This is a genomic window from Erythrobacter sp., assembly GCF_011765465.1.
GTDB lineage: Bacteria > Pseudomonadota > Alphaproteobacteria > Sphingomonadales > Sphingomonadaceae > Erythrobacter.
The window spans coordinates 2,137,501-2,360,161 of record NZ_CP050265.1; the positions used below are offsets into that span (position 1 = coordinate 2,137,501).

General features: G+C 68.1%; 215 protein-coding genes, 4 tRNA genes, 1 rRNA gene and 1 pseudogene (2 of these 221 running past the window's edge). 77 read left to right on the forward strand and 144 right to left on the reverse strand.

What is annotated here, in order from left to right; genetic code table 11:
* A 16S ribosomal RNA gene (locus tag G9473_RS10195) occupies positions 1-1,134 on the reverse strand (it extends 350 nt beyond the left edge of the window).
* Positions 1,135-1,756: 622 nt separating this feature from the next.
* Here G9473_RS10195 and G9473_RS10200 point away from each other — a divergent pair.
* Entirely contained in the window at positions 1,757-3,367 is a 1,611-nt protein-coding gene (locus tag G9473_RS10200) for a lipopolysaccharide biosynthesis protein (protein ID WP_291133035.1), read from the forward strand.
* On the opposite strand, the gene G9473_RS10205 is transcribed toward G9473_RS10200, so the two are convergent.
* Positions 3,273-4,154, reverse strand: coding sequence for a glycosyltransferase family A protein (locus G9473_RS10205; protein WP_291133036.1), 882 nt, complete (start codon positions 4,152-4,154; stop codon positions 3,273-3,275). The genes G9473_RS10200 and G9473_RS10205 overlap by 95 nt on opposite strands.
* A 156-nt stretch (positions 4,155-4,310) precedes the next feature.
* On the opposite strand from G9473_RS10205, the gene G9473_RS10210 reads away from it, so the two are divergent.
* Positions 4,311-5,318, forward strand: a complete 1,008-nt coding sequence (locus tag G9473_RS10210; RefSeq protein WP_291133038.1) for a retroviral-like aspartic protease family protein — start codon at positions 4,311-4,313, stop codon at positions 5,316-5,318.
* A gap of 61 nt (positions 5,319-5,379) precedes the next feature.
* Positions 5,380-7,215, forward strand: coding sequence for an ABC transporter ATP-binding protein/permease (locus tag G9473_RS10215; protein WP_291133039.1), 1,836 nt, complete (start codon positions 5,380-5,382; stop codon positions 7,213-7,215).
* Between the two features lies 1 nt (position 7,216).
* Here G9473_RS10215 and G9473_RS10220 read toward each other — a convergent pair whose 3' ends face one another.
* The 5 genes from G9473_RS10220 to G9473_RS10240 all read right to left on the reverse strand — a co-directional run bounded on the left by G9473_RS10220 (position 7,217) and on the right by G9473_RS10240 (position 12,916).
* Positions 7,217-10,081 carry a pitrilysin family protein gene (locus tag G9473_RS10220; protein WP_291133042.1) on the reverse strand — a complete coding sequence of 955 codons (2,865 nt, stop codon included), beginning with the start codon at positions 10,079-10,081 and terminating at the stop codon, positions 7,217-7,219.
* 95 nt (positions 10,082-10,176) lie between these two features.
* The gene (locus tag G9473_RS10225) at positions 10,177-10,530 is read right to left on the reverse strand and encodes an ACT domain-containing protein (protein ID WP_291133044.1); all 354 of its coding nucleotides are present in this window, start codon (positions 10,528-10,530) and stop codon (positions 10,177-10,179) included.
* A gap of 32 nt (positions 10,531-10,562) precedes the next feature.
* Positions 10,563-11,861 carry an ATP-dependent protease ATPase subunit HslU gene (gene hslU / locus G9473_RS10230; RefSeq protein ID WP_291133046.1) on the reverse strand — a complete coding sequence of 433 codons (1,299 nt, stop codon included), beginning with the start codon at positions 11,859-11,861 and terminating at the stop codon, positions 10,563-10,565.
* Positions 11,862-11,881: 20 nt separating this feature from the next.
* Positions 11,882-12,442: an ATP-dependent protease subunit HslV gene (hslV, locus tag G9473_RS10235; protein WP_291133048.1), complete on the reverse strand. Its 561-nt coding sequence runs from the start codon at positions 12,440-12,442 to the stop codon at positions 11,882-11,884.
* A 42-nt stretch (positions 12,443-12,484) separates the two neighbouring features.
* Positions 12,485-12,916 carry an outer membrane protein assembly factor BamE gene (locus G9473_RS10240; protein WP_291138402.1) on the reverse strand — a complete coding sequence of 144 codons (432 nt, stop codon included), beginning with the start codon at positions 12,914-12,916 and terminating at the stop codon, positions 12,485-12,487.
* Positions 12,917-13,217: 301 nt separating this feature from the next.
* Between G9473_RS10240 and G9473_RS10245 the strand changes: the two genes are divergently transcribed.
* The gene (locus G9473_RS10245; protein WP_291133050.1) at positions 13,218-13,772 is read left to right on the forward strand and encodes a ubiquinol-cytochrome C chaperone family protein; all 555 of its coding nucleotides are present in this window, start codon (positions 13,218-13,220) and stop codon (positions 13,770-13,772) included.
* A gap of 10 nt (positions 13,773-13,782) precedes the next feature.
* Positions 13,783-14,313 carry a YceD family protein gene (locus tag G9473_RS10250; protein WP_291133052.1) on the forward strand — a complete coding sequence of 177 codons (531 nt, stop codon included), beginning with the start codon at positions 13,783-13,785 and terminating at the stop codon, positions 14,311-14,313.
* Here G9473_RS10250 and G9473_RS10255 read toward each other — a convergent pair.
* From G9473_RS10255 to G9473_RS10270, 4 genes are all read right to left on the reverse strand, one after another.
* The gene (locus tag G9473_RS10255) at positions 14,310-15,239 is read right to left on the reverse strand and encodes a DMT family transporter (protein ID WP_291133054.1); all 930 of its coding nucleotides are present in this window, start codon (positions 15,237-15,239) and stop codon (positions 14,310-14,312) included. The two genes, G9473_RS10250 and G9473_RS10255, sit on opposite strands and share 4 nt — an antisense overlap.
* A gap of 83 nt (positions 15,240-15,322) precedes the next feature.
* On the reverse strand, positions 15,323-15,865 hold the full coding sequence (ssb, locus tag G9473_RS10260) for a single-stranded DNA-binding protein (protein ID WP_291133056.1): 543 nt from the start codon (positions 15,863-15,865) through the stop codon (positions 15,323-15,325).
* Positions 15,866-15,996: 131 nt separating this feature from the next.
* Positions 15,997-16,680: a COQ9 family protein gene (locus tag G9473_RS10265; protein ID WP_291138405.1), complete on the reverse strand. Its 684-nt coding sequence runs from the start codon at positions 16,678-16,680 to the stop codon at positions 15,997-15,999.
* 10 nt (positions 16,681-16,690) lie between these two features.
* On the reverse strand, positions 16,691-17,365 hold the full coding sequence (locus tag G9473_RS10270) for an ankyrin repeat domain-containing protein (RefSeq protein ID WP_291133057.1): 675 nt from the start codon (positions 17,363-17,365) through the stop codon (positions 16,691-16,693).
* Positions 17,366-17,449: 84 nt separating this feature from the next.
* Between G9473_RS10270 and G9473_RS10275 the strand changes: the two genes are divergently transcribed.
* The 8 genes from G9473_RS10275 to G9473_RS10310 all read left to right on the forward strand — a co-directional run bounded on the left by G9473_RS10275 (position 17,450) and on the right by G9473_RS10310 (position 23,528).
* Entirely contained in the window at positions 17,450-18,085 is a 636-nt protein-coding gene (locus G9473_RS10275) for an SCO family protein (protein ID WP_291133059.1), read from the forward strand.
* Positions 18,073-18,579 carry a YcgN family cysteine cluster protein gene (locus tag G9473_RS10280; RefSeq protein ID WP_291133060.1) on the forward strand — a complete coding sequence of 169 codons (507 nt, stop codon included), beginning with the start codon at positions 18,073-18,075 and terminating at the stop codon, positions 18,577-18,579. The genes G9473_RS10275 and G9473_RS10280 overlap by 13 nt, the downstream gene beginning before the upstream one ends.
* Positions 18,576-19,298 (forward strand): M48 family metallopeptidase, encoded by a 723-nt coding sequence (locus tag G9473_RS10285; protein ID WP_291133062.1) that lies wholly within the window; start codon positions 18,576-18,578, stop codon positions 19,296-19,298. Before G9473_RS10280 ends, G9473_RS10285 begins: the two co-directional genes overlap by 4 nt.
* A 52-nt stretch (positions 19,299-19,350) precedes the next feature.
* Complete coding sequence (locus G9473_RS10290; protein WP_291133064.1) at positions 19,351-19,923, forward strand: DUF4402 domain-containing protein; 573 nt, start codon at positions 19,351-19,353, stop codon at positions 19,921-19,923.
* A gap of 75 nt (positions 19,924-19,998) precedes the next feature.
* Complete coding sequence (locus tag G9473_RS10295) at positions 19,999-20,457, forward strand: hypothetical protein (protein ID WP_291133066.1); 459 nt, start codon at positions 19,999-20,001, stop codon at positions 20,455-20,457.
* A gap of 29 nt (positions 20,458-20,486) precedes the next feature.
* Entirely contained in the window at positions 20,487-21,446 is a 960-nt protein-coding gene (ribD, locus tag G9473_RS10300; protein ID WP_291133068.1) for a bifunctional diaminohydroxyphosphoribosylaminopyrimidine deaminase/5-amino-6-(5-phosphoribosylamino)uracil reductase RibD, read from the forward strand.
* 20 nt (positions 21,447-21,466) lie between these two features.
* Positions 21,467-22,093, forward strand: a complete 627-nt coding sequence (locus G9473_RS10305) for a riboflavin synthase (protein ID WP_291133070.1) — start codon at positions 21,467-21,469, stop codon at positions 22,091-22,093.
* An 82-nt stretch (positions 22,094-22,175) separates the two neighbouring features.
* Positions 22,176-23,528: an MBL fold metallo-hydrolase gene (locus G9473_RS10310; RefSeq protein ID WP_291133072.1), complete on the forward strand. Its 1,353-nt coding sequence runs from the start codon at positions 22,176-22,178 to the stop codon at positions 23,526-23,528.
* 15 nt (positions 23,529-23,543) lie between these two features.
* On the opposite strand, the gene G9473_RS10315 is transcribed toward G9473_RS10310, so the two are convergent.
* The 4 genes from G9473_RS10315 to G9473_RS10330 form a co-directional block, all read right to left on the reverse strand.
* Positions 23,544-23,960, reverse strand: coding sequence for a PilZ domain-containing protein (locus G9473_RS10315; RefSeq protein WP_291133075.1), 417 nt, complete (start codon positions 23,958-23,960; stop codon positions 23,544-23,546).
* Positions 23,961-23,977: 17 nt separating this feature from the next.
* Positions 23,978-24,157 (reverse strand): hypothetical protein, encoded by a 180-nt coding sequence (locus tag G9473_RS10320; protein WP_291133077.1) that lies wholly within the window; start codon positions 24,155-24,157, stop codon positions 23,978-23,980.
* A gap of 235 nt (positions 24,158-24,392) precedes the next feature.
* Complete coding sequence (locus G9473_RS10325) at positions 24,393-25,568, reverse strand: aromatic amino acid transaminase (protein ID WP_291133078.1); 1,176 nt, start codon at positions 25,566-25,568, stop codon at positions 24,393-24,395.
* Positions 25,569-25,641: 73 nt separating this feature from the next.
* Positions 25,642-26,571, reverse strand: coding sequence for a DUF1134 domain-containing protein (locus G9473_RS10330; protein WP_291133079.1), 930 nt, complete (start codon positions 26,569-26,571; stop codon positions 25,642-25,644).
* Between the two features lie 314 nt (positions 26,572-26,885).
* Here G9473_RS10330 and G9473_RS10335 point away from each other — a divergent pair.
* Positions 26,886-26,978 (forward strand) — tRNA-Ser (locus G9473_RS10335).
* Between the two features lie 107 nt (positions 26,979-27,085).
* Here G9473_RS10335 and G9473_RS10340 read toward each other — a convergent pair.
* The 11 genes from G9473_RS10340 to hppD all read right to left on the reverse strand — a co-directional run bounded on the left by G9473_RS10340 (position 27,086) and on the right by hppD (position 39,380).
* On the reverse strand, positions 27,086-27,583 hold the full coding sequence (locus G9473_RS10340; RefSeq protein WP_291133081.1) for a hypothetical protein: 498 nt from the start codon (positions 27,581-27,583) through the stop codon (positions 27,086-27,088).
* A gap of 210 nt (positions 27,584-27,793) precedes the next feature.
* Positions 27,794-27,979, reverse strand: coding sequence for a hypothetical protein (locus G9473_RS10345; RefSeq protein ID WP_291133083.1), 186 nt, complete (start codon positions 27,977-27,979; stop codon positions 27,794-27,796).
* Between the two features lie 317 nt (positions 27,980-28,296).
* Positions 28,297-31,239: a CHAT domain-containing tetratricopeptide repeat protein gene (locus G9473_RS10350; protein ID WP_291133085.1), complete on the reverse strand. Its 2,943-nt coding sequence runs from the start codon at positions 31,237-31,239 to the stop codon at positions 28,297-28,299.
* Positions 31,240-31,320: 81 nt separating this feature from the next.
* A complete protein-coding gene (locus G9473_RS10355; protein WP_291133088.1) occupies positions 31,321-31,908 on the reverse strand; it encodes a hypothetical protein in 588 nt (195 codons plus the stop codon).
* Complete coding sequence (locus tag G9473_RS10360) at positions 31,905-33,257, reverse strand: HAMP domain-containing sensor histidine kinase (RefSeq protein ID WP_291133090.1); 1,353 nt, start codon at positions 33,255-33,257, stop codon at positions 31,905-31,907. Before G9473_RS10360 ends, G9473_RS10355 begins: the two co-directional genes overlap by 4 nt.
* A complete protein-coding gene (locus G9473_RS10365) occupies positions 33,254-33,976 on the reverse strand; it encodes a response regulator transcription factor (protein ID WP_291133091.1) in 723 nt (240 codons plus the stop codon). Before G9473_RS10365 ends, G9473_RS10360 begins: the two co-directional genes overlap by 4 nt.
* Before the next feature lie 102 nt (positions 33,977-34,078).
* Complete coding sequence (locus tag G9473_RS10370; protein ID WP_291133093.1) at positions 34,079-34,969, reverse strand: SH3 domain-containing protein; 891 nt, start codon at positions 34,967-34,969, stop codon at positions 34,079-34,081.
* 370 nt (positions 34,970-35,339) lie between these two features.
* Positions 35,340-35,987, reverse strand: a complete 648-nt coding sequence (gene bchJ, locus G9473_RS10375; protein ID WP_291133095.1) for a bacteriochlorophyll 4-vinyl reductase — start codon at positions 35,985-35,987, stop codon at positions 35,340-35,342.
* Positions 35,977-37,605, reverse strand: coding sequence for a magnesium-protoporphyrin IX monomethyl ester anaerobic oxidative cyclase (bchE, locus tag G9473_RS10380; RefSeq protein ID WP_291133097.1), 1,629 nt, complete (start codon positions 37,603-37,605; stop codon positions 35,977-35,979). Before bchE ends, bchJ begins: the two co-directional genes overlap by 11 nt.
* Before the next feature lie 81 nt (positions 37,606-37,686).
* Positions 37,687-38,253, reverse strand: a complete 567-nt coding sequence (locus G9473_RS10385; RefSeq protein WP_291133099.1) for a VOC family protein — start codon at positions 38,251-38,253, stop codon at positions 37,687-37,689.
* Positions 38,250-39,380, reverse strand: a complete 1,131-nt coding sequence (hppD, locus tag G9473_RS10390; RefSeq protein ID WP_291133100.1) for a 4-hydroxyphenylpyruvate dioxygenase — start codon at positions 39,378-39,380, stop codon at positions 38,250-38,252. The genes G9473_RS10385 and hppD overlap by 4 nt, the downstream gene beginning before the upstream one ends.
* Positions 39,381-39,526: 146 nt before the next feature.
* Here hppD and G9473_RS10395 point away from each other — a divergent pair, with 146 nt between their 5' ends.
* Both G9473_RS10395 and G9473_RS10400 read left to right on the forward strand, forming a co-directional pair.
* On the forward strand, positions 39,527-40,063 hold the full coding sequence (locus tag G9473_RS10395; RefSeq protein WP_291133101.1) for a VOC family protein: 537 nt from the start codon (positions 39,527-39,529) through the stop codon (positions 40,061-40,063).
* Positions 40,063-40,701 carry a carboxymuconolactone decarboxylase family protein gene (locus G9473_RS10400; protein ID WP_291133103.1) on the forward strand — a complete coding sequence of 213 codons (639 nt, stop codon included), beginning with the start codon at positions 40,063-40,065 and terminating at the stop codon, positions 40,699-40,701. The genes G9473_RS10395 and G9473_RS10400 overlap by 1 nt, the downstream gene beginning before the upstream one ends.
* 10 nt (positions 40,702-40,711) lie before the next feature.
* Here G9473_RS10400 and G9473_RS10405 read toward each other — a convergent pair whose 3' ends face one another.
* The gene (locus tag G9473_RS10405; RefSeq protein ID WP_291133105.1) at positions 40,712-42,253 is read right to left on the reverse strand and encodes an acetyl-CoA acetyltransferase; all 1,542 of its coding nucleotides are present in this window, start codon (positions 42,251-42,253) and stop codon (positions 40,712-40,714) included.
* 10 nt (positions 42,254-42,263) lie between these two features.
* Positions 42,264-43,532, reverse strand: coding sequence for an acetyl-CoA C-acetyltransferase (locus G9473_RS10410; protein WP_291133106.1), 1,269 nt, complete (start codon positions 43,530-43,532; stop codon positions 42,264-42,266).
* A 132-nt stretch (positions 43,533-43,664) separates the two neighbouring features.
* On the opposite strand from G9473_RS10410, the gene G9473_RS10415 reads away from it, so the two are divergent.
* Positions 43,665-44,438 (forward strand): crotonase/enoyl-CoA hydratase family protein, encoded by a 774-nt coding sequence (locus tag G9473_RS10415; protein WP_291133108.1) that lies wholly within the window; start codon positions 43,665-43,667, stop codon positions 44,436-44,438.
* A 143-nt stretch (positions 44,439-44,581) separates the two neighbouring features.
* The gene (locus G9473_RS10420) at positions 44,582-45,745 is read left to right on the forward strand and encodes an acyl-CoA dehydrogenase family protein (protein WP_291133110.1); all 1,164 of its coding nucleotides are present in this window, start codon (positions 44,582-44,584) and stop codon (positions 45,743-45,745) included.
* A 370-nt stretch (positions 45,746-46,115) separates the two neighbouring features.
* On the opposite strand, the gene G9473_RS10425 is transcribed toward G9473_RS10420, so the two are convergent.
* Together G9473_RS10425 and G9473_RS10430 are read right to left on the reverse strand one after the other, a co-directional pair.
* Positions 46,116-48,674, reverse strand: a complete 2,559-nt coding sequence (locus G9473_RS10425) for a TonB-dependent receptor (RefSeq protein WP_291133112.1) — start codon at positions 48,672-48,674, stop codon at positions 46,116-46,118.
* A gap of 270 nt (positions 48,675-48,944) precedes the next feature.
* A complete protein-coding gene (locus G9473_RS10430; RefSeq protein WP_291133114.1) occupies positions 48,945-50,972 on the reverse strand; it encodes a TonB-dependent receptor in 2,028 nt (675 codons plus the stop codon).
* Positions 50,973-51,101: 129 nt separating this feature from the next.
* Between G9473_RS10430 and G9473_RS10435 the strand changes: the two genes are divergently transcribed.
* The 5 genes from G9473_RS10435 to G9473_RS10455 all read left to right on the forward strand — a co-directional run bounded on the left by G9473_RS10435 (position 51,102) and on the right by G9473_RS10455 (position 56,123).
* Positions 51,102-52,610, forward strand: coding sequence for an NAD(P)/FAD-dependent oxidoreductase (locus G9473_RS10435; protein ID WP_291133115.1), 1,509 nt, complete (start codon positions 51,102-51,104; stop codon positions 52,608-52,610).
* Between the two features lie 44 nt (positions 52,611-52,654).
* A complete protein-coding gene (locus G9473_RS10440) occupies positions 52,655-53,035 on the forward strand; it encodes a hypothetical protein (protein ID WP_291133117.1) in 381 nt (126 codons plus the stop codon).
* 62 nt (positions 53,036-53,097) lie between these two features.
* A complete protein-coding gene (locus G9473_RS10445) occupies positions 53,098-53,859 on the forward strand; it encodes a molybdopterin-binding protein (protein ID WP_291133119.1) in 762 nt (253 codons plus the stop codon).
* Between the two features lie 302 nt (positions 53,860-54,161).
* On the forward strand, positions 54,162-55,142 hold the full coding sequence (locus G9473_RS10450; RefSeq protein WP_291133121.1) for a hypothetical protein: 981 nt from the start codon (positions 54,162-54,164) through the stop codon (positions 55,140-55,142).
* Between the two features lie 12 nt (positions 55,143-55,154).
* Positions 55,155-56,123, forward strand: coding sequence for a GNAT family N-acetyltransferase (locus G9473_RS10455; RefSeq protein ID WP_291133122.1), 969 nt, complete (start codon positions 55,155-55,157; stop codon positions 56,121-56,123).
* Here G9473_RS10455 and G9473_RS10460 read toward each other — a convergent pair.
* The 4 genes from G9473_RS10460 to rplK form a co-directional block, all read right to left on the reverse strand.
* Entirely contained in the window at positions 56,088-56,399 is a 312-nt protein-coding gene (locus G9473_RS10460) for a hypothetical protein (protein ID WP_291133124.1), read from the reverse strand. The genes G9473_RS10455 and G9473_RS10460 overlap by 36 nt on opposite strands.
* Positions 56,400-56,668: 269 nt before the next feature.
* On the reverse strand, positions 56,669-56,932 hold the full coding sequence (locus tag G9473_RS10465; RefSeq protein WP_291133126.1) for a hypothetical protein: 264 nt from the start codon (positions 56,930-56,932) through the stop codon (positions 56,669-56,671).
* 331 nt (positions 56,933-57,263) lie between these two features.
* Entirely contained in the window at positions 57,264-57,956 is a 693-nt protein-coding gene (rplA, locus tag G9473_RS10470; RefSeq protein ID WP_291133128.1) for a 50S ribosomal protein L1, read from the reverse strand.
* Between the two features lie 4 nt (positions 57,957-57,960).
* Positions 57,961-58,392, reverse strand: a complete 432-nt coding sequence (gene rplK, locus G9473_RS10475) for a 50S ribosomal protein L11 (RefSeq protein WP_291133130.1) — start codon at positions 58,390-58,392, stop codon at positions 57,961-57,963.
* A gap of 286 nt (positions 58,393-58,678) precedes the next feature.
* On the opposite strand from rplK, the gene G9473_RS10480 reads away from it, so the two are divergent.
* On the forward strand, positions 58,679-59,536 hold the full coding sequence (locus G9473_RS10480) for a transcription factor jumonji, JmjC (RefSeq protein ID WP_291133131.1): 858 nt from the start codon (positions 58,679-58,681) through the stop codon (positions 59,534-59,536).
* The gene (locus G9473_RS10485; RefSeq protein ID WP_291133133.1) at positions 59,536-60,729 is read left to right on the forward strand and encodes a GNAT family N-acetyltransferase; all 1,194 of its coding nucleotides are present in this window, start codon (positions 59,536-59,538) and stop codon (positions 60,727-60,729) included. The genes G9473_RS10480 and G9473_RS10485 overlap by 1 nt, the downstream gene beginning before the upstream one ends.
* Here G9473_RS10485 and G9473_RS10490 read toward each other — a convergent pair.
* Genes G9473_RS10490 through secE form a run of 4 tightly spaced genes read right to left on the reverse strand, consistent with a single transcriptional unit; the run spans position 60,726 to position 63,201 of the window.
* Positions 60,726-61,727: an NADP-dependent oxidoreductase gene (locus G9473_RS10490; protein ID WP_291133135.1), complete on the reverse strand. Its 1,002-nt coding sequence runs from the start codon at positions 61,725-61,727 to the stop codon at positions 60,726-60,728. The genes G9473_RS10485 and G9473_RS10490 overlap by 4 nt on opposite strands.
* A gap of 54 nt (positions 61,728-61,781) precedes the next feature.
* Positions 61,782-62,339, reverse strand: a complete 558-nt coding sequence (locus tag G9473_RS10495; RefSeq protein ID WP_291133137.1) for a septal ring lytic transglycosylase RlpA family protein — start codon at positions 62,337-62,339, stop codon at positions 61,782-61,784.
* Between the two features lie 53 nt (positions 62,340-62,392).
* Positions 62,393-62,929 (reverse strand): transcription termination/antitermination protein NusG, encoded by a 537-nt coding sequence (gene nusG / locus G9473_RS10500; protein ID WP_291133139.1) that lies wholly within the window; start codon positions 62,927-62,929, stop codon positions 62,393-62,395.
* Positions 62,930-62,979: 50 nt separating this feature from the next.
* Complete coding sequence (gene secE, locus G9473_RS10505) at positions 62,980-63,201, reverse strand: preprotein translocase subunit SecE (protein ID WP_291133140.1); 222 nt, start codon at positions 63,199-63,201, stop codon at positions 62,980-62,982.
* 322 nt (positions 63,202-63,523) lie between these two features.
* Here secE and G9473_RS10510 point away from each other — a divergent pair, with 322 nt between their 5' ends.
* The gene (locus G9473_RS10510) at positions 63,524-65,089 is read left to right on the forward strand and encodes a sodium:alanine symporter family protein (RefSeq protein ID WP_291133142.1); all 1,566 of its coding nucleotides are present in this window, start codon (positions 63,524-63,526) and stop codon (positions 65,087-65,089) included.
* Positions 65,090-65,154: 65 nt separating this feature from the next.
* Here G9473_RS10510 and G9473_RS10515 read toward each other — a convergent pair whose 3' ends face one another.
* Complete coding sequence (locus G9473_RS10515) at positions 65,155-65,304, reverse strand: hypothetical protein (protein ID WP_291133144.1); 150 nt, start codon at positions 65,302-65,304, stop codon at positions 65,155-65,157.
* A gap of 131 nt (positions 65,305-65,435) precedes the next feature.
* Positions 65,436-65,511: transfer RNA gene (locus tag G9473_RS10520), tRNA-Trp, on the reverse strand.
* A gap of 125 nt (positions 65,512-65,636) precedes the next feature.
* On the opposite strand from G9473_RS10520, the gene aat reads away from it, so the two are divergent.
* The gene (gene aat, locus G9473_RS10525) at positions 65,637-66,362 is read left to right on the forward strand and encodes a leucyl/phenylalanyl-tRNA--protein transferase (RefSeq protein ID WP_291133146.1); all 726 of its coding nucleotides are present in this window, start codon (positions 65,637-65,639) and stop codon (positions 66,360-66,362) included.
* On the opposite strand, the gene G9473_RS10530 is transcribed toward aat, so the two are convergent.
* The 4 genes from G9473_RS10530 to G9473_RS10545 all read right to left on the reverse strand — a co-directional run bounded on the left by G9473_RS10530 (position 66,287) and on the right by G9473_RS10545 (position 68,509).
* A complete protein-coding gene (locus G9473_RS10530; RefSeq protein ID WP_291133147.1) occupies positions 66,287-66,808 on the reverse strand; it encodes a DUF2155 domain-containing protein in 522 nt (173 codons plus the stop codon). The two genes, aat and G9473_RS10530, sit on opposite strands and share 76 nt — an antisense overlap.
* A gap of 11 nt (positions 66,809-66,819) precedes the next feature.
* A complete protein-coding gene (locus tag G9473_RS10535) occupies positions 66,820-67,245 on the reverse strand; it encodes an NADH:ubiquinone oxidoreductase subunit NDUFA12 (RefSeq protein WP_291133149.1) in 426 nt (141 codons plus the stop codon).
* A 71-nt stretch (positions 67,246-67,316) separates the two neighbouring features.
* A complete protein-coding gene (locus G9473_RS10540; RefSeq protein ID WP_291133151.1) occupies positions 67,317-67,835 on the reverse strand; it encodes a DUF192 domain-containing protein in 519 nt (172 codons plus the stop codon).
* Entirely contained in the window at positions 67,832-68,509 is a 678-nt protein-coding gene (locus G9473_RS10545; protein ID WP_291133153.1) for a regulatory protein RecX, read from the reverse strand. The genes G9473_RS10540 and G9473_RS10545 overlap by 4 nt, the downstream gene beginning before the upstream one ends.
* A 136-nt stretch (positions 68,510-68,645) precedes the next feature.
* On the opposite strand from G9473_RS10545, the gene G9473_RS10550 reads away from it, so the two are divergent.
* Positions 68,646-70,394, forward strand: coding sequence for a fatty acyl-AMP ligase (locus G9473_RS10550; protein WP_291133155.1), 1,749 nt, complete (start codon positions 68,646-68,648; stop codon positions 70,392-70,394).
* A 6-nt stretch (positions 70,395-70,400) separates the two neighbouring features.
* Here the strand turns inward: G9473_RS10550 and G9473_RS10555 are convergent, their stop codons facing one another.
* Positions 70,401-71,990: a TIGR00341 family protein gene (locus tag G9473_RS10555; protein ID WP_291133157.1), complete on the reverse strand. Its 1,590-nt coding sequence runs from the start codon at positions 71,988-71,990 to the stop codon at positions 70,401-70,403.
* Positions 71,991-72,188: 198 nt separating this feature from the next.
* Here G9473_RS10555 and G9473_RS10560 point away from each other — a divergent pair, with 198 nt between their 5' ends.
* Genes G9473_RS10560 through G9473_RS10570 form a run of 3 tightly spaced genes read left to right on the forward strand, consistent with a single transcriptional unit; the run spans position 72,189 to position 74,534 of the window.
* Positions 72,189-73,409 carry a toxic anion resistance protein gene (locus G9473_RS10560; RefSeq protein ID WP_291133159.1) on the forward strand — a complete coding sequence of 407 codons (1,221 nt, stop codon included), beginning with the start codon at positions 72,189-72,191 and terminating at the stop codon, positions 73,407-73,409.
* An 11-nt stretch (positions 73,410-73,420) separates the two neighbouring features.
* Positions 73,421-74,236 carry a hypothetical protein gene (locus G9473_RS10565; protein ID WP_291133161.1) on the forward strand — a complete coding sequence of 272 codons (816 nt, stop codon included), beginning with the start codon at positions 73,421-73,423 and terminating at the stop codon, positions 74,234-74,236.
* A 1-nt stretch (position 74,237) separates the two neighbouring features.
* Positions 74,238-74,534: a polyhydroxyalkanoic acid system family protein gene (locus tag G9473_RS10570; RefSeq protein ID WP_291133163.1), complete on the forward strand. Its 297-nt coding sequence runs from the start codon at positions 74,238-74,240 to the stop codon at positions 74,532-74,534.
* 80 nt (positions 74,535-74,614) lie between these two features.
* On the opposite strand, the gene G9473_RS10575 is transcribed toward G9473_RS10570, so the two are convergent.
* Entirely contained in the window at positions 74,615-75,340 is a 726-nt protein-coding gene (locus G9473_RS10575) for an energy transducer TonB (protein ID WP_291133165.1), read from the reverse strand.
* 114 nt (positions 75,341-75,454) lie between these two features.
* Between G9473_RS10575 and G9473_RS10580 the strand changes: the two genes are divergently transcribed.
* Positions 75,455-78,391 carry an ATP-binding protein gene (locus G9473_RS10580; RefSeq protein ID WP_291133167.1) on the forward strand — a complete coding sequence of 979 codons (2,937 nt, stop codon included), beginning with the start codon at positions 75,455-75,457 and terminating at the stop codon, positions 78,389-78,391.
* A 122-nt stretch (positions 78,392-78,513) separates the two neighbouring features.
* On the opposite strand, the gene G9473_RS10585 is transcribed toward G9473_RS10580, so the two are convergent.
* From G9473_RS10585 to G9473_RS10595, 3 genes are all read right to left on the reverse strand, one after another.
* Entirely contained in the window at positions 78,514-81,939 is a 3,426-nt protein-coding gene (locus G9473_RS10585; RefSeq protein ID WP_291133168.1) for a TonB-dependent receptor, read from the reverse strand.
* Positions 81,940-82,244: 305 nt separating this feature from the next.
* A complete protein-coding gene (locus G9473_RS10590; RefSeq protein ID WP_291133170.1) occupies positions 82,245-83,192 on the reverse strand; it encodes a 2-oxoglutarate and iron-dependent oxygenase domain-containing protein in 948 nt (315 codons plus the stop codon).
* Between the two features lie 82 nt (positions 83,193-83,274).
* Positions 83,275-84,759 carry a nucleoside transporter C-terminal domain-containing protein gene (locus tag G9473_RS10595; RefSeq protein WP_291133172.1) on the reverse strand — a complete coding sequence of 495 codons (1,485 nt, stop codon included), beginning with the start codon at positions 84,757-84,759 and terminating at the stop codon, positions 83,275-83,277.
* Between the two features lie 261 nt (positions 84,760-85,020).
* Here G9473_RS10595 and G9473_RS10600 point away from each other — a divergent pair, with 261 nt between their 5' ends.
* Together G9473_RS10600 and G9473_RS10605 are read left to right on the forward strand one after the other, a co-directional pair.
* Complete coding sequence (locus G9473_RS10600) at positions 85,021-85,740, forward strand: queuosine precursor transporter (protein ID WP_291133174.1); 720 nt, start codon at positions 85,021-85,023, stop codon at positions 85,738-85,740.
* A gap of 60 nt (positions 85,741-85,800) precedes the next feature.
* Positions 85,801-86,127, forward strand: coding sequence for an MliC family protein (locus G9473_RS10605; RefSeq protein WP_291133176.1), 327 nt, complete (start codon positions 85,801-85,803; stop codon positions 86,125-86,127).
* 395 nt (positions 86,128-86,522) lie between these two features.
* Here G9473_RS10605 and G9473_RS10610 read toward each other — a convergent pair whose 3' ends face one another.
* From G9473_RS10610 to G9473_RS10660, 11 genes are all read right to left on the reverse strand, one after another.
* Entirely contained in the window at positions 86,523-87,053 is a 531-nt protein-coding gene (locus tag G9473_RS10610) for an HIRAN domain-containing protein (RefSeq protein WP_291133178.1), read from the reverse strand.
* 109 nt (positions 87,054-87,162) lie between these two features.
* Positions 87,163-87,837, reverse strand: coding sequence for a recombinase family protein (locus G9473_RS10615; protein WP_291133180.1), 675 nt, complete (start codon positions 87,835-87,837; stop codon positions 87,163-87,165).
* Positions 87,838-88,133: 296 nt separating this feature from the next.
* Positions 88,134-88,856 carry a hypothetical protein gene (locus G9473_RS10620; RefSeq protein WP_291133182.1) on the reverse strand — a complete coding sequence of 241 codons (723 nt, stop codon included), beginning with the start codon at positions 88,854-88,856 and terminating at the stop codon, positions 88,134-88,136.
* A gap of 205 nt (positions 88,857-89,061) precedes the next feature.
* Complete coding sequence (locus G9473_RS10625; protein WP_291133184.1) at positions 89,062-89,529, reverse strand: hypothetical protein; 468 nt, start codon at positions 89,527-89,529, stop codon at positions 89,062-89,064.
* A 206-nt stretch (positions 89,530-89,735) separates the two neighbouring features.
* Positions 89,736-90,293, reverse strand: coding sequence for a hypothetical protein (locus G9473_RS10630; RefSeq protein ID WP_291133186.1), 558 nt, complete (start codon positions 90,291-90,293; stop codon positions 89,736-89,738).
* Positions 90,294-90,316: 23 nt separating this feature from the next.
* Positions 90,317-90,970, reverse strand: coding sequence for a hypothetical protein (locus G9473_RS10635; RefSeq protein ID WP_291133187.1), 654 nt, complete (start codon positions 90,968-90,970; stop codon positions 90,317-90,319).
* An 866-nt stretch (positions 90,971-91,836) separates the two neighbouring features.
* Positions 91,837-93,417: a site-specific integrase gene (locus tag G9473_RS10640; RefSeq protein WP_291133189.1), complete on the reverse strand. Its 1,581-nt coding sequence runs from the start codon at positions 93,415-93,417 to the stop codon at positions 91,837-91,839.
* A 128-nt stretch (positions 93,418-93,545) separates the two neighbouring features.
* Positions 93,546-93,621 (reverse strand) — tRNA-Lys (locus G9473_RS10645).
* A gap of 47 nt (positions 93,622-93,668) precedes the next feature.
* Complete coding sequence (gene folK, locus G9473_RS10650; RefSeq protein ID WP_291133191.1) at positions 93,669-94,157, reverse strand: 2-amino-4-hydroxy-6-hydroxymethyldihydropteridine diphosphokinase; 489 nt, start codon at positions 94,155-94,157, stop codon at positions 93,669-93,671.
* On the reverse strand, positions 94,154-95,032 hold the full coding sequence (gene aguB / locus G9473_RS10655; RefSeq protein WP_291133193.1) for an N-carbamoylputrescine amidase: 879 nt from the start codon (positions 95,030-95,032) through the stop codon (positions 94,154-94,156). The genes folK and aguB overlap by 4 nt, the downstream gene beginning before the upstream one ends.
* 35 nt (positions 95,033-95,067) lie before the next feature.
* A complete protein-coding gene (locus G9473_RS10660) occupies positions 95,068-95,904 on the reverse strand; it encodes a hypothetical protein (RefSeq protein ID WP_291133195.1) in 837 nt (278 codons plus the stop codon).
* 133 nt (positions 95,905-96,037) lie between these two features.
* Here G9473_RS10660 and msrA point away from each other — a divergent pair, with 133 nt between their 5' ends.
* Positions 96,038-96,598, forward strand: a complete 561-nt coding sequence (gene msrA / locus G9473_RS10665; RefSeq protein ID WP_291133197.1) for a peptide-methionine (S)-S-oxide reductase MsrA — start codon at positions 96,038-96,040, stop codon at positions 96,596-96,598.
* A gap of 15 nt (positions 96,599-96,613) precedes the next feature.
* Here the strand turns inward: msrA and G9473_RS10670 are convergent, their stop codons facing one another.
* Both G9473_RS10670 and G9473_RS10675 read right to left on the reverse strand, forming a co-directional pair.
* The gene (locus G9473_RS10670; protein ID WP_291133199.1) at positions 96,614-96,919 is read right to left on the reverse strand and encodes a hypothetical protein; all 306 of its coding nucleotides are present in this window, start codon (positions 96,917-96,919) and stop codon (positions 96,614-96,616) included.
* Positions 96,916-98,187, reverse strand: coding sequence for an RsmB/NOP family class I SAM-dependent RNA methyltransferase (locus G9473_RS10675; RefSeq protein ID WP_291133201.1), 1,272 nt, complete (start codon positions 98,185-98,187; stop codon positions 96,916-96,918). The genes G9473_RS10670 and G9473_RS10675 overlap by 4 nt, the downstream gene beginning before the upstream one ends.
* A gap of 57 nt (positions 98,188-98,244) precedes the next feature.
* On the opposite strand from G9473_RS10675, the gene G9473_RS10680 reads away from it, so the two are divergent.
* Complete coding sequence (locus G9473_RS10680; RefSeq protein WP_291133203.1) at positions 98,245-98,415, forward strand: DUF1674 domain-containing protein; 171 nt, start codon at positions 98,245-98,247, stop codon at positions 98,413-98,415.
* A 96-nt stretch (positions 98,416-98,511) separates the two neighbouring features.
* Here the strand turns inward: G9473_RS10680 and G9473_RS10685 are convergent, their stop codons facing one another.
* The 4 genes from G9473_RS10685 to G9473_RS10700 all read right to left on the reverse strand — a co-directional run bounded on the left by G9473_RS10685 (position 98,512) and on the right by G9473_RS10700 (position 104,412).
* The gene (locus tag G9473_RS10685; RefSeq protein WP_291133205.1) at positions 98,512-99,918 is read right to left on the reverse strand and encodes a cytochrome P450; all 1,407 of its coding nucleotides are present in this window, start codon (positions 99,916-99,918) and stop codon (positions 98,512-98,514) included.
* 85 nt (positions 99,919-100,003) lie between these two features.
* Complete coding sequence (gene hemH, locus G9473_RS10690; RefSeq protein ID WP_291133207.1) at positions 100,004-101,038, reverse strand: ferrochelatase; 1,035 nt, start codon at positions 101,036-101,038, stop codon at positions 100,004-100,006.
* Positions 101,039-101,126: 88 nt separating this feature from the next.
* A complete protein-coding gene (locus G9473_RS10695; RefSeq protein WP_291133209.1) occupies positions 101,127-103,424 on the reverse strand; it encodes a molybdopterin cofactor-binding domain-containing protein in 2,298 nt (765 codons plus the stop codon).
* 4 nt (positions 103,425-103,428) lie between these two features.
* Positions 103,429-104,412 (reverse strand): P-loop NTPase, encoded by a 984-nt coding sequence (locus G9473_RS10700; protein WP_291133210.1) that lies wholly within the window; start codon positions 104,410-104,412, stop codon positions 103,429-103,431.
* Positions 104,413-104,621: 209 nt separating this feature from the next.
* Here G9473_RS10700 and hflK point away from each other — a divergent pair, with 209 nt between their 5' ends.
* The 3 genes from hflK to G9473_RS10715 all read left to right on the forward strand — a co-directional run bounded on the left by hflK (position 104,622) and on the right by G9473_RS10715 (position 108,311).
* The gene (hflK, locus tag G9473_RS10705; protein ID WP_291133211.1) at positions 104,622-105,722 is read left to right on the forward strand and encodes a protease modulator HflK; all 1,101 of its coding nucleotides are present in this window, start codon (positions 104,622-104,624) and stop codon (positions 105,720-105,722) included.
* Positions 105,723-105,743: 21 nt separating this feature from the next.
* On the forward strand, positions 105,744-106,580 hold the full coding sequence (gene hflC, locus G9473_RS10710; RefSeq protein ID WP_291133213.1) for a protease modulator HflC: 837 nt from the start codon (positions 105,744-105,746) through the stop codon (positions 106,578-106,580).
* A 201-nt stretch (positions 106,581-106,781) separates the two neighbouring features.
* Entirely contained in the window at positions 106,782-108,311 is a 1,530-nt protein-coding gene (locus G9473_RS10715; protein ID WP_291133215.1) for a Do family serine endopeptidase, read from the forward strand.
* A gap of 94 nt (positions 108,312-108,405) precedes the next feature.
* On the opposite strand, the gene G9473_RS10720 is transcribed toward G9473_RS10715, so the two are convergent.
* From G9473_RS10720 to G9473_RS10735, 4 genes are all read right to left on the reverse strand, one after another.
* Complete coding sequence (locus G9473_RS10720) at positions 108,406-110,679, reverse strand: transglycosylase domain-containing protein (RefSeq protein WP_291133217.1); 2,274 nt, start codon at positions 110,677-110,679, stop codon at positions 108,406-108,408.
* 164 nt (positions 110,680-110,843) lie between these two features.
* Positions 110,844-111,260, reverse strand: coding sequence for a peptide-methionine (R)-S-oxide reductase MsrB (msrB, locus tag G9473_RS10725; RefSeq protein WP_291133219.1), 417 nt, complete (start codon positions 111,258-111,260; stop codon positions 110,844-110,846).
* Between the two features lie 70 nt (positions 111,261-111,330).
* The gene (locus tag G9473_RS10730; RefSeq protein WP_291133221.1) at positions 111,331-112,002 is read right to left on the reverse strand and encodes a glutathione S-transferase family protein; all 672 of its coding nucleotides are present in this window, start codon (positions 112,000-112,002) and stop codon (positions 111,331-111,333) included.
* A 90-nt stretch (positions 112,003-112,092) separates the two neighbouring features.
* On the reverse strand, positions 112,093-112,473 hold the full coding sequence (locus G9473_RS10735; protein WP_291133223.1) for a hypothetical protein: 381 nt from the start codon (positions 112,471-112,473) through the stop codon (positions 112,093-112,095).
* A 111-nt stretch (positions 112,474-112,584) separates the two neighbouring features.
* Between G9473_RS10735 and G9473_RS10740 the strand changes: the two genes are divergently transcribed.
* A complete protein-coding gene (locus tag G9473_RS10740; RefSeq protein ID WP_291133225.1) occupies positions 112,585-112,977 on the forward strand; it encodes a VOC family protein in 393 nt (130 codons plus the stop codon).
* Position 112,978: 1 nt separating this feature from the next.
* Here the strand turns inward: G9473_RS10740 and metW are convergent, their stop codons facing one another.
* The gene (metW, locus tag G9473_RS10745; RefSeq protein WP_291133226.1) at positions 112,979-113,566 is read right to left on the reverse strand and encodes a methionine biosynthesis protein MetW; all 588 of its coding nucleotides are present in this window, start codon (positions 113,564-113,566) and stop codon (positions 112,979-112,981) included.
* Positions 113,563-114,660, reverse strand: coding sequence for a homoserine O-acetyltransferase (locus tag G9473_RS10750; protein WP_291133228.1), 1,098 nt, complete (start codon positions 114,658-114,660; stop codon positions 113,563-113,565). Before G9473_RS10750 ends, metW begins: the two co-directional genes overlap by 4 nt.
* A 108-nt stretch (positions 114,661-114,768) precedes the next feature.
* On the opposite strand from G9473_RS10750, the gene hisC reads away from it, so the two are divergent.
* A complete protein-coding gene (gene hisC, locus G9473_RS10755; RefSeq protein WP_291133230.1) occupies positions 114,769-115,872 on the forward strand; it encodes a histidinol-phosphate transaminase in 1,104 nt (367 codons plus the stop codon).
* On the forward strand, positions 115,869-116,771 hold the full coding sequence (locus G9473_RS10760; RefSeq protein WP_291133232.1) for a prephenate/arogenate dehydrogenase family protein: 903 nt from the start codon (positions 115,869-115,871) through the stop codon (positions 116,769-116,771). Before hisC ends, G9473_RS10760 begins: the two co-directional genes overlap by 4 nt.
* A gap of 3 nt (positions 116,772-116,774) precedes the next feature.
* Here the strand turns inward: G9473_RS10760 and G9473_RS10765 are convergent, their stop codons facing one another.
* Genes G9473_RS10765 through ftsE form a run of 4 tightly spaced genes read right to left on the reverse strand, consistent with a single transcriptional unit; the run spans position 116,775 to position 119,684 of the window.
* The gene (locus G9473_RS10765) at positions 116,775-117,458 is read right to left on the reverse strand and encodes a 1-acyl-sn-glycerol-3-phosphate acyltransferase (RefSeq protein ID WP_291133234.1); all 684 of its coding nucleotides are present in this window, start codon (positions 117,456-117,458) and stop codon (positions 116,775-116,777) included.
* A gap of 2 nt (positions 117,459-117,460) precedes the next feature.
* On the reverse strand, positions 117,461-117,991 hold the full coding sequence (locus G9473_RS10770) for a YdcF family protein (RefSeq protein WP_291133236.1): 531 nt from the start codon (positions 117,989-117,991) through the stop codon (positions 117,461-117,463).
* A gap of 11 nt (positions 117,992-118,002) precedes the next feature.
* Positions 118,003-118,932 (reverse strand): cell division protein, encoded by a 930-nt coding sequence (locus G9473_RS10775; protein WP_291133238.1) that lies wholly within the window; start codon positions 118,930-118,932, stop codon positions 118,003-118,005.
* Complete coding sequence (gene ftsE, locus G9473_RS10780; protein ID WP_291133240.1) at positions 118,929-119,684, reverse strand: cell division ATP-binding protein FtsE; 756 nt, start codon at positions 119,682-119,684, stop codon at positions 118,929-118,931. Before ftsE ends, G9473_RS10775 begins: the two co-directional genes overlap by 4 nt.
* 156 nt (positions 119,685-119,840) lie before the next feature.
* On the opposite strand from ftsE, the pseudogene G9473_RS10785 reads away from it, so the two are divergent.
* A pseudogene (locus tag G9473_RS10785) lies at positions 119,841-119,957 on the forward strand (MJ0042-type zinc finger domain-containing protein); the annotation flags it as partial.
* A 1,176-nt stretch (positions 119,958-121,133) separates the two neighbouring features.
* Here G9473_RS10785 and G9473_RS10790 read toward each other — a convergent pair.
* A complete protein-coding gene (locus tag G9473_RS10790) occupies positions 121,134-121,382 on the reverse strand; it encodes a hypothetical protein (RefSeq protein ID WP_291133242.1) in 249 nt (82 codons plus the stop codon).
* A 220-nt stretch (positions 121,383-121,602) separates the two neighbouring features.
* Between G9473_RS10790 and G9473_RS10795 the strand changes: the two genes are divergently transcribed.
* A tRNA-Leu gene (locus G9473_RS10795) sits at positions 121,603-121,689 on the forward strand.
* 222 nt (positions 121,690-121,911) lie between these two features.
* Here the strand turns inward: G9473_RS10795 and G9473_RS10800 are convergent.
* Together G9473_RS10800 and G9473_RS10805 are read right to left on the reverse strand one after the other, a co-directional pair.
* The gene (locus G9473_RS10800) at positions 121,912-123,132 is read right to left on the reverse strand and encodes an amidohydrolase family protein (protein ID WP_291133244.1); all 1,221 of its coding nucleotides are present in this window, start codon (positions 123,130-123,132) and stop codon (positions 121,912-121,914) included.
* A complete protein-coding gene (locus G9473_RS10805) occupies positions 123,129-124,445 on the reverse strand; it encodes an amidohydrolase family protein (protein WP_291133246.1) in 1,317 nt (438 codons plus the stop codon). The genes G9473_RS10800 and G9473_RS10805 overlap by 4 nt, the downstream gene beginning before the upstream one ends.
* Before the next feature lie 86 nt (positions 124,446-124,531).
* Between G9473_RS10805 and G9473_RS10810 the strand changes: the two genes are divergently transcribed.
* Positions 124,532-124,981, forward strand: coding sequence for a phosphate-starvation-inducible PsiE family protein (locus G9473_RS10810; protein ID WP_291133248.1), 450 nt, complete (start codon positions 124,532-124,534; stop codon positions 124,979-124,981).
* A gap of 9 nt (positions 124,982-124,990) precedes the next feature.
* Here the strand turns inward: G9473_RS10810 and G9473_RS10815 are convergent, their stop codons facing one another.
* Complete coding sequence (locus G9473_RS10815) at positions 124,991-125,341, reverse strand: helix-turn-helix transcriptional regulator (RefSeq protein ID WP_291133249.1); 351 nt, start codon at positions 125,339-125,341, stop codon at positions 124,991-124,993.
* Entirely contained in the window at positions 125,338-125,988 is a 651-nt protein-coding gene (locus tag G9473_RS10820) for a peroxiredoxin (RefSeq protein WP_291133252.1), read from the reverse strand. Before G9473_RS10820 ends, G9473_RS10815 begins: the two co-directional genes overlap by 4 nt.
* A 75-nt stretch (positions 125,989-126,063) precedes the next feature.
* On the opposite strand from G9473_RS10820, the gene G9473_RS10825 reads away from it, so the two are divergent.
* The 6 genes from G9473_RS10825 to G9473_RS10850 are packed head-to-tail and all read left to right on the forward strand — an operon-like array spanning position 126,064 to position 131,301.
* Complete coding sequence (locus G9473_RS10825) at positions 126,064-126,996, forward strand: MBL fold metallo-hydrolase (protein WP_291133254.1); 933 nt, start codon at positions 126,064-126,066, stop codon at positions 126,994-126,996.
* Complete coding sequence (locus G9473_RS10830; RefSeq protein WP_291133256.1) at positions 126,993-127,442, forward strand: YeeE/YedE family protein; 450 nt, start codon at positions 126,993-126,995, stop codon at positions 127,440-127,442. The genes G9473_RS10825 and G9473_RS10830 overlap by 4 nt, the downstream gene beginning before the upstream one ends.
* Positions 127,439-127,858 (forward strand): DUF6691 family protein, encoded by a 420-nt coding sequence (locus tag G9473_RS10835; protein ID WP_291133258.1) that lies wholly within the window; start codon positions 127,439-127,441, stop codon positions 127,856-127,858. The genes G9473_RS10830 and G9473_RS10835 overlap by 4 nt, the downstream gene beginning before the upstream one ends.
* Positions 127,858-128,271 (forward strand): TIGR01244 family sulfur transferase, encoded by a 414-nt coding sequence (locus tag G9473_RS10840; RefSeq protein ID WP_291133260.1) that lies wholly within the window; start codon positions 127,858-127,860, stop codon positions 128,269-128,271. Before G9473_RS10835 ends, G9473_RS10840 begins: the two co-directional genes overlap by 1 nt.
* Positions 128,272-128,297: 26 nt before the next feature.
* The gene (locus G9473_RS10845) at positions 128,298-129,527 is read left to right on the forward strand and encodes an FAD/NAD(P)-binding oxidoreductase (protein WP_291133262.1); all 1,230 of its coding nucleotides are present in this window, start codon (positions 128,298-128,300) and stop codon (positions 129,525-129,527) included.
* Between the two features lie 16 nt (positions 129,528-129,543).
* Positions 129,544-131,301, forward strand: a complete 1,758-nt coding sequence (locus tag G9473_RS10850; RefSeq protein ID WP_291133264.1) for a SulP family inorganic anion transporter — start codon at positions 129,544-129,546, stop codon at positions 131,299-131,301.
* Here the strand turns inward: G9473_RS10850 and G9473_RS10855 are convergent.
* The 6 genes from G9473_RS10855 to G9473_RS10880 form a co-directional block, all read right to left on the reverse strand.
* Positions 131,298-132,293, reverse strand: coding sequence for a DUF2891 domain-containing protein (locus G9473_RS10855; RefSeq protein WP_291133266.1), 996 nt, complete (start codon positions 132,291-132,293; stop codon positions 131,298-131,300). The genes G9473_RS10850 and G9473_RS10855 overlap by 4 nt on opposite strands.
* Positions 132,284-133,246, reverse strand: coding sequence for a DUF979 domain-containing protein (locus G9473_RS10860; RefSeq protein ID WP_291133268.1), 963 nt, complete (start codon positions 133,244-133,246; stop codon positions 132,284-132,286). Before G9473_RS10860 ends, G9473_RS10855 begins: the two co-directional genes overlap by 10 nt.
* Entirely contained in the window at positions 133,243-133,914 is a 672-nt protein-coding gene (locus G9473_RS10865) for a DUF969 domain-containing protein (RefSeq protein ID WP_291133270.1), read from the reverse strand. The genes G9473_RS10860 and G9473_RS10865 overlap by 4 nt, the downstream gene beginning before the upstream one ends.
* Complete coding sequence (locus G9473_RS10870) at positions 133,911-137,483, reverse strand: hydantoinase B/oxoprolinase family protein (protein WP_291133272.1); 3,573 nt, start codon at positions 137,481-137,483, stop codon at positions 133,911-133,913. Before G9473_RS10870 ends, G9473_RS10865 begins: the two co-directional genes overlap by 4 nt.
* A 38-nt stretch (positions 137,484-137,521) precedes the next feature.
* Positions 137,522-138,877: an alkaline phosphatase PhoX gene (locus G9473_RS10875; RefSeq protein ID WP_291133275.1), complete on the reverse strand. Its 1,356-nt coding sequence runs from the start codon at positions 138,875-138,877 to the stop codon at positions 137,522-137,524.
* 78 nt (positions 138,878-138,955) lie between these two features.
* The gene (locus G9473_RS10880; RefSeq protein ID WP_291133276.1) at positions 138,956-139,435 is read right to left on the reverse strand and encodes a flavin reductase family protein; all 480 of its coding nucleotides are present in this window, start codon (positions 139,433-139,435) and stop codon (positions 138,956-138,958) included.
* A gap of 247 nt (positions 139,436-139,682) precedes the next feature.
* On the opposite strand from G9473_RS10880, the gene G9473_RS10885 reads away from it, so the two are divergent.
* A complete protein-coding gene (locus G9473_RS10885) occupies positions 139,683-140,558 on the forward strand; it encodes an alpha/beta hydrolase (RefSeq protein WP_291133278.1) in 876 nt (291 codons plus the stop codon).
* Positions 140,559-140,560: 2 nt separating this feature from the next.
* Here G9473_RS10885 and G9473_RS10890 read toward each other — a convergent pair whose 3' ends face one another.
* From G9473_RS10890 to G9473_RS10975, 18 genes are all read right to left on the reverse strand, one after another.
* Complete coding sequence (locus tag G9473_RS10890; protein WP_291133279.1) at positions 140,561-140,938, reverse strand: hypothetical protein; 378 nt, start codon at positions 140,936-140,938, stop codon at positions 140,561-140,563.
* A gap of 1 nt (position 140,939) precedes the next feature.
* A complete protein-coding gene (fliD, locus tag G9473_RS10895; protein WP_291133281.1) occupies positions 140,940-142,367 on the reverse strand; it encodes a flagellar filament capping protein FliD in 1,428 nt (475 codons plus the stop codon).
* A 30-nt stretch (positions 142,368-142,397) separates the two neighbouring features.
* Positions 142,398-143,543 carry an EscU/YscU/HrcU family type III secretion system export apparatus switch protein gene (locus G9473_RS10900; protein WP_291133283.1) on the reverse strand — a complete coding sequence of 382 codons (1,146 nt, stop codon included), beginning with the start codon at positions 143,541-143,543 and terminating at the stop codon, positions 142,398-142,400.
* Entirely contained in the window at positions 143,540-144,334 is a 795-nt protein-coding gene (locus G9473_RS10905; RefSeq protein ID WP_291133285.1) for a flagellar biosynthetic protein FliR, read from the reverse strand. Before G9473_RS10905 ends, G9473_RS10900 begins: the two co-directional genes overlap by 4 nt.
* A gap of 14 nt (positions 144,335-144,348) precedes the next feature.
* Positions 144,349-144,621 carry a flagellar biosynthetic protein FliQ gene (locus tag G9473_RS10910; RefSeq protein WP_291133287.1) on the reverse strand — a complete coding sequence of 91 codons (273 nt, stop codon included), beginning with the start codon at positions 144,619-144,621 and terminating at the stop codon, positions 144,349-144,351.
* A 12-nt stretch (positions 144,622-144,633) separates the two neighbouring features.
* A complete protein-coding gene (gene fliP, locus G9473_RS10915) occupies positions 144,634-145,446 on the reverse strand; it encodes a flagellar type III secretion system pore protein FliP (protein ID WP_291133288.1) in 813 nt (270 codons plus the stop codon).
* Positions 145,446-145,751: a flagellar biosynthetic protein FliO gene (locus tag G9473_RS10920; RefSeq protein WP_291133289.1), complete on the reverse strand. Its 306-nt coding sequence runs from the start codon at positions 145,749-145,751 to the stop codon at positions 145,446-145,448. Before G9473_RS10920 ends, fliP begins: the two co-directional genes overlap by 1 nt.
* Positions 145,751-146,152: a FliM/FliN family flagellar motor switch protein gene (locus G9473_RS10925; RefSeq protein WP_291133291.1), complete on the reverse strand. Its 402-nt coding sequence runs from the start codon at positions 146,150-146,152 to the stop codon at positions 145,751-145,753. The genes G9473_RS10920 and G9473_RS10925 overlap by 1 nt, the downstream gene beginning before the upstream one ends.
* The gene (locus G9473_RS10930) at positions 146,149-147,147 is read right to left on the reverse strand and encodes a FliM/FliN family flagellar motor switch protein (protein ID WP_291133293.1); all 999 of its coding nucleotides are present in this window, start codon (positions 147,145-147,147) and stop codon (positions 146,149-146,151) included. Before G9473_RS10930 ends, G9473_RS10925 begins: the two co-directional genes overlap by 4 nt.
* Before the next feature lie 2 nt (positions 147,148-147,149).
* Positions 147,150-147,728 carry a flagellar basal body-associated protein FliL gene (gene fliL, locus G9473_RS10935; protein ID WP_291133295.1) on the reverse strand — a complete coding sequence of 193 codons (579 nt, stop codon included), beginning with the start codon at positions 147,726-147,728 and terminating at the stop codon, positions 147,150-147,152.
* A gap of 101 nt (positions 147,729-147,829) precedes the next feature.
* Positions 147,830-149,869 carry a hypothetical protein gene (locus G9473_RS10940; RefSeq protein WP_291133296.1) on the reverse strand — a complete coding sequence of 680 codons (2,040 nt, stop codon included), beginning with the start codon at positions 149,867-149,869 and terminating at the stop codon, positions 147,830-147,832.
* A 58-nt stretch (positions 149,870-149,927) separates the two neighbouring features.
* On the reverse strand, positions 149,928-150,365 hold the full coding sequence (locus G9473_RS10945; protein ID WP_291133298.1) for a hypothetical protein: 438 nt from the start codon (positions 150,363-150,365) through the stop codon (positions 149,928-149,930).
* The gene (locus G9473_RS10950; RefSeq protein ID WP_291133300.1) at positions 150,362-151,705 is read right to left on the reverse strand and encodes a FliI/YscN family ATPase; all 1,344 of its coding nucleotides are present in this window, start codon (positions 151,703-151,705) and stop codon (positions 150,362-150,364) included. The genes G9473_RS10945 and G9473_RS10950 overlap by 4 nt, the downstream gene beginning before the upstream one ends.
* The gene (locus G9473_RS10955; protein WP_291133302.1) at positions 151,702-152,334 is read right to left on the reverse strand and encodes a FliH/SctL family protein; all 633 of its coding nucleotides are present in this window, start codon (positions 152,332-152,334) and stop codon (positions 151,702-151,704) included. Before G9473_RS10955 ends, G9473_RS10950 begins: the two co-directional genes overlap by 4 nt.
* Positions 152,318-153,370 (reverse strand): flagellar motor switch protein FliG, encoded by a 1,053-nt coding sequence (gene fliG, locus G9473_RS10960; RefSeq protein ID WP_291133304.1) that lies wholly within the window; start codon positions 153,368-153,370, stop codon positions 152,318-152,320. Before fliG ends, G9473_RS10955 begins: the two co-directional genes overlap by 17 nt.
* Entirely contained in the window at positions 153,367-155,052 is a 1,686-nt protein-coding gene (fliF, locus tag G9473_RS10965; protein ID WP_291133305.1) for a flagellar basal-body MS-ring/collar protein FliF, read from the reverse strand. Before fliF ends, fliG begins: the two co-directional genes overlap by 4 nt.
* A 3-nt stretch (positions 155,053-155,055) precedes the next feature.
* Positions 155,056-155,439 (reverse strand): flagellar hook-basal body complex protein FliE, encoded by a 384-nt coding sequence (gene fliE, locus G9473_RS10970; RefSeq protein WP_291133307.1) that lies wholly within the window; start codon positions 155,437-155,439, stop codon positions 155,056-155,058.
* Complete coding sequence (locus G9473_RS10975; RefSeq protein WP_291133309.1) at positions 155,436-156,842, reverse strand: sigma 54-interacting transcriptional regulator; 1,407 nt, start codon at positions 156,840-156,842, stop codon at positions 155,436-155,438. The genes fliE and G9473_RS10975 overlap by 4 nt, the downstream gene beginning before the upstream one ends.
* Before the next feature lie 317 nt (positions 156,843-157,159).
* Here G9473_RS10975 and G9473_RS10980 point away from each other — a divergent pair, with 317 nt between their 5' ends.
* Positions 157,160-157,978, forward strand: a complete 819-nt coding sequence (locus G9473_RS10980; RefSeq protein ID WP_291133311.1) for a flagellin — start codon at positions 157,160-157,162, stop codon at positions 157,976-157,978.
* A gap of 154 nt (positions 157,979-158,132) precedes the next feature.
* On the opposite strand, the gene G9473_RS10985 is transcribed toward G9473_RS10980, so the two are convergent.
* The gene (locus tag G9473_RS10985) at positions 158,133-160,619 is read right to left on the reverse strand and encodes an HAD family hydrolase (RefSeq protein WP_291133313.1); all 2,487 of its coding nucleotides are present in this window, start codon (positions 160,617-160,619) and stop codon (positions 158,133-158,135) included.
* Between the two features lie 348 nt (positions 160,620-160,967).
* On the opposite strand from G9473_RS10985, the gene G9473_RS10990 reads away from it, so the two are divergent.
* The 4 genes from G9473_RS10990 to kdsA are packed head-to-tail and all read left to right on the forward strand — an operon-like array spanning position 160,968 to position 165,307.
* Positions 160,968-162,146, forward strand: a complete 1,179-nt coding sequence (locus G9473_RS10990) for a hypothetical protein (RefSeq protein WP_291133315.1) — start codon at positions 160,968-160,970, stop codon at positions 162,144-162,146.
* Positions 162,143-163,141 carry a KpsF/GutQ family sugar-phosphate isomerase gene (locus G9473_RS10995; protein WP_291133316.1) on the forward strand — a complete coding sequence of 333 codons (999 nt, stop codon included), beginning with the start codon at positions 162,143-162,145 and terminating at the stop codon, positions 163,139-163,141. The genes G9473_RS10990 and G9473_RS10995 overlap by 4 nt, the downstream gene beginning before the upstream one ends.
* Positions 163,138-164,445 carry a hypothetical protein gene (locus G9473_RS11000; protein ID WP_291133318.1) on the forward strand — a complete coding sequence of 436 codons (1,308 nt, stop codon included), beginning with the start codon at positions 163,138-163,140 and terminating at the stop codon, positions 164,443-164,445. Before G9473_RS10995 ends, G9473_RS11000 begins: the two co-directional genes overlap by 4 nt.
* Before the next feature lie 13 nt (positions 164,446-164,458).
* Positions 164,459-165,307 (forward strand): 3-deoxy-8-phosphooctulonate synthase, encoded by an 849-nt coding sequence (gene kdsA, locus G9473_RS11005; RefSeq protein ID WP_291133320.1) that lies wholly within the window; start codon positions 164,459-164,461, stop codon positions 165,305-165,307.
* On the opposite strand, the gene G9473_RS11010 is transcribed toward kdsA, so the two are convergent.
* Genes G9473_RS11010 through flgB form a run of 14 tightly spaced genes read right to left on the reverse strand, consistent with a single transcriptional unit; the run spans position 165,280 to position 175,992 of the window.
* Complete coding sequence (locus tag G9473_RS11010) at positions 165,280-166,215, reverse strand: inositol monophosphatase family protein (RefSeq protein ID WP_291133321.1); 936 nt, start codon at positions 166,213-166,215, stop codon at positions 165,280-165,282. The genes kdsA and G9473_RS11010 overlap by 28 nt on opposite strands.
* A 4-nt stretch (positions 166,216-166,219) precedes the next feature.
* Positions 166,220-167,122 carry a flagellar motor protein MotB gene (locus tag G9473_RS11015; protein ID WP_291133323.1) on the reverse strand — a complete coding sequence of 301 codons (903 nt, stop codon included), beginning with the start codon at positions 167,120-167,122 and terminating at the stop codon, positions 166,220-166,222.
* 4 nt (positions 167,123-167,126) lie between these two features.
* Positions 167,127-167,990 carry a flagellar motor stator protein MotA gene (gene motA / locus G9473_RS11020; protein WP_291133325.1) on the reverse strand — a complete coding sequence of 288 codons (864 nt, stop codon included), beginning with the start codon at positions 167,988-167,990 and terminating at the stop codon, positions 167,127-167,129.
* A 33-nt stretch (positions 167,991-168,023) separates the two neighbouring features.
* A complete protein-coding gene (locus G9473_RS11025; protein WP_291133327.1) occupies positions 168,024-168,941 on the reverse strand; it encodes a flagellar biosynthesis protein FlgL in 918 nt (305 codons plus the stop codon).
* Between the two features lie 15 nt (positions 168,942-168,956).
* On the reverse strand, positions 168,957-170,300 hold the full coding sequence (locus tag G9473_RS11030; RefSeq protein ID WP_291133329.1) for a flagellar basal body rod C-terminal domain-containing protein: 1,344 nt from the start codon (positions 170,298-170,300) through the stop codon (positions 168,957-168,959).
* Positions 170,300-170,590, reverse strand: a complete 291-nt coding sequence (locus G9473_RS11035) for a rod-binding protein (RefSeq protein WP_291133331.1) — start codon at positions 170,588-170,590, stop codon at positions 170,300-170,302. The genes G9473_RS11030 and G9473_RS11035 overlap by 1 nt, the downstream gene beginning before the upstream one ends.
* Entirely contained in the window at positions 170,587-171,705 is a 1,119-nt protein-coding gene (locus tag G9473_RS11040; protein ID WP_291133333.1) for a flagellar basal body P-ring protein FlgI, read from the reverse strand. Before G9473_RS11040 ends, G9473_RS11035 begins: the two co-directional genes overlap by 4 nt.
* Positions 171,706-171,716: 11 nt before the next feature.
* Positions 171,717-172,424 carry a flagellar basal body L-ring protein FlgH gene (locus G9473_RS11045; protein ID WP_291133334.1) on the reverse strand — a complete coding sequence of 236 codons (708 nt, stop codon included), beginning with the start codon at positions 172,422-172,424 and terminating at the stop codon, positions 171,717-171,719.
* An 11-nt stretch (positions 172,425-172,435) separates the two neighbouring features.
* The gene (flgG, locus tag G9473_RS11050; RefSeq protein ID WP_291133336.1) at positions 172,436-173,227 is read right to left on the reverse strand and encodes a flagellar basal-body rod protein FlgG; all 792 of its coding nucleotides are present in this window, start codon (positions 173,225-173,227) and stop codon (positions 172,436-172,438) included.
* 12 nt (positions 173,228-173,239) lie between these two features.
* On the reverse strand, positions 173,240-173,983 hold the full coding sequence (locus G9473_RS11055; RefSeq protein WP_291133337.1) for a flagellar basal body rod protein FlgF: 744 nt from the start codon (positions 173,981-173,983) through the stop codon (positions 173,240-173,242).
* Between the two features lie 13 nt (positions 173,984-173,996).
* Positions 173,997-174,809 (reverse strand): flagellar hook-basal body protein, encoded by an 813-nt coding sequence (locus G9473_RS11060; RefSeq protein ID WP_291133339.1) that lies wholly within the window; start codon positions 174,807-174,809, stop codon positions 173,997-173,999.
* Between the two features lie 28 nt (positions 174,810-174,837).
* On the reverse strand, positions 174,838-175,212 hold the full coding sequence (locus G9473_RS11065; protein ID WP_291133341.1) for a flagellar hook capping FlgD N-terminal domain-containing protein: 375 nt from the start codon (positions 175,210-175,212) through the stop codon (positions 174,838-174,840).
* The gene (gene flgC / locus G9473_RS11070; RefSeq protein ID WP_291138408.1) at positions 175,212-175,604 is read right to left on the reverse strand and encodes a flagellar basal body rod protein FlgC; all 393 of its coding nucleotides are present in this window, start codon (positions 175,602-175,604) and stop codon (positions 175,212-175,214) included. Before flgC ends, G9473_RS11065 begins: the two co-directional genes overlap by 1 nt.
* A 22-nt stretch (positions 175,605-175,626) precedes the next feature.
* Positions 175,627-175,992, reverse strand: a complete 366-nt coding sequence (gene flgB, locus G9473_RS11075) for a flagellar basal body rod protein FlgB (RefSeq protein WP_291133343.1) — start codon at positions 175,990-175,992, stop codon at positions 175,627-175,629.
* A 340-nt stretch (positions 175,993-176,332) separates the two neighbouring features.
* Here flgB and G9473_RS11080 point away from each other — a divergent pair, with 340 nt between their 5' ends.
* Positions 176,333-177,040, forward strand: coding sequence for a MotA/TolQ/ExbB proton channel family protein (locus G9473_RS11080; RefSeq protein ID WP_291133345.1), 708 nt, complete (start codon positions 176,333-176,335; stop codon positions 177,038-177,040).
* Positions 177,037-177,480, forward strand: a complete 444-nt coding sequence (locus G9473_RS11085) for a hypothetical protein (RefSeq protein ID WP_291133346.1) — start codon at positions 177,037-177,039, stop codon at positions 177,478-177,480. The genes G9473_RS11080 and G9473_RS11085 overlap by 4 nt, the downstream gene beginning before the upstream one ends.
* Before the next feature lie 19 nt (positions 177,481-177,499).
* On the opposite strand, the gene G9473_RS11090 is transcribed toward G9473_RS11085, so the two are convergent.
* On the reverse strand, positions 177,500-178,684 hold the full coding sequence (locus G9473_RS11090) for a diguanylate cyclase (RefSeq protein WP_291133348.1): 1,185 nt from the start codon (positions 178,682-178,684) through the stop codon (positions 177,500-177,502).
* Positions 178,685-178,918: 234 nt separating this feature from the next.
* Here G9473_RS11090 and G9473_RS11095 point away from each other — a divergent pair, with 234 nt between their 5' ends.
* The 7 genes from G9473_RS11095 to G9473_RS11125 all read left to right on the forward strand — a co-directional run bounded on the left by G9473_RS11095 (position 178,919) and on the right by G9473_RS11125 (position 185,639).
* Entirely contained in the window at positions 178,919-179,587 is a 669-nt protein-coding gene (locus tag G9473_RS11095; protein WP_291133350.1) for a flagella basal body P-ring formation protein FlgA, read from the forward strand.
* A gap of 106 nt (positions 179,588-179,693) precedes the next feature.
* Complete coding sequence (gene flgM, locus G9473_RS11100) at positions 179,694-180,032, forward strand: flagellar biosynthesis anti-sigma factor FlgM (RefSeq protein WP_291133352.1); 339 nt, start codon at positions 179,694-179,696, stop codon at positions 180,030-180,032.
* On the forward strand, positions 180,029-180,472 hold the full coding sequence (locus G9473_RS11105; RefSeq protein WP_291133354.1) for a hypothetical protein: 444 nt from the start codon (positions 180,029-180,031) through the stop codon (positions 180,470-180,472). The genes flgM and G9473_RS11105 overlap by 4 nt, the downstream gene beginning before the upstream one ends.
* Before the next feature lie 241 nt (positions 180,473-180,713).
* A complete protein-coding gene (locus G9473_RS11110; protein WP_291133356.1) occupies positions 180,714-181,787 on the forward strand; it encodes a lytic transglycosylase domain-containing protein in 1,074 nt (357 codons plus the stop codon).
* A gap of 71 nt (positions 181,788-181,858) precedes the next feature.
* Complete coding sequence (locus G9473_RS11115; protein ID WP_291138411.1) at positions 181,859-183,910, forward strand: flagellar biosynthesis protein FlhA; 2,052 nt, start codon at positions 181,859-181,861, stop codon at positions 183,908-183,910.
* A complete protein-coding gene (locus G9473_RS11120) occupies positions 183,907-184,620 on the forward strand; it encodes a sigma-70 family RNA polymerase sigma factor (protein WP_291133358.1) in 714 nt (237 codons plus the stop codon). Before G9473_RS11115 ends, G9473_RS11120 begins: the two co-directional genes overlap by 4 nt.
* Before the next feature lie 56 nt (positions 184,621-184,676).
* Positions 184,677-185,639, forward strand: coding sequence for a bile acid:sodium symporter family protein (locus tag G9473_RS11125; protein ID WP_291133360.1), 963 nt, complete (start codon positions 184,677-184,679; stop codon positions 185,637-185,639).
* Between the two features lie 21 nt (positions 185,640-185,660).
* Here G9473_RS11125 and G9473_RS11130 read toward each other — a convergent pair whose 3' ends face one another.
* From G9473_RS11130 to G9473_RS11140, 3 genes are all read right to left on the reverse strand, one after another.
* Complete coding sequence (locus tag G9473_RS11130; protein WP_291133362.1) at positions 185,661-186,947, reverse strand: acyl-CoA dehydrogenase family protein; 1,287 nt, start codon at positions 186,945-186,947, stop codon at positions 185,661-185,663.
* Positions 186,947-188,290, reverse strand: coding sequence for a phosphotransferase (locus G9473_RS11135; RefSeq protein WP_291133364.1), 1,344 nt, complete (start codon positions 188,288-188,290; stop codon positions 186,947-186,949). The genes G9473_RS11130 and G9473_RS11135 overlap by 1 nt, the downstream gene beginning before the upstream one ends.
* A 218-nt stretch (positions 188,291-188,508) precedes the next feature.
* Positions 188,509-189,936 carry an aldehyde dehydrogenase family protein gene (locus G9473_RS11140; RefSeq protein ID WP_291133366.1) on the reverse strand — a complete coding sequence of 476 codons (1,428 nt, stop codon included), beginning with the start codon at positions 189,934-189,936 and terminating at the stop codon, positions 188,509-188,511.
* Positions 189,937-190,140: 204 nt separating this feature from the next.
* On the opposite strand from G9473_RS11140, the gene G9473_RS11145 reads away from it, so the two are divergent.
* Positions 190,141-190,848: a glutathione S-transferase family protein gene (locus tag G9473_RS11145; protein ID WP_291133369.1), complete on the forward strand. Its 708-nt coding sequence runs from the start codon at positions 190,141-190,143 to the stop codon at positions 190,846-190,848.
* 39 nt (positions 190,849-190,887) lie between these two features.
* A complete protein-coding gene (gene mtnP / locus G9473_RS11150; RefSeq protein ID WP_291138413.1) occupies positions 190,888-191,760 on the forward strand; it encodes an S-methyl-5'-thioadenosine phosphorylase in 873 nt (290 codons plus the stop codon).
* On the opposite strand, the gene G9473_RS11155 is transcribed toward mtnP, so the two are convergent.
* Together G9473_RS11155 and G9473_RS11160 are read right to left on the reverse strand one after the other, a co-directional pair.
* Positions 191,757-192,395, reverse strand: coding sequence for an isochorismatase family protein (locus G9473_RS11155; protein WP_291133371.1), 639 nt, complete (start codon positions 192,393-192,395; stop codon positions 191,757-191,759). The two genes, mtnP and G9473_RS11155, sit on opposite strands and share 4 nt — an antisense overlap.
* Before the next feature lie 43 nt (positions 192,396-192,438).
* Positions 192,439-194,970, reverse strand: a complete 2,532-nt coding sequence (locus G9473_RS11160) for a TonB-dependent receptor (RefSeq protein WP_291133372.1) — start codon at positions 194,968-194,970, stop codon at positions 192,439-192,441.
* 246 nt (positions 194,971-195,216) lie between these two features.
* Here G9473_RS11160 and G9473_RS11165 point away from each other — a divergent pair, with 246 nt between their 5' ends.
* Positions 195,217-195,888 carry a GntR family transcriptional regulator gene (locus tag G9473_RS11165; RefSeq protein ID WP_291133373.1) on the forward strand — a complete coding sequence of 224 codons (672 nt, stop codon included), beginning with the start codon at positions 195,217-195,219 and terminating at the stop codon, positions 195,886-195,888.
* Between the two features lie 13 nt (positions 195,889-195,901).
* Here G9473_RS11165 and G9473_RS11170 read toward each other — a convergent pair whose 3' ends face one another.
* Positions 195,902-197,083 (reverse strand): CoA transferase, encoded by a 1,182-nt coding sequence (locus tag G9473_RS11170; protein ID WP_291133374.1) that lies wholly within the window; start codon positions 197,081-197,083, stop codon positions 195,902-195,904.
* Positions 197,084-197,237: 154 nt separating this feature from the next.
* Between G9473_RS11170 and G9473_RS11175 the strand changes: the two genes are divergently transcribed.
* The 3 genes from G9473_RS11175 to G9473_RS11185 are packed head-to-tail and all read left to right on the forward strand — an operon-like array spanning position 197,238 to position 202,128.
* Complete coding sequence (locus G9473_RS11175) at positions 197,238-198,143, forward strand: hydroxymethylglutaryl-CoA lyase (RefSeq protein ID WP_291133376.1); 906 nt, start codon at positions 197,238-197,240, stop codon at positions 198,141-198,143.
* Positions 198,144-198,185: 42 nt separating this feature from the next.
* Positions 198,186-200,237 carry a hydantoinase/oxoprolinase family protein gene (locus G9473_RS11180; protein ID WP_291133378.1) on the forward strand — a complete coding sequence of 684 codons (2,052 nt, stop codon included), beginning with the start codon at positions 198,186-198,188 and terminating at the stop codon, positions 200,235-200,237.
* 4 nt (positions 200,238-200,241) lie between these two features.
* Positions 200,242-202,128, forward strand: coding sequence for a hydantoinase B/oxoprolinase family protein (locus G9473_RS11185; protein WP_291133380.1), 1,887 nt, complete (start codon positions 200,242-200,244; stop codon positions 202,126-202,128).
* A 3-nt stretch (positions 202,129-202,131) separates the two neighbouring features.
* Here G9473_RS11185 and G9473_RS11190 read toward each other — a convergent pair whose 3' ends face one another.
* On the reverse strand, positions 202,132-202,884 hold the full coding sequence (locus G9473_RS11190; protein WP_291133382.1) for a hypothetical protein: 753 nt from the start codon (positions 202,882-202,884) through the stop codon (positions 202,132-202,134).
* Positions 202,885-202,948: 64 nt separating this feature from the next.
* Here G9473_RS11190 and G9473_RS11195 point away from each other — a divergent pair, with 64 nt between their 5' ends.
* Genes G9473_RS11195 through G9473_RS11205 form a run of 3 tightly spaced genes read left to right on the forward strand, consistent with a single transcriptional unit; the run spans position 202,949 to position 205,064 of the window.
* Positions 202,949-203,599, forward strand: a complete 651-nt coding sequence (locus G9473_RS11195) for a hypothetical protein (RefSeq protein WP_291133384.1) — start codon at positions 202,949-202,951, stop codon at positions 203,597-203,599.
* Positions 203,596-204,573, forward strand: coding sequence for a quinone oxidoreductase (locus tag G9473_RS11200; RefSeq protein ID WP_291133386.1), 978 nt, complete (start codon positions 203,596-203,598; stop codon positions 204,571-204,573). Before G9473_RS11195 ends, G9473_RS11200 begins: the two co-directional genes overlap by 4 nt.
* The gene (locus G9473_RS11205; RefSeq protein WP_291133388.1) at positions 204,570-205,064 is read left to right on the forward strand and encodes a nuclear transport factor 2 family protein; all 495 of its coding nucleotides are present in this window, start codon (positions 204,570-204,572) and stop codon (positions 205,062-205,064) included. Before G9473_RS11200 ends, G9473_RS11205 begins: the two co-directional genes overlap by 4 nt.
* A gap of 7 nt (positions 205,065-205,071) precedes the next feature.
* Here the strand turns inward: G9473_RS11205 and G9473_RS11210 are convergent, their stop codons facing one another.
* From G9473_RS11210 to G9473_RS11255, 10 genes are all read right to left on the reverse strand, one after another.
* A complete protein-coding gene (locus G9473_RS11210; RefSeq protein ID WP_291133390.1) occupies positions 205,072-205,377 on the reverse strand; it encodes a YciI family protein in 306 nt (101 codons plus the stop codon).
* Positions 205,374-206,276: a VOC family protein gene (locus tag G9473_RS11215; RefSeq protein WP_291133391.1), complete on the reverse strand. Its 903-nt coding sequence runs from the start codon at positions 206,274-206,276 to the stop codon at positions 205,374-205,376. Before G9473_RS11215 ends, G9473_RS11210 begins: the two co-directional genes overlap by 4 nt.
* Positions 206,273-207,037, reverse strand: a complete 765-nt coding sequence (locus G9473_RS11220; protein WP_291133392.1) for an enoyl-CoA hydratase-related protein — start codon at positions 207,035-207,037, stop codon at positions 206,273-206,275. Before G9473_RS11220 ends, G9473_RS11215 begins: the two co-directional genes overlap by 4 nt.
* Complete coding sequence (locus G9473_RS11225) at positions 207,034-207,900, reverse strand: polysaccharide deacetylase family protein (protein WP_291133394.1); 867 nt, start codon at positions 207,898-207,900, stop codon at positions 207,034-207,036. The genes G9473_RS11220 and G9473_RS11225 overlap by 4 nt, the downstream gene beginning before the upstream one ends.
* Positions 207,901-208,025: 125 nt before the next feature.
* The gene (locus G9473_RS11230) at positions 208,026-208,826 is read right to left on the reverse strand and encodes an SDR family NAD(P)-dependent oxidoreductase (RefSeq protein ID WP_291133396.1); all 801 of its coding nucleotides are present in this window, start codon (positions 208,824-208,826) and stop codon (positions 208,026-208,028) included.
* Between the two features lies 1 nt (position 208,827).
* Positions 208,828-209,136, reverse strand: coding sequence for an REDY-like protein HapK (locus G9473_RS11235; protein ID WP_291133398.1), 309 nt, complete (start codon positions 209,134-209,136; stop codon positions 208,828-208,830).
* A gap of 4 nt (positions 209,137-209,140) precedes the next feature.
* A complete protein-coding gene (locus tag G9473_RS11240; protein ID WP_291133400.1) occupies positions 209,141-210,286 on the reverse strand; it encodes an amidase in 1,146 nt (381 codons plus the stop codon).
* 4 nt (positions 210,287-210,290) lie between these two features.
* Complete coding sequence (locus G9473_RS11245) at positions 210,291-211,658, reverse strand: phenylacetate--CoA ligase family protein (RefSeq protein WP_291133402.1); 1,368 nt, start codon at positions 211,656-211,658, stop codon at positions 210,291-210,293.
* Complete coding sequence (locus G9473_RS11250; protein ID WP_291133404.1) at positions 211,655-212,941, reverse strand: MmgE/PrpD family protein; 1,287 nt, start codon at positions 212,939-212,941, stop codon at positions 211,655-211,657. Before G9473_RS11250 ends, G9473_RS11245 begins: the two co-directional genes overlap by 4 nt.
* A complete protein-coding gene (locus G9473_RS11255; protein ID WP_291133406.1) occupies positions 212,938-214,164 on the reverse strand; it encodes an MmgE/PrpD family protein in 1,227 nt (408 codons plus the stop codon). The genes G9473_RS11250 and G9473_RS11255 overlap by 4 nt, the downstream gene beginning before the upstream one ends.
* A gap of 41 nt (positions 214,165-214,205) precedes the next feature.
* Here G9473_RS11255 and G9473_RS11260 point away from each other — a divergent pair, with 41 nt between their 5' ends.
* Positions 214,206-214,961, forward strand: coding sequence for a GntR family transcriptional regulator (locus G9473_RS11260; protein ID WP_291133408.1), 756 nt, complete (start codon positions 214,206-214,208; stop codon positions 214,959-214,961).
* 8 nt (positions 214,962-214,969) lie between these two features.
* On the opposite strand, the gene G9473_RS11265 is transcribed toward G9473_RS11260, so the two are convergent.
* From G9473_RS11265 to G9473_RS11285, 5 genes are read right to left on the reverse strand one after another with little or no spacing between them, the layout of a single operon-like run.
* Positions 214,970-216,070, reverse strand: a complete 1,101-nt coding sequence (locus tag G9473_RS11265; protein WP_291133410.1) for a CoA transferase — start codon at positions 216,068-216,070, stop codon at positions 214,970-214,972.
* Between the two features lie 19 nt (positions 216,071-216,089).
* A complete protein-coding gene (locus tag G9473_RS11270) occupies positions 216,090-217,322 on the reverse strand; it encodes a CoA transferase (protein WP_291133412.1) in 1,233 nt (410 codons plus the stop codon).
* A gap of 14 nt (positions 217,323-217,336) precedes the next feature.
* Positions 217,337-218,521, reverse strand: a complete 1,185-nt coding sequence (locus tag G9473_RS11275) for an acyl-CoA dehydrogenase family protein (protein WP_291133414.1) — start codon at positions 218,519-218,521, stop codon at positions 217,337-217,339.
* A gap of 27 nt (positions 218,522-218,548) precedes the next feature.
* Positions 218,549-219,058 carry a MaoC family dehydratase gene (locus G9473_RS11280; RefSeq protein WP_291133416.1) on the reverse strand — a complete coding sequence of 170 codons (510 nt, stop codon included), beginning with the start codon at positions 219,056-219,058 and terminating at the stop codon, positions 218,549-218,551.
* Positions 219,051-219,875 carry a CoA ester lyase gene (locus G9473_RS11285; protein WP_291133418.1) on the reverse strand — a complete coding sequence of 275 codons (825 nt, stop codon included), beginning with the start codon at positions 219,873-219,875 and terminating at the stop codon, positions 219,051-219,053. The genes G9473_RS11280 and G9473_RS11285 overlap by 8 nt, the downstream gene beginning before the upstream one ends.
* A 168-nt stretch (positions 219,876-220,043) precedes the next feature.
* Here G9473_RS11285 and G9473_RS11290 point away from each other — a divergent pair, with 168 nt between their 5' ends.
* Positions 220,044-220,967 (forward strand): DUF1838 family protein, encoded by a 924-nt coding sequence (locus G9473_RS11290; RefSeq protein ID WP_291133420.1) that lies wholly within the window; start codon positions 220,044-220,046, stop codon positions 220,965-220,967.
* 73 nt (positions 220,968-221,040) lie between these two features.
* On the opposite strand, the gene G9473_RS11295 is transcribed toward G9473_RS11290, so the two are convergent.
* Positions 221,041-222,661, reverse strand: the 3' portion of a protein-coding gene (locus tag G9473_RS11295) for a TonB-dependent receptor (RefSeq protein ID WP_291133422.1). The gene runs 893 nt beyond the window's last position; the window shows 1,621 of its 2,514 coding nt (coding positions 894-2,514); its start codon lies off the right edge, out of view — the gene reads right to left on this strand; its stop codon occupies positions 221,041-221,043.

Genomic DNA, 222,661 nt, shown 5'->3' on the forward strand with positions numbered 1-222,661 from the left:
TCATCCCCACCTTCCTCCGGCTTATCACCGGCAGTTTCCTTAAAGTGCCCAACTGAATGATGGCAACTAAGGACGAGGGTTGCGCTCGTTGCGGGACTTAACCCAACATCTCACGACACGAGCTCACGACAGCCATGCAGCACCTGTCACTAGGTCCCCGAAGGGAAGGAGTCTGTCTCCAGAAACCGTCCTAGGATGTCAAAGGCTGGTAAGGTTCTGCGCGTTGCTTCGAATTAAACCACATGCTCCACCGCTTGTGCAGGCCCCCGTCAATTCCTTTGAGTTTTAATCTTGCGACCGTACTCCCCAGGCGGATAACTTAATGCGTTAGCTGCGCCACCCAAGCTCTATGAGCCCGGACAGCTAGTTATCATCGTTTACGGCGTGGACTACCAGGGTATCTAATCCTGTTTGCTCCCCACGCTTTCGCACCTCAGCGTCAATACCTGTCCAGCGAGTCGCCTTCGCCACTGGTGTTCTTCCGAATATCTACGAATTTCACCTCTACACTCGGAATTCCACTCGCCTCTCCAGGATTCTAGCTATCCAGTTTCAAGGGCAGTTCCGGGGTTGAGCCCGGGATTTCACCCCTGACTTAAATAGCCGCCTACGCGCGCTTTACGCCCAGTAATTCCGAACAACGCTAGCTCCCTCCGTATTACCGCGGCTGCTGGCACGGAGTTAGCCGGAGCTTATTCTCCCGGTACTGTCATTATCATCCCGGGTAAAAGAGCTTTACAACCCTAAGGCCTTCATCACTCACGCGGCATTGCTGGATCAGGCTTTCGCCCATTGTCCAATATTCCCCACTGCTGCCTCCCGTAGGAGTCTGGGCCGTGTCTCAGTCCCAGTGTGGCTGATCATCCTCTCAGACCAGCTATGGATCGTCGACTTGGTAGGCCGTTACCCCACCAACTATCTAATCCAACGCGGGCCCATCCAAAGGCGATAAATCTTTGGTCCGAAGACATTATCCGGTATTAGCTCAAATTTCTCTGAGTTATTCCGAACCTAAGGGCAGGTTCCCACGCGTTACGCACCCGTGCGCCACTAACCCCGAAGGGTTCGTTCGACTTGCATGTGTTAGGCATGCCGCCAGCGTTCGTTCTGAGCCAGGATCAAACTCTCAAGTTTGTGTCACACACCAATCAAGCACGGGGAAAACCCCGCCGACCCGACTGGCATGAGCTTCAAGGAGCCGATACCTGCACTGTCAAACGTAATGGATACGAATGGACATGCATCATCGCGACCAGACTGTGGAGCCTGGAAGGATGTGGCAATCGGCTTTAGGTTATCCAGCTACCGCGACCTTGAGCTTCGCGGGCTGGGCGCCGTCGCCCACATGTCCCTTCATCAAAAACCAACGATGTCAAAGAGCCGCCAAGACATTAAAAGCGGACAGCGATGGTTTCCCCGACTTTCACCGGGGGACCGGCTATCCGATTATGTTGGCGACCGATCGCTGCGGGGCCGGTTGAAAACCGTCAGCGCCGCGTCGGTGGAGCCCATCTAGGCGGGGTCTCGGATTCGGTCAACGCCTTTTTGCAATTTTATTTCGGTCCGGCGCATCTTTCGCAGATTTCCGCGGGTTTCGCGCCTCCCGGTCTCGGTAAGAAATGGGGCTGCCGCCTCGACTCTTCAAGCCGCATAGGCCCCGCCCGCCGACTCACGCGGGGTGAATCGCATCCGTCCCGCGCCGGGAAAGCCACCGGAAATGGCCGGAATCTTCACGTTTTCGCGCTAACTCGGCCCGATGAACGAGAATCGCCCCCTTCCCGAATCGAGCACCCGCGATTCGACGCGCGACCAGTCGCCCGCGCTTGATTCGGAAAGGGCCGCGGGTTTCGCCGCCCGTGTCCGCTCGGCCGTCGCATGGCGCTATGGCGGACAGGTGGCAGCCCAGGTCATCACGTGGAGCTCGACCATCCTCGTCGTGCGTCTGCTCGATCCGTCCGACTACGGCCTCTTCGCGATGAGCCAGGTGCTCGTGACAGCACTCGCCTTTATGAACGGCTATGGTTTCGCGACCTCGCTGATCCGCGCGGCCGAGGTCGCTCGGCGCGACATCGCGCAGGTCTTCGGCCTGTTGCTGCTGCTCAACGGCGCGCTCGCCGCTACGCTGCTTCTGATCGCGCCTTTCGCCGCAGCCTATTTCCGCGAGCCGCAGGTCGCCGAGATCCTGCGCGTCCAGATCGCGCTGTTCCTCGTCGTACCCTTCATCGCCCTGCCCGAAGCGATGCTGGCTCGCCGGCTCAAGTTCCGCCCGCAGGCGCTGGCGAGCATGGCGGGCGCGGTCACCGGGGCGAGCGTCGCGCTCCTTCTCGCGTGGCGGGGCTGGGGCGTGTGGGCGCTGGTCTATGCGCCGATCCTCGCCTTCGCCGCACGCGCGCTGGCGCTCAGCATCGCTGCGCCCGCCTACACCATCCCGACCTTCGATTTCCGCGGAGCGCGCGCGATCATCACTTTCGGCGGCGCGCTGACGCTGTGCCAGTTCTTCTGGATCATCCAGAGCCAGAGCGACGTCTTCATCGCGGGCCGCATCTTCAACACCCACGAACTCGGACTCTATTCCGAGGCGCTGTTCGTCGCGCTGATCGTATCGGGCCGCTTTCTGCCGCCAATCAACGAAGTCGCCTTTCCCGCCTATGCCGAATTGCATCACGCCGGAAAGCGGCTCGGCCCTTACTTCCTCCGGGTCCAGCGCACCGTCGCGCTGGTAGTCTTCCCGCTTTACATCGGTCTCGCCCTCACCGCACCCGAGGCTGTCGCCACCGTGTTCGGGGAGAAGTGGCTCGGCATGGCGCCGTTGCTGCAGGACCTTGCGCTGGCGATGCCGCTGCTTGCGCTGCACATCGTGTGCAGCCCGGCGACCAATGCGATGGGGCGCCCGCGCATCTATCTCTCCACCTCGATCCTCGGTGCAGCCTTCTTCGCGTCCTGCTTCCTCGTCGGGGTCGAATGGGGGCCGGAAGGACTGGCCCGCGCCTGGTGGGTCGCGACGCCTGCCCTTCTTGCCGCTACGCTGTCTCTGACCCTGCCTGCAGTGGGCCTTGCCCCGCTCGATCTCGCACGTGCGCTGCTGCCGCCTTTCGCCGCGAGCGGGGCGTTGGCGCTCGCCGTGTCGGGCGTGGGGGCGGTCCTGGCCGGGATTGCACCGGAGATGGAGCCCTGGTGGCGGCTCGCGGTCATGGTGCCGGTGGGCGGTGCGACCTATCTCGCCACGCTCCTGCTCGCCTGGCCGCAGGTCGTGCGCGATGCCTGGGCGATGCTCAGGGCCGCGCGGGAGGAAGCGGGCGAAACGCCTCCATCCGCTCCCGCATCCGTGCCAGTGCCTTCCGATCGAACGCAAACCATAGCGGGCTGAGCCGCGGCCGGAAGCGCGGCAGGTAGTCGCCATAGAGCGAGGCGAGTTCGCGCGGCAGGCCCGCCGGCCCCTCCCCCCGCATGATGTCGCTCACGATCCGGTTCTGGAAATGGCGCACCGAATAATTGACCATGCGCGCCGCCTGCTGGCGCAGTCCCCTCGCGTCGAGCGCGTTGGGCTCGCACCAGAAGCCCGCTTCGGCGACCGGCACGACGCGGACATTGCTCCAGCCGCTTTCCGGGCCGAGATCAGTGCAGGCGAGCGCCCGCACGAGGCCGTCCTCGCCGATGATGTCGTCGGGCAGGCGAATGCCGCGCTCGCGCATCCGTCGCACGAAATCGCCCGCAAGAGCATAGCAATCGCCGAACAGCCCGCTGTCGGCGGCAATGGAGCGGCGATAGGCTTCGACTCGCCGTCCGTTCATCGGCAGGCCCGAGGCGGCATTGGCGCGCGGGTCGGCAGCGAGCGCGCGGGCGAGCGCATCGACCGAGCCGGGAACGAGCTGCGCGTCGCCATCTACGAAGACGAACACGTCCGCCTCACGCGCCCCGTCCAGCACGAAGCGGTTCCAGCTCCGCGCCTTGCCGCCCTGTTCGTATTCGACCAGTTCGACACCTTCATGCGCGCGGACGATGTCGGCGGTGCGGTCGGTGGAGCCGTTCACCACCACCGTCACGGTCACTCCGGGCTCGCCCACCGGCAGGCTTGCAAGGCACGCGGCGATGCGCGCCTCTTCGTTATGGGCAAGCACCGTCACCTGGACACTTGAATGTTGCGCATCGGGCATCGTGATATCCCGTCTAGCAGCCGCGCGCGGCTTGCCAATCGCGCGGAGGGCGTCAGGCACGCAGGTGTGCCGGATTTGGGCGATCGCGCGGCTCATGGTAATCTCCTCGCCAAGGCGCCGCAGCGATCACCGCGCGAGCGCCCAGGATGGGACAGGATGCACTACCTATACAAGGGAGCGCTGGGCGTGGTCGCGGCGCTCGGCCTCGCCTTCACTGCCGCTTCGGCGGAAAGCCATGCGGTCGAACCGCCGCCACCGCCATTCGAACAGGGACCGATCGCGCCCGATTTCGGCGGGCCGGGGACCGATATCCTCGCGCTCGAGGAAGAACGCTTCGCCCGCTTCACCGTGCCGGTACTGATCGACGGGGCGGGCCCGTTCGATTTCATGATCGACACCGGCAGCGAGGCGACCGCGCTCACGCACGAGATCAATATCGGCCTCGCCCTGCCCCCGCAGGGAAGCGCGATTCTCGTCGGCATGGCGAGCCGGCGCGCGGTCGATCTCGTCGCGGTCGGCGCGCTGACGGTCGGCAGCCACACGGTGACCGACCTCACCTCGCCGCTGCTCCACCGCGCCCATGTCGGGGCGGACGGCATACTCGGGCTCGACACGCTGCAGGATTTCCGCGTCCTGATCGACTTCCGCGAAGAGACCATCGCGCTCGAGAACACGCGCGACGAGGAAGCCTCGCGCGGGGGGTTCGAGATCGTCGTGCGCGCGCGGCCGCGGCTCGGCCAGCTGCTCATCACCGATGCCGAGGTCGAAGGCGTGCGCGCCACGGTCATCATCGACACCGGCGCGCAGATGAGCCTCGCCAACACCGCCCTGCGCGACCGGCTGCGGGCCAAGCGGTCCGAGGAAGTCACCGCGACCGACGTCAACGGGGTCGACATCGTCGGCGAACTCGCGGTCGTGCGCGATCTCAAGATCGAGGGGCTGTCGCTCAAAGGCGTGCCGCTGACCTTCGCCGACCCGCCCGCTTTCGAGCAACTGGGCCTCAAGGACGAGCCGGTGATCTCGCTCGGGATGCAGCATCTCAAGATCTTCGACCGGGTGGCGATCGATTTCGCGAGCCAGCGCGTATTGTTCGACCTGCCGCGCGATGTCGCGCGCGCGCTCAGGCGGGCGCAGCGGGGGACGAGTTACCGGATGGGCCGCTAGGCCCGCTCGCGGCCGAGCGGGGTTGCGGCGCGGCGCGGCTGCGCCCACATTCGCCCAGCCGATGCCGCCCGACCATCCCTCTTCCTCCGACCCGCGCGAGATCGACGGCTGGCACCTGCTGCGGCGGTTCCTCCCCTATCTCTGGCCGAAGGACAAGCCGGGGCTGCGCTGGCGGATCGTCGGCGCGATGGTCTTCGTGCTGGCGGCGAAGGCGGTGGTGCTCGCCCTGCCGCTCGCCTTTTCGGGCGCAGTCGATGCGCTGAGCGAAGCGCAGGGCACGCGCGGCATGGAAGGCGCGGGCTTCGTCGCGCTGGCGCTGGTGCTCGCCTACGGGCTCGGGCGGTTTTCGTCGGTCCTGTTCGACAACCTGCGCAAGATGGTGTTCGAGCGCGTAGGCCAGACCGCGACCCAGACGTTGGCCGAGGACGTGTTCCACCGGCTCCACCAGCTGTCGCTGCGCTTCCACCTCGGGCGGCGCACGGGCGAGGTCACCAAGATCATCGAGCGCGGGACCAAGAGCATCGACATGATGCTCTATTTCCTGCTGTTCAACATCGCGCCCACCGCGATCGAACTGGTCGCGGTGGCGGTGATATTCTGGACCCTGTTCGGCTGGGAACTGGTGCTGGCGACCGCGATCACGGTCGTCACCTATGTCGCGGTCACCCGCTGGATCACCGAATGGCGCACCAAGCTCAGGCGCGAGATGAACGATCTCGACGGGCAGGCGCTCCACCGCGCGGTCGATTCGCTCCTCAATTATGAAACCGTGAAATATTTCGGCGCCGAGGCGCGCGAAGAGGAACGCTACGCCCGTTCGGCCCGCGCCTATGCGCGCGCGGCGGAAAAGTCCGAGAATTCGCTCGGAATGCTCAACATCGTGCAGGCTTTCATCACCAATGCGCTGATGGCCGGCGCTATGGCCTTCGTGGTGTGGCGCTGGAGCGAGGGCGCGCTCACGGTCGGCGATCTCACCGCGGTCAATATGTACCTGATGCAGCTCTTCCGCCCATTGGACCTGCTCGGCTGGGTCTATCGCACGATCCGGCAGGGCCTTGTCGACATGGGCGAGATGTTCCGGCTGGTCGATACCGAGATCGAGGTGAAGGATGTCCCCGGCGCCCCGGCTCTGATCGTCCGCGAACCTTCGATCCGGTTCGAGAACGTGACGTTCGGCTATGACGAGGGCCGCACGATCCTGCGCGACCTTTCCTTCGAAGTGCCCGCCGGGACCGCGACCGCGATCGTCGGGCCTTCGGGCGCGGGCAAAAGCACGATCGGGCGGCTGCTGTTCCGCTTTTACGACCCCACCTCGGGCCGCATCCTGATCGACGGGCAGGACATCGCGCAGGTGCAGCAGGCGAGCGTGCGCGCGGCGATCGGGATCGTCCCGCAGGACAGCGTGCTGTTCAACGACACGCTCGGTTACAACATCGCCTATGGCGCGCAAGGCGCCGACGAGGAGGCGGTGCGCGAGGCGGCGCGCGGGGCCGCGCTGACGGGGCTTATCGAGCGCCTGCCCGACGGGTTCGACACGCTGGTGGGCGAGCGCGGGCTCAAGCTGTCAGGCGGCGAGAAGCAGCGCGTCGCGATCGCCCGCACCCTCGTCAAGAACCCGCCGATCCTGCTGCTCGACGAGGCGACGAGCGCGCTCGACACCCGCACCGAGCAGGAAATCCTCGACACGCTTCACCGGATCGAGCGCGGGCGGACCACCATCGCCATTGCGCACCGCCTGTCGACCGTGGCCGACGCCGACCGCATCCTCGTGCTCGACCAGGGCGAGCTTGCCGAGGAAGGCGACCATGCCTCGCTGCTCGCCAGGGGCGGGCTCTACGCCGAGATGTGGGCGCAGCAGGCGAGCGAGCGCAGCGAGCGCGCCGAGGCGGCGGAGTAGCCTAGTCCGCGTCGCTGCCCGGCACGCCGCCCGCCATGTCGGGCGCGCGGCGCAGGCTCGGCGAGGAAAGGTCGAGCTCGCTCGCGCGGATCACCTCGACCTCGCCGCGCAGCGCGCGCACGTCCTCGATGAATGTCTCGGCATCGCCGACGATGACGATGGTCGCCTTGTCGGGGTCGACATAGGTCTTCGCCGCAAGGCTCGCGGCGCCCGGATCGACCCCGGCAAGGCGCTCGGCATAGGCGTTCGCTTCCTCGGCCGGGAGGCCCTGCTGGAGCAGGGTGGCGACGATCGCGTTGAAGCCGCCGCTGGTTTCGAGCGCGCGAGCATAGCCGCCCGACAGGAACAGCCGCCGCTTCTGCAGCAGGTCCTCGTCAAGCGGTTCGCTTCCCAGCCGCTCGAATTCGTTGAGGAAGATCTGCGCGACCTCGGCAGCGCTTTCGTTCTTGGTCTGCGCGCTCGCGGTCAGGATCGAATCGTCGGCCCGGTCGGCGAAGCCCGAATAGGCGCCGTAGGACAGTGACCGCTTGGTCCGCACTTCCTCGAACAGGCGCCCGCTCGACCCGCCGCCGAGAACGGAATTGGCGAGTTCGAGCGGGAAATAGTCGGGGTCGATCCGCGCCGGAGCGCGCACCGCGGCAAGCACCGCGGCCTGCCCCGCGCCCGGCAGGTCGACCACGATGGTGCGCACGCCGGGCGCTTCGCCTGCGGCTTCTGCGGGCAGCGGGCCGGGGCGCATATCCTGCCGCCAGTCTCCGAACATATCCTCTGCAAGCGCGATCGCACTCTGCGGGTCGATCCCGCCGCTGACGACGATCTTCATGCGGTCGGGATGGAAATAGACCTGGCGGTGGAGCAGCAGGGCGTTGCGGTCGATCTTCGCAAGGCTTTCCTCGGTCCCGTCGGGCTGGCTGCCATAGGGCGCATCGCCATACATCGCGGTGCGCAGGACATAGCGCGCGAGGCTGCCCGGTTCCTTCATCGCGACCTTGAGCCCCTCGATCGCGCGGTCGCGTTCGCGCGCGACCTTGTCCTCGGGATAGATCGCGCCCTTCACGATATGCGCCGCCAGCGCGCCCGCCTCGTCGAGATTGGCCGTGGGCGCGGTGAGCGAGAAGCTTGTCCCGTCCGAGCCCGCCCCGCCGCCGAAGGCCGCGCCGAGGCTTTCGAAGCGCGCGGCGATTTCCTCGGCGGTGTAATCATTGGTCCCCTTGTCGGCGAGGCTCGCGGCGAGCTGGGCAAGGCCGGCCAGTTCGCGCGGATCGGTCTTGCTGCCGCCCGGGAACAGCATAGAAATGGTCGCGATCGGCACCTCGCCGGTCTGCACCGCGACGACGGGGATGCCGTTCGAGAGTTCGGCTTCGACGATCTCGGGCTTGGCCACTTCGGGCGCAGGGCCGGGGCCGGGAGGCGCCATGCGCTCGCCCTCGGGCTTCACCTGCCGGATCTCGCCGGTCGCGGGCGGCAGGGTCCGGAAGGTCGGCATCGGGACCGGGTTGGCATAGGAGGCCGGGTCGGCCTCGCCGGAGGAATAGGTCACCGTCACGCGCTTCTGCGGGTCGAGATATTTCCTTGCGACGCGCATCACGTCCTCGGCGCTGACCGCGCCGATCGCGGCGAGCCGCTTGTCCGCAAAGCCCGGATCGCCCGAAGAGACCAACGCCTCTCCCAGTTCGAAGGCCCGGCCGCGGGCAGTCTCGCGGCGGCGCAGCGTGGAGGCGATGATCTCGTTCTTGGCCTCGGCGAGTTCGGCCTCGGTGACGGGCTCACTGCGCAGCTTTTCGAGTTCGGCATCGAGCGTCGCACCAGCCTGCTCGATCCGGTCGGGCCGGGCGATGGCATAGGCGCCGAGCGCGCCTGCCTCGCGGTAGGACTGGACGGTGGCGATCACCTGCACCGCCTCGCCGGTATTGACGAGCGCCTTGTCGAGCCGGCTGTTGTCGCCCGAGACGAGGATCGCCTCGAGCACTTCGAGCGGCGCGGCATCGGGATGGGTGACGGGCACGCCCTTCCAGATCCCGCCATAGACCGGCAGCGGGACATTGGGCGCGGTGGCATTGACGGTGCGCGGAGAGGTGCGTTCGGGCTCGCGCGTGTCGATGGCGAGCGGCACGGGGTTTGTGCGCGGCGGGATGTCGGCGAAATATTCGTCGACCAGCGCCTTCAGGTTAGCCAGTTCGAAATTGCCCGCCACGATCAGCGTCGCCGTATCCGGCCCGTAATAGGCTTCATAAAAGGCGCGCGCATCGTCGAGCGTGGCGCTGTCGAGATCCTCGATGCTGCCGATCCCGGGGCGGCGATGCGGCATCACGTCATAGGCGTTTTCGGGAAAGACGAAGCGCTGGAGGCGGCCATAGGGCGGCGCGAGGACGCGCTGGCGCAGTTCTTCCTTCACCACGCCGCGCTCGGTTTCGAACACTTCTTCATCGACAACGACCTTCGCCATGCGTTCGCGGTGGGTCCACAGCATGGTTTCGAGATAGGCCGCCGGGACCTGCTCGTAGTAATTGGTCCGGTCGATCCAGTTCGACGCGTTGCGCGTGCCCCCGATATCCGCGGTCAGCGAATAGATCATGTTGTAGGGCATATTCTCGGTCTTGCGGCTGAGGATATGCTCGAACAGGTGGGCGAAGCCGCTGCGGCCCTCGGGGTCGAGCTTGGAGCCGATGTCGTACCACAGCGACGTGGTGACCGTGCTGGTCGTCGCATCGGGAATGGCGATGACGCGCAGCCCGTTGTCCAGCGTCCACATCTCGTATTCGATCGCGGGCGCGCTGAGCGCGGCGGCGTCGTCCTGTGCGGAGGCGGGCGCGGCGACGGCGAAGGCGGCAAGCGCGGCGCTCGCCAGCATTGTGGTGCGGATCATGGACAGCTCCCCTGTGAAATAGTTGGGACCAGTAAAGCCTGCCCCGGCGCGCTGCTCAACCGCGAAGGGACGTGCGCCCTATCAACCGTCCATTCTCATCGACGCGCGTCATGCGAAAGCGCCTCGAGGATGCCGAGCGCCTCGACGCCCCGTTCCCAAGGCACGAAGAGGTGGTCGTGATGAAAGCCCGCGATCACGTTGCAGGCGATCCCCTTCGCCGCGAGCGCCGAGGACACGGCGGCGGTAAGGCCGACGCCTTCGAGATCGGAATGGACGGCAAGGGTGATGCGGGCGAAGAGCGGCTCGGCATCCTGCGTAGGCACGATAGCGGTCGTGCCTTCGGCTTCGTGTACCAGCGCGAAGGCATTGCCCGGCGCGGAGGCCCCGTCCTCGATCACGACGAAGACGAAGGACTTGTCGTCCAGTTCGGGCCGCATACCCGCCAGCATATCGGCACAGTCGCTGACGGGCCCTGCTCCGCTCACAGGATGTATTTCGACAGGTCCGAATTGCCCGCGAGGTCGGCGAGGCGCTCCCTCACGTAGCCCGCATCGACCGTGATCGTCTCGCCGACGTGCTCCTCGGCTTCGAAGCTGATTTCCTCGAGCAGCTTTTCCATCACCGTCTGGAGCCGCCGCGCGCCGATATTCTCGACGCTTTCGTTGACCTGGGCGGCAATGCGCGCGACTTCGCGAACCGCGTCGTCGGTGAAATCGAGCGTGACGTCCTCGGTCCCGATCAGGGCGCGGTATTGCTGCACGAGGTTGGCGCGGGTTTCCGACAGGATGCGGACGAAATCCTCTTCGGTCAGCGCGCGCAGGTTCACCCGGATCGGCAGGCGGCCCTGCAATTCGGGGAGCATATCGGAAGGCTTGGCGACGTGGAACGCGCCCGAGGCGATGAACAGCACGTGGTCGGTCTTCATCGGCCCGTGCTTGGTCGAGACGGTCGTCCCCTCGATCAGCGGCAGCAGGTCGCGCTGCACGCCTTCGCGGCTGACGCTGCCGCCGCGCACGTCGGAAACGGCGATCTTGTCGATCTCGTCGAGGAAGACGATCCCGTTGGTCTGTGCATTCTCGAGCGCGACGCGCGCGACATCGTCGTCGTCGAGCCGCTTGTCCGCTTCCTCGTCGACCAGCTTATCCCAGGCATCGGGCACGCGCAGCTTGCGCTTCTTGGTGGGGCGCTTGCCGAAAGCCTTACCCATCATGTCGGAGAGGTCGATCATCTGCATCGAGCCGCCCATGTTGCCCATGTCGAAAGGCATTCCGGGGGTCTCGGCGACCTCGATCTCGACCTCGACTTCGTTCATCGCGTTCTGCACGATGCGCTCGCGGAAGCTCTGGCGGGTGGCTTCGGACGCATTCTCACCGACGAGCGCGTTGAGCAGGCGCTCCATTGCAGCCTCGGATGCGGCTTCGCGCACGCTTTCGCGGCGGCGTTCCTTCTCCAGCCGGATCGCCTCTTCGACGAGATCGCGCGCGATCTGTTCGACATCGCGCCCGACATAGCCGACCTCGGTGAACTTCGTCGCCTCGACCTTGACGAAGGGCGCTTCGGCGAGCTTCGCCAGCCGCCGGCTGATCTCGGTCTTGCCGCAGCCGGTGGGGCCGATCATCAGGATGTTCTTGGGCGTCACCTCGTCGCGCAGGTCCGGGCCGAGCCGCTGGCGGCGCCAGCGATTGCGCAGTGCGACCGCGACTGCGCGCTTGGCTTCCTTCTGGCCGATGATGTGTTCATCGAGCGCGGCGACGATCGCCTTGGGAGTAAGATTGTCCATGTGTGCTTTCGGGGGTCCGCTCAGACCGTCTCGACGGTCACGTTGCCATTGGTGAAGACGCAGATGTCGGCTGCAACCGCCATCGCCTTCCTCGCGATCGCTTCGGGATCGTCCTCGTAATCGGACAGGGCCCGCGCGGCGGCGAGTGCGTAGTTGCCGCCCGACCCGATCGCCGCGATCCCGCCTTCGGGTTCGAGCACGTCGCCATTGCCGGTCAGCACCAGCAGCGCGTCCTTGTCCGCGACGATCATCAGCGCTTCGAGATTGCGCAGGTATTTGTCGGTGCGCCAGTCCTTGGCGAGTTCGACGGCGGCGCGCATCAGCTGGCCGGAATACTGCTCGAGCTTCTTTTCCAGCCGCTCGAACAGCGTGAACGCATCGGCGGTCGCACCTGCGAAGCCGGCGATCACCTTCTCGCCCTCACCGATCCGGCGGACCTTGCGGGCATTGGGCTTCATCACGGTGTTGCCCATGGAAACCTGCCCGTCGCCCGCGATGACTGTCCTTTCGCCGCGCTTGACGCCGACGATGGTGGTGCCGTGCCACTGGACGAGGCCGTGGCTGTCGCTCGAATTGCTCATGCCGCGCGATATGGGCGCTGCACGAGGGGGGTCAAGCCTAGCCTACGGCCCGCCCGGCCCACCCGGCCCGCCGCCCGGCATACCGGCGCCGCCCACGCGGCCGATATTCCCGAACAGGTCCTCGAGGAAGCCACGCTCGCGGCCGAGCGTCGGGGTCTTGTCGCCGTCGGGCCGCAGATAGACGACTTCGTCGATGCCGGAGCGATCGACCTCGGAGACATTGCCCGCCTCGTCGAAGCGCACGGCGAGCACGCTGTGCTGGCGGATGCGCGGACGCACGAAGGGTTTGCGCCCCGTCGTGCTCGACACGTAATACCAGGTCGGCTCGCCATAGGCGCTGGTGAAGGTCGGACGGCCGAGCGTGCCTTCGACCGAGCGCCGGTTGTCGATGCCGGGCTGGATCACCTCGGTCAGGATCGGGTCGCGGATGTAGCCGCGCGATTCGCGGATCGAGGAACAGCCGGCCAGCATCATCCCCGCCGCGAGCGCGACGAGCGCGATGCGTGCGAACCGCTGCGACCGATTATTGGTGTCCGCCCCCGCGAAGCTGCGCTCGATATCCAAGGTGACCGATTCCCGTCTGTTCTCGTGCGGCGCGCATGAGCACGCTCATTCCATCTCGCAAGGCGCTTTAGGCCCCGCAGGCGCGGCTGGCAACGCCGCAGGGCGAGGCAACCCCGCCATGCGCCGGAACCGCATTGCCTGCGCGAGGTTGAATCCGCACTGAACGCCTGCCACTTGGCGCACCGCCACGCTCCTGCCAGAAAGCCGCTCCATGCCGACCGAGGACAAACCCCGCCCGCTCGCCTTCCTCGCCAGGGTCTTCGGGACCGCCCCCGACCCGCGCGAGCGCATCCGCCCGCTGTGGCACCGCGTCATCGAACTGGCGCGCGAAAAGACCTTCTACTCCGATTGCAAGGTCGCCGACACGGTCGGGGGCCGCTTCGACCTCATCACCGCGGTCCTCAGCGTCGTCATCGTGCGCGTCGAGGCTTCGGAAATGCGCGCCGAAAGCGCCCTGCTCGCCGAATTGTTCGTCGAGGACATGGACGGCCAATTGCGCGAATTCGGGGTCAACGACGTCGTCGTGGGCAAGAAGGTGGGCAAGCTGATGAGCCTGCTCGGCGGGCGGCTCGGCGCCTATCGCGGCGCTCTGAACGACAAGGACCGCGAACGGCTGATCGCGGCGGTCGGGCGCAATGTCCAATTCGCCGAAGACGCCGACGAGGAGGCGGGCGCGGCCTGCGTCGCGGACAAGCTGCTCGCCCTGTCGGAGCGGTTGTCGCGCTTCAGCGACGAGGAACTGATCAAGGCGAGCGGAATCTGGTAAGGCGGCAAGGATGACCGACGCCCCCGAAATGTCCCGCCTCGTCAAGGCGCGCCCGCTGCCCGCCGGCCCCGTCGTGATCGAGGCCGACGCGGCCGAGCGCGAAGCGCTGGCGCGACGCTTCGGCCTAGGCGGGATCGATTCGCTGCGCGCCGAGGTCACGCTGGAAGAAAGGGCGAAAGCGATCCGCGCGAGCGGTGTGCTGAACGCCGCCGTGCAGCAGGTCTGCGCGATTTCGAACGAGAATTTCCCGGTGACGATCAGCGAGTCCTTCGACCTCAGCTTCGTCCCGGAGACCGCCCGCCCGGCGGGTGAGGAGGACGCGGTCGAGATCGAACTCGAACGCGAGGAACTCGACGAAATCGAATATGCGGGCGATGCCTTCGATCTCGGCGAGGCGGTGGCGCAGACACTGGGCCTCGCGATCGATCCCTATGCCGAAGGTCCGGGCGCCGAGGCCGCGCGGGCCGCAGCCGGGTTGACCGACGAGGACACGCCGAGCGGCCCCCTCGCCGAGGCGCTGGCGGCGCTCAAGAAGGACTAGCCCTTCTCTTCCTCGCCGCCTTTCGCGTGTTCGAGGATCATCAGCACCAGCCCTGCAAAGACCAGCCCGAACCCGGCGAGGTGGACCCAGCGGAAGGCTTCGCCGAGCAGGACATAGGAAAGGCCGAGCGCGGTCAGCGGCATGACCGACATCGCGCCCGCGGTCAGCGCGCCGGGCGCTTTCCTCACTCCGTTGTACCACAGCACCGGGGCGAGGCCGCCGGTCCCTGCGCCCCAGAACAGCAGCGCGTAAAGCGAACGCTCGGTCCCGCGCGAGAAATCGAACGGGGCGGGGTCGAAGACGAAGGCGAGCGCGACGAACAGCGGCGCGGCCAGCAGCGAGGCGGCGAGCGTCGCTTCCAATGAGGTGATCCCGTCCGACAGCTTGCGCGAAAGCAGCGTGTAGGCCGCCTCGAAACACACCGCGACGAGCACCAGCAGACCGCCCAGCAGCATGGCATCGCCGCCGCCCCCGCCGCTGCGGAAGAGGTTGATGACCACCACCCCCACCACCGCGAGCGCGAGCGCCCCGCCCTTGCGCCAGTTCATCGCCGCGCCGAAGAACACGACCGCCGCCGCCGCGGTGATCGCGGGTGAGGCGCTCATGATGGTCGAACCGATGACGCCTGTCGTCAGCCGCATCCCGAACAGCATGGTCGCGGTGAAGCCGACCATGCCGAAAGCGGCAATGGCCGCGATCACGCCCCAGTCGGAACGCTGGGTGTCGCGGTAACGGCTGGTCAGCGCGAGGACGAAAGGCGCGAGCACGATGCTGGCGATCACCATGCGAAGGCAGCTCGCGGTGAAGACCGGGTAATGCTCGCCGATGATCTTGGAGAGCGGCGTCGCGCTGCCGAACAGGCCCATCCCGGCGATAAGCTGGCCGATCGTGAGCGGCGAGGCGGAGGTGTTTTCGGGCGATGCCATGGCGTCACGGCATCAATGGGCGCGCGCCCCGAGCGTTCCGCAGGCGCTATGCCGCGCCCCGCCCTCTCAAGAGGATGCCGCGATCAGAATGGAATGTCGTCGTCGAGGTCGTCGTAGCCGCCCGAACCGCCGCCCGAGCCGCCCCCCGAACCGCCGCCGCCCTGGTTCCAGCCGCCACCGCCGCCGGCGGGCTGGCCGCCGGCACCGCGATCGCCGTAGCCCGCCCCGCCGCCGAAGCCGCCGCCCGAGCGACCGCCGCCGCCGCCGCCGCCCGGCGCACCGTCGAGCATGGTCATGACGGAGCCCGGCCCGCGCAGCACGACTTCGGTCGAATAGCGGTCATTGCCGTTCTGGTCCTGCCACTTGCGGGTCTGGAGCTGGCCCTCGAGATAGACCTTGCTGCCTTTCTTCAGGTAGCGTTCCGCCACCCCGGCGAGGCCTTCGTTGAAGATCGCGACAGAGTGCCATTCGGTGCGTTCCTGCCGCTCACCCGTGTTGCGGTCCTTCCACGTCTCGCTCGTCGCGACGCGCAGGTTGCAGACCTTGCCGCCGTTCTGGAACGTGCGCACTTCGGGGTCCGCCCCGAGATTGCCGATCAGCATGACCTTGTTGAGCGAACCCGCCATTTCGAAACGTCCTTCCCGTCAATTCATCCGCGCGGAGCACGAAGCCCGGCGATTCTCTCAAGCGTTAATAGGCCAGCGCGGCCCGGGACGCGAGGACGCGGGGCCGTTTTCCACTTCCGATATGGAGGTTTCTACCTAGACGGGTAGCGCAGGCGGCCGAGAAAGCGCGTCAGGCTCGGCAGTTCCCGGTCGCCGCCGGTGAGCTGCGCCTTGAACTTCTCGAACTTCATCACGCCCTCGATCCGCCGGTCGAGGAAGGCATAGGTGTCCTCCTTGCCCTCGCTGTCGTCGTTCACGAACACCGCGAGCGTCGCCGAATAGAGCCCGGCGAGGATCGCGCGCTTGGTGTAGTGGTTGTAATCGGTCGCCGTGTCTCCCGCGAGCCGCCACATCCGGTCGGCCGATTCCCAGCCGAGCCTCAGCGCGCGCGGCGCGTTCTGCGGCATCGCCATGATCGCAAGCGCGCGGCGCACCGCTTCGTCGATGTCGGCGACCTCCTCGAGCCGGAAGGCGACGAGCGTGCGGATGCGCTCGCGGATCTTGAGCCCGGCGAGCCGTTCGGCAGGCCATTCGGCTTCCATCGCCTTGTCGACAGAGCGGATCCACGCCTCGATCATCTGCATCGCCCGTCCGTTCGCGCTGTCCGCCGGGAAGGCGAGTTTCGCCACGTCGAGATCGGCCCCGGCCATTTCGGCGGCGGCTTCGAGCGCGGTGTCGTTCCACCCGTCGAACACCGCGGAGGCGGCGATGTCGGGGGCGAGCGCAATGGCAAGCTCGTCGAGCGTCATGTCGGCGAAGTCGGGCTGGTCGGTCATCGTGTCCATGTCAGAAGGAAGGCCCGTATTGCTGCTTGGTTCCCTCGCCTTCGCGCGCCTTGTCGGCGGCCTCGAACTCGGCCCGCATCAGCGAATTGCCGCGCTGCAGTTCCATGTAGTCGCGCGCCGAGCGGCCCGAATTGTCGTTGCGATCGGGATCGGCCCCCTGCGCGAGCAGGCGGCGGACCAACGGCACGTTACGCTGGTGGACCGCAGCGATCAGCGGGGTTTCGCCCTGGCTGTCGGCGACGTCGACCTGCGCGCCCTTTGAGATCAGTTCCTCGACCGCTTCGACTTCGCCCAGGGTGGTGGCGATCTGGAGCGGGGTCAGTCCCTTGTTGTCGCGGATATTGGGGTCCGCGCCGCGCTGGAGCAGGAACCTGACCCACAAGACGTCGCGGCGCGCCGCCGCGATGTGGAGCCCGGTCTCGCCCGTGGTGATGTCGCGCGCGTTGATCACGGTCGTGCCGGGCTCGTTGAGCATTTCGGTCACGACATCGCCGTCGCGGTCGCGCACGGCTTTCAGAAACTTGTAGCCTTCCGAATAGAACTGCGCCTGGACGGGCGGCGCGAACGCCGCGCCATGGCCCAGCCCGGCGGCGACACCGACGACGACGAGCGAACCCAGCGCGGCCCTCGCAATCCGCGCAGGGCTTCCTAACTTGCGCAAAACGGGTGCGAACACGCTTTTGTCCTTTCGCATTTCCTGCCACATTCCTTTCACGGGACCGGCGATCAGCCCCGGTGCATCGTCGCCAGTTAGCAGAGCATGAACCCACACGCCAAGACCTCCGCCCGATCCGTCATCGCGAGAACCTTCGCAGCCATGCTCGGCGTCGCCGCGCTCGTCGCCTGCGCGCCCGAGGCATCCGCGCCGCTCGACCCGCCGCTCGCGGGCTCGAGCATCGGCGGCCCGTTCGAGCTGGTGAACAGCGCCGGCGAGACGGTGCGGTGGGACGATTTCGCGGGCAAGTATCGCGTGGTCTATTTCGGCTTCGCCTATTGTCCCGACATCTGCCCGACCGATATGCAGCGCATCGCGCAAGGGATGAAGGCGCTGGAAGAGCGAGCGCCCGATCTCGCCGCCAAGGTCCAGCCGATCTTCATCACCGTCGATCCGGAACGCGACACGCCCGAAGTGGTGGGCGAATTCACCAGCGCCTTCTCGGACGACATCATCGGGCTCACCGGCACACCCGAACAGGTCGACGCCGCGCGCGATGCGTTCAAGGTATATGCCGAGAAGGGCGAGGCGACGCCCGATGGCGGCTACCTCGTCGACCATTCGGCGATCACCTACCTGTTCGGGCCCGATGGCGAGCCGCTCGCCACGCTCCCGACCGACCAGCCGGGCCGCGAGGGCGCCGCAGCCTTCGCCGCCGAGATCGAGAAATGGGCGAGCTGAGGGAGCGTTTCTGGGAGCTGCCGCTGGGCGAGCTCACGCGGCCCGAATGGGAAGCCCTGTGCGACGGCTGCGGCAAGTGCTGCCTGCACAAGATCGAGGATGCCGACACCGGCGAGATTTCCGACACGAATGTCGCCTGCAAGCTGCTCGACACCGGCACGGCGCGCTGCAGCGACTATCGCAACCGCAAGGCTTTCGTGCCCGACTGCCTGCGGCTGACCCTGTCGATCGTCGAGGACGTGCCGTGGCTGCCGTCGACCTGCGCCTATCGCCTGCGCGCGGCGGGGCGGCCCCTGCCCGGCTGGCACTATCTCGTCTGCGGCGACCGCGAGGCGGTGCACCGGGTCGGTGTATCGGTCGCAGGCCGGGTCGTGAGCGAGACCGAGGCAGGGCCGCTCGAACACCATATCGTCGAATGGCCCGCGCCCGACCTCGACGCGCTCGAGCCGCCGGTGCTGGCGGCAAGCGCGGAAAGACGCGGGGAAGGGGGATGATCGACTGGCTGCGCCGCGCCGCGATCGATCCGGAGATCGAACTGAACGGCGAGCGCGTGCCGATCGTCCTGCGCCAGCACGCTCGCGCCCGCCGCCTGACCCTGCGCCTCGCCCCCGACGGCAGCGAAGTGCGGCTTACCGTGCCGCACTGGGCTCCGCGCGCGCAGGCGATCGCCTTTGCCCATGCCCGCGCCGACTGGCTTGCCCAGCAGCACGCGAAGATCCCGCGCCGCATGACGCCCGGTCCCGGCACGGAGATCCTCCTGCGCGGCGCGCCGCTGCGGGTCGAGTGGGACGAGCGCGCGCCCCGCACCCCGCGCGCCACGGACGGAAACCTGCGCGTTGGCGGGTCGCTGTCCGGCCTCGAAGGACGGCTGAGGCGCTGGCTCGAACGCGAGGCGCTTGCGCTGTTCGAGGCCGATATGCGCGATTACTGCGCCGCCGCCGGGCTCGAGCCGGTCCCGGTCGCCCTGTCGCGCGCGCAGCGGCGCTGGGGGAGCTGTTCGGACCGCAGCCGCATCCGCATCAACTGGCGGCTGGTGCAGGCGCCCGATTTCGTCCGCCGCTCGGTCGTCGCGCACGAGGTCGCGCATCTCGTCCATTTCGACCATTCGCCCGCGTTCCACGCGCTGCTGGCGAATATCTACGAGGACGACATCGCCTCGGCCGACCGCTGGCTCAGGCAGCGCGGCCGTTCGCTCTACGCCGCTTTCGGCTGACACGCGCGATCCCTTAGAAACCCGTTAACCATGGGGCGCTAGGACAGCGGCCATGTTGGCACGGTTTTCCCTGCTCATCGCGGCCCTTTGCGGGCTTGCCCTGCCTGCCACCGCGCCGCCGGTGCTGGCCCAGGGCGCGTGCCCGCAGTGCGACCTGCCGCCCGGCTGCCGGGGCAAGGGCAACCAGAACGGCAATGGCCGGGGCAACCGGAACCGCAATTGCCAGCGTCTGTCGATCGAGATCGATTCGGACATTGATTTCGGCCGTGTCGTCATCATCGGCCGGGGCGAGGGCCGCGTCTTGCTCGACCTCGACACGGGCGAAAAGCGCCTGTTCGGCGATGTCGACGATCTCGGCGGGATGCCCGTCACGGGCCGCGCGATCGTCAGCGGCGCTCCCTTGGAGCCGATCAATGTCGCACTGCCCTTCGAGATCGAAATGGGCGGCCTGCTCGGCGGGCGGGCGCGGCTACGCGATTTCGTGACCTCGCTTCCCGCCATGCCGATGCTCGACGAGAACGGGCGGCTCGAGTTCTCCTTCTCCGCGACGCTGGTAGTCAGCGGGGAGGAACGCGCCGGCGGCGACCTGCGCGCGCGGGTTCCGATCAGCGTCACCTATCTCTAGGCGCGAGAATGAATTGGCGCGCCCAAGGGCGCAAGGAAACTGGCGCGTCCTGCGACAAGCCCCTATATTGCGGCCATGTTCTCCCGAATGCTCTCCAATTCGCGCTTCAACCCCAAGGCTGGCGCGGTGGATTTCTGGCACGAATTCACCAAGCCCAATCCCTATCGCTGGCCGATCCTCGCGCTGTCCTGCCTGCCGCTGGTCGTGATCTTCGTCTGGCTTTCTTCCGAGGTCCATTACAAGGAACCCGCGCGGCCCTCGATCACCTACATCACCACTCTCGATCCCGACCGGAGCGACGAGGAGATCATGGCCTCGAACCTCGAAAACCAGGAAATCAAGGACCTGCGCGCGGCGCGCGAAGAGGAAATCGCCGAGCGCAAGCGCGAACTCTACAAGGCGCTGGGGCGGGCGACGGGCATGGATGTCGACGAGATCGAACGCCAGGCCGAGGCCGAGCGTGCCGCCGAGAATGCGCGGGGCGGGGACGCCGAGCCCGCCAAAGCGAAACGAGCCGAAGGAACCGCACGATAGGCGCGCAGCCACCGGACGATGCCGCGTGGATGGCGGCTGCCGCGCGGCTCGCCATGCGCGCCCGTCCGCTGTGCCGACCCAATCCGGGCGTCGGCTCGCTGCTTGTTTCGGGCGAAGGCAAGGACACCCGCGTCCTCGCCCGCGGATGGACCCGTGAAGGCGGGCGCCCCCACGCCGAGGCGGTCGCGCTCGCCGGTTTCGCGGGGGGCGGCGCCGAGGGCGCGGCGCTTTACGTGACGCTCGAACCCTGCGCCCATGCCTCGCCGCGCGGCCCTGCCTGCTGCGACGTTGTCGCCGATGCCCGCCCGGCGCGCGTCGTCATCGGCCAGCGCGACCCCGACCCGCGCACCTCGGGCGAAGGCATCGCCCGGCTGGAGCGCGCAGGGATTGCAGTCACCGTTCTGGACGATACCGCATCGGCCGCAAGCCTTGCCGACTACCTCACCCTTCGCCGCGAAAACCGACCGCGCGTCACTCTCAAGCTCGCGATGTCGCTCGACGGCTGCATCGCGCTTGCCGACGGGACGAGCCGGTGGATCACCGGCGAAGCGGCGCGCGCCCATGTCCACGCGATGCGCGCGCGGCACGACGCGATCCTCGTCGGCGGGGGCACGTGGCGGGCCGACCGCCCGCGCCTCGACGTGCGCCTGCCCGGACTGGAGGACAGGAGCCCGCAGCGCCTCGTCCTTACTCGCGGGGTAAAGCCCGACGGCGTCACGGTCATCAACGAACCCGCCCGCATTACCGACCTCGAAGGGGTGCTGTCGGTCTATGTCGAAGGCGGCGCGGGGGCGGCTTCGGCCTTCCTCTCCGCCGATCTCGTCGACGAAATCCACCTCTACCGCGCGCCCATCGTGATCGGCGACGGGCTGCGCGCGGTGGAAGGCATCGGGCTCGGCAGTCTGGACGAGGCTCATGGCCGCTGGCGGCAGGTCGCGGCCTGCGAGCTTGGCAGCGACCGGTTCACCGCCTATCAGCGCATCCGCTAGCCAAGGAGAGCCCCGCCCCCATGTTCACCGGCATCGTCACCGCCATCGGCACGATCGAAAGCAGCGAGCAGCGCGGCGACCTGCGCGTGCGCATCGCCGCCCCGCTCGATCCCGAACGGATCGACATCGGCGCTTCGATCGCCTGTTCGGGCGTGTGCCTCACCGTCGTCGCGCGCGGCGGGGCGAAAGGCGATGCGTGGTTCGATGTCGATGTTTCGGGCGAAACCGTCTCGCGGACCGTGCCGGGGATGTGGGAAACGGGCCGCCGGCTCAATCTCGAACCTTCGCTGCGGCTGGGCGACGAACTGGGCGGGCATATCGTGACCGGCCATGTCGATTCGGTGGGCGAGGTGCGGACTTTCCAGAAGAAGGGCGATTCGTGGCTGGTCGCGATCCGCGCGCGGGCCGAGATGGCGCCCTTCATCGCGGCCAAGGGCTCGATCACGGTCGACGGCGTCTCGCTGACCGTGAACGATGTCCGCGACCTGTCCGACGGAACCTGCGATTTCGCGCTCAACATCATCCCCCACACCGCCGAGGTGACGACGCTCGGCAGCCTCGAGGAAGGCGCGCGCGTCAATCTCGAGATCGACGTGCTGGCGCGCTACCTCAAACGGATGCAGGGGCTCGCCGCCAGCTCGCGGTAAAACGGCCCGAACCCGCGGCACTCAGGAACACGAGGCGGGCAGCTCCCGTTGCGGGAACAAGCAACGAAACGGGAGAGCCGCCATGATCCTCGAAACCATCAAGACACCGGGCCTGTCGCACCTGTCCTATCTCGTCGGCGCGGGCGGGAAGGCGGCGGTGATCGACCCGCGCCGCGATTGCGAAATCTATCTCGAAAAGGCGCGCGCGGCCGGGCTGGAGATCACCCATATCCTCGAAACCCATCGCAACGAGGATCTCGTCTCGGGCTCGCCGATCCTTGCCGCCATGACCGGGGCGAAAGTGCTTCACGGCCCCAATCCCGAACGGCCCGTGGTCTTCGCCGAGACCGCGCGAGAGGGCGAGATCGTCGAGATCGGCCAGCTGCGGATCGAGGTGATCGAAACGCCGGGCCACACCGACGACCATCTCGCCTATGCCCTCCACGACAGCGCCTATCCCGATGGCGCGGTCGGCGTCTTCACGGGTGACGCGCTGTTCATCGGCGATGTCGGGCGGACCGACTTCTATCCCGACCGCAAGCGCGAGGTCGCGGGGCTGCTTTACGATTCGCTGCAGAAGCTGCTCGCCCTGGGCGACCAGGCAATCGTCTATCCGGCACACGGCGCAGGCTCGGTCTGCGGTTCGGGCATGGCCGAGCGCGAATTCTCGACCATCGGCCACGAACGCCGCAACAACCCGCGCCTGCAGTTCGAAAGCCGCGACGATTTCATCGCCTTCAAGATCGAGGAGCACCATTACCAGCCGCCCTATTTCCGCACGATGGAGCGGCTCAACATGGACGGGGCCGAGGCGCCGCCGCGCGTGCTGCGGCCGAAAGTCCTCTCGCTCGGCGAACTGCGCGAAGCGGGGTGCGACCACATTGTCGACGTGCGCGACCCGCTCGCCTTCGCCTCGGGTCATCTCGCCGGGGCGATGAGCCTTCCGACCGGCATGATCAGCGCCTTCGCCGGCTGGTTCATGGGCGAAGAGGAGCATATCGGCCTCGTCGCCTCGGACGCAGCGCAGCTGGCCGCGGCGATGGAGCATCTCGTGCGGATCGGGTTCGACCGGATCGCGGGCGGCCATGTCGGCGTGGTCCCTGCCGCTGCGAGCGGCGCGGATATGCGCACCATCCCGATGGTCCAGACCGAAACGGTCGAGCATCGGCTGGGCGAGGCCCGCGACGACTGGACCCTGCTCGACGTGCGCGACGCGGACGAACGGGCGAGCGGGGCGATCTCGGGATCGGAGCACCTCTATGTCGGCCAGCTCAACGAGGGCTGGCGCGACCTCGATCCCGATCGCCACTACACGCTGATGTGCGCGAGCGGGATGCGCGCGACGGTGGCGGCCGGCTGGCTCGCCTCTCGCGGGTTCGCCAGGCTCGACATCTATCTCGGCTCGATGGGCGCGTGGGCACAGGCCCACGGCTAGCGCAGTGCGTTGCGCCTAAAGCAGCGTCCCGCGCCGCCCGCGCGAGAGCGGCGGGAGATCGTCGAGCCTCTCGCGCCTGCCTTGCCGGTCGGCGCGGGCATTCGCCGCGAGGGCCAGCAGCGAGGCGCGCACGAGCTTTTCGACCACCGTCGCATGGAGCGGTTCGGCCAGTTCGAGCCCGGCAAGACCGTCCTCCGACCATGCCGCGCACACGACCTGCATCTCGATCCCTTCGATCCGCAGGCTGTAATGCCTTCCCGGCGTCAGCCGCCCCGCGCCGTCGCAGCGGAACAGGCAGCCGGTTTCGGAAATATTGCACAAGGTCCCGTGATACTCGCTCCCGTCGGTCCCTTTCAGCACGGCGGCCATGTTGATGTGACGCCGGCGCGCGGCGCGCCGCTCGGCCTGCGTCAGGTCTTCGTTGATGCCCATCTGCGCTCGATGCCTTCTCAATCCCGATCCGCGCGGCGTTCGAAGCCCGAGCGACGTTCGTACTTGCGGCGGTCGGTGCCCGAGCGGCGTTCGCCCTTGCGGCGATCGGGGCCATCGAAGGGTAATTGGGCCTTGCGGCGGTCGCCCTTGCGGCGGTCGCTGTCGGGCTCGTCGCAATCGGTCGGATTGGTGGCCATGTCGTCTCTCCCCGTGAACATTTGCGGTGCGACCCGGCCGGTATTCTTCCTGTCCCAAACCTAGGCTTGAGAACGTTCACAAGCCGTTAATTCCGTGTTTACGATGGGAAATCAAAGGCTTGTATAAATGCGCCAAGCCGCTCGGCGGGGAACGCTCCCACCGTTGTGGAATGGGACCGGCGGCCGCAGCGGTCGCCGGCAAATATGACTGAAAAGGATTGCGAAACCGCCGTCCCTAGCCGGTGACGGCGGCGATTGCCTCGACGAAGCGGTCGATATTGCCCATGGTCAGCCCGGCGACGTTGATGCGGCCCGACCCCGCCATGTAGATCGCGTGATCCTCCCGCAGGCGGGCGACCTGTTCCTTCGTCACCGGCAGCATCGAGAACAGCCCGTTCTGCGCGCCCAGCGGGGCAAGGTCGACGCTGCCCGCCATGCCGGCCGCGGCAAGCCGGTCGCGCACCTGCCGCATCCGCGCGCGCATCGCATCGAGTTCGTCCTGCCACATCTGCGTGAGTTCGGTGTCGCGCAGGATCAGCCGCACCGCCGCCGCGCCGTGATCGGGCGGCATGGACCAGCTCGCCCGTGCAAGCGCATTGGCATTGGAGAAGGCGGTATCGAGCGTCCCCTTGCCGTCCGAAAGGATGTAGAACGCCCCGACCCGGTCGCGATACATCCCGAAGTTCTTGTCGCAGCTATAGGCGATAAACGCCTCCGGCACGCGCGCAAGAACCGTGCGCAGGCCCGCCGCGTCCTCGTCCAGCCCGCGTCCGAGCCCCTGGTAGGCCGTGTCGATGATCGGGAAGGCACCTGAACTCTCGAACGCCTCGGCAATCGCTTCCCACTCCTCGCGCGAGTAGTCGATGCCCGTCGGATTGTGGCAGCAGCCGTGCAGCAGCACGCCTTCGTCCGCGCCCGCACCCCGGATCGCGCCCAGCACGGCGTCGAGATCGGCGGTCCCCTCTTCGCGGGCATGATCGAAGGGGGCGAGTTCGAGGCCGAGATCGCCGAGGATCTGAGCGTGGTTGGGCCAGCTCGGCACGCCCATGTGGAGCCGCGTCATCCCGGCCTTTTGTGCGAGCGCCGCGGCGAGGCGCACCGCGCCCGTCCCGCCTGGCGTCTGCATCCCGGCGATCCGCCCGCCCATCGTGGCGTCTTCGCCGAAGATCCACGGCATCAGGGCGTTGACGAAGCCCATGTCGCCTTCAGGCCCGAGATAGGACTTGCTGTCCTGCTCCTCGACCAGTTGCCGTTCGGCCGCCTTGATCGCGGCGAAGACCGGGGTCGCGCCGTCCTCTGTGCGATAGACGCCGACGCCGAGGTCGATCTTGTCGCCGCGCGGGTCTGCGGCATGGAGCTTGATCAGCGCGAGCAGCGCGTCGGGCGATTGGGGTTCGAGTCGGTCGAGCATGGCGCGGCTGTCCTGCCGCGCGCAGCGGCGCGCTGCAACCGCGAATCGCGTGTTTCGCGCGGTTTCGCTCCGTTCAGAAGGGCAGCCAGCGCTGCTTCTTGGAGAACTTCATGTAGCCCGCATTGACGCCGAGCCTGAGCCCCGCACCGACCCGGATCGGGATCAGCACGATGTCGCCCTTGCGCAGGTAACTCGCGGTCAGACCGCCGACGAAATAGGCTTGCCCCTCGCCCGCGGGGAAGCGTTCGAAAAGGTCTTCGGTGTCGAACAGGTTGTAGACGAGGACGAAGGTGTTGCCCGCATTGGCGCCCGCGTCGAACCCGATCGAGGGGCCGGTCCAGTAGACCTTGCGCGTGCCTTCGACCTTGTGATGCAGCGTGCCCGATCCGTAGCGCGCGCCGACGATGAAGGCGCCGCCCGCTTCGCGCCCGACGATATAGCCGTTGGGCTCGCCCTGTTTCCTGAGCAGATCCTCGATCAGCCCGGCGAGCCCTTCCGCGCCCTTGCCGAAGACACCCTCGGCCGCGCCGATAAGGTCGTCCTCGCCGTAAGTGTCGCTGGTGGCGGCCGCTGCGCCGGGCTCGGCCGCGGCGACATCGCCTGTCTCGGCCGGGACGGGATCGCGGACCCAGTCGGGCAGATCCTCGGCCGGCACGCCCTGCGCGGTGCCTTCGTCGGCGTATTCGGCGAATTCGTCGTCGAAACCGGGCGCGCGCGATGTCTCCACCTCGGTCGGCCCATCGGGCACCGGTCGAGGCTCGGATGGGGGTTGGGCAAGATCGGCGTCGATCGCCCCGCTTCCCGCAGGCTCGGCCGGGGCGGAATAGGCATCGTCGGGATCGAAGCTTTCGAGCGTGTCCTGCGCCGCGAGCGGAGCCGCGAGCCCGGCAAGGACAAGGGCAGACAGCAGGGCACAGAGCAGGGCGAACCGGGCACGCAATGCGGAGGGGTAATGCAGCGCCGGGGCGAATGCTCGACGAGCGGTCACAATGGGTCCAGTCATGGTGCAGCCCTCCATCTTGAGCCTTGCTTTGCGTGACGCCGCGCGCCCTTCCCGACCGCGGCTTGTCCGCCATTCCCTCGCGAGGCGGCAATCGAAGGGCGGTCAAGCGAATCGAAAACGCGACGAGGCGAATCGGCTATCGCATCGCGCCTGAACGCCCGGCGAACCGCGCGCGCCGATTTCCCGACGCTGCGCCGCGCGTCTGCTGCGCTCCCGCCCTCCTGCGACAGCGAACCGAGCGAAGCGCAGATGCGACCTTGAAGCGGAACGCCAGCCCGACTATAGCGCGCGGCTCGCAGCCGAGATTGCGTCGCGGAGACGTGGGTGAGTGGCTGAAACCAGTCCCCTGCTAAGGGACCATACCGTTTATAGCGGTATCGAGGGTTCGAATCCCTCCGTCTCCGCCAACGCATCCTGTCGTGTGATACCGGCATTTCTTCTGGTTCATCGCCTTCAGCCGTCGGGGCGCCTCGATGCTCGTCACGAGAGGCATCCTTCCGGGCTGCCCTATCGTTCAATCAGGGACGACAACGAACCGAAAGGAAGCGTGGCAGGTATTGCAGGTTCCCAAGGCTTTCAGCCGTTCCGCCCTGTACTGGTCGAGATCGCCTTCGGACAGGTGCTCCTCCATCGCCGCGAAAGATGTTCGTGTCGTCCGGCTCATCGCGCGAAAAGTTCCGGGCAATCGGTCCCGAAACCCTTCCGGAGGTTGGCTTTTACCCGGCCCATGCGCCCCTGCCGCGCGGGCCATCGCACCGATATCTCCTCGCAACTCGGCCTCATCGAGAGTTTCGATCGTTTCCAGAAAACCGCGCATCTGTCCAAGGGCGAATTGCATCTGTTCGGCATTCAAGGGCACGGCCTCGCGCGGATCGTTCGAGACGTGCTGCGCGTCGCCTTCGGACAAGCCACGTTCCGGAGGCTCGCCGCCGGGCTCCCAGGCGATGAATGCAAGAATGGCGGTCGCGATTGCCAGCAGCAGGACGATGGCATTGGAATGCGTTTTCGACATCTCTTCGCTCTGGCCTTGCCTTGCGGAGGTCCAACCGGAAGCCATCTGGCCCTTGCCGGACAGCCTAATGCGAAGCCCTGCCGGTGCGCAACACACGCTCGCCCCATAGCGCGCGGATTGCCCTGGCGAATTGACCGCACCTGCGCGGCGGGTCCGATGCTGCGGCTCGCAATGGCGCTGCCATGATCGGAACCTTCGGCCAAGCCGCAATCAGGAGAGGGCAGCCCGCCAGCGCTGCGACGAGCGAGCCTCTTCGACCCATTGCGAGCAGGGGGCCTTGGCCAGGGTCTTCTCCACGGCCTCGCCCATTGCGGTCGCGCCGCAGGTCACAACGGCGCCTTCCGGCCCGAGGAAAGCGGTAATCTCCTCTCTCGCGAGGGCGACGGCGTCCTGCATTTCGGCAATTGGGGCGGCCTTCCGTTGAAATTCGCCTATCTGGTCTTCAGGCTTTCCCTGTGCCTCGTCGTGGCCTCGGGGCTGAGCATCTATTTCGCAAGGCGCAAAGCGAACGGGAAGCCGGCACCGCGCATGGCCGATGCCTGGCAGGGCGCCGTTTGGGGAACGCCCGCAATGCTCGCGCTCGCGCTCGCCGCATCCTTGCTCGGCCTTTCGGGTTCGGGCCTCGTGGCGCTGTTCTGGGCAGGTGTTGCGACCATGAGCGGCCTTGCTTCGGCTATTCGGTCCGGATCATCGAGACCTTGGGTTTGCCCGCGTCAGTCGATCAGCACGAAGGGGCCCCACGCCTCGGGACGGTCGGCGCCGGGAAGGCCGCTTTCGCCGCGCAGGCTGGCGATCGCTTCGGCAAGGGCTCGCGGCTTGTCGCCGTGTTCGCGGTAGCGCCGCAGGGTGTGGACCGCGACATAAGCGGCGACATCGTCGCGCACCTTCCAGTGGGTCGCAAGCAGGCTTCCCCCGCCGGCGAAGCGGAACGCGGCGACGAGGCCGGAGAAGGCCGTCGCCCCGCCCTCGAACCCGGCCGCACTGTCGCAGGCGGTCAGCAGAACCCAGTCTGCGGCAAGATCGAGCCGGGCGATCTCGCTCGCAGTCAGCAGGCCGTCGCGCGCCGCGCCGCTCTCGCCGCCGCCGCCGCCGCCACGCGCGAGGACCAGGGCCGGCTCGGCGATACCTTCGAGCTCGCCGCCGACGAGCCCGTGGGTCGCGAATAGCAGGATCCGCGCCTGCGACACCGCCGGATCGGCGAGGCGTGCCTCGCTCGCTTCATTGCCCAGGAACAGGCGCGTTTCCCCGCCCTCGTATTCGCGCGCGATCATGCGCGCCTCGCGTTCCGAGCCGGGCAGCGGCGGGAGCGCGGCGAGCCGCGCGAAATCCGCGCCCGAGCGGGCGAAATAGGCGGCCGGGGCAAGCACCGCGTCCTGCCTGCCCTGTCCATCCTCCAAGCGTCCGAACGGAGTCGGCGCGGCGAAGGCGACGAAGCCGCTCGCGCGGCGCTCGGGAACCGCCGCTGGCCGGTCGAACGAAGCCACGTTCGCAAGCGCGAAGCGGTCGGCGAGGAAGGCGGGCGCGGGCCCGTTGTCCAGCACCAGCACACCGAAAGGCAACGATGCGAGCGGACCTCCGGCAAGGATGCGCAGCGTATCGGCCTCGGCCAGAGCCGCGCGCTCGCCGGCAGGCAGAAGCGCCTCGGCCAGACGCGCGGACACGGCCGCGTCGAATTGCCCTGCGGCTGCCCCGTCGCGCACCGCCGCCGCGACCGCGACCAGCTCGGCGCGCGGCAGGGCGATGCGGTTCATCAGCACCTCGCCGGGCGTCACCAGCAGCGAATAGGCCCCGTCATAGGCCGGCGCGATCGCGAGCAGCGCTTCGCCCTCGCCCAGCCGCGCCCGGATCGCAGGGATAGTCACGCGATCCGCTTCGAGCAGTCGGCCGAGCGCCGCGTCCCGCCCCTTGAGCGCCGCGAAAGCCTCGTCCCGCACCCGCACCGCCTCGCCCAGCCGCGCGCGCGCCGCCGCGATCCCGCTCCCCGCCGCCAATGCCCGCAGCAGGGCACGGTCGGCCGCTTCGAGCGCGGCCTCGGCCTCCTGCAGCGCCTTGAGCGCGGCTGCGATGTCGCCGTCGCGCGCCGCCAGCCGCTCGGCCCGCAGGGCGCTCGCCTGCGCGATGCCCGAGCCGGTCGCGAGCGCGATTGCCTGCGCCAAGATGTCGGGCTCGTTCGCGGCGAGCGCGATCTCCATGATGAGATCGAGCGCCGCGCGCTCTTCGGCCTGCCACGCGCCCGAAGCGCGCACCCGTCCGGCTTCGAGGAAATAGAGCATGGCGCGCGCATCCGCCGCCGCGCCGCCCGGATCACCCGCCAGCGCGGCCTTCGCATAGGCATCGACCAGCACGGCGTGGCGCAGTGCGAAGGCGCCTGTGTCCTCGGTCTCGATCAGCCGCGCCCGGTCGCGCGCCGCGATCCGCGCGGCCTCCTCCACCTCACCCGCCCGCACCAGCGCGCGCACGAGGTCGGGGCCGATGCGCTTGGCGATCTCGGTGTCGACATCGCTCGCCGCCATTCGCGCATCGAGAGCGCGCAGCCGTTCGAGCGCCTCCGCCCCCCGCCCGAGCGCGAAGGCCCCTTGCGCGGCATAGCCCTGCGAACCGAGGCCGAAGGGGCTGCCCTCACCCTGGTATTTCGCAAAGATCGGCGCGGCCTCGTCGAACAGCGGGACCGCCTCGGCATAGCGTTCGCGCTGGTGCAGGATCGTGGCGAGCAGGTGGATGCCGTAGCCGAAGAAGAGGCTGTCCGCGCCCTCGTGCTCGCGCTTCAGCTCGAGCGATCGGACAAGGTAATCGGTCGCCTCGATCGGGCGCCCGCTGCGCGACAGGATGATCGCGAGCATTTCCAGCGCGCGGGCATAGCTCGGATGCGAAGGATCGACATGGGCCACCGCGCGCTCGACCGCGACGCGGGCCTCGGCCTCGGCCTCCTCCATCCTGCCAGCGCGGCGCAAGGTGCCTGCTAGCCCATAGACCGAAGCGATCGTGTCCGGATCGTTCGGCCCGAGGTATTGCTCGCGCGTGGCGAGGCTCGCGCGCTGGTAGTCGAGCGCTTCCTCGATCCGGCTCAATTGCAGCATGACCTGCGAGAGCGAGAATTCGAGATTGCTCTTGGAGACCGCCTCGCTGCGCCCGATTTCCTCCGGGCCGAGCGCATTGAAACTCGCCGTGTAGTCGCGATAGCCCTCCTCCAGCGCCGCGACCGCCGCATCCGCCTCGCCCGCCTGCGCGAGCAGCGTGCCGAGCAGCGCCACGCCCTCGGCGCGCACCGCGAGCGTATCGGGATCGTCCGCCGCGAGCCCGGCAAGCCCGGCTTCGACCGCCTCGCGCGCCGCATCGTTGCGGCCGAGATTGTAGAGCTGGGATGCGATGGGAATCGCGGCGCGCGCGATCGCGGGATGGTCGGGGTCGATCCGCCGCGCGGCCCGTTGCACGTCCTCCCACGCGGCGATGATCGCGGCCGCGCCTTCGGCATCGGGGGTGGTGGCGTTGAAGACCTGCGTCGCCCGGTCGATCAGGCGAGCGACCTCTGCTTCGGGATCGGGCACCTCGGAGGCTGCTCGCCCATTCTCCTGCGCCGCGAGCGCAGCGAGCGGCGCAGCCCCCGCCAGCGGCCCCGCCAACGCTAACGCCAGCGCGAGCGCCAACGCCGGCCCCATGCCGCGCCGCCCTGCGCGCTTCGCTCCATCCCCGTCCATCCTCGCAAACTCCCGCGGGTTTTCCGCGATGATAGGATCCCGTCAGTCGAACACGATGTAAAATTTCGACACTCGGGGGCCATCATTGGCGATCTCGATCCGGTGGCGCTGGGTGTAGAGCGGGGTCCAGCGGCATTCGACCGGATCCGCGCGCCCGTCGCACACTTGTCGGTCGGCCTGGTCGCGCACGGTGAGGCGCAGGTCCGGCCCCTTTGCGACCCTTAGGACGATCTGCGCCGCGCGCCCGCCGAGGAAGGTCTGTTCGAGCGTCGCACTTGCCCCCGGGTCCAGCGTGCCCGAGCGGTAGGCGGGACCGAGCGCGCGCCCGCGCATCGGCGGGGCGTCTTCGGGAAGCGCTTCGAGCCAGCGGGCGAGCCGTGCCTCGTCGGCCTCGCTCGCGGCTTCGGGAGCGATCCGCGCGAGCCGCTCGGCCGCCTCGGCCAGCGCGGGCCCGTCGTCCGCCGCCTCGGCGCGCTCGGCCGCCAGCAGCGTGCGGGCGAGGCGCGCGGCGCGGCTCTCGCTCGCGGCGGTGGGCGAACCGGGCGGAGGCGCGACGTCTGCCGGCGCGGTTGCGCAGGACGCCAGCGCCAGCCCGGCCAGCCCCGCCGCGATGAGGCGCGCCCCGATCATGCCCGCTCCGCCACGCGGAAAACCGCACCCGTCGGCCCGCCCTCGCGCGGCGGATCCAGCGTCAGGTCGAGTTCGTGCCGTTCCGCGATCGCGCGGGCGAGCGCAAGGCCGAGCCCGCTGCCCGGCGCCTCGCCCACGCGCCGCTTGCCGCGATAGAAGCGTTCGAAGATGCGCTCCGCTTCCGCAGGGTCGATGCCCGGGCCGTCATCGGCCACCACTAGCACCGGCCCGGGATCGAGCGTCACTTCGATCCGTCCCCCCTCGGGCACGTATTTGAGCGCGTTGTCGAGCATATTCGTCACCAGCCTGCTCAATTGCCGTTCGTCCCCCTCGATCACGACGCCCGGTTCCAGCCGCCATTCGAGTGCGATGCCCGCCTCCTCGGCGCTGCCGGCATAGAGCTCGCAGATCGCGCCGACCATATCGCCGAGATCGACCGGGCCAAGCCCGGTGCGATCGCCCCGCCGGGCCTTGCTCGCGGCGATGTCGAGCAGGGATTCGAGCGTCTGCACCAGCCTCCTGATCTCGCCCCGAGCCTCGACCAGCCGTTCGGCGACGATCGGTTCGGGCTGTGCCTCGAGCGCTTTCACCAGCCGGTTGTCGAGGTGCGAGAGCGGCGTGCGGATTTCGTGCGCGAGCTGTTCGGAAGTGTCGCGATAGGCTTCCATCAGGTCCCCCACCCGCGCCAGCGCGGCGGCGCTGTGGGCGGCGAGTTCGTCGATCTCGTCGCCCCCGCCGGGCCGCGCGGCGAGCAGGTCCCGGTCACCATGCGGCTCGCGGAAGGCGCGGTTGATCCGCCCGATCCGGCGTTGCAGCCCGGCAGCGGCGAAGCGGCCGACGAGCGCCACCAGCAGCACGAAAACCGCGCCCCCGGCGGCAAAGGAAAAGGCGATGCCCGAAAGCACCGGCGCGTCGATGTCGGCCGTGCGCGCGACGACGAGGCGAAGGTCGGGGCCAAGCTGAACCGCGCGCGCATAGCCCTTCGAGCCGGCTCCGATCGCGATCACCCCGCTTTCCGAAACGCGAGCGTCGAGGTCGGGCCAGGCGGCAAGATCGCCCGCTATCCGGCGCCCGCTGTCATCGGCGAGCAGGTAATGCGGCGCGCTGCCTTCGGCCGGGGTGAGCGCGATGCGATCGGCGATGCGCGCGGCCAGTTCCTCGCGCCCGCCGCTCGCGTAGATGTCGACGAGGCCGGCGAGATCGACATCGACTTCGGCCTCGGCGGCGGCTTCGAGCGTTGCCGCGACGGTCTGGTGGGTAAACCACCATAGGGCAGCGAGCAGCGCCAGAGACAGCGCCATCGCCGCGACCACCAGCCGGGTGAAGATCGACCGGCGCGCTTCGCTCATGGGCGGCGTTCGCCGCTCTGCGGCTTCGCGCGCCCGTCGAGCAGGCGGTAGCCCGAACCCCAGATCGTCTCGAGCGCGGGGCGGTCGAAACCGTCCTCGAGCTTGCGCCGCAGCCGGCCGATATTGACGTCGACGACATTGGTCTGCGGGTCGAAATCCATGTTCCAGACATCGCGCAGCAGCATTTCGCGAGTCACGATCTCGCCCGCGTTCTCCATGAAATAGCGGAACAATTCGAATTCCTTGGGGCTCAAGGCGATGTGGCGGTTGTCGCGGAACGCGGTGCGCGCCTTCACATGGCATTCGAACGCGCCATAGAGGATCACCGCCGAATGCTCGCGCCCGGTCGAGCGGCGATGCAGCGCGCGCAGGCGGGCGACCAGTTCCTCCGGCTCGAAGGGCTTGGCGAGGTAATCGTCCGCGCCGGTGTCGAGCCCGTCGGCGCGGTCGCTGGTGCGGCCGAGAGCGGAGAGGATCAGGATCGGCGTGCCGATGCCGCTTTCGCGCAGGCGCTTCGTGATGGTGAGCCCGTCGATGTCGCCCAGCATCCGGTCGAGAATGATGACGTCGAAGGCTTCCATCCCGGCGCGCAACAGGGCCGCGCTGCCATTGTCCTCCCACACCAGCACGTCGCCCGACGCGGCGAGGATTTCCGCCACCGCCGCGGCGCTCTTGGGGTCGTCCTCGACGTGGAGGATCCTAAGAGCCTGTCGTTCCATCCCGCCTCCCCGCTTTGCGAAAGCGTCCCGCCCCCGGCGTGCTGCCACCACTCGCGCGGGGGCGCAAGCGGCGGCGGGGCGCGCCGGGCGGCAGCGCGCGCGTCAGTCGAGGCTCTCGATCGAGACCCAGCCCTTGGTGCCGAAATTGTCCTCGGCCTCGATGAACAGGCCCTCGCGCCGCCCGGTCGGGGTCAGCGTCGTGCCCACGCCGAGGCTGCGCAGCGCCTTCGCTTCGGCGGAGGGCATTTCGAACAGGCTGGTGGCGACGCGGACGGTGGCGTATTCGGGCTCGGCGCTCGCAGCGGCCATGCGCGGGACCGAAGCGATCGTATCGCGCTGGGCGACGACATTGTTGAAAGCGATGACGAAGGCTTCGACCAGCATCCGCCCCTTCTTGTCGCGGGCATATCCGGCAGCGTCCGCGCCCGCATCCCACGCCGCCCCGCCGCCGAAGTCGATGGTCGATTTCCTGACCTCGCCCGAACCGGTGACGATGGTGAGCCCGTTGGCCGGGCTGAGCAGCTTGATGCCCGCGGCATAGCGCTTCTTCTTGCCGCCGAAGCCGCCGAACATCCCCAGCACGGCACCCGCGCCGGGCACGCTGGAGAGCACCGAACTCGCCGCGCCCGAGCGCACGAGCCCTTCCATCGCCGCGCTTTTGGCGAGCTCGATCGACTGGTCGACCTCCTCACTGGTCCCGGCGACGATGTTCATCAGGAAGTCCGCCGGCTCGCCGCCCGCTGCGCTGTGCGGCGTGAAGCAGCCGCTTTCGCTGGCGAGCGCATTGACGAGCGCGCGCGGGGAGCCGAGGCCGAATTCCGACCAGCCCTGGGTGTCGCCGTCGACCACAGCGATCGTGCCGAGGCTTTCGCTGCAGGTGACGAGTTCGACATCGTCGTCCTTGGCCTGGGCGGGCGGCGCGACAAGCGCTGCGGAAGCGGCGAGCGCGGCGATGAAGGTGCGGGGGAAAGTGCGGGTGAAGGTGTGCGTCATGGAATGTCCCTCCCTTGTGCTTGGGTGGGCCAAGGATGAAGCGGGCCCGCGCGCGCCCCCACACACATGGCCAGCCATCTTCATGACAAGACCTGTCATCCCATCGTTTCGGCGCGGCTCGGCTGTGGCGGCGCCGGGGAAGGTGACGAACCCGCCCATCACCCGCTCCACCTCGCGAATCGCATCGCGCCGTCCGGCAGGATTGCGCCGGGCCCCTGCGCCGCGCGCCGCGCGCCGCTGCGTGCCGGCCCGATCGTCTTGTTCGTCACGCTGTGCCGGCCCCAGGGGTCTTGCAGGAACCTCGGGCAGGCATGGCTCGGGCATTTTCATCTGTCCGTGACAAGCCGCGTCACGGGGATGACCAATCCGGTTAGGCAGGAGCCTCGCGAGGGGTGGGGCGCGGATCGTCGGCACGGCGGCCGCTGCAAGCGATGCGATAGCGGCCCAGCAGGGGCTCGCCCTTGTCGGCGGCGAGCATGGCGCATTCGGCGCGCGGTGCGACCAGCTCGCGGAACAGGCGGGTGAAGACCGCGCCATACCATGTGAAGAGGCTGGCGGGGGGCGCGGGGTCGTCGCCCGCATCCTTGCGGTCGATGGTGAAGCGCCAGCCGCCTTCCGGCGTGAACCGCCCCGCCCCGACGAAGGTCCACGCGTGCTTGCGGATCGCCGCCATGAGGAGCGGCGCGGCGAGCGCGGCGGGGAGCAGGCGCAGCAGCGCCTTCGCCGGGGCCGGGATGCGGTTGGCGATGATGTAGTCGGCTGTCGCCTCGCCCGAGGCTCGCGCAATTGCGTCGGCATCGCCGGGCCGGCAGCGCGCGATCGCCCGGTGCAGCGCGATCGCTTCGGCCTCGCGGATCATCCTTTCGCCGCTCGGCAGGCGCGCAATCCCCGCCTCGGCGAGGATCGCCGCGCCTACCTTCGCGCCCAATCGCTCCTCGATCACCCGCACCGTCTGGAGCACGGCGTTGGGACCGATCTCCGCCTCGCCGGGGGAAGGAGCGCGCGCCTCAGGCGTCATTTCCCGCCCCGACATCGAGCCGGTCGCGTTTGCGCTCTTCGGCGCGTTCTTTCATCTGCTTGCGCACCGCCTCTCGCCGGGCGGCGGCCTGCGCGGCCTTGTCGGCATTGGTCTGCCAGTCGGTCGCCGCATCCTCGGCCGCCGCGCGGCTTTTGTCGAACTGGAAATCGACCTTCTTCTGCGTCTGCGGCCCCCAGTAGCCCGCCTTGCCGAGGTCGTAGAAGGTCCGTTTGAAGCCGGCGCGCAGGAAGGCGTAGAGGCAGCCGAGCAGGTAACGCCGGCGGAAGCCCGTCCCGCGCCAGGGATAGTGGAACAGCGCCTTCTGCATATAAAAGCGGCGGTAGTTCTTCATCACGCCGTTGAGCAGCTCGCCGCGTTCCATCGCTGCGGGTTTCATGATCGGCGTGACGAAATTGTACTTGCTGAAATCGTGAATCTCGACCTGGTCCTTGATCTCCTCGAACAGCGGGGTGAAGGGCCAGGGCGTGTACATCGCCCAGTTCGCGAGGTCCGGCTGCCAGTCCCACGCCATGCGATACGTCTCTTCCAGCGTCTCGGGCGTTTCGTTGTCCAGCCCGACGATGAACTGGGCTTCCACGAAGATGTCGGCATCGCGCAGCAGCTTGATCGCCTGCTTGTTCTCCTCGACCTTGGTTTCCTTGTTGAAACGGTCGAGCTTCATCTGCGCGGCAGCTTCGGTGCCGAGGCTGACATGGACGAGGCCGGCCTTGCGGTAGAAGGGCAGGAGTTCCTTGTCGCGGTAGATGTCGGTGACGCGGGTGTTGATCCCCCACTTCACCTTGTCGGGCAGGCCGCGGTCGATCAGTTCCTGGCAGAACTCGATGAATTTCTTGCGGTTGATGGTCGGCTCCTCGTCCGCGAGGATGAAGAAGCCGACGCCGTGGTTCTCGTGCAGGTCCTCGATCTCGTCGACCACGTCCTTGGGACCGCGGATGCGGTAGTCGCGCCAGAACTTCCATTGCGAGCAGAACGAACAGGTGAAGGGGCAGCCGCGCGCAAGGTTGGGGATCGCGACCTTGGTGCCCAGCGGCAGGTAGATGTACTGGTCCCAGTCGAGGATGGTCCAGTCGGGCTTCAGGGTGCTCATGTCCTTGACCGTGTCGGCGGCGGGCGTGGCGACGATCTTGTCGCCGTCGCGGTAGGCGAGGCCCTTGATACCGCTGCGCTCGTCCTTCCAGTTGCCCCGCTCGATCGCGGAGAACAGCTCGACCGCAATCTCCTCGCCCTCGCCGCGCACGATGACATCGATATGCGGCGCTTCGGAAAGCACCTGCTTGTACATGAAGGTCGCGTGGACCCCGCCCAGCACCCGCACGGCTTTGGGCACGTTCAATGCCGCGATTTCGAGAACGCGTTCGGCGGCGTAGATCGAGGGGGTGATCGCGGTCGTGCCGACGACGTCGGGCTGGAGCGCGAGCATCCTCTCGCGCAATTCCTCGTCGCTGACCCCTTCGGTCATCGCGTCGATGAAGTGAATGTCGGTGAAGCCCGCGCGCTTGAGCGGACCCGTCAGGTAGGCGACCCATGCGGGCGGCCATGTCCCGGCGATCTCGGCCCCGCCCGAGCGGTAGTTTGGATGGACGAACAGAATACGCATGAGCCGACTCCCCCTTCTTGGATGTCGCCAAGGTGGGGGAGTCGCCGCGCGCGCGCTTTGTTCGAGATCAAAAAGGGCCGATCAGCCCTTCGCCGCGTGCTCGGCCCGCGCGATTTCGTGCAGCCAGTCGGCGTGGCGGGGGGCCTTCTTGGTCTGCGACCACTCTTCCAGCATCAGCGGCGCGACGCGGGCGAGTTCGGCGTATTGTTCGTCCGTCCCGATGTCGGCGGCGAGTTCGACGCGGTGGCCGTTGGGGTCGAAGAAGTAGATCGACTTGAAGATGCCGTGATGCGTGGGGCCGAGCACCTCGATGCCCTCGGCCTCGACATGGGCCTTGGCCGCGAGCAGCGCGTCCTCGTCCGGCACCTTGAAGGCGAGGTGCTGCACCCAGGCGGGCGTATTCTCGTCGCGGCCCATGTCCTTCTGGTTGGGCAGTTCGAAGAAGGCCAGCACGTTGCCGCCGCCTGCATCGAGGAAGACGTGCATATAGGGATCATATTCGCCGGTCGAAGGCACGTGATCCTCGGCGAAGGCGGTGGTGTAGCCCATGCCGAGCACGCGACCGTACCATTCGACCGTTTCCTTGGCGTCCCTGCAGCGATAGGCCGCGTGGTGGATGCCGCCCAATTTCACGGGATGCTCGCTCATTCGGCGGGCTCCTTCGCCCCCACGTCGAGCGCGCCGCGGCGGATCTGGTCGCGTTCCATGCTTTCGAACAGGGCCTTGAAATTGCCCTCGCCGAAGCCTTCGTCGCCCTTGCGCTGGATGAATTCGAAGAACACCGGCCCGACCTGCGCCTCGGCGAAGATCTGGAGCAGGAGGCGGGGCGAGCCGCCCTCGGTGGTGCCGTCGAGCAGGATGCCGCGCGCCTTCAGCGCCTCGACATCCTCGCCGTGCCCCGGCAGGCGTTCGTCGAGCATCTCGTAATAGGTTTCGGGCGGCGCCGTCATGAAGGGCACGCCGTATTCTTTCAGCCGGTCCCAGCAGGCCACGAGATCGTCGCAGATCAGCGCGATGTGCTGGATGCCCTCGCCGTTGAATTCGCGCAGGAATTCCTCGATCTGGCCCTTGCCGCCCTCGCCCTCTTCGTTGAGCGGGATGCGGATCTTGCCGTCGGGCGCGGTCAGCGCCTTCGACGTGAGGCCGGTATATTCGCCCTTGATGTCGAAGAAGCGGATCTCGCGGAAGTTGAACAGGCTTTCGTAATAATCGGCCCAGTACTTCATGCGGCCGGTGTAGACGTTGTGCGTGAGGTGATCGATCGTGTGGAAGCCCGCGCCTTCGGGATAGGGATCGACACCGGGCAGGTAATCGAAATCGATGTCGTAGATCGTCAGGCTCTTGCCCTCGGCCCCGGCATAGCGATCGACGAGGTAGAGGATCGCGCCGCCGATCCCGCGGATTGCGGGGATGCGCAGCTCCATCACGCCGGTTTCGACATGGACGGGTTCGGCGCCCTTTTCGATCAGGTGGTCATAGGCCGCCGCCGCATCGCGCACGCGGAAAGCCATGCCGCAGGCCGACGGGCCGTGCTCGCGCGCGAAATACCACGCCGCGCTGCGCGGCTCGTAATTGGCGATGAGGTTGATGCCGCCCTGCCGCCACAGGTGCACGTCCTTCGAACGGTGCTTGGCGACGCGCGTGAAGCCCATCGCCTCGAACACGGGTTCGAGCACGCCTTTCTCGGGCGCGCAGAACTCGACGAATTCGAAGCCGTCGAGACCGGCGGGGTTTTCGAACAGGTCGCCTTCGTGGACGGGGGCGTGCTTGGTCATGGGCGGGGCCTTCTTGCGGGGTGTGACAATATGGTTACAGTTGTAACTATCTACGCGATCGCCGCGGCATTGTCAAAGCCATCGAACCTCCGGCGATTGAAAGCGGCGCGTTCCCGGTGCAGTCTGGCGCGCAAAGGAGGAGCCCCATGATCCGCACGAAAGGCATCAACCACGTCGCGCTCGTCTGCCGCGACATGAAGGAGACGGTCCGCTTCTACACCGAGGTGCTGAAGATGCCGCTGTTCAAGACCGTGCAATTGCCCGACGGCGGCCAGCATTTCTTTTTCGATTGCGGCGGCGGGGCATCGGTCGCCTTCTTCTGGTGGAAGGACGCGCCGCCAGCCGCGCCCGGCATCGCGTCGGTCAGGAAGTTTCCTTTCGACGCGAAAACCGCGCACGGCTCGATGAACCACCTCGCTTTTCACATGGAAGAGGACGAACTCGAAGCCGCGCTCGAAAGGCTCGAAGAGGCGGGGGTCGAACACACCCACATGGTCTTCAACCACGACGACAGCCCGTCGGGCTATGCCAGGGAAATGCACGAGGGCGTCTTCGTGCGCTCGGTCTATTTCACCGATCCGGACGGCATATTGCTCGAATTCGCGGCGACGACGAAAAAGTTCGGGCCCGAGGACGTGGCCCATGAACCGGCGGGCGCAGCCGACGCGCGGGAGGACGCCTGATGCCCCGGCTGCGCGAGGTTCCCAAGGCCGAGGCCGAGGAAAAGACCGTCCTGCCGCTTTACGCCATGCTGTTCGGGGAGCGGGATCCGGTGGCCGAACCGGGCACGGCGACCGGCACGCCGGGCGACTGGTGGACCGTGTTCGCCAATTCGCCAGCAACGCTGAAACACGCGGCACAGGGCTTCGCCTATTACCGCTCGCCCGAGCGCAAACTCGACCCCGTGTTGCGTGAACTCGGCCAGACCTGGGCGGGCTGGGCGACGGGTTCGCAATTCGTCTTCTCGCAGCATTGCAAGTCCCTGCGCGGCCTCGCCGTGCCGGAGGAGAAGATCGAGGCGATCCCGACATGGCAGACATCGGACGTGTTCTCGGCGAAGGAGCGGCTGGTGCTCGCCTATGCCGACCGGCTGGTGTGCCATGCGGGGCGCGTGCCCGACGACTTGTTCGCGCAGGTGAAAGCCGAGTTCAGCGACGAGGAAATCCTCGAGCTGACCTACATCACCTGCCTCTACCAGATGCACGCGGTGATGAGCCGCGCGCTGCGGACCGAATTCGACGACCGCGACGATCCGATCACCGAAGTTCCCGCGCCCGAAGGCTTCGACGCGCTGGATTTCCTCGGCGGCGAACGGCGCTAGAAGCCCCCCGCTACAGGCCGGGCATCGGCGCGAGGCGGCCGATGGTGCGCCCGCGCTCGTCGGTTTCGAGCGCGAGCGTGTCGCCGAAAGGCTCGCCGCTTTCGAACAGCTCGCGGGTGGCCTCGTCCGTCATGTCGGCATTGCCGACGACCCGCTCACCCGCCGCGTTGCGCCCGATGAAGATCGCGTCGCTGCCCGACTTCCCATGGTTGATCGTGTAGGTCTCGACCGTCGCCCGCTCGCCCGGCTCCTTCGCCAGCGGGACGGCGTCCTGCGCCAGCGGCAATTTCTCGAAGCGGTCGCCCGCCGACCAGTCGGCCGGAGCGGTCGAATAGATGCCCGTCGCATACTTGCTCATCCAGCCGCCGTTCGCGCCGACCAGCGCGAAGGCGCCCGGATCGCGCCGCGCGCGCTCCACGGCTTCCGCGATGGCATGGGCGGAATAATTGTTCCCCGCCCCGCCGAAGAAGGGCAGGCCGCCCGTCAGCGTCAGACCGCGCGGATCGTCGATGCCGAGGCCGAAATGGTCGACCTGGTTGAACACGGGGATGGCGAAGCACGAATAGAAATCGATGTAGCCCATGTCCTCGATCCCCTTCCCCGCACGCGCGAGCGCCGCTTCGACGCTGGCGATGGAGGCGGGGGCGGCGGACAGGTCGGGGCGCTGCGAGAGCTTGAGTTCGGTCGATGCGGAAACGGCGTGGATATGGACCCACTTGTCCTCAGGCACGCCGAGTTCGCGCGCCAGCCCGGCGCTCGCGACGATGATCGCGGCGGCCTGGTTCACCTGGTCGCGCGCCACGGTCATGCGCGGATAGGGCTCGGCGACGATGCGGTTGCGCTCCGTCACGGTCGCCAGTTCCTCGGCGCTGCGGTGGACGGGCGCGGCGGCGTGAGGATTGGCGGCGGCGATGCGGGTGAAGGGCTCGAACAGCTTGCCGATGTCGAGCCGGTATTCCTCGAGGCTCTTGCCGAGCTTCGCCCGCCGTGCGTTTTCGGCCAGCGCATAGAGCGGGATCGCCCCGCTCGCGCCGTGGGCGAAGAGCGCGGGCTCCATCAGTTCCTCGATGCCGAAGCCCTGGTCCTCGTAGTCGCCGCCGATGTCCTCGGACCAGTCGGGCTTTTCGCCCTTGGCCGCGAGCGCAAGCACGGTCGAGATCGCTTCCGAGCCCACCACCACGGCGCAGCGCGAATCGCCCGCCGCGATGGCGCTGGCGAATTCGCCGACGAGCTGCTGGTTGGTCTGCCCGCCCGTCGTTGTGAGGATCTTGCGCGCCGGGTCCGCGCCGACGCGCTTGGCTATCGCGCCCGGAATGTTGTCGGGCGCGCCGAAAGGCGGCTCCTTGCCCGGGCGCGACATTTCGAAGGCGCGGATCGCGGCGAGCGTGTCGATGGCGTCTGCCACCTTGCCGCTCGCCCCGCTGTCCGCAATCGCCGCCGACAGCGCCCGTCCGGCGAGGTCCATGTAGTTGAGACCCTCGTAGCCGGGCTCTCCGACACGTTCGGAGAATTGCCCGACCCCGATGACGACGGGCGTGCTGTCGGCGATCATGCGGCTGTCCTCAGTTCATGAAGTCGTCGACGCGCTCGACGATGATGGCCGGAGCCATGCCGCCCGCCGCGCACATGGTGACGAGGCCGGTCTTGAGATCGCGGCGTTCGAGCTCGTCGATGATCGTGCCGATCAGGATCGAGCCCGTCGCCCCGATCGGGTGGCCCAATGCGATCGAGCCGCCGTTGACGTTGACCTTGTCCCAGTCGAGCCCGAGGTCGCGCACGAACTTGGCGGCGACGACCGCGAAAGCCTCGTTGATCTCGAACAGGTCGATGTCCTCGAGGGTCATGCCCGCCTTCTTGAGCACCTTCTTCGCCGCCGGGACCGGCGCGTTGAGCATCAGCGTCGGGTCATCGCCCATGTTCGCCGTGGCGACGATCCGGGCGCGCGGCTTCAGGCCATGCTTCTGGGCGTATTCCTTGGAGCAGACCAGCACGGCGGCCGCGCCGTCGACCACGCCCGAAGAATTGCCGGCATGGTGGAAATGCTCGATCTTGAGGTCCGGATATTTCTGGTTGATGAGGCTGCGGAAGGTCGTGCCGTTCTTGTCGAGCGGCACGTCGGCGATCTTGGTGAAGGCGGGCTCGAGCTTGGCGAGATCCTCCATCGTCGTCTGCGGGCGCGGATATTCCTCCTTGTCGAGGACCACGTTGCCGTCATCGTCCACCACCGGCACGACGGACTTGGCAAAGCGGCCTTCCGAAATCGCCTCGGCGGCGCGCTGCTGCGAGCGGTAGCCGACCTCGTCCAGCTCCTCGCGGGTGAAGCCCTCCATCGAGGCGATCGCGTCGCCGCAGATGCCCTGGTGCGACTGCGGGTGCACCTTCTGCAGCCGCTCGTTGTAGCTGCCCATCATCGGCGGCTTGAGCCCCGCCTGCATCTTCTCCTTCGACATGGCAGCGGTGAGGCTCATCATCTCGGTTCCGCCCGCGACGATGCAGTCCTCCATCCCGCTCATCACCTGCGCCGCGGCGAGGTTCACGGATGTGATCCCGCCCCCGCAGAACCGGTCGAGCGTCGTGCCGGACGAGGTGATGTCATAGCCCGCATCGAGCGCCGCCATGCGCCCGAGGTCGCCCGCCTGCATCCCGTCCTGCGTCGAGACCGACCAGATCACGTCGTCGACCGTGCTCGTGTCGAGCTTGTTGCGCTCGGCAATCGCCTTGAGCACGGTCGCGGCGAGGTGCTGCGGGTGCTGCTCGGCGAGCGCGCCCTTGCCCTGCTTGCCGATCCCGCGCGGGGTGCGCACTGCGTCGATGATGTAGGCTTCGCCCATGTCTCTGGTATCCTCTGCTTTTGCGGATTGCGGTTTATCGAAATCGCGGTTGACGTTTCCGTAAGGCCCCTGCACCACTCGCACAAGAATTCAGTTGCAATTCGAAACGCCGAAATTTGATAGGAGAGCAAATTGAGCGATACCGAAACCCCCGAAGTCCTCACGCAAGTCGACGACGGAGTCCTGATCGTCACGATCAACCGACCCGAGGCGAAAAACGCCATGTCCAAGGCCGCGGCCGAAGGCATCGCGGCCGCGATGGACCGGCTCGACAACGAGGACGACCTGCGCGTCGGCATCCTGACGGGCGCGGGCGGGACCTTCTGTTCGGGGATGGACCTGAAAGGCTTCCTGCGCGGCGAATCCCCCACGGTCGAAGGCCGCGGTTTCGGCGGCGTGGTGCAGGCCCCGCCGGCCAAGCCGCTGATCGCGGCGGTCGAGGGCTATGCGCTCGCAGGCGGGCTCGAACTGATGATCGCCTGCGACCTCGTCGTCGCCAATTCTGGCGCGAAATTCGGCATTCCCGAAGTCAAGCGCGGCCTCGTCGCGGCGGCGGGCGGCGTGATGATGCTGCCCGACCAGATCCCCGAACGGATCGCGATGGAACTCGCGCTGACGGGCGATTTCATCGATGCTAGCCGAGCCTACGAGCTCGGCCTCATCAACGAGGTGACCGACGGCTCCGCGCTCAACGCGGCCAAGGCGCTCGCCGCGCGGATCGCCGCCAACGGGCCGCTTGCCGTCAAGGTGTCGAAGCAGGTGATGAAGGAATCGCGCGGCTGGGCGATGGACGAACGCTACAAGAAGCAGGGCGAGCTGATCGCGCCGGTCTTCGTCTCCGAAGACGCGCGCGAAGGCGCCGCCGCCTTCGCCGAGAAGCGCAAGCCCAACTGGAAGGGTAAGTAAGAAAGTTTTGTATTTCGGTGCGCGCCATGCGGCGCGCGCCGAGCCGCCCGCTCCCTCCACCCTTCCACCCGGATTGTGCCCGGTGGGAACCAGGTGAAAGGGTGGAGGAAGCGGGTGGCACTGGGATCAAGAGGAGAGAGACAATGCCCGTCATCGACGTACCGCAGCCCGAATTCATGGAAGACGAGGAAATCTCGATCTTCGCCGACGCCGTGGGCAAGTTCTACGAACAGCACGCGCCCATGAAGCGCATCGAGAAATGGCGCGAGGACGGCCAGGTCGAACGCGAATTCTGGCGCGAGGCGGGCGCGGCCGGCCTGCTCGGCGTTTCCGTTCCGGAAGAATACGGCGGCCACGGCGGCGATTTCCGGCATGACATGGTGGTGATCGACCAGCAGGCCAAGCACGGGGTCGAAGGCTTCGCCGCCTCGCTCCACAACACGATCATCCTGCCCTATCTCGTGCGCCACGGGACCGAGGAGCAGAAGAAGAAATACCTCCCCCGTCTCGTCACCGGCGACCTCGTCAGCGCGATCGCGATGAGCGAACCCGATGCGGGCAGCGACCTTCAGAACATCAAGACGACGGCGCTGAAGGACGGCAACGGCTATCGCCTCAACGGGTCGAAGACCTGGATCTCGAACGGCCAGACCGCCGATTTCATCATCGTCGTCGCCAAGACCGACCCGAGTGAAGGCGCGAAGGGCATTTCGCTGATGCTGCTCGAGACCGAAGGGGCCGAAGGCTTCCAGCGGGGCAAGAAGCTCGACAAGATCGGGCTGGATGCGCAGGACACCTCCGAGCTGTTCTTCGACGATGTCTTCATTCCCTCCGACAACGTGCTCGGCGGGGTCGAGGGGCGCGGCTTCTACCAGCTGATGGGCGAGCTTCCGCAGGAACGCCTCGTGATCGCGATGGGCGCGATGACGGGCATCGAGAAGGCGCTCGAGGTGACGGTCGAATACGTCAAGAACCGCAAGGCTTTCGGCAAGACGATCTGGGATTTCCAGAACACCCAGTTCACCCTCGCCGACCTCAAGGCCCGCGGCACGGCGGCGCGGGTGTTCGTCAACGACTGTATCGCCAAGCTTTTGAAGGGCGAGCTCGACGTGCCGACCGCGAGCATGGCGAAATACTGGGTGACCGAGCTGCAATCGGAGGTCGTCGACAAGTGCCTCCAGTTCCACGGCGGGGCGGGCTACATCAACGACTACGCCATCGCCCGGATGTACCGCGACACCCGCATCGCGCGGATCTACGGCGGCTCGAACGAGATCATGAAGATGCTGATCGCGCGTTCTATGTAGTTTCGAAGGCCCATCCGGGCCTTCGTCCTCGGTGCTGTTCCGGGGCTTTCGCCCCGGGCACCTGCGGGGCGGCCGCGTGGCCTTGCGGCTGCTGCGCAGCCGGGTGGGGTGCGCTGGGCTTCGCGCGAGTTCCGCGCGGGCAGGAGCTCATTCGGCCTTGCGCTCCACCTGAGGGAGGTCACCTCATTCTCGGGGACTTAAGCTGGGAGCGCCGACCCGACGCCGAGAGGCGTCGCAAGGCCACGCGGCCGCGCCGCAGCGGGTCCGTAGCGAAGCGGAGGACGCATAGCGAGGACGCACCCACGGATGCGGGTGCGCAAACAAAAAACGCCCCGGTTTCCCGAGGCGTTTTTCGTTTGGCTTGCGCCGATCAGAACTTCGCGCGGAAGACCACGCCGTAGGTGCGCGGCTGCAGCGGGAAGGCCGAGCGCGAGTTCGCCGCGCCGCTTCCGCGCAGGGTGGTGTTGAAGGTCACGCCCCGCGTCACGTTGTCGGTGAGGTTGTTGACGAAGCCCTCGATCGCATAGGCCCCGTCGTTGAAGCGAAGCCCCGCGCGCAGGTTGATGAACTCGTTCCCGTCCTGCACGTCGGCGACGATCAGCGGCTGGTTGGCCGCGGCGGCCTGGACCTGCTGCTGGGTCGGGTTCGAGCCCGGCGGGAAGCTGGGCGGGACGATCGCCTGCGTCGAGGTGCGCTGGTCGCTTTCCAGCCGGATCTGGCCCGACAGGAAGAATTCCGCGCTGTCGCTGATCGGCTTCTCCCACAGCGCCCCGAACAGGCCGACGACCTGCGGCGCGTTGGTGAGATCGTAGCCGCACAGCGACACCACCTGCGGCGCCGTCTGGTCGCCCGCGCAATCCTCGGGATAGCTTGCCTCGAGCACGGTCGCCGCGATGTTGAAGGTCAGCTCGCGGTTCGGGCGGATGAGGCTTTCGATCTCGATCCCCTGCGTCTCCGCGATCGGCACGTTGAAGGTCTGGAACGCGGTGCCGGTGAATTCGAGCACCTGGAAGTTCGTGAATTCCTCGTAGAAGGCGGCGAGGTTGAACGTCACCGCGTTGTCGAGGAACCGCGTCTTCAGGCCGAATTCGATCGCATCGACCTCTTCCGACAGGAAGGTGGGGTCCGCCCCGTTCACCGCGGCGGTCGTGTCGAGGTTGATCCCGCCAGCCTTGTAGCCGTGGGTGAAGCTGCCGTAGACGTTCACCTCGGGGCTGAATTCATAGGCGGCGCGGATCGTGTAGATCAGCTCCTCGTCGCTGAAATCGGCCTGGAAGGTGCGCGGCAGGAACAGCGCGGGCAGGCCCGGCTGGGTCGCCTGCGGCAGGTCCGCGGGCGCGGTGAAGCCGAAGCAGCCGAGCTGCACGGCCGCGCCCTGCAGCGGCGCCGGAACGGCCCCGGCCCCGACCGAGCCGAGAATGGCCGGGCAGATCTGGTTGTCGACTGCGGTCTGGGTGAAACCGCCTTCCTTCTCCTCCCACGAATAGCGCGCGCCCAGCGTCAGCTCGAAGCCGTCGAACACCTCGAAGGTGTTGTGGGTGAAGAGCGAATAGCTCTGCGCGCTCTGCTGGAAGCGGTTGGTGTTATTGGTCCCCGCCGGGTTGACCCCGCCGCTCAGCGTCTGCAGCGGAGCGGCGCCGAACGCGCCGCCGGTCGGCACGAACAGCAGCGCGCCGACATTGGCGTCGTAGTCCTGCCCGAGGCTGAAGCTCACCGACTGGTCGATCTGCTCGTCCGAATAGAAGCCGCCGATGATGTAGTTGAGCTTGCCCTCGAAAGCCTCGCCCTGCAGGCGCAGTTCCGCGGTGATCGTCTCGAGCTCGAGGTCGACGAGATCGACATTGAAGATGTCGGCCGCGGTGAAGTCGGAATCGTAGGTCTCGTTGGAATCGAACTTGCGGTAGGACCCGATGAAGATGAGGTCCGCGCTGTCGCCGACCGGCATTTCGACCTCACCCATGATGCCCCAGTTGTCGATGTCGACGATCGGGGCGAAATTGGCCGAGGCGACCTGGTCGCTCAGCGCCTCGCGGAAAGTCCCGGCATCGAACGGGTTGGTGGCGACGGTCGGCTGGCCGTTGCCGCCGTTCGCGCCGAGCCCGACCGCGGCATAGGCGCCGCCCGTGACCAGCGGCGACTGGTAGAGCTCGATCGGGCTGCAGCAGCTCGAATTGCTCTTGGAATAGTCGCCGACGATGCGGCCGCGCACGCCGCCTTCGGTCTCGAAGCCCAGCTGCGCGCGGACCAGCCACTGGTCCTGGTCGTTGGAATCGTCGAACGGCGTGCCGGTCTCGTCCACGAGCGTCAGGAAGCCGTCGCGTTCGCGATAGGCGCCGGTCACGCGCAGCGCGAGCGAATCCTGCACGATCGGCACGTTGACCGCGCCCTGCAGGCTGACCTCGTCGTAATTGCCGTAGCCCGCATTCACGAAGCCGCCGAACTCGTAAAGGTCGGGACGCTTGGTTGTGATGTTGAGCGCACCCGCCGAGGTGTTGCGGCCGAAGGTCGTGCCCTGCGGCCCGCGCAGCACCTCCACCCGTTCGAGGTCGACCAGTTCGGCCAGCGCCACGCCCGGGCGCGACTGGTAAGTGCCGTCGATGAAGATGCCGACCGCGCTTTCGAAGCCGATATTGTTCGAGGTCGTGCCGATGCCGCGGATACGCAGCACGACCGATCCCGATGCGACCTGCGCGTTGGAAACGGTAAGGCTGGGGGCGACCGCGACGACTTCCTGGATGTTGTCGACGCCCTGGTTGTCGAGCTGCTGCGGCGAAACCGCGGTCACGGCGAGCGGAATGTCCTGCACGTCCTGCGCGCGGCGGGTGGCGGTCACGATGATGACGCCGTCATCCGCCTCGGGCGTTTCGGGCATCTCGGGCATTTCGGCGTCCTGCGCAAAGGCGGGTACGGCGAACGCACTGCTGGCCATGAGACCGGCAGCAAAAGCTGCAAGCTTACGTGTCATAGATTTCCTCTCCACAGATCCCAGCCGGGCCTTTTGACCTTTTCATCGGCTTTCGCGGAAGGGGAGACTATCAGCGCTTTTGCCGCTGCCAAGAGTCCGCGCGCGGCTTTTCGCGGAAACGGTGCAAAAATACAACAAATCGCGCTGCGGCGCAGCAATGCGTCGGCAAAGCCCGCAAAAGCCTAGGAATCTTGCAACATGATCAAGTGTTGCATCGAGGACACTGCAAAAAGCCTAGAAGCCGTAGCGTAAACCCGCCCACAGCGTGCGCGGCACGCCGAGATCGATCGCTCCGCCCGCATTGCGGGTGACGATCTCCTCGTCGGTCAGGTTCTCTCCGCGCAGCACGAGGGAAAATGCGCGCCAGAGCGGAATCTGCGCGAATGCATCGAGAGTCGTGGCGGCAGGAAGCACGTCGCTTTCCTGGTCGTCCTCGAATTGCCGCGCCGTATGGCGCAGCGTCGCGGCGAGCCGCCAGCCCGCCGCGGGCTCCCACGCAAGCGTCGCGGAGGCCGCGAAATCGGGCGTCTGGGGCGGGCGGTTGCCGTCCAGCGGGAGCGACGGTCCCTCGCCCGCGATAACGGCATCGGTGTAGGCGAGGCTGGCGTTCAGGCTCACCTGCCCCAGCGCGAGCGCGAGATTGCCCTCGATCCCCTGCGCCTCGATCGCGGGCAGGTTGCGGCGCTGGCGCAAGTTCGCCTCCAGCGTGACATTGGCGATGGCGTTCTCGACCCGGTTGTCGAACGCGGTGAGCGAGACTTGCAACGCCTCGCCCGCCTGCCAGTCGAGGCCGACCTCGAAGCCTTCGAGCCGCTCGTTCTCCAGCGCGGCATTGGCCTGCGTCACCACGGGGAAGACGACGAAGGGGCGGTAAAGCTCGTTCAAGGTGGGCAGGCGCAGCCCGGTATAGGCCGCCGCGCGCAGGCGCAGGCTATCCGATGCCGCATAGGCCGCGCCCGCGCGCCAGCTCAGCGTCCAGTCGGAGCGGTCCGGGGCGCGCGTTTCCTCGACCACCGCGCCCGAGGCATCGACCGCGCGGAAGAAACCGTCCGAAATCACCGTCCGGTCGGCGCGCAGGCCGCCGGTCAGCAGCAGGGGGCCGAGGCTCCAGTCGTCCTCGACGAACAGGCCGAGATTGGAATTGACCCCGCCCGCGCGCCGCCGCTCGCGCAGCGCGCCGGTGAAGGCGCTGTAGGCTTCCTCCTGCAATTCCCCGTCGGCGCGGCGGTAATCCACCCCGAGCCGCAGGGTGTGGTCCTCGCCCACGGGCGGGCGCAGCTCGAACTTGCCGCCGAGCCCGGTCGAAGGCGTGTTCCTCTGGTCGAGCACGCGGGTGAAGCGGCTGGAGGAAATGATGATATTGGAGAAATTGCGCGCCTGGACATAGGCGAGCGCATCGAAGGCCCACTCGCCCCGCCCGACCACGCGCAGGCTCGCATCCTGGCCCTCATTGGTCGAATCCGCGCCGTCGAAGCGCAGCGTGCGGCGGTCCTCGAAGACGTTGACGCGGGCCTGCAGCTCGATCCTGTCGCCCAGCGGCGCAACCCCGCGCAGGCCCGCCTGCCAGTTGTCGAAGGCGGCGCGCGCGCTGGCGGGAACGCGCTGGTCTTCGGGGGTCGTGAAAAAGCCCTTGCCCCGGTCCCAGCGCCCGCTCGCCACGGCGAAGCCCGCGCCGAGTTTGCGGGTCAGCACCGCGCTCGCCTCGGTCTCCGCCCGGTCGTTGACAGCGCCGCTGGCGAGCAGCGGGTCGAGCGTCGCCGGCCCCGCGCTTTCGAGTTCGATCGTGCCCGCGAGCGCGCCCGCCCCGAACGGCCCCGCCCCGCCGCCGCGCGTCACGCGGATTTGCGCAAGCGTTTCGGGCTGGATCGCGTTGAAGGGGATGTAGCCGAAAAAGGGATCGGCGATCGGCACGCCGTCCAAGAGCACCAGCGCGCGGCTCGTCGCGTTGCCGCCCAATGCGCGCAAGGTCGCGCCCTGCGCGGTCGGATTGGCCGAGCGGCTGTCCGAACGGCGGAACTGCTGGAAGCCCGCGACATCGCGCAGCACGTCCTCGATCCGGCCCGAGGCGGTGGAGACGATCCGTTCGCGCTCGATTTCGGTGACGGCATAGGCGCCCTGCGACGGGGCCTCGTCCAGCCCCTCGCCGGTGACGATGATGCGTTCGGGGTCGGGGCGGGCGGCCTCCTGCTCCTGCGCGGCGAGCGGCGCGGCGAGCGCGAAGGCGAGGGCGGGAAGGGATACGGCAAGCGGGCTGGTTTTCATGGCGCGCCGCCTAGCGGCTCGCGTCACCCGCGTCACCCGACAATCAGTTTCGTTTTGCAATCAAGGACTCGCATTTGCCGCCCGCCTGTGGTTTTATCGCAGGCAAGAGAGAAGAGAGAGGATCACCCAATGCCAGCCAGCCCCCCAGACGTAGACGTGCTGATCGTAGGCGCCGGCATTTCCGGCATCGGCATGGCCGCGCACATGGAAATGAAGGCGAAGCATCACTCCTACGCCATCGTCGAGCGGCGCGAGAATCTCGGCGGGACGTGGGACCTGTTCCGCTATCCCGGCATCCGTTCGGACAGCGATATGCACACCCTCGGCTTCGATTTCGAACCGTGGAAGCACGAAAAGTCGATCGCCGATGCGCCCGCGATCCTCGATTACCTGAACAAGATCGTCGATGAACGCGGCATCCGCCAGCACATCCGTTTCGGGCTCAAAGTGATCTCGGCCGATTTCCGCTCCGACGAGGCGCGCTGGCACGTCGAGATGGAGCGCGAGGACGGCAGCCGGGTGCAGATGACCGCGAACTGGCTCTACCTCGGCGCGGGTTATTACGACTACGACGATCCCTATGACGCGGGCTTCGATTTTTCGGAATACGAAGGCGAGGTGGTCCACCCGCAGTTCTGGCCCGAGGATCTCGACTATGCGGGCAAGAAGGTGCTGGTGGTCGGATCGGGCGCGACCGCGGTCACGATCGTGCCCTCGATGGCGGACACCGCGGCCAAGGTCACGATGCTCCAGCGCACGCCGACCTGGATGTTCGCGCGCCCCGCCAAGGACCGGATCGCGAACCTGTTGCGCAAGGTGCTTCCCGAGGAGATCGCCTACAAGATCACCCGGTTCAAGAACATCCATATGCAGGATCTCAGCTTCAAGACCGCGCGCGACAAGCCCGAAAAGGTCAGCGAGAACCTGCACAAGCGGATCGAGAAGGCGCTGGGCGAGGACTACAATCCCGAGGACTTCACCCCGCCCTACAACCCGTGGGAACAGCGCGTCTGCCTCGTGCCCGACAACGACCTGTTCAAGGCGATGAAGGCGGGCAAGGCCGAAATCGTCACCGGCCATATCGACCGCTTCGAGGCGAAGGGCGCGCGGCTCACCGACGGCACGCTGATCGAGGCCGACATCATCATCACCGCCACCGGCCTGCGCCTCGCCGTCGCGGGCAAGATCGCGGTCAGCCACGACGGCGAACCCGTCCAGTTCAACGAGCGGTTCTATTACAAGGGCTGTATGTTCTCGAACCTGCCCAACCTCGCGGTGGTGTTCGGATACCTCAACGCAAGCTGGACCCTGCGCGCCGACATCAATTCGGATTACATCTGCCGCGTCCTCAACACGCAGCGCGAGAAGGGCGCGGAAATAGTCACTCCCGTCCTCACCCCCGAGGCCGAGGCGCAAATCGAGGAAGACGACGTGTTCGACTTCTCGAGCGGCTACATCCAGCGCTCCAAGCACATCATGCCGCGGAACGCGGTGCGCTATCCCTGGCGGCTCAACCAGGATTACCTCGCCGACCGCAAGCAATTGAAGGAAAGCCCGGTCGAGGACGGCCTGCTCACCTTCACCCGCGCCGGTTCAAACGCGCGCAGCGCCGAAGAGCAGCTCGAAGCGGCGGAGTGAGCTCGGGATACAGGCCGTCGCTATGGCCGCGGGCAGCGCTGGCCGTGTTTCTGGTGCTGTTCACCGGGGCTATCGTCACGGGCATCATCCTCGCTGAGCCGCTCGATCGCTACCCATCGCCCCGCCTTGCGCTCGCAGACCTCGATGGCACCTATGTCTCCGCCGACTGCCCCTCCATCACGATCACGAACGGCCTCATGCGCGGGGGTGGGTTCGCCGTGCAGGGCGAACTGGACTATGTGAAGGGCGAGAACCTGCTCGTCACCGAGGGCGCGCTGCGTTTCCGGGAAACGCCCTCGGGGTGCTCGTTGGAGCGCGTATCGGGCGGCTGGTTCAACACCGTGAGCCGGATCGACGGTGCTCCGGCGGTCCAGATCCATACGAGCGGCTTTGCGGAGGACCGTTGGTTCGTCAAGTCGCGCTGACGAGGCGGGTCGGGGCCATCAGACCCTTTTGCTCGGCCCGAAACTCGCCTAACCATCCCCCCATGAACTCCCCCGAGAAGATCTGGACCGCAGGGCTCGTCGTCATCGGTGACGAAATCCTCTCCGGCCGCACCCACGACAAGAACATCGCCCAGGTCGCAAGCTGGCTTCAGGTGCAGGGCATCCGCCTTGCCGAGGTCCGCGTCGTGCCCGACGTGCAGGAGCGCATAGTCGAGGCGGTGAACGCGCTGCGCGAGGCCTACGACTACCTCTTCACCACCGGCGGGATCGGGCCGACCCATGATGACATCACGGTCGATGCCGTGGCCGAGGCGCTGGGCGTACCGGTCATCATCCATCCCGACGCGCGCGCGCTGCTCGAACGCTACTACGCCGACAAGGGCGGGCTCAACGAAGGGCGCCTGCGCATGGCGCGCGTTCCCGAAGGCTCCGACCTCATCCCCAACCGGATGTCGGGCGCGCCCGGCATCCGCCGGGGGAACGTCATCCTGATGGCGGGCGTGCCCCATATCACCGCGGGAATGCTCGACGCGCTCACTGGTGAACTCGAAGGCGGCGCGCCGCTTCTGTCCGAAACCATCGGCTGCTGGGTCGCCGAAAGCGAGATCGCGGGCCTCCTGCGCGAAGTCGAAAGCGCGCACGAGAATTGCCAGATCGGCTCCTACCCCTTCTTCCGCGAAGGGCGCGTGGGGGCCAATTTCGTGATCCGATCGACCGATGCGGAAGACCTCGCCTCCTGCGTCGACACCCTGTGCGACGGGCTCGCCACCTCGGGCTACGATTTCACGCCGGGCGGAATCTGACGGCGGACGGATTGACGCAGAGGATGGTGATGGCTACCACGCCCGCCATGCATCGGATCGTGACCAACCTCCACCGATATCGCAGCGCCCGCTGACGGCGCGCCTTCCCGCGCGCCTGCATGGCGTGCGATCAGCCTTCGATCTGGTCCACGGCTTGCCTTTCCACCGGGAGGGTAAAGCCAGTAGTTCTGGCAATCGGACTGTAAATCCGATCCCCGCGAGGGGGAGTGGAGCGTAACCACACCCTCCCACCATCTTTTCCAAACGCGCCCTTAACCTTCGCCGCGCTATCCCCCCGCGCGATGACGCGCGTATACATCACCATCGACACCGAGTATTCCTCGGGGCTCATGACTGGACCCTGCCCGGCCGACCGGGCGGAGAACTACGCGCGCTCGATCGCCTGCCTCACGCCCGAAGGCCCGGCGGGCATCACCCACAAGCTCAAACTGTTCGAACAATACGGCGTGCGCGCGGTGTTCTTCGTCGATCCCATGCCCGCGCTGCAATGGGGCGTCGCGGCGATCGAGGACATCCTCGCGCCGATCCTCGAAGCCGGGCAGGACGTGCAATTGCACTGCCACACCGAATGGCTCGCGATTGCGGGCGCAGGCGCGGGACACCCGCTCGCACGCGTCGGGACGGGCCGCAACATCATGGATTTCGCCTTCGAGGAGCAATGCGCGATCCTCGCCTGGGCGCGCGATACCCTGGTCGCCGCCGGAGCGCCGCCGCCCATCGCCTTTCGCGCGGGCAATTACGGCGCGAACGACGACACCTTGCGCGCGCTTCGCCAGATCGGCCTTGCCTACGACACCAGCCATTGCCCCGCCCTGCCCGGCGCAAGCGGCATTTCGCTCGGCCCCGAGGACCGCGACCCGGTCATGCACCACGGCGTGATCGAAGTGCCCGTCGGCAGCATCGGCACGCATAGCGGCGGCCAGCGCCATGCCCAGATCACCGCGCTGTCGCTGGACGAGATGACCAGCGCGATCCGCCACGCGCGCGGGTGCGGGCGTAGCTCCTTCACCCTCGTCACCCACTCCTTCGAGCTGATCAATCGCCGCCGCCTCGCGGTGAACCACATCGTCCGGCGCCGCTTCAACGCCCTGTGCCGCGAACTTGCCGCGATGCGCGGGGTCGAGACCGCCACCTATGCGGACAATCCGCCCGACATCGCCCCGCACGCCGCGCCGAGCGAGCCGCTGCCGGCCGACCCGCTGCGCACGGGGCTGCGCGTCGCCGAGCAATTCGTCTCGAACACGCTTTACGGCGCGCTCTGAGGGGGCGCGAAGATGAACGCGCCCGCCCGCTTCCCCGAGCAATCGCCGGCCCCGCAGGTGACACGCGTCGGGATCGACTTCACCATCGGCGCGCGCCGCCTCGTCTCGGTCCCGCGCGCGCTTTCGACCTGGCGCTTCGCCCTTGGCGACGTGCTGGCGGGGCCATCCGCGAGGCTCTCTCCGCCCGCTCCCGGCCCCGACGGATTGCGCGTGCTCTCGGCCCCGAGCGACGCGGTTCCCGCCATCCTCGCGCACTTCGCAGACCATCTCGTCGGTTCGCGGCAGGATTATCCGCGCCATTACATCGACATGGGGGAAGAAGGCGCGCCCGACTTCGCCGCCTACATGGCGCGCTTTTCGGGTAAGACCCGCTCGACGCTGCGGCGCAAGGCGAAGAAGCTCGCCGCCGAGCCGGGCGGATACGAGGTCAGCGAACACCGCAGCCCGGCCGAGGTCGAGCGCTTCCTCGACCTCGCCCTGCCGCTCTCGGCGCGGACCTATCAGGCGCGGCTGCTCGATGCCGGGCTGCCCGATACGCCCGAGGCGCGGCGCGCAATGCTGGAGGCGGCGGAGGACGGGCGGATGCGCGGCTTCCTGCTCCATGCGGGCGAGAGCCGCGCGCCGGTCGCCTACCTGTCGCTGCCGGTCGAGGGGCGCGTGCTGGTCTATGCCCATCTCGGCTACGACCCCGACTTCGCGCGGCTGTCGCCGGGCACGGTGCTGCAGATGGAGGCGCTCGAGCGGCTCTATGCCGAAGAGCGCTTCACCCATTTCGATTTCACCGAAGGCGACGGGGCGCACAAGGCGATGTTCGCCACGCACTCGGCGCCGTGCGCGAGCTTCGTGCTGCTGGCGCCGGGCATGGCGAACCGCGCGCTGCTGGCGGCGCGCGGCGGGTTCGATGCCGGGGTGGCGGGCGCGAAGGCGCTTGCCGCGCGCTCGGGCCTACTCGCCCGCGCGCGGGCCGGGCTGCGCGGCTGAATCGCTTTCTCGCTCGGCGGCAAGCCGGCGCTGTTCGCGCAGGCGGTCGAATCGCTGGATCATCGCGTCGCGTTCGGACGCGGGCTCGCCCGGCGGAGGGGCGAAGCGCAGGCGGACCCAGAGATAGAACAGGCCGATCAGCGCAAAGGCCGAGGCGACAGCAGCCCCGATTTTCAGGTCGAACGCCAGCACCATCGCCAGAGCGCCAAGCGCGAAGCCGATTACCAGCCATTTGGGGTCGAACGCGAAGTCCGACGTCGAAGACGGCAAGGGCATAAGGCAGGGGTGTCCTTTGGAGAGGGGACAGGAAACGCGCGCGGCCGCCTTTGCGGCGTGTCCGTGTGCGTCCTTGATATATGTGGGCTTATTCGAGCGGGTTGCAAGACGGTAAATGGCACGCCGCGGGGTAATCGCGGAGGAATCGTGCGCCGCCGCGCATTTACGGGAAAGCCTTGCAGGCCCTGTCTTGCGCCGTGCCGTGAAAGGCGCGCATCGGGGCCCGCGGCGGCTCTAATGGGGGCGCGATTCGCGCCGGCAGTCCAGGATCAGGCTTCGCGGCGCTTCATGCGCTCTTCCTGCGCGGCGTGGCGCGCGGTTTCGCGTTCGCGCTCGCGGCGGTTCTCGCGGGCGGCGCGTTCGGCCCGGTCGTAGTTGGCGCGGCTTGCGGTCTCGGTGCGCACGGTTGCCCACGCCATAGCCAGGAACAGACACACCGCACCGATCACCGGCGCGAGACGCGTGTCGAGCAGGAAACTGAGCGCAAAACCGATCGCGGCCAGCGCGGCGACAATCCATGCAAAGATCTTCATCGAAAACTCCTTCGATGAATCAATGCGTTGGACGCGCAATATTTCCGAAGGAGCGGATGCAGACCCCGCAAGCCGCACCGCGCGCAGGACAAGCCGCGGCTGCGGGTGTTGGAAATATCCGGTCGCAAGTGGGAAATCGCGCCGGATCCAACAGGATTTTCGCAAAATCGCCAGGGGGTATGACCGACGCGAACTATGCCGCCGCCCGAAAGCGTGCAGAGCCGTCCATCAGGATGAGGGAAAGGCCGCCCGCAGCGAAGCGGCAGGCCGACAAGAATACACCGCGTGAGCGAGGAGGGGCGGGCGCCGATGCGCCCGCCCACCCATCAGATTACGCCCCTTCGACCTCGGCGAGGTCGAGCTTGAGGCCCGGGCCCATGGTCGAGGTGACCGAGACCTTCTTGACATACTTGCCCTTGGCGCCCGACGGCTTGGCCTTGACCACGGCATCGGTCAGCGCCTTGAAGTTCGCCTTGAGGTCGGCATCGTCGAAGGAGAGCTTGCCGATCCCGGAATGGATGATGCCCTGCTTCTCGACGCGGAATTCGACCTGGCCGCCCTTGGCGTCCTTGACCGCCTGCTCGACGTTCGGGGTGACCGTGCCGAGCTTCGGGTTCGGCATCAGGCCCTTGGGGCCGAGCAGCTTGCCGAGCCGGCCGACCACGCCCATCATGTCGGGCGTGGCGATGACGCGGTCATAGTCGACATTGCCGTTCTGCATATCTTCCATGAGGTCTTCCGCCCCCACCTTGTCGGCCCCGGCGGCGAGCGCCTTTTCGGCGTTGTCGCCGCGCGCGAAGACCGCGACGCGGGCGGTCTTGCCCGTGCCCGAGGGCAGCGAGACCATGCCGCGCACCATCTGGTCGGCGTGGCGCGGGTCGACGCCGAGGTTCATCGAAACCTCGACCGTCTCGTCGAACTTAGCCTTGTGTTCGCGCAGGACGCCCAGGGCTTCCTCGAAGGTGTAGAGCTTCTCGCGGTCGATTTCAGCGAGGGTCTTCTGCTTTTTCGTCATCGTCGCCATTGGTTCAGCCCTCCACCACGTCGAGGCCCATCGAGCGCGCGGAGCCCTCGATGATCTTCATGGCCTGGTCGATGTCGTTCGCGTTGAGATCGGCCATCTTGGCCTCGGCGATTTCCTTGATCTGGCTCGCCTTGATCGTGCCCGCGCTGACCTTGCCCGGCTCCTTGGAACCCGACTTCAGCTTGGCCGCCTTCTTGAGATAGAAGCTCGCCGGCGGGGTCTTGGTCGTGAAGGTGAACGAACGGTCGGCATAGACGGTGATGACCGTCGGGATCGGCGCGTTCTTTTCAAGGTCCTGCGTCGCGGCGTTGAACGCCTTGCAGAATTCCATGATGTTTACGCCGCGCTGACCCAGGGCCGGGCCGATGGGCGGCGAGGGGTTGGCGGTGCCCGCGGGCACCTGCAGCTTGATATAGCCTTCGATCTTCTTGGCCATGAGGCCACTCCTTTCGCACTGTCGAGCGCGCGCCCCCGCGAAAGGGACGGTCATGCGCTCTCATGTTAAGCGGTCCGGCGCCGCCCAAGTGCATGGCGGCTCCCGCACGGATTCGCCCCCGAAGGGGACGGAGCGCGCCACATAGCCGCTTCGCCGCGGATTGCAAGCCGCACGCCGCTGCGATCCGGGGTGACGGGCGCAGAGCGGGCCGGAGTTAACGAGGCTTTCACGCTCGCCATGCGATATGTTGTATCGCCTTGATGGAAGCAGGGAGGGTCGCGTTTCCATGTCGTTCATCGACATCGCCCCGCCGCATCCCGCAGCGCCTCTCGGCGCGCGGGACCCGGAGCGGCTCGTCCATGCTCTCGGTGCGGAGCCGCTGCTGACCCGCGCCGCGCTGGCCGAGGCGGCGGCGCGCCTGCCCGAAAGCATGATCGAGCGGCGCGTCCATGATGCCGCCGATGGCGCGGGCTTCCGCGTGCTCCCCCCGCTCGCGGATCTTGCGCAATGCCTTGGCGAAGGCGGCCCGCACCGCGCCTGGGTGATGCTGAAGGGGCTGGAAAGCCTGCCCGAATACGCTTCCCTGTTCGCGCGCTGCCTTGCCGTCCTTCCTCCTGCAATCCTCTCCGCGGCCGGGCCGGTGCGCGACGTTAGGGCCTTCGTCTTCCTGTCGGCCCCACATACCCGCACGCCGCTCCATTTCGATGCCGAATACAACGTGCTCTTCCACCTCGAGGGCACAAAGACCTTCACCACCTTCCCGCCCGGCGAGCCTTTTGTCAGTCTTGCCGCGCGCGAAGCCTATCACGAAACCGGCGACAACCTGCTCGAGCCGAACGACGCGCACGCTGTCGGCGGGACACGCCACGAGCTTGGCCCGGACGATGCGCTGTTCGTGCCCTGGTGCGCGCCCCACGCGGTGCGGTGCGGACCGACGCCGTCGATCTCGCTGTCGCTGACCTGGCAGAACAGCTGGAGCCGCGATGTCGCCGAGGCGGTCCGCCTGGGGGCGCGATTGCGGCGGTTCGGCCTGACCCCGCGCGACCCCGTGCTCTCCGCCCGCCGACCGCGCCTTGCCGCGTTCGTCAGCCGGATGCTGCAGCGCTTCGAACGCGCCTTACAGAGCCGCGGGAGCGCGGCGTGATGCGGCCAGAACCCTCCTTCGCCCCCGCTCCCATGCCCGGCCCGGCGCGCCCCGCGCGCCGGGCCCCCTCGCCCGCCTCCGGCACAGGACTGGCGGTCGAATGGCTCACACCCGGGGCGCTCGCTCCCGGCGAGCAGGCACGCTGGGCCCGGCTGTCGGAGCGTTCGCCGGAGAGCAATGTTTTCGCGCTCGACTGGTTCATGGGGGCAGCGCTGCATCATTGCACCGGGAAGCAGCGCGTGCGCCTTGCCGTGGTGCGACAGGCGGACGGCGAATGGCTCGGCGCGCTGCCGCTCGCGCTGGCGGTGCGGATCGGGCGGACCCCGGTCCCCCACTGGCTGAGCTGGCGCGCCACCAACCAGTTCCTGGGCGGCCCGCTCGTCGCGAGCGGCGGCGAGGAAGCGTTCTGGCGGGCCTTGCTTGGCGCGCTCGACACGCGTCCCGGAGCGGGGCTTGCGCTTATGTGCGAGGGCCTGGCGGCGGACGAGACGGCCACTCTCGCCCTGCTTTCCACGGTGGCCGAGGACGGGCGGCGATCATGGATTCCCCGACGCACCGATCGGCCAGCGCGCCTCGGGCGGGGCGACACCGGGACCGCCGACGGAGCCGCTTCGCCTGCGCTCAGGAAGGCCCGCGCCCGGCTTTCCTCGCTCGAGCGGCGGCTGGCGCGCGACTTGGGCGAGGTGCGTGTCGAGCTGCACCCGCTCGACCGCGACCCGGAGGACTGGATCGCCCGCTTCCTCGATCTCGAACGGGCCGGCTGGAAGGGGCGCGGCGGGAGTGCGCTCGCCTGCGAACCGTGCAATGCCGCGCTGTTCCGCAAGACCATCCGCGAAGGCCATCGCCGGGGCCACGCCCGGCTTGCGAGCCTTGCCGCCGGAGGACGGGTGCTGGCGATGACGAGCTGGTTCGAATGCGGCGGGCGTGCCTTCGGCTTCAAGATGGCGCATGAGGAAAGCGCCCGCCGCCATGCGCCGGGCCGCCTGTTGATGCGCGCGGTGGCCGAGGAGCTTGCCGACCCCGCGCTCGCCTTCGACACTTGCGCGGGCGAAGGCGCGCCGGCCGACCCGTTCTGGCCCGACCGGCGACAGGTAATCGACTGCGTCGTGGCGATCGGCTCGCCCGCGCGGCGCGGCGTGCTGGCCGGCGCGATGGGCTCGGCGGCCCTGTGGCGGGGGCTCAGCCGGCCCTAGAGCTTCACCAGCATCTTGCCCCGGCTGCGCCCCGCCAGCAGATCGATGAAGGCGCCCGGCATCGCATCGAGCCCATGGGCGACCGTTTCTGCGACCACCAGCTTGCCGGCGCGTTCGAGCGCCGCAAACTCGGAAATGATTTCACCTGCCCGATCGAAATAGAAGCCCGCGTTGAAGCCGGTGAGCGAGACGTGCTTCTCGATCGCGGCGAACAGGTTGGCGGGTCCGGCGCGGTAGGCCCCGTCATAGCGCGCGATCGCGCCGCAAAGGGCGATCCGGCCGCGCGGGGCCATGGCATCTAGCAGGATCTCGAGCTGGTTGCCCCCGACATTGTCGAACGCCGCATCGAGCCCGCTTGGCGCAATTTCGGCAAGCCGGGCGGCGACATCCTCCTCGCGGTAATCGATGAACTGGTCCGCGCCGAGCGCGCCGGTCAGCCATGCGCCTTTCTCCGCCGAGCCCGCACTCGCGATCACCCGCGCACCCGCCGCCTTCGCCAGCTGCACCGCGACCGAGCCGACCGCGCCCGCTGCCGCGTTGACGAAGACCGTCTCGCCCGGCTGCGGATCGAGCACGCCGCGCACCCCGCCCCATGCGGTGATACCGGTTAGGCCGTAAAGCCCGAGATGACGCTGCACGGGGCCTGTTGCAGGATCGACCGGAACCAGGTCGGCGGCAGGGACGACATAGGCTTCGCGCCAGCCATGGGCGCGGCTCATCACGAAACTGCCCTTGGGAAGCGCCTCGGCGCGGCTGGCAATCACTTCGCCTACCGCTCCTCCGGAGATCGGGTCGCCCAGCGGGACAGTGCCGTGGAGCGAGCCTTCCTCGCCCATCGCGATGCGCATATAGGGATCGACCGAGAGCCAGAGGTTGCGCACCAGCACCTCGCCCTCGCCCGGCTCCGCGAGCGGCGCGTCCTCGATGCGAAAGTCGGCGGTCTGCGGTACGCCCTGGGGACGCGCGGCGAGGACGATCTGGCGGGTGGTGCGGCTCATGGGCTCAAGGGTAACGCGCCACGCGCACTCCTCGGCCTCACCAATTGGAGAGGGTCAGTCGAGCAGCAGCGCCATGCGGACCTGGCCCACGCCGCTTTTCAGCAGGCCGATCTGGCGCGCGGCGGCAAGCGAGAGGTCGATCACGCGGTTGCCGTGGAAGGGTCCGCGATCGTTGATCCTGACGACCACGCTCTCGCCATTGGCGGGGTTCGTGACACGCACGCGGCTGCCCAATGGCAGGGTGCGGTGCGCGGCGGTCAGCTTGTTCGGATCGAAGCTCTCGCCGCTCGCGGTCGGGTTCCCGGCAAGCTCGTCGCCGTAATAGCTCGCCGCGCCGCCGCCGATGTCTTTGGAGGCCGGGGCGGCTTCGCCCGGATCGGGCAGAACGCCGGGCGCCATCGCCTCGACGCTCGCCCCGCCCTTGCCGAGCCGGATCATGTCGCGCGGCTCCTCGCGCGACCACAGGGCGGCGGTCAGCCCGAGCGCCAGCAGCGCGAGCGCGGCGAGCCCCAGCAGCATCAGCTGGCGCTGCGACTTGAGGCGCATCAGCACGCGCAGGCGCTCGCGCCTGGTCGGCATGGTGTGGTCGGAAGCGGCTGCGGCATTCGGCATCGTCATACCGAATCAATGGGTTGCCCGGACAGCGGTTCCGGTGGGGAGCGGCCTTACTTGACCAGTTCGACCTGTTCGAAATCGAGTTCCACCGGGGTCGCACGGCCGAAGATCGAGACCGAGACCTTGACCTTGGCCTTGTCGAAATCGAGTTCCTCGACGACGCCGTTGAAGCTGGCGAAGGGGCCGTCGAGCACCTTGACCTGGTCGCCGATCTCGTACTCGACATTGACGTCCTTCTTGGGTGCGGCCTTGGCCTCCTCGACCCCGCCGAAATAGCGCGCGGCCTCTTTTTCCGAGATCGGCTGCGGCTTGTTGCCCGACCCGAGGAATCCCGTCACCTTCGGCGTGTTCTTGACGAGGTGGTAGATGTCGTCGGTCATGTTCAGCTTGGCCAGCACGTAGCCCGGCATGAACTTGCGTTCGACCTGGACCTTCTTGCCGCGCTTGACCTCGGTCACGGTTTCAGTCGGGACCTCGATCTCCTCGACACCCTCGGACAGGCCGAGCCGATCCGCTTCGGCGAGGATCGCTTCCTTCACCTTGTTCTCGAAGCCCGAATAAGCGTGAATGATGTACCAGCGAGCCATTGGTCGGTTCGTGTCCCTGTCTATGCGTTGTGCCTGGGTCCGCCGCGCGATCAGGCGAGCGTCAGGAGGAAATTGACGACAGCGTTGAACGCGCTGTCGATGCCGAGGAAGAAAAGCGAGAGAATCAGCGTCATGATGAAGACGAAGATCGCGGTGCGGATCGTCTCCTCGCGAGTCGGCCAGACGACCTTGGAGGTCTCCGTGCGGACCTGGTTCACGAATTCCGCGACGCTGGTCTTGCGCTTCTTCGGTTCGGTTTTCTGTTCGGCCATGAAACGGCGCCTCGATCTGTGGGTGCTGGGCAAGCGGAACGGCCCGCTTTGCCGAAAGTCTTTTCAGGTAGGTCTCCGCGCCGCCCGGGACAAGGTCGCCGGAGGGGCTTTTGAAACTACCAATGTCGGAAATTCATCCGAGCGCATACGCGCCCGCGCCGACAAAGGCAAGCGGCTGCGTGGCCTGCGGCCCGGCCGACATCGCACTGCAACATTTCCTCTAGCCACGGCCCGCGCGCGGCCCTAGCGTGCGCGCTTCATGCGTCCGGGGAGAGACGGCCGGGCGTGCACGGGGATACCAGCTTTCAGGGGATAGCCGCCAATGGCTGCAGCAGACGCCGCCGATACCGCGCAAGCAGGCTCGACGGGCATCATCGATTTCATCGAAAACGTTTCGAACGTGATCTGGGCAGGGACCTGGGAGGGGGCGACGATCATTCCCGTGCCGCCGATGGTCGTGATCCTGCTGGGCGCGGGGCTCTACATCATGTTCGGGTTGCGATTCTATCCGATCCTCCAGCTCGGCAGCGCCTTTGCCGGGCTGTTCAAGGGCCGCAAGGGCTCCGGCTCGGGCGAGATCTCGCCTTTCGCGGCACTCTCGACGGCGCTTTCCGGACAGGTCGGCACCGGCAATCTCGCCGGAGTGGCGACCGCGATCGCGCTGGGCGGTCCGGGCGCGATCTTCTGGATGTGGATCACCGCGCTGATCGGCATGGCGCTCGCCTTTGCCGAGGGTTCGCTCGCGATCCGCTATCGCGAGACGACCAGCGACGGGACGTTGCGCGGCGGACCGATGAGCTACATCATGATGGGCCTTGGCCCGAGATGGGGCTGGCTCGCGGTTATCTTCTGTCTCGCCACGCTGTTCTCGGCCCTGATCACGGGCAACGGCATCCAGGCCAACAGCGTTGCGGACAGCATGAACGAGCTGTTCGGGATAAGCGAGAAAATGGCAGGCGTTATCGTCGCCATCGCCGTCTTCATCGTCATCATCGGCGGGATCAAGTCGATCGGTCGGGTCGCCGAGAGCGTGATCCCGTTCATGGCGTTCGCCTACATCATCATGGCGGTGATCGCGCTGGCGCTCAACGCCGCGGCGATCCCCGGCACCTTCGCGCTGATCTTCGAAAGCGCCTTTACCGGAAGCGCAGCGAGCGGGGGCTTCATCGGTGCCTCGATGATCGTCGCGATCCGTGCGGGCGTCGAACGCGGCCTGTTTTCGAACGAGGCGGGACAGGGTTCGACCCCGATCGCCCACGCCGTCGCGCAGACCGACGACCCGGCGAGCCAGGGCCGCATGGCCATGCTCGGGACCTTCATCGACACGGTCATCGTGTGCACCATGACCGCGCTCGTCATCCTGACGGTGCAGGGCCAGTTCGCGCTCACCGACGCCGCAGGCAGCGTCGGCTATGTCGAGCGCGTGTGGACCTCCGATCTCGGTCCCGAAAGCGAAGCCGGGTTCGCCAGCACATCGGCCGCCTTCGCGGCGGTGTTCCCGACCGAGATCATCGGCGTTCCGCTCGGCACGCTGGTCGCGAGCGTGGTGCTGATCCTGTTCGTGTTCACCACCCTGCTGACCTGGTCCTATTACGGCGAGCGGGCGATCACCTTCATCTACGATCGTATCCCCGGTACGAACCGGGGCGGTGAAAAGGTGCTGCACATGATCTGGCGCGTGATCTGGTGCATCGCGATCTATTACGGCGCTTTCGCACCGCTCGACACGATCTGGCGGCTGGGCGGCATCTCCAACGCCTTGATGGCCCTGCCGAACCTGCTCGCGCTGCTCCTGCTTTCGGGCGTGGTGTTCAAGCTCGCCAAGGGCATCAAGGACGCCGGGCGCACGCATACCGCCGACACGCCCGAGGAACCGGAAGAATACTGAACGAGAAAGCGCCCGGTCGCCTGTCGGGCGGCCGGGCGCTTCGAGCATCTTCTGCAGGTTCGCCGTCAGGCCGTCCCGAACAGCTTTTCGAGCCAGCTCGGCTCATGCATCGGTCGGATCGGGCCGTGCTTTGCGCGCCGGAGCGCCGCGTCGGTATGCGGGCGCGGACTGGTCCAGCGATCGGGTGCGCTGGTGTGGATTCGAACAGCGGTCATTGCGTCCATCTCCCTGTTTTCATTCGGTTTGCATTGCGTTGCATCACCAACAGGGCGCGCCGACTATCGTTCCCACACTTCGGCCCGGCGCCCGGATGGGCGGGACGCGGGACGGACGACGATGTGGGAAATGGCAGGGGTGACAGGATTCGAACCCGTGGCCCTCGGTTTTGGAGACCGATGCTCTACCAACTGAGCTACACCCCTGCAGGCGGATGCGCGCTCTATCCCAGCCCCGGGCGATAGGCAACACTTATGGCGCAAGGAACAGGCCGGGGCGCGGAAACGTTGCTGGCAGGACGCCTACGTGGTGCTAGACTGGTAAGAGGATCATGCACTCCCCCCTTCGCGCCCCCATCCCGGTCGAGACGCTCCTGCTGGCCTATCGCAGCGGGATCTTCCCCATGGCCGACCGGCGCGACGACCAGGACATCTTCTGGGTCGAACCGCGCGACCGCGCGATCCTGCCGCTCGACGGGCTCCATGTCTCGAAAAGCCTGCGAAAGGTGCTGCGCCGCGACACCTTTTCGGTGACGGTCAATCAGTGCTTCGAGGAGGTCGTGCGCGCCTGCGCCGAGCCGCGACCGGGCCATCCCGAGACATGGATAAGCGAACGGATCGTGCAATCCTATTGCGGGCTTCACCGTGCGGGCCATGCCCACTCGATCGAGTGCTGGACGGGTCAAGGTGCGGAACGCGCGCTGGTCGGCGGGCTTTACGGCGTTTCCTTCGACCGGGTGTTCTGCGGCGAGAGTATGTTCTCGCGCGCCGACAACGCCAGCAAGGTCGCGCTGTGCTGGCTTGTCGCGCTGATGCGCGAGGCGGGCTTCGTGCTGCTCGACTGCCAGTTCATGACCGATCACCTCGCGAGCATGGGCGCGCTCGAGATCACGCAGGCCGAATACATGAAGCGGGTCGCCGCCGCACGCGGAGAGCCGAGAGCAAGCCTCGGTGCAGCCTGGAGACGATTCGCTTCTTCCGCTCAGTCGTCCGACGAAGGCGCCGGTTCGGCCTCGCCCGGAAAGCGCATCGCGCAATCCTTGACCCAGACATCGTAGATCGGGTGCTCGACCACGTTGAGGCTGGGCGAATTCTTGAACAGCCAGCCCGAGAAGACGCGCGTGTGTTCGCTCTGCCCGCGGTCCAGCACGTCGACCTGGACGAAGGCGCCCGTTTCCTGCGGCATTTCCCACGGCGGGGTGCGCTCACAGGTGGCGAGTGTGAGGATGACCGGGCCGACCTCGACCGATTCGCCGGGCTTGAGCGTGATGTTCTCGGACAGGTTGTTGCGCTTGTTGAGCAGGCCGAGCGTTGCGACCCGCTCTTCATTGGGAGTGGCCCCGGCGAGCGCCTCGGACGCGTCCTCGGGCATGGTCGATGCCGGGCCGGCGGCGGCGCGATCGGATAAGGCGTCGGTCGCCGGAGTGTCCTCATCCGCGCTGTCGGAACAGCCGGCGGGAAGCAACGCGGCGCAGGCGAGTGCGGCGGGAAGGAAGGCGCGCATCGCCGCGGCCCTCAGCCCTCCGGGCTCCACGCTTCGTAGTCCCCGTCCGCAGGCGCGCGGCGTCCGCCCCGCTCTAGCGCGCCCTGCGGGCGGTAGGCTGCCGGGGTTCCGGTAAGATTGGGAGTGTAGTCCGCCTCCCAGATCTTGGGCGGGGGCAGGTGGCTTTCGGGCACGTCGTCGAAGGCCCCGTGGAGCCAGCCGTGCCACTCGCTCGGCACGCGGCTCGCATCGTTGTTGCCCGCATAGATCACCCAGCGTTTCTCGCGGCTGGTATAGGAACCGTCGACGCGGCCCTTCAGGTGCCTGGGCTTGGCGCGGTAATACTTGTTGCCCTGCGCATCGGTGCCGACGTGCTCCGCGCCGACGCGGCTTGCCCAGAAGTGGGTGCCGATCGTCGCGCCGTCCCACCAGGTGAAGATTTTCGAGAGGATTCCCATGGGCCGCGCGGTTACTGCGAAACCGCCCGCCCTTCAAGCGCGAGTGTCATCGGGCGCGCGATTGCCTGCCCTCATTGCGGCCAGTCGTATTCGACCCGGTCGCCCGGAACGATCCCGAGTTCCGCCGCAAGTCCGCCGCGAATTTCCAGCACCGCGCTTGCAAGGCCATCGGAGCCGACCGATTCGAGTTCGTAGGGCACGCCCTTCTCGATATTGCTGATCCGCCCGTCCGTCCCGATGAAGATGATGTCGAGCGGCAGGGGCGTGTTCTTCATCCAGAAATTGCGCTGCATCGGCCGCTCGGAGGGAAACAGCATCGCTTCGTCATCGCCCATTTCGGTGCGGAACATCATACCGCGCGCCTGCGCCTGCGGGGTGTTCGCGACTTCGGTCGTGAAAGTGATGCGCGTGTCTCCGCGAACCACCGCGACCTCGATCAGCGGCAGGCCGGACGCCGGATGGCGCGCCGGGGCCGCCCCTTGCGCTTGAGCCGTCGCGGCGGGCGCTGGCTGTTCGGCGCTCTGCACGGGCGAACAGCCCGCGCCCGCAAGGACAAGCATCACTCCAAGGGCGGCGAGGGGCGTTTTCATCTCGAATTCTCTTCCTCTTCGGCTTGGGCCTCGGCCAGCCAGTCTTCGAGCTCGACGCGCGAAGGCGCCTCGATGACCTTGCGGACGTGTTCGTAATCATGGCCCGCGCGCAGCATCGCCGCAATCTGCTTTTCGCGTCTTGCGGGCTCGATCGAGGGGGCGGCCTCACCTGCAGCTTCGGCCGCCTCGCTCAGCGCATAGGGGCCAAAGCGACGCTTCTTCGCCAGCAGCATCGCCGCGCGGCGGCGCTGCGCCTCGCCGGGGGCGTGGTCCTCGCGCGCCTGCTCGTCGACGCCGGCCGCCCACAGCGCCTGCTCGACCCGCCGCGCGCCGTAGCCGCGCGCCGTGAGATCGCGCGAGCGTGCCCGTGCGAAAGCATCGTCGTCGACATAGCCGAGTTCCACCAGCCGCGCGATCAACCCACCCACATCAAGTTCGACCGAGCGCCCGTCGCCGTCCTCGGCAACGCCGCGCTCGCGGATCTTGCGGGCGAGATAGGCCTCCAGCTTCGCTGCCGTGGTCGCGTAGCGCGCGGCATAGGACAGGGCGAGGTCGCGCAGGCTGTCGGCATCGAGCGGAGCCCTGCGCGCTGGCTTGTCCGGGACCGCTCGCCCCTTGCGCTCGGCGGATTTCGCGCTACGGCGCTGTGACGATTGATCGGGGGGTGAAACCATTTCGCCTTATTCGTGCCACAGTCCTTATCAAATGGGGCGTATTGGATCGTATGCCGGGGTAGTACGCCCGGACCATGAACGGGCACGATATCGCGCGCAAGAGCCGCGCTGCAGATAACGGGTATCGCGAGGGACAATGACCGACGCCGCCTTGAAGCCGACGCCGAACGATTGCGACTTGCCGCGCCGCCGCGCGGATTTCGCAACCTTCAGCGAGGCGATCGATTACGCCGCGAAAAGCGAAAAAGGGCTCAATTTCCACGATATGCGCGGGATGCTCGCGCGGGTCTATCCTTATCGCGAAATGCGTGAGGACGCGCTTGTCATGGCGCGCCGCCTTGTCGCGGCGGGAATCGGCAAGGCCGACCGGGTCGCGCTGATCGCGGAAACCGGCCCAGATTTCGCAGCCCTGTTCTGCGCCTGCGTCTACGCCGGTGCCTGGCCCGTGCCGCTCCCCCTGCCCACGACCTTCGGGGGCAAGGAGAATTACATCGACCAGCTTGCTGTGCAGCTGTCGAGCGCCGATCCCAAACTGCTGCTCTTCCCTGAGGAAATCGCGGAGATGGCGGGCGCCGCTGCGGCACGGCAAGGATGCGAGGCGACGAGCTGGCAGGAATTCGCCGCCACCGAAGCGCCCGACTGCGACCTGCCGACCGCCGATCCCGAGGACATCTGCTACCTGCAATATTCCTCCGGTTCGACCCGTTTCCCGACCGGGGTGGCGGTGACGCACAAGGCGCTGCTGCACAATCTCTACGGCCATTCCACGACCATGCACCTGGGCGAAAACGATCGCTGCATCAGCTGGCTGCCGTGGTATCACGACATGGGTCTTGTCGGCTGCTTCCTCTCGCTGATCGCGAACCAGGTCTCGGGCGATTTCCTCAAACCCGACGCCTTCGCCCGGCGCCCTCTGGCATGGCTCGACATGATCAGCCGCAATCCGGGCTACACGCTCTCCTATTCGCCGACCTTCGGGTACGACATCTGCGCGCGGCGCATTTCGAGCCAGTCGAACGTCGCCGAGCGCTTCGACCTGTCGCGCTGGCGGGTCGCAGGCAATGGCGCTGACATGATCCGGCCCGACGTGATGCAGAATTTCGTCAACGCCTTTGCCGATGCGGGGTTCAAGGCGTCAGCCTTCACCCCTTCCTATGGCCTTGCCGAAGCGGTGCTCGCGGTCACCGTCATGCCGCCGGGCGAAGGCATCCGGGTCGAACTCGTCGAGGAAGAGCGCCTGTCGGGCGCGCCGCGCGACATCTCGCGCCCGGCCCGGTATCGGGCGATCGTCAATTGCGGCAAGGCTCTGCCCGACATGGAAGTCGAAATCCGGGGCGAGGACGGCGAGGCCCGGGCCGACCACCATATCGGCAAGGTCTGGTGCCGCGGGCCCAGCGTCATGCATTCCTATTTCCGCAACGAGGAAGCGACCGAAGCCTGCCTCGTCCGCGATGCGGACGGCAATGCATGGCTCGACACCGGCGACATGGGCTACATGGCCGACGGCTACCTGTTCATCGTCGGCCGGGCCAAGGACATGATCATCATCAACGGCAAGAACCACTGGCCGCAGGACATCGAGTGGGCGGTGGAACAATTGCCCGGTTTCAACCACGGGGACATCGCCGCCTTCGCGATCGAGACCGAAAGCGGCGAGGAAGCGCCTGCCGTGCTCGTCCATTGCCGCGTCTCCGACCCGGCCGAACGCATCCGCCTGCGCGAGCTGATCGCGGACAAGGTGCGCTCGGTCACGGGCATGAGCTGCGTCGTCGAACTGGTCCCGCCGCGCACCCTGCCGCGCACCTCCTCGGGCAAGCTGTCGCGCGCCAAGGCGAAGAAGCTCTACCTTTCGGGCGAGATCGTCCCGCTCAAGCTCGCGGCCTGATCGGCTTCACTCCTGTGCCGGGTATGCGCCCCATTCGGCGCGAAGCTCGCCGCGCTCCCGACGCAGTTCGACCGTGACGCCGCGTTCCTCGAGGAATGCAACGGCGCGCTCGGCGTCTTCGCCGTTGCCGACCACCACCACAGGCAGGTCGACCCGGCCTGCGGCCCAGGCAACCGTCTCGAGCGCGCGCCGCGCCGGGGCCGTGGGCAGGCCCTCCTCGTTGAAGGCATAGCCCGCAGGGAGCGCCGCGGCGGGCGGGATGATCTCGATGGTCCAGTCCTGTTCGGTCGCGCGGATGCGCTCCTCGAGCATTCTGTAGGTCGCGACATTCGCCCCTTCGAGCGGGCGTGCCCGCACGACAGCGCGGCGGCGGGTGCGGTCTATCGTCACGTCCTCATCACCCACCCCCGCGACCAGCGCAAGCCGCAGCGCCAGCGCATCGGCGCGGGCGCGCGCCGCCGCTTCTTCGCGGTCGCGGGCGGCGGAAAGCTGCGCCGCCTCGGCAGCGCCCGCGCTCCTGCCGACCTCGTCCTGCACCAGCGTCAGTTCAACCGGCCTGCCGAGCCGCTTCTCCAGCGCGCGCTCGATGTCGAGCTCGGCATCCGGCCTCAATGCCGGGGTGAAGACCGTGGCGGCGACCGCGATCGGCTCGCGCTTGAAATCCGTCTCGAGTGCGAAGACCTCGGAACGCGGATCGAAGGTCTCATCAATCTCGGAGCGCACGATCCGGGTCGCGTTCGCCTCCCACGCGATCTGCTGGAGCGAATAGCCCAGCGGGATCGCGAGCAGGATGAAGACCAGCACCACGGCGAAGTTCTGCGCCTGCGTCTGGCGTTCGGACAGGCGCGAGCGGAAACCGTAGAGCCGCGCCATCGCCCAGGCGGTGAGCGCGATGGTGATGAGGTTGGTGACGAACAGCAGCGAGGCGCCCCAGAACACCGTCCCGTTGAGCGTCGCGAGGCCGAAACCGACCGTCGCCAGCGGCGGCATAAGGGCGGTGGCGATGGCAACGCCGACGATCGTCCCCGCCCGCCCGCGGATCATCGCATAAGCCCCCGCCATGCCGGAAAACAGCGCGACCATCAGGTCGAACAATGTGGGCTCGGTGCGCGCGGCGATTTCGGGCGTGATCGTCTTGATCGGCGAGACATAGACGATCAGCGCGCACAGCAGGATCGCGATAACGCTCCCCCAGGCAAGGCTGCGCGCGCTCTGCTTGAGCCAGTGGTAATCCCCTATCGCCAGCGCGAATCCCAGCCCCATGATCGGGCCCATCAGCGGCGAAAGCAGCATCGCGCCGATGACCACCGCGGTCGAGGACTGCAGCAGGCCGACCACCGCGATCCCGGCGCTCATCGCGACCATGAAGAGGTAGCGTTCCGACAAGAGGCATTCCTCGCGCCGGTCGGCGATCACCTGGACCTGGTCGACCGCGCCCGTAACCTCGGTCAGCCACCAGCGGCGGACGCTCGCCGCGATCCCGGCAAGGCCGCTTTCGCCCCGGGCGGAGCGGGACGACGCGGTCGCTTCCGCCTCGCCCGACAGGGGCGACTCTTGCGTCTCGCGCGGCTCGGCCGAGGCGGCGTTATCGGTCATTTCGTAGGTCCCTCCGGTCGCTGTCTCTAGCGCATTTTCAAACCCGCGCCAGCCTGCCCCGGAGTCAAAGCGATGGACGCGCCCCCCGGCTTGCCGCTAGTCTGGCGCGGCCTTGAACACCGTGTTTTAGATCACTAATACACTAAGGAAGGCGAGCGCCGCGCCAAGAGCGGCCCTCAAGGGAGCACGATACGCCGCATGAGCACGCAGGATACGCCCGAAACCAAGATCGCGACCGCGACCGATTTCGAACTCACCCCGCCCGATCCGGTCCCTCAGGTGACGCCGGAAAAGGCCGCCGGGCTCGTGCCGGTCACGTCCGAGCAGAAGTCGAAGCTCGACAGCAAGGTCGACGCCTTCGTGGCGGACCTCGTTTCGGCCGATGCGAACTCGCCCGAATTCGGCGAGAAGGTCGACCAGATCACGCGCATGGGGCAGGAACAGATCCGCGCCGCCGCATCCCATTCCAACCGCTTTCTCGACCGGCCGGTGCGGGCGATGGACGAGGACAGCACCGTGGGCAAGGACCTTGCCGAACTGCGCCGCACGGTCGAGGACCTCGATCCCGGCCGCAAGCAGAAGCTGCTCGCCCCGCGCAAGCTGTTCGGCATCATCCCCTTCGGCAACCGGCTCAAGAACTATTTCGACAGCTACACGAGCGCGCAGGGCCACATTCAGGCGATCCTCGAACGTCTCGAATCGGGCAAGAAGGAGCTCCACCTCGACAACGCCGCGATCGACACCGAGAGGCAGAAGCTGTGGGAGGCGATGGGCGAGCTCGAGCAGATGATCCACATCGCCAAGACTCTCGATGCACGGCTCGAGGCGAAGGCGAACGAGCTCGACGCAAGCGATCCCGAAAAGGCCAAGGCGCTGCGCGAAAGCGCGCTTTTCTATGTCCGCCAGCGCACACAGGACCTGCTGACGCAGATGGCGGTGAGCGTGCAGGGCTATCTCGCGCTCGACCTCGTCAAGAAGAACAACGTCGAACTGGTCAAGGGCGTAGACCGCGCCAGCACCACCACGGTCAGCGCGCTGCGCACGGCAGTCACGGTGGCGCAGGCGATGACCAACCAGAAGCTCGTCCTGCAGCAGATCACTTCGCTGAACCAGACGACCAGCGACATCATCGATTCGACCAGCACCCTCCTGCGCGAACAGACCGGGCAGATCCACGAACAGGCCGCCTCGAGCACGATCCCGCTCGAAACGCTCCAGCGCGCCTTCCAGAACATCTACGACACGATGGACGAAGTCGACGAGTTCAAGGTCCGCGCCCTGTCCTCGATGAAGCAGACGGTCACGGTCCTGTCCGAAGAAGTCGAGAAGTCGAAGGGCTATATCGCCCGCTCCGAGGGACAGGCACAGGCGCAGGCCAAGGTTTCGAGCGACCCGTCGCTGCTCGCGCTGGATAACTGAGCGCAGCCGCGATGCCCGACACGACCGGCGAATCCGAACGCATACTGAAAGAGGCGAAGACATCGCTCGCGGTGCAGCGCGAGGGCGGGACGCATCGCCCGGCGAAAAGCATCGGCAAGGGATCGGCGGCGGCCAAGCGCAAGGTCTGGATGAAGCGCGCGATGTATTTCGCGGGCGCGGTCCTCACGATCCTCGTCAGCGCCTCGATCGCGGGGCTGGTGCTCGACGGCATCGGCTTCACCGGGGTGATGATGGTCGCGCTCGCCGTCATGGCGGCGAGTTTCGTGTTCACGAATTTTCCCAAGGTGAAAGTGCCGAAGCGTGCCGATCTCAAGCAGGGCAACCCGCAGCAGATGGTCGCGCGCACCGAGTTGTGGCTCGAAAACCAGCGCGCCGCGCTGCCACCGCCCGCCGCGCGGCTGGTCGACCAGCTCGGCGTACAGCTCGACGCGCTCGGGCTCCAGCTCGAGACGATCGACGCGGCGCATCCGGCGATGGGCGAAGTGCGCGAACTGGTCGGAGAGTATATCCCCGAGACCATCGAGAACTATCGCAGGATCCCCGAACACCTGCGCGGCGAGGAACACGCCGGGAAGACCGCCGACGAACGCCTGAGCGAAAGCCTCACGCGCCTGTCGGGCGAGGTGGACCGGGTGACGCGGCGGCTGGCCGAAGGCGCGCTGGACGATCTCGCGGTGAAATCGCGCTATCTCGACTATCGCTATGGCGGGGACGAACTGCTCGCCGATATGCGCGGCGACCCGGAGACGAGCGGCACGCCGCTGCCAGCGCCCTCGATCGAAACCCGCGAGAAATCGAAATCCTGATATGCGCGTCTCGCTCCCCCACAGCCTCGGCCGCGAGGAAGTCCGCCGCCGACTGCACGAACGGCACCACGAGATCGCCCATTTCTTCCCGCCCGGCATGGCACAGCTCGACACGAACTGGCGGGACGAGGATCACATGGACATGGTAATCACGATCGTCGGCAAGCAGTTGAAAGGCGCGATCGACATCCATGACGAGAGCGTGACGATCGAGATGGAACTGCCGCTCGCCCTGTCCTTTCTGCGCGGCACGATCGAACGGGCGATGAAGAAGGAAGGCACGCGCCTGCTGCGGTGAAAAGCGTCGATGCGGGCTGGATCGGGGGAGCCCGGTTCCCGATGTCCGGCCAGCTCGCGTAATCCTCACAACCAGAATCCTCAGAACCAGCGTTGCCGCCAGTAGAACGGCGCCGGGACGGGATTGCCGTTCGCGTCCATCGCGGGGCGGAAACGGAGCCTCTCCTCGACGAGGTTGCAGGTGATCGCATCAGCCTGCGGATCAGGGCTCGCGCGGTAGATCGTGCAGTCGCGCGCGCGCCCGTCCGTGCCGACGATGACGCGGACAATCACCTCGCTCCCGCGCCGAACCTCGCGCCCTCCCGGGGGGACCGGGTAGTCGCGCGCATCGTCGATCCGCCCGGAGATGTGGACCGGCCGGGTCACCGCGACCCCGCCGCGCCCGCCGCCGCGATTGCCCGAGCCCGTCCCCGGCCCGCTGCCGGCCGCGCCAGTCCCCTCGCCCGATGCGCGCGCGCCTGACCGGTCCGCCGTCCCGGTCGAGGACGCTTGCGGCGCGGGGCTTGGCCGGGGCAGGTCTATTTCGGGTTCGGGGGCGGTGACGGGGTCGGGAACCGCTTGCTTACCCACATCCCCTTGCGCCCCCTCGTCGGGTTCGGGTTCGTTCTCGGGCGGCGGCGGCGGCTCGGGCGGTGCCTCGAGCGAGAAGGCCGCCACCACATTGCGCTCGATCCCGCCGGTGAAGTCCGGGGCGAGCAGCTTGCCGAGCAGGTAAAGCCCGCCGAGATGAACGAGCGCGATGGCAAGCAGGAGCGGCCAGCGCAGCCGCCTCTTTCGCGGTCCGTCCCGGTGCAAAAAATCGGCCATGATGGCCTCGTGTCTCCCGATTGCCTCCGCTTCGGAGCGAGTTGAACCCGCTTGTCGGCGCCGTTTCCTATAGCATTGCGCGATGGATTGCGATCTAACCCGCGGGCGGGAGCCATGAAACACGCCCTTGCCGGGGCGCGAGGGCGTTTCCTCGCCGCAGGCAGGCTCGACCGCAAGAGCCTGCTCGGCGCATTGCTCGGCGCGGCGGCCTTCTTCGCGCTGGCCGCGGCGAGCCTCGCGACCGCGAGCTACGGCCAGGTCGCGGCGAGCGTGTGGTTGCCCAATGCGCTCGGTGTCGCATTCCTTCTGCGCGCCCGCCTCTCCAACGAACTGCCCTTCTTGCTCGCTTTCGCGGTAGCAAGCTTGTCCGCCAATATGCTGTTCGGGGCGGATGCGGCGACGGCGCTGACCTTCACGCTCGCCAACCTTGTCGACGTCGCGTTGGTGACATGGCTGACGCGGCGTGGCTGCGGCGCATTCGCCGACATGACGAGGGTATCCCATCTTGCCCGCTTCGTCTGGGCTGGTGGGCTGGTCGGCCCCGCCGCCTCGGCGGCGCTCGCATCGCTGGCGCTACCGGCGGGGGGCGTACCCTTCCCGAGCGGCCCGCTGGCATGGTTCATGACCGATGCGATGGGCATGGTGGCGCTGGTCCCGACGGCGCTGCTTGCGCATGACGCGCTGGATCGCGGGATCGCGCTGAAGTCGCAACAGCTGGTGCAGACCGTCGGCGTGCTGGCGGCGGGAATGACCTGCACGTTGTTGGTGTTCGACCAGCCGCTCTATCCGCTCCTCTTCCTGATCCCGCCGATCACCCTGTTCCATGCCTTCCGGCTCGGCAGCCTCGGGACCGCGCTGCACGTGTTGGCGGTCGCGGGGGTCGCCTGCGGGATGACGCTGGCCGGCAAGGGTCCGATCGCTGCGGCGAACCCTTCGGTGCTGGCGCAGGTCCATCTCGTCCAGGCTTTCGTCGCGGCGAATTTCCTTACCGGCCTGCCGGTCGCCGCGATCCTCGCCGGGCACAACAGGATGATGCAGGAACTCGAAGCGGGGAAAGAAGAGCTCGACCTGCTTGCCCGGAACATCGCCGATGCGGTGCTGCGATACGATCTTCGGGGAGTGTGCACCTACGCCTCGCCCTCGGTGCGCGAGGTGCTCGATAGCGAACCGGAAGAACTGCTCGGCCAGCCGGTCGAGGCGCGGTTGCACGAGGATGCGCGCCAACCGGTGACGCGCGCGCTCGAGCGGCTGATGCACGGCGAGTCCGAGCGGGAGCGGATCACATATCGCCGACTGCGCGACGCGGCGGATGGTTCCCCGATCTTTCTCGAGGCCGATTGCGCGATCGCGACCGACCCGGTGAGCGGGGAGCGCTGCGGTGTCGTCGTCGCCACCCGCGATGTGACCGGGCGAGTCGAACTCGAAGACCTGCTGAGGACCGCTCGCCGCAAGGCGGAGGACGCGGCGCAGGCGAAATCGGAATTTCTCGCCAACATGAGCCACGAAATCCGTACGCCCATGAACGGTGTGCTCGGTTTTGCGGAACTGATGCTGCAGGGGGATCTCGCCCCCGAACAGCGCCGCCAGGCGGGCCTGATCGTCGAATCCGGACGGTCGATGATGCTGCTGCTCAACGACATCCTCGACCTTTCCAGAATTGAGGCCGGCGAAGTCGCGATCGATCATGCGCCGGTCGATCTCCACGCCACCCTGTCCGATTGCGCCGCGCTGCACCGGCCGAGCGCGGAAGAAAAGGGGCTTGAGCTCACCTTTCAATGCGGCTGCGGCGGCGAGAGCGAATGCCGCTTCGACGAAAAAGCGCGGCCCTGGATCCTGACCGACGGCCTGCGGCTGCGTCAGATCGCGCTCAACCTGATCGGCAATGCGGTCAAATTCACTGAAAGCGGGCGGATCGATGTCAGCTACACGGTCGACCGGGGCATGGCCCGGGTGCGGGTCGAGGACAGCGGGATCGGGATAGGCGAAGCGCGGATCGAGGAGATCTTCCGGCCCTTTGCGCAGGGTTCGGGCGACGTCTCGAGGCGCTATGGCGGGACCGGGCTGGGCCTGTCGATCAGCCGCCAGCTGGCCGAACTGCTGGGCGGCCGGATCGAGGTCGAGAGCGCCCCCGGGAAAGGTTCGTGCTTCACGCTAATCCTGCCTGCGCCGCTTGCCGACCCGGCATCAAAGCCGGCGCCATCGCCCGAGGCGATCGAACCAGAAACCCTGCCTCAATCCGCGCGCGTCCTGCTTGCGGAAGATCACGACATCAACCGCCAACTGGTCGCCGAAATGCTCGAGCGATGCGGCCAGGACGTGCTGTTGGCGCACGACGGGAACGAGGCGATCTCGATGGTGATCGATTCGGTCATGCGTTCGAAGCCCTTCGATCTGGTGCTGATGGACGTCCAGATGCCGGGCTGCGATGGATATGCGGCGACACGGGCGATCCGGGCGGAGGGGATCGGACCGGACCGCCTGCCGATCATCGCGCTCACCGCGAATGCCTTCGCCGAGGATGTGGCCGATGCCCGTGCGGCGGGAATGCAGGGTCACCTCGCCAAGCCGGTGGAATTCGCATCGCTCGCGCGGGCGCTGCAACGCTGGCTGCCGACCCGGATCGTCGAGGCCGCGCCAAGCGCGCTCGACAACGCCTCGTGGGAGCATGGCAGCGAAGCGCTTGACACCTCCGGCTGCACAGGGCCCGCCGCTCGACGCTCGGCTGCGCTGCGGCGCCGCTGGCACGCGCGTCGGGCGGAAGCGTTGGCGGCCGTGCGCGAAGCGCTCGACCAGGGGCTGCTCGGGAGCGATTCAGACCTCGTGCAAGGCGAACAGCCAGACAGCAAGACGGACGTGGAGACGCTGGTTCGCAAGCTGCACCGGCTCGCCGGCACGGCCGCGATGTTCTCCGAAGCCCGCCTCGGCGACCAGGCCGCGGCGCTCGAACGGGCCCTGGCGATGGAGCATTCCGGAGCGTTGCGAGAAGCGCTGGCGCGCGAATTGCTGGCCGTTGCCGAAAGCGCCGGCCAGGCCAAGCCAGGCGGGGGATAGGCAAGCGCCGTATCGGCGCGGAGCTGCCTGCCTCACGCCCCGCTACCGGCAGCGCGAACGAAAACGGCGGAGCCCATCGGGCCCCGCCGCTCTCATGTTCCGGATGACCGGACGGCTACGGGTTAGAATTCGTAGCGCGCACCGATCTGGATCCGCCAGGCCGACGGGCCGATGGCGAGGTTGTTCTGGTCGTCCGGGTTGAAGCCGCGGATGATGTAACGACCCTCGTCGTCCACGCCGCCGTCGACGAGGTCGACGAACTGGCCGCGGGCACGCAGGACGTTCCAGCTGCCGTCGAGCAGGTTGAGGAAGTTGGCGAAGTCCGCGAACACCTCGACCCGGTCATTGGCGATGCCGGTCAGGCTGCCGATGAAGGGCAGTTCCTGACTGAAGCGCAGGTCCATGTCGAAGTGCCAGTCGTTGTTGCAGGTGTTGCGCGCAATCGACTCGCCGAGATCGAAGCTGCACTGCCCACCGACTTCGCTCGTGCCGAGATAGTCGAGCAGCGCGGTCACAGCAGCCGGGTCCGAGGACGGCGAGATGTTCGGATCGTTCACGCCGGTCGGGATGTAGAGCAGCGCGTTGTCCGAACCCGACGAGGAGTCGTTGAAGACGCCGCCGCCGTCGAAGGTCAGGCTGTAAGGCAGGCCCGAACGCGCCCGGAAGAAGATCCCGATATTGGTGTCGTACCCGTCGAAGAATTCCTCCCGGAAGTTCACCGTGGCGGTGATGTTGTGACGGGTCTCGAAGTTCGAGGTCGACACCGCCGGGTTCTGACGGTCGAAGGCTGCGGTCACGTCATAGGACGAGGTTGCGGTCGACGAACCGGCGTTCCGGTTGTTGTTCGAGTCGGTGAAGGCATAGCCGAAATTGACCCGCGTGCTGCCGCCATCGGTGAACAGGCCGCTTTCGAAGGTCTTCGACAGGATCGCCGAGAACACGTGGCTTTCGAAGCTCGGCCCGTTGGTCAGCTGGATCTCGTCGTCGCGGCGGGTGCTGAAGCACGGCGCGTTGACGTTCGTGTAGACCGGCGGGGTGCCGCCCGTGCCCTGCAGCTGCGCGGTGCAGCCGGCATTGCTCGGGTCGATCGCGTCGTAGATCGGGCGACCGTCGACGGTGAAGCCGTTGAGCCCCTGCGACGGGTTCGGCGTCTGCGACAGGTCGACCCAGTTCAGCGTGTCGTTGAACCGCGAGTAGATGTAGTCGAGGTTCAGGCGCCAGTTGCTGAAGAAGCCGGTTTCCGTGCCGAAGTCGGTGACGAAACCGATGTTCGCACGCACCACGCTCGGCACGTCGATTTCGGGGTCGATCGACTGGGTGTCGGCAAGACCCTGCGCGGCCTGCGCCGAACCGGCGTTGATCGCGCACTGCGGGAAGCCCTGGAAGTTCCCGTTGTTCAGCACGTTGAACGAACCGTCGGGGTTGGTAAACCCGGCGCAGGTCGCATCGAAGGTCGAACCCTCGCCGACGTTGAAGCCGTTGTTCGAGAAGGCGTTGGAGAACCACACCACCGGGTCGCCGCCGGAGAAGATGCCGACGCCGCCGGTCAGACGGCTGTTGTAGAAGAAGCCGTCATTGTCGAATTCGTAGGTCGCCGAGAGACGCGGCAGAAGCAGCGTGTCGAGACGGCCGAACGAAGTCGCGTTGGTGAAGCCATAGCGATCGAGGAAGTTCGGGTTCGCGGGCGGGGCGTCGCCGTCGTACATCTGCACACGGATGCCGGCGTTGATCGACAGCTGGTCGGTCGCCTGCCATTCGTCCTGCGCATAGACCGAGTAGATCCGGCGGCTGAACAGCGCGGCGGCCTCGTTGATGTCACCCGAAGGCGAGGCGTTGATCGTGCCGCCGCCGAGGTTGCCTGCGGCGAGTTCGTCGGCAAGGTCGCCGAACACGCTGGCGAAGTTGCCGCCCGCGACGACGCCGTTGCGGAAATCGTCGAGGTTGCGGAAGAACAGCGTGCCGGTCGCGTTGATCGCGAACAGGTTGAACACTTCCAGATCGTTGATTTCGGCGCCGAACTTCAGGAAGTGGCCGTCGCCGGCATCCACGTTCATCTGGAAGCGGGCCTGGTCGATCTTGGTGTCGAGCTGGTTGGCCGAACGGAAGATGCCCGGGCCCGTGGTCAGCAGGCCGTTTTCGCTGGTGACGCCCGGGACCGGCTGCACGCCGACGGCGAGACGCACGGTCGGGTTGTCCGACTGGGCTTCACCGAAGCCGACCGGGCCCTGCACGTCGCCGACTTCGGCGCGGCTGACACGCAGCTCGGTCGAGATCGTGTCGCTCCATTCGGAGTAGAGACGCAGCGAGTAGTAGTCCGAGACCGTGCCCTCGTCCTCGAACGAGTTGAAGCCGGTCAGGTTCTGGCCGCCGGTGTCGGATTCGATGTTGGTTTCCTCGAGCCGCTGGTAGGTCGCCTCGAGACGGTGACCATCGGCGATGACGGCGTCGATACGACCGAAATAGCGCACCGAGCTTTCAGGCAGCGTGGTCGGATAGCCGCCCACGTCCTGGCCATAGACGTCGCGCGCGATCTGCGCGAATTCGTCGAACTGGTTCTGGGTGACGAAGATCGCCTCGTTGGCGAAACCGCCGCCGGCAGGACCGAAATCGTTGCCGTCGCCGAGGTCGGTTTCTTCATAGCCGAAGGAGAAGAACAGGCGATCCTTGATGATCGGGCCGTTGATCGTGGCACCCCAGCGCTTTTCGCTGCCGGCCTGGAGCGGGCGACCATCGACTTCGTTGGCGAGCATCCCGTCGTCGAAATAGGTGATGAAGGCCGAACCGTGGAATTCGTTCGAGCCCGCCTTGGTCACGACGTTGACGAGACAGCCGGTGAATTCGGAATACTCGACGTCGAACGGCGCGAATTCGACGGAGACCTGGTCGACCACGTCGAACGGCAGCGGCAGCGCGTTACGCGCAGCGAACGGCGTGCCGTTGAGACCGAAGACGTCGGCCTGGACGATGCCGTCGACAGTGAAGGTGTTCGAACGGTCATTGCCACCGAGGCAGGAGATGCGATCGACGTCGTTCTGGTTGTCGAGCGCGACACGCGGGTCGATGCGGATGATGTCGCGGATATCGCGGGTGATCGACGGGAAGGCTTCGAGCGTCTGCGTGTCGAAGGCCGTGCCCGGGCCGACCGCAAGCTGGGTCGCGCCGGCGCGCGCGCCGGTGACGATGATCGTCTCGGCCGCACCCGAAGCGAGCTGGAAGGTGAAGCTCTGGCGACCGCCGATGCTGGTGAAGACATCCTCGACGGTCTGGCCTTCGTAACCCGGCGCGGTGACGGTCACGCTGTAGGGGCCGCCCGGCTGCAGGTTGACGACGCGGAACTGGCCGCCCGAACCCGAAGTCGAGGTGCGCGAGCTGCCGGTACGCTCGTCGGTGACGGTGATCGTCGCCCCGGGAAGAGCATTGCCCGATTCGTCGGTGACCTGACCCTCGACGCCCGAGGTGATCTGCTGCGCGGCTGCCGGAGCGGCGACCATCGCGGTGGCTGCAGAGAGACTGACGACGCTCGCTGCAAGGAGATATTTGATCTTCATGGAATAGCCCCTGGAGAAGGTTGGAGGAAAGCCGAAGCCGCTCCTAGGTGCGTTGCGCTGCACAAAATTGACGTTTTTGTGACAGTTTGATGAAACGAGCATCAGGGTGCTTTTCGACCCTCTCCAGCTATCTATCTGGTCGGCCTTAAAATACGGGATTCACAGGGTTTTCAGGAACCAGTGTTGCAGCCGCGCAACGAGCCCGCCTTTTTGTCCGGGCGCGCGAATCCGGGGCCCCGGCGGGTGCGCCGGAGCCCGGCAGTGTAACATTTCGGTAATGCGCGATTTCGCGCAGTCGCCGCGGGTCAGGCGAGATTGATCTCGCGCAGGCGCTGCATCAGGAAATCGTGGCTGCTGATCGGCTCGGGCGCATCCTCGTCGTCTCCGACGCAGCTCGCCAGCGGCTCGATCACGTAATCGGGCCGGAAATGGAGGAAGAACGGCATCGAATAGCGCGAGCGCCGCGCCGCTTCCCCGCGCGGGTTGACGACCCGGTGCGTGGTCGAGCGCAGGCGGCCATTGGTGAGCCTCTCCAGCATATCGCCGACATTGATGACGAGCGCGCCTTCGGGCACGTCCACCGCGCGCCATTCGCCCTGTTTCGTGAGCAGTTCGAGCCCCGCTTCCTCGGCGCCGAGCAGCAGGGTGATCGTGTTGATATCGCCATGCGCCGCCGCGCGGATCGCGCCTTCGGGCGCGTCGGGGCCGAGCGGCGGATAATGCAGCAGGCGCATGACCGAATTGCCGTCCTCGACCGTGGGCGCGAAGAAATCGCGTTCCAGCCCAAGGTGCAGTGCGATCGCCTCCAGCACGCGCAGCCCGGCCGTCTCGAAAGCGGCAAAGAGGTCGGAGAACACCGCCTCGAACCCCTCGACCTCGTCCGGCCAGATGTTCGGGGCCATGAACTCGGAGAGCTGGTGGCCTTCGGGCAGGGTGCGCCCGACGTGCCAGAACTCCTTGAGGTCGAAGATTTCCGCGTCCTTCGCCTTTTCCGTCCCGAACGGCGTGTAGCCGCGCGCGCCGCCCCCGCCTTCGAGCTTGTAGGCGCGCTTGACGGCTTCGGGCAGAGCGAAGAATTCGCGGCTCTTAGCCTCGGCCCGCTCGATCAGGTCTTGCGGGATGCCGTGGTCGCGAATCACGGCGAAGCCGTATTCGGCAAAGCTGCGGCCGAGTTCGTCGGCGATCATCTCGAGCGGCTGGGCGATCGAGACGACGGCGATGTCGGCCTGCGTGTCGGAAACTGTTTCGGTCATGGTATGCCTATCTAGGGGATGCAGCGGCGCTGTGCCAGCTTGGGCCCTTGAAGCCAGTGCCGCGCGCCGCCCTTGATCGCGGTCAAAGGGGAAGGAACAGGCTCGCCAGCGCCGCGCTCATCAGGTTGGCGAGACTGCCGGCGGCAAGCGCCTTGAGCCCCAGCCGCGCAATTACCGGGCGCTGGTTGGGGGCGAGGCTGCCGGTCACCGCCATCTGGATCGCGATCGAGGAGAAATTGGCGAAGCCGCACAGCGCGAAGGTGACGATCGCCCGGCTGCGCTCAGTCAGCTGGTCGCCGGTCATCGCGCCGAGGTCGATGAAGGCGACGAATTCGTTGAGCACGATCTTGGTCCCGAACAGCCCGCCCGCAAGCCGCGCCTGCTCCCAGTCGGAAATGCCGATCAGAAACATGACCGGCGCGAAGATCGTGCCGAGCAGTCCCTGGAAGCTTAGGTTCTCGAGCCAGGCCGCGGTGTCCGCTCCGAACGGCACGCCAAGCCCGGCCGCGAGCGCGACCAGGCCCGACCCGATCCCGCCCAACAGCCCGTTGGCGAGCGCGACCAGCGCCACGAAGACCATCACCATGGCCCCGACCGCGACCGCCAGTTTGACCCCGGTCTGGGTTCCCTGCGCCGCAGCCTCGATGATGTTGGCGGGACGCTGGCCTTCCTCGAAGGTTTCGGCCAGTTCGACCGCCTCGTCCGCCTCGTAAACCGCTGGTCCCATCGGACCGCCCCCGCTGCTGCTGCCGCCACCTTGCGGAAGCTCGATTTCCTCGCCGTTCGCGCCGACCATCACCACGCGCGTCCCTTCGCTCGGCGGGCCGGACTTGCGGCGCAGGCGGGCCCCCGCCATCGCCGCGACATCGGCAGCGCCCGCTTCGATCCGGACAGGCTCATCGGGCATGATGATCTTGGCCATCAGGATGCCCCCGGGGGCCGACATGAAAGCGGCGGCGAGCAGGAAGGGCACCGCCTCGTCCCCGATGAAACTGGCATAGGCGGCAAGGATGGTTCCCGCGACCCCGGCCATGCCGACCGCCATGAGCGTGAAAAGCTGCGAAGGCGGAAGCGAGGCGAGATAGGGCCGCACGACCAGCGGGCTTTCCGACTGGCCGACGAAGATATTGGCCGCGCTTCCCAGCGCCTCGACCCGGCTGACCCCGGTGATCCAGCCGATCGCGCCGCCGACCCAGCGCACCAGCCGCTGCATGATGCCGAGATGGTAGAGGATCGCGACGATTGCGGCGAAGAAGACGATCACCGGCAGCGCGGCGATGACGAAGGCGGTGGCGAAGGGATTGGAATCCATCGGCCCGAACACGCTCTCGATCCCGACGACCGAATAGTCGAGCAGCGCGATGACGCCCTGCGAAAGCCCCTGGATGATGTCCTGGCCGAAAGGCACGCGCAGGACCAGCACCGCCATCGCCGCCTGCAGCGCAAAGGCCGCACCGACCACGCGCAGGCGGATATGCGAGCGGCCCGAAGACAGGGCATAGGCGATCCCGAGGATGGCAAGGATGCCGAGCAGGCTGAAGAGAATGGACGTGGCGCTTTCGTTCACGGCGGAATTCGGCTCTTGGTGGGCGTGCGGAAAAGCTGCGCGCTTTCCGCAGGCGGTAGACGTGTCGGAGACTGACCCCCCGGCGCGCAGGAGCGCACCTTGTGCCCTTCGCGTGGCACTTTGCGGAGGAATGCGCAATAGTCCAGAGGCAGGCCGCGCAACCGGCAGCCGGGAGAACGCTCCCGACAGGCTCGTCCCGGTCGGGGAAGCGGGCGGGCTTGCCGCTTCCCTTTTCGGCCCCGCCCGACTAGCGCACAAGGCATGACCGAGACCGTTTCCGCGCCCCGCCGGGTCGCCATGCCGCTGGGCCTGTTCGTCTTCACCTTGCTCTATGGCGGCATGACCGTGCTCGCGGGCGTCATCGCGTTCAAGCAGGTCCAGCTCTGGCCGAGCGAGCTGGCGGTCGAAAGCGGGATCTTCGCCTTCCTGCTGCTGGTCGTGATCTCCAGCACCATCGCCCAGCTTTACGGACGGGCGATGGCGCAGCGCATCGTGTGGTGGGGATTCCTCCCGCTCGGGCTTTCGGCGGCGATCATCTTCCTCGTTCTCGGCCTGCCGCCCTCGCCCGAGATGACCGACTTCCGCGGCGAGGATCTCGCCGCCTTCGAGCGGGTGCTGGGCCAGACGCCGCGCATCATGCTGGCGGGACCGGCCGCCTATCTCGTCTCGCTCCTGCTCAACATCTGGATCTTCGACCGGCTGCGCGGCGAAGGAGAAGGCACCACGATCGGCCTGATGATCCGGGGAGCGGTCGCCTCCGCGCTGAGCCAGGCGGTCGATTCGGTGATCTTCGTGACGCTCGCTTTTTACGGCCAGTTCGACATATCCACCCTGCTGGTCGGCCAGGTCATCGCCAAGGTGACATTGAGCCTGTTGCTGGTCCCCTTCCTCATCACCTTCGGGGTGCGCGCGGCCCGCTGGCTCGACGGGCGCGAAGAAACTCCGCAGCCCGGCAGTTCGGCATCGCCCCCGGCCGATTGATTATCCCGCCACTCGACCTAAGCTGTCTGCCGGGGCGGAAGGCATGGAGGGAGAAAAGCGATGCGGTTTTCGGGCTATGCTCTGGCACTCGGCGCTCTGGCGCTGGCCGGATGCACCTATGATGATGCGAGCGATTCCGCGGCAAGCGTCTATTACCAATGCGACCGCGGCCCGCTGCTCACAGTCGATTATCTCGAAGGCGACCGGGTGCAGGTGCAGGTAGGCGATGAGGAACCGCTCATCCTGCCGCAGGTTCCGGCCGCATCGGGCGCGAAATACATGACGGCGCGCCACACCTTCTGGGACCGCGGCGACGAGGCCACGTGGACGGTGGGCCGGATGATGCCGATGACCTGCACGAAAGTCGCACCGAAGCGCGGGATGTAAGAGCCTTGCATCCCATCGCGGCGCAGCGATGGTGAGCCCTGCTGGGTTCGAACCAGCGACCTACTCCCGGTATCAGCCCCTAAAACCGCAGTTTTCTGCCATTTCTGCACCACTCGTAACGGGGTATTGTGTAGCACTCTGCGGGCACCGGAGGCAAGCCTCAGGTCACCTGAGGGGCAGGCCTACGGGGAGTGGGATATGGAGACCCTCAGGGCTGAGGTGGAGAAGCTCGGGCGGTATGAGATCTAGGGCCTGCCCAGACAAGGGGTCTAGGTCTTAGAAAGCGGCTCTTCACGCTCCCAGTTTCCTGCGGGTTACAAAGCCCCTTAGCGTCCCGTATCGACAGCGAAGGTAGGTATGCCCCGTTTTGGTCGATACGGGACGCTAATGGCCCGTCAAACGAAGCTGTATAGGCCCGCCGCACCCACCAGCACAAAGCCGACGAGAACCCCCATGCATCCGCCCTTGGGTTCTCCCTCTGCGTTGCCCCCGGTGAATGCCCCTGAGGCATCCCGCTCTCGCCCCATGGCTGCTATCTGGCCTCTCCGCGATCGCTCTTGCTCCTCGTCGAGCGGGCGGAAGGCCGGGAGCTTGTTGCCTTCCCATGCGATGGCAATCTTCGCCCCGTAGGAGGCAAACCCCTTCACCCCGCCTTTCAGCTCATGGACCCGTGCGGCGTAGGACACCCCGTCATCTAGAGCAGGGGCGAAGGCTGCGGCATCCTCCCGCGACAGGAAGCCTATGTCTTTCCCGTTCCAGAGCACGGCCACTGCGTTTGGGTCATGCGGGTTATCGGGCTGGCGCTGGAGGCTGACCTCGTCGCCGGGATCAACCTTCGCAAGGAGATTCTGGCGCGGGGTTCCGTCCGTCGCGTCACGGGACTCGCCGACAATGTCGAAGACCTTCTTGCGTGTGGGTGCTGCCATGCGGCCAGCCTAGCGGATATCCCAAGGGCGGCAAGGGCATGGGCAAGGTCGAAAAAATCAGACCCTCTCAGGCGAATGAGCGCGAGTGCGTTACCCGAGCAATACACCCTTAGGCGAGGCGGGCCAGCAGGTTCCTCACGCTTGAGGCGTGCCACTTCCCGCCCCTGCGAGTTTGGATGTGGCGAGCGTTGAGTTCCGCCGCGATGCCACCTAGCGAGGTCACCCCGCTCGCCCGAATGTCTGCGATCACAGGGGCGAGGTCTTGGGCGTAGCTATTGGCTCCCGCCTTCACCTTCTCCACAGCCGCTGAGTTCCCCTTGCCAGCCCTGTGGAGAGCCGCTGCGCCATTCGGGTTGCCCAGCTTACGACCAGCCGCTTTGGCAGCCCTCAGGGCATCCTTGGTGCGCTTGCTGATGGCCTCCCGCTCGGCTTGCGCCACGGCTGCCATGATGTGCACGGTGAGGTCGTTCGCCTCGGGCATATCGGCAGCGACGAACTTGGCTCCGCTATCCTGCAGCGCGCTGAGGAAGGCCACAGAGCGGCTTAGGCGGTCTAGCTTGGCCACCACTAGGGTCGCCCCTGTGACCTTCGCATGGTGGAGCGCAGCGGCGAGCTGGGGGCGGTTTGAGGTCTTGCCGCTCTCCACCTCGGTCCGCTCGTCGATCACCTCCCAGCCGCGAGCCTCGCAGAGCTGGCGCACGGCTTGCCGCTGGGCTTCGATCCCTAGGCCTGAGCGGCCCTGTTCAGCGGTCGAGACTCGGTAGTAGGCCACCACTCGGCACATGATCTTCCCTCCATACAGAACTGCGTAACCGTCGTTAGGCAGATTTGTATGGCTGGGCCGGAGGATTGAGCAAGGGGGTGAAGCTCGGTTCGTCGCGGAAGCGACTCGGGTGGACTCAAGCAACGCGAGGGGACGGATTGTGTGCCTCGGGGCGGTTGCAGCGGCTGCCTCCGGGGGATCGCACCCCCCACGGGGGAAACTGGCGCAGCCCGATCTATCAATCCCTCTTCAGATTTTTGCGCGATATATTCCGGACATTCGCCAATGTCTGATTATGGGTGGAAACCGGACGTCGGCTAAAATTCAGAAACGTCTTCCCAACCGGTCTTCGTTAACAGCATGTGCCCAAGGTCGAATAATAAACCTTGCCTAGGTGTATTATCTTGAACCAAGTCATACTCCCCGTTTTGAACAGTCTCCAAGATCCACTGCGTCCCGTCGAATGGGTAGGAGCAGGGGTACTTTGGCCCCTCTCGTCGTAACTTTGCAATACTTTCATCACGGGCTTCCAAAATGCCGACTATGCTCTCTTGAATGGCCGCGACTTCATCGTTCGCAAGTTCAATCTCCTTCGAGCGAGAAATGATGCCCGGATCACCTCCGCCGTTGCCGGTCATCTGCTTCACAATGAGAATGTGACCGTTGTCATCCGATTCAAGGCGCATGAAGATGGAAGAATCAAATGATGGCAGATAGCTGAAGCGGAAGGTAAATTGGGAATTGGTTTCCGTCGTGACAGCATCCTCTAGCGGCGGTTCGCAAGCGGCGCTCCACTGGCTCGGATACCATTCGGTCTCCACGGTGGTAAGACGTGGTCCTTCAACGCCACAATTACCAGGCTGCATTTGCTCAGGGAAACCGTCCGGGAAGTATCTTTCCAAGGCCGCTAAGTCCCGCTCGCCGGAACCGATAAGCTTATCGGTCTGACACATCCTGTCTTGAGGGCGAACTGGCCCGCAAGAACTTACGGCAAGCGCAGCAAGAACGGGTAAAAACCGCGTGCAGAATGCTAAACTCATTCAGCGTCACTAATAAGGCGTGGCTTTGGCCGCAATGGGGTCGTTAGCGGTCAGTCCGCTTTTGGTGCGTAAGTGTAACCTAGGGTCCGCCTGAGTGCCCACCCAAGGCATCGCTTTTCCGCGCCTTCGCGCAGTGCTTAGCGTCCCGTGTCGACAGTGCGGCTAGGTCTGGACCCTAACCCGGCGAAACGGGACGCTAAGAGGCTCAGATGGCTCGCTTGATGCGCTGCCTGCGGATATCGCTCCGGCGCTTCCGAGCGGCAGCCTCAGGGCTGCGCTGGGTGAAGGCCACGATGCCGTCTGCCTTTAAAGCCGCATCGAACTCTTCGCGGCTTACGATCCCCCAATCCTTGCGGTCGAACTGGTGGACAAGCTCCGCAAAGGCAGCCTCGCGGTCGACCAGCAGGCCGTACACGGTTGGGCTGTCCTCCCGGCGGCTGGTCGGGCCGATGGGGCCGACATAGCCAGTGAGGTAAAGGGCCTTGGTGATCGGGGAGAAAGCCGAAGGGCCAGCCTTAGGGCCTCCCGTTGGGGCGGTCCCTCGGGCGGCGCGCTTGCGGCAGGCCGGGGAGCAGTAGCGGGAGGAGTTGCGCGGCGAGCGGTAGGTGGTCCCGCACTGGTGGCAGGTCCGCTCTCGGCCCGCGCGGGCCGGAGTCTTGGTTGTGGTGCTCATTCTCTCACTTTGGGGAGGGTCACGGTCTGCGTCGGAAAGATGGCCCCGCCCGGACCATGACAAACGGGCGGGGTCAGTGAGAGAGCCGGACGCTACCCCGGCCCTTGAGCAACCTCGGGGCCTAGCGGTTAGGCCAGGGCGAAGGTGAGGAGGTGTGAAAGCGCGCCGACGGCGAGCAGGGCGAGGGCGGAAAGCCGGGGCATCGCTTACCAGCCGGGAATGCGCTGGACGCGGCCCTTGGCCTCCAGCTCCTTGGCGAGCTTCTGGGCCTCGTTCTGCAACTCTTGCTGCCGCTCGAATCGCTCGGCTGCCTCCTTGCGCCACTTGCGCTCGTTCAGCCGCTTCTGGTTGACGAGGCCAAGGCGAAGGTGGCGGATGCGGCGTTCGAGCTGCTGGCGGTCGCGTTCGGGCAGGAAGTACTTGGGGTTGCCCTCGGTGTCGTAGCCCGTGATCTCGTCGCGTTGCGCGACAAGGCGGGCGATGTCGCTCTCGATCCGCATCAGCTCGGCATTGGCGGCAGACTGCGCCTTGGCGACGGCTTCCTGTTCAGGGGTCTGCAGCGGGACATCGTTCTCGATACGCGAGACGATGCTGCCGTCCGCTCCGTACTGGACGGAGCTGTAGCTCTGGGTGTTGACCTTCACCCGGTGGCCGCTCTCCTTTTCGATCTCGCCAAGGATGGCCTTGGCCTCGGCGGCAAGCTCCCGGTCTCGGGCGATATCGGCGGCGGTGGGTTGGAGGTTCTCGGGAAGATTGTCTGACATGGTCAGTTGCTCTCGGTTGGCTGCTAGGCGGCTTGCCGCTCTAGATCAGCTGGGTGGATGGATGGCCGATGGTCGGCCTCGGGGTGGATGGGTGGTAGGGCTGCTTGCCATTCGACTTGCTCCCAATCGTCTTCCGTCCAGCCGCTCGGCTCCCACTGCGGGGGCGGCGGCTCGGTGAAGGCGATCTCGGTGACCCCCGGCGGGAGGTCGTAGCGGATGAATCCGCAGGGCAGGACCGAGCGGCTGGCCCGGATCGGGCAGCGGCGCACGGCGCGGATGATCTCGAACCGGTGAAGGGCGTGGGGCCTGATGTCGCACCAGCGAGGCTGGGAAAGATGGGATAGGCCAAGCTCGTAGCGAAACAGGTAGGGCAGACCCAAGGACGGGTCGCGGGGCAGGGGCCAGTTCTGAATGAGATGGACCTCTTGCGCCGACAGGGTCCGGTTGCCGACCTTGAGCGAGCCGACGCTGCCTTGTCGCTTGCGGGGCATCTCGGGGTCATCCCACAGGTCAGCCGCATCGGCGACCTTGAGATGCTCCGGGTGGATGCACTTCGGGTTGCCGCAGGTGCGGACGAGCTGCTCGCTCTGGTCGAGCTTGCGACCGTGGTGGAGCGACCACACCAGCCGGGTGATCTGCCGGGAGCCGCGCTTCGATGCAATGGGCTGGGAGGCCACGGGGGTTCCGTCCTTGGTCACAGGCCCCGTCCAGAGCAGACAGCCGCTGGCTGGGTCGTACTTGGTCCTCTCCTCGAGGTAGTCCGTCAGCGCCCGGTCCTTTCCCGCTGGGAAGGCGTAGGGCGTGGCGTGGGGGTTGTGGAACGTGATGGGCAGGACTCCTTGCAGGGGCGGCCCCGCTGGGGCAGCCCTTGGCGGGTGTCAGGTGATGGTGGTGATGGCGGGGGAAGGCAGCCCCGCTGGGGCAGCCTGGGGGTCAAACCCGTAGGAGCCTCTCAGGTGACTCAGGATTGACGATTTGGCATCGGGTGGGGGGTGAGTGCCGCGCAGCCCCGTCTTTCGAATCCTAGCCCCCTTCACGGGCAGCACAGGGCACACTTGCCGGGGCAGCCCCGTTGGTATGGACAGGAGAAGAGGATGGTGACTGAGCAGCCCCGCTAGGATAGACCTTGGGGCTGACCGGAGGGATGACCTTGGGGCAGACCTAAGGGATACTCCCTTACTATCTCTTCCCTTCCTATATCCCTAAGCGCAGTACTGAGTAGTAGTACTAGTAAGGGACTAGGGTATATGATACGCTGTATCATGTCAACCCCTTCGCTAACAGGCGTTGGTGGTCGTCACTGAGCGAAGCTCCGCTGGTCGGTCATTCGGGCTGACCTAGGGAAGGCGGAGACCCGAAAATCCCGATTCTCTCTTCTAAAGGTCACCTTTTGTGACCCCCTTCATAAATCCGCGCCCTTCGACAGGCCCGAAGCCGCCGGATGGGATGCCGCTTGGGCTGACGCTGGGTCGGCCTGTCCCCGATTTTTCGGTTCTCGCTGCTATGGGCGGTGTTTTAGGCCCCCCACGGGAATCCGCGAGTTTCACGGGGCCAGATGATCAAGGGCGAGGCCGGGGTAAACCACGCGCTCAATCGCCTCCGCCTTGCTCTGCATGGAAGCCCCTTCACCATAAACGCGGCTGGACCCTTTCTCAGCGCGACGAGCCAGCGCCAAGGCCGTGCGCTCCGGCAGGCCAGCCTCGCGCAGCCTGTCCTCAAACCCGTGTCGAAATGAGTGCATACCGAGCTTCCGCCCTTCCAGCTTCATCGCCCGGACATGGCCGCTGAACCAATCGGACAGATCGCGCCCTGAGCCTTCCTCCGGGAATAACTGATCCTCCCCCGCAGCTTTCTGCTCATCGACGAACGACAGGAACCCCAGACGGATCAGCTCAGGATGGAGCGGCAACGTTCCCCGCGATGACTCGGTCTTGAGGCGCTGCCCACCTTGGGTGCGGATATGGATCGCAGGTGTGCCACCCTCCTCCACATCGCTGATCCGCAGGCGCGTAGCCTCGCTCAAACGCAGCCCCTGAAACAGGCACAGCAGCGGCACCCAGAATCGCCCCGGATCGTCCCTGCTGTTATCCCACGGGCGATCCCAAGGAGCGTGCGTGAAGATCGTTTTGAGCTGCTCGCTGGTGAACGGATCACGGCGGTCTGCATCATCGATTGGATCGGCCACCCGCAGCTTGTGAAATGAGTGAGAAGCGATCCACCGCTCGGTGACCGCCCAGTTGAAGACCGCGACCACATGGACAAGGTATCCGTCATTCACGGTCTTCGCCGTGATCGGGGCTATACCCAGCTCCTTCCCCTTGGCCACTGCCTCACGCGCTGTCAGACCCTTGAGCGCAAGCCTCCGGCCCATGCCTTTAGGGATGGACTGCAAAAGCTCGACAAACTCCCGAGCGTCTTCGCGTGTGATGCTGCTCACCTCCCGCTCCCCGAACTCCTCGCGGAGCAGGCGAGCAACCGGGCCAAAGGCGCGCTTGGAAGATGCAGACCATCCCGGACTTTTCGCCCGCTCGTATGCCTCAATCAGCTGGCCCACGGTCTTCTCCTCGGACGCCTCGGGGGCAGCCGGGGGTGCCACCAGCTCGGCATCGCGCGGGGCGTAGGCGGCATCGCCCTCGAGTCGCGCTATCGCTGCCCGGTGTAGCTCGACAAATGCTCGCATGAGCATCCGCTGTAGGTAGGCCACCTCGGGGCTGTCCTCGTCGGTCGACAGTCCGGCCTGCTGCATGAGTGTCCTGCTGGCCGCTAGGACAGGTCCAACGTCGCCCCGCCCGAGCATCGCTTGAGCGGCCTCAAGGCGGTCCTTGGTCGTCCGGAGGAGCTGCCTATGGTCGGTAGCCTCAAGCCGCCGCTGGGGCAGGAAGGAGGGAAGCTGGGTGTTGAAGAACTCTGCCGCCATGCGATGCGCTTCGGCTTCGGTCAGGGATCGCTCGGGGATCGCCTTTGCAGCCTCGCGAGCCTCATTCACCTTCGCACGATACTCCCCAGCAATGAGCGGGAGCTTGTCCGCAGCCTTCTCCTTGTCCGTCTCTCCCGTGGAGCGGATGAACTCTCCGCGAAGGATCGGAGCGCAATCGAGCGGCCACCGCTTGCGCACCTGCCACATCGAAGAGCCTTTGCGCCGGGATAACTTGAACACCTCACCACCCTCCGCTGTGTAGCAGCTTTGTGGTGCAGATGATCCAGACGCTTGCGCCATAAAAGACGGAAAACCAAGGACTTCAAGGCGATAAATGGTGAGCCCTGCTGGGTTCGAACCAGCGACCTACTGATTAAAAGTCAGTTGCTCTACCGACTGAGCTAAGGGCCCTTGCCAAGGGTCGCGCGCAGCGGCGAGGAGCCGCGACGGCGGAGCGCTCACCTAGGCAGCGCCTCCCTCCTGGTCAAGCGGCGAGTGAGCTGGGCGATGGTGAGGCCGGTGACGGGATCGCGCCAGCCGCGCGCCACCTCGCTCGCCGGGCCAAGCACGAAGGCGCGCTCGCGGAAATGGGGGTGCGGTATCGTCAGCAGCTCTCCCCGCCACTCCCCGCCGCTCCACAGCACGATGTCGAGATCGAGCACCCGGTCGCCCCAGCGCCGCCCGCGCCGCCGCCCGAATTCGCGCTCCATCCGCTTGAGCGCGGCGAGCAGGGCGGGCGGGTCATATTCGCTCGCCAGCACGCTCGCGGCATTGGCGAAGCGGCGCTGGGCCGCGCCCATCGGGGCGGAGCGCACCACGCGCGATCGCGCCATGACCGTGCCGAAAGCGGCGAGCTCCTCCATCGCGGCGTGCACGACCGCGCGCGGCGGGCCATAGACATGGTGGCGCCGGTTCGATCCCAATGCGACGAGGTAGAGGCTGCTCAAATGTCCTGCGCCAGCCGTTCGTAAAGGTTCGGGCGGCGGTCGCGGAAGAAGCCCATGCCCGCCCGGTGCGTCGCGGCGCGTTCGAGGTCGAGCGTGGCGACCAGCACACCCTCTTCCTCGCGCCCGAATTCGGCGACGAGATCGCCCCATTCGTCGGTGATGAAGGAGTGGCCGTAGAAGACCTGCTCGGCACCTTGCGGCCCTTCCGCTCCGATCCGGTTGACCGCGATGACGGGGATACAGTTCGAGACTGCGTGGCCCTGCATTGCGCGGCGCCACATCCGGCTGGTGTCGAGGTCAGGGTCGTACGGTTCGGAGCCGATCGCGGTGGGGTAGAACAGCACTTCCGCGCCTTTGAGCGCCATGATCCGCGCCGCCTCTGGATACCACTGGTCCCAGCACACGCCGACGCCGATCCGCACCGGGGCCCCGTCGTCGCCGGGCACGTCCCACACCTTGAACCCGTCGTTTCCGGGGCGGAAATAGTACTTCTCCTCGTAGCCCGGCCCGTCGGGGATATGGCTCTTGCGATAGGTTCCCATGATCGCCCCATCCGGCCCGATCATGGCGAGCGTATTGTAATAGTGATGCCCGTCACGCTCGAAGAAGCTGGTCGGGATCGCGACCTTCAGCCTTTCCGCAAGCCGCTGCATCGCAATCACGCTCGGATGTTCCGCAGTCGGCTTGGCGAGCGCGAACAGCGCCTCCTCCTCCTCGCGGCAGAAATAGGGGGTGGAGAAGAGTTCGGGCGGCTGGATTACGCGCGCGCCCTGCCCCGCCGCTTCGCCGACAAGTTCGGCGACGGCATCGATATTGGCCTGCTCGCTGCCGCGGTCGAGCGACAGCTGGAGGGCGGCGACGGTGATGCTTCGCATGGGTCTTGGATTTCCTCGTCGCCGCCCGCAGGCGATCAGTAGGCTTTCTTGAACAGGAGGGTCATGCGGTCGCTCTCACCGATGGAGAGATATTCGGACCGCTTGGGATCGTCCTCGCCCGTCGCTAGTGTGGGGGGCAGGGTCCACACGCCGCGCGGCCAGTTCGCCGGATCCTTGGGATTGGCGTTGATCTCGCTCTTCTTCACCAGTTCGAAGCCGGCCGCCTCGAATATGTTCACGACGTCCTTCTCGCGCATATAGCCGCGTTGGCGAGCGCCGTAGTCGTCGTAGCTCGCGCCGTCGGGGGCGCGGTGCTGGACCACGCCGACCATGCCGTCGTCCTTGAGCAGCATTCGCGCGGTCTTGAGCACGCTGTCGGCCATGTTGCCGGCGTTGAGCCCGTGCATCGAACGGAAGATCAGCACGCGGTCGACCGTGCCGGCCATGTCCTCCGGCATCGAGCCGACCTCGAAGGCGTCGACCTTGCCCGGCGCGGTGCCGATCATGTCGGAGACGCGCTTGGTGAAAGTCTCGGCCCAGCCCGGCCCTTCGGGCGGCTGCTGCGCGGGGGTGTTGAAGGCGACATATTTGCCGGCAGGCGCGATATAGGGCGCGAGCACGCGGGTATACCAGCCGCCGCCGGGGCTGAATTCGGCGACGGTCATGTCGGGCTCGACCCCGAAGAAGGCGAGCGTTTCGGCGGGGTTGCGATACTGGTCGCGCGCGCGGTCCTGGTCGCGGCGGGCATCGGCCAGCACGTCCTCGAGCGCAGGCGCCGAGGCTTCCATGTGATTGTCGGCGATGGCGGGAACGGCGGTAAGCGCCGCGGCTCCGGCAAGCGCGGTCGCGGCGGCAAGTGCAAGGCGTTTCATCGGGAATCTCCTCTCGTCGGGGTGCGGGCCATGATTAGTGATCGCGCCCGCGGAAACAAGCGATGACCCGGAAACAAGCGATGACATTGCTGCGTTCCCTTCCTAAGTCCGGGCAAAAGGCAAAGGAGACGGCATGGAACAGGCGATCATGGCAGGCGGGTGCTTCTGGTGCACCGAGGCGGTCTTCCGCGATGTGGTGGGCGTGAGCGAGGTCGAAAGCGGCTATATCGGCGGCGAGACCGACAATCCGACCTACAAGGACATCTGCACCGGGCGCACCGGCCATGCCGAGGCGATCCGGGTGACTTTCGATCCGGGCACGATCAGCCTTGCCGAGATCTACGACGTCTTCATGGGCACGCACGACCCGACCCAATTGAACCGCCAGGGCAACGATGTCGGCACGCAGTATCGCAGCGCGATCTTCCCGCTTTCGGCCGGGCAGTTCGAGGAAGCCAAGGCCGCGATCCTCCGCTGGAACACCGAGAACGGCAAGATGGCCGTGACCACGATCGAGGGCTTCGATGCCAATGCGGGCGAAGGGGGCGAACAGGTGAAGCCGTGGTATCCGGCGGAGGACTACCACCAGGAATACTGGGAGGGCGAAGGCCAGCGGAACCCCTATTGCCTCGCGGTCATCCCGCCCAAGCTGATGAAGCTGCGCAAGAGCTTCGCCGAAAAGGTGAAGGTCTGACGCGAAGGGTCCGGGTCAGGCCCAGCTGCCAAAGTCGCATCGCACGCCTTCGGCCTCGCAAAAGCTCCTGAGATGGTCGATGGCGTTCGCGTCACCCGAAAACCGGTCTTGCAGGAGCGCGAAGCAGAGCGCGGCGACCGCATCCGGCTCGACGGTGACCCAGAACTCGTAGTCACCGTCCCCGAACATCCGTTCGACGAGCGGCCCGACATCACCGGCTTCGAGCCGGATCGACCCGTTGGCACGCAGGGTGAGATCGATCGTCCGGCGGCTCTGCGCGTTCTGATCGGAATAGAGGCGTACGGTCTTCTCTTTCGTCATGGGAGCCCTCCCTTTCCTCGCCAGCGGCTGATGAAGAACCCGTCGAGCCCGCCCTGCTCCGCCAGCATCCCAGGATGGGTGCGGACGTGGCCCTCGGCAGTCGGCGTGAGGCCCGCGGGCAATTCGGCGGCAGCGACCGGCGCCTGTTCCAGCCCGAGCGTCTCGGCAATCCAGCGCGCCTGCTGCTCGCCTTCCTCCTCCTCTAGCGAGCACACCGCGTAGACCAGCCGCCCGCCGGGCGCGAGCCAGTCGGCGGCGCGGGTGAGGAGGGCACGCTGCAATTCGACCATTTCCGCAATCTGGCCCTTGCCGATGCGGTGCAGCACATCGGGGTGGCGGCGGCAGGTGCCGGTCGCGGTGCAGGGCGCGTCGAGCAGGATCGCGTCGAAGCGGTGCCTCGGTTCCCATGTAAGAGCATCGGCCCGCACCGGCGAGGCGGCGAGGCCGGTGCGCTTCAGGTTCGCCTTGAGCAGGTCGAGCCGCCTCTTGGAGATGTCCAGCGCGGTCACTTTCCACCCGCTCGCGGCGAGCGCCAGCGTCTTGCCGCCCGGCGCGGCGCACAGGTCGAGCGCGTGACGGCCACCCGGTTCATTGGCGCCTCCGCCCAGCAGCCGGGCCGGGATTTGCGCGGCGAGATCCTGCACCCACCAATCCCCCTCCCTGAACCCCTCCAGCGCCTCGACCGCCGTGCCGCGCGGCAGGCGGACATGGCCGGGGGCGAGACTCACTCCGCCCATGCACGCGGCGCGCTCGGCAGTCTGCGAGGCGTCCTTGAGGGCAAGGTCGAGTTCGGGCGGGTCGGCAAGTCCGGGGGCGATCGCATCGGCCCGCTCGCCCCAGCGCGCGCGGACCCGCTCGGGCAGGGTCGGCGCGGCGGGAAGGGCGACCTCGCGCTTCGTCAGGGTCGAGAACACGCCGTGCGCCAGCCGCCGCGGTCCTCCGGCGAGCAGCGGCAGTCCGGTCGCGACCACGGCGTGCGCCGGCGTGCCGAGCCTGAGCGACTGTGCGAGCATGATCCGCAGCACGCTGCGCGCCTTGGCGTCGTCCGGCAGGCGCTGCTTCGTCGCGCTGTCGATCAGCGCGTCGCAGTCGACCAGCCAGCGCAGCGCCTCGCCTGCGATGGCCCGGGCGAGCGCGCGGTCCTCGGCTGCGTGAATCCCCGAAAGCGCCGCGCCCTCCGCCTGTTCGAGCGTCTCGCCCCGGCGCAGGACGGCATCGAGAAGCTTGAGCGCGGCGCGGCGCGCGGGAAGGCCCGGTGTCTTCGGCATGACCGCGCCCTAGACCCGCTTGAAACCAAGCGCCAGCGCGCACATTTGAGTGAAGTCATGACCAAGCAGAAATCCGAAGCCGCCAAGCAGTTCAAGAAGCCCGCGCACTGGACCAACGACCCCGTGCCCGAGCCGAAGCAGGTCGATCCGCTCAAGGACGAGCCGCGCGACCTTTCCCCCACCCGCTACGGCGACTGGGAGAAGAACGGCATCGCCTGGGATTTCTGATTCTCCCACTGCGGCAAAAAGGGGGCGTGGTTCGCGTCGTCCATACCCCCTTGAACCAAACGGAATCGCGGCTGTAGGAACGTCCCTGCGGGTTTCCTACAGCTTGACGAATTCCACCTTCAGTCCGTCCTTCGGCTGCGGGATCGGCCATTCCTGCCAATGCGGCGCATAGCCTTCGGCCACCTCGATGCGGTACCGCTGGAGCAGCTGCGCGATCAGGATCTTCACCTGCATATAGGCGAAATGCAGCCCCAGGCACATATGCGCGCCCCCGCCGAAGGGAACCCAGGCATATTTGTGCCGCGCCTTCACCGCCTCGGGCGTGAAGCGCATCGGATCGAAGGTGAAGGGATCGTCCCAGTATTCTTGCGAATGGTGGGTCCAGTAGATGTTGATGCCGACCATCGTGCCCGCCGGGATGCGATAGCCTTCGTATTCGAATTCGCGCAGCGCGCGGCGCGGCATGGAAGGCACAGGCGGGATCATCCTGAGCGCTTCCTTGAAGGCCATTTCGGTGAGTTCGAGCTTGCCGAGATCGCCGTAATCGAGCGCGCGCGCCTTGCCCGACCCGTCAGGCCCGCCGGTCACCGCGAACACTTCTTCGCGCAGCTTTTCCTGCCAGTCGGGGTTCTTGGCGAGATAGTAGATCAGCGAGGTCGCGCTAGACGTGATCGTGTCGTGCGCGGCCATCATCAGGAAGTTCATGTGATCGACCACCTCGTCGACCGGCAGCAGGCTGCCGTCCTCGCGCGTCGCGGTGGCGAACTGGCTGAACATATCCTGCCCGCCGCCTTCGGCCCGGCGGCGATGCGTCTCGCGGGTGAAATAGTCGATGAGGTAAGCCCGCCCGTCGACGCCCTTCTTCATCTTGGTGAAGGGCAGCGGCTTGCGCACCGGCGCGACCGAGGCCTGCACCATGTCGACGAAGGCTTCGTTGATGCGGTCCGCCTCCGGCCCCCACGGAATGCCGATGAAACTGTCGGCGGCAAGGTCGAGCGTCAGCTTCTTGATCGCCGGGTAGAAGGTCATCGCCCCTTCCCAGCCTTCGACCTCGCGCGCTATCCCTGAATTGAGCGCGCCCGAATAATGCCGCATCGGTTCCGGCTTGAACGCGATCGACAGCGCGCGGCGGTCGACCCGGTGATGCTCGAAATCGATCAGCATGAGCCCACGCGGGAAAAGCTGGTCCAGCACGGGGCCCCAGCCCTGTTCGCTGGAAAACATCTTGTTCCGGTCGAACAGCAGCATCTCGTTCGCCTCGGCCCCGATCAGCGCGACCTGCCAGCCGCCGAAAGCGCGGTTCTTGTAGACCTTGCCGTAGGTGTCGATCATCCGCCGCGCGAAACCGTGCGGGTCGGCGAGCATCCGGAAGGTGTTGCCCACAACAGGCCAGCCGGCTTCGCCCGGGATGTGGGAAAGGTCCGATTCGTCGAGGCGGCCTTCGCTCCAATGGTCGAAGGAGCGCGCTTCGGCGGCGGTGTGATGTTGTGCGAGGGTAGCCATGGTCCAGTCCTTACCACGAAAAAGAGGTTCGGGTTTGCAACTGACCTTAGTGTAAATAAGATTGGGGTGTAAATAAGCCTAAGGGTCAAATCCAGCCGGAAAGCTCGCGCCGCAGCATCGCATCGAGCATGGCGAGCCCGGCATCCGACGTGTTGAGGCAGTCGAGCACGGCATAGTGCTCGCCGCCCGCCTCGAGAAATTCGTCGCGCCCTTCCAGCGCGAGCTCCTCCAGCGTCTCGACGCAGTCCACGGCGAAACCGGGCGCTGCGACCACCAGCCGCTTCGTGCCCTTCTCGCCTTCCTTGATGAGCGTGTCGTCGGTCGCCGGTTCGAGCCATTTCGCCGGGCCGAAGCGCGACTGGAAGGTCGTCTCGAAGCGGGTTCCGGCGAATTCCCGGCGTTCGCGCAGCCGGTCCTGCAACAGGCGCGAGGTCTTGCAGCACTGGCAGTGATAGGGATCGCCCTGCTCCAGCGTCCTCAGCGGCATCCCGTGGAACGACAGCAGCATCACCTCGGGCGCGAAATCGAGCGCCGAAACCTGACGGGTCAGGTCGTCGGCGAGCGCGGCGATGTAATTGTCGTCGTCGTGATAGGGCGGGACGAAGCGCAAGGTCGGCTGCCAGCGCATCTCGCCCAGCACGCGGGCGACCTCGTCGAACACGGTCGCGGTGGTGGCCGCGCAATATTGCGGATACATCGGCGCGATCAGGATGCGGTCGCAGCCCTGCTGCATCAGCTGGGTGAGCTTGTCCTCGATAGACGGCTTGCCGTAGCGCATCGCGTAATCGACCAGCGCCGCCTCGCCCAGCGCCTCGGCCATCGCCTCGGCCTGGCTTGCGGTGATGTCGGCGAGCGGCGAGCCGCGCGGGGTCCAGATCTTGGCATAGGCCTCGGCGCTTTTCTGGGGCCGCGTGTTGAGGATGATGCCGCGCAGGATCGGCTGCCACGCGATCGGCGGGATCTCGATCACGCGGCGGTCGGACAGGAACTGCTTGAGATAGCGCTTCACCGAGACGGGATCGGGCGCGTCGGGCGTGCCGAGATTGACCAGCAGCACGCCGATGCGGCCGCTTTTCACCGGGGGGTGATCGGGGGGAAGCTGTTGGTCGCGCCAGGTCATGAGGTCCGCGCCTCCTGCGAGCGCGTCCGCAACACGTCAATACCGGGCAGGAAAACGGCCCGGACCGGGTGGGGCAGGAATGTCCGGGTCATATACCGTCCGAAAGTAGGGGCAGACGCCGCAGGCGCAAGCCCGTAGCCGAAAACAGCGCGTTGGCGATGGCGGGCGGGGCGACGACCGCACCGATTTCGCCCGGATCGGAGGGCGGGGCTTCGCTGGCCAGAAAGTCGACCTCTATCTCCGGGCAATCAGCGAGCGTCGGCAGGTCGAGATCGGCGTAATCCGCGCTCGCTGGAAGGCCGCTGCGCCAGCGCGGCGCGCGGCCGAGCGCCATGCCGAGCCCGAAGATGAGCCCGCCTTCGACCTGCTGGCGGGCGATGTCGAGATTGACGATCCGCCCGATATCGACCGCGACCGACAGCTTCGAGACGCGCACGCCCGTCTCGCTTCCGCGCGCGGTGGCGACGCAGGCGATGCGGGCCGCGTGAGGCCCGTCGCCGATGCGGTGGCAGGCAATGCCCTGCCCGCTCCCACTCGTCCCGCCGTCCCAGCCGCCGAGCTGCGCCGCGCGCTGGAGGCACGCGGCGAGCCGGATGTCGCTGCCGAGCATCGCCATGCGAAAGGACAGCGGCTCGCGCCCGCTCGCCTGCGCGATCTCGTCGATGAAGCTTTCGACGGCGAAGGCGGTGTAGCCGTCGGCATTGCCGCGCACGCGCCCTGTCGGCAGGCCGATTTCGACGGGCACGTGTTCGACCACCACGCTCGGCAATTCGTAGGGCGGGAGCGCGCCGGTGCAGGCGAGGGGATCGGCATTGCCTTCCGTCTCGCGAATCGCGGCCCAGGGCGTCAGCCCGCCGAACAGCCGCCGCCCGGATTCGAGCGCGGCGGGCGGGCAGGCGATCCGCACCCGCAGCGCGTCGATCGCACCGCCCGTGCCGGGACTGCCGGGCACGCCGGGCTGCACCTGCGCGCCGAGCAGCATCCACGCGGGCGGGCGGGGCCGCGCGTGCGTCAGTTCCGACGCGCGCGGCCATGTCAGCTGGACCGGGCGCGGGGAGGTCTCGCGCGCGATCAGCGCGACCTCGATCACGTGGTCGTGTTCGAGCCGCGCGTCGAAGCTGCCGCCTGCGGGCATCGGATAAAGCGCGACGTCCTCGACCGCGAGGCCGAGCGCCTCGGCGGCGGCCTTGCGCGCGCTTTCCGGGGCCTGGCTCGCGATCCACAATTCGAGCTTGCCGCGTTTCAGCCGCGCGGTCGCGCTCGCCGTCTCGAGCGGGGCGGCGAGATGCGGCTCGACCTCGTAACGGCGGGCGAGGTCGACGCGGGTCATGCCTTCGGCTCCGAAGCCGGTTTCGGCAATGCGGAAGGACGGCCCGCTTTCGAGCATCAGGCCGAGCCGGGTGGCGATTTCCGAACTGTTCGCGGGAAAGGCCGCGGTGAATTGCGGGTCCATCGCATCGAGCGCGGCTTGCGCGCTCCACCAAGTCTCGGCGACCGCCGCCAGCCAGCGCTTGCCCGCGACGATTCGCGCGACGCCCGGCACGCGGTAGCCCGCAGCCGAATCGAAGGTCGTGAGTTCGGCCCCGGCATTGGGCCCGTGGCGGATCGAGGCGTGGAGCAGGTCGGGCAGCCGCACGTCGCCTGCGAACTGGAGCGAGCCGTCGACCTTGGCGGGCAGGTCGATGCGCGGGAAGGCGGGCGGCGTGCCCGAAGAAAGCGTCAGCGGATCCTCGCGCGGGGGCTCGGGGCGCAGCGGCGCGGGGTCGGGCACGGCGCGCTGCGCGGCTCCAGCGGCGAGTTCGCCGAAGGTCGCGGAAAGCCCCTCGCCGCCGCGCACGAGCCCGTTCGCGACCGCCAGCTCCTCCCACGCCATGCCCCAGCGCTCCGCCGCCTCCTGCGCCAGCATCGCCCGCGCCGCCGCCCCGGCCTCGCGCGCCATGCCTTCATAGGCCGCGAGCGTCGTGCCCTCGGCGGTCGCGATGAAGCGGTTATCGCGGGCGAAACGCGTGGCGATCCATTCGTCGCTTGTCTCGGAAAGCCCGGCGGCAAGCGGATCCCACAGCGGCGCCCATTTGCGGGCGAGCGGGATGTTGGCATAGGCGCCCGAAGGCGGGGCGGGCTCGATAGCGACCTGCCGCCAGTCCGCGCCCAGTTCCATCGCGACAAGCTGCGGCAGCACCGTCGTCACGCCCTGCCCCATCTCGAGCTGCGGCACCGCGACGGTGACGACCGAATCCTCCCCGATCCGCAGCCACGCGCCGAAGACGTGCTCGCCTTCGCCGGGGGTGAGCGGGTTGTGATAGGTCCGCGGCAGCAGCCACCATGCGACCAGCAGTCCCCCGCCCGCGGCGGCGCCCGCCAGGATGCCGCGGCGCGAGAGTTTCATGGGGTCAGACCTTCCCCGTATCGAGCCAGCGCGCGACCCTTTCGCCGATCGCGCGGAAGGGCTTGCCGGACTCGCCCTCGCCCGCCGCCGGGGGCTTTCCGGCATCGCCGCTGGTGCGCGTTTCCGCGTCGAGCGGGATGCGGCCGAGGAAGGGAATGTCGAGCGCGTGGGCGAATTTCTCGACCCCGCCCGAGCCGAAGATCTCGCCCGCCATGTTCTCGACGAGGCCGATGATCGCGACCTCGCCCTGTTCGAACAACTGCCCGGCGCGCGCCGCGTCGATCAGAGCAAGGTCCTGCGGCGTCGAGATGAGGATCACCCCGTCGGGCTTGTGATCGGCCATCATGGAAAGCTGCACGTCGCCCGTGCCCGGCGGCATATCGATCAGGAGCAGTTCCGTCTCGCCCCAGTTCGCATCGACCAGCTGGCCCAGCGCCTTGCCCGCCATCGGCCCGCGCCACGCCAGCGCCTTTCCGGGCGCGACGATGTGCCCCATCGAGAGCACCTTCACGCCATAGGGGCTGTCGAGCGGGACGAGCTTTTCGTCCTCGACCGACGGCTTCGTGCCTTCGGTCGCAAGCAGCTTGGGCTGGGATGGGCCGTAGATGTCGCCGTCGATCACCCCGACCTTGCGCCCGAGCCGCGCCAGCGCGACCGCAAGGTTGGTGGTGAGCGTCGACTTGCCGACCCCGCCCTTGCCGCTGCCGACCGCGATGATCCGCCGCCGGCGGCGTTCCCCGGTGAGCGCGATGCGGACCTCACCGACCCCTTCGAGCGGGGTCAGCAGGCGGGTGATCTCGGCTTCGAGTTCATCGCGCTTCGTCTCGGACAGGTCGCCCGCCTCGGCGACCACGATCGCGCGGTCGTTGAGCAGGCGCGCCGAACGCACGCGGTGGTCGATCTCGGGCGGGAGCGCGGCGCGCAGGCGCTTCTCCTCGCCTGCGGGTTCGCGGCCATTGGCGGGGGCGGAATTTGCGGGATCGCTCATGGGCAGCGGCCTCTAACATCAATCGGGGCGTGTTGAATTGTGTTTTTGCGCTGGTGCGGCTTTTTCAAATCGCAATACCCCTGTTTTTCCCCGACTCGCGTTCCTATAAGAGGCTCATGGGAATTTTCGACGGTTGGAAAAGACGGCCCGGTGCGGCCGCAAGGGGAGCCGGAGCGGGCCTTGGACCGCTTGCGGGAGACAATCTTGCCATGGCGGGGAAAAACCCCTGGGGCAGCTCCGGCGGGGGCGACGACACGGATCGCGGCGGGGAGGATTCCCCGTCGGGCGAAAAGGGCGGAGGCCCGCGCAACCCGTGGCTCCCCGGCGGTGGCAACGACGGCTCGGGCGAAGGCAAGCGCCGCTCGGCCAGCATCGAGGACATCTTCAAGAACCGCGGCCCCGAAGGCCCGCGTCGCCGCGGCGGCGGGCCGGGCGGACCCAATTTCCGGATGCCCCAGCGCCCCGGCGGCAAGAGCTGGGGCCCGGTCATCGCAGTGGTCGTGATCGGCGGCTTCCTGCTGCTTTCCAGCGTCCATCTCGTCGAGCCGCGCGAACAGGGCGTGGTCAAGACCTTGGGCAGCTACAGCCGCACGCTCGACCCGGGCCTGCATTTCACCCTGCCCTACCCGATCGAATCGGTCGACAAGGAAGACGTGCAGGGCGTTCGCGCGGTCAATATCCCGGCCTCGAACCAGCGCGCCAAGCTGATCCTGACGGGCGACCAGAACCTCGTCGACCTCAGCTATACCGTGCGCTGGAACATCAAGGATCTGGCCGATTTCAAGTTCGAGCTGGCCGACCCGATCGAGACCGTGAACGAAGTCGCCGAAGCCGCGATGCGCGCCTCGGTCGCGGAAAAGACGCTCGATGAAACCTTCACCGGGCAGGGCCGCGCCGAAATCCAGCAGCGCGTGCGCCTGAGGATGCAGGAAACGCTCGACGCCTATGGCGCGGGGATCGACGTGCGCGGTGTCGAAATCGCCAAGGCCGACCCGCCGGGCGAAGTCGTCGATGCCTTCCGCGACGTGTCGGTGGCCGAACAGAACGCCGATGCCGCCCGCAACGAGGCGCGCGGCTATGCCCAGCAGACGCTTTCGCGCGCCGAGGGCGAGGCGGAGGCCTTCGACAAGGTCTACGAACAATACCGCCTCGCGCCCGAAGTGACGCGCCAGCGGCTCTATTACGAAACCATGGAGCGGGTGCTCGCCCAGACCGACAAGACGATTGTCGAGGCCGAAGGCGTCACGCCCTACCTCCCCCTGCCCGAAATCCAGCGCCGCTCCCGCCAGGGCGCGCCGGGCGGACAGTAAGAAAACGGGATCGCTGAGAATATGGACTCCATCTGGACCAAGTATCGCTGGGCCTTCGTGATCGCCGGGATCGGGCTCGTCGCGCTGTTCCTGTCGGCCTATGTCGTCAACGAGGAAGAGCAGGTCGTCGTCGTGCAGGCCGGTAAGCCGGTGCGCACGGTCAACACGCCGGGCGGCGACAGCGGCGCGGGGCTGAAATTCCGCGTGCCGCTGGTCGAAAGCCTGCGCCGCGTCGACAAGCGCGTGCTCGATCTCGAGATGCGCGACGAGGAAGTGCTTTCCAACGACCAGCAGCGCCTGCTGGTGAACGCCTATGCGCGCTTTCGCATCGTCGATCCGGTGACGATGGTCGAACGCGCCAACAACACCGACGGCGTGCGCCGCGCGCTGGAGCCGATCCTCAACTCGGCGCTGCGCCAGGAGCTCGGCCGGCGGACCTTCCAGGCGATGCTGACCGCCGAACGCGGCACGGCGCTTGCCAATGTGCGCGCCAATCTCGACCGCGAGGCGCGGCAATACGGCGCCGAGGTGATCGACGTGCAGATCAAGCGCACCGACCTTCCCGAAGGCGCGCCGCTGCAGTCGGCCTTCCGCCGGATGGAAACCGACCGCGAACGCGAGGCGCGCACGATCCGCGCGCAGGGCACGCGCGACGCGCGCATCATCCGCGCCGAAGCCGACGCCGAAGCCGCGCGCATCTATGCCGAGGCGTTCGGCAAGGATCAGGATTTCTACGATTTCTACCGCGCGATGCAGAGCTACGAACAAAGCTTCGCGCGGGGCGAGGGACGCGGGGAAAGCTCCTTCATCCTCTCGCCCGACAACGAATACCTGCGGCAGTTCCGGGGTCGGCGCTGACACCCGCGCGCCCGCCTCGCGCCCTTTCCGTGCGCCTTCGCGGACCTGCCGATGAAGCGTTGATACGCGCCGACGGAGGATGCCCCGCGTTCAAACGGCGTTCAGTGCGTTTGCGCTGAATTCCGCGGGCGCAAGTGATGAACCGGCAGGAACACGGGGGCCGCCCCCCGCGTTGCCGCCCAAGGACAAGGACAAGAGGACGTGAACACCGTGCGTTATGTATATGGTCTTTCGAGCGCGCTGCTGGTGGGCGGCGCGGCCATCTCGCTGATGACGGGGATTCCCGCCGGGGCGCAGGTGGCGCAGAACGACGACCAGGTGATGAACCGCGTCGTCCCCGTCGAAGGCGCCCCGGCGAGCTTCGCCGACCTGACCGAGCAGTTGCAGCCCGCCGTGGTCAACATCGCCACCCGCCAGCGGGTGCAGGTCAACTCCAACCCCTTTGCCGGCACGCCTTTCGCCGAGCTGTTCAACCGCCGCCGCGGCAGCCAGCCCCAGACGCGCGAGGCGCAGTCGCTGGGCTCGGGCTTCATCATCTCGGCCGACGGCTTCGTCGTGACCAACAACCACGTGGTCTCCCCGCCCAACACCAATGCGACGCTGGAGGAAATCACGGTCACCATGCCCGACGGGACCGAATACGAGGCGGAACTGGTCGGTGCGGACGCGGCAAGCGACCTTGCCGTGCTCAAGATCAACGCCGACCGGACGTTCCCCTTCGTCACTTTCGGCGATTCGAGCGCGACGCGCGTCGGCGATTGGGTGGTGGCGATCGGCAACCCCTTCGGCCTCGGCGGGACGGTGACGAGCGGGATCGTCTCCGCGATCCAGCGCACCACCGGCCAGGGCGGCGCCTATGACCGCTACATCCAGACCGATGCGAGCATCAATCGCGGCAATTCGGGCGGTCCGCTGTTCGATATGCGCGGCAATGTCATCGGCATCAACAACGCGATCTTCTCGCCTTCGGGCGGGAGCGTCGGGATCGGCTTCGCCATCCCCGCCGAAACCGCCGCCCCGATCGTGCGCCAGCTGATGGCGGGCGAGGAGATCGAGCGCGGCTTCCTCGGCGTGGGGCTGCAGCCGATGGACGACGACCTCGCCGATTCGCTCGGCCTGCCGCGCAACCGCGGCGAACTGGTCCAGAGCGTGCAGGACGACAGCGCCGCCGCAGAGGCGGGCCTGCGCCCGGGCGACATCATCACCGAGATCAACAACAAGGAAGTCACCTCCGACCAGACCGTGTCGATCATCGTCGGCAATCTCGACCCCGGCACGCGCATTCCGATCACGGTGCTGCGCGAGGGCGAGACGCTCGACCTCACCGCCACGCTCGGCAAGCGCCCGAGCGAGGAAGAGCTGATGCGCTCGCAGCAGGTGTTCGATCCCGATGCGGAAACGCCGATGGATCCCGATGCCTCGGACGGCAATATCGAGGAAAAGCTGGGCCTGCAGGTGATCACCCTAACTCCGCAGATCAGGAACAGCCTCGGCGTGGACGAGGACACGGCCGGGCTCGTGATCGCGGCGGTCGATCCCAATTCGGACGCGGGCCGCAAGGGTCTGCGCCGGGGCGACATCATCCTTTCGGCCAATTACGAGACCGTCGACACGATCGAGGCGCTGAACGCGCAGATCGCCGCGGCCGAGGACGCGGGCCGCGACGCGGTGCTGCTCAGGATCAAGCGGCGCGGCCAGCCCGCGCGCTTCCTGCCCGTCCGCCTGCGCTGACGCAGCGCGGCAGGCACAGCGCCGAACGAGAGAGGGCGCCCGCGGCCAAGGCCGCGGGCGCCCTTTCGCTTTCGGCCAGGAAGCGCCTTCCCGCTCAGGGACCGCCTTCGCCCTGCGGCAGGGGCGGGGCGATGGTCGGCGTGGGGCTCGGGCGCGGCTGCTGCTCGCGGCGCTGCTGCTCGCGGCGCTGCTGTTGCTGCGCGTTGCCGCGCCGCACTTCGGGTAGGTCGCTGCCGATCGCACGCTCGAGCACTTCCTCGTCGAGCGCTGCCGGAGGCTCGTCGACCACGTCGGGCTCCTCCACCCGCTCGCCCTCGGGGCCGAAGGGCGATCCCTCGCCGCTGCGCCGGCCCGGCTCGATCAGGTTGCCCTGCTCGTCGATGAAGTAATAATCGTCCGGGTCGCCGAAGAGGTATTCGTCGTCGGGTTCGAGCTGCCAGTCTGGCAGGTTCAGATCCGTGTCGAATTCCTCGACAGGGCGATCCTTCACCGCATAGCGCATATAGGCTGCGAACGCCTGAGCCGGAGCGCGCCCGCCCTGCAGGCCCGGAACCGGCCGCGCATCGTCGCGCCCCATCCACACGCCGGTCGTGATCCCGCTGGAAAAGCCCACGAACCAGCCGTCCTTGTTCGAGCTGGTCGTGCCGGTCTTGCCCGCCACCGGCCGCCCGATCTGCGCCGCGCGGCCCGTCCCGGTCTGGACCGCGGCCTGCAAGAGGTCGGTCATCCCGGCGGTGACGTATTCGGGCACCAGCTGGCGGTCGCGCGGGCGCTCGCGTTCGTAGAGCAGTTCCCCATCGGCGGTGACGACGCGGGTGATGCCATAGGGCTCCACCCCCACGCCGCCCGCCGAGATCGCGGCGAAGGCGCGGGTCATCTCGATCAGGCGGACCTCCGAAGACCCCAGCACCATCGAGGGAAAGGTCGAGATCGGAGAGGAAACGCCGAAGCGCCGCGCCATCGAGGCGACCGTGCCGAAGCCGACCTCGTTGCCGAGCTGCGCTGCGACCGTGTTGATCGAATAGGCAAACGCGGTGCGCAGGTTCGTCTCGCCCACATTGCGCCCGTTGGCGTTGCGCGGGCTCCACCCGTCGATGGTCACCGGCGTGTCCACCACGAGGTCGTCGGGGCGGTATCCGGCTTCGAGCGCGGCGAGGTAGACGAACAGCTTCCACGAGGAGCCGGGCTGGCGCATCGCATTGGTCGCGCGGTTGAAATTGGTCTCGACATAATCCGTGCCTCCGACCAGCGCGAGGATCGCCCCGTCGCGGTCGAGGCTGACCAGCGCGCCTTGCGCGCCGTCCGGGGTATTGGCGTCGATCGCGGCGGTCGCGGCGCGCTGCTTGCCGATGTCGATCGTCGTCCAGACCTCGATCGGCGCGAAGGTTTCGGGCAGCAGGATGTCGAGCTGCGGCAGCGCCCAGTCGGTGAAATAGCGCACCGAGTTCTGCCCCGCCTGCTCCTTGAGCTTGACCGCATCGACATCGACGCTGGCCTGCGCGGGGGTGATATAGCCCTGTTCGCGCATCAGCCGCAGGACGACCTTGGCGCGGTCCACGGCGGCCTGCACGTCGGCGGTGGGCGAATAGCGCGAGGGCGCCTTGACCAGCCCGGCGATGATCGCGGCCTCGGCGACGGACAGCTCCTTGGCCGGGTGGCTGAAGAACTTGCGGCTGGCCGAATCGATGCCATAGGCGCCGCCGCCGAAATAGACCTTGTTGAGGTAAAGCTCGAGGATCTGCTCCTTGGAGAATTTCCATTCGAGCGCCATCGCCAGCACCGCCTCGCGCGCCTTGCGGTCGAAGGTGCGGTTGGTGTTGAGAAAGAGGTTGCGGGCAAGCTGCTGCGAAATGGTCGAAGTCCCGCCGACCCGCTCGCGCGAACCGACAATCCCTTCGATAATCGCGCCCGTAGTGCGCACCGGATCGATGCCGTAATGCGAATAGAACCGCTTGTCCTCGACCGCGACCATCGCGTTGGTCATGGTCTCGGGGATTTCCTCGAAATCGAGCCATTCGCCAAAGGACGGGCCCAGTTCGACGATCTCGCTCCCGTCGCTCGCGCGCACGAGGATGGTCTGGCCGGCCTGCTGCGCCTTGAGCTGGTAATAGCTCGGGATCGAGCGCGCGGCGAAGCCGACCGCGACGGTCAGGAAGACGAGCGCGAGGAGAGCGAGCGCGACCGAGCCGAGCGCGATCCGCTTGATCCAGCGCCGGAACGGGGAAGAGCCGTTCTTGCCGCCGCCGCCTTTCCTACCGCCCGATCCTCCCGAGCCGCCCGCGCGCGCGGGCTTGCCGCTCCGCTCCGCCGCGGCGCGGCGCGATCCGCGCTTGTCCTTGTTAGCCAGGTTCCTGCCCCGTTTCGACATCGAGTGAATTCAGTCCGTCCGCCTGCTGCCGGACAATCCGATGCCCGAAGCCGCTTCATGCATAGGCGAGTTGTAACCCGGCGTGAACACGCCCGCCCGCAAGACTCCCCGGCGGCGGTCGCACGGGCGGTGCATATCGGCGCGCAGCGAGGCGGTGAGGGAGCCTATTCCCCGTCTTCGGGGACGAATTCGAGCGCAGCGGAATTGATGCAGTAGCGCAAGCCCCCTTCCGCCGGCGGGCCGTCGGGGAAGACGTGGCCGAGGTGGCTCCCGCACTTGCCGCACAGGACTTCGGTGCGGATCATGCCGAAGGACGTGTCACGGCGTTCCTCGACCGTGCCTTCGTCCGAGGGCCGCGTGAAGGCGGGCCAGCCGCAGCCGCTGTTGTATTTCGCCGCACTGATGAAAAGGCGCGTGCCGCACGCGGCGCACATATATTCGCCGTCTTCGTAGAACTTGTCGTACTTGCCGGTGAAAGCGCGCTCGGTCCCGGCCTCGCGCAGGATGTGGAACTGTTCGGCGGTGAGCCGCTCGCGCCATTGCTCCTCGGTCAGGCTTTTCGGGTCGTCGGGGGTGTCCATCGCGTCGTCCTTCCTCGTCCCCGGCTATATCGGGACCGCTCGCTCGGGCGCAAGGGCGCTGCGGGCAGTGCTACATATCGACGAGGGCGTAATGGGCGGGCGGCTTTATCACGTCCATCCGCTCGGTGAGCAGCGGGCGGAAACTCGGGCGGCTCTTGAACACGGCATACCAGCCGCGGGTCTGTTCGTGCCCGTTCCAGTCGATCCCGCCAAGGTAGTCCGCGACCGAGATCTGCGCGGCGGCGGCAAGGTCGGCAAGGCTCATGGTGGACCCCGCCAGCCACGGGCGGTTGTCGATCAGCCAGTCCATGTAATCGAGATGCCCATGCGCCATCTTCATCGCCTCGCGCAGCGCGCGGCTGTCGGGCGGCTGCTTGAGCACCAGGCGTTTCTTCATCCGTTCGGACAAAAGCGGCGCGGTCACGTCGGCGTAGAAATTCTCGTCGAACAGCGCGACCAGCCGGCGGATTTCCGCGCGCATGGTGGCGGGGCCATTGATCATCGGCGCCTTGTCGAGAGTTTCCTCGAGATATTCGCAGATCGCCCGGCTGTCGGCGAGCGTGATGCCGCGCGCCTCGTCGACCAGCACCGGGGTGCGGCCCGCCGGATTGAGATTCCAGAACGCGTCGGAAGCCGCCCACGGGTCTTCGCGCACCATGTCGTAGGCGACCTGCTTTTCGCCCATGAGCAGGCGCACCTTGCGGCTGAAGGGGCACAGCGGAAACTGGTAGAGACGCCACATCGTGCGTCCACGAATGCCTCAAATGCCCGCGCGAATCCAGCCGCGCGGCGGCCCGGCGCGGCGAAGCCTGCGCATAAGTGGGCGGGCGGCCTACAGCCCGGCGGAACGCTTCATCAGGAGGCAGGCGGGCATGATCTCACCGACCGTCTCGGGGCGCAGTTCGAAACGGCCGTTCTGCAGCGCGACGAGATCGAGCACGCCCGCACGGTCGAGCGCGCGCTCGTCCATCAGCCGCGCCATCGTCCGCACGAAGAATTCGCGCGCTTCGGCCTCTTCCAGCGCGGGGAAGGCCGCGCCGCGCTCGTCGCCGTCCTGCTGCCACGCGCTCACCAGCGCAAAGGCGACCGCACAGCGCAGCGCGGCGGCCTGTTCGAGTTCGAGCGCCTCGAGCGTGACGGAAGCGGCTTCTTCGGCGGGTGCGGCGGATTGCGCGGCAAGCGCGAGCGGGGCGATGAGCGAAAGCAGGGTCATGGCCCTGTCCTATAGGCGCTGCGATGAACCGCTGGCTACGAAAACCCGGCTTGCCGCCCCGCAGGCCAGCGCCTAATCCACCCGCCGGGTCACAAGAGGAGAGAAACGCACATGATAAGCCACGTCATGATCGGCTCGAACGACATCGAGCGGTCGAAGACCTTCTACAACGCCGTGCTCGGCGTGCTCGGCGCGGGCGAGCCCTTCGTCAACGTCGCCGCCAGCGGGCACACGCGCCTGTTCTATATGCACGGCGGGCACACTTTCGCCGTGTCCGAACCGATCAACGATCAGCCCGCCACCTGCGCCAACGGGGCGACGATCGGCTTCACCTGTTCGAGCCCCGAACAGGTCAAGGAGCTCCACGATGTCGCCATCGCCAATGGCGGCACGAGCATCGAAGACCCGCCCGGCCCGCGCGAAGGGCCGATGGGAGTGATGCACCTGTGCTATTTCACCGATCCCGACGGCAACAAGATTTGCGGCATCCACCGCGCGGGCTGACCTAGCGCGACAGCTCGAACACCGCGAATTCGGCGCGCCAGTTCGCCCCCACGGGCGAAATGGCGCGCTCGTTCGCGAAGAACCACGACCTCTCGATCAGAGCGCCCTTGGCGCGGGCGAGGTCGCGGAAATCGTCGATCGTGACGTGGTGGATGTTCTCGGTCTCGTACCAGCTCACCGGCAGCGCCCGCGTGACCGGCATCCGCCCGCCGAACATCAGCGCGGTGCGCGTGCGCCAGTGGGCGAAATTGGGAAAGCTGACGAAAGCGCGGCTTCCCACCCGCAGCAATTCGTCGAGCATCAGGTCGGGCCGCGTCGCGGTCTGCAGCGTCTGGCTGAGGATCGCATAGTCGAACGCCTTGTCGGGATAGTCGGCAAGGTCGACGTTCGCATCGCCCTGCACCACCGAAAGCCCGCGCGACACGCAGCGCTGGACGAGCACGGGATCGAGCTCCATCCCGCGCGCATCGCACCCGCCTTCGCTCTGCAGGTGGTCCATCAGCGCCCCGTCGCCGCAGCCTATGTCGAGCACGCGGCTGCCCTCGCGCACATGGGCGGCGATCGCGGCAAGGTCGGCGCGCAGGCTCATTCGATGAAGCCCCCCACCACCCGGTCGAGCTGGTCGTGCGGCAATAGGAAGCTGTCGTGACCCGCCGGCGCGCTCAGTTCGACGAAGCTCACTTTCGCCCCCGCCGCGTTCAAGGCGTGGACGATGTGGCGACTTTCGGAGGTCGGATAGAGCCAGTCGGTGTCGAAACTCACCACGCAGAACCGCGCGCTGCTTCCCGCAAAGGCATTGGCGAGCTTGCCGCCATGCTCTTCTGCGAGGTCGAAATAGTCCATCGCGCGGGTGATGTAGAGATAGCTGTTCGCATCGAAACGCTGGGTGAAGCCGCTGCCCTGGTAGCGCAGGTAGCTCTCGACCTGGAAATCGGCATCGAAGCTGAAACTCGTCGCGTCGCGGTCCTGCAGGCGCCGCCCGAACTTGGCGGTCAGCCCCTCTTCCGACAGATAGGTGATATGCGCCGCCATGCGCGCCACGGCGAGCCCGTTGTCGGGCCGCGCCTCGCCCTCGTAGTAGTCGCCTCCCGCCCACGCCGGGTCGGCCATGATCGCCTGCCGCCCGACCTCGTGAAAGGCGATGTTTTGCGCCGAATGGCGCGCGGTCGAGGCGATCACCAGCACGCGCTCGGCGCGCTCGGGCCAGTTGGCGGCAAGGCTCAGCGCCTGCATCCCGCCCATCGACCCGCCGACGACCGCGTGAAGCCGCTCGATCCCCAGCCCGTCGAGCAGCGCGACGAGCCCGCGCACCATGTCGCGGATGGTGATGACGGGAAAGCGCATGGCGTAGGGCTTGCCGTCGGAAGCCTCGCTCGCAGGGCCGGTCGAGCCCATGCACGATCCGATGACATTGGCGCAGATGACGTGGAAGCGGTCGGTGTCGATCGGCTTGCCCGGCCCCACCATGCGCTCCCACCAGCCGGGCTTGCCGGTGACGGGATGGGTGCTTGCGACATACTGGTCGCCGGTGAGCGCGTGGCAGACGAGCACCGCGTTCGAGCGGTCTTCGGCCAGCTCACCGTAAGTCTCGTAGGCGATCCGCGCACCGACAAGCGCCTGCCCGCTGTCGAGCGGCAGGTCGTGCGGGATCGCATAGGTCTTTGCGTGCGCAAGGGCATCCATGGCCGCGAGCGATTGGGCGAGGCGCGCGCGCAAGTCAATCGGAGCGCGCATGGCGGGCAACGAGAGGGCTGGCCCAGCACCCGCGAAGCGTTTATCGCCGCGACCTCGATGAACACACGTCCCGAACCCAAAGAGTGGATCCTCGGCATCCACGCCTACACTCCCGGCAAGTCCAAGGCGAGCGACGGGCGCGCGCTCGTCAAGCTGTCGGCGAACGAGAACCCGCTCGGCACCAGCCCCGCGGCGCTCGAAGCGCTCGCGCAGGCGCGCGAGGAAGCGGCAACCTATCCCGATCCGGGCTCGAACGCGCTGCGCGAGGCGCTGGGCGCGCTGCACGGGCTCGACCCTCAGCGCATCGTGTGCGGGACGGGCTCGGACGAGCTTCTGAATCTCGCCGCGCAGGGCTTTGCCGGGCCGGGCGACGCAGTGGTCTTTTCGCGCCATTCCTTCGCGGTCTACGACATCGCCGCGCGCCGCTGTGGGGCGACGCCTGTCGAAGTGGCCGACCGCGATTTCACCGCCGATGTCGATGCGCTGCTCGGCGCGGTCAGCGATTCCACGCGGGTCGTCTTCCTCGCCAATCCGAACAATCCGACCGGCACATGGCTGCCGCCCGCCGAAGTCGCGCGGCTCCATGCGGGGCTTCCTCGGCACGTGCTGCTGGTGGTGGACGAAGCTTACGGCGAATATGTCGACCCCGCCCACCAGCGCGCCGCGTTCGATCTCGCCTCGGCCCATGACAACGTGCTGGTGACGCGGACCTTCTCCAAGATCCACGGCCTCGCCGCCGAGCGCGTCGGTTGGGCCTATGGCGCGCCGGGCATCATCGACGTGCTCAACCGTATCCGCGGGCCGTTCAACGTCACCGCAAGCGGGCAGGCCGCCGCACTCGCCGCGCTGGGCGACGCGGCCTTCGTCGAGAACAGCCGCGCGCACAACGCCGCCGAACGCGCGCGTCTTGCCGAAGCTGTCGCCGCTCTCGGCAATCATGGCCTTCGCGCCGTGCCGAGCGAGGCCAATTTCCTGCTCGTCCTGTTCGAGGGCGAGCTGTCCGCCGAAACCGCGCTCGAGGCGCTCGCGGAGGAAGGCTATGCCGTGCGCCACCTGCCCGGACAGGGGCTGCCCCATGCCCTGCGCATCACCATCGGGCGCAGCGCGGACATGGACCGGGTGATTGCCTGCCTGCGCAAGCTCTGCGGGGAAGCCCCATGAGGATAGAACGCGTCGCCATCATCGGCCTCGGCCTGCTCGGCTCCTCGATCGCGCTGGCGCTGAAGGAGCGCGCGCCGGGCATCGCCACCAGCGGCTTCGACGCCAATCCCAAGGTTCGCGCCAAGGCAGAGGAACTGGGCCTCGTCGGGCAGGTCTGCGAAAGCCCGGTCGAGGCGGTGCGCGAAGCCGACCTCGTCATCCTGTGCGTGCCCGTCGGCGCGATGCGCGACGCCGCCGTCTCCATCGCGGACGCGCTGAAGGAGGGCGCGATCGTGAGCGATGTCGGCTCGTCCAAGCAAAGCGTTGCCGACGCGCTCGCCGAAGTCCTGCCGGGCCGCTGCGTCATCCCCGCCCACCCCGTCGCCGGGACCGAGCAGAGCGGGCCGGAAGCGGGCTTCGCCACGCTGTTCGTGGGCCGCTGGTGCATCCTCACCCCGCCCGCGGACTGCGACGGGGAAGCGCTAGAGGCATTGTCGAATTTCTGGGCGGGCCTCGGCGCGAAGGTCGAGGTGATGGACGCAGCGCACCACGACCTCGTGCTTGCGGTCACCAGCCACATCCCGCACCTCATCGCCTTCACCATCGTCGGCACGGCGAGCGATCTCGAGGACGTCACCCGCAGCGAGGTCATCAAGTATTCCGCCGGGGGCTTTCGCGATTTCACCCGCATCGCCGCCTCGGACCCGGTGATGTGGCGCGATGTCTTCCTCAACAACCGCGAGGCGGTGCTCGAAATGCTCGGGCGCTTCACCGAGGATTTGACCGCGCTCCAGCGCGCGATCCGTTCGGGCGACGGGGAAACGCTGCACGACCTGTTTTCCCGCACCCGCGCGATCCGGCGGCAGGTGATCGAGGAAGGGCAGGAGACGCCGCGGCCCGATTTCGGCCGCGAGCATTGAAGATTACGGGTTGAGGCTGTTGATCGCGGCGTGGACGCGCGCCTCGATCTCCTCGCGCGGAAGGCCCGCCGGGATCGTCTCGCCGACGCGGTAGGTGATCGTGCCGGGCCGCTTGATCCGGCGGTGGTAGAGCGGGCCGGAATCGACCGCGACCGGCACGACGGGAAGCTTCAGCAGCTTGTATGTCCCGGCAAAGCCCGATTGCAGCGGCGCGCGGCTGCCGTGGGGGACGCGCGTGCCTTCGGGAAAGATCACCAGCGGCCGCCCCTCGCCCACCCGCACGCGGGCAAGCGCGATCATCTCGCGCAGCGCCTTCGCCCCGGCATCGCGTGCGACCGGGACGAGGCCGTACCGCTTCGCCGAATAGCCCCAGCCGGGAATGGCGAACAGCTCGCGCTTGGCGAAGACGGTCGGGAAGGGGAGCAGCGAGGGAATGTCGATCGCCTCGAAGAAGCTTTCGTGCTTGACCGCGATCAGCACCTCGCCGCGCGGCAATTCGCCTTCGACCCGGATTTCGATGCCGAGCAGGCGCCGCACGCACCAGCGATGCCACGCGCTCCACGCCGCGACGACACGCCTCAGCGGCCCGATCCCGAACGGCAGGACGACAAGCGAGACGATGACGAGCAGCGCGCTCACCCCGTAGAACAGCGGGTAGAAAACGAGATTGCGCAGCACCGCCAGCATCGTCAGATCCCGACGAGCCCGCCGGCCCGGCTCGCAATCAGCTTGTGATATTCAAGGAACAGGCTGGCGAGGCTCGGCTGAGAGGGGACCGCGTCGCGCACCACCTCGACCCCGTCCGGCAGCGTGCGGTCGAGTTCGCTCGCGGCGCGGCGCATATGCCAGTCGGTCGTCACCAGCCGCAGCGAGGCGATGTCGTTCTCCTCGACCCAGGCGGCGATTTCCGAGGCATTGCCCTTGGTGTCGACCGCCGCGAAGCCGAGCGTGACGCAGCATTCCATGCGTTCCTCGGATACGCCGAACTCGGCGGCGAATTCGGCCGGGCGCACTTCGGGCGCGACCCCGCTCACCAGCATCCGGTCGGCCAGCCCCGCATCGAGCACGGCAAGCCCCTGCGGGATGCGGCCGGCAGCGCCGGTGGGCACGATCACCGCATCGGTCCGCACCTCGCCCGCAGGCTGCGGCAGGAACACGGCGAACCACAGGAAACCGAGCGCCCAGGCGAGCAGCAGCGTGGAGAGGACGTAGCGAATCACGGCGGCGGCGCTCAAAGCATTTTCCGCAAGGCAAAGGCAATGGTGATCCGACCGGTGAGCGCCGCCAGTGCGATGGCGGCGAGCGGGATCGCGGCGATCACCGCCCAATCCCTTGCCGTCAGGACCCCGGCCGAGACCATCCCGCTGTCGAGGCCCGCGAATTGCCGACCGAGCAGCCACACCGCTATGGCTCCGAGCGCCGTGCCGATCAGAGAGCCGAAAGCCGCGTCGCGGATCACCGCGCGCTGGAAGATGCGCGTCACCTGCCCGTCGGTCCCGCCCAGCAGGTGGACGACCTCGACCGTCTCGCGGTTATTGGCAAAAGCGCTCCGCGCGGCAAGCCACACCGCCGCCGCGGTGGCCAGGGCGACCAGCGCGATCAAGGCCAGCGCCAACCATTGCGCCGCGGCGAGCGCGTCATAGACGGGGCCCAGCCAGTCCGACTGCGCATCGACCCGCGCGCCGGACACCTCTCCTTCGAGCGCCTTCTCAAGCGCGGCTATCTCTTGCGGGTCGGCTTCGCGCACCAGTTCGACATCGATCAACGCCGGGATCGGCACTTCGCCGTTCGCCGCGGCCTCGCCCAGCCAGGGCTCGAGCAAGGCGACAAGCTCGCCGCGCGGGACCACCCGCACCGATCGCACCAGCGCCAGGCCGGTGAGGATTTCCGCCGCGCGTTCGGCCTTTGCCTCGCGCAGCGAAGCATCGGGCTCGACCACCTGCACCGTGACCATCCCCGAAAGATCGCTGCGGGCATTGCCGGCAAGATTGCCGAGCGCAAGCCCGCCCGCCGCGGCGATCACGACGAGCGCGGTCAGCAAGGCGATCACCCACGGCATTGCCCCACCGAAACGGCTGTGCGGGATCAGGCTCCCCGCGAGCCGCGCACCGACCGGCGCGGCCCGGCGCGAGGGCTTTTCGGCAAGCGGAGGGGCGCTCATCGCGGCCTGTCCCCGGTGGGCCTGCCGGCTTCGCTCCCGCCGGGTTGCGGGGGAAAGCGAAGCGCCCCGGTGGGGTCGGACAGGCGGCCCTTGTGCAGCCGCATGATGAGCGAATCCGGCACCTTCTTGAGCAAGTGGACATCGTGGGTGGCGACGATCACGGTCGTGCCGACCCGGTTGTTGAGCGCTTCGAACAGGCGCAGCAGCTTCAGGGCCATTTCGGGGTCCACATTGCCCGTCGGCTCGTCCGCGATCAGCATCCGGGGCCGCGCGATCACCGCGCGCGCGATCGCGACCCGCTGCTGTTCCCCGCCCGAAAGGCTCGGCGGGCTCGCTTCGGCGCGGTGCGCCAGCCCGACCCATTCGAGCATTTCGGACACCGCCTTGCGCACCCGCGCCTCCTCGGTCCCGGCGAGCCGCAGCGGCAGCGCGACATTGTCGAAGGCGGACAAGTGCTCGACCAGGCGGAAATTCTGGAACACGACGCCCAGCCGCCGGCGGAAATCGGGCAGGCGACCGCGCGGCAGGGTGATCATGTCCTTGCCGAACATCCGGATCGCCCCGCGCGAAGGGCGCTGGGCGAGGTAGAGGAGTTTCAAGAGGCTGGTCTTGCCCGCCCCGCTGGCCCCTGTGAGGAAATAGAAGCTGCCGGGGAACAGCGTGAAGCTCAGGTCGCTCAGCACCTCGGGATCGGTGCCGTAGCGCAGCCCGACATTATCGAATTTCACGATCTCGCCCGGCTTCTCGATCATCGCGCGGCTCTATCAGCGGCCTTTGCGGGGGGGAAGTGCAACCGCCTGCTCATACCCTATATATACCGCAACAATGTGGAAAAAAGCGCGGATATCCGGCTCCTGCGGGCACTCGCCCTTGTGCCGGCGAGGCCGCGCTCTAATGCAGTAGCGACGATGATCATATCCTGCCCCGCCTGCGCGACCCGCTATGCCGTGCCGGAAACCGCGATCGGACCGGACGGCCGGACCGTGCGCTGCGCGAAATGCAAGCACAGCTGGTTCCAGGAACCCTCGCCCGAAGCCGCCGCGCGCGCCCGCCCGCGACAGCCCGAGCGCCCGGTCCAGCCTGGCGACCGCGCCGCCACGCCCAGCGATGGGAACGCTCCCGCCGCGGACGCGACGCAGGCGCCAACCGGTCCGGGCGGGCAAGACACCGGCGCGCCGACAGGCGGTTCGCCAGAGAAGGGGGACGCCCCGGCTGCAACCGCGGCCGACGAAGGCGGGGCTGCCCCGGACGAGCCCGCCGGTGCCCGGCCCGATAGCCCAGACGAGGTGGCCCGTCCCGGCATCAGCCATTGGCGCAGCGAGGACGCGATCGACGCCGGCAAGACTTCCGGAGTGGCCGGCCAGGAGCCCGGCGAGCCCGGCTCCGGACGCGAAGACATGGACTCCGGCATCGCCGTGCGCGCTCTGCGCCGGGGGCTCGGCTCCGGCCTGGCGGAAGAGAGCGGTCGGGAAAAGGCCCGCATCAGCCGAGACGGCCCGGTCTCTCGCCCTGTGCGCGGGGGCGGGTCCGAAGAACCGGGCGAGCCGCCGGTCGGCACGCCGATCGATCCGGCCCATGATCCGCTCGCCGGGGAAGCCGGCCACGCTCCGCCAGCCGAGCCGGGTTTCGACTCCGGAGGGAGCGAGGATCACGATGGGGGCGACGATGCCGGGGGAAGCTTCGTCGAGGAGGATTACGGGGAGGACGGCGAGGCATCGCAGTTCGAATACCGTGCGCCCTTCACCGCTCGCCGCAATCCGGCGCGGATGTGGACCGCCGCAGCGGTAATTTTCGCTCTCCTCGCCGGCGGCACGGCGGTCGCGGTCAATTATTACGGCCTGCCCGAATTCGCCCCCTTCAGTCGCCCGACTTTCGGTATCGGCAAGCCCGATCTCGCGCTCGATTTCGCGCCGTCCGAACAGCGGGTCGAGACGCTCGACAGCGGAGAGCGGATCTACCGGGTGCGCGGGACGATCAGCAACGAGGGCCGCGAAAGCCGGAGCGTGCCCGACCTCCTCATCGTCTTCCGCGATTCAGACGAGAAGGTGATAAAGGATTGGGTGGTGGTCCCGGCCAAGCGCGACCTCGCCCCCGGCGAGACACTCAACGTGACCGAGGCGATCGCCGACGTGCCCGAAGCCGCGCGCTTCGCCGAAGTCGGCTGGGCTCCGGGCTGACGCAACCCGCATACGACCCACGTTTCAGCTGAATTCGATCCAGATCGTCCCCGCCGAATCGACCCGGCGCTGACTGTCCCGTTCCCGGCGGGCCGCGCGCTGCGCATCGACCTCGGCATCGATGTCGATGACAGCCGGGCGAATGACCCGCACGCTCGCGCTCGCGGCGACCGCAACCGGCCCGGTCCGTGGCGGGGCCGCTTCGTCGCCGGCGGGCAGCGCCGCCTGGGCGGTGAAAACGAAAGCGGAGGCGAGAGTGAAAGCGGTGCTCACGCGCCATGGTTGCCAAGACCTTAACGCTGAACGCAAGCGCCCCTCTGCGGTGGTCCCGGATCGGAACAGCGCAGCCCGGAACCCTTTCTCGAACGTCCCGCATAAAGGTCGCGGACGGGGCGCGAAGCAGGCGCTCAAAGTGCTTGCACCGCGCCAGCCCCCTTGCTAGGGGCGCGCTCCTACCGAGGGGAAAGCGGCTCGCCGCGCCCCTGACATGAGTGCGGTCGTGGCGGAACTGGTAGACGCGCAACGTTGAGGTCGTTGTGGGCTAACGCCCGTGGAAGTTCGAGTCTTCTCGACCGCACCAATTTCCGGAAATTCGCAGGAGCCTGCGTGGTTTCGGAACTCTCACCGGACAGGCTGGAACCCTGCTGCCGCACATCGTGCCGGGCGGCCGGTCGCATTGCAGCTGCGCGCGCGGGGAACCGGGCGGGAGCGTGACCGGCCCCTGTGCGAACGGCACCCACTGGAAGCACGAAGCGGGCGGCTCCCCATGGGAGCCGCCCGCCTCCGTCGCCTTTCGGCGCGCCTATTGCGGCGTTTCGCTGACCACTTCGCCGTCGATCACCACGCCCACGGTGTGCGAGGTGTATTCGAACGGGTCCCCATCGAACAGCGCGACATCGCCGTCCTTGCCGACCTCGAGCGAGCCGACACGGTCGCCGACCCCGACGATGCGCGCGGCATCGATCGTGATCGCGGCGAGCGCCTCGGTCCATTCAAGCCCGTTAGCCGCCGCGATGCCCGCTTCCCACAGCACCACGCGGGTCTTGGGCACATAGCCCTCGTAGCCCGACTGGTAGGCGAAGGGGATCCCCGCTTCGCGCAGCGCCGCGCCGGTGGTGAAGCTCGCGTTCTCGAGCTCGCCATATTGCCGCATCATCGGCGGGTGGAGGATGACGTTGACGCCCGCTTCCTTGATCGCGTCGGTGAGGAGGTAGGCTTCCGATGCCCCGTCGAGGACCAGGTCGATGCCGAATTCCTCTTTCAGCCGCAGCGCGCTCATGATGTCCTGCGCGCGGTGCGCGGTGACCAGCAGCGGCGTGCGGCGGGCAAGGACATCGCGCATCACCTGCGTCTCGAGGCTCGGCGGGCCGGACTTGCCTTCCCTCTTGTCGCCCTTCTCCTCGCCCTCCGCCTGCGCATCGAGCAGCGCCTTGCGGAGCAGGGCGATCTGCTTGGCGCGCGTGCCAGGCGACTTGCCGCCGTTCGCCAGCGCCCACGGCCCGAGATTGGCCGCGACCATCGCTTGCGGGCGGATAACGGCATCGTCTGCGGTCAGCCCCGTGGTCTTGGCGACCATGGTCTGCCCCGAAACGAGCGCGCCGGGACCGTGCCCGGTGTGGATCGTGGTGATCCCGAAGCCGCGCAGCCATTCGACCAGCACGCCTTGCGGATTATAGGCGTCGATCGCGCGCAGCTGTGGCTGGACCGGGGCGCTCTCGTCGAGCTGGTCCTGGTCCTGGTCCTGGTTGAGATAGCCCGCAAGGCCGACGACCGTGCGCGCATCGACGAGGCCGGGAGTGACGACCTTGGCCTCGATCACGCGGAAGCCTTCGGGGGCAGGAGTGCTGGCCGCCGGCCCGACCGCGACGATCTTTCCGTCGTCGATCACCACCACGCCGTCCTCGATCATCGGGCCGGCCATGGTGTGGACCTGCTCGCCCTTGACCACCACGTCCTGCGCCTGCGCGGAAACGGCGATGCAGAACACCGCGGCGCTCGCGAACAGCTTGCTCATCATGGTCATTGTCCGCCCTCCCCTTCGGCGATTTCCCAGTGGTGGTGCGAAGCCTCCATCGGGCTGCCCGCGCCATAGCCTCCGGTCGCCATCAGGAGGTCCTCCTCGCGGCTGCGGTCGAACAGCTTCTCGCCCTCGACCCAGGTTTCCTCGACATGGGTGTAGACCGACAGCGGATCGCCAGAGAGGACGAGGAAATCGGCGTCCTTGCCGGGTTCCAGCGAACCCACGCGGTCGTCGAGCCGCATCTGCTTCGCCCCGTTGATCGTCAGCGCCATGAGCGCGCCCTCGCGGCTCATCCCGCCGCGCACCGCCATCGCCGCCTCGCGCAGCATCATGCGCGAGTCGACGATCGGGTCGTCCGAATGGATCGACACCAGCACGCCCGCGCGTTCGAGGATGCCCGCATTGTCGAGCCTCAAATCCATCGTCTCAAGCTTGCCGCCCGGCGCATCCAGCGTGATGTTCGACACCGGAACGCCCGCTTCGGCAAGCTTGTCGGCGATCTTGTAAGTCTCGGTCCCGTGCTGGATCAGCACGTCGAAGCCGAATTCGCGCTTGAGCCGAAGCACCGTCATGATGTCGTCGGCGCGGTGGGTGTGGAAGTGGACGAGCCGTTCGCCCGAGAGCACTTCGCACAGCGCCTCCTTGGCAAGGTCGCGCTTCTTCTTCTCGCCGTCGCAATAGGCTTGCGCCTCGACGAAGGTCTGGCGCACCAGCGCGGCCGAGCGCGCGCGCGTGCCGGGAAAGCCGCCGCTCCCGCGCATCGAATTGGTGCCGTTGGCGAACTTGATCCCGCCGATCGCCTCGCCGTCCTCCATGGCGAAGGCGATGTCCTCGACCGTCTTACCCTCGCGCAGCTTCATGTAATAGGTCTGGCCGCTGACGAGGTGGCCCGACCCCGGCATGACATTGGCCGTTGTGACCCCGCCCGCGCGCGCCTTGGCGATGTTGGAGGAAAGCGGGTTGATCGAATCCATCGCCCGCACCTCGGGCTGGATCGGGCCGGAGGAATCCGCGCCAGCGACCTGGCCGATATGCGAATGGGTGTCGACGATGCCGGGCATGACGACCTTGCCGTCGAGCGAACGCCGCTCGGCATCGGCGGGGACCGTGACTTCGGCGCCGACCGCGACGATCTTCCCGTTCTCGATCACCAGCGTGCCGTCTTCGATCGTCTCACCTGCCATGGTGAGGATCGTCGCATCGGTAAAGGCTATCGCGCGTTCCTGCGCCTGTGCGGGGCTCCCCGCGAGCGAGGCGGCGGCCAGCGCGCTCCCCGCAAGGGCCGTCATGGCCCGCAATCCGGACTTCGCTTTCATCTGAAGCGTCCCTCCCTGTTCGTCTTGTCGGCGCGACCCTAGGCTCCGCTGGCGCATCCGCAAGCGAAAAGACGCGCGGGAAAGCGATGGAAGATCAAAGGATTTACTGTATCATCGCGCCCATGGAGGAACCGCGCGCCCCGACCGAACCCGAAGCCCCGAGCGAGGACGGGCACCTCGAACGCGCCGAGCGCGCCTTTCGCTGGGTCGAGCGCGCGCTGCTGGTCGTGACCATGGTGATGACGCTGATCGCCGCCGGGGCCGAGGTGTGGTCGGTCTATGCCGACCGCCGGATCGAGCTTGCCGACCTGCTGCTGATGTTCCTCTACACCGAGGTGATCGGGATGATCGCGGTGTTCTACACCGGCAAGGGCGCCTTCTTCGTCTTCCCGATCTTCATCGCGATCACCGCCATCGCCCGGCTGATCGTGCTGCAGGGCAAGGACATGGCGCCCGAAAACGTCGTGTTCGATGCGGGCGCGATCCTGCTGCTGGCGGTCGCGGCGCTGGTGATCGGGCGCTTTCGCGACAAATAGCGCCGCGGCTCAGGTCAGGCGGGCGAAATTGGCGACACCGGGGGCGGGCGTGCGCCGCGCTTCCGGCTCTTGGCCTACGCCCGCATCCGCCCCGCCGGCAATCGCGCCGAGCGCCCGGGCGAGCCGCGCAATCGGTTCGCTCGCAAGGCTGTAATAGACGAGCTTGGCCTCCTTGCGCGTTTCGACGAGACCCGCCTTCCTCAGCACGCCGAGCTGCTGCGAAAGCGCCGGCTGGCCGATGTCGGCGGCGCGGTCGATTTCGCCGACGCTGAGTTCGCCCTCGCCCAGCACTTCGAGGATGCGGAAGCGCAAGGGGTGGGCGATCGCCTTCAATTCCTCGATCGGCGGTTCGTCGCTCATGGCGCATCCCTCTCGCTTTCGAGGAACCATGCCACCGGATCCTTCGCCGCATAGACCGCGTCGAGATCGTGGCTCGGCGCGCCGAGCAGTTTCTCGCCCGGCTGCCAGTTGGCCGGAGCAAGGCCGCCTTCGCGGTCGATCGCTTGCAGCGCTTCCAATGTGCGCAGCATTTCCGGTGTCGAGCGCCCGACATTCGCGGGATAGCAGGTCATCGCCCGGATCGTGCCGGTCGGATCGATGAAGTAGGTCGTCCTCACCGCCGCGCTGTCATTGTCCTGCGGGGCGACCATGCCGAAGGCGCTGCCGATCACCAGCGTCGGATCCTCGACGATGGGAAAGCGCACCTCCACCCCGAATCGGTCGCGAATCAGGCGCAGCCAGGCGAAATGGGCGAACAGGCTGTCGACCGACAGCGCCATGAGCGCGCAGTCGAGCGCCTCGAACCGGTCGGCATGGCGGGCGAGCTCGATGAACTCGGTGGTGCAGACCGGCGTGAAATCGGCCGGGTGCGAGAACAGGATCAGCCAGCGCCCGCGAAAGGCGGACAAGCGCACGGGGCCGATCGTGGAGCGGGCCTCGAAATCGGGTGCCGTGTCGCCGATGCGCAGGCCGCCGGGGCGGGGAGGGTTTTCGTTTACGTGGTCCATTTCCCACTCTCATAGCATTTGACAGCCTGAACGCAATACATATACACAATTTATGTAACTTTATAGGAGAGTGTCATGGGCAATACCGACTCCGCGCTCGAAGCGGCCAGCACCCAGATCGAAGCCGCGCTCGCCGAAAAGGCGAAGCGCCCGACGATCGCGGGCTTCTTCGACGAGGCCACCTTCACCATCACCTACGTGGTTCACGACCCCGCCACCAACGAGGCGGCGATCATCGATTCGGTGCTCGATTACGAAGCCGCCTCGGGACGCACATCCTACGGCTCGGCGGATCGCGTGATCGAGTACGTCACTTCGAATAATCTGAAAGTGACTTGGCTGATCGAGACCCACGCCCATGCCGACCACATCTCGGCCGCGCCCTACCTGCAGGAAAAGCTCGGCGGGAAGCTCGCGATCGGCAAGGAGATCATCCGCGTGCAGGACGTCTTCGGCAAGCTGTTCAACGCCGGGACCGATTTCGAGCGCGACGGGTCGCAGTTCGACCACCTCTTCGCCGACGGCGAGACGTTCAAGGTCGGCACGCTCGACGGCATCGCGCTGCACGTGCCCGGCCACACGCCCGCCGACATGGCCTTCATCATCGGCGATGCGGCCTTCGTCGGCGACACGATCTTCATGCCCGATTTCGGCACGGCCCGCGCCGACTTCCCCGGCGGCGACGCGCGCCAGCTGTTCAAGTCGATCCGGCGGCTGCTGTCGCTTCCCGACGACACCCGCCTGTTCCTGTGCCACGACTACAAGGCGCCGGGCCGCGACGAATATGCCTGGGAAACCACGGTCGGCCAGCAGCGGCGCGAGAACATCCACGTCAAGGACGGCGTGAGCGAGGAGGAATTCGTCGAAATGCGCACAACGCGCGACGCGACGCTCGCCATGCCGAACCTCATCATGCCTTCGGTCCAGGTCAATATCCGCGGCGGGCGTCTGCCCGAACCGGAGGATAACGGCGTGAGCTACATCAAGATTCCGGTGAACGCGGTATGAGCTTGCCGGGATTTCCTGACGCGGCCCCGCTCGCCGGGCTGGCCGGAGGCGTGCTGATCGGCCTCGCGGCGGCGATCATGCTGCTGGGTGCGGGCCGCATCGCGGGCGTATCCGGCATCGCCGCACGCGCCGCCGGGCTCGGCGGGAGCGGGATGGAGCGTTCGTCCGCATGGGCCTTCGTCATCGGCCTGCCAGTGGGCGCGCTCGTCATCGGTCTTGCCCTCGGCGGGATCGAAGCGAGCTTCGCCTCGCCGCTCGTCCTCGCCATCGCGGGGCTGGTCGTCGGGGTCGGGACCAAGCTCGGCAGCGGCTGCACCAGCGGGCACGGCGTGTGCGGGATGAGCCGCTTTTCCGCGCGCTCGATCGTCGCGACGCTGACTTTCATGGCGACCGGCTTCGCCACGGTCGCCGCCATGAACGCCCTCGGCCTCATGGTGCTGCAATGAACGCGCGCGGGATCGTCGCGCTCCTTTCGGGAGCGGTGTTCGGCGCGGGGTTGGCATTGGGCGGCATGACCGACCCGGCGCGGGTGCGCGGCTTCCTCGACCTGTTCGGGGATTGGGACCCGACGCTCGCCTTCGTCATGGGCGGGGCGGTGCTCGTGATGGTGGTCGTGTGGCGCATCCAGCCGCGCCTCGCCCATCCGTTCTTCGCCGAAGGGTTCGCGATTCCCACGCGCAAGGACCTCGACGCGCGCCTGATCGGCGGGGCGGCGCTGTTCGGCGTGGGCTGGGGGATTGCCGGCCTGTGCCCCGGCCCAGGCATCGCCGCGCTGGTGATCGAGCCGGTCGGCGCGGCGGTCTTCGTCGTCGCCATGCTCGCGGGCATGGGGCTCGTGCATCTCACCGAGAGGAAAGCCTGATGGATATTCGAGACATCTCCCCCGGTTTCGCCGTCTCCCCCCAGATCGCGCCCGCCGACATGAAGACGCTCGCGGACAGGGGCTATGTCGCCGTCGTCTGCAACCGTCCCGACGGCGAGGAACCGGGCCAGCCCCCGCTCGACGAGCTGCGCGCCGCCGCGACCGAGGCGGGCCTTGCATTCCATCACATTCCGGTTTCGGGCGGAGCCTTCCCCGATGCCGCCGTCGCCGCTTTCGGCGCGGTGCGGCGCGGCACGCAAGGGCCATTGCTCGCCTACTGCCGCACCGGAACGCGCTCGATCACGCTGGAGACGCTCGCCAATCCGGCCGGCCTTTCCGCCGAGGAACGGCTCGAACGGGCGAAGGCCGCGGGATACGACCTCAGCGCCCTCGCCCCGCGGCTCGGCGGCTGAACACAAGAGCACAAGGGAGAGGAAACATGGCCGGCACGCACAAGCAAACGGTCGTCGTCATCGGCGGCGGCGCGGCGGGGATCGCGACCGCGGCCTCGCTGCTCGCGCGGCGCAAGGGGCTCGACATCGCTATCGTCGAACCGTCCGACACCCATGCCTACCAGCCCGGCTGGACCATGGTCGGCGGCGGCGTGTTCGAACCAGAGGTGACGGTGCGCCCGATGGAAAGCGTCATGCCCAGGGGCGTGACGTGGCTGAAACAGGCCGCCGCCACCTTCCAGCCCGAGGACAACCAGGTGACGCTCGCCGACGGGTCCAGCGTCACCTATGACGTGCTGGTGGTCGCGCCCGGCATCCGGCTCGCCTGGGAAAAGATCGAAGGGCTCGAAGAGACGCTGGGCAAGAACGGCGTTACCTCGAACTACCGCTACGACCTTGCGCCCTATACCTGGGAACTGGTGCAGAAAATGCGGGGTGGCCGCGCGTTGTTCACCCAGCCGCCCATGCCGATCAAATGCGCGGGCGCACCGCAGAAGGCGATGTATCTTTCCTGCGACCATTGGCGGCGGCGCGGCGTGCTCGATGACATCGAAGTCGAGTTCTGCAACGCGGGCGGCGTGCTGTTCGGGGTCGCGGACTATGTCCCGGCGCTGATGGAATATGTCGAGAAATACGGCATCGCGCTGCAGCTTTCGAACAATCTCGTCGCGGTCGACGGGCCTGCGCAAAAGGCGACCTTCCAGACCGAACAGGGCGAGGTCACGCGTGATTTCGACATGATGCACGTCGTGCCCCCGCAGGTCGCGCCAGGGTTCCTCGCCGACAGCCCGCTGGCGGCCGAATCGGGCTTCACCGATGTCGACCAGCACACGCTCCAGCACGTGCGCTATCCCAATGTCTTCGGGCTCGGCGATGCGGGCGGGATGCCCAATGCCAAGACGGCGGCGGCCGCGCGCAAGCAGGCGCCGGTGGTCGCGGTCAACTTGCTCCAGCAACTCGCCGGCAAGGGGCCGCGCGCGGGCTATGACGGCTATGGCTCCTGCCCGCTGACGGTCGAGCGCGGCCGAATCGTGCTTGCCGAATTCGGCTATGGTGGGAAGCTGATGCCGAGCTTTCCCGAATGGCTCGTCGACGGGACCAAGCCGCAGCGCCTTTCGTGGATGCTGAAGGCCGATTTCCTGCCTTGGCTTTACTGGAACGGGATGCTCAAGGGGCGCGAATGGCTCGCCGGGCCGGGCGGCCTGATCGCAACGTGACGGGAACGGGCAGCCCATGCTGAAACGCTATCTCCCCATCCTCGAATGGGGCCGCAACTATGACCGCGAGGTGCTGACAAGCGACCTCGTCGCGGCGGTGATCGTCACGATCATGCTGATCCCGCAGAGCCTCGCCTATGCGCTGCTCGCCGGGTTGCCGCCGGTGGTCGGCCTTTACGCCTCGATCCTGCCGCTGGTGTTCTACGCGATTTTCGGGACCAGCCGCACGCTTGCGGTCGGCCCGGTCGCGGTGGTTTCGCTGATGACCGCCTCGGCCGCCGGAGCGGTGGCGCAGCAGGGCACGGCGGAATATCTCGAAGCGGCGATCACGCTCGCGTTCCTGTCGGGCATCATGCTTGCCGTGCTCGGCCTGCTGCGCGCGGGGTTCCTCGCGAACCTGTTGTCGCACCCGGTCATCAGCGGCTTCATCACGGCGAGCGGCATCCTCATCGCAACGAGCCAGCTCAGGCACATCCTCGGCGTGAGCGGGGGCGGGGACAACTGGCCCGAAATGCTCGGCAGCATCGGCGCATCGCTGGGCGAGACGAACGCCTATACGCTCGCCATCGGCGTCCCCGCGCTCGCCTTCCTGTTCTGGGTCCGCAAGGGGGCCAAGCCCGCGCTGATGCGGCTGGGCCTCTCCGCCAAGCCCGCCGACATGGTCGCCAAGGCGGGGCCGGTGGTGGCCGTGGCGCTGACCATCGTGGCGGTGATCGTCTTCGACCTCGGCGAGAAGGGCGTCGCGATCACCGGGGAGATCCCGCAGGGCCTGCCCCCCTTCGCCCTGCCGAGCGCCGACTTGTCGCTGATCGAGGCGCTGTGGGTTCCGGCGCTGCTCATTTCGATCATCGGCTTCGTCGAAAGCGTCTCGGTCGCGCAGACTCTCGCGGCCAAGCGCCGCCAGCGCATTGCGCCCGACCAGGAACTGATCGGGCTGGGCGCCTCGAACATCGCGAGCGCGCTGTCGGGCGGCTACCCGGTGACGGGCGGCTTCGCGCGTTCGGTCGTCAATTTCGATGCGGGCGCGCAGACCCCGGCGGCGGGAGCCTTCACCGCGGTCGGCATCGCGCTCGCCTCGCTGTTCCTCACACCGCTGCTCTTCAGCCTGCCCATCGCTACGCTCGCCGCGACGATCATCGTTGCGGTCCTGAGCCTCGTCGATTTGAAGACGCCGGGGCAGCTGTGGCGCTATTCCAAGGCCGATTTCGCAGCCCACGTCGCGACCATCGGCATCACGCTCATCGCAGGGGTGGAGATGGGCGTGATCGCGGGCGTGGGCGTCGGGCTCCTGCTCTATCTCTGGCGCGCCAGCCGGCCCCATGCCGCGATCGTCGGGCGCGTTCCCGAAACCGAGCATTTCCGCAATGTCGAGCGGCACGAGGTGTTCACCGTCCCCCACGTCCTTTCGATCCGGATCGATGAAAGCCTGACCTATTTGAACGCCCGCTGGCTCGAGGAATATGTTCTGGAACGCGTCGCGGAAAAGCCCGAGTTGCGCCACGTCATCCTGATGTGTTCGGCGGTGAACGCGATCGACGCATCGGGGCTCGAAAGCCTCGAGGCGATCAATCACCGGCTCGGCGATGCCGGGGTGGGCCTGCATCTGTCCGAGGTGAAAGGCCCGGTGATGGACCGGCTCAAGCGCTCGCATTTCCTCGAGGAACTCAATGGCGAGGTGTTCCTGTCGCAATCGCGCGCCTTCGAAAAGCTGGCCGCCGACAATGGCGAGCCGCCCGAGCGGCACGATCACTACATGGCGCGCGGGCTGATCTAGGCGCGGCTGCGGGCCAGCGCGGCGAGCAGGGCGAAGGAGGCGAGCCAGTGTTCGCCCATGTAATCGCCGGTGACGTGGGGAATCGCGGCGTCGTAATGCGCCTCGGCGCGGGCGTGCAGCAAGGGCGCGTCCGGGTGCTGCGGGAGCCTCGCGGCGATCTCCCACAGGCACCATGCGCGGCTGAGGTTCAATCCGTCGAGATGCGCGATCTTGCCGTCGCTGCGGTCCGACACCGTGACCGGGCGGCATTCGCGCTCCACCCATCCGTTCGCCAGCACCAGCCCCTCGACCCACGGCTCGAAGGCGCTCGCGGGCATCACCCGGCTCATCAGCAGCGCGGCGGTGAGGACTGGGGAGAGGAACTCATCGCCCCCCGGCTCCCACCCGGCATAGCCCTGCCTCTGGCCGAAAGCGGCCATCGCCCATTCGTCCCCGGTCGCGAGCAGCAGCGGGTCGCGGCTCTCCGCCCAGTCGCGCGCCAAGGTGAGCGCGAAGGCGGTGTTGAAATGCGTGCCGACCGTGATCGGGTAGGTGAGGACGCGCAGGTATTGCACGAACCGCTCCGCCAGCGCCCGCGCCAATGGTTCGAGCCGCACGGCCCATGTCGCATCCCCGTGCCGCCCGGACTCGCCATGGAGCGCGAGCAGCCAGCCCCAGCCATAGGGCCGCTCGAACCCGCGCGATTCAGCCCGCTCGAAATAGGCGAGTTCGGCAGCGAGCTTGTCCGGCGTGAAGGTGGCCTCGGCAAGCGCTGCGATCTCCGCCGCCTCGGGCATGGCGGGGTGCATCCGCCGGAGCGTCAGCAGCGTCCACCAGCCATGGACGCAGGAATGCCAGTCATAGCTGCCGAAAAAGGCCGGGTGCAGCGCGCGCGGGGTCTTCGCATCGGCATCGCTCCCCAGCACGTGGCCGGGCGAATTGGGATATTCGCGCGCCACGTGGCCGAGAGCCGCCCGCGCGAAGCGCCGCGCCACATCTTCGCTCAGCGCCATAGCAGGAAGCCTCCGACATAGATGATGACGACGTTGACGACCCACAGCGGGATCGCGGTGCCGACCTGCTGGCGGATCACGCCGTACTGGTCGCGCAGCTCCAGCAGCACGGCGGGCACGATGTTGAAATTCGCCGCCATGGGCGTGAGCAGCGTGCCGCAGAAGCCCGCCAGCATCCCGACCGCGCCGATCACCGCCGGGTTGCCGCCGTATGTCTCGACCAGCAGCGGGATGCCGATGGCTGCGGCCATGACCGGGAAGGCGGCGAAGGCATTGCCCATGATGATCGTGAAGAGCGCCATGCCGAGGCAGAAGACGATGACGGTGACAAGCACGCTGCCCTCGGGAATGACCATGCCCGACAATTCCCCGATCGCATCGCCCACGCCTGCGAGTGCGAAGACCGCGCCCAATGCGGCGAGCATCTGCGGCAGGATCGCGGCCCAGCCGATCGAATCGATCAGGCGGCGGCCTTCCTCGACCGGAGCGAGCGCGGGCGGGCGCAGCCATGCGATCGCCGCGCCGAGCGCGAGCAGCACGCCGACCGCGAACAGAAGCAGCGTTTCGCGCCGCTCCTCGATCAGGCCGGTTTCGCCGAGCGGGGTGTAGTTGTAGGCGAGCGTTCCCGCGACCGCCGTCACCGGCACGATCAGCGCGGGCAGGAAGAGGCGGTTGCCGAAGCGTTCGGACAGCACCTGCCGCTCCGCCTCGTTGGTGGTCGCGGGATCGCTCCGCCCGATCAGCCCCGCCCCGGCGATGGCGACCATCGCCAGCACCAGCACGCCGTTGGCGAAATCGGACAGGTGGCTGCCGAAGAAGAAACTCGCCGCCAGCAGCCCCCAGAAGGCGGCATTGCCCAGCCGTTTCGGATTGGCCCGGTCGGCGAGGCTGAGAAGCGACCACGCCGCGAAGAACGCCCCCGCGAGGACGTAGAGCCATTCATAGGTGATCATGCCCCGCCCCTCCCGATCCGCCGGTCGAGCCACAGGATGCGCGCGCCGTGGATGAGGAAGGCGAAAATCGCCGTCGGGATCGCCCAGACCGACAATTGCAGGGGGGTGAGCGGGTAGCCGTAGCTTTCGAACACGCCCTGGATCAGCAGAATCGAGGCGATGGCGAAGAAGATGTCCTCGCCGAAGAACAGCCCGACATTGTCGGTCGCCGCGGCCATGCCCTTGACCGCCTCGGCATCGTCTTCGGCGAGCTCGCCATGGGTCTTGCGCGCCGCCGCCTCGGCCATGGGCGCGACCAGCGGGCGGACGGTCTGGGGGTGGCCGCCGATGTCCTTCATGCCGATCGCGGCGGTGACCTGGCGAAAGCCGAGATAGAGCACCAGCAGCCGGCCCATGGTGGCCCCGCGCACCCCTTCGATCAGCGCGCGGGCGCGTTGTTGCAAGCCATAGCGTTCGAGCAGGCCGATCACCGGCAGGATGATCCACGTGACCGAGATGTAGCGATTGTCGTTGAACGCGCGCCCCAGCGCCTCGATCACCGCGACGAGATCGAGCCCTCCGAGCAGCCCCGTGACAATCGCGGCGAAAGCCACGACGAACAGCGGGTTGAAGCGAAGGGCGAAGCCGGCGACGACGAGCGCGATGCCGACCAGCGGCCAGTAGTTCATTTCGCGCCTGCTCCCCAGCCGCCCCCGCCGGGGGTGAGGATCACGAAGGTGTCGCCCGGCTCTACCTCGACCGATCCGGTCGCGCCCAGATCGACCCGGCTGCCGTCCTTGCGCTCGACCCAGTTCGCGCCCGGCGCGGCATCGCCCCCGCCCGCGATCCCGCGCGGCGGCACCTTGCGGCGGTTGGCGAGGATGTTGGCGCGCATGGCCTCGAGGAAGGTCACGCGCCGCTCGACCCCCTCGCCGCCCTTGTGCAGCCCCTTCCCGCCCGAGCCGGAGCGCACCGCGAACTTCTCGAGCCGGACCGGCAGGCGCGTCTCCAGCACCTCGGGATCGGTCAGGCGGCTGTTCGTCATGTGGGTCTGCACCGCGTCGGTCCCGTCATGGTCGCAGCCCGCACCCGAACCGCCCGCGATGGTTTCGTAATACTGGTGTTCGTCATTGCCGAAAGTGAAATTGTTCATCGTCCCCTGCGAGGGTGCGAGGCGGCCCGTGGCGGCGAACAGCGCGTCGGTCACCACCTGGCTCGTCTCGACATTGCCCGCGACCACCGCCGCGCCGGGGCGGGGGTTGAGCATCGAGCCTTCGGGCACGACCAGCTCGACCGGGCGAAGGCAGCCGTCGTTCATCGGGATCGCGTCGTCGATCAGCGTCCTCAGGACATAGAGCGCGGCCGCGCGCGTGATCGAGCGCGGGGCGTTGAAATTGCCCTCGTGCTGCGGGCTGGTGCCGGTGAAATCGAACACGGCCGAGCGCGCCTCGCGGTCGATGCGGATCGCGACCTTCACGGTGAGGCCGTTGTCCATGGCGTAGGCGAAGCTGCCGTCCTCGAGCCCCCCGAGCAGGCGCCGCACGCTTTCGGCGGCGTTGTCGATCACGTGGCCCATATAGGCCGCGACCACCTCCGCCCCCTGCTCGCTTGCCGCGCCGCGCAGGAGTTCCGCCCCGCGGGTGCAGGCGGCAAGCTGGGCGCGCAGGTCGGAGATGTTGCGCGAGGGATTGCGCGCCGGATGAGCGGCATCGGCGAGCTTCTCGCGCATTTCGGCCTCGCGGAAGCGGCCCTCGTCGACAAGCAGGAAATTGTCGATCAGCACGCCCTCGTCCGCGATGGTCCGGCTTTCGGGCGGCATCGAGCCGGGCGCGATCCCGCCGATGTCGGCATGGTGGCCCCTTGCCGCCACGAAAGCGTCCGGCTCGACGCTGGTTTCGTTGTAGAACACCGGCACGATCACCGTGATGTCGGGAAGGTGGGTGCCGCCGCGGAAGGGATCGTTGAGGACATAGGCATCGCCCCGCCGGAAACCGCGCCCGTCGCGCTTTTCCCCGCGCGCCTCGATCACCCGCGCGATGGAGTCGCCCATGCTGCCGAGATGCACCGGGATATGCGGCGCATTGGCGATCAGCGCGCCCGAGGCATCGAACAGCGCGCAGGAAAAGTCGAGCCGCTCCTTGATGTTCACGCTCGTCGCGGTCGAGCGCAGGACGACGCCCATCTCCTCGGCGATCGCCATGAACAGGTTGTTGAAAATTTCCAGCCGCACCGGATCGACCGCCGTGCCGATCGCGCGCTCGCGTTCGAGCGGCTCGGCGCGGGTAAGGACGAGGCTGCCTTCTTCCGCGAGCGCCGCCCGCCAGCCCGGCTCGATTACCGTGGTCGAACCGGGGTCGATCACCAGCGCGGGCCCGGCGACCGCCTCCTTCTCGCCCATCGCCGCGCGCTCGACCGTGCGCCATTCGCCCGAAGCCTCGCCCGCCACCGCGACCGGTTCGGCGGTGGCGGAGCCGAGCCCGCCGCTGGTTCCGCTCGCCTCGACGCTCAGCGCATCGAGGATGATCGCGGCGCTTTCGTCCGAATAGCCGTAGAGCTTCGCGTGGAGCGCGCGGAATTCGGCATCCATGGAGTGCGGCTCGCCCAGCGGCACGGTCAGCTTGCTGTCACTCCCGGCGAAGCGCAGGCGGGCGCGGCGTTCGAGGTGGATCGCGTCTCCCGCGATTTCCTGCGCCAGCAGCGCCCCGCGCGCCTCTTCGACCAGTTCGCCGAGCGGGCCGGAAATGTCCGCGCCCAGCTCCTCGCCGACGCTGACCTCGCGGATCGCCTTTACCGGGGCAAGGCCGATACCATAGGCCGACAGGATGCCTGCAAGCGGGTGGACCAGCACCGTCTCTATCCCGAGCCGGTCTGCGACCCGCGCGGCGTGCTGCCCGCCCGCCCCGCCGAAACAGGCGAGCGCGTAGGTCGTCACGTCATGCCCGCGCGCGACCGAGATCTTGCGGATCGCGTTCGCCATGTTGTCGACCGCGATGTCGAGAAAGCCCTCGGCGATGTCCTCGAGGCTCTTGGGTTCGGGCAGGCGCGCGGCGACTTCCTCCAGCCGCGCCCGTGCCGCGTCCGCATCGAGCGGCTCGTCGCCTCCGGGACCGAAGACGCGCGGGAAGAAGGCCGGGTCGAGCCTCCCGAGGAACAGGTTGCAATCGGTGACCGTCAGCGGCCCGCCTTTGCGGTAGCACGCCGGGCCGGGATCCGCGCCCGCGCTTTCCGGCCCGACACGAAAGCGCGACCCGTCGAAGGAGCAGATCGACCCGCCGCCTGCCGCGACCGTGTGGATCTGCATCATCGGCGCGGCGACCCGGACGCCCGCGACCACGTTGTCGCCGGTCAGTTCGTATTCGCCCGCGTAATGCGCGACGTCGGTGCTGGTCCCGCCCATGTCGAAGCCGATCAGCTTGCCGTATCCGAGCGGCTCGCTCGCCGCGACCATGCCGACCACCCCGCCCGCGGGGCCCGAAAGGATCGCATCCTTGCCGCGGAACGCGCCGACCTCGGCAAGCCCCCCGTTCGACTGCATGAACTGCAAGCGTCCCGCCTCGGGCAATTCGGCCTGCAGGGCGTCGGTGTAGCGCTTGAGGACCGGAGAGAGATAGGCATCGACCACGCTGGTATCCCCGCGCGCGACGATGCCGATCAGCGGGGCGACCTCGTGGCTCGCGCTGACCTGCGCGAAGCCGATCTCGCGCGCGATTGCGGCGAGCCGCCTTTCATGCTCGCGGAAATGCCAGCCATGCATCAGCACGATCGCCACCGCATCGCAGCCTTGCGCGCGCAGGGCCGTAAGGGCCGCGCGCGCCCCCTCCTCATCGAGGTCGCGCAGCACCTCGCCGCTCGCGCTCACGCGCTCGTCGACCTCGATTACCCAGCGCGGGAGCTGTTCGGGCAGGACGATGTGGCGCGCGAAGATTTCGGGCCGCGCCTGCGTGCCGATCCGCAGCACGTCGGCGAAGCCGCGCGTCGTCACCAGCGCGCAGGGTTCGCCCTTGCGCTCGAGCAGGGCGTTGGTCGCGACCGTCGTGCCGATGCGAAGCTCCGCCACCGGGCCGTCCCCGTGCTCGGCCATCAACCGCCGGATCGCCTCGCTCGCCGCGTCGGCGTAATGGCCGGGATTCTCGGAGAGGAGCTTGTCCGTCACCAGCCGCCCGTCCGGCGTGACCGCGACGACATCGGTGAACGTCCCGCCCCGGTCGATCGCGAAGCGCCAGGCGGGGGAAGGCGGGCTCGGCTCCGTGTCCTGCATCGCGTCCGCTAAACGGGATGCGCGGCGCTAATGCAAGCCTACCCGGCCCACGGCCCCGTGATCGCGAGCGTCGCTGCGGGCGAATAGGCGTTGACGAACAGCGTCCGGCCATCGGGCGAGAAGCACGCGCCCGCCAGCTCGGTCTGGGTCCGCAGCCGTGCGAAATCATAGGGCCGCCCCGCGGGCGTGATGCCGCGAAGGTGGTTGTCGACCACGTCGGTATACTGGTCCTCGCAAACGATCAGGTGGCCGCTGGGGGCGACGCACAGGTTGTCGCCGTAATTGAACTGGTCCTTGCTCTGGCTCTCGAAGAACAGCTCGAACCGGTCGGGTGCGCGCCCGCGTCCGGGGATCAGGCGGAAGACCTGGCCGAGTCCCTTCGCCCCGCCGCTGGTCGCGCAGGCGAACATCTCGCCCTCGCCCATGTGCAGCCCCTCGCCCCGCGCGATCAGCGCCGCGCCCTTCGCCGCCGCGCGGCTGCGCAGGTCGTCCTTCGGAGCCTCTACGTTATCGAGGTCGATCCACGACACCGCATAGCTGCGCCCCACCGGCATCACCGCGCCCTTCCAGTTGCGCGTATCGGCCAGCCCGTCGAGCGCCATCGCCTGCAGCCGCCCGCCCTTGGCAAGGTCGCCCGGCGCGTTCGGCACGAAGCGGTAGAGCACCGAATCGTCGCGGTCCTCAGTCATGTAGATGTAGCCGGTCGCCGGATCGACGCAGGCCGCTTCGTGGTTGAACCGTCCCATCGCGGTCAGCGGGACGGGGTCGACGAGGCCGCTCGCCGCGGCGGGCACTTCGAATACCCAGCCGTGATTGCGCGCGAGCCCGTCGCCATAGCGCTGGCCCGGCCCGGTCGGCGCTTCCTCGCAGGTCAGCCACGTGCCCCACGGCGTCACGCCGCCCGCGCAATTGCGGATCGTGCCGCCGAGCGAGCGGAACTGCCGCTTCACCGTCAACGTCGCCGCGTCGAGCACGATCGTCGTCGTCCCGCCGGGCACGAATTCGCCGCCCCGCGTGCCGAAGCCCTTGGCGATGGGGCCGCCCGCGTCGTCGGTGGGGACGAGTTCATGGTTGCGCACCAGCGCGATCTCGCCGTTGCCGAGGTCGAAACAGCCCATCCCGTCAGCCTTGTCGGGAACGGTTCCGCCGTCGTCCATCGCATCGCCTAGGCGCGAGACGACGCGGTAGGTAAAGCCTTCGGGCAGATCGAGAAGGCCCTGCGGATCGGGCCGCAGCGGGCCGTATCCGGCGAAGCCGTCGCTTGCGGCCCCGCTTGCGCCGGGCGCTCCGTCCATTCCGCGCGTGCGGACCACGCAGCCGCTCAGAGCCAGCGCGGCGAAAGCGGAGCCGGTCGCGGCGAGGAAACGGCGGCGGTCGGAGCGGTATTCGGACATTGCGGGACAACTCGTCATTGGGAGCGATTACCCGCGCCCTTAGCACCGTCTCATGGCATTGGGATGAACAAATCGCGCCTAGTCCGTCACGCGGCAGAAACGCCCGCGAAAGAAGCCGAGCGGCGCTGCCGTGTCCGAGCTTTCGGGCGCATCCATCGCGGTGACTTCGCCGAGGATCATGGTGTGATCGCCTGCCGGATGGGTCGCCCAGCGACGGCATTCGATCCGACCGAGCGCGCCCTTCACCACCGGCAGGCCGCTTTCGCTCAGGTCGAAATCGGAAGCGATCAGCCCGCTCGACGCGCGCGCGGCATAGCGCCGGGCGACCGCCTGCTGGCTTTCGGCGAGGATCGAGATGGCGAAGCGTTCGGCCTCCAGCCAGCCGGCGAACTGGCTCGAGGAATTCTGCAGGCTCCAGCACACCAGCATCGGATCGAGCGAGACCGAGACGAAGGAATTGACCGTCATCCCCATGATGCCGCCTTGCGCCGTGGGCGCGGAAACGACACACACGCCGGTCGTGAACAGGCCCATCAGCCTGCGGAATTCGGCGGTCATGGCCGGGTCTTCCGGGGCGGCTTGCGGCAAGGAGAGTCTCCGGAAAGGGGACGGGATGGACGGGATCGGGCGGCTCGGCTTTCCCGATAGTGCTTCGGCGCGCCAAATCAACGCCCGAAGCGCGCTCGCGTGCCGTGGCGGGGTTGTGCCCATGCCAAAAGCGGGAGGTTGACCGGCATCGCGCGTGCGGGGATGAGGCGCGCAAGGCCGCACCCTGCTAGGCCGCCGAACCGGGATCACACGCTTCATGCCGACACGCACCGCCCCCGCCGCTCGCCATCTCGAAGTCGCGGGCACGCGTCTGGCTTATTTCGACTGGCGCGGTGAGCCGGGAAACACCGCGCTGCCGATCGTCTTCGCCCATGCGACGGGCTTTCATGCGCGGGTGTGGGACGCGGTGATCGAGCATTTCCCGGCGCATCGCTGCATCGCGCTCGACCTGCGCGGGCACGGGCGCTCCGAAGGCGGGCCGATCGACGACTGGCGCGTGGTGGCCGACGACGTGAAGGCGGTGCTGTCCGCCCTCGGCATCCGCCGCGCGGTCGGCGTCGGCCATTCGATGGGCGCGCACGTCCTCGCCCAATGCGCCGCCGACGAGCCGGACCTGTTCGCGCGCCTCGTCCTGTTCGATCCGGTCATCTGCGCGCCCGAATTCTACGCCCCCGACACGGCGCTCTACACCGGCGATGCGCCCCACCCCGCGATTCGCCGCAAGCGCGACTTCGCCTCGCCCGAGGCGATGATGGAGCGCTTCCGCGCGCGCGATCCCTACTGCCTGTTCGACCCCCGCGTGTTCGAGGATTACTGCCGCCACGGCCTCCTGCCGAAGGACGGCGGCGACGGCTGTGAACTCGCCTGCCCGCCCGAGGTCGAGGCGAGCGTCTATGCCTCCTCGCGCTCCAATTCGGGCATTCTCGAGGCGGCAAAGAGGATCGAGACGCCGACGCTGGTGGTGCGCGCGAAGCAGACCGAATTCACCGATTTCAAGAGCTCGCCGACCTGGCCCGGCCTTGCCGCGACCATGCCGAAGGGAGAAGACCTCCACCGCCCGGACCGGACCCATTTCCACCCCTTCGAAGACCCCGCCGACGCCGCGCGCATCATTGCCGGGTTCATCGGCTGAGTTCAGCCAGCTTTCGCCGCTTCGAGCAGGTCGGCGAAATCGCCCCGCGCCTCTGCGATCTCGCGCGCTTGCGGGCGCGCCATGTTGCGCCGGATGACGCTCGCGAGCCCGCCGTAGAACTGCACCAGCGCGCCCGACAGCGGATTGGCCGGATCGACCGACCGCGCGAGCCACAGCGCGATGCCGTGCGCGCGGGCGAGCGCCTCGCGCGGGGCGGCGCGCGGGTTGCGCTCCAGCGCGAGCAGCGCCTGGCCGAGCGCGGCGACCACTTCCTCGAGGCAGATGCGCGTGATCTCGCTCCCGCGGGCGGCTTCGATCCGCGCGTCGACTTCGACCCGGCGATAGGCGGCGGCGGGATTGCGGGAAAGCAGCGCGGTCATCTCAATTGTCCGGTTGCTGGAATTGCTGGCGCAGGAAGGCGAGCGTCGATTGCGACGCGGCGATGCGCGTTTCCGAACGCACGAAGCTGCGGGTCAGCCGCTCGCGCAGCGCGGATTGTTGTTCGTCGATCCGGGCAAGGCGTTCTTCGTTCCTTTCCACCAGCCGCTCGAAGCGCACCAGCGACCCTCCGAGCGAGCCGGGGTCGGAGCGCAACGAGTTCTCGCGGGCGAGCTTGTCCATCGTCCCGAACACGCCGAACAGGCCGGTCGTGAACATCGCCGCCGCGCCTTCCGGGCTCGCCTCGAGCGTGGCGCTCAGCCGCTCGGTGTCGAGGCGGAAAGTCCCGTCGCGATTGATCGAGAGGCCGAGGTCGGACAGCGTGCGCGGCTCGCCCTCGGCTGCATTGGGCATGACGACGCGGCTGGTGAGCCCCTGCAGGTCGCGGCGCAATTCGCGCGCGCCCGCATCGCTGCCGAGCGTGCCGCCGTCGATGGAGGCGTTGTCGGCGAGAAGCTCAACAATGTCGTTCAGCGCGGCGGTGAAATCGGTCATCACCGAGGTGATCGCGCCCGGATCGTTGGCGAAGGAAATCGTCGTCGGCGCACCGCTATTGGTCGCGGTCAGGTCGAGCACCATCCCGCCGGGCAGGCCCGTCACCCGGTTCGACGAGCTGGAGCGCGCCACCGTGTCGAGCTCGAACAGCGCATCGCGCGCCGTGGCGCGCAGCTCGCCCGCATCGCTCGCCGGGGACCACGCGAGATATTCGAGGTCGCCTTCGACCGAGGCGGGCGGGACCGCCGCGCTCGCCGGTTCGAGCACGAAGCCGCTGGCCGCGCCCTCCTCGCCCTTGATGACGAGCTGCGCGCCGCCCGTCCCGGTCGCGACATAGGCCGACAGCCGCCCGCCGCTCGACCCCGTGATTCGGGCCGCGACATCGGCGAGCGTGTCGTCCGCGCCGACCGCGATGTCGAGCGCGGCGTTGTCCGTGTCCTCGGTGAAGGTCGCCCCGTCGACCGTGCCGAACCGGATCGTCAGCGTGCCTTCGCCGACCAGCGCGTCGGCCGAGGCATATTCGCGCGACACCAACGTCTGCGCGGCGGCGAGCTGGGTCACTTCGAGCGAGAAACTGCCCGAAGGCGTCACGCCCGGCGTGGTCGAGACGCGCGCGACGCTGGAATCGCCGATGCTCGCGCGCGGGGCGAGGTCGCCGTTGCGGATGCGGTCGCCCAGCGCGCTGGCGAGGTCGGTGACAGCGGAGCGGATCAGCGCGGCGGCGGAAATGCGCGCTTCGAGGTCTTCCGCCTGCCGCTGGAGCCGGTCGCGCTGGAAGGCATAGGTCGCGTCGGCGAGGTCGTCGGCAAGCTGGATGAAATTGACCCCGCTGCCGCCGCCGAGAGCCGAAAGGATGGATGCGCCGGGATTGTCCATGCCCGCAAGAACGGTCCGCGGCGCGCGATCTTAAGCCCTCCCGCGGGCGAGCGGATCGGGGTTCCCCTCCGCATCGAAGAGCATATCCTCGGGCACCTCGATGACCGGCAGGCGCGGGGCCTCGCCGCGCCTCAGCGACATGACGAAGGCGACCAGCGAAGCGATCGCGACATAAAGCTCCTCGCGCACCATCTGGCGGGTGCGCGTGGTGAAATAGACAGCGCGGGCGAGCGCGGGATATTCGAGCACGGGGATGCCGTCCTCGGCAGCGATTTCGCGCATGGCGAGCGCGGTCTCTCCGCGCCCCTTCGCCAGCACCACCGGGGCGGGCGCGAGCGCCGGGTCATAGGTCAGCGCGACCGCGAAATGCATCGGGTTGACGATCACGAACTGCGCTTCCTTCATCGCCTTGCCGATGCTGCCGCGCGCGAGGTCGCGCTGGCGCTGGCGGCGGGCGGCCTTCATCTCGGGCGAGCCTTCGGCCTGCTTGGTCTCGTCGCGCAGTTCCTGGTGGCTCATGCGCAGGCGGCGATTGCGCTGCCAGACCTGCAGGGGATAATCGACCGCGGCGATCACCAGCAGCCCGGCGACGAGCGCGGCGACCAGCCCCGCTGCAGCGCCTTTCGCAAGCCCGAGCTGCGCCGACAGGTTGCCGCGCCCGAGCGCGAGCACGTCGGTGAGGTTGCCGGAAATCCAGAACCACGCGATCGAGCCCAGCAGGGCGAGTTTCAGCAGGCTCTTGCCGAGCTCGATCAGCCCCTGCGGCCCGAGGATGCGCTTGAACCCGCTTACCGGGTTGAGCCGGGCCCCCTTGAACGCAAGCGCGCCCGGGTTGAACCCGCCCTGCCCGCTGACGACCTGCACCGCGATCGTGATCAGGATCGTCCCCGCCCCGATCATCAGGATCGGCGGCAGCATGGTGCGCGCGGCGAGCCCGCCGAGAACCTCGGGCCGGAACGCCTCGAGCGCGCCCCGGTCGAAGCGCAGCGCGGTGATCGCGACCCGCGCCAGCCCCTCGATCAGCAGCGGCGCGGTCAGCGCCAGCACGCCAGCGCCCGTCGCCATGCCGACCGCCGTGGTCAGCTCGCGCGAGCGCAGGACGTCGCCGTTCTTCGCCGCGTCCTGCTTCTTCTTCTCGGTCGGTTCGAGTGTCTTTTCGCCCGCGCTCTCGCTCATGCGGCGACGCTCCCCTGCGCGAGCGCCGAAACCTGCTGCAGCGCGACTTCGAGAAGCGCGGCGAATTGTTCGACCACGATCGGCATGACGACGATCAGCGCGGCCACGCCCGCGAGCACGCCCGAAGGCAGGCCCAGCGCGAACAGGTTGAGCGCGGGGGCCGAGCGGGAAATGATCCCGGTGACGATCTGCACCAGCAGCAGCACGAAAATCACCGGCAGCGCGATGGCCGCCGCGGTGGCGAAGGCATAGCCCATGAACAGCGCGACATCGCGCGCGCCCAGGCCGTCCAGGCCCGACGCCCCGGCGGGCAGCAGGCGGTAGCTTTCGACCAGCATCTCGAACCACAAGAGGTGTCCGCCGATGGCGTAGAACAGCAGCGTCAGGATGAGCCCGAAATAGGTGCCGAGCGCGCCCGATTGCGCCCCGCTCGACGGGTCGATCGAGGTGGCAATGGCGAGGCCCATCGTGCCCGCGATCTGCTCGGCGGCGATCAGCGGAATGGCGAAGGCGATCTGCAGCACGAAGCCGAGCGCCGCACCGATGGCGGCTTCCTGCACCACGGCGAGGATCGCGGCGAAACTGGTCATCGCAGGCAATTCGGCAAGCGGAACCCAGCTCGACACGAACACCGCAAGCGCCACGCCGAGCAGGGCGCGCAAGGTGGGCGGCACGGCGAGCCCGCCCACGACCGGCGCGGCGATCAGCGCGGCGGCGCAGCGCACCGACAGGAACAGCACCTGCCAGAGCTGCTCCTCGAGCGCGCCGAAGCCGAAATCGAGGACGTTCATCGCACTCGGCCCGCTCAGGCCGCGACGAGCGCGATCTGGGCGAAGATCTCGCGCAGGAAATCGCCCAGCAGCGCCATCATCGTGCCGCCCAGCACCACGAACACGACCGCGACGATCGCCAGCTTCGGCACGAAGGTGAGCGTCTGTTCGTTCACCGAAGTCGCCGCCTGGATGATGCCGACGACCAGCCCGACCAGCAGCGCCGAGAGCAGCACCGGTCCCACGATCAGCGCCGTCACCCACAGCGTCCGGTCCGCGAGCGCGAGCAGATTCGCCTCTTCCTGCACAGCAGCCGGCCCCTACCCGAAACTCATCGCAAGGCTGCCCATCAACAGCGCCCAGCCGTCGACCAGCACGAACAGCAGCAGCTTGAACGGCAGCGAGATGATCGTGGGCGAGAGCATCATCATGCCGAGGCTCATAAGGACGGATGCAACGACAAGATCGATCACGAGGAACGGCAGGAACAGCATGAAGCCGATCTGGAAGGCGGTTTCGAGCTCGCTGGTGACGAAGGCGGGCAGCAGGATCGAGAAGGGTATCTCGCTCGCGCCGCCAAACCCGCCGCTCCCGGCAAGATCGGTGAACATGACGAGGTTCGTCTCGCGCGTCTGGCGCAGCATGAATTCGTGAAACGCCTCGCCTGCGCTCGCAATGGCGGCGTCGGCCGACAGGCTCCCGGCGGCATAGGGCGCGATCGCCTCGGCGTTCACCACGTCGAGCGTCGGCGCCATGACGAACAGCGAGAGGAACAGGGCAAGACCGACCAGCACCTGCGTCGGCGGCGAGCCCTGCAGGCCCAATGCCTGGCGCAGGATCGAGAGCACGATGAGGATGCGCAGAAAGCTCGTCATCATCAGCACCAGCGCGGGCAGGATGGTGAGCAGGCTCATCACCAGCAGCAGCTGGAGCGAGACGGACAGCGGCGCCGGGCCCGCCTCGGACCCCTCGCTTCCCAGCGCGCGTTCTATCGCCCCGCCGATCCCCGCAGTTGGCGAGCCGGGGCTGTCGAGGGCAGCGGCAGGAGCGACGGCGAGCGCCGGGTCGGGCGCGAGGAAGATCGCCGCCGCAAGCACGGTCGACGCCCCGAGCAGGATGAGCAGCTTCCGCATCACGGCGCGCCCACTTCGGCGACAGTCGGTGCGGCGGGCGGCGCCTCATTGCGGGCCGGGGCCTCGCCCAGCCGCACGAGGCCGCCGCGCGATGCGCCGATCAGGATCTCGCGGTCGTGGAACCGCACCACCGCGAGCCGCAGGCCCGGCGCGACGAGGCTGGTTTCGACCAGCCGCAGCGCGCGGCCCTCGCCGCCAACCCCGACAAGGCGGCCCTGCAGCGCGCGCGTCAGTCTGAGGCTCCCCCAGACCAGCGCGCCGAGCAGCGGCAGAAGCAGCGCGAGCCTCAGAAGGTAGTCGGCCATCATGCGCCCGCGCCCCCGTCCTGCGCAACGTCGCCAAGCGGACCGGCGGGGGGCTCGGCCGGGCGGGGCTCGCCCAGGCCCGCTGTTCCGGCCGCGTTATCGAATGGGCCGGGGCTCACCGCATCGACCGGGGGACCAGGCAGGTCGTCGCCTTCCTCTCCGGCGAGGCTGACGATCCGCAGCGCGAAGCGGCCATCCTCGGCCACCACCTCGCCGCGGGCGATCACCCGGCCATTGGCGGTGACATCGAGCAATTCGTCGGTCAGCCGGTTGAGCGCCACGACGCTGCCCTCGCCCAGCGCGAGCACTTCGCGCAGGCTCATCTCGGTCCGGCCGAGTTCGACCGACAGGCGGACGCTCACCCCGCCGAAGCGGGAGAGGGCGGGATTGTGGCTGTTCATGCGGCGAAGTCCTTGCGAGAAGCGGAAGGGGAAGAAGCGGGCGTCGCTGCGGGAACACGCGTGAGGCGCAGCGCCATGCTCTCGCCGACAGTGCCGATCCGGCCCCAGCCGACCACGCGCTCGCCGATGCGCAGCGGCAATTCGCCCGGCACGGCAAGGGCGATGGCATCGCCCGGGGCGAGCCGTTCGAGCCGCGCGAGCGAAAGCTCGAATTCGGCCAGCACGCCTTCGAGCGGGAGCGGGATCGCGCCGAAGGGCGCGTCCTCGCCGCGCGCGGGGGCCGTATTCGGACGGCGCGCCGGGCCGCGCGCGCCGGAACCGGGCAGGATCGCGTCGAAGACCTTTTCGGCAAGGCCGAGCCGGGCTTCCCATTCGCGCCCCTCCTGGTTGGCGATCCCGATCGCCAGCGCGACGCAGGGCGCATCGGGCGCGAAGGGCTTGAGCCGCGCCGCGCTTTCGCTGCGCAGGACCACGCCGGCGGCGCCGGGCGCCGCTGCGGGACCGCTTGCGGGGACGCCTTGGTCGGCGCCTTCGGCCAGCGCGCGGGCGACGATCGCGGCGACCCGGTCGATCAGCAGCGCGGCAGAGCGCGGCAGGGGCTCGCCCTCGGCAGGCCCGGCCACCTGCGCGATGTCGCCGTCCCCGCCGAAGGATCGGTCGGTCAGCGCGATCGCATTCGCGCAGTCGAACGACAGGAGCGCGGTGCGCTCGGCATCGCCGCAGCGCAGCAGGCTGTTGGCCGCGACCGGCCCGATCCGCGCCAGCAGGTCCGCCCCGCGCAGCAGTTCGGGCTCGCTCACCGTGACGCTCAGCCGGTCGCCCGGCAGCAGTTCGGCCAGCTCGCCTGCGAGCCGCCGGGCAAGGTCGCGCCGCCAGTCCGAGACGATCTCGGCGCGCTCTTCGGGCCGCGGGCCGCGGCGCACCAGTTCGTCGCAATGGCGTGCACGGCCGAGCGGGCGCGCGCCGTCGCGGTCCGGCTGAAGGGAGGCCATCATGTTCACTGGACGAGGAACCCCTTGAAATGGACGTTCTCGATCCCGCCGAAGCCCTCGTTTTCCTCGAGCACGGCATTGATCGCCTTGGTCAGGCGGCGGGCGAGTTTCTCCTTGCCGTCGACGGCATAGACGTCGGCCTCGGGCGTGGCGGCGAGCTGGACGAGAATCGCGGAACGGATCGCGAGTTCGTGGTTCTCGACCCATTGCAGCACGCGCCCGTCGCGGCGGGTCGAGACGGCCAGTTCGACCTGGATGAGCGCCGGGGAATCGGCGAGGTTCGAAGTGAAGCTGTCGTCGAAGGCGTAATAGGCGGTGCGGTATTCGCTGCCGCCTTCGCCGTAGACGATCGGCCCCGCGTCCTTGCCCTTGCCGCCCGCCGGGGCATAGGGATCCGATTCGCCCTTGGCGACAAGCTTGGGCACGTCGGGACCGCTGTCCTTGTCGCCGCCGAGCAGGCCCGCGGCGAAGGCGCCATAGGCCCCGCCCGCGCCGACTGCGACCAGCGCGACGCCGCCGAGCGCCAGTTTCATCATCCCGCCCTTGGGCTTGTCGCCCTCGTCCTTGTCCTTGCCCTTGGCCATGGAAAGTCAGCTCCCTCGTCTTGGCCCCTGCGGTCGTTCTGGCCCATGCCGCCCGGTCCCGTCACGCTCGTGCGGGCCCTCGCGCCGGGCGAAGCTTTCGCTCAGGCGTAGAGGCCCTGCCCGCCCGCGCCGCGGCGAAGCCCGCTCGCAGCGGGCTGTGCGGCCTCGGCGTCGTCCGGCAGGGCATCGCGCCCCTCACTTTCGACCCTCGCGGAATATGGTTCAGGAGGTGCTTGATCGGACCCCGGGGAAGACCCGTAGCCGGTCTCGGCGAAAGCGCCGGGCTGGCCCTGTCCCGACCCCTGCCCGGATCCCTGTCCGGTCCCTTGACCCGGACCCTGGCCTGCACCCTGGCCCGCACCTTGCCCTGCGAACTGGCCGCCCTGGAACGCGCCCTGCGATCCGCTGCCGGATGCGCCCGACGAGGGTTCTGCAGCCCTTGCCGCCGGGACGAAGCCGACCTGCGCCGCCTCGGGGGCGGTAGCCATGCGCTCGAGGCCGCCGCGCTCGGCGAGCGCCTGGCGCACCGCAGGCACGAAGCCCGGATCGCGCGCGGTGAGCGTGGCGCGCAAGTCCTCGCCGCTCGCTTCGAGCCTCATGCTGACGAGGCCGAAATCACCGTGACGCAAGGTCACTTCGGGGCGCAGGTTGCGCTGGCCCTCGCGGGTTTCGGCGACCTGGCCGGCAAGCTGATCAAGCGCGGCCTCGACCTGCCCTGCGACACGCGGCTCGACCCGCATCTCGACCGGCACGCCGGAAGGCGGCGGAGGCGGAGCGGGCGCAGGCGCAGCGGGAAGCGGGGTGGCAGGGCTCGCGCCTTCCCGCGCGGCGGATTCGGTCGGCGCGGAAGGCTGGAGCGCGGGCGCGGGCGCTTCGGCGGGGCGCGCTGCGCTCTCGGCCGGAAGGGCGGCGGGCAAGGCGGAGGGCGATGGACCGGGCAGGGCGGCCGCGATCCGCTCGGGCGGTGCGGCCGCAACCGCGGCTTCGCGCGGGGCACGCGGCTTCGCGCGAGAGCCGGCGGGATCTGTCTGCAACAGCTCCGAAGGCGGTCGCTCCGACGAGCCTTTCGACAAGCCAGTGGACAGGCGATTGGCGGGGGACGGGACCTTGTCGATCGCGCCCGGTCCCGGCTCGGATGGTGCGCGCGCCGCGGCGGGCCGAGCGGCCCTGCCCGCGGCATCGGGGACCGCCGCTGCCGCTTGCGCCGTGCCTGCCCCGCGTGCTCCGGTCCCCGGCACCGCCACGAGCGAGGGCGGCGAGCCGGACGGTGCAGGGCCCGTCGCTGGCGCAATCGCTCCGGGCGCGCTTTCGTCCCTTCCCGCAAGCTTGCCGGTTGGAGCCTCGCCGGGCGCCTCGCCGGGACGATCGGGAGGCATCGCGCCGGGCCTTGCGGGCCTCCCCGCCGCCGGGGGGAGGGATCGCGAAGCGGCAGGATTGTCGGGGGACGGGGTGTCGGGAAGCGCGGCGTCGGAGAGGGCGGCATGGGGGCGCATCGCAGCGCCAGGGCCGGACCGGCGCGCCGCGACGGGCCACTGATGCGGCACGGGCTGGGCGACTTGCCGATCAGGGGCGCTCGCGAATGCCTGCGCATGGGACGACGGGCCGGGGGTCGCTTCGCGCGCCGCCGCCCCTGTCCGCCCCCTCCCCGCAGCGCGACCGGCCGCAGCGGAAAGCACGGGCCCACGCTGCACACGATCCGGCAGGATATCGCCGTCCGGCGGCAGACCCGCGCCGCGCCGCGGCATTTCCCGGTCGAGCGAGGCGGAGTTGTCGCCCACCGACTCGGATGGCGGGCCGGGCCTTCCCCCGACCGACAGGACGGCGATGACGGCCGGCGATGCCGGTGCCGGATCGACCGGAGGCTCGGCGCTCTGGGCGGGCTGGTCCCCAGGCGCAGGCGCCGCTGCCTCGGCCGCGATGCGCGCGCCCGCGATGTCCCCCGACATCAACCCCGCGCCCGGCGGCTCGAGCGCATGGGCGAGCGCGAGATGCGAGGCTTCGAGCGCGGCGGAAAAGGCGCGCGCGCCCAGCTTCTCCGCGTCGCCCGGCATGGCCCCCGCCTCCGCCGCGCCGCCTTTGCCCGGCGCTATGGACCCGGCGGGCGCGGTGTCGGAAGGCGGTGGGAGAAGGGCATGGAACATGGAGCATTTCCTCTCGGGTCGGGGCGCTTGCGGATCGTGCTCGAGCGCAAGCGGCGGGTCAGGAAGGGCGCTGCAACTTGCGTGCCAGCCCGCCCGCAGTCTCTGCCGCGCGGGCTTCGCGGGCCGCCTCGATCGCGCGCCGCGCCTCGGCCTCGCGCGTCTCGAGCCGTTCGAGCCGCCGGTCCGCCGCCGCCAGCGCGCGCGCCTGCGTCCCGGCCTCGCGCCCGGCCTCGGCCGCGCTCGCCTCGGCATCCCCCGCCATGCGCGCGAGCGACCCGGCGAAGCGCAGCCGCCCGGAAAGCTCCTCGCCCGGCCCATCGCCGCGCCGCCCGGCGTAATCGGCAGCGAGCGCCCGGCTGCGCTGTGCCAGCGCGCGGCTGCGCGCTTCCTCGGCCAGCGCACCGGCAAGCCCGCCCAGCGCCTCGCGCCGGGCGACCCGCGCAAGCGCCAGCTGGCGCCGCGCCAGCGCGAGGCGGCGCTTGTCGCGCGCGCTCATGCCGGGTCGTTCCCGATCGCGGCGACCAGCGCCTCGAGCGCGGCGAGGCTGTCGGCAAGGTCCGCCGCTTCGCCGCGCTCCTGCTGCAGGAAGGCATCGATCTCGCCCGAGGCGGCGAGCGCCGCGTCGAGCTCGGCATCCGCGCCCTGCCGGTAGGCGCCCATCATCACGAGGTCGCGGTTGTCCTCGCGCACGGCGATCAGCCGCCGCAGCCGCCGCGCCGCGCGGGTGGCCTCGGGCGGGGCGACATCCTCCATCACCCGGCTGAGCGAAGCGGGAACGTCGATCGCGGGGTAATGCCCGCGCTGGGCGAGATCGCGCGACAGGACCACGTGCCCGTCGAGGATCGCGCGCGCCGTATCGACCACGGGATCCGAGGCATCGTCCCCGTCGGCGAGCACGGTGTAGAGCCCGGTCACCGCCCCGCCGGTGCGGGCGGAATTGCCCGCCCGTTCGACCAGTTTCGTGACCGCTGCCAGCGCGCTCGGCGGATAGCCCCGCGCCGCGCCCGGCTCGCCCAGCACCAGCGCCAGTTCGCGCGCGGCGTGGGCGACGCGGGTGAGGCTGTCGAGCACGAGCAGGACGCGCCGGCCCTTCTCGCGGAAATATTCGGCGATGCTGGCGGCATATTGCGCCGCGCGCAGGCGCAGGTTGGGCGCGTGGTCGGCGGGGACCGCGACCACCACCATTCGCCCGCGCCGCGCCTCGTCCATGTGACGGGCGACGAAATCGGAGACCTCGCGCGCACGCTCGCCGATCAGGGCGACGACGGTGACATCGGCCACCGCGCTGGCGGCCATGCGGTCGATCAGCATCGACTTGCCCACGCCCGAGCCCGCGATCACGCCGAGCCGCTGGCCCACGCCCATGGTCGCGAGCGCGTTGATCGCGCGCACCCCGCAGTCGAACGGCTCGCGCACGCCGCTGCGTTCGAGCGCGCCCTCGCGCCGCCCGGCAAGCGGCCAGGGATCGGTGCAGGCAGGCGGGGGGCCGCCGTCGATCGGCCGCCCGAGCCCGTCGACCGCGCGCCCCAGCAATGCCTCGCCGAGCCGCACCGCGCCCGGCGAGCCGCACGCCCGCACCCGCGCCTCGGGCCGCAGCAGGACCGTGTCGCCGAGCAGCATCATCAGCGAATGGCCGCCGCGAAAGCCGATCACCTCGGCGAGGCATTCCTCCCCCGCCCCGGTCGCAATCGCGCCGAGCGAGCCGATCGGCAGCGGCAGGCCCGCGACCTCGACAAGCCCGCCGTCGCAGGCGACCACGCGCCCGGTGAGGACGGGGCCGCGCGCGGGGGCCGCGCTGCGCAGGCGGGCGAGTTCGAGCTGCAGTTCGGCGATCATGCGCCGCCTTGTCCGCGAACCGCCTCGGCGATCGCGCGGCGCCATTCCTCCGGCCCGTCGCACAGCGTGCCGTCCGCGCCTTCGAGCCGCAGCGCGCCGCGTTCGAGCGAAGGATCGGGCTCGATCCGCCACCCGGCGAGAGCCCCGCCGACGGCTTCGATATCGTCCGGGTGGAGATGCAGCGCCAGCGCGCCCGGCGCGGCGCCGAGCCGTTGCGCCGCCGCGCGGCAGCGTTCGGCGAGCGTTTCCGGCGCGGGCGTCCAGCCCTCGATAGCCTGCGAACACAGCGCGATCACGGTCTCGGCAAGGTCGGCGGCAAGCGCATCCATCGCCGCCCCGTCGAGCGCGCGAAAGGCGAGCCGCAGGGCGCGCGCGTGCTGCTCCCCCGCCTCGCTTTCCGCGCGGGCTGCTGCGCGTCCGGCGGCCTCGCCTTCGGCCCGTGCTGCGGCGAGCGCGGCGGCAAGTTCCTGTTCGCGTGTCGGGGCGGGCGGCGGCGGGTCGGGGCGGGCGAAGGGCGCGCCGGGCCGGAACCCGCCGCGCGCCTCCAGCGCCGTGATCCAGCCGGGCCCGGCAGCCTCGTCCGGAGCGTCGGCGGCAAGCGCCGCGACCCAGTCAGACGAATTCGCCATCGTCGCCCCCGATCACGATCTCGCCCGCATCGGCGAGGCCGCGCGCGATCTCCACGATCTTGCGCTGCGCCGCCTCGACGTCCGAGCGCGAGAGCCGCCCGCGCAGGTCGATCTCGTCGCGGATGCCGTCCGCCGCACGGCTCGACATACAGGCGAAGAAGGGCGCGCGCTGGTATTCCTTGAGCCCCTTGAGCGCATCGACCAGCACCTCGTTGTCGACATCGCGCAGAAGGCGGCTCATCGCCTGGCGATCGAGGTCGAGCAGCATTTCGAACGTGAACAGCTCTTCCTCGATCCGCCCGGCAAGCTCCGCGTCGCGCTGGGCGATGGCGGGCAGGACGAGGTTCTTGAGCTCGCCCGCCGCGCGGTTGATGAGGTCGGCCGCCTCGCGCGGGCCGCCCATGGTCAGCGCGCCCGCGCCGAAGCTCGCTCCGATGCGCTGCTGCAGCAGGTCGTCGATCATCGTCACGGCCGACAGCGACACCGGCCCGATCCGCGCGATCCGTTCGACCACGGCGGCCTGGACGCTTTCGGGCAGGCCGGAGAGAACCTCGGCAGCCGGTTCGGGATCGAGCAGCAGCAGCAGCGCGGCGATCACCTGGGGATGCTCGTCCTCGATCAGCCGAACGAGGATCGGCGGGGCGAGCCAGCGCGCGAGCTCGATCGAGCGGGGGCGCGCCTCGGGCTCGATCCGCTTCATCATGCTTTCCGCCCGCGCCGGGTCGAGCGCGCGGTGGACGAGGTCGCGCACCTGCGCATCGCGCCCGCGCGCGGGAATGATCTCGCGGTCCGCCTCGGCGACGAAATCGGCGATCGCCTCGGCCATGCGGGTGCGGTCGATCTCGCCCAGCGCGAGCATGGCTTCGCCCAGCAGCTGCAATTCGCCCGGATCGAGCCGCGCGAGCAGGGCGGCGGCTTCCTCGTCGCCCAGCAGCATAAGGAACACCGCCGCGCGGTCGATCCGGCTGAGCGGCGCGCGGGCTTCGGCAGGCGCGACCTCGCCGGTGTCCGTGTCGGTGGCGTCGGCGGCGCTCATGCCGGGCGCGCCTCCCCGCCTTCGCCGCCCTCGGGCGCGGCGTCGAGCATCCGCTGAAGCGCGGCGACGGCGCGTTCGGGGCGACTGGCTGCGAGCTGTCGGGCGAGCTGGACCTGTTCGGGCAGGTCGGCGAAGTCGTCGCCGTCGCCGCCCGCGCTCCCGGCCTCACCGCTCACCGGCGCGGCGAGGGCGGCGGCATCCTCGGCGGGTTTTTCGGTGGCCCCGCGCGCACGCTTCATCAGCGGGCGCACGACGAAGAGCAGGACGAGCAGCACCGCAATCAGCGCCGTGCCATAGCGCAGGGCGGGCATGAACCACGGCTGCTCCCAGAACTGCGGTTCGGGCGGCTCGATGCTTTCGAAAGCGCCGACCACGACCTCGACCGCATCGCCGCGCGCCGGGTCGGCCCCGACCGCAGCGGCGACAAGGGTTTCCAGCTGCTCGGCGGTCATCGGCGCGGCGGCGACGAGCGCCTCGTTGCTGACCGCGACCGCGACCGAAAGCTTGCGCAGCGCGCCGGGGCGCACGCTGGTCACGGCGACTTCGCGGCCGACTTCGTAATTGCGGCTGACCGCGCTTTCGGTGTCGGTCGGCCCGGTCGCTGCAGCGGCGGCGGTGGTGGTGGCGGCTTCGGCTTCGGTCGGCTGCGGCGCGTCGTCGACCAGTTCGGCCTCGGGCGGGGGAACATTCGCATCGACCCCCGGCACGCCGCCCACGCCCGTTCCGCCCGACCGCGTCGCGCTGCGTTCGCTTTCGGAGCGCACCACGCCTTCGTCGTCATAGCTCTCGCGCGCGGAGGTGACTTCGGCATGGTCAAGCTCGACCTGCACCTGGCTCGAGAAATTGCCCGGCCCGAGCAGGGGCGAAAGCAGGCTGGAGACCTGTTCGCGCAGCTTGGCCTCGAATTCGCGCTGCAGGGCGAGCCCTTCGTGCTCGGCGGTTTCGGGGGCGGAAAGGAGGCGGCCGTTCTGGTCGACCACGCGCACCGCGTCGGGGCTCATGCCGGGGACCGATCCGGCGACGAGGTTGACGATCGCATCGACCTGCGCGCGCGACAGGCTGCGGCCGCTCGCCAGCGTCAGCATGACCGAGGCGCTGGGCGCGTCATTCTCGCGCACGAAGACCGAGCGTTCGGGCGTGGCGAGATGGACCCGCACCGCCGCGATCCCGTGGATCTCGCGGATCGTCAGCATCAGTTCGCGTTCCCGCGCAAGGCGCAGGCGTTCGCCTTCCAGCGTGCGCGAGGAGCCGAGCGGAATCGAATCGAGCATTTCCGACGCCCCCTGCGGCGCGGGCAGCGCGCCATTGCTCGCGACCAGCGAGGAGGCGGCGTAGTAATCGCCTTCGGCCACGCTGATCGCGCCGGTCTGCGGGTCGACGCGGTAATCGATCCCGCCCGCCGCGAGCGTTTCGACCACCTGCCCGCGTTCGAGGTCGCCGAGGCCCGAGAACAAAAGGCGCCGCGGCGGCTCCGCGATGGCGAGGTAGATCGCGCCCAGCAGCAGGACCGACCCGAGCCCCACGATCGCAGGCATGGCGCGGCGCACGGCGGGCTGGGCGAGAAATTCCGCGACCCGGCCGCGCCAGCCCTCGGCACCGCCGCCGGAAAGCGGCGTGAGGCGCGGCTCGGCCATGGCGGGAAGCCCCGCGCCGGGCGCGGGGGACGGGTTGGCATCTGCCATCTATCAGCTCCCCATCCGCATGATTTCCTGGTAGGCGGAAAGCAGCTTGTTGCGGACCTGCAGCGTGGCCTCGAAAGCGACGCCCGATTCCTGCCGCGCGAGCATGACCTTGGCGACATCGGTGACTTCGCCGCGTTCATAGGCGGCCTGCATATCCGCGGACCGCTGCTGCGCCGCGCTGACCTGTTCGAGCGCGCTGCCGAGCGTTTCGGCGAAGCCTGCGCCCGGCAGCGTTTCGCCTGTCGCCTTGGCGGGCGCGGCAGGGGCCGACGTGCTCGCCTCGCGCACTTCGCGCAGCGCCTCGCTGCGGGCGAGCACTTCGCGCCGGAGCGCCAGCACGTCCGCGAGCGCCGAGGACGGCGGGCCGCCGGGACGGATGCCGCTCATGCCTCACCCCCCGCCGCCAGCAGGCCGGATTCGCGCATCGAGGCGAGCCGGTAGCGCAAGGTGCGCTCGGATATGCCGAGGCTCGCCGCGGTGCGCGCGCGGTGGCCGCCATTGCTCTCCAGCGCGGCGAGGATCGCGCGCGCTTCGGATTCGAAGGCGACTTCGGACAGCGAGCGGGCGTTCGCCGCGCGGGCCGGCGAAGAAACGGGCGTCTCCTCGCCGGACGCCGAGAGGACCGCGCGCACGCTGCGGTCGAAGACGATATGCTCCGCCGCGATCGCGCGCGCGTCGCCGGCAAGCAGGAAGGCGCGCCGGATGACGTTTTCCAGCTCGCGCACATTGCCCGGCCAGTTGTGGCCTTCGAGCAGGGCGAGCGCGTCCTCGCCGATCCACGCGGGGCACGGTCCGGGGCCGGACGCGGCGCGGGCCTCGCGGCGCGGCGCGTGGCGCAGCAGCATGGCGAAGGCGAGCGGGGCGATGTCGCCGGGCCGCTCGCGCAGGGGGGCAAGGCCGAGCGGGAAGACGTTGAGCCGGTAGAGCAGGTCCTCGCGGAACCGCCCGGCGGCGGCCTCGGCGGCAAGGTCGCGATTGGTCGCGGCGACGATCCGCACGTCGACCTTGATCGGCTGCGTCGCGCCGAGCGGCAGGACTTCGCCTTCCTGCAGCGCGCGCAGCAGCTTGGCCTGAAGGGGCAGCGGCAATTCGCCGATCTCGTCGAGCAGAAGCGTGCCCCCGTCGGCGGCGCGGAACAGGCCCTCGCGCGCTTCGGCCGCGCCGGTGAAGGCGCCCTTGCGGTGGCCGAACAGCAGCCCTTCGAGCATCGCCTCGGGCATGGCGGCGCAATTGACCGCGACGAACGGGCCGGCCGCGCGCGCCGAGCGGTTGTGGACGAAGCGCGCCAGCACTTCCTTGCCGGTCCCGGTCGGGCCTTCGAGCAGGACCGGGATGTCGCTCGCACCGATGCGTTCGGCGAGGGTCAGGAGCGCAAGGCTCGCCTCGTCGCCCGCGACCGGCCAGCCCCCGCGCGCGGCGGCGGCGAGCATGGCGGGGCGCGCCGCCTCGGGCGCGGCGGCGTCGTATGACAGGGCGACGCGGGTTTCGGACAGCGCGGCGAGCGCGCAAGGCGCGCCGTGGGTGAGGTCGATCTCGACCCGGTCGGCGGTGCGGCCACCGGGCGGACAGGCGAAGCGCCCGTCCTCGCCCAGCACGATCCGCCCCTGCTGCCACTCGCGTCCGAGTAGTGGCAGGGTCGCCTCGAGCAGCGCGCCGTGGCGCGCGCGCACCCGGTCGAACCCGGCGACTGCTGCGTGCGGGGCTGCGTGCGGCGCGGCGCGCGAGGGAGCGGGCGGTGCAGCGTTCGGGCCGGCGCTGTCGGGCGTATCGTCAAGAAAAGATGCAGTCATGGTTGTCCTTTCCGCCGGAAAGGAATTGCCGGGAGCCCGTCCAAGATGTCGCAAATTTAAGCCCCCGTAGGAGCCCCTAGCCGCGCCGTTTCGACAGCCGGGCCGCAGGCGCCCACCGCGCCCTCGCCCGCATCGCCCGTTGCGGGAGGTGGTGAAGGGGGCGCCCTTAAAGATCGCGCCGCCCGGTCGCTCTTAGCCCCAGCAGCCGCGATCCCGGCCAGGTGCGATTTCCCGGACGAAAATCGCCCGGGCAGGCCGCGCTGCCGACCCATCTGCACCGGTCACACGGGGCACCGATCACACGGGAGTTTCGATCAATGTCAGTCATCAACACCAACATTTCCGCCCTGCGCGCCCAGAACGCGAGCATGGAAGCCAACGAAATGCTGTCGACCGCGATGGAGCGCCTGTCGACCGGCCGCCGGATCAACAGCTCGTCCGACGACGCCGCGGGCCTTTCGATCGCGACCGGCTTCACCTCGGACATTCGCGGCCTCAACCAGGGCGTGCGTAACGCCAACGACGGCATCGCGCTGGCCCAGACCGCCGAGGGCGCGCTCGAACAGGTGACCAATATGCTCCAGCGCGTGCGCGAACTGGCGATCCAGTCGCAGAACGGCACGCTCGACAACGAAGACCGCGGCTTCCTCGACACCGAAGTCACTGAGCTCGCCGCGCAGATCGACGACGTGCTTTCGAGCACGGAATTCAACGGCGTCTCGCTGTTCAGCACGACCAGCGGCTCGGACGTGACCGTCAACATCCAGCTCGACGCGGGCCGTTCGGTGACGCTGACCAGCACCGCGATCGACGGCGGCAACCTGGGCGCTGCCAACCTCGACGTGTCCTCGGATACGAACGCGGCGACCGCGATCACCAACGTCGATGCCGCGCTGAGCGACATCAACACGACGCGCTCCTCGCTGGGTGCGGGTGTGAACCGATTGGAATCGGCGATCAACGAATTGTCGACGACCGCGACCAACTTCGCCGACGCGCGCTCGCGCATCGAGGACGCCGACTATTCGCAGGAGACCACCGCGCTCGCCAAGGCCCAGATCCTCGGCCAGGCTTCGACCGCAATGCTCGCCCAGGCGAACCAGTCGCAACAGAACGTGCTGTCGCTGCTGCGGTAAGCGGCGATACGCTCGGCCAGTCACCTGCGGGTGGCAGAAGGGTCCGGGGCCGAAAGGCTCCGGGCCTTTTGCCTGTGCGCGGCGCAGGATCAGGCGCCGGCCCATCCCGCTGCGCCGCGGAGGCGGGCGGCGCGTATCGATAGACCGCTATGGGTCAGGCGGCCGTGACCGAAAGCCCGTCGCCGGACGCGCCGCTGCCGGCAGGGCCGGCGGGCAAAGCCGCTGCGCCGCCCGCGACGGATCGCACCGCTTCCCCGCGCATACGCAGGGGTCGAAGGACGATCTCGATCATCTCGCCCCCTTGGCAGGGCTCGGTCCCTTCGGCGTCCGGGGCGTCGCTCGGCGGAATGACGAGCGAGGCCTGCGGGCTGCGGCAGGCAAGGATCGCGGGCGCGATCTCCTCCATCCCGTCGAAGATCGGTTCGACCGGGAGCGGCGGGCTGGCCGTGCGGCCCTTGAGCGAGGCGATCGGCGAGCGCGTGATCGAATCGATCTCGACCAGCTCGAACACCGCACCCAGCCCGATCGCGATCCCGCCCCCGCCCGGGACGAGCGGGAGGCGCACGACCCGAAAGCCGTCATAGGTGGTGTGCGCCTCGATCCGCCGGGTGGTCGCATCGCGCGCGTCGAAATGGATCGCATCGAGTTCGAGCGGGCGCCCCATGCTGTCGGCATAGGTAAGGCCGAGCTTGCGCACCGACTGGACCAGCAGCGAAAGCCGCGCCTCGATCGGCTCGCCGGCGAGTTCGGCGGGGAGGAACATACGCTCCACCCCCTTCATGTAGAACAGCCCGCGCCGACGCAGGCCCTGGCGCGCCTGATCATTGTCGAACAGGGCAACCATCTGCTCGCTTCCGAAATTGAAATCGTGTTCGAACCGGGCGATCACCTCGAGCTCGCCCGGCAGGGGCAGGAACATGAAACGGGTGAGCGCGGCCAGCGCCCCGTCGCGCCACGCGCTCGCGGCGTGCGGGGGCATTGCTGTGCGCAGCACCGGCGGCGCGGCGGCGGCGCGGGCGAATTCCACGCAGCCCGCCTGCACCGCCTCGCGCATGGCCGACTGGCGCGGGTCGACCGGGCTCGCCTTGTGGACCGGATCGCCGCTGTCGGTGTAATCGATCACCGAACCCTGTTCGATCGTCGACAATTGTTCGATCAGGGCCGAATTGCCGGTCAGGCCGCGCATCAGCACCGATCCGAAGCGCCGCGCATCGATCAGGCCGCGCTTGTCCAGCCCGGTGACGGTCATTTCGCGCAGCAGCATATAACGGCCCGCGACATGGCAATCGAACGCCTCGGCCAGCAGGCCGTCGATGGCGTTCTGGATCGACCCGTCATAGCCCAGGTCGACCAGCATCAGCGTGTCGCCCGGCTGGGGATCGCAGGCCGCGCGGACATGGGCGACGAGCCGCTCGCCCAGCGCGCGGGCGCGGCGGCGGGTGATCTTTTCGCGCCTGCCGGTGCGCAGTTCGGCGACCAGCGCCTCGCGCGCGGCGAGGATCTCGGCGTCGGTTTCGGGCGCGCCGACCACGGCATCGACCTCTTCCTCGGTGAACAGCATCTGCCGCGCGAAGCGGGCCGGCTCCATGCCCGAATGGAGCGCGACGTGGCGGCGATAGGTCTCGCGCGAGGCGAGCGAGGCGCCGATCCCGACCACCCGGCTCAGACCGACGCGCGCCGCGCTCGCCGCCGCGCCGCCGGCGCGGTGGACGAGCCAGGGCAGCTGGGCATCGCGCAGCATGAACAGCCAGTGGATCTCGCCGCCGCGCGCCTCGCGCAGGGCGTCGGCTTCCCCGCGCAGCCAGCGGTCGAAGGCGTGGAACACCGGGCCGAGCGCCGCGTATCCGAGGTTGCGCGCCGGATCATCGATCGCCGGTTCGCCGCAGGCGAGGATCGCGCGATGCGGCTGGAGCCCCTCGATCCCTTCCCCGCCGAGATCGAGCAGGTCGGCGCAGGCCCGCTCGAGCCGGAGCCGGCGCCGCACGTCATCGGAAAACTGGTCGAGATGCAGCGCCGGGATGCCGATCGCCCGCGCGCCTTCGAAATCCGCATTGCGGTTGTCGCCGATATGCAGGATCTCGCGCGGCGAACATTTCAGCGCGGCGACGACATGGCCGAGCAGCCCTTCGGCCTTGGCGATGCCCACCTCGCACGAGGCGAAGATCCGCTCGATCATCCCGGCGACCTCGGCCCCTGCGACCCGTTCGATCAGGCGGCCGAGCTGCGCCGAGGTGAGGAAGGTGTCCGAGACGACGACGATCCGCATTCCCCTCGCCCGCGCGCGGCGCATCAGGTCGACCGTCGGGGCGAAGGCGAAACAGGTCTGCGCCTCGGCGTCGAGTTCGTCGTCCACCGCCTCTCTGATCGCGTCGGGCGAGCCGCCGGGAATCACCTGTTCGTAGATCTCGGCCAGGCTGACCTCGCCGCGCTGCTTCAGCGTGCGCGCGGCCGCGCGCGCATTGGCCTGGCCCGCGATGCGCTGCCCGTAGGTCACACCGCCCAGCGCGGCGAAGACATCGGTTGGCGCATGGCAGTCGCGCCACAGCAGCGTGTCGAAACAGTCGAGCGAGAGGATGGCGGTCGCAGGCCCCGCCCTGTCGAGCGCATCGGGCAGGTCGGCGGGAAGGATGGTGTGGTTCATCGAAGCTCTCCGGTCTGGCGGCGTCGCGCAGGGCTAGCCGGGCATGGTTAACGCGCCTGAGGATCGCGCCGCCGGGTTTCCACCTATGCGGGCCGGCGGGACATGGCGGAGCTGTCGCCTGTGCCGGGTGCGCGAAGAACCGGCCGACGCCCCGGCGCACGCCCGAATGGAGCCGCGTATGCGGCCCGGAATCAGCCCGGAACCAGCCACTTTCGGTCCCCTGCCGGTCCCCGCCACCTAGTCCCGCGTCCTGAGGGTCATGGTTAAGATTTGGCAAAACCTGCGCCCCTACCCCTGCCGCGAGCCGGCCGGGCAATGGCCCGCCGATACAAGCGGTTTGGACGAAATATGCGCATCCTGTTCTACCTGCCCGTGATCACGCCCTGGTGGTTCGCGCGGATCGTGAAGCCGATGATGGCGCTGCTCGCCGATGAACACGAGGTCCACGTCCTCGCCCCGCCGCCCTGGCGCAACACCGGCATCGGCAAGACCGAACTGGAACTGTGCGCCGATCTCACCGCGGTGCGCTGGCACATCGTCCAGGGCGACGGGCACACCAGCCTGCGCACCCGCCCGGACGAGCGCGAGGGGATAATCGCCTTCGTGCAATCGCTCGCGCCCGATTACGTCCTGTGCCGCTCGGCCGATTTCGACACGGTCAGGGCGTTTCCCGGGATCGTGCGCCACATCACCGAAGGCGCCGCCGATCCGCTCGCGCTCGCCCCGGACTGCTTCCGCTTTACCGATTGCCCGTTCGATCACGGCGTGCTGCCCGATCTCGCGCCGGACGAGCGCGATGCGCTGGATGCGATGATCGACCCCTTCTGGCGCTCGATGCAGCGCAGCCGGACGCTCGACCCGGCGCAGCAGGCCTACCTCGGCGACTGGGCCAACCTACCGACCGATCGCCCGATCCTGTTCCTGCCGCTCGAATACGAGCACGAGGAGAATTTCTACACCATGCACCGGGTCGGCGCCGTGCCCAACGCGGCATTCGTCGAAGAGCTTGCCCAGCGGCTCGACGGGCGCGTGTTCCTCGCACTGACCAACCACCCGCTCAACGACCTGTATGTCGACAACAGCGCGTTGCGCAGGACCGTGCGCGCGCACCGGCGCGATATGCGGCTGCTGCCCGGCAAGACACCGATCGCGACACGCACTTCGAGCTACCTGATGGCGCGCGCCGACGGGGTGATCCTGGGCGACACCAAGGTCTATTCCGCGGCCGGATTCCACGGCACGCCGATGCTGCGCCTGTCGCGCTTTCGCACCGGCGACTGGCTCAATGCCGCAGCCGATCTCGAAAGCTTTATCGAAGACATCGCCGACGGCGCGGCGACGGCGCCCGATGCGGCCTCGGCCCGGACCTGGTTCGCGTTCCACGCCGCGAACGACCTTATCGACCCGTGCGATCCGCGCCTGAATGCCGACGACCTGCTGGCGCGGGCGGCACAGCCGGTCGATCCGGGGCGGTGGGAACGCAATTTCGCCCACTTCTCAAAAGACTGGATGCCAAGCACGCCATGAACGCGATCACCGCCATCACCCCGCCCGCCGAGTGTCTGGCGACCGACTGGTTCCGCACCGTGATCGAGCGCGAACGCGATGCGCTCGGCAGCTTTCTGGGCACGCGGCAGGCCGGCATCGCCGAAGCGGTCGCGCTGATCGCGGCGCAGACCCGTCCGATCACGCTCACCGGGATCGGCAAGTCGGGCCATATCGCGGCCAAGATCGCCGCGACTTTTTCCAGCCTCGGCACGCCGGCCGCGTTCATCAACGCCGCCGAAGCCGCGCACGGCGATCTCGGCGCGGTCGCCCCCGGGGGCGTCGTGATCCTGATCTCGAACAGCGGCTCGACCGATGAAATCCTGCGGATGCTGCCCCTGCTCAAGGCGCGCGGCTGCACGCTGGTGGGCATAATCGGGCGCGGCGATTCCCCCCTTGCGCGGGCGGTCGATCACCTGATCCTGGCCGAGATCGCGGGCGAAGCCGACCATATCGGCATGGCCCCGACGACCAGCACGACGCTGCACCTGGCTATCGGCGACGCCCTGGCCGTGGCGGTCAGCCGGATGCGCGGTTTCACGGCCGAGGATTTCCTGCGCCATCACCCGGCCGGCCTGCTCGGCCGCTGGACGGTCCCGGTCACCGCCGTGATGCGGCAGGGGGAAGAACTGCCCGTGGTCGGCCGCTCCACCGACCTGATCGACCTGCTCGCGGTGATGTCGGCGAAACGCATGGGCGCGGCCTGCGTGGTCGATGCGAACGGCGTGCTGGCCGGGCTGGTGGTCGACGGCGACGTGCGCCGCCACCTGCAATCGGCGCGGTGCATGGCGGGCGTGACCGCGGGCGAGCTGATGCACCGCGACCCTCGCGTGACCGGCGAGGGCGCGACGATCGGCGATATCCTCGCCCGGCGGACAAGCGATGCGTCCGGCTGGCTCGTCCTGCCGGTGGTCGATGCCGCCCGGCGGTTGAAGGGCATGGTCCACCTGCACGATCTCGACGGGGGCGCGGCATGACGATCGTCGCCTTCATCCCCGCCAAGGGCACGAGCGAGCGGGTCCCGCGCAAGAATCTCAGCCTGCTCGACGGCGAACCCCTGGTGCGTCGCAAGCTGATCCAGGCGCTCGACTGCGCCGCGCTCGACGAAGTGTGCCTCGACACCGAAAGCGAAGACATCGCCGCCTGCGCCGAAGACCTCGCCGTATCGCGCCTCGTGCGGCCCGAAAGGCTGGCCGGCAATGACGCCGACGGGCACGAATTGTTCGCCTGGGAATGCAGCCAGCGGCCGGATGCGGACATATGGGTGCAATTGCCCTGCACCGCCCCCTTCGTCACCGCGGACACGATCGCGCGCGCGATCCGGGCGTTGCAGGACGATCCGCAGGCCGACAGCCTCGTCGGCGTCAGCCGCGCCGCGCAGTATTGCTGGAACGCCGCGGCGCCCGAATACGGCACGGGGCGCATTCCCAACAGCGTCGACCTGCCGCAGCGCGTGATCGAGGCGATGAGCTTGTATATCGTGCGGCGCCCCGAGACGGGCGCACCCGCCACGCGCCGCTTCGGCGAGCGCCCGCTGCTGTTCGACCTCGACCCGCGCGAATGCATCGATATCGACACGCGCGAAGACCTCGAGCTTGCCGAAAGGGTGGCGGCGGGCGAACGGGCCGAGGAGGCGCTGCGCTTTCGCGCCATGGCCGGACAGCTTTCCTCGGGTGTGCTGGCCGATATCGCCAAGGAGATGGGGATCGAGGCGGTCTTGCCCGCATCGATCGTCCCGACCAGTCCGGGCCGCTTTCTCGGCCGCGCGAAAACGCTCCGGCTGGCCCCGGTCGACCCGCGCGATTCCGACAGCTGGCGCGGCATTTACGGCGCGCTGCAATCCTATCGCTTCGTGCGCCAGGGCGATGTCATCCTAGTGGAAAACCCGGTCCGCGAGCGCGCCTATTTCGGCGATCTCAACGCCAATCTCGCGATCCGTTCGGGCGCGGTCGGAGCGGTGATCGACGGCGTCACCCGCGACACGGGCGATGTGCGCGCGCTCGGCTTTCCGGTCTATGCCCGGGGGAGCCACTGCAACGACATTCGACTCGAAGGCACGCTGCGCGCGATGAACCGCCCGATCGCCATCGGCGGGGTGGCGATCGCCAATGGCGATGTCGTTTTCGCCGACGCCGATGGCGTGGTCGTGATCCCCCGCGCGCTGTGGCCCGAGGTGGAAGACGCGGCATGGCGCACGCTCGAGAACGAGGCGCGCATCCGGCTCAGCGCCGCGCGCGGCACGGATGTCGACGAAATCCTCGCTCGGCACGGCACCTTCTGAAAGGAGACGGCAGATGAAGCGCGTTACGATCGGGGGAATCGAGCTGGGCAATGACAGGCCCTTCACGCTCATCGCCGGACCCTGCGCGATGGAAAGCCGCGCCCATGCGCTCGAGACGGCCGAGGCGCTCAGTGCAATGTGCCGCGACCTCGGCGTGGGGCTGATCTACAAGTCCTCCTTCGACAAGGGCAATCGCACCTCGCTCTCCTCGCCGCGCGGCATCGGGCTGGCCCCCGCGCTCGACGTGTTCGCCGAGATCCGCGAACGCTTCGGCTGCCCGGTGCTCACCGATGTCCACGAACCCGGGCAATGCGCCAGCGTCGCCGAAGCGGTCGACGTGCTCCAGATCCCGGCCTTCCTGTGCCGCCAGACCGACCTGCTGCTGGCCGCCGGACGCACGGGCCGGGCGATCAACGTGAAGAAGGGCCAGTTCCTTGCCCCCTGGGACATGCGCAATGTCGCGGCCAAGATCGAAAGCACCGGCAATGCGCGCATCCTGCTGTGCGAAAGGGGCACGAGCTTCGGCTACAACACGCTGGTCAACGATATGCGCGCCCTGCCGATCATGGCGCGGAGCGGCTTTCCGCTGGTCTTCGATGCGACCCATTCGGTCCAGCAGCCGGGCGGCGAGGGCGGCCGTTCGGGCGGGCAACGCGAATTCGTCGCCCCGCTGGCGCGCGCGGCGGCGGCGATCGGGGTGGCGGCGATCTTCATCGAAACCCACGAAGACCCGGACCGCGCGCCAAGCGACGGACCGAACATGGTTCCCCTCACCGCGATGCCGGACCTGCTCGAAACTCTCGCCGCCTTCGACCGGCTGGCGAAAGGGCCGGCCTATTCCCCGAGCATGGCTGCGACCTGATCCCAGATCGCGCGCGAGCGCGCGACCAGCACGCCGCCGCCCGGATCGGCCGGGCGAAAAGGCGTGCCGTCCAGCCGGGCGACCACGCCGCCCGCCTCGCGCACGATCAGCGCACCCGGCGCATGGTCCCACGCGAGCGTGCGCCAGTAGAGCGCGAAATCGACACGGCCGCACGCAACCGCCGGGTATTCCGCGCCCGCGCAGCGCCGCGTCGGGACAAGCGCGCGCACCCGCTGGCCCAGCCGCGCGATCCGCGCTTCCATTACGGCCGGGCGTTCGAGGCCGCTGACGATGCCCGTGCACGATGCGAGCGCGCGCCGTTTTCCGCCAGCCCCGATCCGTTCGCCCGAAACCCACGCACCGCGCCCGCGCTCGGCATTGATCGCCTCTCCGGAGAGGGGATCGAGAATGCTCGCGGCAACCGTCTCGCCCTCGCGCAGCAGCGCGGCCATCAGGGCAAAGGGCGGCCGGCCGGCAGCGTAATTGGCAGTCCCGTCGATCGGATCGACGATCCACGCCTCGCCGCGCGCAAGATCGCGCAGCAGCGCGGGATCGCGCGCGCAGGCTTCCTCGCCGACGAAACGCGCGGCCGGGCGAAGCCGGGAAAGCCGCGCGGCGATGAGGCGCTCGGCTTCGCGGTCCGCCGGGGTGACGGGTTCGCCGGGCGCCTTGTCCTCGATATCGCCTGCCGCCAGCCGGCGAAAGCGCGGCATGACGGCGATATCCGCGGCTTCGCGCAGGCAATCGGCCATGGCGGGCGAAAGCGACAGCACCCCGCCACCGCCGGCTTCCTCAGCCTCTTCGCGGCCTTCTTCCGCGCCTTCGGATGCGCCTTCGATCCCGGCCATGCAGGCGGGCGCGGGCGCAGTCCGGGAAGGCGGGATCTCGATCGGACGGGCAGACGGCATTGGTTCAGTCGAAGGCGCCGGGGTCGGGCCGCTGGCGCATCCCGCGCGCGTTGAGATCGAGCAGCAGCAGCGAGATGCGACGGTTGCGCGGGTCTTCGGGATTGTCCTCGATCAGCGGTTCGCGGTCGGCGACGCCCTCGATCCGGGCGAAGCGGTCCGCCGGGATGCCGGTGCGGATCAGTTCCTGCCGCGTCGCCTCGGCCCGGCCCGCGGAAAGCGACCAGTTGTTCGCCGGCACGCCGGGTCGCCAGGGCAGCGAATCGGTGTGGCCGCGCAGGATCAGAGGCTTGGTCTGGTCGGCCAGCGTTTCGCCGATGATCGCGAGCAGTGCCTCGGCCTCGCCGGTGAGGATCGTCGTGCCGAGCGCGAACATGGAGAATTCGGCGTCGTCCATCAGGTCGATGCGGATCCCCTCGGGCGCGCGCATGACGCGCACCTGCCGCGCGAGATGCTGCAATTCGCGGCGCCTGGCGAGCTTGTCCTCGATCTCGTCGCGCAGTTCGCGCAATTCGTCGGCTTCCATCTCGCCGCGCCCGCCGCCTTCGACGGGCCCGCCCGTCACCCCGCGCGGAATCGTGATGGCGCGTGTGCCGGTCTGGCCCATTGCATTGGGATAGCTATCCACATCGGTTATGGAAGATCCCCCCAGCATCCCGTCCGCCCCGGCGCTTTTCTGGCGCATCTTGACCAGCGTGGGCGTGAAATAGTCGGCGATGCCCTTGCGCTGGTCCTCCTCGGTCGCGCCGAGCAGCCAGAGCAGCAGGAAGAAGGCCATCATCGCGGTCACGAAATCGGCATAGGCGACTTTCCACGCCCCGCCGTGGTGGCCCGCTTCTTCGATCGTGATCTTCTTGACGATGATCGGCGCGGGAATGTCCCCGGCGACTTTGGGATCGGCTTCGGCCATGGCGCTATCGACCCCGCATCATGTCCATGAGGTCGGTGAGCTTGGGCCGGTGCGCGGGCGGCAGGCCCGAGCGCGCGGCTTCGAGCACCAGCGGCTGCGGGTGGCCGTGAAGGCTCGCGACGATCACCTGCTTGATCGAATGGTAAAGCTGCTGGTCGTGCGCGTTGATCTGCTTCAGCCGGCTCGCCATCGGGCCGGTCATGCCATAGGCGAGCAGCACGCCGAGAAACGTGCCGACCAGCGCCCCGCCGATCATCTTGCCGAGGATTTCGGGCGGCTCGTTGATCGCGCCCATGGTCTTGATGACGCCGAGCACGGCGGCGACGATGCCCAATGCGGGAAAGGCGTCGGCGAGCGACTGGATCGTGTGGGTCGGCTCTTCCATCTCGTGCAGCTGGGTCTTGATCGCGTTGTCGATCACTTCCTCCACCGCGTGGGTGTCGAGCGTGCCGGAGGACACCACCATCAGCGTCAGCGGGTCGCAGATGAGGTCGCGCACGACCTTGTCCTTCTGCAGGCGCGGATATTCGCCGAAGATGGTCGAGCTTTCGGGATCGGTGACGTGGCTTTCGAGCCCGACCGCGCCTTCGGACCGCATCAGTTTCATCAGTTTTGATGTGAGCGCGATCGCATCGAGGTGGTCCTGGTGGGTGTAGCGCGGCCCCTTGAACACCGTGCCGAGCCCGCCGCCCAAGAGCTTTATCTCGTGCATCGAATTGCCGATCAGGATCGCGCCCAGCGCCGCCCCGCCGATCATCATGAATTCGAGCGGCAGCGCGGCGAGGATCGGCCCGATCGAGCCGCCTGCGAGGATGAACCCGCCGAACACCATCGCGATGAGGACGACAAGACCGATGGCGGCGAACATGGGGGCGGGTTTCCTTCGGGACCGGGCGCTGCGTCAGAGCGCGTTGAACAGGGTGAGCGAGCTCACGCGGGTGAAGCTTTCCTGGCTCGCCTCGAGGGCCGTGAGCGTCTGCTGGAGCCGCGCGATCGCTTCGCCGAGATCGGTGTCGCCGGCCTCGGACGCCTGTTCGGCGCGCAGGATTTCCTGTTCGACCTGGTTGTCGCGGACCGTCTCGACCCAGGCGAGCCGCGTGCCGAGGACGGTTTGCCCCCGCGTGGTGGCATCGAGCGCGGCGTCGAGCCCGGCCACCGCCGCGCGCGCGGCCGCGGCGGGATCCGGTGCGCCGCCCGCCATCGCATCGGCGAGGTCGCCCAAGACGGCGAAAGTGCTGGTCGGCGCGCCCGCGAGGTCGAATTCGAACACCTGCCGCCCGTCGAGCCCGCGCGCGATCTCGGTTCCCGGCGCGATCGTCACCACGCCTTCCTCGGTGTTGCCGGCATAGGCGACATTGCCCGCCGCATCGCGGGTGAAGGCGGGCCCGCCCGCGGTTCCGGCGAACAGCGGCTCGCCCGTCAGCGTCACGCCGTTGGCGCGGGTGAAGAGTTCCTCCTCCATCTGGGCGAGTTCCTGAGCGATGATCGCGCGCCCGTCCGGCCCGGTCGTATCGTTCGCCGCCTGCAGGGCGAGTTCGCGCGCGCGCTGGAGGATCGCGGTCACGCCCGCCAGTTGCATCGATCCCGAGGTGAGGTCCTGCGACAGCTTGATCGCGTTGTCCTCCTCGACCGCGGCGAGCCGTTCGCGCCGTTCCAGCGCGCGCAGCCGGGCGGCGGCGGCGGGGTCTTCCGACCCGCGCGAAATGCGTTCTCCGGTGGCGATCTGCGACTGCAGCTTTTCGAGGCTCGCCCGCAGGGACCCCATCTGTCCCAGCGAGCGCTGGAAGAAGGCGCCGGTGGAATTGCTGACGAAACTCATCGCGGACCCTCCCGATCAGTTGAGCGCAAGGATGGTGTCGAAGATCTCGCTCGCGACGCGGATCACACGGCTGTTGGCCTCGAAGGCCTGTTGCAGCCGGATGAGGTTCGCCGCCTCGGCATCGAGATCGACTCCGGTTTCGGTGAGCAGCTCGGCCTCCGCCGCCGAGGCGATGATCGACAGGCCCTCGCGCGTGGTCGAAAGCCCGGCGATGCGGCTCGACAGGGTGAGCAGGACCTCGTCGGTGTCGGCGACCGGGCCGCCCGGCGCGCCGAGCGCGGCGATCAGGCCGTCGAGCGCGGCGGTGTCGCGGCTGCCCGCGCCCGCCCCCGCGCCCGCCGTGGCGAGGCCCGAGCCGCGGCTGAGAGCGATGCCGATATCGCCCGCCCGCGTGCCCGAAAAGAGCGGCTGGCCGGGCGACCCGTCGGGCGCGATGCCGGCGGCCTGCGCCGCATTGCCCGAGGCGATCACCGCGCCCGCGATCCGGTCGATCGATTCCTGTTCGCGCGCGTGACCGACCAGCGCCGCCTGCCGCCCCGCCATCGCCCCGGTATCGGGTTCGAAGAAAACACCGCCGAACCGGAAGCGATAGGTACCGTCGGTCTGGCGGTCGGCGGAGAGCGTGTTGAAATTGCCCGCCTGGTCGGCCAGCAGTGGGCTCGGCGAGGCGGACAGCCGCACTTCGACCGCACCCTTGTCATCGAAACTCGTGACGATGCCGAATTCTTCGCTGATCTGGCGCAGGGTGGCATCGCGCGCATCCAACAGGGATGCTTGCCCGGCGGACCCCTCGCGCGCGGCGGTCAGTTCGCGGTTGATCCGGGCGATCTCCTCGGCCAGCCCGCGGACATTGTCGACCCCCGCTTCGACTTCGGCCTGGACCAGCCGCCGCGCATTGCCGAGCGCACTGTCGGCGAACTGGAACGTATCCGAAAGCTGGCGCGCGGTCTCCAGAGTCACCGTCCGCAACGCCGGGTCGAGCGGGTCGCTTTCGAGGCTGACCAGAGCGGCCTCGTAATCGACCAGCGCATCGTAAAGCCGCGATTCCTCGAGCGCGGTCTCGGCCAGTCGCAGCCCGTCGAGCTCCGCACTGGTCCGGGCGAGGTCGGCGGCGCTTTCGCGCGCCTGGCGCTGGATCAGCTCGCTGTCGATGCGCTGGATCGATCCCACCCGCACGCCGCCCAGCGAATCCGCCGAATTCACGCCGATCGTCGCGCTGCCGACCAGTTCGGTCTGGCTCAGCGAGCGGCGGGCGTAATCGGGATTGGACGCATTGGCGATGTTCTGCGCGGTGAGCTCGATGCTCGCCCGCGCCGCCGCTGCGCCGGTCCGGCCGATATTGATGAGAGCGGTTGGCATTACGCCTCACCTTGCCCGGACAAGTGTTGCGCAAGCCGTTCCTCGATGCTCCGGGCGAACCCGAGGGCGCCGCTTTTCGAGACGATTTCGGCGAGGTGTTCGTCGCGCATCGCGGTGAACTGCTCCATCCCCCCGCCCGTGAGCGGCGTGTCCTCGGCGAAACTCGCCGCGCGCGCGCTCGCCAGCATCCGGCGCACCATGATCGCCTCGAAGCCCTGCGCCGCCTCGCGCAGCTCGCGCCGTTCCGGCGAAAGCGTCGCGGGCGAAAGGGGGGAGACGGGCGGGATCACAGCACCACCATCTCGGCCTGGAGGGAACCTGCCTGCTTGAGGCTTTCGAGAATCACGACAAGGTCCGCCGCGCCCACGCCCAGAAGGTTCAGCGCATCGACGATTTCCGACAGCGAGGCCGCGCCGGGCATCAGCGCGACCCGGTCGGATTCCTGCGTGACGGAAATCTCGCTGTCCTCTTCCAGCGCGGTCTCGCCATTGCCGAAAGGCTCGGGCTGGACGACGCGCGGGTTCTCGTCGATGCGGATGACGAGCTTGCCGTGGCTGATCGCGGCGGGCGCGAGGCGCACCGCCTGGTTGATGACGACCGTCCCCGTGCGGCTGTTGACGATCACCCGCGCGGCGACCGGCGCGGGGGTGACGGCGATCATCTCGATTTCGGCGAGCAGGGCGGCGCGGGTGTCGGGTTCGGGCGGCAGGGCAAGCTCGATGCTGACCCCGTCGGCGACTTCGGCCATGCCGGGAAACCGCGCGTTGATCGCATCGCGCACCCGCGCGGCGGTGAGGAAATCGGCGTTGTGGAGATTGAAGCGCAGGCTCTCGCCCGCATCGAATCCGGTCGCCACCGCGCGCTCGACCGTCGCCCCGTCGGCGATCCGGCCGACGGTCGCGACATTGACCGTAAGCTGCGAGCCGTCGCGCGCCGAGACACCGAGCCCGCCGACCGCGACATTGCCCTGCGCCATCGCATAGATCGCCCCGTCCGCGCCGTAGAGCGGGGTGAGCACCAGCGCCCCGCCGCGCAGGTCGCGCGCCTGCCCGATGGTCGACACCGTGATGTCGATCCGCTGGCCCGGCTTTGCGAAAGGCGGCAATTCGGCGGTGACGATGACCGCGGCGGCGTTGCGCAAGTTGGGCGAGACGCCGGGCGGCAATTGCAGTCCCAGCCGCCCGGACACGCCGCGCATCGCCTCGGTGACATAGGCGAGGTTGTCATCGCCCGTGCCCTGCAGGCCGACGACGACGCCGTATCCGGTGAGCTGGTTCGCGCGCAGCCCCTCGAACTGCCCGAGATCGCGGATCCGCTCGGCCCGCGCGGCATCGGGCGCGAGCGCGACCAGCGCGGCGACTATCGCGGCGAGCGCGATCCACAGGCGGCGTTGGAACAGGGTCATGGCGCGCTCCTTCACAGCGGGGAAATCCAGTTGAAGAAGCGCGACAGCCAGCCCGGCCGGCTCGCCTGCTGCACCGCGCCCTTGCCCGAATAGATGATCCGCGCATTGGCGACGCGCGAGGACGGCAGGCGGTTGTCGGCGTCGATATCGACCAGCCTGATGCGCCCGGCGAACTGCACCCATTCGTCTCCCTGGCTCAGCTGCATCAGTTTCTCCCCGACGACTTCGGCGGTCCCGTTGGGATGAAGCGCGGCGATCGTGACCGTGATCGTGCCGCTCAATTGGCTCTGCTGCGCGGCGTTGCCGCCTCCATTGAACGACCCCTCGCCGCTCGCATTAAGGGCATTGGGATCGAGGAAGGAAAGCGGCCCCGATGTCGGCGGGGTGAGCGCAAAGCTGCCGTCGCGGCCCGTCTGGCCGGTGGTGCTTTTCGATGTGGTGGTGCTTTCGACCAGCACGATCGTCACCATGTCGCCGAGCGCGCGGGCGCGCGTGCCGGTGTGCAGGCCGGCATAGCCGCGCGCCGCCTGGAAGATCGCGCCCTGCTGGCCCGCCTGCGGCGGCGTGTAGGCATTGGCGACCGGCTCGGCGGTAGGGTGGCCTGCAAGCGGCGGGGGCGGCGGGGCGGTGAAGCCGGGCCGCGGCCCGCCTCCTATGCAGGCGGTGAGCATGAACGCCGGGACAAGCGCGAGGGCGAAGCGGGTGATCGTGGGTTTCATCAGGAGCGGCCTCACAGCGTCTGGTTGGCGTTGCGCAGCATTTCGTCGACCGCGCTCACCATCTTGGAATTGATCTCGTAGGCGCGCTGGGCCTCGATCATCTCGACCAGCTCCTCGACCACGTTGACGTTCGAGCCTTCGAGCATTCCCTGCCGCACCTGCCCGCGGCCCAGCTGCCCGGCGATGCCGAGCTCGGCCGGGCCGCTCGCGGCGGTCTCGATCAGGAAATTGTCGCCGATGGCGCGCAGTCCTGCCGGGTTGACGAAATTGGCGACCTGCAGCTGGCCGAGCTGGACGGGCGCTGCCTGCCCCGGCTGGACCGCGCTGATCGATCCGTCGGGGGCGATGGTGATCGACTGCACACCTTGCGGAATCTGCACCGGCGGCGTGACCGCATAGCCCTGGCTGGTGACGAGATTGCCCTGAGGCGACAGGGTGAAATTGCCCGCGCGGGTATAGGCGACCTGCCCGCCCGGCGGCAGCTCGACCTGGAAATAGCCGGGCCCGTCCAAGGCGATGTCGAGGCTGTTCCCGGTCGCGTTCAGCGTCCCCTGGCTCTCTATGCGGGAGGTGCCGAGCACCTGCACGCCGGTCCCGAGATTGAGCCCCACCGCATAGGCGGTCTGGTTGGTCGACTGCTGCCCCGCGACGCGCTGTTCCTGATAGGCGAGCGTCGCGAAATCGGCGCGGTCGCGCTTGAAGCCGGTCGTGCCGATATTGGCGAGGTTGTTGGCGATGACGCGCATCCGCGCATCCTGGGCTTCGAGCCCGGTGCGCGCGACGTGGAGGGCGGATGTGGGCATTGGTCTGGTTCCTTACTGGAGCGAGAGGAGGCGGGCGCCCGCCTCGTCGAGTTCGCCGGCGGTGCGGATGACCCGCGCGCGCTGTTCGAAGGCGCGCTGGGCCTCGATCATCTGGACCAGCGCCTCGGCGGTCTCGACATTCGAGGATTCGAGCGCGCCCGTGGTCAGCCGCGCGGTCGGGTCGGGCGGCAGCACGCCGCCCCCCGGCACTTTGAGGAAAGTGTCCACCCCCTTGGCGAGCGGGCTGCCTTCGGGTGAGACGAGGCGGATGCGGTCCAGCGCCTCGGCCTCTGCGGCGGGCGCGGCCGGGTCGGAGGCGAGCACCGATCCGTCCGCGCCGATGGAGATGGCGAAGCCCGCGGGCACGCTGATCACCCCGCGCTCGCCGAGGACGGGCCGGCCCTCGCCGTTCTCGAGCACGCCCGAGGGGCCGACCCGCAGGTCGCCGCGGCGCGAATAGACCTCGCCCCCGTCCGGCCCCTGGAAGGCGATGAGAGCGCGGCCCGACACGGCGACGTCGAGCGCCCGCCCCGTCGGGTTGACCTTGCCCCCCGCCATGTCCGCGCCGCGCACCGTGCCCTTTGCAAGCGCGCGCGCCTCGGGGGTCGCCTCGTCGCGCAGGGTCGCGGGGGTCACGGCGAAGACCTCGCGCCGGAAGCCCGGCGTCGAGGCGTTGGCGAGATTGTTCGCCGTCGCCCGCTGCCGGTCCATCGCGGCGTTCATCGCGGTCAGCGCGGTGTAGATGAAGCGGTCCATCGCCCGTCAGCCCTTACGAGCGCAGGTTGAGCACGGCCTGCGAGATCTGCGTCGCGGTGTCGATCGCGCGGGCGTTGGCCTGGAAATTGCGCTGCGCGGTGAGCAGCGAGACCATTTCCTCGGCCAGGTCGACGTTCGAGCGTTCGAGCGCGCCCGACAGCAGCTGGCCGTAATTGCCCACGCCCGGCTCGCCATAGACCGGCGCGCCGGATTCGCCGGTCGCGACCCAGTTCGTCAGCCCGACCGAGCGCAGTCCGTCGGCCGCCGGGAAAGTCGCCAGGGCGATCCGCGCGATCGGCGCGCTGGTCCCGTCCGAATAGGCCGCCGAAACCAGCCCGCTGCCGTCGATCGAGACGCTGGAAAGCGAAGAGCCCGCCGCGTTCGTCACCGGCACCACCAGCGAGCCGGGCGTCGTCCCCGTCGTCGTCCCCGTCGCATCCACCGGCAGGGCCTGGACGAGATTGCCGTTGGCATCCTGCATTTCGCCCGAGGAGACGATCCGGAAATTGCCGTTGCGGGTGAAGGAAATGTCGCCCGACACCGGGTTGGCGGCGGAAAAGAAGCCGTCGCCGTTGATCGCGAGATCGAGGCTGCGCCCAGTTTGCTCGAGCGGGCCGAGGCTGAAATCCTGCGTGATCGCCGACACGGTCGAACCGATCCCCGGCGTCTTGCGCGGGTCGGTGTTCGAGCCCGATGCGACGAGGTCGGCGAAGGCGGCGTTGCTCTTCTTGAAGCCGACCGTCTCGGCATTGGCGATGTTGTGCGAGATCACGCGCAGGTCGGTCTCGGCGTTCTTCATGCCGGACAGCGAGGTGAAGAAGGACATTGGCGTTTACTCCTTATCGGAAGGGAAATCAGGCGACCGGGGGTGCGTCAGGCGTGCCCGCAGCGCTGGCAGCGGCGGCGGCACGGGCGGCCTCGGCGGCGGCTTCGGACGCGGCGCGCGCGGCTTCCTGAGCCGCGATCAGCCGGTCGAGCTTGTCCGAAATGCCTTCCAGCGTCGCCCCGCTCTCGGTGGTCGCGGCGAGCGATGAGAACTGCGCCATCTGGGCGAGCATCTGTTCGTTGTTGACCGGCTCCAGCGGATCCTGGATCGTCAGCTGCGTCGTCAGCAGGCGCAGGAAATCGCCCGAATCGAGGGCAGCGAGCGCGTTGTCGGCGCGCGGCATGGTCGAAGGCGCGTTGAGGCGGTCGAGCGCGGCCTGCGCGCCGGGAGGGATGGTCTCCATCACTTGCTCCTTATCGTGTCGAGCATCAGCTGCCGCGCGGTCTGCAGCGCGGAAACGATGTTCTGGTACTGCCGGGCGCTCTCCATCAGCTCGACCATCTCGGCGGTCTCGTCGACGCCGGCCTCGAACACGTGGCCGGTTTCATCGGCGAGCGGGTGGCCGGGGTTGTAGCGCTTGACCGGCGGGGTTTCGGATCGCACCAGCCCGGCGCTTTCGACCCCGACGAGACCCGATGCCTCGTCGAGCCGCGCGGCGAAGACGGTGCGGACCGGGCGATAGGCGCCCTCCTCGGTGGAGGAGACGGAACCCGCATTGGCGAGGTTCGAGGTCGCCGCGTTCATCCGCACCAGCTGTGCGGACATGGCGCGGGTGGAAAGGTCGAACAGGCTCATGGCGCGCGGGTCGGACACGGGGTCACTCTCCCTTCAGCGCGCGGGTGAGGGTGGAAACCTTGCCCTCGATGAAGCTCAAGGTGGCCGAATAGCGCAGCGCGTTCTCGGCGAAGGCGACCTGTTCGCGGCCCATTTCGACCGTGTTGCCATCGAGGCTCGCCATGGTCGGGGCGCGATAGACGAGGTGGCGCTCGGCCGCCCCGGTTTCAGCGCCGCGAGCCGGGTCCGACCGCGCAGCGAGACGCGCCTCGAGCGCCGCGCCGAAATCGATGTCGCGCGCCTTGTAGCCGGGGGTTGCCGCGTTCGCGATGTTCGCGGCGATCAGCCCCATGCGCTGCGAGCGCAGCTCGAGCGCGGCGCCGTGAATGCCGAAAAGTCGCTCGTTCATGGACGTTCATCCCTTGTATCGGGCCGCCCGGCCGGCGCCCCCTCTCCCCGCACGGGGCGAAAGGGCAACCGACGGGCCGCGCGGCCAACCTGCAATCGCCCGTGCCGGTTTGCATCGCCCGTGCCAAACTGCCCCCAGCGCGCCGCAGGATCGGGCAAGACACTGTTCTTTAATGACTTTTTCCGCTTGCCTCCGGGCCCGGTGCCTCCTTGCGGCAAAAGCCTGCCGCAGGCGCGCCGCCGACCGGGCAGGATCGTGCCCCCCGCCCGGTGTCGACCACCCGGCCCTTAAACCCGCGCGCGCGCAGCCGTTCTTTCCCGCGTGAGCGCAGGCGAGGAGGATGAAGGGCCTTATGGACGTGCCGGGCGATCTGGCCCCCATGCTTGACCCGGGCGCGCTCGGGATCGTGGTGGCGGGCACCGTCATCGCCACCGCCGCGCGCTGCGGCTGGCGCGATTGCAGCGCCGCGCTCGCAGCGCTTCCCCGGCTCGGGGCGAGTTCCTTCGACGAAGGCGCGAACCGCACCGCCATCGCCCGCACGCTGCGCGCGGTCGAGCGCGACGGCTTTCGCGCCGCCGACGCCCCGCTGCCGCCCGATCCCTCGCTCGCGCGGCTGGTCGAAGCCTATCTGACCACCGGATCGATCGATGCGCTCCATTCCGCGCGCCGGGCCGAGCGCGCCGCGCGCGAGGTCGAACGCTCGCGCAGCGTGAGGGCCTTCGAATATGCGGGCGAACTCGCCCCGGTCTTCGGCCTCGTCGGCACGCTTTACGCGATCACCGGCCTGTCCGACTCGCTCGCCGCGAGCACGGTCGAGGCGACGATGGCGGCTATCGCCACCGCGGTCCTGTCCTCGCTCTACGGCGTGCTGACCGCGCATCTCGTGTGCGTCCCGCTCGCCCGCGCGATCGAGCGGCGCGGCCTGCGCGAGGAATCCGCGCGCGAGGCGCTGGTCGAATGGCTCGCGGCCCATATCGAAAATGCCTCGAGCGAGCGCGCACACCGTTTCGGCGCGGCGCGTCCGGGCAAGCTGAGGACCATCGCATGAGCACGAGGCCCGCTTCCCCGTCCCCCCTTTCGGAAGTGCACGGCGACAGCGGCGCCGGGTGGCAACTGGTGCTCGCCGACCTTGCGCTGATCCTGTTCCTCGTCACGCTCGCCGCGCTGGCGAACCTGTCCGCCGACGAGGGCAAGCTGCCGGAAAGGGCAAGCGAAGCCGCGCGCTTCGATCCCTCGCAGGCGCTTTATCGCCCCGGACCGGATGCGCCGCCGCTCGGCCAGTGGCTCGCCCGGCAGCAGGCCGATCGCCGCGCGACGCTGACCATATATGCCCGCCATGCGAAGGGCGAGGAAGCCGCGGCCTGGACCCGCGCGCGCGCGCTGGCGCGCGAAGCGGCGGCAAGCGGGGTCGCGGTGCGGGTGGTGATCGAGGCGGGCGAGCAAAGCGCGCTCCATGCGAGCCTCGGCTATGACGGCGCGCCGCGGTGACGGCGCGCCAAAGACCCGTTCAGGCCGCGACCACGCGGTTGCGCCCGGCCTTCTTCGCCTCGTAAAGCGCCGCGTCCGCCCGGCCGAGCGCGCTGCGCGGGTCGGCAAGGTCGGCGACCTCGGCTATCCCTGCAGAGAAGGTGACCTTGCCGAAAGGCTTGCCGCTGGCGCGGTCGATCAGCTGCTTGTCGGCCTGCGCGCGGCGCATCTGCTCGAGCTTGCGCCAGCCTGCGTCCTTGTCGAAGCCATGGAGGAGGACGGCGAATTCCTCGCCCCCGTGGCGCGCGACGAAGACCCTGTCGCTCGCATGGCCGCCCAGCGTGCCCGCGATGGCGCACAGGATCCGGTCGCCGGCATCGTGGCCGTAGGTGTCGTTGATCGACTTGAACCGGTCGACATCGCAGAAGGCGACGGCAAGCGTCGTGCCCTTCTCGCGCACCTCCTCGACCGCGGCTGCGAAGCGGCGCTCGAAGGCGCGGCGGTTGGGCAGGCGGGTGAGGTGGTCGACATCGGCTTCCAGCCGCGCCTTGGCGAGGTTTTCGCGCAGTTCCTGGGTTTCGGCCTGGCTCTTCTCCATCGCCTGCTCGACCTGTTCGATCCGGGTCAGCATGGCGCGCGACATCTCGATCACGCGGTCGAATTCGGGCAGGGGCTCGCCACTCGCCTCGCCGGGCCGGCCGGCGCGGGGCGCCATCCCGGCCATCGCCTCGATCTGCTTGCCGAGAGCGCCGCGGTGGTCGCTGGTCTCGTCCTGCGCGGTCTTGGTCGTCTGGGCGAAGCGCAGGACGGCGTATTCGAGCTTGTCCATCAGCTTTTCGAGCTCGGCCATGCGCCCGCCGGTTTCCGGGTCGAGCCGCACCACCGTGTCGAGCCAGCGCTGGTCGATCGGCTCGCCCGCCGCCTCGCGCGCGGCGAAGCTCGCGGCGAGCTCGACGCTCTCGCCCGACAGGGCGTTGCAGATGAGCGCGAGATTGGTCCCGGTCACGGCCAGGTCGTGGTCGAGCGTGAAGGCCGTGACACGTTCAAGCAGAGCGCGGCGACCCTCGGGAGTGTGGCGGTCGGGGGTTTGGCGGTCGGCCTGGGGCGCAGCGTCGGCTCCATCGCCCGCGCCTTGCGCGCCGCTCGACGAGAGCGCCGAAGCGGGCAGGCGCGGCTGGGTTCCGCCGGCGCGGTGGCGGCGCGTGAAACTGGAGGAATAGACCATGTCTTGCGCCAGATCCTGTCGGCTTGCTGTGACGGCGCGGGCCTAGCGCGGCGCGGCTTAAGGCGCGGCTCGCGCCGGGCCCCGCGACACTCCCTAGGCGAGAACCCCTAGGCGATAACCCGTGAGCGGGGGGGAGGGGCGGCGCTTGGCACGGCGCTTGCCTTAGACATTCGCGAAATTCAGCCCTGCCGGACCGGCCCGAGCGGGCGAGCACAGCCCAAGGGAGATTGACCGATGACCGATCGCGCAACCCGCAAGACACCTCCGCTGGCGAGCCGCAGGAGCCCGCCGGGCCTGCGCATCCTCGCCTTCGTGCCGCTCGCGCCGATGATGTTCGTGCCGCTGCTGGCCCCCGCGCTGGGCGAAAGCACTCTTCCCGCACGCCCCGCCGGACGGACTGCCCCGGCCGCAATCGACGCGGCGGTCGAAGCCTTCACCGGGGCGCGCGCGGGCGAGCCGGGGGGCGCCATCGCGCCCGCCGACCCGCGCCTGCGCCTCGCCGCCTGTCCCGCCCCGCTCGAGACGGCCTGGCACGGCACGGCGCGCAGCACGGTGCGGGTCGAATGCCCCGGCGCGGGCGGCTGGCGGGTGTTCGTCGCCCTGCGCGCAGCCCCTGCCTCGCACGCCGCCGCAGCAGCAGCCGCCCCGCTGGTCGAGCGCGGCGACCCGGTCACGGTGATGGTCCGCGGGCGCGGCTTCACCATCCAGCAGGCGGGCGAGGCGATGGAGCCGGGCCGCGCGGGCGAATGGATCGGCATCCGCCTCGCCGGCACCTCTTCGGCCACGCGCCCGGGCCGCCGGGCCGATCCGGTCCGCGCGCGCATCCTGCGCCCCGGTCTTGCCGAAATCCCGGTCGGCGACCCCGGCGGCGATGCCCGCACCGATCCCCGCACCGAAGATTGAGACGCCGCCACGTATTTTTTCGCGCGCGGGGGTTAAACCCTTTCCGGCGCGTCCGTCCTTGTGATCAGGAATCCACCTGAGCAGGAGCCCATTGGGAGACGCAGTCATGCCCTCTGTCGAACTGAGCAAGTTGCAGGCTGGCACGTTGCAGGCCAGCGCGGCCCCGCGCGCGGTGGCGCGGGACGAGCGCGCGCCGCTTGGCGTTGCCCCCTCTAACGCTCCGCCTACAAAGGCCGGTCCCGCCGCGCCCGATAGCGGCGTCAGCATAGAACTCGGCGCGGGGACCGTGCGCGCCCCGGCCCTCGATACCGCCACCCCGCCGGTCGACCGCGAGCGCGTCGCCGAGATCCGCAAGGCGCTGGAAGAAGGCCGCTACCCGCTCGTCCCGACCCGCATCGCCGACGCGATGATCGCCGCGCGCGTCAGCCTGGGCATGGAAAAGTGAGCCGCGACCCCGCCCTGTCGAGCGCCGGGGGGCCCGCCCCTCCCGCCGCCGATCCCGCGCCCGCCGCTGCCGCGACCGCCGAAGCCCCTCCGGCGGCAATCCTGCGGCAGATGATTGCCGTCCTCGAAACCGAGCGGCAGGCGCTTGCCGCGCTCGATGCCGAGGCCCTGACCGAAGCGGCGCGGGTCAAGGAGGGGCTGTGCGGCGCGCTCGCCCCGCTTGCGGTCGAAGCGCTCGACCCGGAGACGCGCGGGCTTGCCGAAACCGCGCGCCGCCTGAACGAGATCAACCGCCGGGTGCGCAACCTGCTGGCCGCCAATGTCGCCTCGCGGCTCGCCGCGCTCGCCGGGGTCGGGGACGGCGTGCAGGGCGGCGCGACCGGTCCCGTGACCTATGGTCCCGGCGCGCCCGCCCCGATCCGCCCGCAGACCCCGCGCTAGGCGCCGCCGCGCCCGCCCGGCGTCTTCCGGGGGCGCGGGCGGGGGCTTGCCCCCGGCCTAGGTATCACTGCGTGGTCCGGCGCCCACAGGCGGGTCTGGCACGCCGATTGCTTTCCAGCTCCACGCGAAGACCCGGCTGGCTTCGCCGCCCTGCCCCGCCTTCCCCAAGGCGCGCGGCGGCGGCGCGGGCAGGCGACGCGCGCGAACCGAGGAAGCACAAACCGAGGCAGGAACAGAAGACGTGTCCCACCCATCGCTCCCCCCTGCAGGGATCGCCGCCGCCCGCGCCGAGGCGGCGCGCGCGCAGCCCTCGCACCGGCTGGCCGAGGACGCCGTGCGCGCGCAGCCCGAGCGCATCGCAAGCCGCCAGATCGCCGCCCCCGCCCCAATGCCCGCCCCCGCACAGTCGGGACGCATCGAACGCGCGATCGCCGATGCCTCGCGCCGAACCGGGGTCGATTTCGATTTCCTCGTCGCGCAGGCGCGGATCGAATCCGCGATGGATCCCGAAGCCCGCGCCACCACCTCGAGCGCGTCCGGCCTCTACCAGTTCATCGAAAGCACCTGGCTATCGACAATGCAGCGCCACGGCGCGCGCTTCGGCCTCGGCGATGTCGCAGCGCGGATCGCGCGCGCCCCCGGAGGCGAGGCCCATGTCGCCGACCCGGCCGAGCGCCGAGCGATCCTCGCCATGCGGCGCGATCCCGAGATCGCCGCGCTTATGGCGGCGGGCCTCGCCGAGGACAACGCCGCCCATCTCGCCCCGGTGCTGGGCCGCGCGCCCGACCATTCCGAACTCTACCTCGCCCATTTCCTCGGCGCGGGCGGGGCGGCGCGCTTCCTGACCGAAATGGCGCGCGACCCCGGACAGGGCGCGGCGAGCCTGTTCCGCCGCCCGGCCGCGGCCAATCCGGCGATCTTCTTCGACGCGGGCGGGCGCGAGCGCAGCCTTGCCGAAGTGATGGACCGCCTCGCCGCCAAGGTCGAACGTGCCCGCGCGCTCGCCCCGGATATGCCGATGGTGCCGCCTTACCTCATCGCCGACGAAGCCGCGTTCGGCCCCGGCGATCCGCCCGCGCTGACCGGCACGAGCCGCCCGGTGATCGCCCCGCGCGCCGTGCTCGGCATGGCCACGCCGCCTTCCCCGCCGCCTCCCGGACCGCCCCAAAGACCTCCCCAAACGCCGCCAATGTCGCGCGTGCTTTCGGCGACGCTCGAAGGGCTCGCCGGGCGGGCGGGCGATGCTCCGGCGATCGACCGCGCGAGCGAGAGCATCCGCGCGGCCTATGAACGGCTGAAGGCGATGGGCCTGTGACGGGCGGCGGCATCCCCCTGCCCACGTTCCTCGCCCCGCTCGCCCGGCGGTTCGGGGGCGCACCTGCGGCGATGGCGCTGCCGGTCGGCATCTTCGCGCTGTTCGCGCTGATGGTGCTGCCGATCCCGACCGTGCTGCTCGATGCGTTCTTCGTGCTCAACATCGCGATCGCGGTCGCGGTGCTGATGGCGGCGCTGAACGCGCGCGAGCCGCTCGATTTCTCGTCCTTCCCGACCGTCCTGCTGTTCGCCACCCTGCTGCGGCTGGCATTGAATGTCGCCTCGACCCGCGTGGTGCTGGTCAACGGGCACGAAGGCGGCGCGGCGGCGGGCGAAGTGATCGATGCTTTCGGCCAGTTCCTCGTCGGGGGCAATTTCGCGGTCGGCCTGTTCGTCTTCGCGATCCTGCTCATCATCAACATGATCGTCATCACCAAGGGCGCGGGCCGCGTCTCCGAAGTCTCCGCGCGCTTCGTGCTCGACGCGTTGCCGGGCAAGCAGATGGCGATCGACGCGGACATCGCCGCCGGGCTCATCACCAGCGACGAAGCGCGCGAGCGGCGGCGGCGCGTCACGGTCGAGGCCGATTTCCACGGCTCGATGGATGGCGCGTCGAAATTCGTGAAGGGCGATGCGCTCGCCGCGCTGCTGATCCTCGCGGTCAATGTCATCGCCGGTTTCGCGCTCGGCATGATCGGGCATGGCCTGTCCGCAAGCGAAGCGGGCGAGCTTTACGTGACGCTGGCGGTGGGCGATGCGCTGGTGGCGCAGGTTCCCGCGCTGCTGCTGTCGATTGCGGCCGCCGCGATCGTCACGCGAGTGTCGGACACGCGCGATCTCACCGGGCAGATCGGCGGCCAGTTCGCCGACCCGCGCGCGTGGCTGCCGGTGGCGCTGATATTGGGCGGGATCGGGCTGGTCCCGGCGATGCCGCAGGCGATCTTCCTTCCCGCCGCCGCCATCGCGCTCGGCATATGGTGGGCGCTGCGGCGACAGGCGGCGAAGCCAGTCGACGAAACCCCCGTTGCCGAGGAACCCCCCCCCGACCGGATCGAGCTGGCCGATGTCTCCGACCAGACGCTCGTCACCATCGAGCTGGGCTACGGCCTCGTCCAGCTGGTCGACGAGGCGAAAGGCGCGCCGCTGGTGTCGCGCATCACCGGCATCCGCAAGCAGTTGTCGCGCGATCTCGGCTTCGTCCTGCCGCAGTTCCGCATCCGCGATTCACTGGATGCCGCGCCCAATGACTACGCCGTGCTGCTCGGCGGGGTGACGGTCGCGCAGGGGTCGGTCAGGCCGGGCAAGCTGCTCGCGATCGACGCGGGCGAGGTGCGCGGCGAGCCGCCCTACGCCGCGCTCGGCCTTTCCGGCGAGCCGACGCGCGATCCCAGTTTCGATTGCCCCGCGCTGTGGATCGATCCGGGCGCGCGCGACCTTGCCGTGGCCGAGGGATTCCTCGCGGTCGATGCCTCGACCGTGATCGCGACCCACGCCAACCAGGCGCTGGCCGAGGCCGCGCCGCAGCTGCTCGGCCCGGCGGAAGTGCAGGACCTCCTCGATGCGCTGAAGGAGCGCAGCCCCGCGCTGGTCGAGGCGATCCATCCCGAGCCGCTTTCCTTGGCCGCGCTGACCCGCATCTTCCGCGCGCTGATCGGCGACGGGCTATCGCTCGCCCATCCGCAGCCGCTCTTCACCAGCCTCGCGCTCGCGCTCCAGAAGAGCACGGATTTCGACGCCCTGATCGACGCGGTCCGGGTCGATCTCGGCGCGCGGCTGGTGGCGCAGGTGTGCGAGCCGGGCGCGCGGCTGAAAGTGGTGACGCTCGATGCCGGGCTCGAGGGCGCGATCCTCGGGGGGATGACCGATCCGGCGACCGGGCAGCCGCTGATCGAGCCCGACTGCGGGAACATGATCGCGCGGCGCATCGGCGAACTGACGGGCGAACACGGGCCGCTCGCGCTCATCGTCCAGCCGCCCGCGCGCCGCGCGCTCGCCGCTCTGCTGCGTGCGCGGGCGCGGACCTGCCTCGTCCTGTCGATCAACGAACTGCCCGCGAGCCAGCCGGTCGAGGTCGTCGCGGTGATCGGTGAGGACGCTCCCGCGCACGAGGCCATCGCGGCATGAAGCACGATGCCGCCTTCCACGCCGCCTATGGCGCGGCGAGCCAGGCCGAGGTCGAGGACCGCGTGCGCCGCTTCCTGCCGATGGTCCACCGCGCCGCGTGGCACATCTACGGCGCGGGGCGCGAGGGTCTGGAAATCGAGGATCTCGTCCAGACCGGCATCATGGCATTGACCGAATGCGCGCGGCGGCATGGCGGGCCGACCGAGGACGGCTTCGCCGCCTATGCCAAGATCCGCGTGCGCGGCGCGATGCTCGACCAGATCCGGCGGCAGCTCCACGACACCCGCAATGCCCGCAAGCGCCGCGCCGCCTATGAACGCGAAGTCGAACGCCTGCGCATGGAAACGGGCCGCGAACCGAGCCGCGCCGAAATCGCCGCCGCGCTCCACATTTCCGACGGCGAACTGGTGCAGATTGAGGCGAGCGCGGTCACCGTCTCCTCGATAGCTGAGGAATACGACGAGACCAACACCGCCTTCGCCAGCGATGACCCCGACCCCTTCGAAGCCCTGTGCGCCGCCGAGGACCGCGAACGCCTGGTCGAGGCATTGGGGGAACTGCCCGACCGGCTGAAACTGGTGCTGCAATTGTTCTTCGTCGAGGAAATGAACCTCACCGAAATCGCCGCCGTGCTCGAGGTGAGCGTGCCGCGGGTCCACCAGCTGCGGGCGAAGGCGCTGAAGGACCTGAAAGCGATGATGGACGGCTGACGGGCGCGCCGAATGCGGCTAAGGGGCGCGCTTTCGCAAGGGGGAAGGGCGCAGGCGTGCTCGCAGGACTGACCAGGAATTTCGCGCTGCTGACCGTGCTCGGCGTGGCGCTGGCGTGGATCTACCCGCCCGGCTTCACCTGGATGACCGACGGGAGCATCCGCATCGCGGGCCAGCCGCTGCTGTCGGTGGCGCTCGGCACGATCATGCTGGCGATGGGCCTGACGCTGACGTTCGAGGATTATGCCCGCCTCGTCCGCCTGCCGCGCGCGGTGGCGATCGGGGTGGGGCTGCAATTCGTCGTCATGCCGGCCTCGGGCTGGGCCATCGCGCAGGCGATGGCGCTCGACAAGGGGCTCGCGGTAGGCCTCATCCTCGTCGCCTGCTGTCCCGGGGGGACGGCATCCAACATCGTCGCCTACCTCGCGCGGGGCGATGTCGCGCTGTCGGTGGCGATGACGATGCTTTCGACCCTTGCCGCGATTGTCCTCACCCCGCTGCTGACGGGCGAGCTTGCCGGGGCCTATGTCGCGATCGACCGCTGGAACCTTCTCGTGAACATGGTCGCCATCGTGCTCGTGCCGGTGGTGGCAGGCACGCTTCTCAACCGCCTGTTCCCGCGCGCGGCCGAGGCGGTGGGCGGCGTGCTGCCGCTGGTCGCGGTCGTGCTCGTCATCCTCATCGTCGGCGGGATCGTCGGCGGAGCCAAGGCCCAGATCGCCGCCCATGCCGGGCCGCTGCTCGCCGCGACCTTTGCGCTGCACGCGCTCGGCTTCAGCCTCGGCTGGGGGCTGGCGCGGCTCGCCGGGCTGGGGGTGGCGGAGCAGCGCACGGTCTCGATCGAGGTCGGGATGCAGAATTCGGGGCTGGGTTCGGGCCTTGCCAAGACCCCCGCTTTCGCCGCGCAATTCGCCGACGCCGCGCAGGCCGCGCTCGCGCCCGTGCCGGCGGCGATTTCCGCTGTGTGGCACGTGGTTATCGGCAGCCTGCTGGCGAGCTGGTGGCGGCGGCGACCATAGCCGCCCCTGGCTATTTCAAACTCAGGAATACATCCCCTTCTTCGGCCCGAGATAGCCGAAAAGATACGCCCCCACCTTCCTCATCTGGATCTCTTCCGAGCCTTCGGTGATCCGGTAGCGGCGGTGGTGGCGATAGATGTGCTCGAAGGGCGTGTGGCGCGAATAGCCGATGCCGCCATGGACCTGCATCGCCCGGTCCGCCGCCTCGCAGCACAGCCGGTTGGCGTAGTAATTGCACATCGAGACCTTGTCCGAGATCGTCCGCTCGATCTCCTCGTGCGGCATATTGTCCATCTCCCACGCGGTCTTGAAGATCAGCAGGCGCAGCATTTCCGCCTGCGTCGCCAGCTCGACCAGCGGGAACTGGATCGCCTGGTTGCGCGCGAGTTCCTGACCGAAGGGCTTGCGTGCCCGCGCGTATTTCACGCTTTCATCGATGCAGAACAAGGCCGCCCCGCAGGAGCTGGCCGCCTGCCGGATGCGGTTCTGGTGGACGAAGCTCTGCGCCAGCGCGAGGCCGCGGCCCTCCACGCCGAGGATCGCGCTGTCGGGAACCCACACGTCCTTGACCGAAAGTCGCGGGTGGTCGGTCGGCATGTTGAAGGTCCACATCCACTCCTCGATCTCGAGGCCGGGGGTGGGGTTGGGGACGAGGAAGCAGGTGATCCCGCTCGCATCCCCGTCCTTGCCGGAGGTGCGGGCGAACATCGCGCAGTGGGTCGCGACGTGCATCCCGGTGATCCACATCTTCTCGCCGTTGATGAGCCAGCCGTCCACGCCGTCGCGCGTCTCCCTCACCGCGCGGGTTTCCATGTGGGTCGCGTCGGAGCCATGGTCCGGTTCGGTCAGGCCGAAAGCGACGCGGCGCCTGCGCTCGAAGCCGCCCGTGATGAATTCCTGCTTCTGTTCTTCCGTCCCCCATTGTTCGAACATGGCGACGAAGGGGAAATTGCCGACGATGGAATGTTCGTTCTGGAGGTCGTTGTGGAGGCCGAGGCCCTTCCTTGCAAAGTGCTCGCGGATGACCGCCATCCACAGGTTCGACCCGTCCTTGCCGCCGTATTTCTTGGGCGCGGAGAAGCGCCAGTGGCCCGCCTTGTCGGCGCGGCGGGTGGCCTCTTTCAGCAATTCCTCCCACTCCTCGCGCGGCAGGCCGCCCTTGTCCCAATCGGTCCGCGAATGTTCGCGGCGGTGGTCGAAGAAACGGATATTGTCGTCCTGCTGCTCCAGCGGCTTGATCTCGGCCTCGATGAAGGCGTCGAGTTCGTCCAAGTAAGCCTGCAGGTCCGCAGGGATAGCGAAGTCCATTATTCCTCTCCAACCCATTGTTTCCACGCCGCTTCGAGCGCTGGATATTTCGGCACGTCGGCGGCGAGCTTTTCAAGCGCGGCGGTCTTGAGTTCGGCCAGCAGGCCCGGCTCGTCCAGCCCCGTCCCGCCGCCGAGGATTTCCTGCGCGAGGTCCGCATCCTCCAGCATCGGCACGATCGCATCGTCGCGCGCGATCATGCCCAGCGCATTGCGCGCCACGGCGAGCTGGAAGCGGTCGTGGCCTTCGACCTTGTCCTTGAGAGTGGCGAGCCATTCGGCGACCGCCGTGGCGATCTCGCCCGAGGTTGCCTCGCCGGTCGGCGCCGCCGCCTCGATGTCGGGATCGGCGCGCGCGCGGCGCTCCTCATCCGGCGCATCCTCCTCCAGCAGCATGAGGAGGTCGAGCTCCTGCTCGCTCGTCCGGCGCGAGATCACCACGCGTTCGAGCATCCGGTCGGACCCGTCGCGCCACACTTTCGCACAGCGCAGGCACCCCATCGCCCACCACACCGTGCGGTGGACCAGCCAGTAGCGGAACCGCTCGCGGTCGACCTTTCGCCCGCTTGTCGCCTCGTAGGCGGCGAAATAGTCCTCGAGGCTGCCGAGCCCGAGCGCGGGCCGGTCGTAGCGGTGGAAGCGCCACACCGCCATGCAGCCGAAGGCGAGGTCTTCGTGGGGGTCGCCGAAATGGGCGAGTTCCCAGTCGAGCACGCCGGTGAGGTTGGAGTTCTCGGCGAGGATGTTGCCCATGCGGTAGTCGCCGTGGTTGAGGACCGGCTCAGTCTCCCGTGGCGGGCAATGGTCCTCCATCCATTTCAGCCCTAGCGCGATGATCGGCCGGTCGCCGCCCGCTTCCTCGAACTGGCGGCGGAGGTCCGCGATGGCCTCGCGGTAGTCCATCACCGGCACGTCTTCGGGCACGTCGCCGGGACGAAGGCTATGGATGCGGGCGAGATCGCGGGCGACCTGACGGAGGAGGCCCGAGGCATCCTCCATCGCGAGGATATCCTTCGGGTTGGGCGTTCCGGGCAGCGCGCGCATGACGAAGCCCGATCCGATGCCGTCCCCCGGCTCCAGTTCGACCACCACCTCGGGCGCGGTCACCCCGGCGGCGCGGGCGGCGCGGATGACCGCGGCCTCGGTCGCGTGGCCGAAGGGGCGGTCGGCCATGAATTCGAGGGAGGGCGCGCGGCGCAGGACGAAATCCTTGCCGGTGCTGGAGAAGCGCCAGCTCTCCATCGTCGCCCCGCCGGTCAGCCGGTGGAGCCCTTCGGGCGCGCCCATCCCGGCCCTTGCGAGAGCCTTTGCAAGACCTTCGGAAAGCGTCTCGACATCGATCATGGAAGCGCCCTTTCAGCCGGGTTTCCTATTCGAAAACCGCAAGCTAGCTTCGCCCCGGGTCCCTTTGCCTGAAATCCGCGCATCAGCCCCCCAAGGGACGCCGAATTGGCGTCCCCCCGTCTGCATTACGCGAACTAACTCCCCAACACCGCCCGCGACTCGCGCCTTGGGAAGCGCAAATCGCGGGGCGCGTGATGGAAAGGGTCAGGCGCGCCGGATCACGCGGGGACGTTGTCGCGCTTGACCGTGATGACCTGCGGATAGGTGAATTCCTTGAGGCCTTCCTTGCCGTATTCGGCGCCGAAGCCCGACTGCTTGTGCCCGCCGAACGGGGCGAAGGGCGACAGGTGGAGGAATTCGTTGACCCACACGGTCCCGGTCTCGAGCTGTTCGGCGATCTCGACGCCCTTGTCGGGGTTCGCCGTCCACACCGCGCCGGCAAGGCCGTATTCGGAATTGTTGGCCTTGGCGATGACCTCGTCCTCGCTGGAGAACTTCATCAGCGGCATGACGGGTCCGAACTGTTCCTCGGCGACGATCCGCGCGTCTTCGGGCGGGTTGTCGAGGATGGTGAGCGGCACGAAATAGCCCGTTCCGCTAGGATCCTTGTCGCCGCCGAGCAGGAACTTGTAGCCCTTGTCCTTGGCGTCCTGGATCAGCTCGAGCACGCGCTCGTACTGCTTCTTGTTCTGGATCGGGCCGACCCCCGTGCCCTGCTGGGCGCCGTCGCCGACCTTCACGTTCTTGGCGTATTCGACGATTGCCGCGGACAGCTCGTCATAGATGTCCTCGTGAATGTAGACGCGCTTGGCCGCGATGCAGATCTGCCCGGCATTGGAGAAGCTCGACCAGAACAGCTGTTCGGCGACCTTCTTGGGATCGGCATCGGGCAGCACGATCGATGCATCATTGCCGCCCAGTTCGAGCGTGATGCGTTTGAGGTCGGCGGAGGCGCCTTCCATGATCTTCTTGCCGGTCGCGGTCGAGCCGGTGAAGGTGATCTTGTCGATGTCGGGATGCTGGGTGATGAGCGGGCCGAGCGAGTCCTCGCCGGTGATGATGTTGACGACGCCCGCAGGCACCTTGTCCGCGATCAGCTCCGCGATGCGCAGCGTGGTGAGCGGGGTGAAGGGCGAAGGCTTGAGGATGATCGTGCAGCCCGACAGCATGGCGGGGACGATCTTCTGGATCGCCATCATGACCGGGAAATTCCACGGCACGATACCGCCGACCACGCCCACCGGCACGCGGCGGGTGCGCGAGAGGCGGCTTTCGGAATCCTCGTTGATCTCGTCTTCAAGTTCGAGGGTCGACTGGGCCGAGGCCATTCCGGCCGCGCCGTAGATTTCCTGCTGGGCCTGGGCGTGCGGCTTGCCCTGCTCGCTGGTCAGCAGGCGGAAAAGCTCCTCGCCGTTCTCCTTGATCGCGCCGGCGATCGCCAGAATCGCCGCGCGGCGTTCCTCGATCGGGGTTTTGCGCCAGGTCTTGAACGCGGCGCGCGCGGCGGCGACCGCCTTGTCGAGCTCGTCCTGACCGCAGGCCGGGACCTGCCCGATCACTTCCTCGTTCGCCGGGTTGACCACGTCGAGCCATTCGCCGGTCTCGATCATCTCACCGTTGATGAGGTTCCTGTACTGCTTGACCATGGTGTGTCCTCTCTCTCGTCTAATCCCGTGCCGCCCCTGCCGATGCAGGAGTCGGTGCGCGCGGGAAAGTGACGTGTTGCAACTCAAAACGCAATTCCCGTTTCGGCGGAAAGACTAACCATCCGGGGAGCGCCATGCGCCTATCCATTGCGCTATCGGCGGCGCGGCTTATGCACGCGCCCGAAGCAGAGGAGACATTTGCGCATGACCGCAACCGAACGCCCCGATCTCGTCATCTACGGCAGCCCCGTCTCGCCCTTCGTGCGCAAGGTCGCAGGGGTGTGCATCGAAAAGGACGTCCCCTTCGAGATCGAGCAGGTCAACGTCTTCGACCCGCCGCAGTGGTTCCGCGACATCTCCCCGATGAAGCGCATCCCGGTGCTGCGCGACCGCTCGATCGCAGAAGAAGGCCCGGAAGGCACCATCCCCGACAGCTCGCCGATCTGCGCCTATATCGAAGCGAAGCACCCGGACCCTGCGCTTTACCCGGCCGATCCCTATGCCCGCGGGCGGGCGCTGTGGATCGAGGAATATGCCGACACCGCGCTCGCGCCGGCAGGCGGGCTGGGCATCTTCCGCCCGATCTTCTTCGCCGCCTCGAAGGGCGAGGAGCCCGACGTCGAAAAGGCGCGCCGGACGTGGGCCGAGCAGATGCCGCCGGTGTTCGACACGCTCGAAGCCGCGCTCGGCGGGCGGGAGTTCTTCGCAGGCGGCGCGCTTTCCATCGCGGACATCGCGGTGACGACGATCCTGATGCAGGTCGCGCTCGTCGCCCATGTGCCGCTCGACAAATGGCCCGGCCTTGCCGCGCATTACGCGGCGATGCGGGAACGTCCCTCGATCGCCGGTCCCTATGCCAAGGCCGACCGCGCGATCCGCAAGGCCTTGCCCGAGCGCTTCGACCTGACCTAAGGCTCACCGCCTAAGGGGCTTTTGACGAGAAAGACGCGCATGGCGAGCGAATGGTGCATCGGGATCATCGGCGGGTCCGGGCTCTACAATATCGAAGGGCTCGAGGACGCGCAGTGGATCGCCATCGACACGCCCTGGGGCGAGCCGTCGGACGAAATCCTGTGCGGCCGGCTCGGCAAGGTGAAGCTGCGCTTCCTGCCGCGCCACGGGCGAGGGCATCCTATCTCCCCGACCGAGCTGAACGGCCGGGCGAACATCGATGCGCTCAAGCGCGCGGGCTGCACCGACATCATCGCCCTTTCGGCGGTGGGGAGCCTGCGCGAGGAGATCGAGCCGGGCCGTTTCGCCGTGGTCGAGCAATTCATCGACCGGACCTTCAACCGGCCCTCGACCTTCTTCACCAGCGGCTTCGTGACGCACGTCTCGATGGCCGACCCGACCTGCCCGCGCCTGTCGCAGATGATGGCCAAGGCGATCAGCGCGGCCAAGGGCAAGGTCGCGGTCGGGGCGACCTATCTCGCCATGGAAGGCCCGCAATTCTCGACCCGCGCGGAAAGCCGGATGTACCGCCAGTGGGGCGCCGACATCATCGGCATGACCGCGGTGCCCGAAGCCAAGCTCGCCCGCGAGGCGGAGCTGCCCTATGCGCTCGTCGGCATGGTCACCGACTATGATTGCTGGCGGGAAGGCGAGGCCGTGGGCGTCGCCGAAGTGGTCGCGCAGATGCAGGCCAACGGCAGGCTCGCGCGCGAGGCGGTGAGGCGCTTCGTCGATGCGCTGCCCGAGAAACGCGAGCCTTCACCGATCGACACGGCGCTGGACGATGCGGTCATCACCGCGCCGGACGAGCACGATCCCGAATTGCTGGCAAAGCTCGACGCGGTCGCCGGGCGGCTCTTCGCGGAGGACTAGGCTTTCGCGAGTTCGGCGAAATGCGCCTTCGCCTCGGCGAGGGTGATCACATCGCCGTATTTCGCGTTCATGTCGAACAGGTTGGCGCGGTGGACCTCTTCGTGGCGGTCGCCGACAGCTTCCTCGACCACCAGCGGGATGAAGCCGTGCTGGCAGGCATCGACGCAGCTTGCGCGGATGCAGCCGCTCGTCGAAACGCCCGCGAGCACGACGCTGTCATGGCCGCCCGCGGTCAGGGTCGAGGCGAGCGAGGTGCCGAAAAAGGCGCTCGCATATTGCTTGGAGACGACCAGTTCGTCTTCGGCGGGCTCCAGCCCCTTCGCCCACGCACCCATCGCGTTCCCGGCGACGAAATTGGCGAGCGCGCCGACCTTCTGGGCGAACCGCCCGCCGTCGCGCATCGAGGGGTGGAAGACGACATTGGTGTAGATCACGGGAACCCCCGCTGCCCTCGCCGCCGCGCGGAGGTCGATCGCGGCGGCGAGGGTGTCCTCGACCCCGGCATGGAGGGGGGAGCCGGGGTCGAAATAGGCTTCGACCATGTCGATGATGATCAGGGCGGGCCGCGCCCCGAAACCGATCCGGCCCTCGAAGACACCGGCATAATTGCTCTTTGCGTCTTCTCGTTCACCCACCCGAAGGGCTCCTTTTTGCAGAAATGGCCGGATCGGGCCGCGATCAGAAGTTGTAGCCGAGCTCCACTCCGAAGCGGCGCAGGCCGCCGGGCGAAAGGAACGAGCCGCCGAATTCGACCGCCGGGATGACCTCGTTGAGATAGCGCTCGTTGGTGAGGTTCTCGGCGAAGGCGGTGATGCGGAAAGCGTCGGTCTCGAAGCCGATGCGGACATCGAGGATGCCGAAGGCGTCGCGCTCGGTCACCGAATATTCCGCGTCCCCGACTTCGGCCGGCAGGGCCAGCGCCGAACCGGGCAGCAGGCCGCTGAACAGGGTCGGGTTGGGATCGTCCTGCACCGTGTGGAACCAGGTCGGACCCGTAAGGCGGTAATCGGCGCGGGCGACGAAATCGAGGCCATCGGTGATCGGCTGGACGATCTGCGTGCCGAGGTTGACCGTGTAATCGGCGGTGTAGGGGCTTTCATTGCCGACCGTGCTCGGGCGAGAGGCGTTCGCCTTGATCTCGCTTTCGGTGACGTTGGCCGAGCCGAAGATGTCCCACCCGTCGATGATCTCGAAGGCGAGGTTGGCTTCCGCCCCGTAGACCTCGACCTCGTCGATGTTCGAGACGACGCGCAGCAGGCCGAAAGCGCCGACGAAGAACTCGAAGAACTGCATATCGTCGATCTGGGTGTAATAGCCCGCGACGTCGAAGGTCAGCCTGCCCCCGATCGCGGAACCCTTGATCCCGGCTTCGAACGCGCTCGACACTTCCTTGTCATAGATGTCCTCGATCAGCACGTTCGTGCCGATGAACTGGTTGAACGCCTGGTCGACGATCGCGGCCGAGCCCTGGTTGTTGAACCCGCCCGATTTGAAGCCGATGCCCCAGTTGGCATAGAGGTTCACGTCGTCGGCGAGCTCGTAGCGCAGCGAGACCTTGGGCTGGAACTGGCGGAAGGTTTCCTGCTGGTCGGGGAGCGGCTGGACCACCCCGTTCACGACCTGCTGGCCGGGATTGATCGGCCCGCCGGTGAAGGGGTCGAACACGGCCGGCACGAGGCTCGTCGCGCTGCGATCCTCGATGTCGTAACGGCCCGCCAGCCCGATCTCGAAGCGGTCGGACACCTCGATGTCGGTCGAGGCGAAGAGCGCGTAGACATCGGTGTCGAAGGCGTCGTTGTAGAGCTGGCTGGTCGGGTTGATCGTGTCGGGCGCGTTGTAGAGCTCGGGGATGATCCCCTGCCCGAGATCCGCCCCGATGCTCACCCCGACCTCGCGGTCGATGTGGAGGTAATAGGCACCGACCTGCCATTCGACCGGCCCGTCGCCGTTCGAGGCGAGGCGGACCTCGCCCGAAAAGTCGCTCTGGTTGCGGACCTGCAGCTGCGTGCCGTCGCAGGTCGTCGGGCTGAACGCGCCGAAGGTCGAACCCGTGGCGGGGTCGAAGATGAACGGAACCGGCGTCTGGCCGATGAAAGTCGGCGCGTTGAGCGGGAAGCCGGTCAGCTGCGCGGTGCTGGCGAAGCACGCGTTCGACGCGGCAACCGAAGCCGGGGTCGCGCCGGGGAAGGTGAAGCGCGCGAAGTCCGCCGAAGTCCCGTCCGCGACGAGGAACTGGTCGACATCGCTGTAGAGCGCCCAGGCCGTCAGCGTCACGGCGTCGAATTCATGCTCGATCTTGGCCGACATCTCGAAGGTGTCCTGCGTGTTGATCGGGCGGATATTGCCGTAGAAATCGAAGGGATGCTCGTTGACGTCCTCGTAGAAGGCCGGATCGACGCCCGCGAAATTGGGCAGGTGGAACGAGGTGTTGTAGGCGATCGAGGCGCCGTCGAGCTCGGCATAGCGCGCCTTCACGTCGAGTTCGGTGTTCGGCCCGAGATCGGCGACGAAGCGCCCGTCGACCGACCAGATTTCCTGGTTGTCGACGAAATGGCCGTCGAGGAAGCGATTGAAGAAGAATCCGTCCGTGTGGAAATAGCTGCCCGACAGGACCAGGCCCGCGCTGTCGCCCACCGGGGTCGCGATGTAGCCGTTGGCGCGGTAGGTGTTGTCCTCCGCGGCGCTCACCATCACGTTGCCTTCGAGGAAATCGCCCGGCTTGACCGTCTGGATCACGATCGCGCCCGCCGCCGCGTTACGCCCATAGAGCGCGCCCTGCGGCCCTTTGAGGATTTCGATCTGCCGCAGCGTGCCCTGGTCCTGGTTCAATTGCGCGGTGTTGGTCTTGAGGATGCCGTCGACCACCAGCGCGACCGAGCTTTCCGCGTCGCGCGCACCGTTGATGCCGCGAATGTTGATCTGGGTGTCGCCCGCCTCGGCCGTGCCGGTGACGATGGTGACGCCAGGAGTGAGCTGGACGAATTCGTCGGCCCGCTCGATCCCGGTGCGCTGGAGCGTTTCGGCGGTGAAGACGGTGACCGCGGCGGGCACTTCGGACAGCGTTTCCGACTGGCGCCGCGCGGTGACGATGATCGCGCCCTCTTCCTGTTCGGCGCGTTCGCCCCCGGCATCCTGCGCCAGAGCCGGCGTGGCGGCGAGCATCGCGCCGAGAGCGGCGCCGCCTGCGAGAACGGTCTTGAACTTGAGCATTGCCACGACTCCCCTGTCGATCCGGGCGCTTCCAGCCGCCCGGCGGGCATCGACCGATGGTCCGGCCGGTGCGGTGCAAAAGGGGATGGGGGCACGCCGGTAACAGCACACCCCTCCCCCGAATGACCATCGCTTATTGTATACAATTTGCGCCCGTCAAGGAAAATTGGTAGCGCTGGCGCAATGGCTCACGGGAAGGGCGCAAGTGATGATTTCGGGTAACACTTTTGTCACGGGACCGTCCCGGTGACACGCGCTTCGGACAGGGCCTATGACAAGATCCGCGCCTTCCTGCTGGGCGGCGGGGCGCATCCGGGCGAGCAGGTGACCGAGGAACGTCTCGCCGAAATCGCGGGGGTCAGCCGCACCCCGGTGCGCGAGGCGATGCGGCGGCTCGAAAGCGAGCTGCTGCTGGTGCGCAGCCCGTCGAAGCGCATCTTCGTGGCGGACTGGTCGCGCGACGACATCGACGAGATGTTCACCCTGCGCCAGATGCTCGAAGGGCACGCGGCGAAACGCGCGGCGCGCCGGCTCACGGCGGAGGAGCTCGACCGGCTCGAAGAGGTCAACGGAGCCCTGCGCGAAGCCATCGCCACCGACCCGCCCGACATTGCCCGTTTTCTCGAGGCCAATCGCCGCTTCCACGACATCATCACCGGGGCGGCGCGCTCGCCCCGGCTCGCGCAAGTGCTCGCCATGCTGGTCGAGCAGCCGGTCCTGGTGCGGACCGCGCGACATTACTCCGTGCGCGACCTTCGCCAGTCCGCGCGCGATCACGACGAGCTGGTCGCCGCCTTCCGCGCGGGCGATCCGGACTGGGCTCAGGCGGTGATGAAGAGCCACCTTCGGCGCGCCTTCCACACCTTCGCGGATGCGGCGGAGACGGAAGGTCGCGCGGCGAACGACGCCGCTGAATAGGGGCGAATTACGCCTAGATGATACCCCGCTCGGCAAGGTCGGTCATGGCACGGCTGTCCATGCCGAGCAGCTCGCCATAGACCTCCTCGTTGTGCTGGCCGAGTTCCGGCCCGACCCAGTTGATGCCGCCCGGGGTCGCCGACAGTTTCGGCGCGACGTTCTGCATCTTGAAGTTCTCGTACTTGGGATGCGGCATCTCGACGATCGCTTCGCGCGCGGCGAAATGCGGGTCTTCGAGCATTTCCGGCGCGCGATAGATATTGCCCGCCGGAACGCCGTGTTCCTCGCACAATTCAAGCACTTCCTTGCTGGTGCGCTGCTTCGTCCACTCGCCGATCATGTCGTCGAGTTCGGCCTGCCGCTCGCCGCGCGCGACGTGGCTGTTGTAGCGCGGATCGTCGCCCAGTTCGGGCTGCCCCATCATCGTCGCCATGCGCTTCCACACGCTGTCCTGGTTGCCCGCGACGAGCACGCTGCCGTCCTTCGTGGGATAGACGTTCGAAGGCGCGATCTTGGGCAGGATCGAGCCGGTCCGCTCGCGGATGTGGCCGGTCACGGTGTATTCGGGCACGGTCGATTCCATCATCGCCAGCACGGCTTCGTAGATCGCCGAATCGACCACCTGCCCCTTGCCCGTCTTGTGGCGGTGTTCGAGCGCCATCAGCGCGCCGAGGCAGGCGTAGGTCGCCGCGAGCGAATCGCCGATCGAGAGCCCCGCGCGGCTCGGCGGGCGGTCGGGTTCGCCCGCGATGTAGCGCATCCCCCCCATCGCCTCGCCGATCCCGCCATAACCCGCGCGCGAGGAATAGGGTCCGGACTGGCCGTAGCCCGAGACGCGAATCATGATCAGCGCCTCGTTGATCGCGGAAAGCTCCTCCCAGCCGAGGTTCCAGCGTTCCAGCGTGCCGGGGCGGAAATTCTCGAGCAGGAAATCGGCCTTGGCGGCGAGCTTCTTGACGATCTCCTGCCCTTCCTTTTCGCGCAGGTTCAGCGTGATCGACTTCTTGCCGCGCGCGACGACCGAGAACCACAACGGGACACCCTGCCCCCAGTTGCGCATCGCATCGCCGACCTTGGGCGGTTCGACCTTGATCACCTCGGCCCCGTGGTCGGCCATCAGCTGGCCGCAGAACGGCCCCGCGATGAGCTGGCCCATTTCGATCAAACGCAGTCCCGAAAGCGCCCCTTCAGCCATGTGATCCCTTTCGTGTGATGGCTAGCAATCGCGGCGAAAGGCTGTGCAGCCACCCCGCGCTTCGACTTGGCCCTATACAGAGCGAATTTCGATTTGTATACAATTTGCGCACCACGACCTCGCGCGATTCCCGCGCAGCGATCACAGGCGAGCCATGAACCAGCCCATCGAGATCCTCGAAGTCGGTCCGCGCGACGGACTCCAGAACGAGGCCGAAATCGTCTCCACGGCGGACAAGCTCGCGCTGATCGAGGCGATGATCGACTATGGCGCGCGGCGGATGGAAGTGGCGAGCTTCGTCCATCCGAAACGCGTGCCGCAGATGGCCGATGCCGAAGACGTGATCGCCGGCCTGCCCGATCTTGGGCACGTCCAGTATATCGGCCTCACCCTCAACAAACGCGGGATCATGCGCGCGCTCGCTACCCGCGAGGGCGGGAAACGCGGGATCGACCAAGCCGGCTGCGTCATCGTCGCGAGCGACACTTTCGGACAGAAGAACCAGGGCCAGACCATTGCCGAAGGCATTGCGGAGACGCGCGATATGCTCCGCTTCGCCAAGGCCGAGGGGCTGTCCGCGCAGGTCACGATTTCCGCTGCCTTCGGCTGCCCCTTCGAGGGCGAGGTGAAAGCCGAAACCGTGCTCTCCATCGCCGAGGAACTCGCCGCCGAGGATCCGGCCGAGATCGCGCTCGCCGACACCATCGGCGTCGGCGTTCCCGCGCAGGTGACGGACCTGTTCGGCAGGCTCGGCGAATTGCTCGCGGGGCGGATACCGATGCGCTGCCATTTCCACGACACGCGCGGCACGGGCATCGCCAATGCATGGGCGGCCTACGGAGCGGGCGTGCGGACCTTCGATGCCTCGCTCGGCGGGCTCGGCGGATGTCCCTTCGCCCCGCGCGCGACGGGCAATATCGCGACCGAGGACCTCGTCTACATGATGGACAATTCGGGCGTGGAAACGAATATCGATCTCGAAGCGGCGATCGCGGCCAACCGCGCCTTCGCCGAGGTGCTGGGCCGCGAATTGCCGTCGCGCGTGACGCGGGCCGCCTAGGGGAACTTACCAGCCGCGACGCGCGGCAACAGGGGAGATTGCATGACTTACAGGCTTGGCGTCGATGTCGGGGGGACCTTCACCGACCTGCTGCTGTTCGACGAGGACAGCGGGCGCTTCTGGCGGCACAAAACGCCTTCGACCCCGCACGATTCTTCGGAAGGCATCCTCAACGGGATACGCGCGATCACGGAGCAGGCGGGCGTTTCGCTGAAGGACGTAGTTTATTTCCTCCACGGCACGACGGTCGCGACCAATGCCGTGCTCGAAGGCAAGGGCGCGAAGGTCGGGCTGGTGACGACCGAGGGCTACCGCGACGTCATGCAGATCGCGCGCAGTTTCGTCCCCGGCGGGCTCGCCGCGTGGATCGTCTGGCCCAAGCCGCAGCCGCTCGCCCACCTCGAGGACACGGTCGAGGTTCCGGGCCGGATGGACGCCGACGGCAACGAGGTGCGCCCCCTCGACGAGGACGCGGTGCGCTCGGCGCTGCAGAAGCTGAAAGGCCAGGGCATCGAGGCGCTGACGGTCAGCCTCATCAACGCCTATGTCAACGGCGCGCACGAGGCGCGCATCGGGGAGATCGCGGCGGAGGAACTGCCGGGCATCCCCGTCTCGCTCAGCCACGAAGTCCTGCCCGAAATGCAGGAATACGAGCGCACGCTATCGACCGTCGCCAACGCCGCCGTGCGCCCGGTGGTGAGCAAGTATGTCTCCAACCTTCGCACCAAGCTTTCGGACGATGGCTTTGGTGGCAGGCTCTCGCTGCTGCGCTCGGACGGGGGCCTGATGAGCAGCGAGAAGGCCGAGGAGCATCCGGTCAACATCCTCATGTCCGGTCCGGCCGGCGGCGTGACGGGTGCGCTGTGGGTGGCGAAGAATGCGGGGCTGAAGAACATCCTCACATTGGATGTCGGCGGAACCTCGACCGACGTCGCGCTGATCGAGGGGCTCGAACCCCGGCGCGAGCGCACGACCGATGTCGGCCACCTTTCGGTGCGCGCCTCCTCTCTCGACGTGAAGACCGTGGGCGCGGGCGGCGGTTCGATCGCGCACGTGCCCGAACTGACCGGCGCCCTGCGCGTCGGCCCGGAAAGCGCAGGCGCGGTCCCCGGCCCGGTCGCCTATGGCAAGGGCGGCGAAGTTCCGACCGTCACGGACGCGAACGTGGTGCTCGGCTACCTGCCCGAAGACCTTCTGGGCGGCAGCTTCCGGCTCGATCGCGAGGCGGCGAAGGCGGCGGTGCAGACCATCGCCGACGCGCTTGGCGTGAGCCTGATGGAAGCCGCGCGCGGGATCATCGACATCGTCAATGAAAATATGTTCGGCGCACTGCGCATGATCTCCGTGCAACAGGGCTACGACCCGCGCGAATTCGCGCTGATGGGCTTCGGCGGGGCCGGGCCGCTCCACGTCAACGCGGTGGCGAAGCTGATGGGCAGCTGGCCCGCCGTCTCGCCCGTTTCCCCCGGCGTGCTCTGCGCGCTGGGCGATGCGACGACGCGGATGCGGACCGAGACCGCGCGCAGCTTCTCGCGGCTTGCCAAGGACACGGCGATCTCCGACCTCGAGGCGGTTCTCGACGAGATGGCGGCGCAGACCCGCGGCGAGCTGATTGCGGACGGGGTGGCGGAGGATCAGATCGCCATCGAATTCGAAGTCGACATCCGCTATGCAGGACAAGCCTTCGAAGTCCCGCTCACCATCGACAAGGCGGTGCTGGAGAAGGACGGCATCGAAGGCATCCTCGCCCGCTTCGACGAGGAGCACCTGCGCCTGTTCACCTTCAACATGGATACCCCGCACGAGATCGTGAACCTGCGCGCCGTGGCGCTGGGCCAGCCTCCGTCCCTCCCCGCTGCCGAAGTGCCGAAAGGCGACGGCGATCCCTCGGCCGCCAAGATCCGCGACCACAAGCTGTGGATGGACGGGCGCGAACAGGATGCGGTGATCTACGACCGCTCGAAGCTGCGCCAGGGCGACCGCATCCCCGGCCCCGCCATCATCACCGAGATGGATTCAACCACGCTCGTCGAAAGCGGCTGCATTGCCACCATCGACGCGGTCGGTAACATCCTCATCAATCCGGAGGGCTGACACCATGCCTGCACGTATCGTCGAGACCAACGACACGCCGTTCAACAAGGTCGCCATCGACCCCGTCACGCTCGACATCATCGAAAACGCGCTGAGGAACGCGCGGATCGAGATGGACGCGACGCTGGTGCGCACCGCCATGAGCCCCGGCATCCGCGAACAGGGCGATGCCTTCCCGATGATCGCGGACCCTGCGGGCAAGATGATCGTCGGCCAGTTCGGCAGCTTCATCGACGGCTTCCTGCGGGGCTTCGACGACACGCTCGAGGACGGCGACCTCATCCTTTTGTCCGATCCCTATTCCTGCGAGGGCGCGATCAGCCATTCGAACGACTGGCTGGTGCTGCTCCCCGTGTTCAAGGACGGGCGGCTGATCGCCTACACCGCGATGTTCGGCCACCAGTCCGACATCGGCGGCATGGTCCCCGGCTCGATGCCGATCGGCGCGTCCTCGATCTTCGAGGAAGGCGTGCGCATCCCGCCGGTCAAGGTCTGGAAAAAGGGCGAATACAACCACGACCTGATGAAGCTGGTGATGCACCAGACCCGCAAGCCCGACTGGTGCCAGGCCGACCTCAACGCGCTCATCGCCTCGTGCCGCGTCGCCAGCCGCCGCGTGATCGAGATGGCCGAACGCTTCGGCGACGACGTCTATTATTCCGCGACGCAGGAACTGCTCGACCGCAACCACCGCGCGATGAAGGCGCTGATCGGCATGGCCGTGGCCGAGGAGCCGGTGAGCTTCGAGGACTATATCTGCGACGACGGCAAGGGCTTCGGCCCCTACCGGATCAAGTGCACGATGTGGCGCGAGGGCGAAAAGGTCATTCTCGATTTCGACGGGACCGACCCGCAGAGCGCGGCCTCGATCAATTTCTATTTGAACGAGAATATGTTCAAGATGTTCTTCGGCATCTACATGATCATGGTCTTCGACCCGCAGATCATGTTCAACGACGGGTTCTACGACCTCATAGAGGTGCGCATCCCCGAAGGATCGCTGCTGAAGCCGAAATTCCCCGCCGCTCTATCGGGCCGCACCCATGCGCTGGGCCGCATCTTCGACATTCTCGGCGGGCTGCTCGGGCAGAAGACGCCGGAATTCCTCAACGCCGCCGGGTTCTCCTCCTCCCCGCACCTGTTCTATTCGGGCTGGGACAATCGCAAGAACACGCGCGAGTGGTTCCAGCTGTTCCAGATCGGCTTCGGCGGCATCCCGGGCCGCCCGCTGGGCGACGGGCCGGACGGCCATTCGCTGTGGCCGGGCTTCACCAACGTGCCCAACGAGTTCCTCGAGCGCTATTTCCCCTTGCGGATCGAGCGTTATTCGACCGAGCCCGACAGCGGCGGCGCGGGCCTGCACCGCGGCGGCAACGGCATCCACATGACCTACCGGTTCCTGGCCGACGGCAATATCGCGATCCACGACGACCGCTGGTTCGTGCCGCCCTGGGGCGTCAATGGCGGCCATCCGGGAATGCGCGCGAAGAAGGTGCTGGAACGCGTCGACGGCACGACCGAGATCGTCGGCAACAAGGTCGAGGACGTGGAGGTGCGTAGCGGAGACCTCCTCCACTTCATCACCTGGGGCGGCGGCGGCTGGGGCGACCCGCTCGAGCGCGATCCCGAACTGGTCGGCCTCGAAATACGGCAGGGGCTCGTCACGCCCGAGGGCGCGAAGGCCTATGGCGTGATCGCCGATGCCAAGGGCGCTGTCGACGCCGACGCGACCGCGAAACTGCGCGAGGAAATGAAGGCGTCGCGCGGGGACCTGCCGTTGTTCGATTACGGCCCCGGCATCGAGAAACTGCGCGCGGCCTGCGAGGCCGAAACCGGCCTTCCCGCACCGCGCCAGCCCGAATGGGGCGACCTCGCCGAAGCGGCGGAATGACCTTCAGCCGCTCGGCGGGGTGAAAAGCGCCTCGTCGAGCGGTTCGTCCACGCTCGTCTCGGTCCACAGCACGGTGTTGCTCTTGATCCCGTCATAGAGCAGCGTGACTTCTCGCGCCTGCACCCAGCCACCCGGAAGCTTCACGAAATCGGCATAGAGCCGTTCGTGGAACCCGCGCGGGGTGTCGAAGGCAAGATAGGTGATGAAGCCGCTTTCCTTGTCGAAGCCGAACAATGTCTCCGCGCCCTCAGGGTCGGCGATGCGCACCAGCCGCGTCTCGCGCCCGAGGATGTCGCGCGAAGGGGCGCGGTGCAGGGTGAACCCCTCGCCCAGCGCCTGCCGCACCACGCCGAAGCCGAAATTGTTCGCCCAGTATTCGTCCGCCTGCGCCTTGGGCATGATCCCGCGCTCGGTCCAGGTCGTCTCGCCGTCATAGCCGATCTCGAACAGCACCCGCTCGCCCGATTTTGCGACGATCCGCACCTTGCCCGAAGCCTCGTGCGCGCTCGCCCGGTCGGGGTCGAAGGCGCGCCACATCCGGTAATCCTCGGCGCGCGAGCGGACCGCGCCGGTCTCGCGGTCGTAGAAGACCGCCTCGCCCGAAAGCGCGAGCGTCGTCGGAGTGAGCCAGACCTCCCCGCCATGCGCGGCGATTGCGCGTTCGAGCGTGGCGCGCGGACCAGGCTCTTCGGCATTCGCAGGAAGCCCCATCGCCGCCGCCAGCATCGCCAGCCCGAATTGCATAAGCCTCCGCATCGCCTCTCTCCCGATTTGTCCGGACATCTTTACCAAGCATGGCGCGCTGGGCTAGGCAAGCGGGATGATCAGGCACGCCGCCCTCGCCGCTCTCTTCGCCGCCGCCCCGGCGCTTTTTCTTGCCGCCGTCCCGGCGCTTGCAGAGGACCGGCTCGCCCCCGGCATCTGGACCAACACCGAAGACACCTATTTCGCCGAGGAAGAAGGCCGCCAGCGCGCGCCGGACAGGCTCTTCGAGGTCGCCGATGACGGGCGCTGGCGCGCGATCGACGCTTTCGGTGAGCCTCAGGGCGAGTGGAACACCGGCCCGATCCCCGGCCTCGCCCCGCGCGCCGAAGGAGGCTGGCAGGTCGCCGGCAGCGAAATCCGCCGCGCGCGGATGTTCACCTGCTGGCTTTCGGCCCGGAAATTCGCGGGCAAGCCCGACGGCAGCGCCGACTGGACCTTCGCGCGCGGGCTTCGCGTGTTCGACCAGGGCGGGCGCGTGCTCGTCCCCGGCGAGGGCGCCGCGCCCGACGTCACCCTGAGGATGCGAAACGTCACCTGGGCGAAAGGCAGTCGCAATCGCCCGAGCCTCGTGCTGTATGTGCACAAGGACGATAGCGAACGCGCCGAGAGCTACGCTTGGGCCTCGCCCGATGCGAGCCTCGTCGGCATCAACCTGCGCTGGGTGCAGGGCAGCTGCGCGCTCGACGAAGGAGAAGGACAGGCATGAAATCGACCCGCGCCGTAATCCGCGAACATGGCGGCCCCGAAGTGATCGACTGGATCGAGGAAGACGCCCCGGCGCCCGGCCCCGGCGAGGTGCTGATCGAACACGGCGCGGTCGGATTGAATTTCATCGACACCTATCACCGCACAGGGCTTTACCCGGTCGAATTGCCGAGCGGGCTGGGGCTCGAGGCGGCGGGCCGGATCGTCGCCACCGGCGAGGGGGTCACCGACTACGCCGAGGGCGACCGCGTCGCCTATATGGGTCCGGGCCTAGGCGCCTATGCGACCCACCGCGTCATGCCCGCCTCAGCCCTGTTCAAGGTGCCCGACGGGATCTCCGACGAGGTCGCCGCCGCCGCGATCCTCAAGGCCGCGACGACCGAGGGCCTCGTCGACCGCTGCGCCGAGGTGAAATCGGGCGACACCGTCCTGGTCCACGCTGCCGCCGGGGGCGTCGGGCTGATCATGGTGCAATGGCTGAAGGCGATCGGGGCGCACGTCATCGGGACCGTCTCGACCGATGAGAAGGCCAGCCTCGCGCGGGAAGCGGGATGCGACCACGTCATCCGCTACGACGAGGAAGAGATCGCCCCGCGCGTGCGGGAAATCACCGAGGGCGCGGGCGTTCCGGTGGTGCTCGACGGGGTGGGCAAGGACACCTTCATGGCCTCGCTCGACAGCCTTTCGCCGCGCGGGCTGCTGGTGAGTTTCGGCAACGCGAGCGGGCCGGTCGACGGGGTCAATCTCGGCATCCTCGCGCAGAAGGGCTCGCTTTTCGTCACTCGCCCGACGCTGTTCCACTACTACGCCACGCCCGAGGAGCGCGAGGCCGGCATGGGGCGCGTCTGGGAGATGATCGGCAGCGGCAAGGTCAAGGTGACGGTCGGCCAGACCTATCCGCTGTCCGAAGCCGCGCAGGCGCACCGCGATCTCGAGGCGCGCCGCACCACCGGATCGACGGTGCTGGTCCCGTGAAGCGCCTGTTGCTCCCCCTCGCCGCGTTTGCGCTGCTGTCCTGCGCCACCGCCGAGCCGCCGCTCGCTGCGACGCCGACCAACGAGCAGTCCCCCGCCGGGCTGGTCGAGGCGGGGGCGCATTGGCAGGTGCTTTACGAGGCGGGCGAATGGGACGAGCTGCGCAGGCTCTACACCGACGATGCCGTGCTGATGACGCAGGGCCAGGCAAAGATCGAAGGCGCGGATGCGATCCTCGCCTTCCTCCAGCGCCTGTCGAAGATGGGCGCGGACGTCACCTTCCGCTTCGCGCCCGAGGAGGCAGTGGTCGAAGGCGATCTCGGCTTCGTAACGGCGAAATACCGGATGGACATAACCTTCCCCGGCAAGGAGCCGAGCGTGGTCGTGGGGCGCAGCTTCCTCGTCTACAAGTGGCAGGACGGCCGCTGGAAGCTGTGGCGAGACATCGACAATTTCGCGCCCGACGTGACGGCGGACGATTTCGCGCGCTAGGCGCGGCTCACTTCTTCCACGCCGCGCCGCCGACCCAGTCGCCCGCGACGGCCATGAACTGGTCGGCGCGGATGGCCTGCCATACGCCCGCGCGGAAATAGGGATCGGCCTCGAACAGGACGCGGGCCTCCGCCTCGTCCTCCGCCTTGATCACCAGCAGCGAGCCCACCGTCGCCTCGCCCTGCTTGAGCGGCCCGGCAACCGCATAGCGTTCGATATTGGCTTCGACATGGGCGAGGTGATCGGCAAGGAAACGGGTGCGCAGTTCCTCGCCCTGTTCGCCGTCGCGGCAATAGAAGGCGTAGAGTGTCATGTCCCCACCTCTACGCATTCGACCAGCTCTCCGCCAGCGCCGATCGCGCATCCCGCGCGCCGCCCCTCGTAAAGCGCGCCCTCGCGCGGAGCGGGCGGGGCAAGCCAATCCACCGAACACGCATCGAGATCGTCGACCGCCAGCGTCACCAGCGCATTGCCGGGCGGCAGCATCCCCACGTGGCGCGCGCGGGGGGCGGCCTCGGGCGGGTAATCATCGACCTCGACGATCGGCATCCGCCCGTGGCTGACCATGGTGATCGTCGTCTGCGTGTCGGGAGCGAGGCCGAAGGCGTCGTTGATCATGCTGTAGGGCAAGGTGTAGTCCTCGCCTCGCCTGAGGCCCAGCCGATCGACATACCACGCGATGCTCGCCTCGCGGTCCGGAGTCGCCAGAACGACGATGAAGATGCGATCCACCGGCGATCCCGCACGCGGCAGGTCGGTGTCGGGCAGGTCGCCGAGCACCTGGTTGAGATAGACCATTTCGCGTCCCGGCCCCAGCGCCTGCATCGGGATGAAGGCGGGCTCGATGTTCTCGAGCACCTTGGGCGGGCCGACGATCTGGAAGAGGTCTTCGGGAAGCGCCTCGGGCCAGTGCCAGACGTCCTCGACCGTGGTTTCGAAGGCGGCCCAGCCATAGGTCGTGGTCGGCTTGAAATCGGGGTGGTCGGGCTGTTCGACCAGCCGGAACCAGCACGGCGCCCCGCTTTTCGGGCGCAGCACGGCATAGCGCGAGCCCGCATTGGCCGGGCAGCCCCAACTCGCCGCGAGGGCTTCGGAAAGTTCGCCGCGCTCGACAAGGTCGAGGCCGAGAACGTCGCGGTAGGCGGCAAGGCCGCGCTCGAGATCGGGCAGGGTCGAAAGCCCGCCGAGGATCGTGCCGTGGGGAATGGTCATTCGCTGCCTCCGAATTGCGGCTTGCGCTTCTCGACGAAGGCGCTGGTCCCTTCGAGGAAGTCGGGGCCGGTGAAAGCCTCGGCGAAAATGCGCAGGGTGTCGGCGTCGTCCTCTGCCTGCCCGTCCAGCACGCGGCGCACGAAACGCTTGGTCTCGCGGATCGAATGCGGGCTTGCGGCGAGCAATTGCTCGACCAGGGTGTCGGGCGTGTCGGCCATGACCTCGATCAGCCCGATGCGTAGGGCTTCCTCCGCGCTCACCAGCCCGCCGGTGTAGAGGATGCGCTTGGCCTGCCCCGGCCCGACGAGGTCGGTCAGCAGCTTCACATCGTGCAGCGGATAGACGAGCCCGAGCTTGGCGGGCGTGATGCCGAAGCGCGCTTTTTCGGTGGCCACCCGCAGGTCGCAGGCGAGCGCGATGCCGCAGCCGCCGCCGATGCAGTCACCCTCGATGAAGGCGAGCGTCGGCAGGGGATGCCGGGCGAGTTCGTACTGCACCCGGTTGATCGCCCGCTGGTTCGCGCGCCGCCATTCGGCGTCGTCCTTGTTCGCCAGCAGTTCCTTAATGTCCGCGCCCGCGCAGAACGCGCTGCCCGGCTGGGCCGAGCGCACGACCAGCAATCGCAGGTCGGGATTGGCCGCCGCTTCGTCGAGCAGGCCCGGCAACTCCTCCCACATCGCCATGTTGAAGGCGTTGCGCTTGTCCACCCGGTCGATCAGCAGGTGACCGAGCGCGCCGTCGATCTCGAGCCGCACGCTCATGCCGGGTGAGTTTCCATGAAGTGGTCCGCGATGGCTTTGCGGGTCGTCACCCACACGCCTTCGTGTGCGCGGACATGGCGGAAGAATTCCTCCAGCGCCCAGATCCGTCCGGGTCGCCCGATGATGCGAAGGTGCAGGCCGAGGCTCATCATCTTGGGATTGCCCTCCTCGCCCTCGCGGTAGACCTGGTCGAAATTGGCCTTGGCATAATCGAGCCACTGGTGCGGGGTGAGCGCGGGGTCGGTCCACATCTTCATGTCGTTGTTATCGAGCTGGTAGGGGACGATGCACATTGGTTTTCCGGGGACGGTCTCGCGGTCCCAGAAGGGCACGTCGCCGCTGTAATCGTCCATGTGGTAGGTGAAACCCTCCTCGCTCAGCAGCCGCCGCGTGTTGTCGGTGAGGAGGTAGCGCGACAGCCAGCCATGGGGGCGCACGCCGCAGGTCTTTTCGATGCTGGTCACGGCCTTGCGGATGAAATCGCGCTCGGCCTCCTCGTCCATCTTGAACTGGTGGACCCAGCGCCAGCCGTGGCTGACGGGTTCGTGGCCGAGCTCGACAATCGCCTCCGCGATCTCGGGGTGGTTTTCGAGGGAGAGCGCGGCGACCGTCCAGCTCGCCATGATGTCGTAGCGCTTGAGCAGCTTGACGATCCGCGGCGCGCCCGCCTTGATCCCGTAGAGATAATTGGATTCATTGGAATAATTGCGCATCTTCGACTTCACGAAGACGCCCAGTTCGTCGACCGGCTCCATCCCGCGGTCGCCGCGGGCGATGGTCATCTCGCTGCCTTCCTCGACATTGACGACGACCGAAAGCGCCATCTTCGCGCCGCCGGGCCAGTCGATCCGTTCTTCCTGCATTGTTTTTTCCTCGCTTACGCTCGGGTGGACCTAGCCAGCCCGCTCCCCCGCCCTTCCACCCGGATCGTGACCGGTATTTCGGTTGGAAAGGCGGGGGAGCGGGCTGGCCGGGCAAACGTTCAAAATCAGTGCATCTCCTCCCCGCCCGAGACGTTGAGCGCCTCGCCCGTGACGTAGAAAGCGTCCTCGCTCGCGAGCCACAGGCACGCCGCCGCGGTGTCCGAGGGCAGGCCCGGCCGGCCCATCGGGTTCTTCGCGCTCATGTTGGCGAGGTAGTCCTCGACCGTCTCGAAGCCGAGCAGCCTGGAGAAATATTCGTTCTGCTTCGCCCCCAGCCCGGTGGTGACATGGTTGGGACAAACGGCGTTGACCGTGATCCCGTGCGCGCCGAGTTCGACCGCGGAGGCGCGCGTCAGGCCCACCATTCCGTGCTTGGACGAGACATAGGCGGGCAGGTGCGGGAAGCCCGATTTCGCGGCCTGCGAGGCGATGTTGATGATCCGCCCGCCCTTTCCGCGCTCGACCATCGCGCGTGCGGCGGCCTGCGTGCCGTAGAACGCGCCCGACAGGTTGACGGCGATGACCTTGTCCCATTCCTCCGCCGTGTCGACCTCGAGCAGCGGCTTCATCTTGAAGCCGATCCCGGCATTGTTGACGAAGACATCCACCCCGCCGAATTCGGCCACAGCGGCGGCCACCAGCGCGCGGCATTGCCCGACTTCGGAAACGTCGCAGGCGACCGCAAGCACCTTCGCCCCGCGAGAGCGCAGTTCCTCGGCGACCTCTTCGGCTTCCGCGTCGATCGCTACATCCGACACGACGCAGTTCGCGCCCTCGTCGGCGAAGGCCCGCAGGATGCCCTGTCCCAGCCCCTTCTGCTTGCCCGAACCGGTGACGACGATGGTTTTGCCAGCGAAACGCGCCATCTTACAGGTCCTCGGTCAGGATGAATTGCGGCGCGTCGGCAAAACCCTGGAAAGGCGCGGCGGCGGCCTGGAAGTCCTCGGTCGAAATGTCGGCGACGAATGCGTCCATCCCGGTCACGTCGATGATCTCGATGTATTCGAAATGCGGCTTCGCATTCTCATCCCCGAACACGCCCACCGACTTGTGCACGGTGAAGCTGGTGACCGAGCCGAGGCCGTTCACGGTCGGCAGGTCGCGGGTCTTCGCCCATTCCTCGTATTCGGCGACGTCGACGCCGGGCTTCAGGTTGAACAGGCAGATGATGCGCATGGGTTCAGGCTCCTTGCTTGGGCGGGCGGTATGCGCCCAGTTGTTCGTCGAGTGTGCGGGCGAGCGCGAAGAGGCCCGCTTCGGCTCCCTCCGGCCCGACGATCTGGACGCCGATGGGCAGGCCGTCCCCGGTCCATCCGGCGGGGATGCTCAGCGCGGGCAATCCCGCGATATTGGCGAGGCAGGTGAAATCGGCCTGCTCGGCGGGCTCGCGCTCGGCGTGGGGGAAAGGCGGGTTGGGGACCGTGGGCAGGATGAGAAAGCCGTGGCGCTCGACCGCAGCCCGCACCTCGTCGCGTGTCGTATCCAGGATAGCGCGGTCCTGCTCCCTGTCGTCCGCGCTGCGCTTCGGGCCGTAGGTCAGCAGCTTGGCGAGGTGGTCCGACACCGCGACCCCTGCAAGATGCGCGGCCATGGCCTTCGACACGCCGATGAAGCCGGCGAAGCGGATGCGGCTGCAGGGATGGGAGAGGCTCTCGACCTCGGGCTCGGCGTCCATGTCGTGCACGAGCTTGGCGAAGACGCGCAGCACCTCGCGGTGGATCTCGACGCCATGCTCGGCAAGCGTCGCGCCGTGGCCTTCGATGGGCGCTTCGCCGAAATCGCTCATCATCCGTGCGACGCGTTCGAGCGTGTGGAGATCGCGCGCCAGCGGTCCGATCGCGTCGAGCGACAGGTCGGCGGGTTCGAGCCCGTCCTGGCTCACGCGGGCCGTGGCGGGCTTGAAGCCATAGACCCCGCAATGCGCCGCCGGGATGCGGACCGAGCCCATCGTGTCTGTGCCGAGCGCCACGTCGCACAGCCCCGCCGCCACAGCCGCGCCGCTCCCTCCGGAAGAGCCGCCGGGAGAATACCCGTGGCGATGCGGGTTTTGCACGGGGCCGAAATGCGGATTGTCGGTCTTCGCGCCGAGCGCGCCTTCCTCCATGTTGAGAATGCCGGTGATCGCCGCGCCAGCTTCGCGCAGGGCCTTCACGACCGCCGCATCCTCGTTCGCGATGCGGTCCTTCCACGAACCGATCCCGGCATGGAAGGGCATCCCCTTGACCGCGATGTTCGCCTTCACGCCGACCGTCATCCCGGCGAGCGGGCGCTCGCCGCCGGTCGCGGTCTCGTCGCGGAAAAGGAAGGCGTTGTAGCGGTCGAGCATGGCTCTAGAGTCCCCGCTCGTCGATCAGGCGCAGCGGCTTCTGGCGGGTGTCGATCTCGGTCGCCTTCGCAGTGCCGCCGGGTTCGACCAGCACCACGTCGACCTCGACCCCCAACCCGCGCCGCAGCGTCTCGGCGAGTTCGCCCCTATCGCTCCCGCCGCGGCTTTCGAGCGTCACGGTCATCGTGTCCTTCTGGCTCGCGTCGCGCCTCAGGTGACAGACATATTCGCCCGTCAGGTCGGCGCGGTTCTCGATGATCGCGCCGATGGCGTGGGGGAAGACGTTGATGCCGCGCAGCTTCACCATGTTGTCGCTGCGGCCCTTGAAGCCCGCGATGCGCTTGAACACGATCTCGCCGCGCCCATCGAGTTCATGCGTCACGTCATGCGTGTTGAAGCGGATGCAGGGCGCGATGTCGTCCTTGTAGAGGCAGGTCACGACCATGTCCCCGGTCCCGCCCTGCGCGACGGGCTCGCCCGTGTCGACGTCGAGCAGTTCGAGATATTGCGCGTCCTCCCAGACATACATCCCGTCGCGCTCCGGCCCCTCGCCCGCGATGGTGCCGGTGTCGCCGACGCCGTACCAGTCATAAGCCTTCGCGCCATGCCACGCGGCCTCGGTCGAGGCGCGGTCCTCGGTCCCGAGATGGCCGATGATCATGCGTATATTGATCTTGTCGAACAGCCCCTCGGCCTCGGCGGTCTCGGCGAGCTTCCTGATGTAATCGACGAAGCCGACGATGGTGGTGACGCCGAAATCGGCCATCAGGCGGACCTGGTTGACGCTGCGGGTCTCGATGCCGGTCCCCGCGGACAGGAACACGCTGTTGGTGAAATGAGTCACCGCTTCGCGGATATAGTGCCCGCCGTTGATCATCCCGTGGCCGTAGACCGAATGGACCACGTCGGTCGGCTCCAGCCCCATCCAGCGATACATCCGGCCGACCAGCAGGTTGCCGACCTCGCGGCCCTTCGGGCCGAACATCAGCACCTGCGGCTTGCCGGTCGTGCCGGAAGTGGTGTGGAAGATCGTCGGCGGACGCGTCGCGGGATCGCCCATGCCGTGAAAATCGCCATAGGGCGGGTATTCGGCGATCGAGGCCATGAGGTCGCTCTTGTCGTAGACCGGCAGCTTGGTGATGTCCTCAAGGCCCCGGATGTCGCCCGGCTCGATGCCCTTCTCGCCCCACAGGCGGCGGTAGAACGGCACCTGCCAGCCGCGCTCCATCAGGCGCCGGAACTGCGCGTCCTGAATGGCGAAAAGCTCGTCGCGGCTCATGGAGGTGTAGCGCGCGGTGAAGGCGTCGCCGATGGGATAGTCCCTGAGGAGCTGCTCGTGGTCGAGCGCTTCGAAGAAGGTCGGATAGGTCATGCTTGTCCCGTGAAATAGCCAAGGGGATCATCGAAAATGCGCGGGTCGGCGTCGGCGGGCGCGAGGTCGCGGGCGAGGTCGGCCTTCGCCTTAGCCTGCGCCCCGGTGAGCGGATTGCCCGGGCTGCCGAGCGTATGCGCGATGGCGTGGGTTTCGCTGCGACCATCGGTGAGGGTCACGGTGAGGCGCTGCGGGAAGAGCGCGTTCGGATCCTCATTACCGTCCGGAACCAGCGCGATGCGGCGCGCAAGAGCGCCGAGCCGCTCGTCCGCCATGTGCTCCGGCGTGAAGCGGCGCGGGTCGATCACCCCGTCCGCCAGCATCAGCGCGCCCAGCCATTGCAGGCAGAGCCGCGCATAGGCGGGCGTCATATCGGGGGAATAGGGCCGCGCGACGAGGCGGCGGATGAGCGGCGGGCAGGCGAGTTCGATCCGCTCGACCGCGCCGGGATCCAGCGCCAGTTCCTGCAGCTTGCCGAGCGCGGCGTGGCTTGCCCGGCCCGACGGGAAGGGCTTCACGCTGACTTCGGATATGCGCCAGACCCTGCCGAGGTCGCGCGTGTAGGTCGCAAGGTCGCCCTCGTCGAACAGGCGGAAATAGCCGAATTCGCCCTCCAGCGGGTCCTTCGGGCCGGGAAAGCCGGCTTTCGCAAGGTCGCTCGCCGTGACCGCCGCGCGCGCGGCATTGGCGATCTGGAAGGGGAGCGTCGCCAGCCCCTCGACATGGGGCTGCATCGTGCCTGCCGCGCTCGAATAGGCAAGGCCGAGAGTGTCGTCCATCGGCACGCCGTCGATCCGCGCGACGGCCAGCGCCGCACCGATCACCCCCGCCGTGGCGGGGCGGAAGAAGCTGAGGCCGCTTGTCGCGGCAAGGCCGAGGCCGGAGGCGACATCCACCCCGACGGCGAGCGCGGCGAGCGCCTCGTCCGCCGCGCATCCCCCGCCCCGGTCGATCGCCGCTCCGAGCGCTGCAACCACGGTGGACAGCGCATGGACGACGGCGGGTTCGTGCACCGCGTCCCATTCGAGGCAGTGCACGCGGTATCCGTTGACGAAGGCCGCGGCGGGTGCGGGCAGGCGGCCGGGCGAGCCGATCAGGCGCGCATCGCCGCCCGCTCCCATCGCCTCGGCCGCCTCGCGGATCGCCTCTGCCCCGGGAGCCATCGCCCCCGCCGCGCCGACGGCAAGCGTGTCGGCCAGCAGGCGCTCGGCATCGGCGCGGACGCTTTCGGGCAGCACATGGGCCGCGCGCGCGAAATCGAGGAGGTCAGCCGTAGCGCTCACCGTATCCACTCCTCGAGCATGGTGTCGATTTCCGCCGCGTCGTCGCCTTCGAGCGCGAGCCGCACCGCGCGCTCCGCCTCGGCTTTCGGCAACCCACCCCAGCGCGCGAGGCTGTGCATCTTGGCGACGATCCGCTCCTCGCTCACCGGGCGCTCCGGGTCTCCCAGCGTATCGACCAGTTCGCACCCGTTCACGCGCGCCCCGAAATGCGCCGGGTAACGGGCGGTGAACTCGGCCCCTTCCGCGACCGTCACCTGCGCGCGCAGGCCCGCAAGCGCGGCAATGGCTTCCTTGGTGAAATCCTCCGGCTCCGCCTCGCGCCCATCCGCGACCACGGCCACGGCGTGCTGGAGCGAGAATTTCGCCTCAAGCTCGGTCGTCGGATCGGGCCGGTCGCAGAAGGTCAGAGCGTCGCGGAAGGTTTCGACGGAGAAGGGCGGCTCCAATTTGCCCGCGCGGCGCAATTCCATCGCCGCGTCGATCGCCGGGTGCGCGTGGCGGCAGGCGGCGAAGGGCTTGAAGCTGACCGTGTCGATCAGCCAGCCGTCACCGTTGCGGGCCAACTCGCCCGGCTCCTTCGTCATCGCGGCGAAGAGCCCCTGCGGCCCCTCGAGCAGGCGCTGCGGCCCCGTCGCCCCGTAATGAACGTGCAGCGCCGCGTTGCGCCCCGTGCTGACCGCGTGAAAGATGTGCCACTGCTTCGTCAGGACGTCGTCGTGCCGCATATGCCACAGGCCGCCCGCGACCGATCCCGCATTGCCCAGCGCATTGGCGTATTCGACCGGCGCGAAACCGAGCAGCGAACCGAAGGCGGCGCAGGCTCCGAACACGCCCATCGTCGCCGTGGGATGCCAATGCGCGTAGTGGTGCGCATCGAAGGCCGCGCCAATCGCGATCATCGCCTCGTAGCCGCGCACCGCCGCATCGAGCCGGGTGTCCATGTCGGCGGCCGAAAGGCTCAGCGCGGCGGGCCACACGACCGGGCCGGGATGGAGCAGGCTCGTGCGGTGCACGTCATCCATCTCGAGCACATTGCCGAGATAGGTCGCCCGCTCCCACCCGCGCGAGGAAATCGACGCGCCCAGCGCCCCCGCCTCCTCCTGGCGCGCCCCCGCGACGCAGGCGAGCCAGTCCAGCAGGTGGAACCGAGCGCGCTCTCGCTCGCTTTTAGCGGGAGGCCGCGCTAAGCTCGCGGCAAGCAAGGCCAGCAGCGGCTCGCTCATCGCGCCGCCGCCTGCCGGACAAAGGGTCGATGGAGCGAGAATTGGCGACCACTGCCAGGGACAAGAAGGGCCAGCGAACGCCGCGCTACCTGCAGCTTGCTGGCGAACTGCGCGAGGCGATCCTCGCGGGCGAATTTGCGGGCGGCAAGCAGTTCCCGACCGAAACGGCGCTCTGTGCCCGCTACGACGTCAGCCGTTTCACCGTGCGCGAGGCTCTGCGCCGGCTCGAGGCCGAGGGGCTGATCCAGCGTCGCCGCGGTTCGGGCACGACGGTCCAACCGGCGGCCGCGCGCGGCGGGGCGCTGCACCAGCCGCTTTCCAACGTGGGCGAGCTGCTGCAATATGCGCGCGGCAGCGAAGTGACCTATGAAGAGGTCGAATGCGGCGCGCTTCCCCCCGAAGTGGCGGAACAGATCGGCGAACCGGTGACGGGCGAATGGATGTGCTTTCGCGGCACGCGGCGGCAGGCGGAGGATTCGCTCCCCATCGCCGTCACCGACGCCTATTTCCACGAATATCTCGGAGAAGCCCCGCGCGAGCTCGACCTTGCGGCGGGCACGCTGTTCAGCCAGATCGAACGGATCGCGGGTGTGCGCATCGGCAAGGTCACGCAGGACATCCAGGCGATCCCCGCCGACGCCGCCACGGCCGAGGCGCTCGCAATCGACGAGGCGAGCCCGGTCCTGCGCATCCTGCGCTGCTATTACGACCCCGACGGTCGCCTGTTCGAAATCTCGGTGAGCCACCACCCCGGCGACCGCTTCGCCTACGCGATGCATATCGACGTCGAGGGGTAGCGCACTTCTCATCCCGGCTGCCCGCCTTTCGCCGGGACGGGCGCGGGCTTCCAGTCCTCCCCGGCGAACCGGATCGGCGGCGCGATGTGGCGCCCCCCGCCTGTCGCCTCGACGATAAGGCCGCGCTCGGCCACGTGAGGCTCGTCGAAGGCTTCGCGGAAATCGAGCACGGGGGAGAAGGCGACGTCCTTGTCCGCGAACCATTCGACCCATTCGGCGCGGGTCTTTGCGGCAAAGGTTTCGCGCAGGAAGGCGATCAGCTCGCCCTGCTCGCCCGCCGGGGCTTCGGCGAGCGGCAGGAGATCCTCGCGCCCGAGGGCGGTGAGCAGGTTCTTCGCGAACTTGATCTCGCGCCCGCCGAGGACGACGTGGCGATCATCGGCGGTCTTGTAGACTTGGTAGAAGCCCGCCCCGCCGAGGCTGCGCTGCGAAGCGGATTTCGGGCTCTCGCCTCCCGCGATCGCGCTGCCCGCCGTATGCGCGCACCACGGCAGCAGGCTGTCGAACATCGCGCAATCGAGATAGGCACCCTCGCCGGACCGCTCGCGCCCGATGAGCGCCATGAGCACGCCCGAAAGCGCCGTCAGCCCGGCGGCGAGGTCGGCGCTCGGCGCGCCGGGCACCACGGGCGTGCCGTCCGGCCCGTCATTGACGCTGAGGAAGCCGGCGAGCGCCTGCACCGCCATGTCGTGCGCGGGATGGTGGGCGAGCGCGCCTTCCTGCCCGAAGGCGGAGATAGAGCAATAGACGATGGCCGGATTGATCGCCTTTACCGCCTCGTAGTCGAAGCCGAGCCGCTTCATCACGCCGGGGCGGAAGCCCTCGACGAAGACATCGGCCCCGGCGATCAGGTCGCGCAGCGTCGCCTTGCCGTCCTCGCTCTTGAGGTCGAGCACGACGCTCTTCTTGCCGCGATTGAGATTGGCAAACCAGACCGAGTGCTCCTCGCCGCCATAGGTGTCGAAGGGGGCCTGATCGCGCGCCGGATCCCCCGCAGCGGGTTCGACCTTGATCACCTCGGCCCCGTGATCGGCCATCATCACCGTCATCATCGGTCCCGGCAGGAACTGCGTGAGATCGACGACCTTTATCCCTGAAAGCTTTCCCATTCTCTCCCCTCGTCCGTTCTCAGACCACGCCGCGGGCGCGCAGGTCCGCAATCGCGTCGGGGTCATAGCCGAGATCGGCGAGGATGGAATCATTGTCCGCGCCCAGCAGCGGTGCGGCGCGATTGGGCGGGCGCTGGCCGTCGAACTTGAGCGGGCTTGCAAGGATCTGGAGGTCGGCCTTGTCGGGGTGCGGGATTTCCTCGCGCATACCCACCTTGCGCAGCCACGGATTGTCGAGCGCGTCGCCCAGCGTATAGACCGGCGCGACCGGCACGTGGCCCGCGAGCAGTTCCTGCCAGTGCGCCATCGGCTGTTTCGCGAATTCCTCGTCGAGGATGGCAGTCAGCGTCTCGCGGTTCGCCAGCCGGTCGGCATTGTCGGCGAAGCGCGGGTCGTCCTTGAGATCTTCGCGCCCCATGCGGGTGACGAGGATGTCCCAGAACTTGGGCAGCTGGCACATCACGAACATCCAGCCATCGGCGGCCTTGAACATCTGGCTGGGCGTCGCCGTGGGATGGGCGCTGCGCGGCGTGCGCTGGGTTTCGTCGCCATGGTTCATGTACCACAGCGCGGGATAGCTCGTCTGGTGGACAGCGGCTGCGAGCAGGTCGGTGTCGACATCGCGCCCGATGCCACTGCGCTGCGCATCGACCAGCGCGCCGAGCAGCCCGATGCAGAAGATCGTGCCGGTCATGAAATCGACCATCGACAGGCCCATGCGCTGCGGCTCGCCGCCCGGTTCGCCGGTGACGGCGCAGTATCCCGCCTCCGCCTGCATCAGGTAATCATAGCCCGGCCATTTCGCGCGCTCGTTGTCGCGGCCGTAGGCAGACAGGTGCGCACAGACGATCGCCGGGTTCACGTCCTTCAATGCGGCATAGTCGAGCCCCAGCCGCGCGGGCAGGTCTCCGCGCATATTGTTGGCGACGACGTGGCTTTCGGCGGCGAGCTGCCGCAGGATCGCCTGGCCCTCGTCCGTCCTCATGTCGAGCGTGAGCGAACGCTTGTTGAGGTTGAAGCTCTGGAAATAGGTGCTTTCACCGGGCCTCAGGTAATGCGGGCCCACGGCGCGCGCCGTGTCGCCGCCGCCGCGCCGCTTGCCGTCGGGGCCGGGCTTGCCGGGCGGTTCGATCTTGATGACCTCGGCTCCCATCTGGGCGAGGAACATCGTGCCGTATGGTCCGGCGCCGTATTGCTCGGCGCTGATGACGCGAAAGCCCTTGAGGGGCAGGCGATCCGGGGGACAGTGCACCGCGCTCGCCCCGCTCAGATCTGGTTTTCCCTGAGGTGCTGCTTGGCGATGATGATGCGCTGCATCTCGTTCGTCCCCTCGCCGATGCACATCAGCATGGAATCGCGGTAAAAGCGTTCGATGTCGTATTCCTTGGAATAGGAATAGCCGCCGAAGATGCGCATCGCCTCCTGGCTGTTCTCGACCGCGGCTTCGGAGGCGAAATACTTGGCGATGCCCGCTTCCTTGTCGCAGCGTTCGCCCTTGTCATAGGCTTCCGAGGCATCGAGCGTCAGCAGCCGCGCGGCGCGCGCGCGCGTGACCATTTCGCCGAGCTTCAGCTGGATCGCCTGGTGCTGCGCGATGGGCTTGCCCATGGTCTCGCGCTGCTGGGCGTATTCGGTCGCGAGCCTGAGCGAACCTTCGGCGAGCCCCACCCCGCGTGCGGCGACGTTGATGCGGCCAAGTTCGAGGCCGCCGGTCGCCTGGAAGAAGCCCTGCCCTTCCTCGCCCCCGATCAGCTGGTCGGCGGGGATACGGTAGTCCTCCATGACGAGTTCGGCGCTGTCGATCGACTTGTAGCCCAGCTTGTCGAATTTCTTGCCGGTGGTCAGCCCGTCCCGCTTGTCGGCGATGAACAGGCTCATGCCCTTGTAGCGCGGCTCGGCCTTCGGATCGGTCTTGGCGAGCAGGGCGAAGCACGACCCGTTCAAGGCGTTCGAGATCCAGGTCTTGGTCCCGTTGAGCACGTATTCGTCGCCCTCGCGCCGCGCCACGGTGCGGATCGCCTGCAGGTCGGTCCCGGCATTGGGCTCGGTCAGGGCAAGCCCGCCGCGGATCTCGCCGCTGGCGAATTTCGGCAGCCACTTCGCCTTCTGCTGCGCCGTGCCGAAACGCTCGACCGCGGCGGCCATGATGAGGTGCGAATTGAAGATGCCGGTGATCGCCATCCAGTGGCTCGAGATTTTCATCACGATCTTGGCATAGGTCGTCGCCGGCAGGCCGAGCCCACCGTATTCCTGCCCGATCGTCGCCCCGAACAGGCCCATCTCGGCCATCTGTTCGACCAGTTCGGCGGGCCAGATGTCGTTGTGATCGTGGTGCTGGATGACCGGGATGACCTCGCGCTCCATCCAGCGGTCGATCGCGTCCATGAAGGCGCGTTCTTCCTCGGGGTCGATCGTGCGGACCTGGTCGTCGAGCTGTGCGGCAGTGGCCATGGGAATTTCCTTGCGGGGTTTGAAGGGTCAGTCGTCGAGATTGCCGAAGCCGCGCTTCCACACCAGCACGGAGCGCTTGTAATGCGCGACGACATCGCCGTGCTGGTTCATCGCGGTGGTCTTGAACGTGACGATGCCCTGCTGCGGGCGGCTCTTGCTCTCGCGCTTTTCGAGCACCTCGCTTTCGCAGTAGATCGTGTCGCCGACGAACAGCGGCTTGGTCATGCGCACCTCGTCCCAGCCGAGATTGGCGATCGCCTTGCCGCTGGTATCCGACACGCTCATGCCGGTCATGATCGCGATGGTCAGCGGGCTCACCACGAGCGGCTTGCCGAATTCGGTGTCCTTCGATAGCTCGTAGTCGAAATGCGCCGGGTGGGTGTTCATGGTGAGCAGGGTGAACCACACGTTGTCGGCATCCGTGATCGTGCGCCCGGGGCGGTGCTCGTAGACATGGCCGACCACGAAATCGTCGAAATAGCGCCCCTGGACCTCGCGGAAGCGGCCCGGCGATACCTCGATGTAACTGTCACGCATTCGTCTGCTCCTCATGCCGCGCCAGCACCGCGCGGTATTTCTTGATGAAGGGCGCTTCCAGCATCCGCCCCTTGAACCGGATCGCGCGCCCGCCGCCGGCCTCGTAGGCATCGAGCGCCTCGCGCGCCTCGGCGACTTCGGCGGCGCTGGGGGCGAAGGCACCGTTGATAGCCGCGACCTGCCGCGGATGAATCGCGGCCTTCGCGGTAAAGCCCAGCCGCCGCGCGCGATTGCATTCATCGGCCAGCCCCGCCTCGTCGTCGAGCGCGATGTAGGGCACGTCGATCGCGGGCTTCCTCGCCTCGGCGCAGGCGAGGATCACCTGCTGGCGCGCGGCGAGGAGCGGCTCCCACGCGAGATCCACGCCCAGTTCGCCCGAGAAATCGCCCCCGCCGAACATGACAGCCGCGACCTTGGGATGCGAAGCGATCTCCAGCGCGTGGCGCAGACCGCGCGGCGTTTCGATCAGTGGGACGAGGTCGGGGCAATCCTCCCCCAGAACGCCCGCGATCACGCCCAGTTCGGCGGCGCTTTCGACCATGGGAACGAGCAAGGTTTCGGGCAGGCATTCGCACTCGCTGAGAGCGGCAAGGTCGCGCACGCCGAACGCGGTCGCCACGCCGTTGATCCGCACCGCCCAGCCGTCCGGCGCTTCCTCCACCTGCGCCAGCGCCGCGCCGCGCGCGCTTGCCTTGTCCTCGGCCGCGACCGCGTCCTCGAGATCGATCACGGTCAGGTCCGCCCCGCCCGCCTTTGCCTTGGCGAAACGGTCGGGCCTTGAACCGGGCACGAAAAGAAGGCTGGCGGCGACGAACATGGCGAAAGAGGGTATCCCGTCTACAGCCCGCGTAGCGGGCGAAAAATCACGCTTCACAATTTGTCCGGACAAATCTAAAGTCAAGGACGAATTGCGGATTTGTCCGGACATACGCGCCGGACTGTCCATTGAGCGGATACTCGGCGCGGGAGGAAAGCCATGAAATCCATGAAGACGCTTTTGGTTGCAGCTACGATGCTGGCGGGCGGTTTCGCCCTTGCCACGCCGGCCTCGGCGCAGATGCTCGACCCCGAAAAACCCGAGGACGCGCTCGAGATTTCGAAGCGCCTGCAATGCGGCGTTTCGGCGGACGAGCCGGCGGTGTTCCACTGGTCGGGCAATATCTACGGCCGCGCGCCCGGCGTGCGCGACAAGCTGCTGTTCAAGGGCGAGGGCATGAACATCCGCCGCTGCGTCGAGATCGAGGACCCGGAGCGCGGCAAGGGCTGGCGGCTCATCAGCCGCGAGATCATGCTGATGCTGGACCCCGAAACCGGCGAGGTCGTCGATGAATGGGAAAATCCCTATACCGGCGAGACGGTCGAGGTGATGCAGATCCACAATGACCCCGTGAACGGCCGGCCCAATTTCGCCTATGGCGCGGACGGATCGCCCTTCCGCCTGTCCTCGATGCGGGTCGCGGGCGACTATGTCTTCATGCCGTTCGAAGCGCCACTGTTCTATCCCAACCCGCTCGCGGGCGATTACCAGCAATTCGTCGGCAATATGTATCACGCGATGGAGATCTTCGACTTCGCCGCGATGAAGGACGAGCTGTTCGACGGCTCCACCCCGACCGCCTACCCGATGATCAGCTGGGTGCGCATTTCGCCCTGGGCGCCGTGGATGAATATGGGCGGGCGCCCCGGGCAGATGGTGTTCAACGCGATGGGGCGGAAACTGCCGGGCGGATTCGAGCAGCTGCCCGACGTTCTCAAGGACGAGATCCGCGAAAACTACCCGATCTACGAAAGCGCCCCGCCCAAGGACGATATGCGCCCCAACGAGACGACCTGGACCAAGTTCAAGAAGCTCACCGACGCGAAGCGCGCCGCCGGGGGCGAGGCGAAGGGCGGCGGCGAAGGCCACTGATCGCCCGCAGCAAGGCCATGAAAAAGGGGGCGGGAAGCGCGCTGCTTCCCGCCCCTTTTTCGTTGATCGGGGATCAGAAGCCGGCCGAAAGCACCACCCCGACGCGGCGGCCGGGACGAAGCCCGCCGATGAAGCTCCGCCTCAGGTCGTTGTTGGCATCGGCATAGCGGATGATCTGCTGGATCGCGTCCTCGTCGAACAGGTTGTTGACGTAGAGCATGATCCGGAACTGGTCGTTCTCGATCCCCATGCGCGCATCGACCTCGGTCGCATCGCCCGTCCGCGCGAGGTTGTGGACCTGCGCGAAGCTCGACGAGGTGTAGGTGATGTTGCCGCCCGCGAAGAAGTCCCAATCTCCGCCGCCGATCCCGGTCGAGGAGCGGTAATTGAGGTCGGCGAACGCGCGGTGGCGCGGCGCGCGCGGGATCGACTGCCCGGCGATCGATCCGAACAGGCTCTGGCAGCCCGAAATGTCGGGGAACTGGTCCCCGGTCGAGCAATTGACCAGCCCGTCATCGGCGACGTCGTTGAGCACGCCCTGGTTCTCGTCCACCCCGCTGGTGAACTCGGTGTCGGCGAGCGCGTAGTTTGCCGTCAGCGTCAGCCCGCGCGAGAGTTCGCCGACCAGCTCGGCCTCGACACCCCAGATCTCCGCCTCGCCCGCATTGGTGACGACGCTGATCTGGTTCGGCGGGACCGACACGTTCTGGGTCAGCTGGTAGCCGTCGATCTCGGTGTAATAGGCCGCGATGTTGAAGATCACCGAACCGTCGAAGAAGGTGTTCTTGAGCCCCAGCTCGAAGCTCTTGTTTTCCTCCTCGGCGAAAGTCTCGATGTCGAGATTGGGGTCGAGCGCGTTCGCGGTGATCGCCAGCGCGCCGTTGAACCCACCCGGCTTCTGCCCCTCGGCATAGATTGCGTAGAGCATATTGTCGGGCGTGAACTGCCAGTCGAGCGTCACGCGCGGGGTGAACGCCTTGAAGGTCGCATCGGCATTGACCGGCGCGGGGCGCGGATCGCCCTCGGCGAAATTGAAGACGGTCTGGCTGATCTTCTCCTCGGCATAGCGCCCCTCGATCCCGAGGTTGAGCGTGTCGGTGATGTGCCAGTTGACCGCGCCGTAAATGGCGATGTTCTCGATATCGAGCAGGTTCTCGCTGCGGTCGTTCGGGGTCGAGGGCGAAAACAGCGGGAAGGTCGTCCCGCAGATCGGGTTCGCCGCGCAGCGCGCCTGCTCCTGCGCGAGCCGCGCCCCGAAGCTCGCCCCGGCAAGCGCCCCGGCATTGGCGGGAACCTCGCGGATCGCAAAATTGTCGTCGCTCTGGTCGAAGTAGTAGCCGCCGACGATGATATCGAAGGTGTCGCTTTCATAGAGCAGCTTCAGCTCCTGCGACCAGTCCTGCGTCTCGCGCAGGTTGGCGAAGGAGAAGTCGATGGTCGAGCCGACGAAGCCGAACGGGAAGATCGGCCCCGCCGGGCCGAAGCCGATCGGGGCGCCCGCCGGGAAACGCGCGAAGACCGCGGTCTGGAAACTGTTCGGGCTGTAATCGCCGTCGGTCAGCTGGGTTTCGGCACGGTCGTTGAAGCCGGTCAGCGAGACCAGCGTGAGCGCGTCCGACAGCTCGTATTCCATGCGCAGCGAGACGTTGTAGGTGTCCGCCTCGATCCCGACCATGTCGCGGTCGGCGAATTGG

Excerpts from the sequence above, each read along its gene's own strand:
- G9473_RS10200 (WP_291133035.1), top strand. The coding sequence starts at position 1,757 with ATGAACGAGAATCGCCCCCTTCCCGAATCGAGCACCCGCGATTCGACG.
- G9473_RS10205 (WP_291133036.1), bottom strand. The coding sequence starts at position 4,154 with ATGCCCGATGCGCAACATTCAAGTGTCCAGGTGACGGTGCTTGCCCAT.
- G9473_RS10210 (WP_291133038.1), top strand. The coding sequence starts at position 4,311 with ATGCACTACCTATACAAGGGAGCGCTGGGCGTGGTCGCGGCGCTCGGC.
- G9473_RS10215 (WP_291133039.1), top strand. The coding sequence starts at position 5,380 with ATGCCGCCCGACCATCCCTCTTCCTCCGACCCGCGCGAGATCGACGGC.
- G9473_RS10220 (WP_291133042.1), bottom strand. The coding sequence starts at position 10,081 with ATGATCCGCACCACAATGCTGGCGAGCGCCGCGCTTGCCGCCTTCGCC.
- G9473_RS10225 (WP_291133044.1), bottom strand. The coding sequence starts at position 10,530 with ATGCTGGCGGGTATGCGGCCCGAACTGGACGACAAGTCCTTCGTCTTC.
- hslU (WP_291133046.1), bottom strand. The coding sequence starts at position 11,861 with ATGGACAATCTTACTCCCAAGGCGATCGTCGCCGCGCTCGATGAACAC.
- hslV (WP_291133048.1), bottom strand. The coding sequence starts at position 12,442 with ATGAGCAATTCGAGCGACAGCCACGGCCTCGTCCAGTGGCACGGCACC.
- G9473_RS10240 (WP_291138402.1), bottom strand. The coding sequence starts at position 12,916 with ATGATGCTGGCCGGCTGTTCCTCGATCCGCGAATCGCGCGGCTACATC.
- G9473_RS10245 (WP_291133050.1), top strand. The coding sequence starts at position 13,218 with ATGCCGACCGAGGACAAACCCCGCCCGCTCGCCTTCCTCGCCAGGGTC.
- G9473_RS10250 (WP_291133052.1), top strand. The coding sequence starts at position 13,783 with ATGACCGACGCCCCCGAAATGTCCCGCCTCGTCAAGGCGCGCCCGCTG.
- G9473_RS10255 (WP_291133054.1), bottom strand. The coding sequence starts at position 15,239 with ATGGCATCGCCCGAAAACACCTCCGCCTCGCCGCTCACGATCGGCCAG.
- ssb (WP_291133056.1), bottom strand. The coding sequence starts at position 15,865 with ATGGCGGGTTCGCTCAACAAGGTCATGCTGATCGGCAATCTCGGGGCG.
- G9473_RS10265 (WP_291138405.1), bottom strand. The coding sequence starts at position 16,680 with ATGACCGACCAGCCCGACTTCGCCGACATGACGCTCGACGAGCTTGCC.
- G9473_RS10275 (WP_291133059.1), top strand. The coding sequence starts at position 17,450 with ATGAACCCACACGCCAAGACCTCCGCCCGATCCGTCATCGCGAGAACC.
- G9473_RS10280 (WP_291133060.1), top strand. The coding sequence starts at position 18,073 with ATGGGCGAGCTGAGGGAGCGTTTCTGGGAGCTGCCGCTGGGCGAGCTC.
- G9473_RS10285 (WP_291133062.1), top strand. The coding sequence starts at position 18,576 with ATGATCGACTGGCTGCGCCGCGCCGCGATCGATCCGGAGATCGAACTG.
- G9473_RS10290 (WP_291133064.1), top strand. The coding sequence starts at position 19,351 with ATGTTGGCACGGTTTTCCCTGCTCATCGCGGCCCTTTGCGGGCTTGCC.
- G9473_RS10295 (WP_291133066.1), top strand. The coding sequence starts at position 19,999 with ATGTTCTCCCGAATGCTCTCCAATTCGCGCTTCAACCCCAAGGCTGGC.
- ribD (WP_291133068.1), top strand. The coding sequence starts at position 20,487 with ATGGCGGCTGCCGCGCGGCTCGCCATGCGCGCCCGTCCGCTGTGCCGA.
- G9473_RS10305 (WP_291133070.1), top strand. The coding sequence starts at position 21,467 with ATGTTCACCGGCATCGTCACCGCCATCGGCACGATCGAAAGCAGCGAG.
- G9473_RS10310 (WP_291133072.1), top strand. The coding sequence starts at position 22,176 with ATGATCCTCGAAACCATCAAGACACCGGGCCTGTCGCACCTGTCCTAT.
- G9473_RS10315 (WP_291133075.1), bottom strand. The coding sequence starts at position 23,960 with ATGGGCATCAACGAAGACCTGACGCAGGCCGAGCGGCGCGCCGCGCGC.
- G9473_RS10320 (WP_291133077.1), bottom strand. The coding sequence starts at position 24,157 with ATGGCCACCAATCCGACCGATTGCGACGAGCCCGACAGCGACCGCCGC.
- G9473_RS10325 (WP_291133078.1), bottom strand. The coding sequence starts at position 25,568 with ATGCTCGACCGACTCGAACCCCAATCGCCCGACGCGCTGCTCGCGCTG.
- G9473_RS10330 (WP_291133079.1), bottom strand. The coding sequence starts at position 26,571 with ATGACTGGACCCATTGTGACCGCTCGTCGAGCATTCGCCCCGGCGCTG.
- G9473_RS10340 (WP_291133081.1), bottom strand. The coding sequence starts at position 27,583 with ATGTCGAAAACGCATTCCAATGCCATCGTCCTGCTGCTGGCAATCGCG.
- G9473_RS10345 (WP_291133083.1), bottom strand. The coding sequence starts at position 27,979 with ATGCAGGACGCCGTCGCCCTCGCGAGAGAGGAGATTACCGCTTTCCTC.
- G9473_RS10350 (WP_291133085.1), bottom strand. The coding sequence starts at position 31,239 with ATGGGGCCGGCGTTGGCGCTCGCGCTGGCGTTAGCGTTGGCGGGGCCG.
- G9473_RS10355 (WP_291133088.1), bottom strand. The coding sequence starts at position 31,908 with ATGATCGGGGCGCGCCTCATCGCGGCGGGGCTGGCCGGGCTGGCGCTG.
- G9473_RS10360 (WP_291133090.1), bottom strand. The coding sequence starts at position 33,257 with ATGAGCGAAGCGCGCCGGTCGATCTTCACCCGGCTGGTGGTCGCGGCG.
- G9473_RS10365 (WP_291133091.1), bottom strand. The coding sequence starts at position 33,976 with ATGGAACGACAGGCTCTTAGGATCCTCCACGTCGAGGACGACCCCAAG.
- G9473_RS10370 (WP_291133093.1), bottom strand. The coding sequence starts at position 34,969 with ATGACGCACACCTTCACCCGCACTTTCCCCCGCACCTTCATCGCCGCG.
- bchJ (WP_291133095.1), bottom strand. The coding sequence starts at position 35,987 with ATGACGCCTGAGGCGCGCGCTCCTTCCCCCGGCGAGGCGGAGATCGGT.
- bchE (WP_291133097.1), bottom strand. The coding sequence starts at position 37,605 with ATGCGTATTCTGTTCGTCCATCCAAACTACCGCTCGGGCGGGGCCGAG.
- G9473_RS10385 (WP_291133099.1), bottom strand. The coding sequence starts at position 38,253 with ATGAGCGAGCATCCCGTGAAATTGGGCGGCATCCACCACGCGGCCTAT.
- hppD (WP_291133100.1), bottom strand. The coding sequence starts at position 39,380 with ATGACCAAGCACGCCCCCGTCCACGAAGGCGACCTGTTCGAAAACCCC.
- G9473_RS10395 (WP_291133101.1), top strand. The coding sequence starts at position 39,527 with ATGATCCGCACGAAAGGCATCAACCACGTCGCGCTCGTCTGCCGCGAC.
- G9473_RS10400 (WP_291133103.1), top strand. The coding sequence starts at position 40,063 with ATGCCCCGGCTGCGCGAGGTTCCCAAGGCCGAGGCCGAGGAAAAGACC.
- G9473_RS10405 (WP_291133105.1), bottom strand. The coding sequence starts at position 42,253 with ATGATCGCCGACAGCACGCCCGTCGTCATCGGGGTCGGGCAATTCTCC.
- G9473_RS10410 (WP_291133106.1), bottom strand. The coding sequence starts at position 43,532 with ATGGGCGAAGCCTACATCATCGACGCAGTGCGCACCCCGCGCGGGATC.
- G9473_RS10420 (WP_291133110.1), top strand. The coding sequence starts at position 44,582 with ATGCCCGTCATCGACGTACCGCAGCCCGAATTCATGGAAGACGAGGAA.
- G9473_RS10425 (WP_291133112.1), bottom strand. The coding sequence starts at position 48,674 with ATGGCCAGCAGTGCGTTCGCCGTACCCGCCTTTGCGCAGGACGCCGAA.
- G9473_RS10430 (WP_291133114.1), bottom strand. The coding sequence starts at position 50,972 with ATGAAAACCAGCCCGCTTGCCGTATCCCTTCCCGCCCTCGCCTTCGCG.
- G9473_RS10435 (WP_291133115.1), top strand. The coding sequence starts at position 51,102 with ATGCCAGCCAGCCCCCCAGACGTAGACGTGCTGATCGTAGGCGCCGGC.
- G9473_RS10445 (WP_291133119.1), top strand. The coding sequence starts at position 53,098 with ATGAACTCCCCCGAGAAGATCTGGACCGCAGGGCTCGTCGTCATCGGT.
- G9473_RS10450 (WP_291133121.1), top strand. The coding sequence starts at position 54,162 with ATGACGCGCGTATACATCACCATCGACACCGAGTATTCCTCGGGGCTC.
- G9473_RS10455 (WP_291133122.1), top strand. The coding sequence starts at position 55,155 with ATGAACGCGCCCGCCCGCTTCCCCGAGCAATCGCCGGCCCCGCAGGTG.
- G9473_RS10460 (WP_291133124.1), bottom strand. The coding sequence starts at position 56,399 with ATGCCCTTGCCGTCTTCGACGTCGGACTTCGCGTTCGACCCCAAATGG.
- G9473_RS10465 (WP_291133126.1), bottom strand. The coding sequence starts at position 56,932 with ATGAAGATCTTTGCATGGATTGTCGCCGCGCTGGCCGCGATCGGTTTT.
- rplA (WP_291133128.1), bottom strand. The coding sequence starts at position 57,956 with ATGGCGACGATGACGAAAAAGCAGAAGACCCTCGCTGAAATCGACCGC.
- rplK (WP_291133130.1), bottom strand. The coding sequence starts at position 58,392 with ATGGCCAAGAAGATCGAAGGCTATATCAAGCTGCAGGTGCCCGCGGGC.
- G9473_RS10480 (WP_291133131.1), top strand. The coding sequence starts at position 58,679 with ATGTCGTTCATCGACATCGCCCCGCCGCATCCCGCAGCGCCTCTCGGC.
- G9473_RS10485 (WP_291133133.1), top strand. The coding sequence starts at position 59,536 with ATGCGGCCAGAACCCTCCTTCGCCCCCGCTCCCATGCCCGGCCCGGCG.
- G9473_RS10490 (WP_291133135.1), bottom strand. The coding sequence starts at position 61,727 with ATGAGCCGCACCACCCGCCAGATCGTCCTCGCCGCGCGTCCCCAGGGC.
- G9473_RS10495 (WP_291133137.1), bottom strand. The coding sequence starts at position 62,339 with ATGCCGAATGCCGCAGCCGCTTCCGACCACACCATGCCGACCAGGCGC.
- nusG (WP_291133139.1), bottom strand. The coding sequence starts at position 62,929 with ATGGCTCGCTGGTACATCATTCACGCTTATTCGGGCTTCGAGAACAAG.
- secE (WP_291133140.1), bottom strand. The coding sequence starts at position 63,201 with ATGGCCGAACAGAAAACCGAACCGAAGAAGCGCAAGACCAGCGTCGCG.
- G9473_RS10510 (WP_291133142.1), top strand. The coding sequence starts at position 63,524 with ATGGCTGCAGCAGACGCCGCCGATACCGCGCAAGCAGGCTCGACGGGC.
- G9473_RS10515 (WP_291133144.1), bottom strand. The coding sequence starts at position 65,304 with ATGACCGCTGTTCGAATCCACACCAGCGCACCCGATCGCTGGACCAGT.
- aat (WP_291133146.1), top strand. The coding sequence starts at position 65,637 with ATGCACTCCCCCCTTCGCGCCCCCATCCCGGTCGAGACGCTCCTGCTG.
- G9473_RS10530 (WP_291133147.1), bottom strand. The coding sequence starts at position 66,808 with ATGCGCGCCTTCCTTCCCGCCGCACTCGCCTGCGCCGCGTTGCTTCCC.
- G9473_RS10535 (WP_291133149.1), bottom strand. The coding sequence starts at position 67,245 with ATGGGAATCCTCTCGAAAATCTTCACCTGGTGGGACGGCGCGACGATC.
- G9473_RS10540 (WP_291133151.1), bottom strand. The coding sequence starts at position 67,835 with ATGAAAACGCCCCTCGCCGCCCTTGGAGTGATGCTTGTCCTTGCGGGC.
- G9473_RS10545 (WP_291133153.1), bottom strand. The coding sequence starts at position 68,509 with ATGGTTTCACCCCCCGATCAATCGTCACAGCGCCGTAGCGCGAAATCC.
- G9473_RS10550 (WP_291133155.1), top strand. The coding sequence starts at position 68,646 with ATGACCGACGCCGCCTTGAAGCCGACGCCGAACGATTGCGACTTGCCG.
- G9473_RS10555 (WP_291133157.1), bottom strand. The coding sequence starts at position 71,990 with ATGACCGATAACGCCGCCTCGGCCGAGCCGCGCGAGACGCAAGAGTCG.
- G9473_RS10560 (WP_291133159.1), top strand. The coding sequence starts at position 72,189 with ATGAGCACGCAGGATACGCCCGAAACCAAGATCGCGACCGCGACCGAT.
- G9473_RS10565 (WP_291133161.1), top strand. The coding sequence starts at position 73,421 with ATGCCCGACACGACCGGCGAATCCGAACGCATACTGAAAGAGGCGAAG.
- G9473_RS10570 (WP_291133163.1), top strand. The coding sequence starts at position 74,238 with ATGCGCGTCTCGCTCCCCCACAGCCTCGGCCGCGAGGAAGTCCGCCGC.
- G9473_RS10575 (WP_291133165.1), bottom strand. The coding sequence starts at position 75,340 with ATGGCCGATTTTTTGCACCGGGACGGACCGCGAAAGAGGCGGCTGCGC.
- G9473_RS10580 (WP_291133167.1), top strand. The coding sequence starts at position 75,455 with ATGAAACACGCCCTTGCCGGGGCGCGAGGGCGTTTCCTCGCCGCAGGC.
- G9473_RS10585 (WP_291133168.1), bottom strand. The coding sequence starts at position 81,939 with ATGAAGATCAAATATCTCCTTGCAGCGAGCGTCGTCAGTCTCTCTGCA.
- G9473_RS10590 (WP_291133170.1), bottom strand. The coding sequence starts at position 83,192 with ATGACCGAAACAGTTTCCGACACGCAGGCCGACATCGCCGTCGTCTCG.
- G9473_RS10600 (WP_291133174.1), top strand. The coding sequence starts at position 85,021 with ATGACCGAGACCGTTTCCGCGCCCCGCCGGGTCGCCATGCCGCTGGGC.
- G9473_RS10605 (WP_291133176.1), top strand. The coding sequence starts at position 85,801 with ATGCGGTTTTCGGGCTATGCTCTGGCACTCGGCGCTCTGGCGCTGGCC.
- G9473_RS10610 (WP_291133178.1), bottom strand. The coding sequence starts at position 87,053 with ATGGCAGCACCCACACGCAAGAAGGTCTTCGACATTGTCGGCGAGTCC.
- G9473_RS10615 (WP_291133180.1), bottom strand. The coding sequence starts at position 87,837 with ATGTGCCGAGTGGTGGCCTACTACCGAGTCTCGACCGCTGAACAGGGC.
- G9473_RS10620 (WP_291133182.1), bottom strand. The coding sequence starts at position 88,856 with ATGAGTTTAGCATTCTGCACGCGGTTTTTACCCGTTCTTGCTGCGCTT.
- G9473_RS10625 (WP_291133184.1), bottom strand. The coding sequence starts at position 89,529 with ATGAGCACCACAACCAAGACTCCGGCCCGCGCGGGCCGAGAGCGGACC.
- G9473_RS10630 (WP_291133186.1), bottom strand. The coding sequence starts at position 90,293 with ATGTCAGACAATCTTCCCGAGAACCTCCAACCCACCGCCGCCGATATC.
- G9473_RS10640 (WP_291133189.1), bottom strand. The coding sequence starts at position 93,417 with ATGTGGCAGGTGCGCAAGCGGTGGCCGCTCGATTGCGCTCCGATCCTT.
- aguB (WP_291133193.1), bottom strand. The coding sequence starts at position 95,032 with ATGCGAAGCATCACCGTCGCCGCCCTCCAGCTGTCGCTCGACCGCGGC.
- G9473_RS10660 (WP_291133195.1), bottom strand. The coding sequence starts at position 95,904 with ATGAAACGCCTTGCACTTGCCGCCGCGACCGCGCTTGCCGGAGCCGCG.
- msrA (WP_291133197.1), top strand. The coding sequence starts at position 96,038 with ATGGAACAGGCGATCATGGCAGGCGGGTGCTTCTGGTGCACCGAGGCG.
- G9473_RS10670 (WP_291133199.1), bottom strand. The coding sequence starts at position 96,919 with ATGACGAAAGAGAAGACCGTACGCCTCTATTCCGATCAGAACGCGCAG.
- G9473_RS10675 (WP_291133201.1), bottom strand. The coding sequence starts at position 98,187 with ATGCCGAAGACACCGGGCCTTCCCGCGCGCCGCGCCGCGCTCAAGCTT.
- G9473_RS10680 (WP_291133203.1), top strand. The coding sequence starts at position 98,245 with ATGACCAAGCAGAAATCCGAAGCCGCCAAGCAGTTCAAGAAGCCCGCG.
- G9473_RS10685 (WP_291133205.1), bottom strand. The coding sequence starts at position 99,918 with ATGGCTACCCTCGCACAACATCACACCGCCGCCGAAGCGCGCTCCTTC.
- hemH (WP_291133207.1), bottom strand. The coding sequence starts at position 101,038 with ATGACCTGGCGCGACCAACAGCTTCCCCCCGATCACCCCCCGGTGAAA.
- G9473_RS10695 (WP_291133209.1), bottom strand. The coding sequence starts at position 103,424 with ATGAAACTCTCGCGCCGCGGCATCCTGGCGGGCGCCGCCGCGGGCGGG.
- G9473_RS10700 (WP_291133210.1), bottom strand. The coding sequence starts at position 104,412 with ATGAGCGATCCCGCAAATTCCGCCCCCGCCAATGGCCGCGAACCCGCA.
- hflK (WP_291133211.1), top strand. The coding sequence starts at position 104,622 with ATGGCGGGGAAAAACCCCTGGGGCAGCTCCGGCGGGGGCGACGACACG.
- hflC (WP_291133213.1), top strand. The coding sequence starts at position 105,744 with ATGGACTCCATCTGGACCAAGTATCGCTGGGCCTTCGTGATCGCCGGG.
- G9473_RS10720 (WP_291133217.1), bottom strand. The coding sequence starts at position 110,679 with ATGTCGAAACGGGGCAGGAACCTGGCTAACAAGGACAAGCGCGGATCG.
- msrB (WP_291133219.1), bottom strand. The coding sequence starts at position 111,260 with ATGGACACCCCCGACGACCCGAAAAGCCTGACCGAGGAGCAATGGCGC.
- G9473_RS10730 (WP_291133221.1), bottom strand. The coding sequence starts at position 112,002 with ATGTGGCGTCTCTACCAGTTTCCGCTGTGCCCCTTCAGCCGCAAGGTG.
- G9473_RS10735 (WP_291133223.1), bottom strand. The coding sequence starts at position 112,473 with ATGACCCTGCTTTCGCTCATCGCCCCGCTCGCGCTTGCCGCGCAATCC.
- G9473_RS10740 (WP_291133225.1), top strand. The coding sequence starts at position 112,585 with ATGATAAGCCACGTCATGATCGGCTCGAACGACATCGAGCGGTCGAAG.
- metW (WP_291133226.1), bottom strand. The coding sequence starts at position 113,566 with ATGAGCCTGCGCGCCGACCTTGCCGCGATCGCCGCCCATGTGCGCGAG.
- G9473_RS10750 (WP_291133228.1), bottom strand. The coding sequence starts at position 114,660 with ATGGATGCCCTTGCGCACGCAAAGACCTATGCGATCCCGCACGACCTG.
- hisC (WP_291133230.1), top strand. The coding sequence starts at position 114,769 with ATGAACACACGTCCCGAACCCAAAGAGTGGATCCTCGGCATCCACGCC.
- G9473_RS10760 (WP_291133232.1), top strand. The coding sequence starts at position 115,869 with ATGAGGATAGAACGCGTCGCCATCATCGGCCTCGGCCTGCTCGGCTCC.
- G9473_RS10765 (WP_291133234.1), bottom strand. The coding sequence starts at position 117,458 with ATGCTGGCGGTGCTGCGCAATCTCGTTTTCTACCCGCTGTTCTACGGG.
- G9473_RS10775 (WP_291133238.1), bottom strand. The coding sequence starts at position 118,932 with ATGAGCGCCCCTCCGCTTGCCGAAAAGCCCTCGCGCCGGGCCGCGCCG.
- ftsE (WP_291133240.1), bottom strand. The coding sequence starts at position 119,684 with ATGATCGAGAAGCCGGGCGAGATCGTGAAATTCGATAATGTCGGGCTG.
- G9473_RS10800 (WP_291133244.1), bottom strand. The coding sequence starts at position 123,132 with ATGACCATGATGAGCAAGCTGTTCGCGAGCGCCGCGGTGTTCTGCATC.
- G9473_RS10805 (WP_291133246.1), bottom strand. The coding sequence starts at position 124,445 with ATGAAAGCGAAGTCCGGATTGCGGGCCATGACGGCCCTTGCGGGGAGC.
- G9473_RS10810 (WP_291133248.1), top strand. The coding sequence starts at position 124,532 with ATGGAAGATCAAAGGATTTACTGTATCATCGCGCCCATGGAGGAACCG.
- G9473_RS10815 (WP_291133249.1), bottom strand. The coding sequence starts at position 125,341 with ATGAGCGACGAACCGCCGATCGAGGAATTGAAGGCGATCGCCCACCCC.
- G9473_RS10820 (WP_291133252.1), bottom strand. The coding sequence starts at position 125,988 with ATGGACCACGTAAACGAAAACCCTCCCCGCCCCGGCGGCCTGCGCATC.
- G9473_RS10825 (WP_291133254.1), top strand. The coding sequence starts at position 126,064 with ATGGGCAATACCGACTCCGCGCTCGAAGCGGCCAGCACCCAGATCGAA.
- G9473_RS10830 (WP_291133256.1), top strand. The coding sequence starts at position 126,993 with ATGAGCTTGCCGGGATTTCCTGACGCGGCCCCGCTCGCCGGGCTGGCC.
- G9473_RS10835 (WP_291133258.1), top strand. The coding sequence starts at position 127,439 with ATGAACGCGCGCGGGATCGTCGCGCTCCTTTCGGGAGCGGTGTTCGGC.
- G9473_RS10840 (WP_291133260.1), top strand. The coding sequence starts at position 127,858 with ATGGATATTCGAGACATCTCCCCCGGTTTCGCCGTCTCCCCCCAGATC.
- G9473_RS10845 (WP_291133262.1), top strand. The coding sequence starts at position 128,298 with ATGGCCGGCACGCACAAGCAAACGGTCGTCGTCATCGGCGGCGGCGCG.
- G9473_RS10850 (WP_291133264.1), top strand. The coding sequence starts at position 129,544 with ATGCTGAAACGCTATCTCCCCATCCTCGAATGGGGCCGCAACTATGAC.
- G9473_RS10855 (WP_291133266.1), bottom strand. The coding sequence starts at position 132,293 with ATGGCGCTGAGCGAAGATGTGGCGCGGCGCTTCGCGCGGGCGGCTCTC.
- G9473_RS10860 (WP_291133268.1), bottom strand. The coding sequence starts at position 133,246 with ATGATCACCTATGAATGGCTCTACGTCCTCGCGGGGGCGTTCTTCGCG.
- G9473_RS10865 (WP_291133270.1), bottom strand. The coding sequence starts at position 133,914 with ATGAACTACTGGCCGCTGGTCGGCATCGCGCTCGTCGTCGCCGGCTTC.
- G9473_RS10870 (WP_291133272.1), bottom strand. The coding sequence starts at position 137,483 with ATGCAGGACACGGAGCCGAGCCCGCCTTCCCCCGCCTGGCGCTTCGCG.
- G9473_RS10875 (WP_291133275.1), bottom strand. The coding sequence starts at position 138,877 with ATGTCCGAATACCGCTCCGACCGCCGCCGTTTCCTCGCCGCGACCGGC.
- G9473_RS10880 (WP_291133276.1), bottom strand. The coding sequence starts at position 139,435 with ATGACCGCCGAATTCCGCAGGCTGATGGGCCTGTTCACGACCGGCGTG.
- G9473_RS10885 (WP_291133278.1), top strand. The coding sequence starts at position 139,683 with ATGCCGACACGCACCGCCCCCGCCGCTCGCCATCTCGAAGTCGCGGGC.
- G9473_RS10890 (WP_291133279.1), bottom strand. The coding sequence starts at position 140,938 with ATGACCGCGCTGCTTTCCCGCAATCCCGCCGCCGCCTATCGCCGGGTC.
- fliD (WP_291133281.1), bottom strand. The coding sequence starts at position 142,367 with ATGGACAATCCCGGCGCATCCATCCTTTCGGCTCTCGGCGGCGGCAGC.
- G9473_RS10900 (WP_291133283.1), bottom strand. The coding sequence starts at position 143,543 with ATGAGCGAGAGCGCGGGCGAAAAGACACTCGAACCGACCGAGAAGAAG.
- G9473_RS10905 (WP_291133285.1), bottom strand. The coding sequence starts at position 144,334 with ATGAACGTCCTCGATTTCGGCTTCGGCGCGCTCGAGGAGCAGCTCTGG.
- fliP (WP_291133288.1), bottom strand. The coding sequence starts at position 145,446 with ATGCGGAAGCTGCTCATCCTGCTCGGGGCGTCGACCGTGCTTGCGGCG.
- G9473_RS10920 (WP_291133289.1), bottom strand. The coding sequence starts at position 145,751 with ATGGCCGACTACCTTCTGAGGCTCGCGCTGCTTCTGCCGCTGCTCGGC.
- G9473_RS10925 (WP_291133291.1), bottom strand. The coding sequence starts at position 146,152 with ATGAACAGCCACAATCCCGCCCTCTCCCGCTTCGGCGGGGTGAGCGTC.
- G9473_RS10930 (WP_291133293.1), bottom strand. The coding sequence starts at position 147,147 with ATGATGGCCTCCCTTCAGCCGGACCGCGACGGCGCGCGCCCGCTCGGC.
- fliL (WP_291133295.1), bottom strand. The coding sequence starts at position 147,728 with ATGGCCAAGGGCAAGGACAAGGACGAGGGCGACAAGCCCAAGGGCGGG.
- G9473_RS10940 (WP_291133296.1), bottom strand. The coding sequence starts at position 149,869 with ATGTTCCATGCCCTTCTCCCACCGCCTTCCGACACCGCGCCCGCCGGG.
- G9473_RS10945 (WP_291133298.1), bottom strand. The coding sequence starts at position 150,365 with ATGAGCGCGCGCGACAAGCGCCGCCTCGCGCTGGCGCGGCGCCAGCTG.
- G9473_RS10950 (WP_291133300.1), bottom strand. The coding sequence starts at position 151,705 with ATGATCGCCGAACTGCAGCTCGAACTCGCCCGCCTGCGCAGCGCGGCC.
- G9473_RS10955 (WP_291133302.1), bottom strand. The coding sequence starts at position 152,334 with ATGGCGAATTCGTCTGACTGGGTCGCGGCGCTTGCCGCCGACGCTCCG.
- fliG (WP_291133304.1), bottom strand. The coding sequence starts at position 153,370 with ATGAGCGCCGCCGACGCCACCGACACGGACACCGGCGAGGTCGCGCCT.
- fliF (WP_291133305.1), bottom strand. The coding sequence starts at position 155,052 with ATGGCAGATGCCAACCCGTCCCCCGCGCCCGGCGCGGGGCTTCCCGCC.
- fliE (WP_291133307.1), bottom strand. The coding sequence starts at position 155,439 with ATGAGCGGCATCCGTCCCGGCGGCCCGCCGTCCTCGGCGCTCGCGGAC.
- G9473_RS10975 (WP_291133309.1), bottom strand. The coding sequence starts at position 156,842 with ATGACTGCATCTTTTCTTGACGATACGCCCGACAGCGCCGGCCCGAAC.
- G9473_RS10980 (WP_291133311.1), top strand. The coding sequence starts at position 157,160 with ATGTCAGTCATCAACACCAACATTTCCGCCCTGCGCGCCCAGAACGCG.
- G9473_RS10985 (WP_291133313.1), bottom strand. The coding sequence starts at position 160,619 with ATGAACCACACCATCCTTCCCGCCGACCTGCCCGATGCGCTCGACAGG.
- G9473_RS10990 (WP_291133315.1), top strand. The coding sequence starts at position 160,968 with ATGCGCATCCTGTTCTACCTGCCCGTGATCACGCCCTGGTGGTTCGCG.
- G9473_RS10995 (WP_291133316.1), top strand. The coding sequence starts at position 162,143 with ATGAACGCGATCACCGCCATCACCCCGCCCGCCGAGTGTCTGGCGACC.
- G9473_RS11000 (WP_291133318.1), top strand. The coding sequence starts at position 163,138 with ATGACGATCGTCGCCTTCATCCCCGCCAAGGGCACGAGCGAGCGGGTC.
- kdsA (WP_291133320.1), top strand. The coding sequence starts at position 164,459 with ATGAAGCGCGTTACGATCGGGGGAATCGAGCTGGGCAATGACAGGCCC.
- G9473_RS11010 (WP_291133321.1), bottom strand. The coding sequence starts at position 166,215 with ATGCCGTCTGCCCGTCCGATCGAGATCCCGCCTTCCCGGACTGCGCCC.
- G9473_RS11015 (WP_291133323.1), bottom strand. The coding sequence starts at position 167,122 with ATGGCCGAAGCCGATCCCAAAGTCGCCGGGGACATTCCCGCGCCGATC.
- motA (WP_291133325.1), bottom strand. The coding sequence starts at position 167,990 with ATGTTCGCCGCCATCGGTCTTGTCGTCCTCATCGCGATGGTGTTCGGC.
- G9473_RS11025 (WP_291133327.1), bottom strand. The coding sequence starts at position 168,941 with ATGAGTTTCGTCAGCAATTCCACCGGCGCCTTCTTCCAGCGCTCGCTG.
- G9473_RS11030 (WP_291133329.1), bottom strand. The coding sequence starts at position 170,300 with ATGCCAACCGCTCTCATCAATATCGGCCGGACCGGCGCAGCGGCGGCG.
- G9473_RS11040 (WP_291133333.1), bottom strand. The coding sequence starts at position 171,705 with ATGACCCTGTTCCAACGCCGCCTGTGGATCGCGCTCGCCGCGATAGTC.
- G9473_RS11045 (WP_291133334.1), bottom strand. The coding sequence starts at position 172,424 with ATGAAACCCACGATCACCCGCTTCGCCCTCGCGCTTGTCCCGGCGTTC.
- flgG (WP_291133336.1), bottom strand. The coding sequence starts at position 173,227 with ATGCCCACATCCGCCCTCCACGTCGCGCGCACCGGGCTCGAAGCCCAG.
- G9473_RS11055 (WP_291133337.1), bottom strand. The coding sequence starts at position 173,983 with ATGGACCGCTTCATCTACACCGCGCTGACCGCGATGAACGCCGCGATG.
- G9473_RS11060 (WP_291133339.1), bottom strand. The coding sequence starts at position 174,809 with ATGTCCTTCTTCACCTCGCTGTCCGGCATGAAGAACGCCGAGACCGAC.
- G9473_RS11065 (WP_291133341.1), bottom strand. The coding sequence starts at position 175,212 with ATGGAGACCATCCCTCCCGGCGCGCAGGCCGCGCTCGACCGCCTCAAC.
- flgC (WP_291138408.1), bottom strand. The coding sequence starts at position 175,604 with ATGAGCCTGTTCGACCTTTCCACCCGCGCCATGTCCGCACAGCTGGTG.
- flgB (WP_291133343.1), bottom strand. The coding sequence starts at position 175,992 with ATGAACGAGCGACTTTTCGGCATTCACGGCGCCGCGCTCGAGCTGCGC.
- G9473_RS11080 (WP_291133345.1), top strand. The coding sequence starts at position 176,333 with ATGAAGGGCCTTATGGACGTGCCGGGCGATCTGGCCCCCATGCTTGAC.
- G9473_RS11085 (WP_291133346.1), top strand. The coding sequence starts at position 177,037 with ATGAGCACGAGGCCCGCTTCCCCGTCCCCCCTTTCGGAAGTGCACGGC.
- G9473_RS11090 (WP_291133348.1), bottom strand. The coding sequence starts at position 178,684 with ATGGTCTATTCCTCCAGTTTCACGCGCCGCCACCGCGCCGGCGGAACC.
- G9473_RS11095 (WP_291133350.1), top strand. The coding sequence starts at position 178,919 with ATGACCGATCGCGCAACCCGCAAGACACCTCCGCTGGCGAGCCGCAGG.
- flgM (WP_291133352.1), top strand. The coding sequence starts at position 179,694 with ATGCCCTCTGTCGAACTGAGCAAGTTGCAGGCTGGCACGTTGCAGGCC.
- G9473_RS11115 (WP_291138411.1), top strand. The coding sequence starts at position 181,859 with ATGGCGCTGCCGGTCGGCATCTTCGCGCTGTTCGCGCTGATGGTGCTG.
- G9473_RS11120 (WP_291133358.1), top strand. The coding sequence starts at position 183,907 with ATGAAGCACGATGCCGCCTTCCACGCCGCCTATGGCGCGGCGAGCCAG.
- G9473_RS11130 (WP_291133362.1), bottom strand. The coding sequence starts at position 186,947 with ATGGACTTCGCTATCCCTGCGGACCTGCAGGCTTACTTGGACGAACTC.
- G9473_RS11135 (WP_291133364.1), bottom strand. The coding sequence starts at position 188,290 with ATGATCGATGTCGAGACGCTTTCCGAAGGTCTTGCAAAGGCTCTCGCA.
- G9473_RS11140 (WP_291133366.1), bottom strand. The coding sequence starts at position 189,936 with ATGGTCAAGCAGTACAGGAACCTCATCAACGGTGAGATGATCGAGACC.
- G9473_RS11145 (WP_291133369.1), top strand. The coding sequence starts at position 190,141 with ATGACCGCAACCGAACGCCCCGATCTCGTCATCTACGGCAGCCCCGTC.
- mtnP (WP_291138413.1), top strand. The coding sequence starts at position 190,888 with ATGGCGAGCGAATGGTGCATCGGGATCATCGGCGGGTCCGGGCTCTAC.
- G9473_RS11160 (WP_291133372.1), bottom strand. The coding sequence starts at position 194,970 with ATGCTCAAGTTCAAGACCGTTCTCGCAGGCGGCGCCGCTCTCGGCGCG.
- G9473_RS11170 (WP_291133374.1), bottom strand. The coding sequence starts at position 197,083 with ATGGCTGAAGGGGCGCTTTCGGGACTGCGTTTGATCGAAATGGGCCAG.
- G9473_RS11175 (WP_291133376.1), top strand. The coding sequence starts at position 197,238 with ATGAACCAGCCCATCGAGATCCTCGAAGTCGGTCCGCGCGACGGACTC.
- G9473_RS11180 (WP_291133378.1), top strand. The coding sequence starts at position 198,186 with ATGACTTACAGGCTTGGCGTCGATGTCGGGGGGACCTTCACCGACCTG.
- G9473_RS11185 (WP_291133380.1), top strand. The coding sequence starts at position 200,242 with ATGCCTGCACGTATCGTCGAGACCAACGACACGCCGTTCAACAAGGTC.
- G9473_RS11190 (WP_291133382.1), bottom strand. The coding sequence starts at position 202,884 with ATGCGGAGGCTTATGCAATTCGGGCTGGCGATGCTGGCGGCGGCGATG.
- G9473_RS11195 (WP_291133384.1), top strand. The coding sequence starts at position 202,949 with ATGATCAGGCACGCCGCCCTCGCCGCTCTCTTCGCCGCCGCCCCGGCG.
- G9473_RS11200 (WP_291133386.1), top strand. The coding sequence starts at position 203,596 with ATGAAATCGACCCGCGCCGTAATCCGCGAACATGGCGGCCCCGAAGTG.
- G9473_RS11210 (WP_291133390.1), bottom strand. The coding sequence starts at position 205,377 with ATGACACTCTACGCCTTCTATTGCCGCGACGGCGAACAGGGCGAGGAA.
- G9473_RS11215 (WP_291133391.1), bottom strand. The coding sequence starts at position 206,276 with ATGACCATTCCCCACGGCACGATCCTCGGCGGGCTTTCGACCCTGCCC.
- G9473_RS11220 (WP_291133392.1), bottom strand. The coding sequence starts at position 207,037 with ATGAGCGTGCGGCTCGAGATCGACGGCGCGCTCGGTCACCTGCTGATC.
- G9473_RS11225 (WP_291133394.1), bottom strand. The coding sequence starts at position 207,900 with ATGCAGGAAGAACGGATCGACTGGCCCGGCGGCGCGAAGATGGCGCTT.
- G9473_RS11230 (WP_291133396.1), bottom strand. The coding sequence starts at position 208,826 with ATGGCGCGTTTCGCTGGCAAAACCATCGTCGTCACCGGTTCGGGCAAG.
- G9473_RS11235 (WP_291133398.1), bottom strand. The coding sequence starts at position 209,136 with ATGCGCATCATCTGCCTGTTCAACCTGAAGCCCGGCGTCGACGTCGCC.
- G9473_RS11240 (WP_291133400.1), bottom strand. The coding sequence starts at position 210,286 with ATGCTCGACCGCTACAACGCCTTCCTTTTCCGCGACGAGACCGCGACC.
- G9473_RS11245 (WP_291133402.1), bottom strand. The coding sequence starts at position 211,658 with ATGACCTATCCGACCTTCTTCGAAGCGCTCGACCACGAGCAGCTCCTC.
- G9473_RS11255 (WP_291133406.1), bottom strand. The coding sequence starts at position 214,164 with ATGAGCGAGCCGCTGCTGGCCTTGCTTGCCGCGAGCTTAGCGCGGCCT.
- G9473_RS11265 (WP_291133410.1), bottom strand. The coding sequence starts at position 216,070 with ATGGGAAAGCTTTCAGGGATAAAGGTCGTCGATCTCACGCAGTTCCTG.
- G9473_RS11275 (WP_291133414.1), bottom strand. The coding sequence starts at position 218,521 with ATGGCCACTGCCGCACAGCTCGACGACCAGGTCCGCACGATCGACCCC.
- G9473_RS11280 (WP_291133416.1), bottom strand. The coding sequence starts at position 219,058 with ATGCGTGACAGTTACATCGAGGTATCGCCGGGCCGCTTCCGCGAGGTC.
- G9473_RS11285 (WP_291133418.1), bottom strand. The coding sequence starts at position 219,875 with ATGTTCGTCGCCGCCAGCCTTCTTTTCGTGCCCGGTTCAAGGCCCGAC.
- G9473_RS11290 (WP_291133420.1), top strand. The coding sequence starts at position 220,044 with ATGAAGACGCTTTTGGTTGCAGCTACGATGCTGGCGGGCGGTTTCGCC.